Raw genomic sequence first — 227,512 nt, forward strand, 5'->3', positions numbered from 1 at the left:
CGTGCGTTATAGCCCAGCAGGGATTCCAGAAAACTGGCATTGACCTGATCGACCGCAAACACCTCTGCAGCAGGTGCCGTCTCCTGCTGCCCTGCATCCTTCGGGGCGCGCTTGCCGCGCGCCGGGGTGGCTTTGGTGGTCGACGTTCCGACAGGCTGATGAGCAGGCATTTTTGGCTTCAACTTCAGGAGCAAGAGAGCTTTGTCTTTGCTCAATTCTGCCGGTTTCAGAGGCCTTTGGTCAAAATTCGTCAGGCCGCCGGCGTGAATAGCTGGTTGCCGTGCACGACGGAGGCCTGCGTCCATTGCAACTTCATCAGGCCCAGGCGCCATTCGATCTCCGGCAGTATGCGCTGCTGCAGCTGTTTGAGCGGCCCTTGCCAACGGGCCTGATCCGTACCCTCTGTCGCCGCGATCCGGGCCCAGGCCCAGCCCATCAGCACCACGGCCACGCAGCGCAGATAGTCGTCGGCCACACGCCAGGCCAGGGTGTCATCTTCCTTGCAGGCCTGCGCCAGTACCGTGGTGAAGTAACGCAGTTGCGCGAGGCAGCGCAGCACCTCGGCATCCAGCGTGCGGCCCGCATCCAGGCTTTGGCGCAAGGACAGCAGCCACTGGCCCATGGACTGACCGCCATCGGGCAGCACCTTGCGTATCAGCAGATCTATGGCCTGAATCTCGTTTGTGCCTTCATAAATCATGGCCACGCGCGAATCGCGCACGATCTGCTCCACGCCCCATTCGCGGATATAGCCATGACCGCCAAACACCTGCAGACAGGCACTGGCGCCCTCGAACGCCTGCTGCGTCCAGGCGGCCTTGAGCACGGGCGTGATCAGACTGCACCACTGCTGTGCCTGCTCGCGTGCCCCGGCATCCTCCGCATGGCGGGCCACATCGAGGTAAATACCTGTTTGATAGGCCAGCACGCGCCCGCCATCGATCCAGGCACGCTGCAGATCGAGCGTGCGGGCGATTGTCGGGTGCTCGATGATCAAATCCGCAGCATCCCCCGCTCCCCGCGACGCCGGCACCGCGCCCGGCGCGCGCATCTGGCGGCGCTCCAATGCATAGGCATGGGCCTTCTGCCAGGCCGCGTCCAGCAGGCCCACGCCTTGCAGGGCCACATGCAGGCGCGCGGCATTCATCATCACAAACATGGCATTGAGGCCCGCCCCGGGCTGGCCGATCAGCCAGCCCTGCGCCGCATCAAAGCGCATCACGCAGGTGGGGCTGCCATGCAAACCCATTTTTTCCTCGATGCGCTCGCAGACCACGCGGTTGCGCTCACCGCCCCGCAGCACCTTTGGCACCAGAAACAGCGAAAGCCCCTTGGGTCCGGCGGATGCCCCGGGCAGACGCGCCAGCACCAGATGCACGATGTTTTCGGTCAGATCATGCTCGCCGCCGGAGATGAAAATCTTGCTGCCGCTGATCTCGAAACGCTCGGCCAGCTCTGACTCGCCAACCGGTACAGCCTGCGTGCGCACCAGCCCCAGGTCGCTGCCCGCATGGGCCTCCGTCAGACACATGGTGGCCAGCCATTCGCCACTGGCCACCTTGGACAGATATGCGGCCTTGAGCGCATCGCTGCCATGGTGCTTGAGGCATTCATAAGCACCATGCAACAGCCCAGGCGCCATGGTCCAGCCATGGTTGGCCGCGCTCAACCACTCATAGAGCACGCCTTCCAGCACCCAGGGCAGGCCCTGGCCGCCGTCTTCCTCGGCACAGGCCAGCGCAGGCCAGCCCGCCTGCCAGAAGTCCTGATAGGCCTGTGCAAAACCCGGCGGTGTGGTGACCTTGCCCGCGGCAAACTGCACGCCCACCTCGTCGCCTTCGCGCGACAACGGGGCTACCACCTCGCCCACCCACTTGCCGGCCTCTTCCAGCACCTGCTGCATCAAGGCTTTGTCGGTAGCTGCATGCGCCGGTAAACGCTGCAACTGCTCATCGGCCTTGAGTACATCGAAAAGAAGAAACGCGTTATCGGCGCTGGCGGGCAAATAGGACATACATAACCGGCTGCGACGCAGCAAATGAAAATCTCTGAATAGCGCTCCCATGCGCGCCGAGCGCGGCCCATGCCAGAGATGCCAAGCAAGGGCCGCCCCGCCGCGAGGGCATCGTCCCCCTCGGGGGGAAGCGGCGTAGCCGCTCAGGGGGTCAGGTATCCGCAGTAAAGCCGATCTGCTTGACCAGCGGACCCCAGCGCTCGAACTCGGCCTGCTGCGATCGGGCCATTTCCTCGGGTGTGGAGCTGGTGGCAATCAGGCCCACCACGCCCACGCTTTCCTTGAGCGCATCGCTCTTGAGTGCCGCCACAATCGCTGCATGGGCGCGCTGGCGCACATCGGCAGGCGTCTTGGCATTGGCGTAGAAACCAAACCACTCTTCGGCCGTCAGATCGCTGAAACCCTGCTCGGCAAAAGTGGGCACATTGGGCAGATAGGGGTTGCGCTTCGGGCCGCTGGTGGCCAGCACACGCAGCTTGCCGGCCTTGTAATAGCTGAGAAAGTCTCCGCTGGGGCCCATGACGGCTGCAATTTGGCCGCCCGCCAGATCGGACACCGCTGGCGCCGTGCCACGATACGGCACATGGCTGAGCTTGATGCCAGAGCGCAGGCTGAGCAGCGAGCCAATCAGATGCGGCTGGGTGCCGGCACCGGGGCTGCCAAAGCTGGCCTTGTCGGGGTTGTTCTTGCACCAGGCCAGAAAGTCCTTGAGCGTCTTGACCTCGGCAGGCACGGCAGGGCCGACGGCCAAGCCGTGGTGCATGATGGCGCCAATCGAAATCGGCTCGAAATCCTTGGCCTGATAGGTCAGCTTGCTATAGATATGGGGATAGATGGAGAAAGCCGAGACCTGGGACAGAACGATGACCGAACCGTCACCCGCGGAGTTGCGCAGGTTCTCCAGCGCGATGCGGCCGCCTGCGCCGGGCTTGTTTTCCACCACGCCCATGTTCTTGCTGTAGCTGGTGCCGCCAATCTTCTCTGCCACGCGGCGCGCCACCGAATCACCGGCACTGCCTGCCGGGAAGCCGTACAGAATGCGCACCTGCTCCAGCGGCCCGCTGCCCTGTGCGTAAGCACTGCGGGCAGCCATGCCACCGATTGCGGCCAGCGCCGCACCTGCGCCCAGACTTTTGACGAAATTACGACGATCTTGCATGTTTGTCTCCTCTAGATTCTTGCTTGTATGCAGGCTGTGACCTGTCTTGAAATTATCAGCCCCAGGTCATCAGGCGAAGGGCTGAAATGCACGCCAGTTCAGGAGTCGCCGGTAAAGCCAATCTGCTTGACCAGCGCCCCCCAGCGTTCGAACTCTGCCTGCTGGGAACGCGCCATTTCCTCCGGCGTGGAGCTGGTGGCAATCAACCCGACCACGCCCAGACTCTCCTTGAGTGCATCGCTCTTGAGTGCTGCCACAATCGCTGCATGGGCGCGCTGGCGCACATCGGCGGGCGTCTTGGCATTGGCATAGAAGCCAAACCATTCCTCGGCCGTCAGATCGCCAAAGCCCTGTTCGGCAAACGTAGGCACATTGGGCAGGTAGGGGTTGCGCTGCGGGCCGCTGGTGGCCAGCACGCGCAGCTTCCCGGCCTTGTGATAGCTCAGATAGTCGCCGCAGGGGCCCATGATGGCCGCAATCTGGCCGCCAGCCACATCCGAAACGCCGGGCGCCATGCCGCGATAAGGCGCATGACTGAGCTTGACGCCCGAGCGCAGGCCCAACAACGCGCCCAGCAGATGGGGCTGACTGCCTGCGCCAGGGCTGCCGAAGCTGGCCTTGTCAGGGTTGTTCTTGCACCAGGCCAGGAAGTCCTTGAGCGTCTTGACCTCGGCAGGCACGGCCGGGCCGACGGCCAGGCCGTGGTGCATGATGGCCCCGATCGAGATCGGCTCGAAGTCCCTGGCCTGATAGCTGAGCTTGCTATAGATATGGGGATAGATGGAAAAAGCCGAGACCTGCGAGAGCGCGATCACCGAGCCATCACCGACAGCATTGCGCAGGTTCTCCAGTGCAATGCGCCCGCCGGCACCGGGCTTGTTTTCCACCACGCCCATGTTCTTGCTGTAGCCGCTGCCCCCGATCTTTTCGGCCACGCGACGGGCCACCGAGTCACCGGCGCTGCCTGCCGGGAAGCCGTACAAAATGCGCACCTGCTCCAGCGGACCACTGCCCTGCGCATAGGCGCTACCGAAAGCGGCCAGCACAGCGCCAGCACCCAGGCCTTTGACGAAATTGCGACGACCTTGCATGACTTGTCTCCTGTTAGAAATACCAACTCTTAGGCTCAATCACTGAAAAACAGCCACAGCCCGTCAGAGGGACAGCGAGCAAGCGCCGCCGCGCAGCGAGGCTGTCGTCCCCGGAGGGGTAAGGCGCGCAGCGCCTCAGGGGAAAGCAATCATCGCGGCGCCATGCGCAGCGCGCCATCCAGGCGAATCACCTCGCCGTTGAGGTGATCGTTGTGCACGATATGCACGGCCAAATCTGCAAACTCCGAAGGCTTGCCCAGACGCGACGGGAAGGGAATGGACGCTGCAAGCGACTGCTGCACGGGCTCGGGCAGTTCCTGCATCAGCGGCGTGGCAAACAGACCCGGCGCCACCGTGCAGACGCGGATGCCATGCTGGGCCAGATCGCGCGCCATGGGCAGCGTCATGCCCACCAAACCGCCCTTGGATGCGCTATAGGCCTGCTGCCCCACCTGGCCATCAAAAGCAGCCACCGAGGCAGTGTAGAGAATCACGCCGCGCGCCCCATCCTCCAGCGCATCCAGCCTGGCGCAGCGCGCGGCAAACAGCCGCGTCATGTTGTAGCTGCCGATAAGGTTGACACGGATCACGCGCTCAAAATCCTCCAGCGGCGCGGGCTCGCCATCGCGGCCTATCACGCGCTTGGCCGTACCGATACCAGCCACATTCATCAGGATGCGTGCATCCTGCCCCCAGTGGGCCTTGATCTGGTCCAGCGCTGCCGTCACGCTGGCCGCGTCACAGATATCGCACTCCAGGGCCAGACCGTTGATGTCCGCCGCCACCGCCCTGGCCTTGTCGATCTGGCGGTCCAGCACCGCAACCCTGGCCCCTGCAGCCGCCAGCGCACGCGCCGTGGCTTCTCCAAGGCCGGATGCGCCGCCCGTGACAATGGCAATCTGTTCCCGAACTTGCATTTCGCTATCCTTTTAAAATCTGTTTGCGCTTATCAGTGTTGGGCTTGAGGCTGATTTGGCTTCAAGATAAAGGGCAAGGTCCCGGCATACAGCCCCTCCACCACATCGGCGCGATGCTGCAAGACCGCGCGCTGATTGATGGAACCCTTGTCCGTCACCTCGCCCAGATCCAGCGAGGGGGCACGCGTCGATGCCACGGCCCTGGCAATACGGGTGGCGCTGCCGGTGGCGCTTTGCGCCAGCCGATCGAACACGGCCCGCAGATGCTGCTGCACGGGAGCACTGTGCATGATCTGCTCCAGCGTCGCCTCCGCTCCCAGGCCGCTGAGGGCCGCGCAGGCAGGCGTGCCGAAAACAATGGCCCCGACTTCCTTGCGATCCAGCCCTGTCAGCACCACATCCTGGATATAGGGAGCACCGGCATGAATGATCCTGGCGCGCAGCGGCCCCACATTGACAAAGGTGCCGGTGGCCAGCTTGAAGTCCTCGGCAATGCGGCCATCGAAGCGCAGGCCCTGGTTGCGGTCCTGCGGGTCGCGCCACTGCACGGCGTCGCCGGTGCGGAAAAAGCCTTGCTCGTCGAAAGCCTCGGCAGTGGCCTCGGGCGCACGCCAGTAGCCGGGCGTGACATTGGGGCCGCGGTAGCGCACTTCCAGCTTGCCGTCGACTGGCGCCAGCCTCAGCTCCAGCCCCGGCACGGGCACGCCCAGGTCGCCGGAGCGCACATCGGGCCGGTTGATGAACAGCGCCGAAGGCGATGACTCCGTCATGCCCAGGCCCGTGCCCATCACGATGCGTTCGCCGCATTCGCTTTCCTGCGCACGGTGCAGGCTGTCCCACACGGGCTGCGCCAGCGATGCCCCGGCATAGAAGAACATCTTCACGCGCCTGAGCAGGCTGGCGCGCAACTGAGCATCTTCCTCCATGGCGCGGGCAATGTATTCAAAGCCCGTGGGCACGTTGAAGTACACGGTGGGCGATATCTCGCGCAGGTTGCGCAGCGTCTCGCCTATGCCTGCCGCCGTGGGCTTGCCTTCGTCGATGAAGACCGTGCCGCCGTGGTACAGCGCGAGACCTATGTTCTTGTTGCCGCCGAAAGTGTGATTCCAGGGCAACCAGTCCACCAGCACGGGCGGGCCCTTGACCATATCGGGCATGGTCTGGGCAATCTGCTGCTGGTTGGCGCACCACATGCGGTGGGTGTTGATCACGGCCTTGGGCAGCTTGGTCGAGCCCGAGGTGAACAGAAACTTGGTGATCGTGTCCGGTCCCGTGGCCCGCATGGCCGCATCCACGGCGGGCGTGGGCGGTGTTGCCAGCAGGTCGGCAAACTGGGTATGCGGCGCAGCCCCTGCCGTGCTGTTGCGGTAGACCACTTCACACCCGGCGGGCAATACGGTGGACAGTACGGCACGCACGGCCTTGTCATAGCGCGCGGCATCGCTAGCAAAGATCAGGCCGGGCGTGAGCGTATCGACCACATGGCGCAGCTTGGCGTAATCGGTGCTGACCAGCGAATACGGCACAGAGACCGAACAGTAGGGCACACCCGCGTAGAGACAGCCCATGGCCAGCATGGCGTGGTCCAGGTCGTTTTCGCTGAGGATGACAACGGGGCGCTCGGCCGAAAGCCCGCGCTCCACCAGCGCCTGGCCGATGCTGCGCGCAGCTGCCAGTGCCTGCGCATAGCTGATGTGCTGCCAGTCGCCCGTGCGGCCGTCGGCCAGACGCTCGCGCTGGGCGATGAAGCTGTGCTCCGGCGTGGTCTGCGCCCAGTGCAGCAGCCGGTCCGTCATGCGCAGTGCATGGGGCTGCAGATCCTGCTCGGAGCGGATGTAGCAGCCCCCGTCATCGCTCTCGCGCACCTGTATGCTGCGCACGCCAAATTCCAGCTCGCGGTACCGGGGCTTGCTGCCCTCTTCGACCTGGCTGGCGGCCTGCACGGCCGTGTCTGTCTCCTGCATGGTCTTGTCTCCACCTCGTGATTGTTGAAGAGGCCTGGTTCAGTCTTTGCTGACCTTGGCGGCACGCCCTTCGAGAAATTCCTGCAGCCTGAACTTGGCCTCCGGCGCGCTCTGGGCAATTGCAGCCATCAGCGCCTCGGTCATCAGCCCCTGGTCCGAAGGCTGCTCGGCAATCCGGGGTAGCGCATGCATGAGTGCGTAATTGGTCATGGGCGCGTTCTCGGCAATGCGCAGCGCCAGCTCCACGGCCTTGTCCAGCGCCTGGCCTTCGGGCACCAGGTATTGCGACAGGCCAATGCGCTCGCCCTCTTCTGCCTTGTACACACGGCCCGTGAACATCATGTCGGCCATGCGCGCCGCGCCGATCAGGCGCGGAATGCGCACCGAACCGCCGCCGCCCACGAAGATGCCGCGCGAGCCCTCGGGCAGTGCATAGAAAGTGGTGCTGTCGGCCACGCGGATATGGCAGGCACTGGCCAGCTCCAGCCCGCCGCCCACCACCGCGCCATGCAGGGCCGCCACCACGGGTACGGCGCCAAACTGCACCTGGCGCAGCGCCTCATGCCACATGCGCGAATGCAGCACGCCCTGGGCTGCGTCGCGTTCGCTGAGTTCGCTCAGGTCCAGGCCCGCGCAGAAATGCGGGCCATCGCCATCGACCACGGCCGCGCGCACGCTGGTCGGCAGATTCATGAAAACATCGCGCAGACCCAGCACCAATCCATCGGACAAGGCATTGCGCTTAGCGGCACGCATCAGGCGGATCACCGCGACCTGCTGGGCGTCGCCGCGAAATTCAACTGCAATTTCTTTATGAGTCATAACCAATCCTTTGCTCAATTATTGTTATTTCAAATAACTAAAATCAAGCAAGCAAAAGCGGTTTGCGCTCAGTGCTTTCCCCAGTCTTTGCAGCATCAAGACCGCGCAAACACAAGCGGGACATGGATTTGCACAGCCAAGTTCGCATAATGCAGGCCATGATTCCACGCCCCAGCCAGCTTCTGAACCCGCAGCGCGAGCCCGCTGCCACGCGCGATGCCTCCACCATCTTGCTGCTGCGCGACTGCGCGGACGGCCAAGGCTATGAGGTGCTGATGACGCGGCGTGCCGACCAGGGCAACTTTGCCAACGCCTATGTTTTTCCCGGCGGCGGCCTGGAGGCTCAGGATTCCGCCCCCGCCAACCACGCCCTGGCCCGTGTGCGCCAGGGCATGCTCGACGCTGGCGGCGAGCCCCGCATCACCCAGGCCCTGGCAGGCATTCGCGAGACCTTTGAAGAGCTGGGCATTTTGCTGGCCTATGACGAGACGGGTCGGCCCGTCACGCACGAACAGGTGCAGCAGCTCGATCGCAAAGCCTCTCTGTACGAGCAATGCCGCGCCCGTGGCTGGACACTGGCCGTAGACCAACTCTGGTATCTGGCGCACTGGACGGCCGCACGTGACCTGCCCAAGCGCTTCAACGTACCGTTTTTTGTGGCACGCATGCCCGAGGGCCAGACCCCTGAGGCCGACGAGACCGAACAGTTCGAGCCCACCTGGATTCGCCCGCAGGAGGCACTGCAACGCTTTGCGGAAAAAAGCCTGGCTCTAGTCTTCCCCACCGAGCGCACGCTGCAGCGCATGGCCGGCTTTGCCAATACCCAGGCGGTGCTTGATGCGCTGCAAGGCGAAAAGCGCCTCTGGCACAGCTGCCCGCGCACCGGCTATCTCAAGGGGCAGGACACACGCCATATGGAAACCGATATGGCCTATGGCGAGCTGGAAATGGTTCATCCCGACGGCCAGGCAGGCCACCATCTGGACTGGCAGTTCGAAAAAGCCGTGCCGCTGCGCAAAAACCTGATGCGCCTGACCGCCCCCAACCCCGGCGTGATGACCGGCCCCGGCACCAACAGCTATCTAATCGGCGATGCCAGCAGCGGCTATATCGTCATCGACCCGGGCCCCAATGAGCCCGAACACCTGCAGCGCCTGCATGCGGCAGCGGGCGGCGATATCCGTTTCATCGTCTGCACCCACTCCCACCCCGACCACTCGCCGGGCGCCGCACCGCTGCAGGCCCTGGTCGTGCAGTCCGGCCATGCCAGGCCGCCCATCATGGGCCTGCCTTCCGCCCCCACTGCCCGGGCCAACAGCCGCTTCAAGCCCGAGGTGACGCTACAGGATGGAGAGCGCATCACGCTGACAGGACAAGGGCCAGAGGGCGAAATCACACATACGCTGCAAGCCATATTCACGCCCGGCCATGCGGCCAACCATCTGTGCTTTCTGCTCGAAGAGGATGCGCTGCTGTTCAGCGGCGACCATATCCTCAACGGCAGCACCACGGTCATCAGCCCGCCCGACGGCAACATGATCGACTACCTGGACTCGCTGGACAGGCTCACCGAGCTCTGCACCGAGCATGGCGTGGGCTATATCCTGCCGGCCCATGGCTATGTGCTGGGCTTTGCCCGCCAGCAGATTGCCAAGCTCAAGAACCACCGCCTGGCGCGCGAAGCCAAGGTCCATGCCGCCATGCGCAGCAAACCCGACGGCAAGATTCAGGACTGGGTGGCCATCGCCTATGCCGATACGCCACCCGCGCTGTGGCCCGTGGCCGAGCGCTCGCTGCTGGCCCATGTAGAGCGCATTCAAAAGCTCTGCCTGGGCCGCTAGACCTGTGGACAACTAGGACATGGCAGGCGCATTAAGCTCTCGCCCATGTCTGAATCACAGCCCGAACAAGAAGGCATTCGCCTGGCCAAGCGCCTGGCGATGCAGGAACAATGCTCACGCCGCGAGGCCGAGCTGCATATCGAAGCGGGCAACGTCCAGGTCGACGGCAAGGTCGTGCAGGTGCCCGAGACCCGCGTCAGCCCCGACCAGGTCGTGACCCTGCGCAAGGGTGCCAAGCCCGAAGCCATCCCGCCCGTCACCATCCTCATGAACAAGCCTGCCGGCATGACCCAGGGTCCTGCCTACGGCCGCGTGCGCAGCGCCCATTCGCTGCTGGGTGAGACCACCAAGGCCCAGCTGGACACGCCTATGCCGCAACTGGTGCTGGACCATCACTTCAGGAATCTGGAGTCGTTCCTGACGATTCCCCTGCCCGCCAGCGGCCTCATCGTCTATACCCAGGACAAGCGTGTGGCGCGCAAGCTGGCCGAAGAGGGCATGTGGCTGGAGCAGGAAATCATCGTCGGCGTGGAAGGCCAGATCGTCGAGGACGGCCTGGAAATCCTCTACGAAGGTTTGCCCATTCCCGGTGGCAACGGCCACCGCCGCATGCCGCCCTGCCATGTGAGCTGGCAAAACGAAGGTCATCTGCGCTTTGCCCTCAAGGGCATTGCACCCGAGGAGATCGAGCGCATGTGCGCAGCCATCGGCCTCACGGTCACCAGCATGCGCCGCCTGCGCATAGGCCGCGTCTCGCTGGCCAAGGTGCCCGAGGGCCAGTGGCGCTATCTGATGCCCTGGGAACGGTTCTAAACCTTTAGGACTATCAAAAAAAGAGCTGCCAGCGCTTGATAAATAAGCAATGGCAGCTCTTTTTCATGGAATAAGTGTGAAGTGCGCCGATAAGCCGGATTCTGTGCACAGCGGTTGCCCGCTGCGTGACCGCCATTAATCTTGGCCGCCAGTCGCCTGACGGCTCGGTGCTACCTACCCGCACACTCCGGGGGCCCCGTCAACGTGTGCCTACTTGGTATTGCTGCGCGTAGAGATTGCCCGTTTCACCCCCGGTGGTTTGTCTTGCGACACTCCCCCGGGACTCGTCTCTGTTGCTCTGATCCTCACCTCACGGTGGACAGCCGTTAGCTGCTACGCCGCCCTATGCAGTCCGGACGTTCCTCCAGTACGGCCTTTCGGCACTTGTACCAGCGGCGGTCTGGCGCACTTCACGGCGCGCATTATCCCGCGTTCACAAAGAGCTTGCACAGAACTCGCGCCGAAACTGTTCGGGCGGCAGGCCTGATTCGCGCTGAAACATGGCGATAAAGGCCGACGGCGTGCTGTAACCCAGGTCATAGGCAATGCGCTGCACGGTGTGACCTGCCTCCAGCGCGTCGATGGCACGCAGATAGCGCATGCGCTGGCGCCACTCGCCCAGGCTCATGCCCAGCTCGGCCTGACAGTGGCGGGCCAGCGTGCGCTCCGTCATGTGCACGGTACTGGCCCATTCGCTGAGGCTGCGATGGTCATCGGGCATGGCCTGCATGGCGTCCAGCACCTTGACCAGCGCCGGGTGCTGGGCCACGGGCAGAAAGCTCAGCTCCAGCGGCGTGGCGCATAGCTGGTCATGCACGACCTGGGCCAGCCGCAGGTCCGCAGCCGTGCTGGGCACCTGCACGCCGCGGGAGCCAAAGTCCAGCAATATGGCCTTGACGATGCCGCCAATGGGCATGCAGCCCGCCACCGTCGGCAATTGCCGGCACAGCTCGGGTGCCAGATAGACGGAGCGGTATTGCACCGCATGCTTGAGGTAGCAGCTATGGACCAGCCCCGGCGGAATCCACACCCCGTGCTGGGGCGGGCAAAGAATATGGCCGGTGGGCACATCCATGTTCAGACTGCCATGCGAGGCGTAGTTCAGATGCCCCCAGCGGTGGCTATGCGGCGGCGCCTCGCTGTGCGCCCCCAGCTCGTCGTAGCGAAAGTAATAGCTGCCCTGGACTTTCTCGGTATCCAGAATGGCCATGGGCTGACGTTGGGCAGAGAGAGGGCTGGCAATCATGGCTTTCGTCCGGCTTGCGCTATCAGATGTCTGAAATCAGGAACACACTTCAAAAGTGTCAGACGCATGATAGATCCAGTCTAGGAGATTCATCATGGGTTCTTATTTACTGCCACTGGGCGCGGTGCTGATCTGGTCGGTCAACACCGTGGTCAGCAAACTGGCCGCCGACAGCATCAGCGCCGCCGAAATCGGCTTTTTCCGCTGGGCGGTGGCTGCCATTCTGTTCACGCCCTTTGTGCTGCCCGGCCTCTGGCGCCAGCGCGCTGCCATCAAGCCACTGCTGGGCCGCATCGCGGTGCTGGGCGTGCTGGGCATGGTGGCTTACCAGAGCCTGGCCTACTACGCGGCCCACTACACCACGGCCACGCATATGGGCATCATCGGCTCGCTCACGCCCATGATGGTGCTGGCCCTGGCCGTGTTTCTGCTGGGCCAGCCGCTGACGCGCGGCGGGGTCTGGGGCTCGCTGCTGGCCATTCTGGGCGTGGCCCTGGTCGTCTCTTCCGGTCAACTGGGAAAACTGGCGTCCGAGGGCCTGAACCTGGGCGACGCCATGATGCTGCTGGCCATGCTGGCCTATGCCATCTACAACATCCTGCTCAAGCGCTGGCCCATGCCGGCGCTCAAGACCGTGCAGCTGCTGTATCTGCAGATCCTGGTGGCGGTGGTGGTGCAGTTTCCGCTGTATCTGCTCTCGCCCAAGACGGGGCTGAACACCGGCAACCTTAGCCTGGTGGCCTATGCCGGCATCATGGCTTCGATTGCCGCGCCCATGTTGTGGATGAAAGCGGTGCAGGTGCTGGGCCCGGGCCGCTCCAGCATGTTCTTCAATCTGATTCCGGTATTCACCGCCCTGGTGGCCTTCGCCTGGCTGGGCGAGCCACTGGCGCTTTATCACCTGAGCGGCGGCGTGATGACGATTGCCGGCCTGCTGCTGGCCGAGCTGTGGAAGACACCGCTGCGCAAACCGGCCAGCCCTGTCCCCTGCTCCACTACAGCAGGTTGATGATGGAGTAGCTCATCAGCGACAGCAGCACAACCACGGCCACCAGCATGACCCAGGGGCCCCAGCGCCGCTCTCGCGCGGAAAAGCCCACCAGCAAGGTGGTGCAGCTGGCCGCCAGCAAAACCAAGGTTGTGTTGAAAGACAGCATGGCAATCCCTCCTGAAAATATCCAGACTCCATTGTTCCCCCGTGAAGCAGATCGTGGGGCCCAGTCTGGCCCGGACTTGATCTGAGGCAAGAATATTCATATTCCGGGTAGGCAGATCAACTGCGCCACAATGTGCATGTTGGGGGTTCCCCTTTGTCCACACCTTGGAGGCTTCATGAAGTTCGACAACGTTCTGCAAACCATCGGCAACACGCCCGTCATTCACATCAATCGCCTGTTTGGTGACAACACCCAGGTGTGGATCAAGTCCGAACGCAGCAACCCCGGTGGCTCCATCAAAGATCGCATTGCGCTGGCCATGGTGGAGGATGCCGAAAAGTCCGGCGCCCTGAAGCCCGGCGGCACCATCATCGAGCCCACCAGCGGCAACACCGGTGTGGGCCTGGCCCTGGTCGCGGCCGTCAAGGGCTACAAGCTGATTCTGGTCATGCCCGAAAGCATGAGCATCGAGCGCCGCCGTCTGATGCTGGCCTATGGCGCCTCGTTCGACCTGACGCCCAAGGAAAAAGGCATGAAGGGCGCCATCGCCCGCGCCCAGGAGCTGGCCGAGCAGACGCCCGGCGCCTGGATTCCCCAGCAGTTCGAAAACCCTGCCAACGTCGCCGTGCATGCTGCCACCACGGCGCAGGAAATCCTGGCCGATTTCCCGGAAGGCCTCGACGCCTTCATCACCGGCGTGGGCACGGGCGGTCACCTCTCGGGCGTGGCCAAGGTGCTCAAGGCCAAATTCCCCAAGCTCAAGGTCTATGCGGTGGAGCCCAGCCTGTCGCCCGTGATCTCCGGCGGTGCCCCCGCTCCTCACCCCATCCAGGGCATTGGCGCCGGCTTTATCCCCAAGAATCTGGACACCAGCCTGCTGGACGGCGTGATCCAGGTCGAGGCCGAACCCGCCCGCGAATATGCACGCCGCATGGCGCGTGAAGAAGGCCTGCTGGTCGGCATTTCCTCCGGCGCCACGCTGGCGGCCATTGCGCAAAAGCTGCCCGAGCTGCCCGCCGGGGCCAAGGTGCTGGGCTTTGCCTATGACACGGGCGAGCGTTATCTGTCCGTCGAAGGCTTTCTGCCCAACGCCTGATCGCACGAGCCCCCGATAAAAAACGCCGCAGGACATGCGGCGTTTTTTTCATTCAAATCAGGCTCAAACCCAGTGTCACCAAGCGCAAATCGCTATCAAATAAAGACTTCCCAATCTCACCATGGGCAATCGTCCAGGCGCTCGTAGTCCTGCACCGCAGTGAACTCCGAAGAGGGCTTTCTCCCCGCTTTTTTGGGCATCGCCGACCTGCTGATCACCTGGAAATGCGAGGCAGAAAAACGTCGCACCTCGATCACGGCGGGAGGCGCCTTGAGCAAAGACTGTTCCACCGACGGCTTGCTGCGCGCAGGCTGTGCAGGCGCCGGGCAGATGACTTGCAGCACGGCCAGCTCATCGGTATTGGTCTGCAGCAGCCCCTTGCAGCTCATGCCATCTTCGCGGGCCAGAAAGGTCTGCAGATCTTCGGCCACATTCTGAGGCGACAGGCAGCCTTGCTCCGGTGCAGACTGCACACCACCGCTCTTGGACGCAGGTTCGGTACGGGTGCTGACCTGCCATAGCCCGGATTCTATGGACTGCAGCACCTTGAGCTGTGCCATGCCGGCGTCCTCTACGGCGGGCTGCGCCCACACAGCACCGGCGCAGCCAAGGCCTGCGGCCAGCGCGGCGGTAGGAAGAAGTCGAAACGGGTTGATGTGCATGGCTGAAGTCTAGGCTGGCGAGGTCTTGAGATACGTCATCCAACATCCAACGCTATGGCCGCCAACATGCGCACAACCTGTGCCATACGCCCGTAGTCGAGCCGGTCCCAGGTGTCCGTGCTCTTGTGGTAATGGGGATTGCGCATGAAAGAGGTGTCCGTGACCATGATGGCCGGATAGCCTAGCCGCCAGTAGCTGAGGTGATCCGAGAAATCCACGCCATGCACAAAGCGCGGAGAGTTCAGCGAATGCACGCCCAGTGGCAAGTCGGCATCGGCTGCGGCGCGCATCACGGACTTGGTACGGCGCATGGCACCAAAGTCCTTGAACTCGCCAATCAGGCCGATGAAGTTGGCCTGATCTGGGTAGAACCAGCCCAGCGGCGCCAACGGATAGCGCTGGCTGCCTGGCGCATCGCTGTAGTAGCCAATCATCTCCACCGACAGCATCAGACGCACGGCACGGCCACTGTCTCGCAGCGATCTGGCGTGGCGGTAGCTGCCCATGTCATCGGTACGAAAGTTGGGCGGCTCCTCCAGCGTGTAGAAAACCAGCTCCACCGGCTGCGTGGGCGGATTCGCCGCCAGCACATGGGCCAGTTCCAGCAGACCGGCCACGCCGCTGGCGTTGTCGTCGGCGCCCGGGGTGTGCGTGTCCGGCGTCGGCCCGGCACCCTTGCCTCCTGCTTCGCCATGGCTGTGCTCATGCTCCGTCAACGCACTGTCGTAATGCGCACCCATGACCAGCAGCGGCGCAGTGCTGTCCGCAGGGCCAAAGCGGGCGATCAAGTTTTCGTAGCCGTTCCCATCCACCTCGAAGCGTTGCCGCTCTGCCTTCACACCCGACTGAGCCAGCTGGGCGGCGATATAGTCCGCAGCCTTCTGCAAGGTCTGTGGCTGGTCAAAGCTGCGCCCCAGAAAATCTTCGCTCAGCACCCTCACATGGGTTTGCAGACGCTGAGGCGAAACCTGCGGCTTTGCAGGCACAGTCAATCGGGCAGTGGGTTTCAGTGGCTGGGCCGCCACGCAGCCGCCGATGCCAAACGCCGTCAGCAGCGTACCGAGCAAGATGGCCGACCCGTTCAGCCATCGGCGGGAGATGCGTGATACGCAGGGTGATGAAGAGGCAGGGCTTGGCGGTATCGGTTGCGGCATGACAGGGGAACTAGGAATTCAAGGGCACATTGCATAAGCGGTCATCCGCACCACTTTGCAACAACCGACGCAGCTCCCCTACCATCGGTGCCCAAAGTGCCGCAAGCATGTACCGGGAGTATTGCCATCGTGTTCCGATTTTTTGAAAGACAGGTCCCACCCTATCCAGCGCAGGAACCCAAGGTGCCGCCCAAAGGCTTTTTTGCCTTTATCTGGGCCTGCACCCAAGGCATGCGCGGCTGGATCGGGCTGATGACCCTGACCTCCGCCCTGCTGTCCGTCTATGAAGCCCTGCTGTTCGCCATCATGGGCCGTGTGGTGGACTGGCTGGGCACGGCCTCGCCCGTCAATTTCTGGGCCGAGCAGCATGCCACCATCATCGGCATCGCCGGCATCCTGCTGGGCAGCGTGCTGTTGCTGGCCTTGCACACCACCGTCATGCACCAGGTGCTGGCCATCAACTTTCCCATGCGGCTGCGCTGGCTGTTTCACAAGCTGATGCTGGGCCAGAGCATGTCGTTCTATGCCGACGAGTTTGCCGGCCGCATCACGACCAAGATCATGCAGACCGCGCTGTCGGTGCGCGAAGTGGTCTTCATGGTGGTCGATGTGTTTGTGGGCGTGGGTGTCTACATGGTCGGCATTCTGATCCTCGCGGCCAGCTTCGAGTGGCGGCTGATGATTCCGTTTGCCATCTGGTTTATGGCCTATGCCGCAGCCTGCTTCTACTTTGTGCCGCGCCTGGGCAAGATCGGCAAGGAGCAGGCCGATGCGCGCTCCATGATGACGGGCCGCGTGACCGACGCCTATACCAATATCGCCACCGTCAAGCTGTTTGCCCACACACGCCGCGAAGCCGAATACGCACGCAACGCCATGGAGGCCTTCAAGGCCACAGGTTATGCACAGATGCGTCTGGTCAGCCTGTTCGAGATCACCAACCATCTGATGATCGCGCTGCTGCTGCTGGGCAGCGGCGGCACGGCTCTCCATCTGTGGACACAGGGTCAGGCCAGCGCCGGCGTGGTGGCAGCCGTAATTGCCATGGCGCTGCGCCTGATGGGCTATTCGCACTGGGTGATGTGGCAGATGACGGGCCTGTTCGAGAACGTGGGCACGATTCAGGACGGCATCACCACCCTGACCAAACCCCGCACCATCGTGGATGCCCCCGACGCCAAACCGCTGCAGGTCACCCGCGGCGCCATCGCCTTCAAGGACGTGAGCTTTGGCTACAAGGCCGACGGCAAAAAGGTCATGGACCACCTGAACCTCGACATCCGCCCCGGCGAGCGCATTGGCCTGATCGGCCGCTCGGGCGCGGGCAAGTCCACGCTGGTCAATCTGCTGCTGCGCTTTCACGAGGTGCAGGGCGGGCGCATCACCATCGACGGCCAGGACATTCGCGGCGTGACCCAGGACAGCCTGCGCGGCGCCATCGGCATGGTGACGCAAGACACCTCGCTGCTACACCGCTCCATGCGCGACAACATCCTCTACGGGCGCCCCGACGCGAGCGAAGAGGAAATGCGCGCGGCCGCCGACAAGGCCGAAGCCTCCGACTTCATCGCCACGCTGACCGACCTCAAGGGCCGCAACGGCTATGAAGCCCAGGTGGGCGAGCGCGGAGTCAAGCTCTCGGGCGGCCAGCGCCAGCGCGTGGCCATTGCACGCGTGATGCTCAAGGACGCCCCCATCCTGCTGCTGGACGAAGCCACCAGCGCACTGGACAGCGAGGTCGAAGCCGCCATTCAGGAAAGCCTGGACAGCCTGATGCAAGGCAAGACCGTGATCGCCATCGCCCACCGCCTCTCGACTATTGCGGCCATGGACCGCCTGATCGTGATGAACGAAGGCCATATCGTGGAAGAAGGCACGCACCAGCAGTTGCTGGCGCGCGGCGGCATCTACGCCAAGCTCTGGGCGCACCAGAGCGGCGGCTTTCTGGCCGAGGTTTCAGAGCAGCAAGAATCATGAACAGGACTTACGCAAACCAGCCGGGCCGCCGATGCGGATGCACCAAGGGTATTTCCGTAGGGCAACCGCTTTACCTGAACCTGATTTACGTAATTCGTAATGAAATCGAACTCCAGCCCTTACCCTGAAAGCGCAAACAGCTATGACTATTGAATTGAACAAGCACGCACAACAGCAAGCCATTGCCTCCATCGAACGCTATTTCCGCGAGAACATGGACGAGCCCATTGGCAATATGCAGTCGGGCGCACTGCTCAATTTCTTTCTCGCCGAAATCGGCCCCAGCATCTACAACAAGGCCGTGGCCGATGTGCAGCAAAACCTGCAGGCCCGGCTGCAGGAGCTGGACTATGAAGTGGGCCAGGAAGAATTTGGCTACTGGACGGCCAAGCGCGCCGGCAAGCGCTGAAATGACACCAGCCCAGCGCCTGCAGGCAGCTCTGCGGTCTGAACCCACTGCAGTGTTGGCGCTGGCGCGCGCTCTTCGGGATGAAGGCATGGCCCAGACCGCACTCTATCGCCTGTACCAGGCGGAGCATGCGCGCAGCGACCTGACCGGGCTGCAGCTGGATGCACTGGCCGACGCCCTGGATCTGATCTGGGGCGGTGGCTGGGCCAAGGGCCAGGCCTTGTTCGGGCAAGCGCTATCGCAAGAACGGCTGGACAGCGAATAAGACCCGCCAGGACGGCCCATGCGCCCTGCCAGCCGGCCCGGCTGGCATACCATCGCCGCATGCGTCTTCTCCACACCTCCGACTGGCATCTGGGCCAGCACTTCATGGGCCAGAGCCGCCAGGCCGAGCATCAGGCACTGATTAACTGGTTGCTGCAGCAGGTACAGGCCCATCAGGTCGACGCCGTGCTGATTGCCGGCGATGTGTTCGACACCGGCGCACCGGCCAGCTATGCGCGCGAACTCTACAACCAGCTGATTGCGCGGCTGCACCAGGCCGGCGTGGGCCTGCTGATTCTGGGCGGCAACCATGACTCGGTCAGCGTGCTCGACGAAAGTCGCGATCTGCTGCGCCATCTGGGCACACAGGTGATTGCCTCCACCGGCGCGCCGCCGCAGCATGCCGTCACACTCCCCTTGCGCGGTTCAGATCGGCCCGGCTGCATCGTCTGTGCCCTGCCCTTTATCCGCGCCCGCGACGTACAGCAAAGCCAGGCCGGTCAAAGCGCGCAGGACAAGCAGCTGGCCTTGCAGACCGCCATTCAGTCCACCTATCAACAGGTGTATGAAGCGGCCCTGGATCTGCAGCAACAGCTGCAAGCCACGCTGGGCCGCAAGCTGCCCATCATCGCCACCGGCCATCTGACCACCGTGGGCGCCAGCAGCAACGAGTCGGTGCGCGAGATCTATGTGGGCTCGCTCGAAGCCTTTCCCACCAATGCTTTCCCGCCCGCCGACTACATTGCGCTGGGCCATATCCACCAGCCGCAAAAAGTGGGCGGCATGGAACATATCCGCTACAGCGGCTCGCCGATTGCGCTGGGCTTTGACGAAGCGCGCCAGACCAAGCAGGTGCTGCTAGTCGAGCTGAACGAAAACGGCCTGCAGGGCGTAACGTCTCTGCCCGTGCCGGTGTCCCAAGCCATGGCCGCGCTGCGCTGTACCTTGGCCGATCTGCCAAACGCGCTGAAGAAAATAGCCGCTGACGCAGACCCCAAGCGCGCCACCTGGCTGGATATCACGATTGAAGAGGACGACTATCTGGCCGACCTGCCCGCCCGTGTGCAGGCCCTGGCCGAGGAGTTGCCCGTGCAGGTGCTGCGCATCAAGCGCCAGCGCGGCAATAGCGCACCACAGCTGCAAGGCGCAGCCATGGAGTCGCTGGACGAGCTGACCCCGCTGGACGTGTTTGCCCGCCGCCTGGCACTGGAGACGCTGGAGCCGCCGCTGCAGCAGGCACTGACCGAGCGCTATCGCAGCGTGGTCGAATCCTTGAGCCACCCCGAAAACCCCCCCTGGAGCGCCGCATGAAAATCCTCAAGCTGCGTCTCAAGAATCTCAATTCGCTCAAGGGCGAGTGGCAGGTCGATTTCACCGCCGAACCCTTTGCTGGCAACAGCCTGTTTGCCATCACCGGCCCCACGGGCGCAGGCAAGTCCACCTTGCTGGACGCCATCTGCCTGGCGCTGTACCACCAGACACCGCGTCTGGCCACCATCAGCGCGGGCAGCAATGACTTGATGACGCGCCATCAGGCCGACTGCCTGGCCGAGGTGGAGTTCGAAGTCAAAGGCGTGATCTACCGCGCCTTCTGGAGCCAGCGCCGCGCACGCGACAAGGCCAGTGGCGCGCTGCAGGTGCCCAAGGTGGAACTGGCACGTGTGGCCGACGGTCATATCCTCAGCAGCCAAAGTGCGGACAAGCTCAGACAGATGGCCCAGATCACCGGGCTGGACTTTGCGCGCTTCACCAAATCCATGCTGCTGGCCCAGGGCGGCTTTGCGGCCTTTTTGCAGGCCAGCGCCAACGAGCGCGCCGAGCTGCTGGAAGAGCTGACCGGCACCGACATCTACAGCCAGATTTCGCAAACCGTGTTCGAGCGCGCCCGCGATGCGCGCCAGTTGCTGAGCACCACCCAGGCACAGGCCGACGGCATGCAGTTGCTGCCCGAGGAAGAGCGCAGCCAGTTACAGGCCGAGGCCACCCAGCTGCAAAGCGCGCTTTCTGATCTGCAACAAAGCCACCAGCAGCTGCAAAGCCTGCAGCGCTGGCAGGAACAAACCGCACAAGCTCGGGTGCAGGCCGAGCAGGCCCAACTGCAGGTCCTGCAAGCCCGGCAAGCGCTGGATGCTGCCGCACCCGATCTGCAGCGTCTGCAAGCCCACGGCCCGGCCCAGGCCATTGCGCCGTTGCACCAGCGCTGGCAACAGATGCAAAGTGCCAGCGAGGCTGCACAAAGCCAGCTCAGCGATCTGCAAGGCAGGCTAGCGCAAACGCGCGGCACGCAGTGGCATCTGCACCATCAGGCCAGTGCCTTGGCCGCGCAATCACATCAAAAAGCAGAGCTGCTTGCGCATGACCTGCAAGCGCAACAGGCCGATTTGACCGAATGGCAGCAGCAACATGCCACCCATGCCCAACTCGGCGAACAGCTGAGCGGCTGGCGCGAGCAGCTTGAACAACGCCAGCAGCACCAGCAGCAATTGCAGCGCGCGCAGGCCGAGCTGCAAGACACCCAGAATCAGGCTCAAGACCTGCAACAACAAGGCAGTGCACAAGCCACCCTGGTGCAGCAGGCGCAGACCACACTGCAGCAAGCCCAAGCCGCTGCCGAACAAGCCAACGCGGCCCAGCAAACACTGTTGGCCGCCCATGGCGGCAGCCTGGCCCAGTTACGCACCGACTGGCAGGCTGCGCAGCAGCAGATGCAGCTCATCCTGCAATTGCAACAGCAGGCCAGCCAGCGCAGCACGCTGCACCAGCAAGAGCAGCAACTGAGCGCCGATCTGCAGGAATGCGGCGAGCGCATGCAGCAGCAAGCTGCGGATCTTGTCGGCCTGCGCAGCCGGTACAAGGCGCAGAACGAAAAAGTCAGCGACAAGGAGCAGTTGCTGGCGCAAGAGCGGCGCATTCAAAGCCTGGAGGCGCACCGCCGCTCGCTGCAACCCGGCGAGGCCTGCCCGCTGTGCGGCTCGCACGAGCATCCGGCCATCACCACCTATGCGGCGCTCGATATATCGGCCACCGAAGCCGCACTGCAAACTGCCAGAGCCGAGCTGGAAGCGCTCAAGGAGCAAGGCAGCCAGCGCAAGGCCGATCACGCAGCCAGCGAAAGCCAGCACAGCAGTCTGCAAAAGCAGCTGGCAGCGACGGCTGCCCATATCCGGCAATGGCAGGCGCAGTGGAGCGCATTGCGCCAAGCCTGCGCCCCCACGCTGACCGACGATGCCTGGATGCAGCCCGAGGCATTGACACAACTGCATCAGCAAAGCCACCAGCAAGCCACAGGCCTGCAGCAGGCACTCAGCGATGCCGAGGCAGGCGAGCGCCGCGCACAACAGGCCAGGGATGCGGCCCATACCGCCGCGCAAAGCTTGCAAGGCGCCGAGCACCAGCAAGAGCGCGTGCGGCAGGCCCAACAAGGCAACGCCGCCCAGCAGCAGCGTTTGAGCGACGCCGTTCAGGCCCTGCAAGCCAGCGCATTCGCCCTCAATGCCGGGCTGCAAGCTGCCATGTCGCAAGCTGGCTGGACCGTGCCCGATGCGGCGCACAGCCAGGCCTGGCTGCAGGCACGCCAGCAGGACTGGCAGCAATGGCAGCAGCGCAGCACCCAGTTGCAGGCGCTGGCTCAGCAGCTGGTATTGCAGCAGCGCCAGGTGGAGCAAGCCGCTCAAGACGCCCGGCACTGGCAGCAAGGCGCGGAGCAATTGCCAACCGATAGACAAACCCTGGATGCCCAGGCGCCCGCCCTACCCACAAACCTGGCCGAATGCGCCGCACAGCTGGAACGCACGGTGCAGCAACTGGCCAGCCTGCAAGGCCAGAGCCAGCAGGCCAGCAGCCATCTGGCCCAGTTGCAGCAAAGCAGCGCCGAAGCGCAGGCCGCATGGGATGCCGCGCTGAAGGCCAGCCCTTTTGCCGATGCTGCCGCCTTTGCCCAGGCCCTGCTGCCCGCCGATGAATGGCAGCGCCTGACAGAGCGCAGCGATCAATTGCAGCAAGCCTTGCAGCGCAGCCAGACCTTGCTGGCTGAAGCCACGCAACACCATACCCGGTTGCAGGCCCAGGCCTTGACTGCGGAAACGCCCGAGGCCATCACCGCCCAGCTGCAGGCACTGGAGGCCGAGCGCGGCAGTCTGACCGAACGCCTGGGCGCCCAGCGTGCACGCCTGGCTGACGATGAAAAGCGCCGCACTGGCCAGCAGGCCTTGCTGCTGCAAATTGCGGCGCTGGAACAGGATAACGATCTATGGCAGCGCCTCAACAGCCTGATCGGCTCCAGGGAGGGCGACAAGTTCCGCAAGTTTGCGCAGGGGCTGACGCTGGACCATCTGCTGCTGCTGGCCAACCGCCATCTCGCGCGTCTGCACGGCCGCTATCTGCTGCAACGCAAGCCCACGGGCGAGCTGGAGCTGGACATTGTGGACAGCTGGCAGGGCGATGTGGCACGCGACACGCGCACGCTCTCGGGCGGCGAGGCCTTTCTGGTCAGCCTGGCCCTGGCTCTGGCCTTGTCCGACCTGGTCAGCAGCAAGACCTCCATCGACTCGCTGTTCCTCGATGAAGGCTTTGGCACGCTGGACGGCGACACGCTGGAGGTGGCACTGGCCGCGCTAGACGCGCTCAACGCCAGCGGCAAGATGATAGGCATCATCAGCCATGTGGAAGCGCTCAAGGAGCGCATCCCGGCCCAGATCCGCGTGGAAAAAGGTGCGGGGATCGGCTACTCCAGACTGACGGTGTAATTCGATAAAAACAGCTTGCAGCGCTTGATGGGAGAGCGCTGCAAGCTACGATTTCTGATACTTCGTTTCCATTGGACACCAGGGTCACCCGAACCGCAGCCGGCTCACACACCCTGTTTGCCGTACCATCCAGACCCTTGCTTGATAGGTACAAGCCATGATCCGGATCGCAGAACTCAAACTTCCCCTCTCGCAGGTTCAATACCACCCCGAGAACCACACCGAATTTCACCCCACGGAAAAGCTCACGCAACTGGCGGCAGAGCGCCTGGGGGTCACGACACAGGCCATCGCCAGCCTGCAGGTCTACAAGCGCAGCTTCGATGCCCGCAAGGCCGAATTGCTGGCCGTCTATATCGCCGATGTCGCACTGGTAGATGAAAGCCAGGAAGCCGCGCTGCTGCAGCGCTTTGCAGGCGACTCCCATGTCAACCCCACGCCCGATCAGCGCTGGACGCCCATAGGCCAGGCTCCCGCCGATCTGGCCGAGCGCCCCGTGGTCGTGGGATTCGGCCCCTGCGGTATGTTTGCCGCCCTGGTACTGGCCCAGATGGGCTTCAAGCCCATCGTGCTGGAGCGCGGCAAGACCGTGCGTGAGCGCACCAAGGACACCTGGCGCCTGTGGCGCAAGCGCGAGCTGACGCCAGAGTCCAATGTGCAGTTCGGCGAAGGCGGTGCCGGCACTTTCTCGGACGGCAAGCTCTACAGTCAGATCAAGGACCCGCGCCACCTGGGCCGCAAGGTGCTGACCGAGTTTGTGACCTATGGCGCACCACCCGAGATTCTCTACGCCGCCCATCCCCATATCGGCACCTTCAAGCTGGTCAAGCTGGTCGAAGGCATGCGCGAGGAAATCCGGCGCCTGGGCGGCGAAATCCGCTTTGAGCACCGCGTGACCGATGTACAGATCGAGGGCGAAGGCGAACAACGCCAGTTGGTCGGCCTGCAAGTGCTCAACCAGGCCACGGGCGAAAGCTATTCGCTGCCCACTCATCACGCAGTGATGGCACTGGGTCACAGCTCTCGCGATACCTTTGTAGCGTTCTACGAACGCGGCGTGGCCATGGAGGCCAAGCCTTTCTCCGTGGGCTTCCGTATCGAGCATCCGCAAAGCGTGATCGACCGCGCCCGCTGGGGCAAGGACGCCGGCCACCCGCTGCTGGGCGCTGCCGACTACAAGCTGGTGCACCACGCCAAGAATGGCCGCGCGGTCTACAGCTTCTGCATGTGCCCCGGTGGCACCGTGGTGGCCGCGACCAGCGAGCCCGAACGCGTGGTGACCAACGGCATGAGCCAATACTCGCGCGCCGAGCGCAATGCCAATGCGGGCATGGTCTGCGCCATCGATCCCACCGACTACCCGCGCGACGCCAAGAGCTTTGCCTGGGCCTTCGACGGCAAGACCTACGGCGTCGAAGACCTGCCCGAGGGCGCGCTGCACCCGCTTTCGGGCATCGTGCTGCAGCGCCAGCTCGAGACCAAGGCCTATCTGCTGGGCGGGCGCAATTACAACGCGCCGGGCCAGCTCGTGGGCGATTTCATCGAGGGCAAGGAATCCGCCGCGCTGGGCGAGGTGCAGCCCTCGTACAAGCCCGGCATCACGCTGGTCAATCTGCACCACGCGCTGCCCACCTATGCCATCGAGGCCATGCGCGAAGCGCTGCCGGCGTTCGGCAAGAAGATCCGCGGCTATGACATGAAGGATGCCGTGCTGACCGGCGTGGAAACCCGGACCTCCTCGCCCGTCAAGATCGGCCGCGGTGCGGACTTCCAGAGCGACAACACGCGCGGCCTCTATCCCGCAGGCGAAGGCGCCAGCTATGCGGGCGGCATTCTGTCGGCCGGCGTGGACGGCATCAAGGTCGGCGAGGCCGTAGCCTGCGCCATTCTGGGCGTGGCCGTGCCGTCCTCGGGCTCGCGCGGCTCGGGTGGCGCCCTGTAATCCTGGTCACTGCCTCTGGCAGACATCATCTCCGGCCCCCTTGCCTTCGCAGCATGACAAAGACCAGGGGCCGGAAACTGTTGCTTTTTGAAGATACAGGGCTCTGACTGACAGGCAAAAATCCGGGGCATGGATAGGCTGAGGGCTTTATCCACCGTAAGCTCAGCGCCACCATGAAAGCCCTGCGCCCCATTTCCATTCTTGCTCCTGCGCTTGCCCTGGCCGGCCTCGGCCTTGCCGGCGGCGCCAATGCCCAGACTGCAGAGTCCGCCGCTGCCGCAGAGACGGCTGCCAAGCCCTCTGCCTTGTCCGGCTGGATGTTCGGCTACGCCCCGTTCGACTGGCATTTTTCCGATGCCAAGAAGGAAAACGATTTCGAGCCCGATGAGCAAAAGCACGCCTATGTCTGGCTGATCCAGGCCGAAAAAGAGCTGGATGAGCGCCATATCGCAGGCTTTGCGTATTTCAAGAATTCATTTGGCCAGCCCAGCCAATACGCTTACTACGGCTGGCGCTTCAGGCCTTTCGACAGCGTGCCCGGCCTGTTTTTCAAGATCACGGGCGGTGTCATTCACGGCTACAAATTCCCGTACAACAAGAAAATCCCGTTCAATAACAAGCATGGCTGGGGCCTGACCGCCATCCCCGCCGTGGGTTATGACTTCAACAAGAACTGGGGCGGCCAGATCAATGTGCTAGGCAACGCGGGCGTGATGTTCCAGCTCAACTACACGGTGCGCTGACGCTGCACGGCTTCACTTGCCACGCAGGCTCGTGTAATCGGGCGCCCTCTTTTCCAGGAACGCAGCAATACCTTCGCGGGACTCCTCGCTGCCCTGGGCCTCCACCATGAACTCGGCCTCCTGCTCCAGTTGCTGCTGCAGCGACTGATGCTGGGCCGAGTGGCATAGCGTCTTGATACGTGCCATGGCCTGCTCGGGACCTGCGGAGATCTGCCGGGCCAGCTCCAGAGCGGCAGACAGCGCACCGCCGGGCTCGGTCAGGCGATTGATGCAACCCAGCTGATGCATGCGCTCGCCACTGACTCTTTCCCCGGTCAGGCACAACTCGGTCAGAACCTGACGCGACACGAATTCGGACAGAAAAGCGGTCGCACCGCCATCGGGGGTCAGCCCCACTTTGACATAGGCCACCGAAAACACCGCATTGCGCGCTGCAACCAGCATGTCGCAGGCCATGGCCAGGGACAGACCCGCGCCAGCTGCAGCGCCCTCCACCGCGGCAATCACGGGCTTGGGGCAGTCGCGAATGGCGCGGATGAAATGGTTGAGGTCTTCCAGCCGTTCGCGCCGCTGGGGGACGGACAGCTCGCGGCGCGTAGCCAGTTGGCGCAGATCACCCCCTGCGCAAAAATGCCCGCCCTCACCCGTGAGGATGACCGCAGCAACGCTGGCGTCGGCCACAGCATCACGCAGCCCGTCCATGACCGCGTGGTAATACTCGGGCGACAACGCATTGCGCGCTGCCTGGTTGTTGTTGGAAAGAATGAGAACCGCGCCGTCGCGGCGGCTGATGAGTGCAGGATTCACGGCAAACCTCCTGCAGACAATGTAGCGGCCCGCCCGCGCTGCGCATAGCGGGACAGGCCTGGGTCGCTGTCACATGGGCATCACTGGCCGGGCCGCACGATCAGCGACGCGGGCCCCAATGCCCGCCGCCGCCATGCCAGCCCCGTGGCCCATGGTTCCAGCCGCCGGAGTACCAGCCGTAGCCGGGGCGTGGCGGCATGGCCCAGCGGCCGGGACGCCAGTTGTAGCGCCCGCCGCCCCAACCCCAGGAGCCGCCGATCCAGACATAGGCCGGCGAAGGCGCCACGGGAATGATCTCGGTCTGCAGCGGAGGAGGCGCCATGGGCGCATAGACATCGCCCGCGATCACCTCTCCACCGTAGGCAGGATAAGTGGGATAGGCGGGAGCCACAACGCAACCCGAAAGCAAGGCCGCCGCGCCGCCCAGCACGAGAGGCAACCAGCGGCGAGAAACGGTTTGAGAAAGCACGGACATTGCAACTCCTGAAGTCTTGCTTCTACAACGCAAAAGCCCCTGCCGAATGTTGACAGGGGCTTGTGAAGCGTGGGTAAAGACAGGCTACTGCCGTTTACACATTCAAACCATCAGCGGGCATTCTGCAAAGCGGCAATGCGCTCCTCGATGGGGGGGTGAGTCGAGAACAGCTTGCCGATGCCGCCGGCAATGCCCATGGCAGCCACGCTCTTGGGCAGCTCGCCGGGATGCATGCCACCCAGACGGGCCAGGGCATTCATCATGGGTTGACGATTGCCCATGAGCTGGGCAGCACCCGCATCGGCGCGGAACTCACGCTGACGCGAGAACCAGGCCACGATCATGGCGGCCACAAAGCCCAGCAGCACATCGAGCACCAGGGTGGTGATCATGTAACCGATGCCGGGGCCCGAGCTGCTTTCGTCGTTACGGCGCAAGAAGCTGTCCACGGCGTAACCAATGACACGCGACAGAAACACCACAAAGGTGTTCATCACGCCCTGGATCAGCGTCATGGTCACCATGTCGCCATTGGCGATGTGGGCCACTTCGTGGCCGATCACGGCCTCGACTTCCTCACGGGTCATGCCTTCGAGCAGGCCCGTGGACACGGCCACCAGGGCCGAGTTCTTGAAAGCGCCAGTCGCAAAGGCGTTGGGCTCGCCTTCGTAGATACCGACTTCGGGCATGCCGATGCCGGCTTTTTCGGCAAAGCCGCGCACGGTGTTGACGATCCAGGCCTCATCGGCATTGCGTGGTTCGTTGATGACCTGCACGCCCGATGTCCACTTGGCCATGGGCTTGGAGATCAGCAGCGAGATGATGGCGCCGCCAAAGCCCATGATGAAGGCAAAGCCCAGCAGGGCGCCCAGGTTCAGGCCGTTGGCCGTCAGATAGCGGTTGACGCCCAGCAAGCTGGCGACGATGCCCAACACCGCCACCACGGCGATATTGGTCAGAAGGAATAAGGCAATACGTTTCATCGAGGGTGTACTCCACAAGGGGGACAAAATGACCAAGACCCTGATGCACCGCCTGTGCTTGGCGAATGCTTAACCAGCCAGCTCTCTTTCTGGCAGTACCTGTTGTTGTGTTGCTTGTGCGGTACGTGGGGCTCGGAAAACTAGAGAGTCATCATAGAAGGAAAAGTTCTGGTTTTCATGGCTCCAGCCCGGGATTCCTAAGATGGGAATAGGTAGATAGGGCTTGTCGGCCAGATTGCAAGCACCGCCGGCAATTTGCGCACTCAGCCATCCATCGGCTTCAGCCGTTGCCATGGCTTGCCTGCCCTCTTGCACAGGCACACAGATCACATGGGCCGTGATGGATTTGCGCGGATGCACCAGCTTTTCCAGCAAAGCATGGCCTATGGGCAGGAATCGCGCTTGCGCCCACAGTGCTCGATGCGCGACAAACAGATCCTGCCAGCGCCTTTGCCGCAGCGCAGCGCATAAGGCTTCGGGGGCCAGCAGCAAGCCGCCGTTTTCATCGAGCACGGTGATCGCATCACGCAGCCTGCCACGCTGCGCACCTACACCCTGGCGCGCAATTTCTGCGGCCTGCAGCCGGTTGAGCTGTTGCTTGAGCCGCGGCCAGTGCAGCCAGATCAGGCCATTGAAGAAATCGTGCAGATTGTCGCGGGTGGGAATGCAGCGCCGGTCATGGATAAAAGCCTCGTAGGCCACCCCAGCGGGCAGCTGCTGCTGATCGACGAACTGCCAGCCCGGCAGCAAGCCATGCTCAAGCGCCACTTGCTGCAACGCCTGGGCCACCGTGGCGCCACCCTGCACATACTCATGCGCAGACTGGCCCAGCACCTGCAGCTGCACCAGCCACGGAGCTTGCCAGTCGATATTCCAGTCTGCCGCCCAGCGTGCGGGCTGCTGCTCTGCCAGCATCAGTGCTCGGCCCCGTTTGGCGCTACCCGCTTGTCCCGCACCGCCACGCGGGGCGTGCCTTCGTCGCGCAGCTCAAAGGCCTGGGTGGCGGCCATGAGCTTGGTCAGCGAGGCATAACCATAGTTGCGTGCGTCAAAAGACAGCTTGTTGCCGATATGCGTGCCCACTGCGGCCACGCGCGCCCAGCCAGCCTCGTCCTGGGTGGCCTTGACGGCATCGCGCAGCATGGCGATGAGCTGCTTGTCCTGGCGCAGCAGATGGGAAGGCACGCGCAAGCTGGCACACGCGGGCACGGCCACGCCTGCAGGCCTGGCTTCGGCATCGGCAGGTTTGGGCGCTGCGGCGGGGGCCCTCGCCAGCGCTTCGGCCTCTTGCGATTCCTTGCGCTCGCTACGGCTGGTGATGCCGTCGCCCAGCTCCAGCAGGGCATCGAAATACAGAAAGCGCGAGCAGGCGTTGACGAAAGCCCTGGGCGTCTGCTCCGCGCCAAAGCCGTAAACCGCAGCGCCCTTGGCGCGCAGATGCATGACCAAGGGAGTGAAGTCAGCGTCCGACGAAACAATGCCGAAGGCGTCGGGCTTTTCGGTATAGAGCAGCTCCATGGCATCCACCGTCATGGCCATGTCGGTGGCGTTCTTGCCTTTGGAGTAATCAAACTGCTGCATGGGGCGCACCGCATATTCCAGCAGCTTGCCCTGCCAGCCATGCAGTCCGGGCTTGGTCCAGTTCCCATAGGCGCGGCGGATGTTGATGACGCCGAAGGTGGACAGCTCGGTCAGGATCTCGTCGATCATTTCTGCGGGCGCGTTGTCCGCATCAATCAGCAGGGCAATACGGGGCTGAGCATCGGTGGGCATGCAATCTCCTCGGTGATTCGAGCCCTGAAAGGCCAATTCTTCAGGGCATTCGTTCTGGAGATCGTAAACAGATTCCCAAGCAGGTGTCGCCAAACTGCCCCGCAGCAACCACCTTGTCAGAGGCTCGCCTGCCTGGAATGCTTATCTGGACTTGCCCTGTGCAGCGCCTTGCTCGCTTATTTTCTTCATGTCGGCACAAGCTCTTTGCTGCTGTACGGCTGGCATGGTCGCCCATTTACTCCGAAAGTCCGCACCGGCCTCGTCATAGGCCTTGTCGTAGCTCTTGGCATCCACCCCTTGTGCCAGCATGGCCTGACGCTGCTGTGCTTTGCGCGCCTCTGCATCACCGGCCGACAAATGGCCGCAAGCCTTGCCCATTTCCGTCAACGTCGCGGCCATGGTCAACAGCTTGCCCTTGGCTTCGTCCAGCGGTGCCGCGCTGGCTCCCGCTGCCAACACGCCTAGCAATGCAATGGCTGCTCCGGTTTTTCCTACTGTCATCACTCATGCCTCCTTGGCTACTACGTTGCAAAAAATGAAGCCTGCGCTCAGCTCCAGCACCTGGCAGCCGTTGGGTACATGGCTCGACCAGTGATGGCTGAAATCTTAGGAAGAAAGAACACCATCTCCATGCACCGCTTACCCCTGCATACAAATAGCCCACTCCGGTGGGGCCTGCTGCAGTGCGTCTCCCTCGGCTCGAAGCAATATCAAAAAAAAGAGCTGCCAACGCAGCTCCCTTCTTGCTTTCAAGCGCAAAGTGTTTGCTAATCAAGCAAGCATCTGCGCCAACAGCTCTCTTTTTCAATCCTGCATCTTCCAGGGCAGAACTTCACCGAAGCGCAGCGGCTTGAGCTGGGCACCTTCGCCGTACTCGAAGCTCACGGGGGGAGTCCAGCTTTCCTTGACCAGGGTGATGGTGTCGGTGTTGCGGGGCAGACCGTAGAAGTCGGCGCCGTTGAAGGAGGCAAAGGCTTCGAGCTTGTCCAGTGCGCCAGCGCCGTCAAACACCTCGGCATACATCTCGATGGCAGCATGGGCGCTGTAGCAGCCGGCACAACCGGTCGCAGCTTCCTTCAGATGCGCGGCGTGAGGCGCGCTGTCGGTGCCCAGGAAGAACTTCTTGCTGCCACTGGTCGCCGCTTGCACCAACGCCAGGCGGTGGGTTTCGCGCTTGAGCACGGGCAGGCAATAGAAGTGCGGACGCACGCCGCCCAGGAAGATGGCGTTGCGGTTGAACAGCAAATGCTGGGGGGTGATGGTGGCGCCCAGGAAGTCGTCTGCAGCGGCCACGTACTCGGCAGCTTCCTTGGTCGTCACATGCTCCATGACGATCTTGAGCTCGGGGAAGTCGCGACGCAGCGGCTTGAGCTGCTGCTCGATGAACACCGCTTCGCGGTCGAACAGGTCAATGCTCTGATCGGTCACCTCACCGTGCACCAGCAGCACCAGACCTTCGCGCTGCATGGCTTCCAGCGTGGGGTAGATCTTGCGCAGATTGGTCACGCCATGATCGCTGTTGGTGGTGGCACCGGCGGGATAGAGCTTGCAGGCCACCACACCGGCCGCGCGGGCAGCGACGATTTCCTCGGGAGTCAGGTTGTCCGTCAGATACAGCGTCATCAGCGGCTGGAACCGGCTGCCCGCGGGCAAGGCAGACAGAATGCGCTCGCGGTAGGCAATGGCCATCTCGGCCGTCGTCACTGGCGGCTTCAGATTGGGCATGATGATGGCACGGCCCATCTGGCGGGCGGTGTGGGGCACCACGCAGTGCATGGCATCGCCATCGCGCACATGCAGGTGCCAGTCATCGGGACGAGTGATCGTGAGGGTCTGAGTCATGGCCGATATTCTCCCATCATCCCTGAATGCCAAGGCCACGCCCTGCCATCGGGCTGCGCGAGGACAGCGGCAACCATTGTGCACTGCACACGACGAACAGGCCAACCGCACTTTCCAGCCCTGGCCTCCAGGCAGGAATTGCTGAAGAATGGGGCCAAGGAGGATGTCCTATGTCTATTCCTCGACACCAGTCGGTGCCCCCGCTGCAGACCGACTTTCTCAGTGCCAGCGATGCCGCCCGCCTGGTCGTGCGCACCGGCATCACCCAGGTATTGCGCCAGATTGCCGACGCCATAGAGGCCGATTTCGGCCGCTGGCCGGATTTCGACAAAAGCGCGCGTACCGCCGCACATTCAGCCAGCGGCGTGATCGAGCTCATGCCCGTATCTGATGCGCAGGACTATGCTTTCAAATACGTCAACGGTCACCCGCACAACCCGCAGCTGGGCCTGCCCACCGTCATGGCCTTTGGCGCTCTGGCCGATGTCGCCACCGGCATGCCGCGCTTTGTCAGCGAGCTGACGCTGACCACAGCCCTGCGCACCGCCGCCACCTCGGCCATGGCCGCGCGCCATCTGGCGCGTGCGGACAGCCACAGCATGGCGCTGATAGGCAACGGTTCGCAAAGCGAATTTCAGGCCCTGGCCTTTATGGAGCTGCTGGGCTTGCGCGAGTTGCGGCTGTTCGACATAGACCCGGCGGCATCGCAAAAGCTGCTGCGCAATCTGCAGCCGTTTCTGGCGCAGTTCGAGGCCAGCGCCAGCATCGCGGCCAGCGTGGCAGAGGCCGTGCGGGGGGCGGATATCGTGACCACCATCACCGCAGACAAAACCCATGCCACCATCGTTCACAGCCATCTGCTCGAAGCCGGCATGCATCTGAATGCCGTGGGCGGCGACTGCCCTGGCAAGACCGAGCTCGAAGCTGCCGTGCTGGAGCAGGCCCAGGTCTTTGTCGAGTACGAGCCCCAGACCCGCATCGAAGGCGAGCTGCAGCAAATGCCCGCCGCATTTGCCGTGACCGAGCTATGGCGTGTGCTGCAAAAGCAGGCTCCGGGGCGAAGCTCGGCAGAGCAGATCACGCTCTTCGATTCCGTGGGGTTTGCGCTCGAAGACTACTCGGCTCTGCGCACCATGCACGGCCTTGCGCGGCGGGCCGGTCTGCTGTCGCAGATCGAGCTGGTACCGTCTCTGACCGACCCCAAGGACCTGTTCGCCATGCTGCGGCATGCGCAAAGCGCGCAGCTCATCCCATTTTCCGCACGCAAATCCGCCTGAAACATCCACCTGAAACGAACCCTGCTTATGAAACGCTCTTCCTCACAAGCGCACAACAAGCGCCTGACCCAAGCCACCCTGATCGGACTGCCCACCGATGTAGGTGCCTCCAGGCTCGGGGCGGCCATGGGACCGGATGCGCTGCGCGTGGCCCAGCTTGGGCCGGCACTGGAGCGCCTCGGCGTGCGAGTTCATGACCTGGGCAATCTGGCCGGCCCCGCCAATCCACGCGGCGCACGTGACATGGATGGCCTGCGCAACCTGGCCGAATGCCTGCGCTGGAATCAGATTGCACATGATGCCGTGCTGCAGGTACTGGAGCAGAACCGGCTGCCCATTTTGCTGGGCGGCGACCACACGCTGGCCACAGGCTCCATCAGTGCCATTGCCAGGCACTGCCGCGCTGCGGGCAAGCAGTTGCGCGTGCTCTGGCTGGATGCCCATTCTGACTGCAATACGCCTGCCAGCTCCCCCACCGGCAATTTGCATGGCATGCCCGTGTCCAGCCTCTGCGGCCTGGGGCCCAAGGAGCTGGCCTCGCTGTCGGGAAGCATTCCCGCCCTGCCCGCCTCGGCCTTCTGCCAGATCGGCTTGCGCAGCGTCGACGAAAGCGAGAAGCACATGATTCGCGAGCTGAATCTTGAAGTCTATGACATGCGCGCCATCGACGAACTGGGCATGCGCGAGGTGATGCGCCGTGCTCTGGCCGGGCTATTCGGGCCGGGCAGCGAAGATATTCATCTGCACCTGAGCTTTGATGTGGACTTCCTGGACCCCGATATCGCCCCCGGCACCGGCACACCGGTGCGCGGCGGCCCCACCTACCGCGAGGCCCAGTTGTGCATGGAGATGATTGCCGACACCGGCCGGCTGGCCTCCCTGGACATCGTGGAGCTCAACCCGGCCCTGGACATGCGCAACCAGACCGCCGAGCTGGTGGTGGACCTGGTGCAAAGCCTGTTTGGGCAAAGCACCTTGATGCGCACGCCCTGAGGCTCCTGGCACCGCCTCCGCACCCGCTTCGCAGGCATTAAAAAAGGCGCTCCTGAGAGCGCCTTTGACTGGGTGATCCGCCGCATCAATGCTGCAGGATCTTGTTGAGGAATTCCTTGGTACGCGGCTGCCGGTTTTCGGGATGACCGAAGAACTCTTCCTTGCTGCAGTCCTCCAGAATCTTGCCTCCCACATCCATGAAGATCACGCGGCTGGCCACCTTGCGTGCAAAGCCCATTTCATGGGTCACGCACATCATGGTCATGCCTTCGTTGGCCAGGCCCATCATCACGTCCAGCACTTCACCCACCATTTCCGGATCCAGCGCCGAAGTGGGTTCGTCAAACAACATGACGATGGGGTCCATGGACAGGGCGCGCGCAATGGCCACACGCTGCTGCTGACCGCCCGAGAGCTGCCCGGGGAACTTGTCCTTGTGAGCTGTCAGGCCCACACGGTCCAGCATCTTGAGGCCACGGGTCTTGGCATCGTCGGCGCTGCGACCCAGCACCTTCATTTGCGCGATGGTCAGGTTCTCGGTCACCGACAGGTGCGGGAACAGCTCGAAGTGCTGGAACACCATGCCCACGCGGCTGCGCAGCTTGGGCAGGTTGGTCTTGGGATCGTGCACGGCCGTGCCGTCCACAAAGATCTCGCCCTTCTGGAAGGGCTCCAGCGCATTGATGGTCTTGATCAGCGTGGACTTGCCCGAGCCCGAAGGGCCGCACACCACCACCACCTCGCCCTTGTTGATATTGGTGGAGCAATCGGACAGCACCTGAAAGCTGCCGTACCACTTGGAAACGTTCTTGAGTTCAATCATTGCAATTCCTCAAAGGGAGCCGGCTTAACGGATGATGGCGATCTTTTTGTGCAGGCGCTTGACCAGCCAGGACAAGGCGTAGCAGATCACGAAATAGGTCACGGCCGCAGCCAGATAGGATTCGATGGGACGGCCAAAGTTCTTGCCGGCAATCTCGAAGCCCTTGAGCATGTCATACGCGCCAATCGCATAGACCAGCGATGTATCCTGAAACAGGATGATGGTCTGTGTCAGCAACACGGGCAGCATGTTGCGGAAGGCCTGGGGCAATACCACCAGACGCATGTTCTGGCCATAGCTCATGCCCAGAGCCTGCCCGGCAAACACCTGTCCACGTGGAATGGACTGGATGCCGGCACGCATGATTTCCGAGAAATATGCGGCCTCGAACGCCACAAAGGTGATGATGGCCGAGGTTTCCGCACCGATGGGCTTGCCGATCAGCATGGGCATCAGCAGGAAGAACCACAGAATCACCATCACCAGCGGGATGGAGCGCATGCCGTTGACATAGATGGTGGCAGGAATATCCAGCCACTTCTTGCCCGACAGACGCATCAGTGCCAGCAGGGTGCCGAAGAAGATGCCGCCCAAGGTGGCAATCACGGTCAGGGTCAGGCTGAAGTACAGCCCCTTCAGCACAAAGTTGCTGAACAGGTCCCAGGAGAAAAACGACCAGTCGAGGTTGAGATTCATATCAGTGGCCTCCACCGCTGGCTGCAATCAGGCCGGGCACGCGAGAACGCTTCTCGATGAAAGCCATGATGCGGTTGATCATGAAGGCAGAAATCACATACAGGCCAGTCACAGCCAGGTAGACCTCCACGCCGCGCGAAGTTTCCTCCTGCGCCTGCATGGCAAACATGGTCAGCTCGGCCACGGACACGGCAAACGCCACCGACGAGTTCTTGAACACGTTCATGGCCTCGCTGGTCAGCGGCGGGATGATGATGCGAAACGCCATGGGCAGCAGCACATAGCGATAGGTCTGGAAGGTCGTGAAGCCCATGGCCATGCCGGCATAACGCTGGCCGCGCGGCAAGGCCTGGATGCCCGAGCGCACCTGCTCGGCAATACGCGCCGAGGTAAAAAAACCAATGGCGAACACCACCAGCACAAAGCCCGGCAGGGACTTCATGGCAGGGAATATCGCGGGGATCACGTGGTACCAGATGAACACCTGGACCAGCAGCGGAATATTTCGGAACAACTCAACCCAGGCATTGCCCAGGCGCACGGTCCACGGCCTATCAGGCAAGGTACGCAAGGTACCGATCACAGCACCCAGGACCAGTGCAATCACCAGCGACAGCAGGGCCACGGACACCGTCCAGCCCCATGCCGACATCATCCAGTCCAGGTAGGTGATATCACCGTTCTTGCCAAAACAGCTCTGCCCGACCTCTTGGGTAATGGTGTCCTGACAGAACACCTGCCAATCCCAACTCATACGAGCACCTCTTTCATTCTTGGTTTGCGAGGGCAAACGCTCACATCGCCCATCTCAACAAAAAAAGCCCCTTCCAACCGCTTGGTAGAAGGGGCGGTACACCTATAAGAAGGAATTACTTGATTTCGTAGGCTTCCATGGGCTTGTCATTGGGATGAGCCCAGGCTTCCTTGGTAGCTGCCGACAGGGGCAGACCCACCTTCACGTTGTTGGGAGGAATAGGCTGCATGAACCACTTGTCGTACAGCTTGGCCAGCGAGCCGTCCTTGATCTGGCGAGCGATGGAGTCGTCCACGGCCTTCTTGAAGGCAGCGTCATCCTTGCGCATCATGCAGGCGATGGGTTCCACCGACAGCACTTCGCCCACGATCTTGTAATCGCTGGGGTTCTTGGACTTGGAGATGTTGGCGGCCAGAATGGAGCCGTCCATGATGAAGGCATCGGCGCGGCCGGTTTCCAGCATCAGGAAGCTGTCTGCATGGTCCTTGCCCATGACTTCCTTGAAGGTCAGGCCGTCCGCGCGCTTGTTCTTGCGCAGGGTCTGCACCGAAGTAGTACCCGTGGTCGTTACCAGGGTCTTGCCGTTCAGGTCCTTGATGCCGTTGATGCCCGAATTGGCACGGGTGGCAATGCGCACCTCTTCCACATAGGTGGTGTAGGCGAAGGAGGCATCCTTCTGGCGAGCCAGGTTGTTGGTGGTCGAGCCACACTCGATATCCACGGTGCCGTTCTGCACCAGGGGAATACGGTTTTGCGAGGTCACGGGCTGGTACTTGATCTCCAGCTTGGCCAGGCCCAGCTGCTTCTGGATGTCGTGCAGGATCTGCTCGCCCATCTCGGTATGGAAGCCCACATATTTGCCATTGCCCAGCGTGTAGCCCAGGCCCGAGGATTCACGCACACCGAACGTCACGCTGCCGGTGGATTTGATCTTGGCCAGGGTGTCATTGGCCTGGGCGAACACGCTACCAGCTGCCAGCGCGGTCACGGCGATGGCCAACAATTGCTTCTTCATATCGATCTCCTATTGGTAAGGACCAAAAACGCTTGCCACTTGATTAACGCGACGCCCCTTGTGAGGGTAGACAAATCACGTCAAGAAATGTACTGCACCCATTGTGCAGTGCCGAGAGTCTTCCCAACGCAAACATTTCTAGGACTTTTCCCGTAGAAATGTGAGCATGCAAACACCCACTTATCAGCCTTTCTCGGCACGACGACACTGCATCTCAAATTGTGCAAGGTGCGAACTCTAATGCCTCCGGCAAGCTTCAAGCCAATGCCGATGACAAAAGGCCTTATGCGCAACTCGCATATTTAGAGTAAACCCTAGGCATAACACAAGGGTAATTACCTAGAAAAAAGTCAAAACCCACAAAAACCGTAGAGGCATGAAAAAAAGGGCCCTCGGGCCCTTTGGATGAAAAGCGACAGCAGCCGGGGTTAAACAACTTTGACTTCGGCACCCACGGCCTCGCCCTGTTCCTTGAGAAAGGTCCACAGTGCAGCAGCTCCGCCTTGCGGGGCATCCTGGCTAGGCTTTTCACGATAGGCTCGAACTTCCATGTCCATCTGAAAGCCCGTCACACCCTCCGGCACCGCACTGACCAGACGGCCGCTCTCCAGCTCGCCACGCACTGCGCTGTAAGGCAGGAATGCGACGCCATGTCCTTCAAGAGCCATGGCCTTGAGGCCTTCTGCCATATCGGTTTCGTAGACGCGCTCCAGATGCACGGCTTCGGCCGATTCCTTGAGGATCAGCTCGGTCACGCGGCCCAGATAAGCGCCTGCCGCATACCCCAGATAGGGCAAGGGCTGACCCTGCCTACCGGGCAGCGTAAAGATGGGCTTGCCGTCGGCATCGGGCTTGGAGTAAGGCGCCAGCACCTCATGCCCCAGGCTCACCATTTCATAGCGCGCAGGGTCCAGCTGGAAAGGCTGAGACGGGTGATAGTAGGCAATCAACAGGTCGCAGCCACCCTCTACCAGTCGCATCACGGCATCATGCACATTGAGCGCAAACAGACGGCTGCGGAAGGGGCCGAACTTCTCGTGCACGGCCGAGACCCAGTTCGGGAAAAAGGTGAACGCCAAGGTGTGCGGCACGGCAAAGCCCACCATGCCCTTGCCCGCGCTGACGTGGGCACGCAGCATGGTGCGGGTGCTTTGCAGGGACTGCAGTATTTCCAGCGCCTGCTCATACATGGTCTTGCCTGCCGGTGTCAGACGCGTCGGGTACGAGCTTCTGTCGACCAGATCAGTTCCCGCCCAAGCCTCCAGCGCCTGGATACGGCGCGAGAACGCAGGCTGCGTAACGTGGCGCAGCTGGGCTGAGCGGCTGAAACTGCGGGTTTCAGCAAGGCTGACAAAATCTTCAAGCCATTTGGTTTCCATAGACCGCCATTATCCGCTGCCGCGCGCTGGAGCCGTGCAACCAGGGTGCTTGTCAGGTCAGCAACAGTCCAAGGCTAGGGTAATGCCTGTCGCCCGAGGTAAGCCATGCGACATAGATACCTTGATAATATTTACTCACATCTATCCGGTGTGTTTACTCGCTCCATCCCATCCCGGTGCACAACACCGCGAAGGTCGAGGGACTACATAAGGGCGTTCATCTTGAGTGCGCGCAGATCACGCTCCCCGGCGAACGGCCCTGGCCCATATGTGTTTTCTGACTTCCCGCGTTCATGTCCTCCACTCCTCCCGAGACCGATGGTGCAGCCAATTCCGGCACGCGCCCGGATGAGCCTCGCTCCCTGTGCATCGAAGACTGGCTGACGGTGATCATCATGGCCGCCTTGGCCCTGATCACCTTTGCCAATGTGCTGGTGCGCTATTTCACCAATTCCTCATTCGCCTGGACCGAAGAGATCTCCGTCTTTCTGATGATCCTGCTGGCCCTGGTCGCAGGCTCTGCCGCTGTCGCGCGCAATCTGCATATCCGCATCGAATTCTTCGCCGATAGCGGCTCCATCACACGCCGCAGAAAACTGGCGCGCTTTGGCTCGCTGATGATGGCTCTGCTGTTCGCCCTGATTGCCGTGCTCAGCGTGCGCGTGGTCTATGACGACTTCCGTTACGAAGAAACCTCCCCAGGCATTGGCGTGCCGCAATGGTGGTACTCGATCTGGCTGCCGATTGTCTCGGCGCTGATCACATTGCGCGCTCTTGGCCTGTTCATACGCCAGGGCAAGCCCGGCGCATTCACTGACGAACCCGTGCAAAAAGACCACAGCAAGGAGATCGCATGATCGCCACTTTGCTGTTTGTCGCCTTTCTGGGGCTGATGTTCATTGGCGTGCCCATTGGCGCGGCCCTGGGCCTTGCCGGTGCCGCTGCCATTGCGCTGGCCAATGCCGATACCCAATGGTTCGGCCTGCTGGCTGTGCCGCAGAACTTCTACGCCGGCCTGGGCAAATATCCGCTGCTGGCCATCCCCATGTTTGTACTGGTGGGTTCGATCTTTGACCGCTCTGGCGTAGCCCTGCGCCTGGTGAACTTTGCCGTCGCCATCGTGGGCCGCGGCCCCGGCATGCTGCCCCTGGTGGCGATTGCCGTGGCCATGTTCCTGGGCGGCATTTCGGGCTCCGGCCCCGCCAATGCGGCCGCCGTGGGCGGCGTGATGATTGCGGCCATGAGCCGCGCCGGCTACCCCAAGAGCTTCTCGGCAAGCGTGGTCGGCGCAGCGGCGGCGACGGACATCCTGATTCCGCCCTCCGTGGCCTTCATCATCTACTCGGTGCTGGTGCCCGGTGCCTCCGTGCCTGCGCTGTTTGCTGCGGGCATGATTCCTGGCGTGCTGGCCGGCGTGGCGCTGATCATTCCCGCCGTGTGGATGGCGCGCAAGCACAAGATGGGCGCGCTCGAAGCCTCCATGCCCCGCCCTCCATTCTGGAAAAGCCTGAAAGAGGCTTCCTGGGGTCTGGCCGCACCCGTACTGATTCTGGGCGGCATGCGCATGGGCTGGTTCACACCGACCGAAGCGGCCGTCGTGGCCGTGTTCTACGGTCTGTTCGTCGGCATGGTGATTCACCGCACCATCGGCGTGCGCGATCTGTTCCCCATCCTGCGTGAAGCGGGCGAGCTGTCTGCCGTGATCCTGCTGGTGGTTTCGCTGGCCGGCATTTTTGCCTTCTCGCTGTCCACCCTGGGCGTGATCGATCCGGTGGCCAACGCCATCGTGAACTCGGGCCTGGGCGAGTACGGCGTGCTGGCTCTGCTGATCCTGCTGCTGATCACCGTGGGCATGTTCCTGGACGGAATCTCGATCTTCCTGATCTTTGTGCCGCTGCTGCTGCCCATCATGAACCACTATCACTGGGACCCCGTCTGGTTCGGCGTGATCCTGACATTGAAGGTGGCACTGGGCCAGTTCACTCCGCCACTGGCCGTGAACCTGATGGTCAGCTGCCGTATCGCCGGCGTGCGCATGGAGTCCACCGTGCGCTGGGTGGGCTGGATGCTGCTGTCCATGTTCGTGGTGATGATTCTGGTCATTGCCTTCCCGCAGCTGGCGCTCTGGCTCCCGGCAAAGATGGGCTATTGATTCCAGTCGTTGCGGCCCTGACGGCTGCAACGGCTCATTCCTGCTTTCCAGTTTTTTCGTTTCTAAAAGGGAGACAAACCAAATGAAACTTCGCACCTTCCTCGCATCCGCCGTGGCTACCGCTGCCACACTGGCTTTTGCATCGCCCATGGCCATGGCCCAGGCTAAGTACAAGAGCGAATACCGCATGTCCCTGGTGCTGGGCACGGCCTTCCCCTGGGGCAAGGGCGGCGAGCTGTGGGCCGACAAGGTGCGCGAGCGCACCCAGGGCCGCATCAATATCAAGCTCTACCCCGGTACCTCGCTGGTGCAGGGTGACCAGACGCGCGAGTTCTCCGCGCTGCGCCAGGGCGTGATCGACATGGCCGTGGGCTCGACCATCAACTGGTCGCCTCAGGTCAAGCAGCTCAATCTGTTCTCCATGCCCTTCCTGTTTCCCAACTTCAAGGCCGTGGACGCGGTGACCCAGGGCGAAGTGGGCCAGGAAATCTTCAAGACCCTGGAAAAAGGCGGCGTGGTGCCTCTGGCCTGGGGCGAGAACGGCTACCGTGAAATCTCCAACTCCAAGCACCCCATCAAGACGCCTGCCGACCTCAAGGGCATGAAGATCCGCGTCGTGGGTTCGCCCCTGTTCCTGGACACCTTCACGGCCCTGGGAGCCAACCCCACGCAGATGAGCTGGGCCGATGCCCAGCCCGCCATGGCCAGCGGCGCCGTGGATGGCCAGGAGAATCCCATCTCCGTCTACATGGCAGCCAAGCTGCAGTCCGTGGGCCAGAAGCACATGACCATGTGGGGCTATATCAACGACCCGCTGATCTTCGTCGTCAACAAGGACGTGTGGGCCAGCTGGACGCCTGCCGACCAGGCCATCGTCAAGCAGGCCGCGCTGGATGCCGCCAAGGAAGAAATCGCCATCGCTCGCAAGGGCCTGGTGGAAGCCGATAAGCCTCTGCTCAAGGACCTGGCCGGCCTGGGCGTGACCGTGACCACCCCCAATGCCGCCGAGCGCGAAGCCTTCGTCAAGGCCACCCGTCCTGTGTTCGACAAGTGGAAGAATCAGATCGGCGCACCACTGGTGGAAAAGGCTGAGAAAGCCATTGCTGCCAGCCAGAAATAATCTGCACACTTCATGAAAAATCCCCGCCAGAGCGATCTGTGCGGGGATTTTTCATCTCTTAATCATTCAAAAAGCCAGCACATGCTGCCTTACTACCGATAGGACAGCTTTGATCCAGACTCATCCAAGCGAATATCACCTCGAGTCTGAAGCAGCGCATACACCTTCTGCACCATCGGTGCCTCAAGATTTTCGCTACGGGTCATCGCCTTGATGGCATTGAGTAGGGCCGCGGGCTTTGCTGGACGGTTTTGATTTTCACGCCAAGTGGTGAGCAACCGATATGCATACTGTGCCGCCGATGGGCTCAACAACCCTGCAGGAACGGCAGCGCTCTGAGGCTTGACCTTAGCTGATGCGGGTTTGACTACCGCCGCTTTTACAGGTGCCGTTGAGGCCATGGACTTGCTTACAGATCCTGCCCCAGTTGTAGACACAGTTGTCGCTGTGCTCCTCTTCGACAGGGGCTCGGACGGAGGAGAGGCCGCTGCCGTTTTTAGCCCTGCATCCGCAATCGCACCAGACGCTTTTGCCGAAGAAGCAGGCTCAGCAGCCTTAGCCATAGACACACCAAGCCGTATGGCATCAAACCCCAGTAGCTTGGCATGCTTGATCATTGGCTCATAGCCTAGATCGTTGGCTACAACGACCAGACGCTTTCCCTTCTTGGAAGCCAAGTAGCCGCAATAGAACGAGAGCTGAAAGTCCAATGAATTTTTACCTGCTTGTACCGATGGCACCGAGGTAAAGCGCTCTCCCAGCGCTTGATAGCCTGCATCCATTTGTTTTTGATGAGGGCCATGCAAAAGCCAGACATGGGTGCAGTCGGGCACCATGGCTTGCACTTCACTCCAGGCTGGCTGGACGTTTTCCCAATCGATCAGAACATGCACGCTATCGGCACTCTCCGCTTTTGCCGCGGCGGCGTTCGCCTCACTCGCATGAACGCAGGCATCCGACATGCCGTGCAGTGCCACCTCTTGGACAGATGTCACAGCATTCTGAGCCGATAAGGCCACCGGATGCTTTTGTGCATTCTTGAGAAGCTTCTGTCCCACGGCCTGAGGAATATCGATACCCAGCTGATCCGCAAGCTGCAACAGATATAGCAACACATCTGCAATTTCATCGGCCGCTTTGGCTTTTTGCACAGGATCGACCTTGACAACTTGGGACTGTTGCGGCGTCATCCACTGAAAGATCTCCAGCAATTCGGCGCTTTCAACCATCAACGCCATTGCCAGATTCTTCGGCGTATGAAACTCCTGCCAGTGACGCTCGCTAGCGAACTCCCTCAGCTGCTGCTGCAATGCGCTCAAATCCATGAATGCCCTCTCTTTGCTTCTTGCCCGCGCTTGTACCAGAAGGTAGACAAGTACGGCAAGCAGCAAGACCTTCATCTGCTCAAAATCAGTAGCTACTCACGTATCCTGTAGATAGATTTCAGCATCAAATCAGCTCGACATTGATGTCCAGCAGGCGCAAACCGCTTTGAATTCAGTAGCACATCAAACCGGCGACACCAGCGGCTTGCCGTCCAGATGGTTGCGCATATTGGCGATGAAGCGGTCCACCGAGTTCTGCACGGCCTCGGGTGACCAGCCGCCCACATGGGGCGTCAGCACCACGGCGTCCAGATCGATGAGTTCCTGCGGCGGCTGCGGCTCGCTTTCATAGACATCCAGTCCGGCACCAGCCAGACGGCCTGTGCGCACAGCTTCGGCCAGCGCCTGGGTATCGACCACCGAGCCGCGCGCGATATTCACCAGCACGCCCTTCTCGCCCAGAGCACTCAGTACCTCTGCATCGATCAAATGCCGGGTCCCTGCGCCGCCAGGTGTTGCCACCAGCAGCACATCGGCCCAGGCAGCCAGCTCCAGCAGGCTGTCGAAGTACGCGTAGCTGACGCCCTCTTTGGGCTTTCGATTGTGATAGCCGATAGGCATGTCGAAGGCTGCAGCACGCTTGGCAATTTTTGCGCCAATCGTTCCCAGCCCTACGATGCCCAGGCGCTTGCCCGAAACATTGGCCGGCAAGGGCATGGCCGAGCGCCAGACCCCGGCACGCGTGGCCTTGTCCAGCTTCACGATGCCGCGCACGGCGGCGATCAGCAGGCCCATGGCGTGATCGGCCACGCATTCGTCGTTGGTGCCCACGCCGTTGCCCACGGCAATGCCATGGGCCTTGGCATGGCTCACGTCGATGTTTTCGTAGCCCGCGCCCATGGCGCAGACCAGGGCCAGCTCCGGCATGCGCTGCATCTGTGCGGCCGACAGGCCTGTCGCGCCTATCGTGCACACACATTGCACGCGCGCGCCATGTTCGGAAATGGCAGCCTCGGCCTGATCGGCTTCGGGCGCATAGATCACTTCAAAGTCGGGAAAGGCCTGCGCCATTTGCAGCAGATGGGCGGGGACCTGGAGATTCAGAACGAGCAGGGCTGGCTTCATGGAGACTCGGCCGACGAGCATGGATACAGCCCGCCGACAGCATAGAACAAACCGGCATTGTGCAACCTGCCCCGTGCCGCCGTCGCAGCCAGGGACACTGCCGCACGGCAGCCGGGCTCAAAGCGAGGCGAAACCATATAGCCATCGTTCTTGCGACGCATAAAGCCACGTCGGGCTCACAGCTCAAGCACCAGCCTTGCCGATCTGGCACGCGAACAGCAGGGCAGAAACTGGTCGTTGGCAGCCTGCTCCTCCTCGGTCAGATACATATCGCGATGATCGGGCTGGCCCGAAATGACGCGTGTCAGGCAGGTACCGCAAACGCCCTGCTCGCACGAGGTCTGCACGCATACGCCTATGGACTCCAGCGCCTGCACCACGGTCTGCTCGGGCGTCACACGCACGATCTGGCCGGTGCTGGCCACCTCGACTTCAAAGCTTTCGTCGTCGGCACGATGCTCGACTTCGCCCGCGAAGAACTCGTAATGCAGCTGTTCCTGGGGCCAGCTCGCTGCCCTGGCGGTATCCAGCACCGCATCCATAAAGCCTTTCGGTCCGCAGACATAAAGGTGCACACCAGGCTGAACCGGCTGCAGCAAGGCCCCCAGGTCCAGCGCCGACTTCCCGCTGGCCTCATCCACATGCAGTTGCGCCTTGCCAGCCCAGGGCGCGGCCTCGATCGCATCGGCAAACGCCATGCGCTCGCGGGCTCTGCCGCAATAGTGCAGTTCAAAGTCTGCAGACTCACGTGCCAGGTCACGGGCCATGGCCAGAATGGGCGTGATGCCGATGCCACCGGCCAGCAGCAAATGCTTTTGCGCGGGGCGGTGCAATGCAAAATGATTGCGCGGTGTGCTGATGGTGATCTGCTGACCTGCCTGCAGTTGCTCATGCACGGCGGCCGATCCACCGCGCGATGCGGGCTCGCGCAGCACGGCGATCACATAGCGATCGGCCTCGGTACAGTCGTTGCTCAGCGAATACTGGCGCACCAGGCCGCCAGGCAGATGCACATCGATATGTGAGCCGGCACTGAAGACCGGCAAGGTTTGCCCGTCCAGTGGCAACAACTCCAGGCTGCAGATGCCTTGCGCTTCGTCCTGCTTGCAGGCAATGCGCACTTCCAAGGTGTTCTCGTGATTCATTCTTGCTTCTTGCTGAGGGTTCAAACGGCTGCGTCAGCTGGCTGCGCATTGGCCGACGCGGCGCGCAGTCGCTCAATGACACGGCGCGCACGGTTGGGGCCCACATCCACATGGATGTCGATCACGGAGCGCTTGCCAAAACGCTGCTGGTTGCGAAACTGGGCCTCGATCACCACCTTGTCCTCTTCAAAGGTCGCGGCTGTCTGATCGATGACCAACTGGGTTGGGTCATTCATATCGGGATGCGGATTGGTGGCAATCGTCCAGAAGTAATGGGCCGAGGTTTCCGTCTCGGGCGTCACGCCATGGAAGCCCCGCATATGAAAGCCTTCGCGCTGCGGGTTGCTCAGGCTGTCCGCACCTGCATCCATGGCACCGGTCCAGATACGCACATGGGACGGATGAAACTCCACTTCCTGCCAACGGTCGATACGCCCCTTGAAAGGCCAGGCTGCGGCATAGGTGGGCGGCGGGTCGGAATCGGGCATATGGCGCAACACCGTGACCACATCGCCCTGCTGGCTGACCTTGAGCTCGGCATTCATGTGGATGCGCGCATTGCCGCCTATGGTCTTGAGGTGCACATAGCCCAGATGGCTGAGATCCAGCAGATTGTCGTGAATCAGCTGATATGGGGCGTCGTAGTGATAGACGTCGCCGCCAAAGCGGTAGGCCGGGTCACTGTGCACGGGATAGGCCGGCGGCTCATCCACAGGCTGAGACTGCGGCGTCGCGCCCATCCAGATCCACAGAAGCTGGTCACGTTCACGCAGCTCGAAGGACTTCACGCAGGCTTTGGCCGGAATGCGCTCCTGCCCCGGAATCTCCAGGCACTGTCCACCATGGTCGAACAGCAGGCCGTGGTAGCCGCAGCGCAGGCCACGCTCTTCCACCGTGCCGCAAGACAGCGGAAGCTCGCGGTGGCAACAGCGGTCTTCCAGCGCCGCAACCTTGCCACCAACGGTGCGGAACATCACGACCGGATGTCCCAGCAAGGTGCGCGCCAATGGTTGGTCCTTGAGCTCCCAGGCCAAACCTGCGACGTACCACTGGTCCAGGGGAAATGCCGGAGCTGCGGCAACCATGGGTTGAGAAAGATCGTTCATATGTTCTCCTGATTCAATGTGCTGCAACAGCAGACTCAGATGCGGAGCGATGGCCGGCCAAAGATGGACCCGCAATGCGGTGCAAGGACACAATCACTGCCGACAGAACAAAGGCCAGGCCATAGCCCAGATACAACTGGGCCGGTGACCATTTCGCGTCCAGCAAGCCCCCTGCGACCAGCGGCGAGACGATGGCGCCAATGCGGCCAATGCCGATACCCCAGCCCACACCGGTGGCTCGCACATCGCTGCCATAGACCACGGGGGCAATCGCGTACAGACCTGCCACGCAGGCATTCACAAACACACCAATCAGAAATGCCAGGGTGTACGAAACCCACAGGGCACCGGAGCTGCCCACCAGGAAACACAGCAGCACGGCGGTAATCACCATGAAGATCGCCAGCGTTCGATGAATCGCGAAACGTGCGGCCAGCAAACCCAGCAAGGTCGCGCCCAGGATGCCACCCAGGCTCAGCAGCACACCGGTGGTCACGCCCTGCTCAGGCGTCAGTCCCGAGGCGGCCAGCAGCTTGGGAGTCCAGCTCATCACGAAGTAAAAACCGAACATCACTGCGAAGAACGACAGCCAGACCAAAATCGTGGGGCGCCGCAGTTCAGGGGCCAGCAACTGCAGAGGGCCTGGTCGCTGGTTCTGGCCGGTATCTGCCGCTGCAAAGGACGGGAGCGAGGTCAAAGCCGGCACACCCAGTTTGCGCACCACCGCATTGAGCCGCTGCAGCGCATTGGCAGGACGCTTGACCACCAGGAAGTCCAACGATTCCGGCAGCGCAAACCAGGCCAGCACCAATACCGCCAGCGAAGCAGCTCCCCCGAACATGAAAACGGAACGCCAGCCGTGATGGGCCAGCAGCCAGACGGCGATGCTGCCTCCGATGGTGGCACCCAATGCATAGCCGGTCGATTGCAGCGTGACGGCCAGACTGCGCCAGCGCAACGACGCATATTCGCTCGCAATCACATTGCTGCAAGCCAGAATGCCACCCACACCCAGACCGGTGATCACACGTAAAACGGCCAGCTGAGTCGGTGTCTGGCTCCAGGCCGAAGCCAGCATGCCCAGGCCCGCCACCGCCAGGCAGGCCAGGATCAAAGGGCGACGCCCCAGCTTGTCGGCCAGCGGCGCCAGCAGCAAGGAACCTGCGGCCATGCCGAACAAGCCGGCACTGAGCAAAAAGCCAAGTTCGGAGCCACTGAGCTTCCAGTGCCCCGATACGGCTGAAGCCGTGAAGGCCATGACGAGAACGTCAAAGCCATCGATCATGTTGAGGGCCATGCAGACTCCCACGACCGACCACTGAAAGATTGTCATGGGCCGCTGGTCCAGCTGTGCGCGCAAGCTCTGTTCCATTTTTGTCTCCTGTTTTTTTATTTTCATTCAGCATACTGAATCACATTCAGAATACTGAATGAATAAACCAATCAGCAGCGGGAATTCCCTAGTTCTACTGATTTAACTGCTGGCGAAGGCCAGCATGCCGGTGCGGTCGCTCTGCGCCCCGCCTGCCTATTTACCGCTGGTAGCTGTGGCTTGTTCGCCCACTTCGGCCGCATCGTGCAGCTGCACAAACTTGCGCAGCAGGCGCTTGAACTCCACCTGCTCTTCCGGCTCCAGCGCCGACAGCATGCGTGTGCGCAGCTCGTGCACATTGGGCACAAATGCCGCCAACATGGCCTCGCCTTCTGGCGTCAAACTCAGGCGGCGCTGACGTCTTGGTAATAGCTCGCGATGAATCCAGCCCTTGCTTTCCAGGCGTGCCGCAATATCGGCAGTGGTCGAGTTGTCCAGCGCCACCAGCTTGGCCAGCGTGACCTGGTCTATGCCGGGCGATTCCTGCAGCATGCGCAAGATGGCGTACTGCACAGGCGTCACATCGGGCCCCAGAACTTCGCGAAACAGCTGGGCAGCGATCTGCTGGGCCCGTCGAATCAAGTGACCAGGCTGATCGTAGAGGTCCAGGGAAAGCGGATTGGGGGCAGACGGTTCCATGCAGCAGCGTTTCAAGAGCAGCGCGGCCACAGGTCTGCGCTGACTTCAGTTCAGGAAACGCCGAGATTACTCCATCCCTGCACATGCCGAACCTCAAGCGACAGCCACTTCGGCAACGACTGCCTGCTCCTGCGCAATCAAACGCTCGATGACCCTGCGCGACTGCACGCCACCCGCATCGATATTGAGCTTAAGCAGTTGACGCTCGGGATAGTCCTCAAGATTGCGCTGCTGCAGCTCCAGCATCTCCAGGTCTTCGCTGAAGATCTTGTGCTGACCCTGCTTGATGGCTGCTGTCACGGAAGCATCGCCAGGATTGAACTTGCGCGCCATGCCCCAGAAGTACCACATGGAGCCGTCGGTCTCGGGAGTGATGAAGTCCACCACCATGCTGTAGACCTTGTGTGCGTCCGGTGCTTCATAGCCACCATGGCCCGCATGCGCCACACCCACTTCGATCAGCACATGGCTGGGCGGCGTGAAGCGGCAGATCTGCCACCGGTCCACAGGCACGTCATCGGCCAGGCCATTGCTGCGCAGAGCCATCTTCCAAAACGGAGGCGCCTCGATGCCCTCCATGAAGCGGCTGGTGACCACTTCGCTGTCGCCTATCGTCTCTGTCTTGCAGGGTGTCTCGTCAATCTCCGCCTGACCTATGCTGCTGGAGTGCACATAGGTCTCGTGGGTCAGGTCCATGAGGTTGTCGATCATCAGACGATAGTCGGCCTTGATGTGGAACAGCCCGCCGTCATAGGCCCACTCGGGATTGTCATGCCACTGCAGATTGGGGATCAGGGCGGTATCGGCCGCTTCCTTGTCACCGGGCCAGACCCAGATGAAGCCATAGCGCTCTTCCACAGGGAAGCTCTTGATCGCAGGAAAGCCGCGCACGCGCTGGCCAGGCATGGCGATCGTCTTTCCGTCGCAACCCATCTCCAAGCCGTGATAGCCACAGACCAGCTTGCCTTCGCAGACGCGGCCCAACGACAAGGGCGCACCCCGGTGCGGGCAGAAATCCTCCACCGCCGCGATCCTGCCTTCCAGGGCACGATAGAAGACCATGCGTTCGCCGCAGATCTGACGGCCCAGGGGCTTGTCCGTGACCTCGGCCGCACTGGCCGCCACATACCAGGTGTTGCGAGGATAGATGGGTGCTTTGGTGCTCGGGGTGCTCATCGTGGATATCTCCTTGTCTTTATCTTTTTGGAACTGACGCAAGTGCAGCAACAGCAGCACCTGCAGTCGCGCAATCAGCGGCTGGCTCGAATCAGCTGTGCGCCGGGTACGCGCGTGGTTTCGGGCGAGCGCATGGCTTCACGCAGATTGCGCCGCGCAATGCGTGAATGCTCTTTCATCAAGGCCTCTGCACGGGCCCCTTCACGGTGTTCAATGGCATCGATGACCTCTCGATGCTGCTCCTGCGCCAGGATCAGGCTGCGCAAGGCACGAGGGGACTCGGAGCCCGCAACCACAAAGCCCGAAGGCGAAGCAAACGGCAGGCGCTTGACCCGTTCCAGCTCCCGCTGCATGAAGCTGCTGCCCGACATTTCCAGCAGGATGTCGTGGAACTCGGAATTCAAGGCCACATAGCCGGAAAACGCTTCGTCGCCCCAGTTCTGGGCATCGAGTACGCGGTCGATGGCATCCAGGCAGCGTGTGGCACGGCTCAACAGCGCTGGCTCGACGCCGCGCTCGGCCGCCATGCGCGCCGCCAGGCCTTCCAGCGTGCCGCGCAGTTCTATGGCATCCGATACATCGGCTTCGGACAGCACACGAACCTTGTAGCCGCGCCCGCCCGCCGTGGCCTCGAGCATTCCTTCCTGCTCAAGGCGCATCAGCGCCGCACGTATCGGGGTACGGGAAATGCCAAGTCGCTCGGCCAGCACCAGCTCGGAGATGCGCTCCCCTGCGGCCATCTCTCCGGCCAGCATCATTTCACGCAGCTGCAGCTGCGCTTTGACAACCTGCGAAAGGTTTTCTTCCGCCGCAGGCGCTGGGGCAATGGTTCTTGACATGGGGGTCTGCTAGTTGTTTGATGCGCAAAATGTATACATAAAAATCAATAAACGGCATTTTTTTTATTAATTTCAAGGGAAAACACCTACTTATATGTATACATACAAGAATCCAGGAACATAAAAAAAAGCCACCCTTAGGTGGCTTGCTCCAATGGACTGCGTCAATCGGCCAAAGCCTCTGATTCCGGCTGATTCAGCTGCATATTCCACATGCTGGCGTAGCGCCCTCCGGCAGCGAGCAGATCCTCGTGCCTGCCGCGCTCAATGATGCGGCCAGCATCCATGACCAGAATTTCATGGGCCTCGACCACGGTGGACAGACGGTGGGCGATCACCAGCGAGGTCTTGCCTTGTGCCGCACTGCGCAGCTCGTTCTGGATGGCACGCTCGTTGGCCGAATCCAGCGCCGAGGTCGCCTCGTCAAAGATCAGAATGGGCGGGTTCTTGAGCAGAGTGCGCGCAATGGCCACGCGCTGCTTCTCACCGCCCGAGAGCTTGAGGCCGCGCTCGCCCACGCGGGTTTCGTAACCCTGCGGGGTAGCCACGATGAAGTCATGAATGCGCGCGGCCTTGGCCGCAGCCTCCACCTGCTCGCGCGATGCACCCGGCTGCCCGTAGGCGATGTTGTATTCCACCGTGTCGTTGAACAGCACCGTGTCTTGCGGAACGATGCCCACGGCATGGCGTACGCTGCTCTGGGTCACATTGCGAATGTCCTGCCCGGCGATGCGCACATGACCGCCCTGCACGTCATAGAAGCGAAACAGCAGACGCGCCAGCGTGCTCTTGCCCGAGCCCGAGGGCCCGACCACGGCCACGGTCCTGCCCGCAGGAATGGTGAAGCTCACGTCATGCAATATGGGCCTGGAAGGGTCATAGGCAAACTGCACATTCTCAAAGCGAACCTCGGGCGGCGGATTGCCGATCTGCAGCGGTTGCGCATCCGGGTCATCGGCCACCTCACGCTCCTTGTCCATCAAGGTGAACATGCGGTTCAGGTCCGTCAGGCTCTGCTTGATCTCGCGGTAGATCACGCCCAGAAAGTTGAGCGGGATATAGAGCTGGATCATGAAGGCATTGATCATGACCAGATCGCCCAGCGTGAGTCGCCCATCGACCACGCCCTGCGTGGCACGCCACAGAATGGCCACCAGCGCCGCACCGATGATCAACTGCTGACCGCAGTTGAGCATGGACAGCGTGGTCTGACTCTTGAGCCGCACACGGCGCAGCTTCTCCAGATTGACGTCGTAGCGCTCGGACTCGAACTTTTCGTTATTGAAGTATTTGACCGTCTCGTAGTTCAGCAGGGAGTCAATGGCCTTGGTGTGGGCCGCAGACTCCTGGACATTGGCCTCGCGTCGAAAGCGCGTGCGCCATTCGGTCACCGTGACCGTGAACGTGATGTAGAACACCAGAGCTGCCAGCGTGATGATGGCAAACCACACATCGAATCGCACGGCCAGAATGCCCAGCACCAGCGCCATCTCGATCAGCGTGGGCAGGATGGAATAGAGCGAGTATGAAATCAGCGACTCGGTGCTGCGCACGCCGCGCTCGATGTCGCGGGTCATTCCGCCGGTCTGGCGCTCCAGGTGAAAGCGCAGGCTCAGTGCATGCAGATGCTCGAACGTTGTCAGCGCAATCGAGCGCGACGCCCCCTGCGTGGCCTTGGAAAAAACCAGATCCCGCAGCTCCGTGAACAAGGTCGTGGAAAAGCGCAGCAGGCCATAGGCCAGCAACAGCCCCACGGGCACGACCAGCGCAGCGCGCGCATCGCCGGACTTGATATCCAGCGCATCCACCAGATGCTTGAGCAGCACCGGCACGCCGACGTTGGCCAGCTTGGCCACGACCATGAACAGCAGCGCGGCCAGCGCATGCCATTTGTATTGCCAGATATAGGGAAGCAGGCGGCGCAACGTGGCACCGTCGGACTGGTTGGCCGCTATTGCGGCTTCTTCAGGGGTTGCAGGTAGCTGTGAACGCATTGTGGGGCGGTGTCACCCTCCAGGCAGTCGGAGCCGCGGTAGAGGGCATCTATTTCTATGACAGGAATCGGGGTACCCGCGAATTCTGCCTGCCCCGTCACTTTTCCGCTCAGCCAGACCAGAGTGAACGGCTGCAGCAACTGCCGGTCATAAGTGCCTTTGCCACAGGCCTTGAAAAAGCGCGGCTCGCGCGGCCAGCCCAGACCCGCTTGCTCACTGAACTCGGCCTGCAGCAGGACCAGGCAATCCCTGTCCTCACTGACTGCCTGCAACGTGCGCAGACCGCCACCCCAGCACACGCGCGCGCCGGCGGCCTCGGCTTGCAGGGCTTGCGTCGGAGTGATGTCGGCAAACGCTCCCAACAGCGCTGCGGCACCGGTCAAAGGCTCAGGGTGGCAGGACTGCTGAACGGCTTGTACGGGTGGCTGAGTGGCAGGTGAAGACAGGCCCGCCGGCATGCTTGTGCAAGCCGCCAGCGCCGCACTCAACACCACGGGTAAAGCACCATACCCCCACCATGAACCCTGCTGCATGCTCACTCCCTGTTTTCTTGCCCGAATCGGCATTTGTGGTTTTTCCTGGGCAACATGGTAGAAACCCGATGTTGAGGGACAATGCGGCTTTCCCTTTTGCGTCAGATATTTACATGCCACCCCGTTCACCCGACCTTCCCAGCGTTGCACTGCCAGCCGACAAGGAGCTGGTGCTCAAAGTCGTTCCCATGCCGGCCGATGTCAATGCCAATGGCGACATTTTCGGTGGCTGGGTCATGGCCCAGGTGGACCTTGCGGGCTCGGTGCTGCCTCAGCGTATCAGCCACACCCGCATGGTGACGGTGGCTGTCAACGAGTTCATTTTCAAGCAGCCTGTGCGCGTGGGCGACATTCTGTCCTTCTACGCAGGCGTGCAGCATGTGGGCCGCACCTCGGTGGCCGTGGATGTGGAAGTGTTTGCCGAGCGCTTTTCCGACCAGGGCAAGTATGTGAAGGTGACCGAGGCCCGATTGACCTATGTGGCCATCGACACCACAGGCAAGCCCCAGAGCCTGCCAGATACCGAGCAGACCCGCGCCTGGCGCGAAAAAATCGCGGCCCAGGCTCCACGCGCATAGGCGCAGGCCTTCCGGCCAAAAAGCAAAGCGACCCGAGGGTCGCTTTTTGCATGGCCCGCCGCCTGCCTTTTCGCTCTATTGACTCAGACGGCTCAGGCAACGACCGTGGAATCCGCGCTGCTCGCTGAGGCAGGTGCGCTGGCGGGCTTGCTGGCCCATGACGATGGGGTGCTGCTGGGACCTGTGCCGGCCTCGATCTGACCGGTCAACTCGCCGCCCTCTTCGATGACGACCTTGCCGTAACGAATCTTGCCGCTGACCTTGCCTGAACCAAAGATCACCAGCTTCTGGCGCACGGTCAGCGTACCGTCGAACTCACCGTGGATCTCCGCAATATCGATCTCGGCCGTGCCATGAAAAGCGCCGTTTTCGGCAATCTTGATGACGCGCGAATTCATGGTCGCCTCCACCGTGCCTTCAACCACCAGGGTGTCGCAGTCGGTGATCTCCACGCCCTTGAGCTTGATGTTGGGACCCACGGTCAGCTTGCTGCCGCCGGTCTCTTCGGTTACAGGAGCGGGAGCTTGCGCACCACGTGCCGCAGCACTGCTCTGCGATGAGGCATTGCTGCCCAGACCGCTGCTGGCCAGACTGTTAGCCGTGCTGGCACTGCCTGTGGACAAACCGGTGACGGGATTGCGAGGCGGAAAACTATCGCCATCACGCTTGCCAAAGAACGGGTTTTGCACGGCCATTGCAGGAATCTCCTTGTCAGAAAACACCGATCCTAGAGAGCCTTCACGCCTACATTTGCCCTTATCTCGCAATATCCGTAAGCAAAGCTTTCATAAGTTTCATCTACTTTCAGCCATTGCCTGATCTCACAAAATGAAAGACTTGGCTGCATCCCTGCAAGTGCTCACTCAGCCAATTTCAAGCCTTTTCGGCCTCCGGCGCTTGCTGCACAAGCGCTACCAGCTATATTTTCAGGAACATCGAATCAAGGCGATCAGGAGACGATGTACGCGGCCGTCCCCGTCGAGAGCAGCTCGCCATCGGCCGACAGGAACTCCATCTGGGTGTTGGCCACGCGCGACCCCAGGCGCAAGACCTTGGCCGTGAGCACAAACGATTTACCTATGCCGGGGCGCATGTAATCGACGCGCAGGTCAATCGTGCCCAGGCGTGAGAAGCGCTGCAGGCGCTGCAGCGGCGTCTCGTCCATATGCCGCGCCGCAATGGCGGCCATCACGGCCAGGCCGCCCATGGAGTCCAACCCGGCCGAGATCACGCCACCATGGATGCGCTGATAGGCCGAGTGCCCGATCAGCTCGGGGCGCATGAGGATACGGCCCTCGACCCGCGCAGGTGTGATCTCGCCAATCGTCAGCCCCAGGGTCTGATTGAAGGCCACGCGCTTTTCAAAGATCTCGCGCAACCCCGCAACGAATTCGGGCTCGAACTGCGCTGCATCGGCTGCAAGCAGTTCGTTCTTGTGGGTCTGTGAAGCATGGGCAGATTTGGAGGACATAGGCTTTGCGTACAAAGGAAAAGGTCAAAAAATTCGCCCTACCACGGGCGAATTTCAGATCAGCATTTGCTGCAGCCAGGATGGCGCTTCTTGTGAAAAGACATCCTCAAAAAGCCACCGCTTCGCGATGTCTCGGCTTCAGCATTTGCTGAAATCAGGATGGCGCTTTTCCATGAATGCTGTCAGGGCCTCCTTGGCGGCAGGCTCGCGCAGCATGCGGGCAAAGACTTCGCCTTCCTGCACAATGCGCTCGCTCACGGCCTTGGCCTGTCCGCCCTTCATCAGGCGCTTGGTTTCCATCAGCGACGACAGCGGCTTGCGTGCCAGCTTCCTGGCCTGCATCTGGGCCAGGGTGTTGCATTCGCTGGGCGGCACCACACGGTTGACTAGGCCCACTTCCAGCGCTGCCTCGGCCATGAAGGGCTCGCCCAGCAGCAAGGCTTCCGCAGCGCGGTGATAGCCCAGCATTTGCGGCAGCAGCAGGCTGGAAGCCGCTTCCGGGCAGACACCCAGGTTGATGAACGGCAACGAGAACGCCGCGTTGTCCCCGCAATAAACCAGATCGCAGTGCAGCAGCAGCGTGGTGCCAATGCCCACGGCCGGGCCGCAGACAGCCGCAATCAACGGCTTGGGAAAGGCCGAGACTTCCTGCAAAAAGCGCCACACGGGGGCATCTGCGCCTGCGGAGCCCGGTGTGCTGGCCTGTTTGAGAAAGTCGCCGATATCGTTGCCCGCGCTGAAGATGGCGATATCCCCCTGAAACACCACCACGCGCACGGCTGCATCGCTCTTGGCGGATGCCAGGGTGTTGGCCATTTCGCTGTACATGGCCTCGGTAAAGGAGTTCTTCTTGTCTGCGCGGTTGAAGGTGATGGTGCAGACGCCTTCTTCGGTGTGCACGAGGATGTCTTGTTGGGTGTCGCTCATAAGGGGGCTTTAGAAGTAAGGATGGGGATGAAACGCGGCTGCCGCCTGACAGCTCACTCCTTGTAGTAAACGATCTGGTGGCTGCTTGCCAGCATCTGGCCGGACGCACTCCACAACTGTGCTGTCTGGTCGAAAAAGCCGTTGCGAAACTCCTGACCGCGGGCCTGGGCCAGCAGAGGTGCATCGCCCGCGGCAGCCAGCTCCTCGCGTCCTGCATGGAAGTACACGGTAATGGATACAGTACCTGCAGGCACACGTTTGGCACGGCGCAACCACACCCGCGGAAAGAACACATCGGAGACCGCAGCCAGCGATGCGAAATCCAGCGGACGCGGCGGATTGTCTCTCACCCAGAGCCGGCTCTGGCTGTCGTGCTCGGTGCCATCCTCCTTCATGGGCAGCATGCCGTCCAGAAAGCGCATTTCATAGCGGTTGAGCCACTCCACCGCCCCCACCAGCGCAGGCACACGCGGCACATCGGCAGCGGGTGTCACTGCCGGCATGGGCTGATCGGTCGCGCTCCAGGTTTCACGCCGTGCAGCCGTCACGGCCGTTGCGGTGGTTATCACCTGCATCACACCGGCCTCATCGGCCTGCTTGACCGTCAGCAGCCAATGCTGGGTGGAACGGTTGGTGCGCACGGGATTGGCATCGATCACAAAGGCCCCCGCTCCCACGGCCGCTGCGTAGTTGACGGTGATGGATACCGGGTCACCCAGGCATTGGGGATGCTGCTGCATGGCCCGTACCAGGGACGCGGCGGTAATGCCGCCGTAGGGGCCGACCATATTCCAGTAATCCTGCGAGGCTTGCCCCTGATACTGGCCCGGCACTCCGGTGGCCACCAGGGCCACGGCGCGATCAAAAGGATGGTTGTCTGTGCTCATAGGGTTCAGTGTTGCGCAAGGGCAGGAATGAAAGCCGTCAAGCAGGTGACTCTTGCGGCCCGAACAAGGGTTTGCCTGGGCTACGGCTGCCCTGGCTCCAGCTTTGCAGCAATGGCAACAGGGGCCGCCACAGTAGCTCACGCATTTCCTCTCGGAAATACCCCATATGGCCTATGCGCCCCTTGGGCGCGATGGCCGGATCCACGCGCTCCAGGAAGCTCGGAGCGTTCTGGTACCAGTCCACCAGCGACTGCACGCTGGCCAGCGACATCATTTCATCGTCTTCGAAATACAGGGCGTGCAGCGGATAGAGAGCCGCCGCATAGGCCTGGGCGGCCCATTCACCCTCGGCACCGATGCCATAGTTCGGGTTCAGGCACCAGCGCCGCCATTGCCACAGCACGCCAGCCGGCAGGTCTCCGATGATGCCCAGCTTGCGGCCCGGGAAGCCGCCGCACAGCGCCGTGGCCAGAGGAGCGATGCCCCACCAGAAAAGCCGAACCAGACGCCGCGTGGGCGCTGCGTTGTCGCGCCAGTAACCGCTGCCGCTGCCCACGGAGAGCAGGCCATCAATGGGCATGGGAAGCGAAGCCAGCCCGGGCAGCTGCGAGCCCACGCTGTGGCCGATCCAGACCAGGGCCTGACCGGGGAACTGCTGCCTGATGTGGGATGCCACCAGTTCGCAATCCTGTGCCCAATCCAGCAGATCGGCCTTGGCACCCCTGAGCGGGCCTTGCAGCGACAGGCCATGGCCCCGGTAGTCAAACGTGGTCACGCCATAGCCCTGCTCGGCAAGCCAGCTTGCAAAGCTCTGGTAATAGCTTTGCTGCACACCCATTGCTGGCGCCACGACAAGCTGCGCCAGCGCTTTCCCGGCCTGCGGCTGGCACTGGCGCAAGGCCAGGGCCCTGGCACCGTTGGAGATGGGCAGAGCCATCTCCATCCACTGCACGACAGCCTGTGTGGCGGACTGCATGGCGGTGCGGCCTCAGACGCGTTCGAAAATGCCCGCCGCGCCCTGGCCCATGCCCACGCACATGGTCACCATGCCGTACTTGAGCTGTTTGCGCTGCAGCGCATGGACCACGGTGGCCGCACGTATGGCTCCGGTCGCGCCCAGCGGGTGGCCCAGCGCAATTGCCCCCCCCATGGGGTTGACCTTGCTCTGGTCCAGACCCAAGGTGTTGATCACCGCCAGGGACTGGGCTGCAAAAGCCTCATTGAGCTCGTACCAGTCGATATCGTCCTGCTTGAGGCCCGCGTAGCGCAGCGCGGCGGGAATGGCTTCGATGGGGCCTATGCCCATGATGGCGGGCGGCACGCCCTTGCTGGCATAGCTGACGAAGCGCGCCAGCGGCGTCAGGCCAAAGCGCTTGACGGCATCGCCGCTGGCAATGATCAGCGCTCCCGCACCGTCGCTGGTCTGAGAGCTGTTGCCCGCAGTGACCGAGCCGCGCGCCGCAAACACGGTGCGCAGCTTGGCCAGGCCTTCGAGGCTGGTATCGGGGCGCGGGCCTTCGTCCAGACTCACGGTGCGCGTGCTGGACATGGTCTCGCCCGTGGCGATGTTCAGCGTGCGGTCGGTGACTTCGATCGGCGTGATCTCGGCGGCAAACTCGCCAGCCTGCTGCGCGGCGATCGCGCGGCGGTGCGATTCGAGTGCAAACGCATCCTGCGCCTCGCGCGAGACCTTCCACTGCTGGGCCACCTTCTCTGCCGTCAGGCCCATGCCGTAGGCAATGCCCACGTCGCCATCACGCTCGAAGATGCTGGGCGAGAGGCTGGGCGAATTACCCATCATGGGCACCATGCTCATGCTCTCCACGCCTGCTGCAATCATCACATCGGCTTCACCGACGCGGATGCGGTCTGCCGCCATGGCCACGGCCGACAGGCCAGAGGCGCAGAAGCGGTTGACGGTAATGCCGCCGATGCTGGTGGGCAGGCCCGCCAGCACGGCACCGATGCGCGCCACATTCAGACCCTGCTGGCCTTCGGGAATCGCACAGCCGCAGACGATGTCCTCGATGGCCTTGGGGTCCAGGCTGGGCACCTGGGCCAGCGCGGCCTTGAGCGTAGTGGCCAGCAGATCGTCGGGACGGTAGTTGCGGAAAAAGCCCTTGTGCGAGCGACCGATGGGCGTGCGCGTGGCAGCAACGATATAGGCGTCTTGTACTTGTTTCATGACCAAATTCCTTGGTTGTCTCTTAGCTCTTTACCCTGTGTGCAAGGCTTCAATTACTTCGCGGCGCATACCAGCAGCCAGCGAGCAAGAGCCGCCCCGCAGCATTGCTGGCGTCCCCCTTCCCGCAAAGCGAGAGAAGGGGGAAGGCGCGCAGCGACTCAGGGGGATGCTCATATCAAATCAGTTGCGCACCGGCTTGCCGGTGTTGAGCATGCCCAGGATGCGTTCATGGGTCTTGGGGTGGGCAATCAGATGGCAGAAAGCCTTGCGCTCCAGGCTCATCAGATAGGCCTCATCTACCAGCGTGTCGGCATCCACATCGCCGCCGCAGACCACATTGGCAATCAGGCTGGCGATGTGCTGGTCGAACTCGCTGATGAAGCCACCATCACGCATATTGACCAGCGAGCCCTTGATCGTGGCCTGGCCGCTGCGGCCTGCCACGGGGAAGCTGCGCTTGTGCGGAGCACGCCAGCCGCTGGCGGCCATGGCCTTGGCTTCGTTGATGGCGACGAACAGCACCTCGTCCTTATGGGCCACGACGATGTCGCTGTCCAGCAGATAGCCGAGCTTGCGCGACTCGATGGCGCTGGTACCCACCTTGGCCATGGCCGCGGCCGTGAAGCCTTCGGTCAGGAAGGGCAGCAAATCCTTGCCCGTGCTGGTGGCAGCGTTTTCCGCCGCGCGGCGGGCGATATAGGTCAGGCCGCCGGCACCGGGCACCAGACCCACGCCAACCTCGACCAGGCCGATATAGCTTTCCATATGGGCCACGCGGCGGGCCGAGTAGACCGCCATTTCACAGCCGCCGCCCAGGGCCATGCCATGGATGGCCGAGACCACGGGCACTTGCGCATAGCGCAGGCGCAGCATCAGGTTCTGCAGCTCCTGCTCGATGCTCTCGATGGCGTCCGCTCCACCGATCACAAAGGCAGGCATGGTGGCCTCCAGGTCGGCGCCCACGCTGAAAGGTGCGTCGCCAGACCAGATGACCATGCCGTCGAAGTCGCTCTCGGCGGTGTCCACGGCCTCCATCAGGCCTTCCATGACTTCGGGGCTGATAGCGTGCATCTTGTTCTTGATGCTGGCGATCAGTACCTGGCCGTCGAGAGTCCAGGTGCGCAGCGCCTTGGTTTCGGCAATCGTCGTGCCCGCCGTCTGCCAGTCGGGCAGATTGGTTTCACCGAGCAGCTTTTCGGGGAAGAGCTGGCGCTCATACACGGGCAGCACGCGACGCGGCACGAATTGGTTCTGCGCAGGGCTCCACGAGCCATTGCCCGTGTGCACGCCGCCAGCCTCGGCCACCGGGCCTTCGAAGACCCACTGGGGCAGCGGTGCCTTGCACAGCGCCTTGCCAGCGGCTATGTCCTCCTGGATCATCTTGGCCACTTCCAGCCAGCCGGCTTCCTGCCACAGCTCGAACGGGCCTTGCTTCATGCCGAAGCCCCAGCGCATGGCCTGATCCACGTCGCGTGCGCAATCGGCAATAGTCTCCAGGTGCACGGCGGCGTAGTGGAAGCTGTTGCGCAGAATGGCCCAGAGGAACTGGCCCTCCTTGCCCTCGGCATTGCGCAGCAGTTTCAGGCGCTCTGCCGCGGGCTTTTTGAGCATGCGGCCATAGACCTCATCGGCCTTGCCGCCTGCGGGGATGTAGTCCTCGCTGTCCAGCTCGAACTGGAAGATGTCGCGGCCGACCTTCTTGTAAAAGCCCTTCTTGGTTTTCTGGCCCAGATTGCCCAGCTCGATCAGCTTGGCCAGCACGGGTGGCGTGCCGAAGCTGCCGTAGAAGGGGTCGGTCTCCAGGCTCAGATTGTCCTGCAGGGTCTTGACGACGTGGGCCATGGTGTCCAGGCCCACCACGTCGGCGGTGCGGAAGGTGCCCGAGGAAGCACGGCCCAGCTTCTTGCCCGTGAGGTCGTCCACCACGTCAAAAGACAGGCCGAAGTTCTCGACTTCCTTCATGGTGGACAGCATGCCGGCGATGCCGATGCGGTTGGCGATGAAGTTGGGCGTATCCTTGGCGCGAACCACGCTCTTGCCCAGGCCGCTGGTGACAAAGGCCTCGAGCTGATCCAGCACTTCGGGCTTGGTGGTCGGCGTGTTGATCAGCTCCACCAGCGGCATATAGCGCGGCGGGTTGAAGAAGTGGATGCCGCAAAAACGCGGCTTGATGGCGTCGGGCAGCGCTTCGCTGAGCTTGGTGATCGACAGGCCCGAAGTGTTGGATGCGACCAGCGCATGCTTGGCCACAAAGGGGGCGATCTTGTGATACAGATCGAGCTTCCAGTCCATGCGCTCGGCAATGGCCTCGATGATGAGGTCACAGCCCTTGAGCAGCTTCATATGCTCTTCGTAGTTGGCCGGCTGGATCAGGTCCACGTCCTCGGCCACGCCGATGGGCGAGGGCTTGAGCTTCTTCAGATTGGCAATGGCACGCTCGGCGATGCCACTCTTGCTGCCCTCCTTGGCGGGCAGATCGAACAGGATGACCGGCACCTTGACGTTGACCAGATGGGCCGCGATCTGCGCACCCATCACGCCCGCGCCCAGCACGGCGACTTTCTTCACATTGAATCGGGACATGAGCTATGTTCCATTAAGGGCCAGCGGCCTTGCCACGGATAAAGCACGGGACAGAGGCGCTGGCTGTTTTTGTCTTGAGATTTACTGAACGCGAATCCAGGTCTGCGTACGCCAGAAAGGACCGATGGAGCCGCGCACTTCCAGCTTCTTGCCCTCGTCCACGGGCGTCAGGCGCACGGTGTAGGTCTTGCCGTTTTCGGGGTCGAGGATCTTGCCGCCCTCCCAGACTTCCTTGCCTTCGACCTTCTTGACGTTGCTGATCAGCGTCATGCCGACCACGGGCTTGTCCTTGAGCTCGTCCTTGCACTCGGTGCACAGAGCATGGGGATCGGCCCCCTTGCGCAGCAGGGCCTGCACCTTGCCGGTGACCACACCATTGGCTTCGGTGATGTTGACCTCGGCCTTGGGCGTGCCTTCCTTCTCATCGATGCTGCGCCACACGCCTACGGGCGTCATCTGCGCCCAGGCTGTGGACCAACCACCAACTACCAAAACCAGAGCAGCTACCGCTTGAATCTTCTTCATATCCGGATTCCTTTAATCTGAATTTCAGGATGAATCAGCGCATGAAGCTCCCATTTCAGGAGCAGCATGCTTTCAGAAGCGTCAGGCCAGAGCAGCGTCGGTGTCCATCAGGGACTTGCTGCCGGCACGCGCGGTGCGCATCAGCGATGCGGTTTCGGGGAAGAGTTTGGCAAAGTAGAAACGCGCGGTCTGCAGCTTGGCCAGGTAGAAGGGGTCGGTATTGCCGTTGCCGATCTCACGCAGCGCCACTTGCGCCATGCGGGCAAACAGATAGCCGAACACCAGGTGACCGGCAACGCGCAGATAGTCCACCGATGCGGAGCCCACTTCGTCGGGGTTCTGCATGCCCTTGAAGCCGATTTCGGTGGTGAACTTGGTCATCTGGTCGCCCAGCGTGGCGATGGGCGTGATGAATTCGCTCATCTTCTCGTTGACGCCCTCTTCCTCCACCAGCTTGGCGATCAGCTTGCCGAACTTCTTGAGCGTGGCGCCCTGGTTGCCCAGTATCTTGCGGCCTAGCAGGTCCAGCGCCTGCACGCCGTTCGTGCCTTCATAGATCATGTTGATGCGGTTGTCGCGCACAAACTGCTCCATGCCCCATTCGGTGATGAAGCCATGGCCGCCATAGACCTGCTGGCAGGCCGTGGTGGAGATCCAGCCGTTGTCGGTGATAAAGGCCTTGACGATGGGCGTCAGCAGTGCCACCAGATCGGCACTGTCCTTGCGCACTTTTTCGTCGGGGTGGTTGAGTTCGGTGTCGATCAGCAAGGCGCTGAAGGTGGACAGCGCGCGACCGCCTTCGGCATAGGCCTTGGCCGTCATCAGCATGCGGCGCACATCGGGGTGGACGATGATAGGGTCGGCCGGCTTGTCCTTGGCCTTGGTGCCTGACAGGCTGCGCATCTGCAGGCGGTCCTTGGCATAGGCCAGAGCGTTCTGGAACGCCACTTCGGTCAGGCCCAGCGACTGGTTGCCCACACCCAGGCGCGCGGCGTTCATCATCACGAACATGGCTTGCAGGCCCTTGTTGGGCTCGCCCACCAGGGTGCCGATGGCGCCGTCGATATTGATCTGTGCCGTGGCATTGCCGTGGATGCCCATCTTGTGCTCCAGCGCGCCGCAGAAGATGGGGTTGCGCTCGCCCAGCGAGCCATCGGCCTTGACCAGGAACTTGGGCACGACAAACAGGCTGATGCCCTTGGAGCCGGCAGGCGCATCGGGCAGACGGGCCAGCACCAGGTGCACGATGTTGTCGGTGAAGTCATGCTCGCCGGCCGAGATGAAAATCTTGTTGCCGGTGATCTTGTAAGTGCCGTCGGCCTGAGGTTCGGCCTTGGTGCGCAGCAGGCCCAGGTCGGTGCCGCAGTGGGGCTCGGTCAGGCACATGGTGCCGGTCCACTCGCCGCTGGTCAGCTTGCCCAGATAGGTCTTCTTCTGCTCGGGCGTGCCGTAGGCGTGCAGGGCTTCATAAGCGCCGTGCGACAGGCCGGGATACATGGTCCAGGCCTGGTTGGCGCTGTTGAGCATTTCATACAGCGCCGAGTTCAGCGCCATGGGCAGTCCCTGGCCGCCATATTCGGGATCGCAGGACAGCGCGGGCCAGCCACCTTCCACGAACTGGGCATAGGCCTCCTTGAAGCCCTTGGGCGTGGTGACTGCGTGGGTACTCTTGTCCAGCGTGCAGCCTTCGGCATCGCCGCTGATGTTCAGCGGAAAGGTCACATTGGCGGCGAACTTGCCCGCTTCTTCCAGCACGGCATTGATGGTGTCCACGTCCACATCCGCATGCTTGGGCATTTGCTGATAGGACTCGGTGACCTTGAAGACCTCATGCATGAGGAATTGCATATCACGCAGTGGTGGGTTGTAGCTGGGCATTTGTCTTCTCCTGTGCTTTGGTGGTGTGGATAGAGTCTCTGGCCGCCTTATGCGTCCAGTGGCTTGGTGGCATAACAGGCCAAAATATTGTTGAAACCTGTTTTGGCGCGCTCCATGGAGCCCTCGCTGCGCAGAAAGCGCGCCTCATAGTGCAAGGCCAGAATCAGGCCGTGAATCTCGAACAAAAGCTGGTTTTCATCGACATCGGCACGCAGGTCACCGCACTCGCGGCTTTGCACGATCGTGCGGCGCATGGCCGCGTGCCAGGTGCTGACAGACTCGACCAGCGCATCGCGCACGGGGCCGGTACGGTCATCGAACTCGACAGCGCCGCTGATGTAGATGCAACCCGAGTCGATTTCCAGAGAGCTGCGCTTCATCCAGTTGTCGAACAGCGCACGCAAACGAGGAATGCCGCGAGGCGCTTCAATCGCGGGGTAGAACACTTCTTGCTCGAAGCGGTCGTGGTATTCATGAACCACGGAAATCTGCAACTCCTCACGCGAGCCAAAATGGGCAAATACGCCCGATTTGCTCATTCCTGTGAGTTCGGCAATCGCGCCGATAGACAGGCCTTCCAGGCCGATATGGGTTGCCAGGCCGAGTGCAGCCTCCACAATCGTGGCCTTGGTCTGCTGGCCCTTGGCCAGGGTACGGCTGCTGGTGGCTGCAGGGCGCAGCCTGGGGCTTGTCAGGTCTTGCGCTAGCGCTTCGGCTTTGACAGACTTGTCCAGCGCTGCTGCCGATGCGCTCTTGCCTGCACCGGCTTTCGACCCATGCAAATCACCAGCAGCCCGCGCCGAGCGGGCGGAGGGTCGGCCAGCCACAGCCCCGGCCTTGGGCGCTGCACGAGAGGTCGAAGAACGGGTGACGGGAGACGAGGCCATGCGATATCCAATAAAACGAACGTTCGTTCTATTTTGCACAAATTCCGTCGATTCACCGATGCCATCAAGGGTAAACACCTAACGTTTAAGAGCCAGGCTTTCCCTAGTGAGACAAGGCTTCTTCCATCCTTGTTTCATGAAAAATGGCACTCCACGCTCCCCACTGCGTGTGGTTCGCTGCCCCTCCAAGAGGACCTAGGCGGCCCCGGCATTTTTATCTTGGGGCGGCCCGGCAATAAAAAACGCCGCCAGCCAAAGACTGCGGCGTTTTCCCATTTCCATGAGGCGCTGACATCCGTCAGCGCCCTGCTCAGACCACCACCATCATAGCCAAGCTGGCCTCCAGATGCTCGGTAGGCGCGCGGCGAAATCCCGAGCGCGCATAGCGCTGCAAGCGACCCAGCGCAAACGATGTCAGCACGCTGGCCGCCACCGAGGCTTCGGCCGTTGGCGTGGCCGATCCCATGGCGCCAGCGGCGGGGCGCAGGCACTGGCGCAGCGTGGACTCGATACGGTCAAAGAACTGGTTCATGCGTGCCTGCAGACGCTCATGCTCGAACACGATGGCATCACCGACCATCACACGCACCATGCCGGGGTTCTTCTCGCCGAATTGCAGCAGCAGGGCAATCACACGGTTGGCGTTGCGCACACCTTCGATCGGATCGTGCGGCGCATCAGGTATTTCACGGCCCACGATTTGCTGCACCAACGAGAAGACCGACTGTTCGATAAACTCGATCAGGCCCTCGAACATCTGCGCCTTGCTGGCGAAATGGCGATACAGAGCGGCTTCGCTCACGCTCAGATGAGCAGCCAGCGCAGCCGTGGTGATGCGGTCGGCACCGGGCTTTTCCAGCATGGTGGCCAAAGCCTGCAGGATTTGCTCTCGGCGTTCACCCGGCTTGGGGCGCTTGCGCGCCGGTGCCAGGGCAGGAGTGACATTGGCGCCCTCTGCTGGATTTTCAATAATGGAAACAGGCGACAGAACTTCAGACTCAGACATAGGCGACTCAGTATTTGCAGCAATTTTCTCACAGCCACTTGCACTGTTAAGCACAGGACTGCCCTCTGTCGGCAGGTTGTCAGGTACGCCCAGACATGTCGCATGAACATGTGGATATATATCCGCCCCGAATTCACAACCTCCGCTCTCACCAACTCCCAAGGGTAACCGAGAAATCAGGCTCGCCTGCCTTCAGATATATCAACACTGCCTTCCGAAACCGGTTGCACTGGTAATTCGAGTCTCACCAATAAACCCTTGCCAAAGCTACCGTCAGCAAAACTCAGCACGCCCTGGTGCAACTGGGTAATCTCGTCGGCAATTGCCAAACCCAGTCCTGTACCTTCTTCTGCAACGCCCTGCGCACGATAAAAACGCTGGGTAATCTGGCTGCGCTCCTCTTCTGGAACGCCCGGGCCATCATCGTCCACTTCGACAAATGCCCATTGCTTCACCCCAGGCTGGTTGAGCAAACAGGCATCGTCCGTGCCCAAAGGCTGGGTTCGCAAACCGCAGCCCAGCGTCACACTGCCGCCTTTGGGCGTGTATTTGATGGCGTTTTCCACCAGATTGGAGACCAGTTCACGCAGCAGCCAGCTATGCCCCCAGACCGAGGCGGGCTGCACCTCCAGGCCGAAGTCCAGCCCTTTGGCCGATGCCCGGTCGATAAAGGTTTCCAGCATGCTCTCGCACAGCTCTTTGAGGTCGACCTCCTGTAGCGGCTGCACCTCGGCATTGCGCGCATCGGCACGTGACAGTGCCAGCAACTGACGCGCCAGCTGGGAGGTACGGCGCGTGGCATCGCGCAATTGCTCGATCTGTTCCACATTGAGCACAACCTGCGCCTGCTCTCCGCTACGCTTGGCAATGCGCTGTGCCTCCTGGGCACTCAGGGCCCAGGCCTCCACCTGCGCCTGCAGCGCTGCCAGTGGCGTGCGCAGCTGATGGGCCGCATCGGCAACGAAGCGGCGCTGACCTTCAGCCTGCGCATTGACCAGAGAGAACAGGCGATTGAGCGACCTGACCAGCGGACGCACTTCAGCCGGAGAAGTTTCCTCGTTGATGGGACTCAAATCCCGGGGCGAGCGACGCTCCACCGCCTGGGTCAGCTTGTGCAGTGGTTTGAAGGCGCGGCTGACCGACCAATAGATGGCCACTGCCGCGCCCGCGATCAGCAGCAGATTGGGCAGCAGCACATGCATCAACAGCTGGCGCACCCATTGCTGTCGCACATCGGAACTGTCGGCCAGCATGACGACCATCTCGCCCGCACCATAGGTTTCTGCCTTGAGCACGCCGACGCGATAGGTCACGCCATCGTGCTCCTGGCTGTGGAACTCGGCCGTGCCCGTCGCCGGCACATCAAAGCGGATCCAGGCATCGCCGGCCACCACATGGCCGCGCAGGTCGCCAATGGCATACCCCACCTCATCGCCCTGGCTGCGCAGAAAGTCCTCGATTGCCGGCGTCAAAGACACCAGGGGCGGCGTGTCGTCGGCAATCGAAGGGGCCAGCACCGAATCTGCCAGCGCAGGCAGCAGGCGCAGCAGCCGCTGGTCATGCTGGGTGGACGCCTCGTCGGCCGCGCTGTAGCTGAACCAGCCCCCCATGGCCGCCAACAGCATCAAAGGCACCAGCAGCAGAACCAGCAGGCGAAAGCGCAGATTGGCGGTCATTCAAAGTGAAGATGGAAAGCGAAGAAAGGGATAGCTATCAATATCAGAGCTGATTGCGCTTGTTATTAGATGTATTCAATATCAAATGTATTGAAACTGCATATTCATCAAGCGCAAGCTGCTATTCATTCAAAAGTCTTAGGCAGATTCGGGCATCAGCTCCAGGCGATAACCAAAACCGCGAATCGAACGCAATGCCACACCATGCGGCTCCAGTTTGCTGCGCAGACGCGAAACATAAACTTCCACCGCATTGGGTGTAATCTCGCGATCCCATCCGGTCAGCGCCTGCAGCAGCTTCTCCTTGCTGGCAGGCTTGGGAGCGTTGAGCAACAGATACTCGAGCACCGTCCACTCGCGCGGCCCCAGGTCAATGGGCAGCAGCTTACCCTCGGTTTCGCCTTCCTGGGGCAACTGGCGGGCGCCGGCACGGCGGCCGGCCGTATCCAGCTCGATGCAGCCAAAATTCAGCACCGCCGAAGTCGCCGCCTGAGAGCGGCGCATCAGCGCACGCAGACGCGCCAGCAGCTCGGGTAGCTCGAAGGGCTTGACCATATAGTCGTCAGCGCCCCAATCCAGGCCCTGCACCCGGTCCTGCAGCGCATCACGCGCCGTCAGGATCAGTACCGGCATGGCTTTGCTTTCCACATCGCTGCCGCGCAGACGGCGCGTCAGCTCCAGACCATTGATGCCTGGCAGACCGATATCGATTACCGCCACATCAAAGGCCTCCTGGGCCAGCACCTCCAGCGCACGCTCGGCGCTGCCCACCCAGTCGACGGCGTAGCCGGCATCGGAAAGACCCAGCTTGATACCGCTGGCCACCATCACATCATCTTCCACCAACAACAATCGCATTCGCTCACCTCATTGTCTTATCACCGTGCATAATGGCTTGGATCCCCTCGCAGGCTAAATGGCAAATTTTCTGTTGTACCACTCATATAGCCACCGCCCTATCGCAATGCCCGGCTTCTCAACCCAGTACCAAGACAGTACACCGAAAGCACAAGCCAGGGCAATTGCAAGCACACGATGCAATTGCACACCCATATCCGGATAAAAATACACGAGCAATTGCTGCACCGGCCACCCCCAAAGATAAACGCCATAGGATATATCAATCTTCAAGCGCCTTTTTATCATCCAGGAGCGGCTACAAACATAAAGAATCCCGAAAAACAAAGCACCATATAAAAGATAGTGTGCATAAGATGTTTGACGGAATCCAATATATAAAATACTCAAACCCAATACAGGCATCCAGCTAATACGGATATTGTTCTTGTACAAAGCCATCAAAGCACCAATGGCAAAGCAGGGAGCTAATGAATCGACTCCCGCATTTGAAGTCCGCCATGAAAACAGCAAGCGCTGAGGCAATAGCGGATCTACGCATATCAATGCCGTGATAAAAAGTGCCAGCCTTGGACTCCTGTGCACTCCCAAGGCGAATGCCGCAGCCAAAAGGCAATATGCACCTACTTCATAAGGTAAGCTCCATAAAGAGCCATTAACCGCGCTATTGCTTTGCCCAACAAAAACGCCCGGAAGCGAGAACTGAATCTGCATCTTTATATTGCCAAGCAGATACAGTCTGGCCTCAGTGCTCTCGAGGAATTCCTTCATGTCGACTGAAGTCACCATCGGCCCCAGTATAAAAACCGACACAAGCAATACAGCCAGCAAGGCAGGCCAGATACGCCATATTCGTGCCAATGCGAACTGTATGAGGCAACGCTTGCTCAGCAGGCTGTTGGTGACAACCAGCCCACTGAGAAAGAAGAATATCTTGACGGCCAGCGACCCACTGTAATCAAACGCCAACCACTCAGCCACCCAGTCCCCTTTCGCCAATTGAGGAGGCACAAGGGCATTCGCATGACCATAAATCACCATGCATGCGGCAATGAGTCGTACCACATCCAGATTATTGTGATCGCGCTGCAAAACATGGCTCAGCAGCACACCTGGTTCGGACGAAACATGCGCCGAAGATGGTCCAGCTAGAACATCCGGACCATCGAATTCAACGCGCTTCATCAATGGCTGCGAATCATGGTGCCATAAGCCTGCTCGGTCAGGATTTCCAGCAGCATGGAATGCGGCACTCGACCGTCAATGATGTGCACGGCATTGACGCCAGCCTTGGCAGCATCCAACGCCCCCGCAATCTTGGGCAGCATGCCGCCCGAAATCGTGCCATCGGCAAACAGACCGTCAATCTCGCGCGCCGTCAGGTCAGTCAGCAGATTACCGGCCTTGTCCAGTACGCCAGGCGTGTTGGTCAGCAGCACCAGCTTCTCGGCCTGCAACACCGTTGCAAGCTTGCTGGCAACCACATCGGCATTGATGTTGTAGCTCTCGTTTTCCTCGCCAAAGCCGATGGGGCTAATCACGGGAATAAAGGCATCGTCCTGCAGCGCCTTCACCACGCTGGGGTCGATGGCCACGATATCGCCAACCTGACCCACATCATGCTCGATGCTTGGATCCTTGTTGTCCACCATCTTGAGCTTCTTGGCGCGAATCAGACCGCCATCGCGCCCCGTCAGACCCACGGCCTTGCCGCCCGCCTGATGAATCAGACCCACAATGTCCTGCTGCACCTCGCCAGCCAGCACCCACTCCACCACTTCCATGGTTTCCGAATCGGTCACGCGCATGCCCTGGATGAACTCGCCCTTTTTGCCCAGACGTCCTAGCGCCGCCTCAATCTGAGGTCCACCACCATGCACCACTACCGGATTGATACCCACGAGCTTGAGCAGCACTACATCTTCGGCAAAGTCCGCCTGCAAGGCAGGATCAGTCATAGCGTTACCGCCATACTTGATGACCATGGTCTTGCCATGGAACTTGCGGATATAGGGCAGAGCCTGAGCAAGGATTTCGGCTTTGTCGCGGGGGGCGATAGAGATAGTGGAGGTCATGGAGAAAAGGCCGCTGGGCTCAAAATTTGATTGACAACGGCGGGCATTGTGCCGCAACGCAGCAGGAAAACCAAAAAAGGACTCGTGAACGATGACTGGAGGTAGCCGCTCAGACATTTTGACTCTTGCAGCGCAGAAACCCGACGATAGGGAACCTCTATAGTGAGCAACCCCAATTTCCAGCTATGCCTGTCAGAGCCTAAAACCTGCCAAGCATCGATTTCTGCAACAGCGCCCTTTAGCAAAGAATCGCAATGCATATTCAGACCCGACTACGCCTGCGGCTTCATGCACAACGTCCGCCATAGAGTCGGTGAGCGCCACAGTCGCAACAGGCTGGACACATGCCACAGCAAATGCCAGAACTGGTGGTGGCTTGCACGCTGTCCCGCGTGCACTACCCATGCTTCGGCACGCTGCAACCGACCGCCGGCCAGGCGCACGCGCAGACACAGATCCACATCCTCGCAGTACATGAAATACGCCTCGTCAAAGCCCTTCACCGTTTGCCAAATGGGCAAAGGCAGGACTATGCAGGCGGCATTGACCCAGTCCACCCGTCGTTGAGGACGCCTCAGAACCCAGCGTCGCCACAGCGCCAGCGGCGTAGGCGTTTCCCGCTCGCAGTCTTGTGGCAACCCCAGCTTATCCACTTGCTGTGGATAAGCGCAGCCCACGCCAGGCAGAGATGCGGCCTGCAACAAAGCCTCGAAAGGCTCCTGTCCGGCGATCAATTCCACGTCAGGGTTGAGCACGCAAACAAACGACTCCTGAGCACCATGCAAAGCCTGATTGTGATTGGCGCCAAAGCCTTGCGGTCGGCTATTGAACACCAGTTGCAACTGAAATGGCCAACCATTGGCTGGCGCCCTCAGCGCGGGCTCCGGCACATTGTGCGTCACCACCACACGTGCAATATGCGCAGCACTGCTGCGCGCCAACTGCTCCAGCAGAGCTTGCACTTGCTCGACATGCCCATGGCTGACCACGGACACCAGCAGACAGCGTGACTCTTTCACGTGCTCTTACTTGCTCAGACTCGCGTTAGCTTGGTCTACGCTGGCCCAACGGTCTTGGCCGGCGAGAGACTGCAAACGGATACGCGCCAGCAGATAGGCATAGCGGGCCTGGGCCAAATCACGCAGGGCCGTGGTGCGCTGCTGCTCGGCATTGAGCACATCCACCGTCGTACGCGCACCCGCCTGGAAGGATTTACGGCTGGACTCCACCGCTTGCTGGGCAGAACGCACCGCTTGCTCCAATGCAGCAATGCGCAGCACGCCTTCGGTCATCGCGCGATACTGTTCATGCACCTTGGTTCCCAGATCAAGCCGAGTCGCCTCCATGGCCTCACGCGCACGCTCACTATCTGCCACAGCCTGGCGCACGGTCGAATTAACATACCCCCCTGCATACAACGGCACCGTCAGTTGCACACCAATGAACTTCTGGTTGTAGACATTGTTCACGCTGGTCACAGTATCACTGTCCGAGCGCGACCAGCCCGCCACCGCATCCAGCGTCGGTTTGTGACCTGCCTTGGCTTTTTCAATTTCCATCTTCGCTGCGTCAAACTGTGCCCGCAGCGCGCGCAATTGCGGGCTGGTTTCCTCAGCTCTGGCAATCCAATCCTCCAAGTTTGCTGGCGCAGGGGGCGCTGGCTTGAATCCTTGCACATTCAAGTCCGCTAACGCATCCACAGGCTTGCCCACCAGCACTTCCATGCGTCGGCGCGTGAACTCCACATTCTGTGCAGCCTCCAACTCCTGGGCCCGCGACATATCGACACGTGCCTGGGCTTCATCGATATCCGTACGCACGCCCGTACCAGCCTTGAATCCCTTTTCAGCAGCGGCCAGCTGTACCGCATAAGCGGCCTTCTGAGCTGCTATCAAATCCAGTTGCGCTCGCGCCAGCAAGGCATCGAAATATGCTTCCGAAACCCGAACAACCAAGCTTTGCTCATCGCGCTCCAGAGAAGCATTTGCATCTTCGACCTGAGCTTCGGCCTGGCTCACCAAGGCACTGACATAGGGTCGGTAAATCGGCTGGCGCAACTGCAACACCTGATTGTTACTGTTGTAGTTGGTGGTATAGGAAACCGGTCCGTAAATGGAATCCGTACTCGTCCTCAGATTATTGCGGTTGGCCCCCGCATTGAAAGAGACATTGGGCAGCCGCTGAGACTTGGCCTGAGGCAGCTTCTCTCGCGCAGAATCTGCCGCTGCACGTGAAGCACGAATACTCGCATCGTTGCGCTCCGCGGCCTCATAAGCTTGGCGCAAATCCAAGGCCCAGGCAGGCGCTAGCAGCATACCGATGGCCAAGGCCACACAGGTACGCGCTACCAGCGGCCTGCTCTTGCCATTTGCCACAACAACACTATTCATGGTTTGCAAACGGTGCATACGTTCACTCCTCCGTCATGGACGCGGCCAGACGTTTGGTCAGCGGATGCAACAGATAGGTCAGCATAGTGCGCTCTCCGCCCTTAAAAATCACTTCAACCGGCATGCCAGGATGCAACTGACGCTGGCCCAGGCGCTTAAGCCCCTCGCCTGTCACCGCCACCCGCGCCAGATAATACGAATTGGTCCCTGTGGGGTCCGACAACAAGTCTCCCGAGATCGACTCAACCTCCCCCTGCACCACCAGTTGTGGCGAATTGGCAAATGACGAAAATCGTACGTCCACAGGCATGCCTGCACGCACGCGGTCGATCATGTGTGGAGCCACATGAGCCTCCAGCAACAGCGGCGCTCCCTTTGGCACAATATCCATCAACTTCTGGCCCGGCTGGATCACGCCACCCACCGTCTGTGCCGCCAGACCCACCACCTGACCATCGGCCGGAGAACGAATCTCCGTACGCTCCAGATCATTGCTCACCGCCCGATAGCGCTCGCCGTCAGTCAGCGCCTGGCGGCTTACATCGGCCAACTGGGTCTCAACCTCTTTGCGATAGTCTTGCTGCCGCGACAGCGCACGCTGGCGCAACTCCGCCACACTGCTCATCGCACGCATCGTATTGCCCTGCAGATCCGCCATGGAAGTACGAATATCCGCCTGCGAGCGCTCCAGCTCCAGTTGGCGGTTGCGTGGCGCATAACCCTCTTTGACCAACTCGCGCAGAGGACCCAATTCATCCTGCAGCAGTTGCAGTTGCCCCTTGCGGCTCTCCGCCATCATCTTGTAGGCCTGCAACTGGCCCTGTTGACCCTGAATGCTTTCCTCAATCGATTGCAGATCCGCCTTCAACTGCGCGCGGCGCGCAACGAACAACTGTTCCTGGTTCTGCACTAGCCGCTGAATCTGAGCATCCTTGGAAGCCGCCTCCCCCAACTCAGGGGCAAACTGAATCTTGGCCGCACCTGCTTGCTCTGCCTGCAATCGCCCCAGCATGGCCAGCACGCCAAAATAGCTCTGACGCACCCCCTCATAGTTGGCCTTAGCCACCGCATCATCAAGCTTGATCAGCACTTGGCCCTGACGCACCTCATCGCCCTCGCGCACCATCACCTGCTGAACAATGCCGCCGCTCAAGTGCTGAACCGCCTTACGCTTGGTATCCAGCGCCACCGTCCCCGGTCCTGGCACCCCTTCGTCCAAAGGAGCCAGAGCAGCCCACAGCAGAAAACCACCAAATCCAATACCCAACGCCCATAGGCCTACGCGCCCGGCGCGGCCCAGGTCCGTCTTTCCATGCGCTGCAGCATCCGCAGCATCCGTGGGAGCTGCAGGTAGCAAGTCTTTGTTTTCAGAAATCAAGGAGTTAGCCATATATCAAACTCACATAAGGGAAGGACCCAAAGCCTTCCCGGAAAAATGTCGAAGAAGAGAAATTAGGCGAGCGCCGGCACACCTTCGGTCTTGCCAGCAGGAGCTGCTGCAGCACGCAAACGCTGCAGCACCACATCACGCGCACCATCAGCCTGCACGATCCCGTCCTTCAGAACCACCAGCCGATCTGCAACCGCCAGCACTCCAGGCCGGTGGCTGATCAACACCACGGCACTGCCCTTGGCCTTCAGCTCTCCCACCACCGTCACCAGCGCTGCCTCGCCCACATCGTCCAGGTTGGCATTAGGCTCATCCAGCACAACCAGGCGCGGTTCACCATAAATCGCTCGGGCCAAGCCGATACGCTGACGCTGCCCTCCAGACAACAGTCCACCGCTCTCCCCTATCGGAGAGTCATAGCCCTTAGGGAAACTTAAAATCATTTCGTGTAGACCTGAAGCCTGGGCAGCAGCAATCACCCGAGCGGCATCGACTTCACCCATGCGAGCAATGTTTTCGGCGATAGAGCCATCAAACAGTTCAATGTCCTGAGGCAAATAGCCGATAAACGGCCCCAGTTCATCTCGATTCCAACCTGCCAGCGGCCGCTCGTCCAGCAGCACCTCTCCACTCATATGAGGCCATGTTCCTACCATGCAGCGGGCCAGCGTCGATTTACCCGACCCCGACGGTCCTAACACCACCGTGACCGTTCCCGGCTCCACATCCAGGCTCACGCCTTTCAAAATAGGCTGCTCACGTGTCAATGCCACCGCTACCACATCGCGCAGGCCCAGTCGTCCCGAGGGTGCTGTACGCGACAAAGCAGGATCATGTCCTGGGTTGTCCTGCAAAAGCTTCTCCAGCCGGTCAAATGCCCCCTTAGCTCCCATAAATGCCCTCCAGACATTGGCCAGCGAATCAATGGGAGCCAACGCACGAGACATCAGCACATTGGCCGCGATCATCGCGCCCGGAGACAGCTGGCCATCAATCACCAACAGCGCCCCCAATCCCAATGCCAGCGACTGCTGCGTATAACGGATGAACTTGCTGATCACGGCCAGACGCTCACTCACATCATGCGCATGACTTTGTGCGCCCAACATCTTCTCGTAGCGCTTGAGCCAATGTCCTCTCAGGTTCTCCACCATACCCATGGGCACCAGTGCCTCGACATTGCGTAACTTGCCCTGCAGATATTCCGCAGACTCTCTGCTCGCCTCCTGCGCCCTCTCCGAAGGAGCCACCGCCTTGCGGTGACCGAACCAGACCAAAGCCCCCTGCACCAATGCAAAGCCAATCGAAGCCCAACCAAGCATAGGGTGCAGCAGAAACAGCACCGCCATATAAACAGGTGTCCAGGGTGTATCGAACAACGCAAAAATGCCTTGTCCCGTCAAAAACTGACGCAACTGCACCAAGTCGCCAAAAGCCCGTGTCGACGCCACGCCCGGCTGCTGCAAATTGGTCTCGAAGCTGGCATGAAAGACTCGGGAGCTCAGCACCGAATCCAGACGTTGTCCCGAGAGCACCAGTACACGGGAGCGCATCCACTCCGCCCCAGCCATAACCAAAAACAGAAACAGCGTGATCAGCGACATCGCCAGTAGCGTCAGCTCGCTGCGACTGACCATCACCCGGTCAAAGACCTGAAGCATATACAGCGTAGGCGCCAACATAAGCACATTCGCCACCATACTCAGCACCGCTACCAGCACGAACTCCCGGCGAAACAGCCATAGCGCGCGCGTCAGTTCACTGCGCTCAAAAAAAGCAGGGGAACTCATTAATGTGATCTTTCAAAAAAACAGGCAAGCCGGCCCACTCAGCAAAGATTTACGCGGCACGCGCCAAAGTGCCCGCAGCAGGCGCACGCGCAGCCGCATTCAACGCAGCCAACACTTCATCGCGCGGACCAAAGGCCTGCTGCTGACCGTCACGCATCACCAACAGCTTGCTGGCCACGGATAAAACGCTAGTACGGTGCGTGATCACCACGATCGTGGCGCCCCTTGAACTCGCCTGCACAATAGCTCGCGCCAGGGCTGCATCGCCTTCCTCGTCGAGGCTGGAATTGGGCTCATCCAACACTACATAAGTCGGCTCGCCATACAAGGCTCGAGCCAGAGCCACGCGCTGACGCTGACCGCCAGACAGGCGAACACCACCAGGCCCAACCTTGCATTCATAGCCACCTGGCAGGGAGGAAATCAGCTCATGCAGGCCTACAGCGCGTGCAGCCTGCTCCACGAGTTCCTGATCCGGTTTACCGAAGCGGGCGATATTCTCAGCCACCGATCCTTCAAACAGCTCCACGCCCTGAGGCAGGTAGCCGATATACGGACCGACCTCAGCCTTGTCCCAGCCGTAAAGATCCACCCCGTCCAGCCTAACCTTGCCACTCATGGACGGCCACAACCCAACCAGCAAGCGCGCCAAAGTAGTCTTACCCGCCGCGGAAGGCCCAATCACGGCCAACACATCGCCGGGCTGCAATTCAAACTGTGCGCCACGGATGATGGGCTGCGCAGAACCCGGGGCTCCGGCCACCAATTGCTCCACACGCACCGCGCCCTTTGGGGCAGGCAGAGGCATTGCTGGAGCCTGTGCTGGCACCGCCTGCAACAGTTTGGAGAGGCGACTCCAAGCATCACGCACATTTACCACCCCGCTCCACTGGGCCACCACCTGCACCAGTGGCGCCAGCATTCGCCCCCCCAGAATTGAGCCGATGATCATCATGCCCGGACCACCATGCAAATCGTTATGCAGCAACAGAAAGCAGCCCAACCCCAGCAGTAGCGAACTCAAAGTGTTCTGTACCAGACGAGTCACCGCCTGAAAGCCACCGGCCGCCTGAGATGCCTGCGCATGCAATTGCAAGAACTTGCGTTGACGCTGCACCCAACGCGAATGCAAGCTGCGCAGCATGCCCATCGCGTGAATCACTTCGGCATCGCGCAAGGCTCCATCCGCGTAGCGCTGCGCCTCAATGGCCGTCTGGTTAGCCTGCATCAGCGGCGGCTTGGTGCTGCGCTCATTGAGCCAAGCCACCAGAGCCTGTATCGTGCCAAAGACCAGGGCAGAGACTCCCAAATAGGGGCTGATCAAAAACAGCAGCACGCCCATCAGCAAGGCAACAGGAGCTTCCAGAATCGCCAATATCGACGGCGAGTGAAAAAAGTCGCGCACTGTCCGCAAATCATTGAATGCCTGCTGCGAGCCCAGGGCCGAACGCTGGGCTCCAGCCTGAAACACCGCATCAAATACGCGCCTGCGCATGCGCTTGTCAAAGGCTTCGCCTGCCTCGTACATCACATGCGCACGCGCCCATTCCATCACCTCCAGCAACACATACGCCAGAATCACCGCCAGCGTCAGCATCGCCAGCGTCATATGACTGCGGCTGTTCACCACACGGTCATATACCTCCAGCATATATCCTGAAGGTGCCAGCACCAGCACGGCAGAAAACACGCTGAACCATGCCGTGCGCACAAAATAAGGGCGCAACTGCGCCAGCACCGCACGCAACTCTGCATCTTCGCTCTGATTCGTTCTCATATCGACTCTTCAACCAGTATGTATTCGGGAATCTCCGCCACCGGATCGCTGTGACCTTGCACCTGCGCCTCACCCAACAGGAAAGACAAGGCATAACCGCGCTCAGCATCCCCTTCCAGCACAATCTCGCGCATCTTCTGCTGCTGAAAACGGGTTTCGTCGCGCGGATCCAGCATCAGCTGAAAGCGCATTCGCCCATCCAACGTGAACATCGACAACTGCCCATCCTTCAGGCTCAACGTATGGCGGTCGAAATACACCGGGCAGGTGTCCGCAAAACGCAGCAGCGGCAGGCCCGCATCGCCCAAGCGCTCCAGATGAAAAGGGCTTGCTGGATGCTGAAACACCACCCGACATGTCCGCGACACCGAATAAATGGCGTTGCACACCATCTGCGAACCCATTTCGGGAAACTCGTCACGCAACTGGCGATAGGTCAAATGGTGCAATGCCACCCGGTTCCAGACCTTGGTGCTACGCACCACAGGCGCCAGCGCATTGCACAACCGTGCAAAACCGTGCTGCAAAGCCTGCAAGCGCATGACTTGCTGCGGCGTCACGTTCAAGGGAATGCGAAGAATGTCATCCATGTCTGACGCGCAGTCTAGCAGTAATTCCTATATGAAATTCATATAGGAAGTTAAAACTCCGCATCCGTGGCAAAAAAACCGCATCAAACCCATAGGCTGGGTACGGGATGGCTTCCCTGGAATAAAAAATCAGGAGTAAGAAAAGCAAAAAACCGGCGCTGCGCATGGCGCAGGCCGGTGAATATGGTGGTGCCCATGGCGGGAATCGGACCCGCGACCTCTCCCTTACCAAGGGAGTGCTCTACCACTGAGCCACATGGGCGAATGCCGTACATGCATGCACGGACATTGATTTGAAACCTAGCTGAATGGCTCCCCGACCTGGGCTCGAACCAGGGACCTGCGGATTAACAGTCCGTCGCTCTACCGACTGAGCTATCGGGGAAAACAGGGAAAAGACTTCAAACGAAGCCGCGCATTATAGCCTGGACTTTGAGCAGCAAATCAGAACTTGCTCCAGTCAATGCCGTCGAAGCTGATGCTGCCCGAGCTGGTGCTGGGCGCTGCAGCTTCGTTGTCCACCAGCACGCTGTCCTGCAGATTGGCCAGCGACACGCGGTGGGCATAGGCCAGATCCAGTGCACCGCTGCGCTGCAGGGCGGCAAGGCTGGCGTCACCCAAAGCATTCAGGCGCTCGAAGTCGACCACGCGCAGACCGGTCAGGCCCACGGGCTGCCCTTGCTTGCTGGCGACCACCACCTGGCGCGCTACCAGTAGATCAGCAGCCTCCAACTGGGCCACCAGGGCCAGCGTACGCTGGCTGTCTTGCTCCATCATCGCCAGCACGCGCTGCACATTCTGCAGCACGGCGGTGGGCTGACCGTCGTCGGTAAACAGGCGCTCGCCCTGGTCAGCGCTGAGGTGGGGCGCATCGGCATCAATGACCACAATGTGCTCGATGGCCGAGGCCGCTTCAGCCCCCTCGGTGCCGGGGGCCGTGACTTCACTCATCACAAACGGGTAGCGACGGAAATGCGCGGGCACATAGCGCGCCATCCAGTGACCGGAGTCGCGCACATAGGCATTGTGGCCGCGCGCACGCCCCAGCAGGGCCAGCGGCAGGGAGCCGCTCTGGTCCGAAAACACAATGGCGTACTCGCGCGCCACCATATCAGCCTCACCCGAGACAATGGGCGCAAACAGCTGCTGGGCGGCAAAGTGATAGGGCTGGCTGGCGGCATAGCGCAGCTGGCGATGGGCGGCGCTATCGAGGGCGCGGGGCTGCTTGAACAGGTCTAGGGTATCGCTCATAAGAACCTTCTCTCCAAAAACAAAAAGGCCGCACCCCGTTTGCACAGAGCGCGGCCCGGGTCAGTGGACTGCAAGACTGCCGAACGCCTAAGGACCCACGGCAGCCTTGCAAGACACACTGATTAGACGGCGAACTTGAAGTTGTCAGCTTGGCTCAGTTGATCAGCAAACACACCCGTCAACTCAATCTTGAAATTGTGGTTGGAGTTGGAAGTGATGATCACCTTGCTGTCCGCAGCAGTCCAGAGACCGCCGACGCCGGTACCGTCATGGCCAAGACCAGAGTCGAAATAGGTCTGAGTGATGTTCAGATCTTGCTGACCCTTGATGCCCAGTGCCGACAGATCCAGCACCGTCACGTCACCCAAGGCGCCACCTGCATCGGTATTGGTCGAAGTCGTTGCAGCGTGAGCATTCTTGCCCTGGAAGTTGGTGATCTGCCATGTCTGAGCCGTACCGTCCAGCTTGACCGCATCGGTTGTGAACGTGAACGTGGTCACGGTCGCGACAGCAGCGTTGTGGGCAGTATCAGCAAAGTTGATGCCATAAGCACCCACCTTGACTTCGGTGTTACCCGTAGTCACCAGGGTCGAGCCAGCCACGCCGCCATTGGTCAGAGCAGCATCGATCGTGCCAGTCACGGTGCCCTTGTAGCCCGACACATCCAGCGTCTTGATGGAAGACGACAGAAGGTTCAGCTTCAGGCTATCGGCAGTCGTGCCAGGGCCAGAAGCCGCACCCACGCCACCGGTCACCACGATCTTGTCCGTGGCGCTGTTGATGGCAGCGCCCTTGGCTGCAATCTTGTCAACGATGGCTGAGTTGCCAATTTCGGTAAACACGTCAGCCAGGGTCTGAACGGTCACCGCATCATCGGCGCCCACCTTGGCCTTGACATCCGACAAGTTCAGGTTAAACGCCTTGTTGTTGCCAACATCGGCCACCACATCCAGCTTCAGGTTCACGGTCTTGAAACCGTCAACCGTCAGCTTCTGAGCGTTGGCTGGGCCTACGCCTGCAGCAGCCTGCTTGATCGTCAGATCCAGAGTCGAGCCTGCACCGCCGGCATTGGTCTTGAACACATGCTCGTTACGAAGGTTCGTGCCCACGTTGTCGACGTACGAGCCAATCTGAACCTTTTCCGAGCCTTGCAGGCCGATCAGATTCAAGGCGGTAGCAGTGTTAGCCTTGCTTTCGTACAGCGTCACGCCAGTGGTGTTCACGGCATTGAACTGACCGCCGCTGAAAGCGAGGGTTTCAAAGCCGGATACGGTGGTCTTGCCCGTGGTGAACACGCCGTCAGTGAAGGTCAGCTTGTCCTTGGCACCCTGGCCGCCCTTGTAGCTGGCGGTCTTGTTGGCGTTCACTGCATTGGCGACATTCTTGTTCACCGTCAGCGACAGATCGGCGGTCATGGCGGAGCCATCGACCTTCAAATCGGTCACTTGAGCGGCGGTGAATGCACCCGCAGCGGAGATGTTGGACGCAGCGTTCAGCGTCGCAGTCAAAGCGTGATCACCAGAGAAGTTGAAGGCGTTCACATTCACAGCGTCGATGCTGGTGATGACGTTTTTGGTCGTAGCGCCGTCCACACCGGCAGACACCACATCCAGCGTGCGAACAGCGCTCTTGTTGGTGGTCAGGTTGCTTGCATCGTCGCTGACCTTCAGCGTTGCCACGGTCAGCGTGCCGTTGTTTGCTGCGTCAGCGGGGTTGTCCACCAGAGCGGTGTTATCCAGCTTGACCGTCAGCTTTTCGCTCTTGGCGGCCTGGAAGTCCAGCGTACCGAAATTCTGAGCTTTGTTGGCATTGCCAGCACCAGCGGTCTGGTTCTTGCCGGTCACGACCACGGAGTTCAGATCCGTGGGCAGGTTGCGCAGCACGTTGCCAGCACCAGGGGTGACATCGGCTACCACCACGCTCTTCACGCCATTGAGCGTAGTGAAGTTGTGATCGCCGTCTTCGATTTCGTAGTTCTGGAAGTTCTTGAACGACTTGAACACGTCTGTACCAGCCTGAGCACCGGTGGCCATGCCCACGTTGCCATTCATCACCAAGGTGTTGGTACCTTCGCCACCGTCCACGCTGGTGGTATTCAGGCGACCAGGATTGGTCAGCACCACGCGGTCATCGCCCGCACCGGTATTGATGTTCATCACAAAATTCTTGTGATTGGAAACAGTTGCACTCACCACATTGATGTTCAGCAGGTCTGCACCCTGGCCACCGGTGTAGTTGAACTCCACAGGCTTGGTGGACTTGTCCAGATAGCGGGCCACAGAGCCATTGGCGCCGTTAGCGTTCAGGTTGATACCCAGGTTCAGGTCACCCTTGAATGCAGAGCCATCAACCACGCGCACATTGGTCAGACCATTTTGCAGACGACCGTCCAGACGGTTAGCCACAATGTTGCCAACCTTCAGGTCGCCGTCGGCACCCTTGTTGGTCAGATGCACTTCCTGCAGGAATTGATGCTGAGGACCTGCATTCAGACCGTCGTTCTTGCCCAGGTGATCCTCGGAGCGCACGGCAGACAACCAGCTGTCACGGTCCACAGCAACGTTGAACTTTTCCACGCCGCCATTGCCCAGCGAACCGATGTCCAGAACGCCACCGGAGCTGGTACGGCCCACGTTGTCGAGTTCGACTTGGGTGGTGATCAGCTCTTGGCCGCGCTCGGGCTCGCCCACCTTCTGGTTCCACTTGAAGTCGCCAGCGGCAGGGATATCGCCGGTGGGGGTCAACCAGCTGCCTGTACCGAAGGCCTTGCCTGCAGCGTCGGTCAGGGTGATGGTGTTGTCAGCGTTGAGCTTGAAGCTCACGCCAGCCAGGTCGGCATTGTCCTTGGCAGCAGCTTCCAGAGCGGCCAGCAGCTCGGCATGGGTGGTCGCGGCGCCAATGGCGTCGGACTGCAGGGTGATGGACTTGCCGCCCAGAGTGAACTTCACGCCGTTGAAGACGTTGTTGCTCAGGTCGCCAGGGGCGCTGATCTTGTCCAGGGTCAGGGTCAGGGCCGAGTTCTTGACGGTGCCGTTGGCCTTCAGTTGCTCGGGGTCGAAGTACACGCGGAAACCCACTTCGGGGTCGGTGTCACGCATGCCGATGGTGGTGTCTTCGGGACGGGTGCGCACGTCTTCGATCTGGATGGTGGCGCGGCTGTTATCCGTCCACCACTCCTTGACGCCCTTCATGTTTTCAGCGTCGATGTGCGAGTTGTTGCCGTGGGCGGCAACACCAAAGTCAGTAGGACCGGTCTGAGCGCGCAGAACCACCTTCTGGATGTTCTCGGTGGTGGCGCTGATGGCGGGACCGAAGGGGATGCCACCGGAGGTGGTCAGGGTCAGGTCGGCCTTGAGCACGTTGCCGGTGCCCTTGGCGATGATGGTGTCGCCGCTTTCCAGGGTGTTGGACACATTGCCCAGCGTGCCGGCTTGCTTCAGGGAAGCGGTGAAGGTCTGGCCTTCTTGCGTGGCCACGATGTGGTCAGCACCCAGGGTCAGCTCGTTGCCGGCGTTGTTGCCACCGTTGACCAGCTTGTCGATGGCGGCGGGGCTGGACACGTCGGAGTCGGCAGTCACGTTGCCCAGAGGGGCTTGCAGCTTGGCCATGTCGGTTTCGCTGACCAGCTTGACTTCCGTCAGGTACTGGGCCACGGCAACCTTGTTGGCAAACATCTTGGCGGTGTTGCCCCATTGTGCGTCGTCATGGGGCTTGGCGGCCAGGTTGGAGAAGATCTGGAAGATCACATCGCCACGGGTCCAGCCGGCGTTCAGGGAGGCGATCACGTCGGCTTCGGCACCCGCCTTGGCTTCGGCGGAGGCGCTGGAGCCCACGACGTTGGCGATCAGCTTCTGGGCGAACTGTTCGTTCGTCAGGAAGGTGGGGTACTGGGAAGTGAACTGGGGCTTGGTCGTGTAGACGTTCACGATCTGCTTGGTCGTCATGCCAGCGCCGTACGCATCGTTCAGCTGGTTCATGTATTCCACGCCGGTCACAGCGCCGAATGCCACGATAAAGAACTGATAAGCGTCAGTCTTTTGGGTTTGGGTCATTGCCATTGAAGAGCTCCTAATGAAAAAAAACCAACCACCGACCTGGCTTGGCTGGCAGTTGATGGGCGATTCTCCGGGGTATCTGGGGACATGCCAAGCTGTTTTGGTGATGGTGATCACACAAAAAGCCAATTGCCTCAGGGAGCGATCTCCCTACCCGAAGCGTCAGCGACGCATTATGGCCCAGCATTGCACGGACGCCTGCACTTTTTCCGAGTGGCAATTTATCCAGCAAGACGGCCTTGTTCCATGCCCCCGTCCTCTTGCAGAAGCAAGACCTGGGCTCTCAGAGACTCAGAGAGCAAGCCCCCCCAGGAAGGGGCAACCCGGCCAATGCATCCAAAGAGTCCCATCCCGCAGAAGAGCCGTGTTTGCATGTCGCTACCCACATGCCTCCACACGTTGCAAAGAAGCAACAAATCAATTCACCCTCTACCAGTACCGCCGCCCGCCCATAGCGCATGGCTGTGCACTTGCCTCTGCCCTCTTTCCCTGAGAAATAGAGCATTGATTGCATTTCACCAACCGCTTCAAGCGCCAATACGATCTGGCCGCCATGCCCACACGACTGCTGTACTAACCCAGCCTTGATCCCCCAAATCTCAGAACACCTGAGGCATCTTGCCAGTCAAGCAAATTGATAGCTGTTAGAGCAATCAGGGTAAGGGATAGATGCTTGTTGCATCATTATTCATACAGGCTATCTATACACCCTTCCCCAAAGGGAGAGGGATTTGATTCCATTGGCTTTTCAGGTACGGTGGCATTTTCCCGCCCACCGATCTGCGCATTACCAACTACGCTTCCAACTCAGGCTGATGCCACGGTCCTGCCATTGATAGAGAGCAAGATTGCTCCAGCGGCGCGAGAGGTAGACGCTGGAGCTCAAGCGCCCTCCCAGCCATATCTCGGGCCATTGTTTCTCAAGCGCGAGGTAGCCCGTCAACAGTTGCCGCGCCTGGTTGTGGCGCAGCAAGGGGCTGTAGCCTTGCAAGTCTTGCTGGGCATAGAGATAGCTCTGGACTTGCCACCCCTGGTTGAACCCCCAATTTCCCTGGATCCCCGTGCGCACGGCACTGGGAGTGGCATTGAGGCTGTGTTCGTACTCTGCCCAGCCATCCAGTTGAAGGCTGACCTGACCTTCCTGCCATTGACCCAACCCCGCCTGAACCCGCAACAGCAAGCCATGCCGCTGGCTCTGGTTCTCGGAAAAAACCCCCAGGCTGTATAGTGCTTGCGAAGTTGCCGCTGCTCGGCGCGAGGGTGACCAAAGTACGCTGGCCACATCCCGGCGTGCGCCGTCCAGACTCTGCTGACTGGAGAGATTCCAGAACAGCGGCTCAGACAAGCCCAGAGGCCCCGCCAATGCAATACGTGCACCGGTATGGGTGTCTGATAGGTTTGCACTCTGGGTACCCAACAGCATTTCCAATCCATTGGCCCAACGCTGATAAAGCAAGGTGTTGAAGGTAGTTGCACTTCGAGGCTTTTCACTGAGCGCAAGAGCTATATCACCATCGGGCAATGTCAGCGTGACACTGTCGGCGCTGGAGCGCGCCATGGGGTTGCTGCTGCGCCCCACACTCCAGATGAGCTGGGTTGCCGCCTGGCTGCCGCGCGCAGCGGCATTTACCGCTTGCGTGGATGCCCGGAGATCTTCGTTATCCAGCATGGCCTGCAAGCGCAGACGGTGCCCCTCTGAAGTGCGTTCATCGTCGCGCAGCGTCTCAACCAAAGCCTTGGCGCTGGCGGTGCGGTCACGTACCGCCAAGACCATGGCCAGTTGCAGCATGGCTTGAGCGTCATTGGGCTTGTACATGAGAATGCGCTCGAGTAATAGCTCGACCTCAAGCCATTGCTGCTGCTCCAGCGCTTTCTGCACCTGTGCATGGAGAACACAAACCTCATGCTCCTGCAATTCTTTATCGGTTCTGGCTGGCTTGTCCACGCAGGGTGTCTGCACTCCTGGTGGCACGGTAGACGGCAAAGCCAATGATTGGCCCACTTCTCGCACTTGCGCCATGCCATGACCCATCCACAACAGAGAAACGCCGCAGGTCGTGGCAAGAATATATTGCTTTAGGCCCATGAATCAATTGACAGCGCGATAGATGAGCCGGGCTCCGGACTGCTCGAACAGCAGGAATTGCCCCAGGGATTGCAACGCTGTATTGCCGTTGGCAATAAGAGTTTGTGCCGCATGCGGGCCTAACAGGATGGGACCATCAAGTTCAGGGCTGATATCCAGAATACCGATGACATCATTGGCCGCAGGTCCCAACAGCACGCTGCGCCGCCCCCCCTGCGCACCGACAACACCCAGGAGATACGCGCCACTTTCCATGGCTGCATAGAAAAGTAGCGGAGCTTCCTCCAGTGCATTGCGTGCGAGGATTGGCTCCAACTGGCGATGCAACTCTTGCATACAGGCCAAGGCCTGGGCACATGCACTGGCATCAGGCCAGCTCATATAAAGAGTATCGCCCTGCGCATGTTCTAGTTGCCCGCCATATTGGAGTGCTGTGCGCATTGCGGTGGTGTGTACGGCATGGATCAGAGCCAAGGATTGCAAGCTGTCAACGCGCCCGACCCACCGTGCCAAGCCATCCACACGCACTGCCGCCAAGACACCAGTATGGGATTGACCCAAGCTTTGTCCCGTCGGCAGTTGGGTCGCAATCTGCTGCGCCAAGCGTGGAGGAAGAAAGCTCTGCAGATGCTGAGCCAGTGCCTGAGTCTGGCGGCGCAGCAACAACGTCAACAGCGCCAGAATCGCCATCGCGTAGGCAAGCAGCGCCAACACAGGAGCAGTAATTGGAAACACAGCGCCAAGCACTGCTCGCCCCGCCCAAGCCAGGCCAATAGGTGCAAGCAAACCAATCGCAAGCCCTGGCACCAATGCCGTCAGCTTGTAGCCTGTGCGAGAGAACGGGATAAGCCAGAGTCCGGCCAGCATGGTCATGATGGCGGCCATCAAGGCTGGTGAACGCGGCAAATTGGCCCCCCAACCGCTGTGGGGGCCAATAGCTGCAGCCAATAATTCAGCATGCACGCTGACACCAGGTGCCCCGGGGTGAAAGGGGGTGCTGACAATGTCGCGAGCCCCCAAGGCTGTGCCGCCAACAAGAACGATCTGCCCTTTGAGCGATGGCAAACCAGGCTCATCCAGCAACACGCGGCTGGCACTGACAGCCGTCCATTGGGTGTGAGGCCGCCGATAAGGGATATTCAAGTAGCCATCTTGATCAATCGCAAACTGCCACTCCCCTCGCTCCAGCCAATGGGCAGGCTCCCAAGGCCATTGGCCTTCTCGCATCTGCCAAGGCAGCAGAGGTTCACTAGCCTCTGCTGCAGCCAAAGTCAGCTGCGAAATGCGCAAGTTTTCCGAGCCAGCCTGAAGGCAGACCACTGCAGGTAAACGACGCAGGCGGCCATCCGCATCCGGTGTCGCCGCAAGATGCCCAGCCTTTGCTTTTGCGAGTGCAGGAGCTATGCCCAAATAGCCACGTATCTGAGCATGTTTGGAGCAAAGATCGGGGGCATTCGTGTCGTTACCAAGCAGCCCCTCATGTGGAGGGTTGCTGACCAATGCATCAAGAACCGGGACCACCCCAATCACTGTATCGGGGCGCACCATTTCTGCTGTCAACCGGACATCGAAGGGAGTTGCGTGGGAAAAAAACATGTCCCAGACTTGCAGCCGGGCCCCCTTTTGCCTCAAGTTATGCGCAAGCTCTGCAATGACTTCACGCGACCAAGGCCATGGGCCAATTTCCTGCAGGCTGCGCTCATCAATATCAATGACAGTGATGCCGGCTGGAGCCTCATGCACCGGCTGCCAACTACTGAGCAAATCATGAATTTGCCCATCTGAGCGCTGCGCCAAGCCCAGCGTGGAGAGCCACGCGGCCATGCCCCCCGCAAGCAATAGCATCAGCCACAGCCAGCGCTGAGCCCCCCCTGTGGGAGCTGCCACCGCTCTATGACGTTCCACGCAGTCCTCGACTTATTTTTTGTTCCACAGCGTAATGCCTTTATAAGCGCCACCTGTGGCATCAACTTGAAATAGGTATCCTGCCTGAGCGCCATCTAGGCTAAGTGCGCCAGCCACCCGCTGATTAGGCGCACGCCCCAAAAAAACACCATCCGTATTGATTGCTCCACCAACTTGTAGATGTTGGTTAGGCAGACCCGCTGTACCGATATTCATGCTGGTCTGGAACTGAGAGCGGTCAAAATTTACCTGCAGCCGGGCATCGCTAAGCTGCACCATCTGCACATTTCCTGCCGTGGATGTGTAGTAGCCCTCTCCAGCCGCCAGCGCGAAGTTGGCCGTACCATTGAGCCCTGCGGCCATGGGCGTCCCCGCCACACCTTCACGCCACAAAGCATAGGCCAGGGGTTCGCCTACGGTCACTGCACGGCCAGCGCTCGCAGTAGCGTAGGCAAGGGGAAGCGTCAACGGCAATGATTTAGGGTTTTCATATGACCTCCCCCAAACCAAAGCGGTGAACTGCTTTTCTGGTAACTCCACAACGTGGTCTGGAACATCCGGCTTTCCGCTCCCGATTGGAGGTAGCTCAGGCTTTGTCAAAGTGATCCCTGCCCAATCTGGGCTTTGAGCAGTTTGTACAGACGCCGAGGCTCGGGTCACAAGCACTGATGTGGATGTACTTGCATCTTCAGAATTACCTGCTGAGGTTCGCGCCTGATTCTTGGCGACTGCCACTCCCCCTGCCGCTGAAGGGGTCAGTTGGATACTGAAGGATTGCTCCAACTCAGCCAACTTCAGAGTGTGCTGTTCCAAGTGGCCTTCGCCATAGGCCATGAGATATCGTCCTTCACCAGCCTTGCTCAGCACCGGTTCTTGTGGGGCCAACCTAGATTGAACTGTGATAGCGCCCTCATGTACATAGGTACGTACGGCCGCATTGTCAGCCTTGGCCAGAAAGTCAGTGCCGCGCACACCAATCGCCGCAACAGGCGTGTTGAGGTGATAGCGCTCGGGCTGTCGCTTTGCAGCCTTACCTGAGATCTGCCGTATCGTCCCTTTGAGAAGCTCAAGCCGCAGATCGGAATCAGCACCGTCCGTATCGTATTTGTATTTGCGGATAAGCAGCTCAGATCCAGAGCGTAGTGCCACTCGCCCCTCATCGACAAAAACCAGCATGACCATACCATCCTCACCGGTGACAAGGCGGTCACTTTCATGCAAGTTCAAGCCCCGCTGTACTGGCAAGGTCTCTCCATTGGAACGGACAAGGGAAACCTGCCCAACCACAAGGCTGACATACGCGACCGCAGGCAGCCTTTCTTGCGCAAAACCAATGCTCGACAAAGCCCATGCCGCAGCCAAAATAACGAGGGAGGTCTGAATTTTCATGGGCCTGCTCCTTTCACATCGCCGCACGAGAGTCCAAGCGCTCTCAGCTGTAGCATTTTTTTACCTTTGGAGGCGCTATTCTACGGCACTCCGTATAATGCGGGCCTCCACTACATTACACGCTGTGGTGGGCATGTGCCATGCCTCATCCGGCATTGGAGGTGGCTCATCCTGAGCCCGCCAGATTCAGGCGTTGAGCTTCACGGACACAGAACTTCTTGCTGCACACTGTCGCATTTCATCATCGCTTTGCATGCTGTTTGACAGCACCATCGATTGTCTATGCGCATATGGACCCTGTGCAAGGCAAAGGGACGTAGCGTGGCAATTTCTCAGATAGCATTGGCTTCTTGCCGCTTTTTTGCCTCAGCACCACCCGCGGCCTTGCAGTTTGCAGCAGCGCACATGGAGATGCGTCACCTACGCAAGCGTGAGTTGTTGGGAGATATTCAACTGCCCTTCACGGGCTTTGGCATCGTTTTGCAAGGCGCCATGCAGGCCGTGGATATGACCATGGACGGCAAGGAGGTCGCACTACTGAGTGTGCAGCCCTATGAAACTTTCGGGCATATAAGCTTGTTAGCAGAGCAACCGCTGGCACTGACCTGGGTCGCCACAAGCGCCTCCACAACGGTCGCCTTGATGCCTGAAGACAGAGCTTTGCAGTTGATGCAATTCCCTGAGCTGGTTCTGCAACTCGCCCGCTCCACCAGTCAGCAGGTATGTGATTTGTTGAGCTGGCAAAAGATTCAAGCCATACATCCGGTCAGCGCCCGTGTATGTGCCTGGCTGCTGCATCACGGCAGGCAGCAAATGGAAATGCAGTTACCAACCCATGCCGAATTAGCATGGCGGCTCAATACAACACGCGAATCTGTGACTCGCGTTCTGCAAAAGCTTCTCACAGATCAAGTACTGCAACGTGATGGAGATACATGGCGTATTACCTCTCCAGAAACATTAAAGGATTTAACCCGTGGCAGTGAACGCTGACATTCCTCGTTCGTCTTTTTGGGCTGTGGAGGCTTGGCGAGGACTTGCAGCCTTGATGGTGCTTTGGGCACACTGGGGGCCGCCACTTCACTGGCCCATGGGCCCCATGGCATTTGCCTTTACAGGAGTCGATCTCTTTTTTGTACTGAGCGGCTTTGTGTTTGCCCCAGTAGTGATGGCAGGCCATGCACCTGCACTGAAAGCTTATGTCATACGCCGGATTGCCCGGATCTATCCAGCCTATCTTATTGCCTTGGCCTTATATGCATGGCTTGCTTGGCATGCGGGCAAACCGTTGCTGTATTTACCCGAGCATTTACTGATGGCACAGATGCAGTCACGGGAAATGGTATTTTATTACAATCCGGTATTCTGGAGCCTTCCATCGGAAGTGGCTTTTTATGCCGCAATCCCATTTTTAGCTTGGTGGCTGGGTAAAAACTGCAGTGTGCGCTGGCCTTGGGTATTTATACTGGCTTTGAGTTTACGATTGATCCTAATCTATCCTGCAGATGGATCTGTTCAAAACCTAGCCTATATTTCCCTTCACCACATTCCTGGGCTATTGATCGAATTTTTGCTCGGCATCGTGGTGTGGCAACATAGCCAACAACCAGTCTCCACCAGATATATTTGGCTGTCTTGGCTGATATCCGTCCTTGGTTGGTTGATGCTTGCAGCAATATTTATTGAGATGGAGCGTTTATCGGGGGGAAGCTACTGGAAAAATGGGCAGTTGGGATTGATTGCTGCAGTATTTTTTGCTCTCGCACTTTGGGCGAGTCTGGCTCTCCCCCCACCTTCTCCCGGTGGCAAGCTCTGGCTCTACGGCGTTTGGAGTGGCAAGCTAAGCTATGCTGTATATCTGTTGCATATTGCTTGGCTGAAGCCTGCACAGGCTTTGGTCAATGCTTGGGGTGTACTGGCAGGCTCAGCCCTCGCTCTTACGGGACTGGGGGTAAGCTGCTGGTTGCTGCACATGCTGGTGGAGGATCCAGCACGAACAGTGGGCCGCCGCTTGGCCAAGCGCGTGCAAGCTAGATATAAATCCACATCAGGTAGCCACTTATGAGTACAGCAGCGCAACATTGGAATGACTGGCAAAAGCACCGAAAACCAGGTCGATTCACCGACTGGGGGGATCATCCATTTGCCCTTTCACAGATTTGTGAACAGGCCTTTGGTGATGGAGATTGCGACTTTATCGAGTATATAAAGCGCTGCCTGCCGGATCTAGCCCAAGCACATGTGCTGAGCTTATGCTGTGGCGATGGCGCATTCGAGCACTCCTTGCTTGAAAAAGGTGTTTTCGGACGCGTGACCGGTTTTGATATTTCACAGGCTAGAGTAGATGCTGGCAATGCCGCATATCAAAGCTTATATGGAGATACTACAGAGCAAAAGATCCGGCTGGAGTGCAAGGATGTGAATTGCGAGCCCTATGGGGAGGAAAAATATGATGTGGTATTTGCAAAATCTTCACTGCACCATATTGAAGAATTAGAGCATGCTTTCACACAGATACGACGCTGCCTCAAGCCAGGTGGAAAGCTAGTGACCCTCGACTTCTTCGGGCCCACGCGTTTTCAATGGACATCTCAACAGCTAAAGATTCGCTCATGGTTCTGGAGAGAACATGTACCTGAAGCGCTACACTATGATGCCGAAGGCCGCGAAATTCCTGAAATCGACCGTCCCGATGTCAATGCAATGATCGCCATGAATCCCTCCGAAGCAGTACGCTCTGGCGAGTTGTACGAGCTTTTAAATCAACACTTCACTCCAACCCATGATATAGCCTTGGGAGGGGGGGCTGGTTAATTTGCTGCTCTACGGAGACATCGTCAATAATTTCGATCCAGCCAATGATGAACACAATAATGTGATCCGCAATGCATTCTCCCTAGAGAGGATGCTGATGGATATTGGCGCTTTAAATAGCGACTTTCGAATCATTATTGCCGATCCAATCCCTTTACCTACTCCACATAAACATTGGTGGTCACGACTAGTCGACCGCTAACCCCCGACAAGAAGGTGGCGACAGTTGTTCAATACACGTCTGTATCACCTGGCTGGAAGTCCGGACATGGCCAATCTACATGAAAAGGTTGCCCCAACACTTCCACTGCATGAATGGGGGTCGATACCGCCGGAACTTTGCTTTGTGCAAGCCAACTGATCCAACCTTTTTGCGACTCCGGGCTGGGCATTGGCAGCAACCGCAGAGCCTCAGTGATCTGATCCGATGGCAGGCAGCTATCCACAACCGTAGGTTGCGACTGCATACGCGTCACCAACCACCCCACAAGCTCACGACCCTTTCTCAGCCCCCAAAGAGCATAAAGGGATTGAGCACTATCCAAATTTTGATGAGGATGCATCCAATAACGCCAGCGAATGTAGGCCGCATTTTTAATAATTTTCGGAACCAGAGAGTTAATCTCACTATACCGTTGCCAAATTTCATCAAATACTGAATCCATTTGCAAGAAATCCTCCTCTTGTATTTGCTCTATATGCAATCTCCAAGGATTAAGATGATGCAAGAAATTTTTTATAGAGTAACCATCAGTTTGACCCGATAGAGTCTTGTACTCATTACATACCAGTAAGCGTCGATATACCCCAATACGCTCCCCCAAATTAGCTGGCCGCACTCCAGGGAACCCATACATATATAGCGGAGGCTTCGTACATGGACCATGTGCCAACTGCCTCAATGCATAGTTCATTCGTAAATATGTACTATGAGGTCCTATACCTGCTCGATATTCTGGGTGAAGCATGACATCACAGACCTGCCCCATGCGCAGAGCCTCTCCTGCGCGCATCCCTGGCAACACCTGCACACCCATATGCCCAACCATGCACCCCGTTTCCATATGCTCCACAACAATGCCAAAACTGTTGGCACCAGGTCCCTGCAGGTATTTCCACTGCCAATAGGATGGCACCATAGGCTGGTGAAAAACATTTTCAAAAAGTTGACACACCTTTGGAAAATCAATAAGAGAATTTATCCTGCGGTATCTCAATCCATCCAACTCTACCGAATTATTAAAATTACTGAAATCAATGAAGAATTTCGATTCTATATTCATAATATTTTTTACTGCATAAGCTAATTATGCAAACCCAGCAAGCGACGCAGTACCCTAGCCCAGCGCACAGGACGAGATTGCTGCAGAAGCTCCAAACTACGCTGAGTTAAACTCCATTCAGCCTGAATGTTCAGACACTGCAATTCAGTTTTCTGCATTTTCTGTTGCACCTGCTGCAGTTGTAATTGCGCTTGGCGCAATTGCGCATCAATTCTCTCCCGCTCTCGACAGACCTGCTCATGTAACAGTTCGGCTTGATTAAGCGCCAACGCATACCACGCCAGAGCTCCACTCTGCTGACCTGCACCCCACCTAACCGCATGCTGCTCCAATATGCGAAGATGCCAGCGTTCCCAGTGGTTGCCATGCAGAGGGTCACTCAGATGAGAGTCTCCGAGGCCCTGGCGATAAATAGCACTGACCCCGGGAACGTGCACAAAATGCCCTTGCTGACTAAGTTGACACCAGAAATCCCAGTCTTCAAGCACAGGTAGCCCTTCATCGAAACAGGCCTGTGTTTGAGTCACTGCATGCAGACGAAACAACACCGCATGAATGGGTAAGTAGTTAATACCACGCAAGCGCCTGGCATCCCAGGGAAAGTCATAATCTCGCAGCCACTGCCCATCCACCCCTTCGACCCGTACACCAGTATATGAAGCAACAGCCGTCCTGTCAGTCTGCAAAGCATTGACCAAACGATCAATATGTTCGGGTTTTAAGAGGTCATCATCATCGAGAAACAGGGCAAATTCTCCCCGTGCCGATTGCAACCCCAAATTCGCAGCCGCTGAACGCCCAAGCGATGGTAGATTACCATTGGTACTCACTTTCGGATCAACCACACGCAAGCTTATTCGCTGAGCAGGATATGGAGGAACAGAATGAGGCAATCCACTGGCATTGATGATCAGTACTTCGATGTTAGCGTAGGTTTGCTGAGCAATGCAGGTCACAGCATCGAACAGGCTTGGGCGAGACATGCTGCGGATAAGCACGCTGACTAGCGGTTGCTGGGTGGGCTCACTCGCCAGTCCCATGCTATTGCGCTGCAAAGGCCAGTATGCCATTTCACTCATCACACTAGGCCTCTGTAGATCCTGGGCAGAGAGGTGCCAAAAAGCTTCGGCAGCCTGCATACCCGCTTGACCAAAAGCCCGTAATTGCGCCATGTTCTGTGCCAAACGCAAATAGCTATGGCGCTCTTCCTGGGAGGCAAAACAGGCTAGGGCTTTCCACTTGAGTGCAGCCTCCTCGGAAATATCAACCAACACATTAGGCTGACTAGGCGCTCCAACCTCATAGAACAAAATTTCTACAGGCTGTAATAGGCTACGTGCGGCAGCCATGCCGGCCAGAGCCAATACCTGATGATCGGGATGCGGCTCCGTCAGCGCAGGCAGCAGCAGCCAATGTACCGACTGCTGCCGCAGTGTTTGAGCAATGCGCTCGATCAAAGGCAAGTTGTAGCGCAGTTGGCGATCAGGCAAGTGCCAGCACTGCGGCTCAGGCAAGCCCAATACTTGCGCGGCAGCACAGGATTCTGCCAAGCGCGGGTTATCCATTTCAGCAACGAGATCCACGCCTGCCTGACCTGCGGTGACAATCAGCGACTCGACATGCAATCCTTTGCGCTTGGCTTGCAACAACAAGCCTGCACAGCCCAATACTTCATCATCAGGATGGGGAGCCAAGCACAGCATATGCTGGCCGGCCTCTAGGTTCAGCCTTCCCAGAGCGTAGTCAGGCCGGTTGTTAGCGTGTCTGTCGAGCATGCCGAATTGTAAGAGCCGTGGGTCCTTATAGAAGGCCGTTATTCCCTGGCTTTGTGTTCTGGAGTTGTATTACGTTGAAACGTCTTGTCTATCTGTCGCCGGTTCCATTGAATAGCCCGTCACAGCGACCCCACCATTTCGTGGAATGGGCACATGAGCGCTTAGGTTGTGAGGTGTACTGGGTAGAGCCTTACCCCGTGCGCCTGCCTCGTCTTTCCGATGTCCGCCGCGTCATGCCCCATCCAAAGGTCCAGAGCTCGAATTTAGGCCCAAGCTGGCTAGATGCATCGTGGCTGAAGGTATTGCAAGCACCGAGCCTGCCGCTGGAGCCTCTGCCAGGAGGGGCCATATTGATAGGCTGGCTGCAATACGCTTTGCGACAACAATTGAAAAATCTGCTCCACGACTCAAACACTTGGCTCGTAGCAGGTCGCCCAAGCGGCATGGCGCTGGCTCTGTGTGATGCGCAGCAAGGACGCAGGGTGCTGTATGACGTCATGGACGATATGGCGCAGTTCAGCCAAGGGATCTCGCGACGCTGGATGACTCATACGCATCAACACCTGCTGACGCAAGCCGAAGCGGTTTGGGGGTCTTCAGAAAAGATATTCCAATCACTGCAAGGTCTTACATGCGCGCCCCCCACGCTTGTGCGCAATGGTATGACAGCTCCACCAGTATGTCCTTTTGATCCAAGTTTGGCAGGTGGCATAGGCACCTCAGCCCATTCTCAAGCGCCCTTGATATTGGGTTACGTAGGCACATTGGCCACTTGGTTTGACTGGCAAACATTGCATCGAGTGGCCAAGGCTTTACCGCAAGCGCAGTTCCACGTATATGGACCGATCGAGGGCACCGCACCACCAACCTTACCCTCCAATGTGCAATTACTCGGTCCGGTACCACACGACCAAGTCTTTGCACTTATGCGCAGCTGGCACGCAGGATTGATTCCCTTTCTTCATAACCAGTTAACGCAGTCTGTCGATCCCGTTAAATATTACGAATATCGTGCCTGCGGTCTACCTGTGTTGAGTACGATGTTTGGAGAGATGCCCCATCACGCTGCCAATGACGAGGGGGTATGGGCATTGGAAACGATGGAGTTGGCATGTTTAGAAGAGCGCTTGCGCCACTGGCATCAAGTGCTGGAACAACGCCATGCCGAAGGCCTGCCATTGACACCTTCCAGTCTGAAAAATGCAACTTGGGCCGCAAGGTTTGAAACGGGAGCGAAAGGATGCGGCTGGTTTTCTGAACTCAGTCAGCCAGCGACCGCCACATCCTTATCCTGACGGCTCCACTCTCCAGGCATCAGCCATGGCCCCTGAGCGCTACCTGCAGCTTTAAGCTCTATATAAGCAAAAGGGTCCACCCATTCATAGACATAGCGCATGTCCTTGCATAACAGGTAAACACCGACACGATAGCGCCCTTTGTTCAAAGGAATATTCGGCAGATCGAAACGAGCGTAAGCATGTCCTTGTTCGTCATGCGCTTTGATGACTCCTGTTTCGCAAAACGATGAGCCGATGATCTTACCGCTCTCAGAGGAGATGACGATAGCCGCACACGGGTGCGGTTCCTGCTCGCTCACCTGCAGATGTATATCCACCGTCAAATGGCTTTGACGACTATGTCCATGAAGCTCTTTACCCACTGTGCCGTCCAACGAGACTTCGGCACGCACCAAGCGCACCAACTCCGGACGCGCGGCACTGAGCAGCCCTTGCGCCACTTCGGCCTGTACTTCTGACTGATTCGCAGGCGCTGGCTCCTGATTAAGCGAGTCCAGGAACTCCTGGTAACGCGGCACAACTTCCGTTGTTGGTCCGAAAGCGCAAATACTGCCTTGATCCAGCCATAAAGTACGCTCGCAAAACAGGTCCACATGAAACAGTGCATGTGAGCACAGCAGCAAGGCCGTCCCCTTTTCGCGTAGTTGCATGACCCGATCAAAAGAGCGTTTGGCGAAAACGCCATCCCCCACTGAAAGCGCTTCGTCAACGATGAGAATGTCAGGGTCTACGCTGGTTGCGACAGAGAAAGCAAGCCGCACCTGCATGCCGCTGGAGTAGGTCTTGACGGGCATATCCAGTGCATTGCGCAGGCCACTAAATTCAATGATGGAGTCCAAACGCTGCTCTACCTGCTCACGACTTAAACCCATGGTTGCAGCGTAAAGATAGATATTCTCTCGCCCCGTGGCTTCTGGATTGAAGCCTGACCCGAGTTCCAGCAGAGCAGCAATACGGCCATGAGAATGAACTTGTCCATGGCTGGGGGTCAGGGTTCCGGCTGCCAGCTGCAACAGCGTCGATTTGCCAGCACCATTGAGTCCGACAATGCCCAATGATTGCCCAGGGTAGACCTCGAAGCTCAGATTTTGCAACGCAGTGTAGCCGCCCAGACTATCCCGGCCATGACCACGTAGATGGCTCCAAAGTTGGCGTAAGGGCGTACGCTGAGGAGGATAGGTTTTGCCAGCTTCGGCAAAGCGCAAAATGGGATTAGAGGACATCGGCAAATCCTGGCTGTACACGGGCAAAAAACCATCGCGAAAAAATCAACAGCGCCGCTGCAGCCAGCATGTGCATGCTCCATTCGCGCCAATCCAGCATGCGCCCTTGCATTAACAAGCCACGCGCGGCTTCTGCAGTCCAGGCCAGAGGGTTCAATGCCACCATCCACTGCATGGCCTTGGGAACCATGGATGCTGGGTAAAAGATGGGCGTGAGAAACAACAGCAAACTGCTGATCGACGGCGCAAGATGCCCTATGTCACGCAGATACACGCCCACCGCGCCAAGCAGCCATGCCAGCGCTAGGGCATATAAGCACAGGGGAAACAAAGCCACTGGCAACGCCAGAGCCTGGATATGAAGACCTCGCCATATGGCAAAAAGACTTGCGATGCATAGCGACAAGACAAGCTGCACCCCCGAAGCACCAACCACAACAGCTGGGAGCAGCGCCAATGGAAAGCGCACCTTGGTCACCAGATAAGGGTAGGACCAAATGCTGCCCGGACTGCGGTTGATGACATCGGCCACAAAGGTATAGAGCGACAGTCCAATGAAAACCTGCAGCCCATACTCCCCAGCAGATCCATCCCCCACCGGCCAACGAATTTGAAAAAATTTATAAAAAACCAGAGTGAACAGTAATATATGCACCAACGGCTGCAATACGAGCCACCCCGCTCCTACTGCAGAGCTGCGAAAGCGCAATTGCAGCTCGCGCAGCAGCCACTGGCGGTAAACATATATCCATTGGGTCATGACGTGTAAATTCCTTGTAGACCAAGCTGCTCCGTGCCCAGCAATGAGACAATCGGGCAGATGAGTATCTACGCTTTCCTGCAATCGCTATGGCGCAAGCTACCGCTTGCCTCTCATCATAAAGCCCGTTTGCGTCAGGCACTGCGACGAGCATGGCCTGGAAGTGCCACCTCACCAGTAGCGATGAGTGGACCTCTAGGCACTGCCTCATTCAGCTCTCTGGAGCAATTGTGCCTGCAGCCCGTACGATTTACGGCTATCGGGCAAAGAGACTGGATTATCTTCGGAATTATCGGCTGGGACTTTCGCATCCAACGACCACAACACCTAGCCCGAGAGCTAGCCCAGGCTGGGGATACGGTGTTTTACGTTGAGCCCAACTTCGTAGCAAGTAGCCAGCCGGGGTGTACTGTGCGACAGCTCGATCCTGATCTGCCGCTATATACAGTCCAGTTGCATCTTCAAGACGCACCTCAAATCTACTTCGAGCCTGCAAATGCAGTGCAGGCAACACAGCTGCGCTTGTCAATGGCTCACCTATTGGCTCAGTGGGGAATACAGGCCTCCACAGCGATCGTACAACACCCATATTGGACACCCTTGGCGCTGACACTGCCCAACGCCTTACAGATCTATGACTGCATGGACCATCACGAAGGCTTTGGCGGCATGCCGCCGACGTTAGTCGAGCAGGAACATGCCTATATGGACCGTGCAGACATCGTCACTGTGACATCACAATGGCTGCACGACTGGGCTTCCTCCAAAGGACGGCAAGATGCGATCATCGTGCGTAATGGATGTGACTACCAGCATTTCTATGCGCCACCAAAGCAGGCGCATCAGCCACAAGAACAACGCAAGGTCATTGGTTACTTTGGAGCCATTGCCGAATGGTTCGACGTGGAGCTGATACAAAAGCTGGCACAGCGCTTTGGGGATTGTGAAGTTGTGCTTGTAGGCAACGACACCGTGCAAGCGGGACGCGCCCTGGCGCACTTGCCAAATGTACGCCTTGTCGGAGAGAAGCCTTATAACGAGCTGCCGCAGTACTTACATGATTTCGATGTATGTTTGCTGCCATTTCAACGTATTCCACTGACGCTTGCGACCAACCCTGTCAAAGTGTATGAGTATCTCTGCGCGGGCTCCGAAGTGGTGTGTACCGATTTGCCTGAAATCGCCCAGTTTGGTGAGCTGGTGCACAAGTCCGACACACATGAAGGCTTCATTGAAGCAGTCAACCGAGCCTTAAATGCACCTGCAGATCAAGCCATGCAGGCACGTCGCCAAGCCTTTGCACAAAGTCAGACTTGGGCTGAACGTGCCCAATGCCTGCGTAGATCTGTGCAGTCGCTGGAACTGCCGTCGATCAGTGTGGTCGTGCTAACTTACAACAACTGGGCTTATACCGAAGCCTGCCTGGACAGCTTGTTCACGCGCACCGATTACCCAGGTCAACTGGAAGTGGTCGCGGCTGACAATGCTTCGAGTGATGAGACAGTGGAGCGCCTCAAAGAGTGGGCGACCCGGGAGCCCCGCTTGAAACTGGTTCTCAATGAGAGCAACCTGGGGTTTTCGGCCGGCAACAATACCGGCTTGGCAGCCGCCACAAGCGACTATCTCGTGATGCTGAACAACGATACCGTGGTGACACGTGGCTGGCTGCTGAGCCTATTGCGTCACTTTCAGGCCACCCCGTCGCTGGGGCTGCTTGGCCCTGCCACCAACCATATCGGCAACGAGTCGAAGGTTCCGGTGCATTACGAGTCATTGACCCAGATGCCTGCCGCGTCAAGAGTATGGACGTTGGCGCACATGGGACAGTTGTATCCCATGCGTACGCTAGCCTTCTTTTGCGTGATGATGTCCCGTGCCGTCTATGAGCGCATCGGCCCTATGGACGAAACTTTTGGGCGAGGTTTTTTCGAAGACGATGATTATTGCCGCCGCGTTGAGCAGCAAGGTTTGCATCTCGCCTGCGCCGACGACGTTCTCGTGCATCATCGGCTTTCCGCGAGCTTCGACAAAGTGGACAGTGGCGAGCGACAGGCTCTTTTCGAGCGGAACAAAGCTTATTACGAATCCAAATGGGGTGCTTGGCAACCGCACCGCTATCGCGATCACTAACAAGGATTCTTTGATGAAGGTTTTAACTGTTTTTGGCACGCGCCCCGAAGCCATCAAGATGGCTCCACTGGTCAAAGCCTTGGACGCGGCTCAAGGTATACAAACACGCACCTGCGTGACAGGACAGCACCGTCAGATGCTGGATCAGGTTTTGAAACTCTTTGAAATTGTTCCAGAATATGATTTGCAAGTGATGCAGCCAGGCCAAACACTCTCTATGGTAACAAGCCAAATCTTGCTTGGCATACAGCCTGTTCTGGAGGATTTTCGCCCGGATTTGGTGCTCGTGCATGGGGATACAGCAACCACATTTGCTGCCACGCTCGCAGCGTTCTATCACAAGATCCCGGTGGGGCATGTCGAGGCTGGTTTACGCACCGGAGATCTGTACTCCCCTTGGCCCGAAGAGGCCAATCGCTGCCTTACAGGAAAGCTCGCACACTGGCACTTTGCGCCAACCCAGCAGACTCAAGACAATCTGCTGCGTGAAGGCGTACCAGATACACAAATTGTGGTGACTGGCAATACGGTGATCGATGCACTTTTGATAGCCGAAAAAAAACTGCAGAAAGATCAGCCTCTACAGCAAGCACAGCAGAGGAAATTTAGCTTCCTCCGGTCCGAGTCCCGCATGGTATTAATCACAGGGCACCGTCGAGAAAATTTCGGTGATGGCTTTGAGCGCATTTGCAAAGCAATTGCATTGCTCGCCCGCCAACATCCCGACGTAGATTTTGTCTACCCTGTCCACTTAAATCCACAAGTTCGTGAACCGGTAAACCGTTTACTTAGCGGGCAAGATAATGTTCACCTCATCGAACCACAGGACTATCTGCCATTTGTTTACCTAATGGGCCGCAGCTCTATTATTTTGACGGATTCCGGCGGAATTCAAGAGGAGGCTCCTTCTTTAGGAAAACCAGTTTTGGTCATGCGCGATACCACTGAGCGCCCAGAAGCTGTACAAGCAGGCACAGTGAAGTTGGTGGGTACAGAGGTGAATGCAATCTTTGAGGGAGTTCACAACTTGCTGACCGACAGCGCTTTGTATCACTCCATGGCAATAGCTCATAACCCCTATGGGGACGGAGAGGCCTGTAGACGCATCGTGAAATTTCTACAAGAAAAACTGAAATAAAAAAAGGGGGAAAAATTTCCCCTTTTTCAATTAATCTCTCCATTTTGGAAGCTTGAAGCGAATAATTGCCAAATACGCCCCTATATACAGACAAACAAATAGCAGGCAGCACAATACCAACAGCCAACTGGTACGCCAAAAAAGAGTCGCTGGCACCACCGTCAACAACGTAACTCCCCACAGATAAGGCGATGTTCGATTATTACGCATCAGCATTTCTTCTGCTTCATTTTCACTATCGAGGACTACTTTTACCAGGCGGCGATAGATCAACTGATGCAAATGCAAAGCATCCGCCATCCCGGGAGATTGACCGCGAACTTTTTTCCGATAGATAGAAAACAAAGTCTCCGATACTGGATAACACAGCAAAAGCATAGGAAACCAAGGGGATACTTCTGGGTGACGAGCCACCAAAGCCACACATCCATATGCAATCACCCCCCCCCACAGGTATGCACCGCCATCACCGGCAAATATTTTTCCATGAGGATAGTTCCAGACAAGAAAACCGGCCGTCGCACCAACCAGTACCACAAGAACTGCCGCTAACTGCCGGTCTCCCAATTGCAAAGCCACATGAACCAGAGCAAGACTAATGAGTACCGCCACCATGCCAGCTAATCCGTTGTAACCATCAATAATATTGAAAGCATGAGGTAACCCACCAATGGCAAGAACAGCAAGCCCCATACCAATCAAGGGAAATGCATTCAATCCAGAGTCCAAAAAAGGCAAGTCCAAGCGAGCAATACGTAAATCCGCTGTATAGCAAACAACTAAAGCACACAGCAGCGTTACAGCGAGTCGGATACGTACAGAGATACGCTGCGTTAAATCTTCAAGAATTCCACACAGAATAGCTGGGGACAAAAGTGCCAATGGCAAAAAAACCTCTCTGAAATGAGCAGGTATATTCAAATAACGCCCCGCACCCGACAAAACCAAACCACAGATCAGCAATGAGGCCAACATACCAGCCCCGCCTAGCCTAGGCACATTACCTTTATGAAAGCGCTGCGGCATATCGCTACCGTAGCGATGCACATGTTTTCTGGCATGCCATATCAACCATGCTATACACGATGATGAAAGGGCAAACCCTAACAAAAAAATGGTAATCATTGATTAAAAAATTTAGCCCCTTCAGAGATTTTCAAAATCCATGTCAATCACTGATTCATGCTACTCTCATAAAGCCAAACGGACATTTGTGATGCAAAAAGGAAGCATGTGCAGACATGCTTCACATGCCCATCAACACGATATCAGACCGCCAGCCTCGCCAAATCCGCCACCCGATTCATGGCCCCATGGAGCGAAGCCAGCAAGCCCAGTCGATTGGCCTTGAGCGCCGGATCTTCGGCATTGACCATCACATGCTCAAAGAACGCATCGACCGAGGCACGCAATGCTGCCAGGGTTTGCAGGCTGGCGGTGTAATCACCTGCTGCAAACTGTTGCTGGGCTTTGGGCGCCACCTGCTGCAGCACCGCATACAGGCCTTTTTCGGCCTGCTCCAACAGCAGCGCTTCGTTCACCTGGGGCTGAACATCGGTCTCGGCCTTCTTCAGAATATTGCCCACACGCTTGTTCGCCGCAGCCAAAGCTGGGGCCTCGGGCAAGGCCGCAAACGCGCGCACGGCTTCTAGGCGCTTTTGCACGTCGGACAGGCGCTGGGGTTGCAGGGCCAGCACGGCTTCCACTTCCTGGGCGCTATAGCCTTGTTCGCGGAACATATTGGCCAGGCGGTCGTAGATGAATTCGACCAGTTGAGGCGTGGCGTCCTGGATCTTGTCGCCAAAGGCGGGCAAGGTACTGACCAGCAGGGTTTCCAGATCCAGTTCCAGGTCCTTTTCGACCAGCATGCGGATCACGCCCAACGCATGGCGACGCAGGGCAAAGGGATCGCGGTCTCCGGTAGGCAGATTGCCGATACCGAACATGCCGACCAAGGTTTCGAGCTTGTCGGCCAGGGCCACAATCACGCCGACATCGCCGCGCGGCAGTTCGTCGCCGGCAAAGCGGGGCTTGTAGTGGTCTTCGATGGCATCGGCCACGGCCATATCCAGGCCGTCGTTCTGGGCGTAGTAGCGGCCCATGATGCCTTGCAGCTCGGGGAACTCGCCCACCATGTCGGTGACCAGATCGGTCTTGGCCAGCATGGCGGCCTGATCGGCCAGACGGCCCAGCTCGGAGTTGCCCAGCTGCTGGGCAATGCTCTTGGCGATGGCGCGTACGCGGGCAATGCGCTCGCCCTGGGTGCCCAGCTTGTTGTGATAGACCACCTTGTCCAGCTGCTCAACGCGGCTGGCCAAGGTCTTTTTGCGGTCCTGGTCGAAGAAGAACTTGGCGTCGGCCAGGCGGGGGCGCACCACACGCTCGTTGCCGCCGACCACGGCCGAAGCGTCCTGGGGCTGGATGTTGCTGACGATCAGGAACTGATGGGTCAGCTTTCCATTGGCGTCTAGCAGCGGGAAGTACTTCTGATTGGCCTTCATGGTCAGAATCAGGCATTCCTGGGGCACGGCCAGGAATTCCTTCTCGAATTCGCAGACCAGCACATTGGGGCGCTCGACCAGGGCCGTCACCTCGTCCAGCAGGGCCGGGTCGTCAATGGGACGCACGCCGCCGCCAATGCGTTCGGCAGCTGCCTGCAGCTGCCGGGTGATATCGGCACGGCGCTCGGTGAAGCTGGCGATCACGGCGCCCTCTTCGCGCAGTTGCTCGGCATAGCTGTCGGCGTTCTGGATGACCACGGGGTCCACTGCGGCTTCAAAGCGGTGACCATGGGTGGCCGCACCGGCCGTCAATCCCAGGGCCTTCACGCCGATCAGCACCTGGGTGCCATGCATCACGACCAGGCCGTGGGCCGGGCGCACAAAATGTACGCTGGTCCAGCCGTCCTGCAGCTGGTAGCGCATGACCTTCGGAATGGGCAGCTTGGCCAGTGCTTCGTCCAGCGCCTTTTGCACGCCATCGGTCAGGAGTACGCCCTTGGCCGTGGATTCGTAAAACAGGGCTTCGGCCTTGCCTTCGCCCTGGCGCTTCAGAGCGGCCACTGCGGATTCGTCGGCTCCCAGGGCCGCCAGCTTTTTCAGCAGTGCGGCCGTGGGCTTGCCCTCGGCATCCAGCGCCACGGAGACAGGCATCAGCTTTTGCGAGACAGCCTTGTCTTCGGCCTGGGGCAGCACTTCGGTAATGTGCACGGCTAGGCGGCGGGGAGAGGCGTAGGCCGTCAGGCGCGACTCGGTCGATGCCAGCAGTCCCTGGGCCTTGAGCTGCTCGAAGATGACGGCGGCAAAAGCATCGCCGAGCTTTTGCAGCGCCTTGGGCGGCAGCTCTTCGACAAACAGTTCAACCAGTAGATTCGATGCGTTCATGATGATCTTGATACCAGCCAGCACTTGCTAGATCAGGGCTGGCTGCTGAAATTTTGGGATAGGGGACGGTGGTGGCGTGACAGCGGCTCAGACAGGCTCAAGCGGCTTTCTTGGCTGCCTGCTCTGCGGCCTTGGCCAGCTCGGACAGCACCTCGTCGGCGTGGGCCTTGGGCGCCATGGGGAAGCCCAGGCGCGCGCGGCTGTCCAGATAGCTCTTGCCCACGGCGCGGGCCAGGTTGCGGATACGGCCGATATAGGCAGCACGCTCGGTCACCGAGATGGCGCCACGGGCGTCCAGCAGGTTGAAAGTGTGGGCGGCCTTGAGCACCTGCTCATAGGCGGGCAGCGCCAGCTGGGCGTCGATCAGCTTGTTGGCCGTGCCTTCGTGGGCGTTGAATGCTTCAAACAGAAAGTCCGCATTCGAATGCTCGAAGTTGTAGGTGGACTGCTCGACTTCGTTCTGGTGGAACACATCGCCATAGCTCAGGCCGTCGGTATAGACCAGATCGTATACCGATTCCTTGCCCTGCAGATACATGGCCAGACGTTCCAGTCCGTAGGTGATCTCGCCGGTGGCGGGCTTGCAGTCGATGCCGGCGACCTGCTGGAAATACGTGAACTGGGTCACTTCCATGCCGTTGAGCCAGACTTCCCAGCCCAGGCCCCAGGCGCCCAGCGTGGGGTTTTCCCAGTCGTCCTCGACAAAGCGGATATCGTTCTTCTTCAGATCGAAGCCCAGGGCTTCAAGCGAGCCCAGGTAGAGCTCGAGAATATTGTCAGGTGCGGGCTTGAGCACCACCTGGAACTGGTAGTAGTGCTGCAGGCGGTTGGGGTTCTCGCCGTAGCGACCGTCCTTGGGGCGACGGCTGGGCTGCACATAGGCGGCCTTCCAGGGCTCGGGGCCGATGGCGCGCAGGAAAGTGGCTGTGTGCGAGGTACCGGCGCCGACTTCCATGTCATAGGGCTGGAGCAATGCACAGCCCTGTTCGGCCCAGTAGGACTGCAGTTTCAGAATGATTTGTTGGAAGGTCAGCATGACTAAGGTACGTTCGCTCGTCTGATGCCAAAGGCGGCATCTTTCAATGAAAAATGTTCTGGGCGGCCTCTGGCCGCGTAACCAGTGATTCTAAGTCTGCGCTTCCTATGTAGGTGTAGTCCGTCTCCTCGGCCCCACAACGCGCATTCTCGACCTCCCGGCACGCATGCAGATTTCAAAGTGTGAAGCAGACAGAAAACCGCGCTTGCGCAATCTGCCAGTCCTCGCATTTGCGCCCCAGCACGTATAAAACCTTCGTCACGCGCTCACTTTTTAACAATTTCCCCGCCATGCCCTTTGCAGCGGGAACTGCACCACCCCGTTTGCCTCCTAGAATGACTCGCTTTCCGTCATCCACCTTTGGAGCACGCCATGGATTTCATGAAAATCATCACCAAGCAACTGATCGAAATCATCGAATGGACCGATGATTCGCGCGACACGCTGTCGTATCGCTGGCCCGATGAGGACAAGGAAATCAAGAACGGCGCCCAGTTGGTCGTGCGTGAATCGCAGCAGGTGCAGTTCGTCTCCGAAGGCCAGTTTGCCGACCTGTTCAACCCGGGTCGCTATCAGCTGACCACGCAGAACATTCCGATCCTGTCCACGCTGCGCGGCTGGAAGTACGGCTTCAACTCCCCCTTCAAGTGCGATGTCTACTACATCAACACGCGCTTGTTCACGGGCAACAAATGGGGCACCTCCAACCCCATCATGATGCGCGACAAGGACTTTGGCGTGATTCGTCTGCGCGCCTTTGGTACCTATGACTTCCGCATCACCAACGCCGCCCTGTTCCTCAAGGAAGTGGCCGGCACGGACCAGAACTTCCGCATCGACGAATTTGCCGACACCATGCGCTCGCGCATCGTCAGCATCTTCTCTGAAGCCCTGGCCAAGGCCCAGGTGCCGGCACTCGACGTGGCCCAGCGCTACAGCGAACTGGGCGACGCCCTGCTGCAGCTCATCAACCCGGCCGTCAGCGAGAAATACGGCCTGGAGATCACCAGCTTCCTGCTGGAAAACGTTTCCGTGCCACCCGAGGTGGAGCAGGCCATCGACAAGCGCTCCAGCATGGGTGCCATCGGCAACCTCAACGACTATGTGAAGTACCAGATGGGCCAAGCCATGGCCAATGGCGGCGAAGGCGCTGCAGCCGCCACCATTCCGGCCACCATGGCCATGGGCTTCGGCATGGCACAGGAAATGATGAAGGGCATGCAAGGCGGCGCAGCCGGTGGAGCTCCTGCAACAGGAGCAGCTGCCGCAGATCCCTTCTCGCCTGCAGCTGCGCAAGCGGCCCAGACTCAGGTCGCGCCCGCTGCGCCTGCGGCAGGTGCTATGCAAGTGTTGACGCCGGCCCAGGCCGCCCAGGTGCTGGGTGTGGCCGAGGCCGATGTGCTGGCAGAAATCCAGGCCGGCAACTTGAAGGCCCGCCAGATCGGCAGCCAGTGGCGTATCGCACAGGCTGCGCTGGACGAATTTCTGCGCGGTTGATTCAGAACCTATAGCACCAGACGCTCACCATGACTGAACATAGCCCGGCTTTCATCAGTGCAGTGCCGGTGCTGGCATCTCTGGACATGGCGCGCACTGTGGCTTTCTATGTGCGCGTGCTGAATGCCAAGGCGGTATATGTTCAACCTGGCGAGTACGGCATCGTCTCGCTGGGCGGGCTGGAACTGCACTTCTGGGCCTGCCAGGACCCGGAGATCCCCAAACAGACCAGCTGCCGCATCCAGGTCACAGGGATTGCGGCCCTGCATGCGCAGTGCCTGGCCGGGAATGCGGTCCACCCCAATGGCGGTCTGCGCAATCAACCCTGGGGCACCCAGGAATTCAGTCTTCTCGACGAAGACGGCAACTGCGTGACGTGCTACGAAGACCATCCTGCCACCTGATACTGTTTTTGCCGTGGCCACATCTGCTTCCTCCACCCACTCTTCCGGATCTGCGTTCACCCCGGCCCCTGAAGCCGCCTCGCCCTCCATGGTCGGCAGACATGTCTGCCCGGAATGCGGCGGCAATCTGGAGTGGAATGCCAAGGCGCAGTCACTCAAATGTCCGTATTGCGGCACGGTGGTGCCCTGGAGTGAAGAGACCCAGCCCGAGCTGGGTCAGCAGGTGGTGGAACAGGACTTGGCCCAGGCCCTGAGCAACCCAGCCGGTGGCCGCGGCTGGGGCACGGATGAGCGCTATGAGGTGCAATGCCAGAACTGCCGGGCCATCTCGGTCTTTCTGAGCAAGAACGTCGCGCAGCGCTGCGATTTCTGCGGCTCGCCCTCCATCGTGGCGCATGAGGAGCGCAACGACGCCATCACGCCGCAAAGCATTCTTCCCTTCAAGATCAGCGACGGCCAGATCCGCGACAAGATTCGCGCCTGGTATGGCAGCCGCTGGTTTGCGCCCAGCAAGCTCAAGAGCGCTGCGCTGACCGATACGCTGCACGGCGTCTATCTGCCCTACTGGACGTTTGACGCCCATGCGGCCGCACAGTGGTGGGCCGAGGCCGGCTATTACTACTACACCACCGAAACCTATCGCGATGCCAACGGCCAGACCCAGACACGTCAGGTCCAGCATGTGCGCTGGGAGCCCGCCTCGGGCAGCCTGCAGCATTTCTTTGACGACGAGCTGGTGCCCGGCACCGTCGGCGTGCAGCCCAATCTGCTGCGCCAAGTCGAGCCCTTCCCCACCACCACCGACCTCAAGCCCTACAGCCCCGAGTTTGTGCGCGGCTGGACGGTGGAGCGCTATCAGGTCGACCTGTCCAAGGCCGCCAGGATCAACGAGCAGGATATGGACGAGCAGCTGCGCAGCATGTGTTCGCGCGAGGTGCCCGGCGACACCCAACGCAATCTGCAGGTGCAGCGCCAGTACTCGGGCCGCACGTTCAAGCACACGCTGGTGCCGGTCTGGCTGGTCGGCTACACCTATGGCCGCAAGACCTACCAGATCGTCGCCAACGGCTATACCGGCCAGATTGCAGGCGAGCGGCCGTACAGCTGGGTCAAGATCACATTCGCCGTGCTGGCCGTGATTTTGCTCATCATGCTGATTGCACCGCTGTTTGTTCAGCAGTGATACTCATGCATTGATAGCTGCTTGCGCTGGATAGATCTCGATTGTGATTTCATTTCCCTGAAATTCAAGAGCTAACAAACGCAAGTAGCTATCTAATCAATAGCAGCTACCAAGCTTTCCAGACTTCCTCGGCCAGGCCAAAGGCCGTGCTCGCGCCCGAACCGCTGGTTACCGCCACCACGCGCGTCGCTTCGTCGGGAGCCTTCACAAAACAAGGAGCTTCGGCACTGGAAGGGTAGATGCCCGTCCAGCGCTCCACGACCTGGGCGTTGTCGATATGCAGTGCCTCGTGCATATGGCGCAGCATGAGCTGGTTCACCGCCTCGCTGGCAAAGGGCTGTGGCGCAGGGCCGTAGTGGTGCGAATCGCCCACCACCAGAGAGCCATCGGCACTCTGCACGGCAATCAGGTGGATGCCGTAGGCCAGGCTCTCGGCCTCGTCACGCTCCAGCTCTGCGCGCAGCGCAGCGGCCTCGGGCAGAGCGCTATAGCCCTCGTAGCGCACCATGCTCAGATCACCCATGACCGAGCCTTCGAGCTTGAAGCCGGCCTGCGGTTTGACGCGCAGCATCTGCAGCTGGCACAGCTGCACTTTGTGGTCGGCCCATTCGCCGGCGAACAGCCCGCCTGGATCGGCATTGTTGCAGACCACTACGCGTTCGGCATGGTAGATGCCTCGCGAGGTGGTGACGCTGGGCGTAGCCACTTCCGTCACGCTTTCACTGAAACGGAAATCCACCCCCAGCGCCTGCTGCAGCCACAGTGCCAGTTGCGGGATGGCTGTGCGCGACTCCACGCGCAACTCGTGCGGGCTGTAGAGCACGGATTGCAGCCCTTCGGTACGCAGTGCCGGATGGCGCGCTGCAGCCTGAGCAGGCGTCAGCAGCTCGCAGCCTTCACCCATCTCGGTTGGCATGAATGCGTCGATCACGGCCGCTGCTGCCGGACGGCGCGCCGTCAGCCACAGACCGGAGTGAATGACATCGATACCGGCCTTGGGCGCAATCTCGGCCCAGACATCACGGGAGCGCATGGCCCGCTGCCAATGGGCACCGGCACGCTGGCCGGTGATGGTGACAAAGCCAAAGTTGCGGATCGATGCACCCAGGCAGGCGCCATCGCGCTCGATCACCAGCACGGACTGGCCGCGCGAAGCCGCAGTATAGGCATGGGCCAGGCCGACGATACCGGCGCCGACAACGATGAGGTCGTAGTTTTTCATGAGAGAAGCCATCAAGCAGACAAAGAAAGTCCCTGCCGCACCAGCGAAGCGGTGCAGCACAGAAAAGTCAGGGAATAAAAGTGGAGGAAAGCCTCAGCGATGACGCCAGTGCTGGGTGCGCTTTTGCATCCAGGCGTCGAGCGCGGCAATCAGCAAGCGACCCACAGCGGCGGTGGCAAAGATCAGCGTCGCCATGGCGGCCGCAGGGGCGATATCGCCCGCGTCATCCATGGCCAGCACGGCGACTGAAGCCAACGTGGTTTCGGGCGAGTACAGAAACACGACGGCCGACACCGTGGTCATGGCATTCACAAAGAAGTAGCCAGCCACCTGCATGACGGCAGGCAGGCACACGGGCAGGTGCACGCGCCACAGCAGCGTCCAGAACGGCACGCCCATGGAATCGGCCACGCGCTCGTACTCGGCGTCCAGTTGCTGCAGGGCCGTCAGCTGCGTGATATGGGCCACCGAGAAGAAATGCGCCACCGAGCACAGCACCAGAATGCCCAGAGAGCCGTACAGAAAATGCAGCGGGTTGCCGCCCGCGTTGAAGAACAGGATGTAGCCCAGACCCAGCGCCAGCCCCGGCACCGCCATGGGCAGCGTGGCCACGGCATGCAGCCACTGGCGGGCGCGCACCCAGCCCGTAGGCTTGGCCACCAGATAGGCGCTCAGAAAGCTCAGCAACGCGCCAATCACCGCCGTGGCAGCGGCCATGGTCAGCGAATTGCCGTAGCTGGCCCAGCCGCCGCCATCCATCATGTCGAACTGGTAGTGCTTGAAGCTCAGGCTCAGGTTGTAGGGCCAGAAGCTGACCAGCGAGGCCAGCATGGCCGTCCCCATCACCGCCAGCAATGCCAGGGCAATCAGGCTGCAATAGACCAGCAACGCACGGTCCAGCGGCGCGTGAGGCTGCGGCACCAGCGGTACGGCGCGCACAGCCATGGTCGCCGCCTGTTTGGCGCGCAGATGGCGTTCAGCAGCAAAAGCCAGGCCGGCTGGCACCAGCAGCAGCATGGCCACCACGGCGCCCATGGACAGGTTTTGCTGGCCTATCACCTGCTTGTAGATATCGGTGGCCAGCATCTGCGTGTTGCCGCCAATCACCTTGGGCACGCCAAAGTCCGTCACCACCAGCACGAAGACCACGATCCAGGCAATCATCAAACCATAGCGGCTGGCCGGCAGCGTGACCTGGCAGAAGCTGCGCCAGCGGCCCGCACCCAGCGTGGCCGCAGCCTCGTACAGGCGCGCATCGCCCGATGCCAGCGTGGTGCACAGAATCATCAGTGCGTGCGGAAACGTCCACAGCACCGATCCCAGAACGATGCCGAAAGGCCCATAGGCCGAGCCGCCCAGCAGCCAGCTCTTGAGCATGCCCTGCGCGCCAAACAGATAGATCAGGCTGATGGCCATGAGCAGCGATGGCGCCAGCAGCGGCACCAGCGCAATCGCGCGAAACAGCCTGGCCAGCGGCATGCAGCTGCGCACCACGCCATAGGCATAGCCATAGGCCAGGGCCACGCACAGCGTGCTGCTGAGGGCCGACAGCCACAGGCTGTTGAACAGCGACCGGCCTACGCCCAGCATCCGCGCATAGGCCATGAATTGCGCCAGACCGGAAAACTGACCGTCGGCCGATACAAAGCTGTGGCCCAGCAGCGTGCCCACGGGCAGTGCAATCGCTACCAGCAGCACGGCCAGCAGGCCCAGCACCAGAGCGCCCAGCCAGAGCTTTTCCCAGTTGAAGACGTAAGTCTGCCGCGGCGCAGTGGGGCCACTGGCCTGCTTGCGACTGGCAGAAGGAATGGACGCTGCGCCCAATACGGCGGTGCTGAAACTCATGCAATCCTCCGCAGATTCTCGGGCGTCGCCAGCGTCTGCAGCGCAGCTGCGGGCAGCTCCACCAACACCTCTCCCTGCAACCAATCGGGCAGTGGGGTGTCATGGCGCAGCGGCCATTGCACGTCGATCTGGCATTGCAGCGTAGGGCTGTAGACACGCACCAGCACCATGGAGCCCAGAAACGAAGTCTCCATCACCCGCGCCCGAAACAGATTGGGCAGCGCGGTGGGCTGCGCCGGATGCAGCACCACGCTTTCGGGGCGAATCCCCACCAGCAAGGCATCTCCAGCGGCAAACCCCGCCGTCGCGCAATCGAGGCGCCCTTCGCCCACGCGTACCGCATCGCCTGTCTCGGCCACGGCGGGCAGCAAATTCATGCGCCCCACAAAGCCTGCAGCAAAGTGGCTGACCGGCTGGGCATAGAGCTGCTCGGGCGAGCCCTGCTGCTCGATACGGCCCTGGTGCATCAGCACCACGCGGTCGGCCATCGACAATGCCTCCTCCTGATCATGGGTCACCATGATGCAGGCAATGCCCAGCTGGCGCTGCAACTGGCGGATTTCGCTGCGCAGCTCGGTACGCACCTGGGCATCAAGGGCCGACAACGGCTCGTCCAGCAGCAGCAAGCGAGGTTGGGGAGCCAGAGCGCGCGCCAGCGCAATGCGCTGCTGCTGCCCGCCCGAAAGCTGGGCCGGATAGCGCTGTGCCTGCGCGCCCAGGCCTACCAGGGCCAGCATTTCCTGCACCCGGGCCTGTACCTGTCTGGTCGGCTGGCCCTTGAGACCAAAGGCTACATTCTGCGCGGCCGTCAGATTGGGGAACAGCGCATAGCTCTGGAACACCACGCCAAAGCCTCGCCGAGATGCAGGCCAATGCGTGATGTCGTCAGCCTGGAGCAGAATGCGGCCCTCGTTGGCCTGCTCGATGCCGCACAGAATGCGCAGCAACGTGGTCTTGCCGCAGCCCGAGGGGCCCAGCAGGCTGACGAACTCGCCGCTGTCCACCGACAGGTCAATGCCACGCAGCACCGGCTGGTCCTTGTACTGTTTGGCGATATGCTCAATGCGCAGCATGTATCTCTTTCAACGTGCAAAAAATCCAGGGCCACACCGCTTGCAACTGGCGCAGCCCGGCCCGGGGACGCCGAGCAAGAGCCGCCAGCAAGGGCGTCGTCCCCCTCCCGCGTAGCGAGAGAGGGGAAGGCGCGTAGCGCCTCAGGGGGAGTGACTGGAGTCCCTCAGGGGGTGATTACTTTTTTTCCGCTTTGGACTCGTAGCGTCGCGCCCACTCCGTCAGGATGCGATCGCGATTGGCAGCCGCCCAGCCAAAGTCGTTCTTGGCAAGACGCTTTTCCAGGTCGGCAGGAATGAACTCGTGCTTTTCCTGGGCCTCAGGCAAGGCCAGGATGGCGAAGTTGGCGGCGTACAACTTGTTGGCATCGGGCGTCACCGCCCAGTCGGCCAGGACCTTGGCGGCTTCCTGCTTTTTGCTGGTCTTCATGATGGCTGTGGCCTCCACATCCCAGCCCAGGCCTTCCCTGGGGAAGACGATGTCGATGGGCGCCCCATCCTTCTTGGTCTTGTTGGCCCGGTATTCAAAGCTCAGGCCCACGGGGAATTCGCCCGCGCCGGCCTGGCGGCAGGGCTTGGAGCCGCTGTGCGTGTAGACGCCGATGTTCTGGTGCAGCGCATCCATATAGGCCCAGCCCTTGTCCTCGCCCATCATCTGCAGCCAGGCGGCGACCATCAGATAGCCCGTTCCGCTGGAAGCAGGGTGAGGCATGGTGATGCTGCCCTTGAACTCGGGCTTGGTCAGGTCGGCCCAGCTGGCAGGCGTGGGCAGCTTGCGCTTTCCGCCCTCCACGGTGTTGAAACAGACGGCGGACGACCACAGATCCATGCCCACCCAGGTCGGCGTGGCTGCCGGATCGCGCATGGTGGAGCGCACCTTGGCCAGGTTTCTGGGCGCATAGGGCTGCAGCATGCCTTGCTTGTCCAGCAGCATCAGCGAAGTGGCGGCCACGCCCCAGATCACATCGGCCTGGGGATTGGCCTTTTCGGCCAGCAGACGGGCGGTGATGATGCCCGTGCTGTCGCGCACGAACCTCAGCTCGATCTCGGGGTGGGCTTTTTCAAAGCCAACCTTGTAGGCCTTGATCTGATCGGCTTCCAGGGCCGAATAGACCAGCAACTCGGTCTTGGCGGCCTGGGCCAGAGATGCAAAGCCCAGAGCGGCCGAGGCCACGGCAATCAAGGTAAGGCGGCGAGTGCCGCAGGCAGTGACAAAGCGCATGAATAACAGTCCCGTGTTGTGATTTCAAGGCATGAACGCTTGCATTCATGACATGCCGAGACTGTAGAAATCCTCTGTGAAACTGCCATGTCACAGAACTGAAATTTGCCAAAGCGGATATCAGCAAACTTTAGTGCCGTGGCAGTCCCTCAAGCGCTATCTTTATAAGAGCACGAGACGCCAACCGAGCATCAGAAACTTCATACGAGAGCTTTGCAACCCTTTTGTGGATTGCGCAATACGCTATCCAATCAATGAGCTTCTATGCGGGGACAATGAACACCTCTCACCGCCACCACCAGTCCCGCCATGTTTGTCACGCAGCTCAAATCGTTCTTCTGGGTCGCCCGGCTTGGCAGCATCACCCAGGCGGCACGTCAGCTGGGCCTGAGCCAGCCCACCGTCACGGCGCAGATCAAGGCCTTGGAGGAGATGTACGAGGTGGAGCTGTTCACCCGGCAAAGCGGGCGGCTGGCCATTACCGATGCCGGCCTGAAGCTGCTGCCGCAGATCGAGCAGCTGCTGCTGCAAACAGCGCAGATCGAATCCAGCATGCGTCAGTCCGGCACCGTGCAGCAGGGTCAGCTGCGCATTGGTGCCACCGCACCCTATTACGTGCTCGATATCGTCAGGCGCTACCAGGCAGCATTGCCGCTGGTGGACATCAGCATACAGAGCGGCAATTCGCGCCAGATGATCCAGGCGCTGGCCGAGTATCGGGTGGATCTGGCCACCTCCTCTCACCTGGACACCGACCCGCGCCTGCTGCGCATCGAGCTGGGACGCGACCCCCTGGCCTTGGTCGTGCACGTAAAACACGCTCTTGCCAGACGTCCCCGGCAAGGAAAAATCGCACTGGACGCTCTGGCCAATGACACACTGATCTTGCGCGAACGCGGCTCCATGACCCGCCAGCTGACAGAGCAGATGCTGGAGTCCGCCCGCGTCACGCCTCACAAGATACTGGAAATCGCCAGCCGCGAATCCATACGCGAAGCCGTGATCCGCCAAATGGGCATCAGCATTTTTGCCCTCCACGAGGCATCGGCCCACCCCGACCTGGTGGTGCTGGAGCTTGCAGGCGATGTCCCCACTCTTGCAGAGTACCTGTACTGCCTGCGTGAGCGCCAGGACTCTCAGCTGATTCAGCCATTTCTGCAGATGGCTGAACGAACCCCGTTTAATCGAACAGCTCAGCCTGTTTGAATGCGGGCTGCTTCTGATCTTTCTCGGACAAGGAAAACTCGATATCGAGCTGTGGCCACGCAATAGCTATGTCCGGATCATTCCAGAGCAAGCCCCGATCCGACTCCGGAGCGTAATAGGCCGTGGTCTTGTACACAAAGTCAGCTGTGTCGCTGAGCACCACAAAGCCATGGGCAAAGCCCGGCGGAATCCAGAGCTGGCGGTGATTCTCGGCGCTCAGCTCCGCGCCCACCCATTGACCAAAGGTGGGCGAGCTGCGGCGGATATCCACGGCCACATCAAACACGGCACCCGAGATCACACGCACCAGCTTGCCCTGGGCATGGGGCGGCAGCTGGTAGTGCAGCCCGCGCAGCACGCCTTTGCTGCTGCGGCTGTGGTTGTCCTGAATGAACTCGAAGTTCGTGCCCGTGGCCTGGTTGAAGAGGTCCTGGCGAAAGCTTTCCAGAAAAAAGCCGCGCGCATCCCCAAACACCTTGGGCTCGATCAGAAAGACATCGGGAATGGCCAAAGGCGTGAACTTCATGCGCGCACCTTTTCCTTGAGCACCTGCAGCAGATATTGTCCGTAGCCATTCTTGGCCAGCGCCTGGCCCAGCTTCTCCAGCTGGGCAGCATCAATCCATTTCTGGCGATAGGCGATTTCTTCCGGGCAGGCCACTTTCAGGCCCTGGCGCTGCTGCAAGGTGGCGATGAATTGCCCGGCTTCGAGCAGGCTGTCATGGGTGCCGGTGTCCAGCCAGGCATAGCCTCGGCCCATCAGTTCCACATTGAGCTTGCCTTGCTGCAGATACATGCCGTTGAGGTCCGTGATCTCCAGCTCGCCCCGCGCTGAAGGCTTGACCTGCTTGGCCAACTCCACCACCTGCTCGTCGTAGAAGTACAGACCGGTGACGGCATAGTTGCTCTTAGGCTGTTTGGGCTTTTCTTCGAGCGACAGCACTTTGCCGGCGGCATCGAATTCGGCCACGCCATAGCGCTCGGGGTCTTGCACATGGTAGGCAAACACCGAGGCACCGTCCTGCCGTGCATCTGCCTTTTTGAGCAGTGGCTGGAAGTCATGGCCGTAGAAGATGTTGTCCCCCAGTACCAGGGCGCTGGGAGCACCATTGAGGAATTTCTCGCCAATCAGAAAGGCCTGGGCCAGGCCATCCGGACTGGGCTGCACCTCGTATTGAAGATTCAGGCCCCACTGGCTGCCGTCGCCCAGCAGTTGTTCGAATCGAGGCGTGTCCTGCGGGGTGCTGATGATCAGAATGTCCCGGATGCCCGCCAGCATCAGCGTGCTCAGCGGGTAGTAGATCATGGGCTTGTCGTAGATGGGCAGCAGTTGCTTGCTGATGGCCAGGGTGGCGGGGTGCAGACGGGTGCCGGAGCCGCCAGCCAAAATGATGCCTTTGCGCTGTGTCGTCATGATGAATCAATGAATAGCTCCAACGCTTTGCAGATAAGCGCTTGAAGCGAGTTATTTGAAAATTACAGAATTTCGCGCAGCATGCGCTCCACGCCTTGCTGCCATGCGGGCAGATGCAGTTGCATGGTCGCTTGCAGCTTTTGCGTATCCAGACGCGAGTTCAAGGGCCGCGCGGCCGGTGTCGGGAAGGCCGTGGTCGGCACGGCGGCAATGCTTTGCACCTTCCAGTCCAGATCTGGGCGCAGGCTTTGAGCGCGCTCGATCACATGGCTGGCATAGGCATGCCAGTTGGTTTCTCCTGCCGCAACCAGATGGTAGAGACCGCCATCGCCTTCATGCGCTGCCACATGCCGCACGGCATGGGCCGTGACATCGGCAATCAGATCGGCGCCGGTGGGTGCCCCCCATTGATCGTTGATCACGCTGAGCGCTTCACGCTCCTGCGCCAGGCGCAACATGGTCTTGGCAAAGTTGCCGCCACGCGCTGCATAGACCCAGCTGGTGCGAAAAATCAGATGACGGCAATGCGTGGCCGCAATCCGCTGCTCGCCCTCCAGCTTGGTGCGACCATAGACCGACAGCGGCCCGGTCGTATCACCCTCCTTGCGTGCCGCACTGCCGGAGCCGTCGAAGACATAGTCGGTGCTGTAGTGCACCAGCAAGGCGCCCAGGCTTTTGGCCTCCTGCGCCATGACCTCGGGGGCCTTGGCGTTCAGGCGCAAGGCCAGGTCCGGCTCGCTCTCGGCCTTGTCCACCGCCGTATGCGCTGCGGCATTGACGATCACATCCGGGCGGATGCTGCGAATGGTATTCGCTAACGCCGACAGATCACCGATATCGCCACCGGTCTGTCGGTCCAGCGCAATCACCTCACCCAAAGGCGCGAGACTGCGCTGCAACTCCCAGCCGACCTGACCGTTCTTGCCCAGCAGCAGCAGCTTCATGCCGAAGCCTCGTCGGTGTACTGCTTTTGCACCCAGTCGCGGTAGGCACCCGATTGCACATTGGCCACCCATTCGGGGTTGTCCAGATACCATTGCACGGTCTTGCGAATGCCTGTCTCGAAGGTCTCTGCAGGCTTCCAGCCCAGCTCACGCTCGAGCTTACGCGCATCGATCGCATAGCGGCGATCATGGCCGGGGCGGTCCGTCACATAGCTGATCTGCTCGGCATAGGACTTGCCATCGCTGCGCGGACGCAGTTCGTCGAGCAAGCCGCACACGGTCTTGACGATGTCGATATTGGCCTTCTCGTTCCAGCCGCCCACGTTGTAGGTATCCCCCAGCTTGCCGGCTTCGAGCACACGGCGAATGGCGCTGCAATGGTCGCGCACATAGAGCCAGTCGCGCACCTGCATGCCGTCGCCATACACGGGCAAGGCCTTGCCCGCCAGTGCGTTGACGATCATCAGCGGGATCAGCTTCTCCGGGAAATGCAGCGGGCCATAGTTGTTGCTGCAATTGGTGGTCAGCACTGGTAGCCCATAGGTGTGATGCCAGGCACGCACCAGGTGGTCAGAAGCAGCCTTGCTGGCCGAGTACGGGCTGTTGGGCTCGTAATTGTGCTCTTCGGTAAATGCAGGGTCCGTGGGCGCCAGCGTGCCGTAGACCTCGTCGGTGGAGACATGCAGAAAGCGAAAGCCGGCCTTGGCCTCGCCTTCCAGACCATTCCAGTAGGCGCGCACCGCCTCCAGCAGGCGGAAAGTACCCACCACATTGGTCTGGATGAAGTCCTCGGGTCCATGAATGGAGCGGTCCACATGCGACTCGGCCGCAAAGTTCACCACGGCGCGAGGCTGGTGCTCCGCCAGCAACCGAGAAAGCTGCTTTTCATCACCAATATCAGCCTGCACAAAGATATGGCGCTGATCACCGTCAATACTTTTCAGGTTCTCCAGATTGCCTGCATAGGTCAGCTTATCGATATTGACCACGGGTTCATTTGTGTTGGCAAGCCAGTCCAATACAAAATTGGCACCAATAAAGCCTGCGCCACCAGTCACAAAAATCATAGGAAAAACCTCAAATCATGAAAATTCATTAGGGTGATCCTAGCGTCACCCCCAGCGCTTCTCCGCCATCACCAGCAAACCATCAAAAATCAGGTTGTTGACGAGCTGAAAAGGTCTTGTCATGCTCGGAGACATTTTCCAGCCTGCACCGCCAGCCATGATGCACATGGGTTCTGCCTGGCAATGCTCTGCCAGGTGCTGGTAAAGCCTCTCCACAGCCCCGGCAATCGCATAGGTACCACCGCTGGTCAACGCATCGCTGGTGTTTTTGGGAAACAGTTTGACCTCTCCCGTTGGGACATGCAGCCCTGCCGTGCCCCCTTCCAGAGCGCGCAGCATGATGCCATGGCCGGGAATGATGAGCCCACCAAGAAAGTGCCCCTCGGCATCCATGGCATCCACAGTCACGGCCGTACCCACCATCACGGTGACCAAAGGCCTTTGCGGCCCTTGCTGCAGCATATGGTGGCGCGCACCGATCATGGCCACCCAGCGGTCTGCTCCCAGGCGCGAAGGATGGTCATAGCCATTGCTCACGCCGGCCTCTTGCAAGGAGGGAACCACCCACCGCGGCTCCAGGTTCCAGCCCAGCATCTGTTCGATCTGTTCATGCACTCTGCGCCTGGCGGGCTCGCCCGCCACCACGCAGCCCAGCATGCGATCCGGCGCAGGCAAGCCAGCCCAGGCACCTTCCGCCAGCCGCTCGATATGCTCCAGAAACTCTGCCCCATGGGCCAGCAAGGCTGCGCCAGGCCGATGATCTTCATACATGGCCCACTTCAAACGAGTGTTGCCAATGTCTATGGCCAAAAATGTCATGCGGCGGATTATCAGTACTTTTGCCCACAATGAAGCGATCAAAGTCGCATCCATTACAGCAGACGCGGAAATTGTCAAAAAACTGGCACTGCAGCAATCCTTAACAGTCCAGGCATCAATTCACGTTACATTGGTCTGCTTTCATTCCGTCCACTCATTTTTAAGGAGTCAACCCATGGGTTTGTTCAGCTTTATCAAAGAAGCCGGTGAAAAACTGTTTGGCGGCGGCGATGCACATGCCGCTACCCCATCCGAGGACTTGAATGTCAAGGCGGCCCAAGCCATTGCGGCCTATATCAATACCCAGAACCTGGGCGTTTCCAATCTGCAAGTGCAGTTTGACGGCTCCCAAGGCAAGGTGACCGTGCAGGGCGTAGCTCCCACTCAGGCTGCCAAGGAAAAGGTGACGCTGTGCTGCGGCAATGTGGCCAATGTCCAGTCCGTGGACAACCAGATGACCGTCACCAACCCAGAGCCCGAGGCCCAATACCACGACGTGGTGCGTGGCGACACCCTGTCGGCCATCTCCAAGAAGTACTACGGCGATGCCAACAAGTACAACGCCATCTTCGAGGCCAACAAGCCCATGCTGACCAGCCCCGACAAGATCTACCCCGGTCAGAAGCTGCGTATTCCTGCTCTGTAACTGGAGCTTCTACAAAAAAGCGCTCAACAGAGCGCTTTTTCTTTTGGCACACGCACTAGACTCGCAATCATGAAAACCTTGCTCACCGGCGGCGCCGGGTATATCGGCAGCCATACAGCCATTGAATTGATCAGCCATGGCCACGAGGTCGTGATTTTCGACAACTTCAGCAACAGCCATCCTGAAGCGGTGCGCCGTGTGGAGCAGATCGCCGGGCGCTCCATCCCGGTGATCCAGGCCGATGTCCGCGACCAGCAGGCACTGGAGTCTGCACTTGGGCAGCACGGCATAGACAGCGTGGTGCACTTCGCCGGCAAGAAAGCGGTGGGCGAGTCCGTGGCCCAGCCTGTGGACTACTACGACAACAATGTCAACGGCACGCTGGTACTGCTGCGTGCCATGAAGAACCACAATGTGCGCAAGCTGGTCTTCAGCTCTTCTGCCACCGTATACGGCTCACCACAGTATCTCCCGCTGGACGAGAAGCATGCAACCTCGGTGACCAACCCTTATGGTCGCAGCAAGCTGATGGTCGAGGAAATCCTGGCTGACCTATACCACTCCGATCCTCAATGGTCCTTGGCGGTATTGCGCTACTTCAACCCCATCGGTGCCCACGAGAGCGGCCTGATTGGCGAAGATCCATCCGACATTCCCAACAATCTGCTGCCTTACATTGCCCAGGTGGCCGTGGGTCGTCGCCAGCAGTTGCAGATTTTCGGGGGAGACTACGACACGGTAGACGGCACGGGTGTGCGCGACTATATCCATGTGGTCGATCTGGCACGTGGCCATGTCAAAGCCCTGGAGAAACTGGCCGGCCTCAGCCAGCCCGAACTGCTGACAGTGAATCTGGGCACGGGCAATGGTTACAGCGTGCTGGAGGTTCTTCAGGCTTTCGAGAAAGCCTGCGGCAAGACTCTGCCATACGCCATCACGGACCGTCGTCCTGGCGATGTCGCCAGCTGCTATGCCAACCCGGCCCATGCGCTGGCAACCCTGGGCTGGCAGGCCCAGCACAACCTGGATGAGATGTGCGCCGATACCTGGCGCTGGCAAAGCCAGAACCCGAACGGCTATCGCTCAGCTTGATAAAGCCTCTGCCCTGGCTTCTTACTGACTCCAGGGCAGGCCGCGCTTGCGCCAGCCGCCTAGCTGGCCACGCTGGCCTGCAGCATTCACATCGCCCTCGAAGCCTTCCAGGATGTTGTAGGCCTCGATTCCCAGGCCCGTAGCACGCTGGGCTGCCGCCACCGAGCGCACGCCGCTGCGGCACAGCAGCACCAGCTTTTTGCCTTCGGGCACGGCTGCACGCAGCTGGGCATCGAAATCCGCATTCATGGCCATACCCGGCCATTGCTTCCAGGCAACGGCGACCGCACCCGGCACCTTGCCCACCCACTCGCGCTCGGCATCGGTGCGCACATCGACCAGGACGGCCTCGCCGCCTTGCACCCACTTCCAGGCCAGCTCGGCTGCGATATCGCCAGCATAGCCCTCGGCAGGCTCAATGGTTTCAGATACTGGATTCATGGTCTGTCCTTGCATAGTGTGTAGTGCGCCTCAGTCCCAGCCGGGCAAAGGCCTGTCTCTCAAAGTTCTGCGCAATTGCTTCCAGTCGGGAAGCATTTGCTCCACCACGGCCCAGAACTGCGGGCTGTGATCCATATGGTGCAGATGAGCGAGCTCATGAACCACCACATAGTCGATGATTTGCGGCGCATGCTGCATCAATCGCCAGTTCAGCCGAATCACGCCGGCACTGGTCGCACTGCCCCAGCGCGTGTTGGCACTGCTAAGGCGCAGCGCATTCCAGCGCACTCCCATCCGGGGAGCATAGTGCAGCATACGCGCTGTGAAATGGGTGCGTGCTTCGCGCAGTATCCAGGCCTGTACCGCCGCGCGGACCTGTACGGGCGGCGCATCCGGCGCCAGCGGCAAATGCAGGCACTGCGCGCCATCCGCATGCTGCTCACGATAAGTCTGGCGGGTACGGACTGGATTGGATGACCCGCCCGTCAGGCACAGCCGCATGGGGACGCCCAAATAGTCGAGCAGACCGCCCTCCTGCCAGTGAATACGTGCCTCGTTCTTCAGCTGTTGGCGCTGACCGGCCTCCTGCAGCTTGCGCACAATCCAGCCGGCCTTGGTCTGCAACGCCGCTTCGATCTCGGCCATGCCCACCCAGCGCGGAGCGGTGACATCCAGCCCCTGGGCACTGACCGAAAATCCGATGCTGCGCCGTGCCGAGCGGCGCAGCAGATAGGCAATGGGTAGGCCTTGCAGATGCACGGCGTGGCTGGCCAGGGGATGAGCCGGCAACACCACAGGCTCATCATCCTCTTCCAAATCAATAGCTGCTGCCGTTTTACCCGCCTGCGTTTGAGCGGGATTTTCCTCAAAATCCAGATCGGCTTGAAGCAAGGTCTGAGGCAAGGACGGTACTGGCGGCTTGCTCGCCCGCCGTCGAGGAATCAATTGCCCCCGTCCATCATCGACCACTGGCGGCACCAGCCATTGCCATGATTGAAAGCCGACCATCAGGGATGCCGAGCAAGAGCCGCCTCGCGGCGAAGGCATCGTCCCCTGGGGGAAAGCGCGCAGCGGCTCAGGGGGAACATCAGTACGCCTCAGGGTCCAGCCGCTGCATCTCGGCTTCGATCCAGGATTCGACCTCGGCCATCAGCTCGTCATGCTTGCGACCGGCCGACGAAATCGGCTTGCCGATGGACACATCAACCATGCCCGGCTTCTTGACGAAGGCCTTGCGCGGCCAGCACTTGGCCGATGTCACGGCAATCGGCACCACGGGCGCGCCGGCCATGATGGCCAGACGGGTGGCACCGGTCTTGTATTCGCCCACCTCGCCACGATTCACACGCGTGCCTTCTGGGAACATGATGACCCAGATACCCTGGTCCAGCAGACGCTTGCCCTGCTCCACTACCTTGTGGAAGGCGCGCGAACGCTGGGCCCGGTCGATGTGGATCATGTCCAGCGCACCAATGGACCAACCGAAGAACGGCACCTTCAGCAGCTCCTTCTTGAACACATAGGCCAGCGGACGCGGCATGATGGCCGGCATCAGGAAAGTCTCATAGGTGGACTGGTGCTTGACCAGCAGCACCACACCCTGGCTCCCATCCGCAGGCAGGTTTTCCATGCCTTGCACACGGTACCGGACACCCATGATGACGCGGGCGCTGTCCACCGACAGCTTGAGCCAGGCACGCGCCACGCAATAGGCCTTGTCGGAGGAGCCACTGATCCACTTGGTCAGCAACACACCAAAGGTATAGGGAATAACGGTGACAGCCATCCACAGCATGTGGAGGACGGAACGAATCAGGGACATGAGGGCAATCGATAGCAGGGGAGCATAACGCCTGCAAGGCGTACGAAATCAGCAAGAAACATAGCAGCTAGCGCTGAATTTTCAAGCAGTTGAAGCTATTTTTACTTGAAATCCAGAATCAATGCGAGCCGGGCGTCTCCTCTGCCGGTTGGGACACATCGCCATCTCCCAGCGGCAGCAGCGCGTTGACCACAGCCTGCAGATCGGCAAAACGCTCGCTACCCTCGGGAAGGACATCGCTGCCGCTTTCCACAAGGCGCCCCGTGGACTCCACAAACATCAGGTGCGCGCCCAGGGCCTGTCCAGCCTGCAGATGCTCCACCCCGCTGCCAATGGCCCAGATTTCCGAGCCCCCGGCGCCATAGCGCTCTGCTATCTGCTGAAACAAGGCCGGGCGCGGCTTGCGGCAGGCACAATCCTCATCGGGCGCATGGGGGCAGAAGAACACGGCCTCCACACGCCCCCCGGCGGCCGCCAGTTCGCGGTGCATCTTGGCATGCACGGCATTGAGCTCGATCACGTCGAACAGTCCGCGGCCCAGACCGGGCTGATTGGTCACCACCACCACATGCCAGCCCGCACGATTGAGGCGTGAAACCGCTTCCAGCGCACCAGGCACAGCCACCCATTCATCAGGACGGCCGATGAAACCATGGTCCCCCCACTGATTGAGGGTGCCATCACGGTCAAGAATCGCAATCTTCATGAGTGTGACGAGTGTGAATGACAGAAAAAAGCCCGCTTAGCAAACGGCCAAGCGGGCTGGCTTTCACGCGACGCAGACTTATTGACCTTCCCAGCGCTGGAGCACCAGGGAGGCATTGGTGCCGCCAAAACCGAAGCTGTTGGACAGCACGGTCTTGAGTTCGGCATCGCGGGTCTTAGTGACCAGAGGCATATCGCCCAGCAGCGGATCGGGCGTTTCCACATTGGCCGACCCGGCGATAAAGCCCTTGTCGAGCATGATCAGGCAGTAGATCGCCTCTTGCACGCCCGTGGCGCCCAGCGAGTGACCGGTCAGCGACTTGGTGCTCGAGAACGGAGGCACCTTGTCACCGAACAGCTCGCGCATGGCACGCACTTCCTGCATATCGCCCACGGGGGTCGATGTGCCGTGCGTGTTGATGTAGTCGATGGGCGCATCCACGGTTTCCATGGCCTGCTTCATGCAGGCGATGGCGCCGTCGCCCGAAGGGGCCACCATGTCCTCACCGTCGCTGGTGGCGCCAAAGCCCACCACTTCGGCCAGGATGTGGGCACCGCGCGCCAGCGCATGTTCTAGGCTCTCCAGCACCACGGCGCCGCCGCCGCCGGCGATCACGAAGCCGTCACGGTTGGCATCGTAAGCACGCGAAGCCTTTTCGGGCGTCTCGTTGTACTTGCTGGACATGGCACCCATGCCATCGAACAGTAGCGACATGCCCCAGGACAGCTCTTCACCGCCGCCCGCAAACATCACGTCCTGCATGCCCCAGGCGATCTGTTGGGCCGCAGCGCCAATGCAGTGGGCCGAGGTCGAGCAAGCCGAGGTGATGGAGTAGTTGATGCCCTTGACCTTGAAATTGGTCGCTAGGCAGGCCGAGACCGTAGAGCTCATGCAGCGCGTGACCTGATAGGGCCCCACGCGGCGAATGCCTTTTTCACGCAGCGTGTCGGCCGCTTCGATCTGGTTGGCGGGCGAGCCGCCGCCCGAGCCCATGATCAGGCCGGTGCGCGGGTGGCTCACCTGCTCTGGCGTCAGACCCGACTGCTTGATCGCGTCCTCGAGGGCAATCTGCGAATAGGCCGCAGCGTCACCCATGAAGCGCAGTTGCTTGCGGTCGATGCGTGCCTCGATATCGATCTCGGGAATACCCGCCACCTGCGAGCGCATGCCCAGTTCCGTGAACTGGGGCATGGCCTTGATGCCCGAGCGGCTCGCGCGCAGCGAGGCCTCCACTGTTGCCAGATCGTTGCCGATGCACGAGACAATGCCCGCGCCGGTGATGACTACCCGCTTCTTGCTCATGCTGCCTTACCTTGGCCGTCTTCACGCAGGAACAGACCCACGCGCAGGTCATTGGCCACGTAGATTTCCTTGCCATCGGCCAGCAGGCGTGCGTCGCCAATGGCCATGTTCAGCTTGCGCTTGATCACACGCTTGATATCAATTTCGTATGTCACCAGTTTGACATCAGGGCCCACTTCACCCGTGAACTTGACCTCACCGGCGCCCAGAGCGCGACCACGACCGGGCAGACGCAGCCAGGTCAGGTAAAAGCCGATCAGCTGCCACATGGCATCCAGGCCCAGACAGCCGGGCATGACGGGGTCGCCCTGGAAATGGCAGTCAAAGAACCACAGATCGGGCTTGACGTCCAGTTCGGCCACGATCTTGCCCAGGCCATGGGCGCCACCGTCGGCGTCAATATGCGTGATGCGGTCGAACATCAGCATGGGAGGCAGGGGCAGACGGCCGCTATCGGCGCCAAACAGCTTGCCCTCACCAGAGGCGATCAGTTGTTCGTAGGAAAAAGATTCAGCCATTCTCTCAATTGCTCCACGGCAGCCCATGGGAGCTACCTGTTACTTTATTCGGGGATCTGCAGTTCACACCCCAGCGGGGCGGTACAACCGGGCATTATCAAGGCTGGCACGCATGGCTGGCCCACAATACCCATGATCAGGCCCGAAACTCTGCCACAAATGGCGTGAGCCTTGATGGCAGTCGTGCATTTTCCCGGTAGCGGACTCCGCCATAGCCTCGGCTCAACCCTCAGCCGCGCATACGGCGCGCACCCAGCCAGGCCACGCCACAGATCAGCAGGCACAGCAGCGTCAGCGGCACCAGGCCCAGGGCATGAACCCAGCGCGCATAGGGCGTCATGCCTTCGCGGCCTTGAACCCGGGCTGAAAGCACGGCCCGCTCGAAAGGCGCCAGGGCACTGACCACCCTGGCTTTGTGGTCGATGACCACGGTTGCACCAGTATTGGTCGCACGCAGCATGGGACGCTCGAATTCCAGCGCCCGCATGCGGCTGATGTTCAGGTGTTGGTCAATCGCCACGGAGTCGCCAAACCAGCCGATATTGCTCAGATTGACCAGCACCGTAGGCGCGGTCGACGCGCTGCCGAAATGGGCAGCCAGCTCCTCGCCAAACAAGTCTTCGTAGCAGATATTGGGTGACAGATGCTCTCCAGCCCAGCTCATCGAAGCCTGGCCCAGCGCACCACGGTTGAAGTCCCCCAGCGGGATGTTCATGAGGTCGGTAAACCAGCGGAACATGGGCGGAATGAACTCGCCGAACGGCACCAGATGGTGTTTGTCGTACTGGTAAGGCTGGGTCTGCCCGGGCATCCAGCCTTCCACGGTGTTGGTGTAGCCGGCCTCCAGATTGCCCAGCGGAATACCAATCAGCGCAGCCTGCCTGCCGCCGCTCTTCACAAAGGGTTGGCGCACAAAGTCCAGGTAATCTGCAGGCAGTTGCTGAGGCAGCAGGGGAATGGCAGTCTCGGGCGCCACCACCAATTGAGCCTTGGAGTCATGCAGCTGCTGGGCATACCAGCGCAGCGCCACGATCACACCCGAGCCCAGCTCAAATTTTTCATCCTGCGGAATATTGCCCTGCAGCAACTCCACGCTCAGCCCTGGCTGCCCGGCAGGGGCTTGCAGGCTTTCGCTACGCGCCCACCACAACCCGCCCCAGACCAGCACCAACGCGGCCAAGCTGGCCAGCACAGGCTTCAGATGCAGCTTGCCTGGCTGTACCCGCGCGCGCCCGACCAGCAGCGCCAGCCAGGCGGCGATCCAGGCCGCCACAAAGCCCGTGCCGTAAACGCCGATCCAGCGCGGCAGCACGGATAGCGGGCCTTCCACATGGGCATAACCGCCCGCCCCCCAGGGAAAGCCTGTCCACAGCCAGCCCCGTGCCAGCTCGGCCAAGGTCCACAGCGCAGCAAAAACCATAGCTGCAAGCGCTGATGGGACATGGGAAATACGCTTGAAGAACCAGGAAACAATCGCGTAATAACCGCCCAGAAAAGCCGCCAGCGCCAGCACTGCGGCCACGGCCAGTGGCGCGGCCAGACCGCCATAGGTGTGCATGGAGATGAACAGCCACCAGAAAGTGGCCGCCAACCAGGCCGTGGCAAACGCCCAGCCGCGCAGAGCCGCCCTGCTCGCTGTGGGCGCCAGCAGCAGCGCATGGACCAGCACGGCCAGAGACAGTATCTGCAGCCACCACAGCGGACGGCCATAGCCGCCCACCATGGTCAGCCAGCCATCGCCCTGACCGCGCGCCCAGGGCCATGCCAGCGAAAACGCCTGCAAGGCACCGGCCACGGCCAGCAGCAGCACGCCCAGCCAGCCTTGAGGTCTGAAAGCCGGCGAGCGGACGGATGTGACGGCGTTAGGGTTCATAAGCAAGAGACGAGCGCCAACAAGACCCCCCAGGCCGGAGGCTGGGGAATGCAAGCATACGGGATATCAGTTTTTGACCAGGCTGTCGGGCGACGGGTCGCGCACCACCTTGAACCAGCGCACGGCGCCGCCCTTGGTGTGCAGCACGGTGAACTCCAGCCCACCCAGGTGAATCTGCTCGCCCCGTTTGGGCACATGGCCAATCTCATGGGCGATCAGGCCGCCTATGGTGTCGAACTCCTCATCGGGGTCGCTGGCATGCAAACGGGTTCCGAACTCCTGGCTCACATGCTCGACACTTGCATCACCGGCCACGCGATAACTGTTGTCGGCCAGGGCAAAGATATCGCCCTCGTCTTCGGGGATGTCGAACTCGTCCTCAATCTCGCCCACGATTTCTTCGAGCACGTCTTCAATCGTCACCAAGCCCGCCACACGGCCGAATTCGTCGATGACGATGGCCAGATGGTTGCGGTTGGCGCGAAACTCGCGCAGCAGATCGTTGAGGCCCTTGCTCTCCGGCACGAAGACGGCCGAGCGCACCAAAGCACGGATATTGAGCGTGGGAGAGCGCTGCAGCTTGAGCAAATCCTTGGCCATGAGAATGCCAATGATGTTCTCGCGCTCACCTTGATACACCGGAAAGCGCGAATGTGCCGTGGTGATGACCTGATGCAGGATTTCTTCAAACGGAGCGTCGATATTGATGAGATCCATGCGTGGCGCAGCCACCATGACTTCTCCGGCGCTCATGTCGGCCATGCGGATCACGCGCTCAAGCATGACGCGGGACTCGGTGCCGATGACCTGGTTGTCTTCGGCTTCGGCCAGGGTTTCGATCAGTTCATCGGGGGATTCCGGTGCCGGATGGATGAACTCAGCCACCTTTTGCAGGAAGCTTCGCTTGTCTTCCTTCTCGGGAAGTCGCGCAGGATGGGGGTCAGACACTGTCTGGAGTGCAGGACGTGCGGTAGTCAAACAAGCCACCAAGAATAGCGGATTGTGTTGACACCTGGCTGGCAGCACTCCAAAAGCCATGGGCCGCTATCACATTGCGACAGCGGCCCATGCTCTTGATTCATCTATTTTGATAGCTATCAGCGCTTGACAGGCAAGCGCCACAGCCATTTCAGCAATTATTCCGCTGACTGGTGGCGGCCTTCCTGCACACCTTTGCGCACTTCCTGCACGCCGGCCAGAAAGGACCAGAAGTTCTTGGCCTGCTTCTTGAGCTGATAGTCCACCTCGCCGATATGCTCGGTCATCAGCTCGCTGACATGGGTTTCAAAGCTTGCCGGTGGCAGCTCCAGATAGGCCTCGGATTCCGAGCCCTCGCGCTTGACGGTAGCCCCGGCATTGCGCGCGATCTTGAGCATGGCCGTGTTCTCGGACAACGCATGGATGAACATCATGCTCACGTTCTTGCTGCGCGCATGCAGCACGGCGCGCTCGAACAGGCGTTTGCCCAGGCCCTTGCCACGTGCGCTCTTGAGCACGGAGACGCCGAACTCGGCGCACTTTTCATGCTCGGGGTGACCGGCAAAAGCCAGGTGCGCCATAGCGATCAGCTCCAGGCGGCGATTGAAGATACCGAAGATATCGTCGCGTTCGAAGTCCAGATGCTCGACATAGCGCGCCACCTGTTCGTCGCTGGCCGCGTAGCCGAAGCGCAGATAACGGTCACGCTCATCGAGCTTGAGCAGGTGCTTGGTGATGCGATCACGGTGGCGCGGGCTCAGCGTGCGAATAGGTACCAAGGACGGCGAGCGACGCTCTGCGCCCTGGGGCCTGCCCATATCCCGCAGCCAGCCGGAGCCGGTCTGCCAGGGCGATTTCAACCAGTCTTTGGAGATATTCATGGCCTGAAATATAGGTAAAAACCCGAATCACCACAAGCCGGGTGTTGCATTGCAACAATCTTGTAAGGATTTTCCGTTAATTCAAAACCTTAGCCAAGCATCCACATCAAATCATGGTCCCAGTGAGGGACGTCAGAGCTCTACAGCGGCACCGCCGTCGTGACCTTGACCCGGTCCATCACAAAGCTGGTCTTGCAGTCCTGTACGCTGGGGTGCTTGAGCAAGGTATCCATGATGAAGCGGCTGTAGTGCTGCATGTCGGCCACGACCACACGCAACAGATAGTCCATCTCGCCGGTCAGGGAGACGCATTCCACCACTTCGGGCCAGGTCTGCACGCTGGCGCGAAAGACGTCCATGGGGTTGCGCTTGCTGGTTTCGGTATATTTTTCGAGACGGACGTTGAGGTAGGCCGTCAGCCCCAGACCCACGGTTTCGGGCTGCACCAGGGCCACATAGCGGTCGATGACGCCGCTTTCTTCCAGTCGTTTGACCCGGCGCAGCACGGCGCTGGGTGACAGGCCGACCTGCTCCCCGATGACGTCATAGGTTTCTCGGCCATTGGCCTGCAGACGGCGCAAAATCGCCTTGTCCAGTTTGTCGATGGTGTGCGTAAGGCTCATGGCGGCAGATTATAAAAACAGAGCAGGTTTTTTTCAGGGTTATCCCTTGATGACCATTTAAATTGCATGAAATTTAATTTTCGCGCAATTTTTATGCAATCAATGAATTGATGACACGGGCTTTTTGCATAAAGCCTGCCAGTGCTCCAGCCTACAGTGAATCCCTTCATCGACACCGGCTCCCCCATGTGTTGATTCCTCGGCTGGAGACTCACGCTATGAACGCCCCCCTGACCCAAACCAATGCCAGCAGCTTCCAGACCTGGGACAACCCCATGGGCACGGACGGCTTCGAGTTTGTCGAATACGCGGCCCCCGACCCGGTGGCCATGGGCCAGTTGTTCGAGCGCATGGGCTTCACGGCCATCGCCAAGCACCGCCGCAAGAACGTGACGCTGTATCGCCAGGGCGAGATCAACTTCATCATCAACGCCGAGCCCGACAGCTTCGCCCAGCGCTTTGCCCGCCTGCACGGCCCCAGCGTCTGCGCCATCGCCATCCGCGTGCAGGACGCCAAGTTCGCCTACGAGCGTGCGATCTCCCTGGGCGCCTGGGGCTACGACCAGCATGCCGCCCCGGGCGAGCTGAACATTCCCGCCATCAAGGGCATTGGCGACTCGCTGATCTACTTCATCGACAAGTGGCGCGGCAAGAACGGCGCCAAGGACGGCGACCTTGGCAACATCAGCTTCTTCGACGTGGACTTCGAGCCCCTGCCCGGCGCCGACCTGCATCCGCAAGGCCTGGGCCTGACCTATATCGACCACCTGACCAACAACGTCTACCGTGGCCGCATGGCCGAACTGGCAGGTTTCTACGAGCGCATCTTCAACTTCCGCGAGATCCGCTACTTCGACATCGAAGGCCAGTCCACCGGCGTCAAGAGCAAGGCCATGACCAGCCCCTGCGGCAAGATCCGCATCCCTATCAACGAGGAAGGCAACGACAAGGCCGGTCAGATCCAGGAGTACCTGGACATGTATCACGGCGAAGGCATACAGCACATCGCACTGGGCTCGACCAACCTCTACGACACCGTGGACGGGCTGCAGATGAACGGCATCAAACTGCTGAGCACCAGCGAGACCTATTACGAACTGCTGCCCAAGCGCATTCCCGACCTGCAGGAACCGATTCCCGAGCTACTGGCGCGCAACATCCTGGTAGACGGTCAGCCCGGCGAGCTGCTGCTGCAGATCTTCAGCGAGAACCAGCTGGGCCCGATCTTCTTCGAGTTCATCCAGCGCAAGGGCAATAGCGGCTTTGGCGAGGGCAACTTCAAGGCGCTGTTCGAGACCATGGAGCTGGACCAGATGCGCCGCGGCGTGCTCAAGAGCTGAACGCACGCTCCACCCCAGGTATTGCAGCCATGAACCGCGCCAGTCACCATCGCCAGGCGGCCACCCGCGCCAGCGCAGGCGGCGGGCCAGACCTTGGCTTGCAACTGGTCACCATATCGATGGCAATCCCGCCCAACCAAGCACCTCTGGCAGTTCAGACCTGCCTATACTTGAGCACACGCTGCATCAGAGGTCTCGAGACCTGTCACCAAGTCAACGACCATCCCCAACGTGAAAGCTCCTGCGCCGCGCTCCCTCCTCCACACCCCGCTTGCAACCGGCGGCATGGGCACGGATACGACAGCCAGCCCGCTCACCCGGCGACGGCTGCTGACGCTGACCGCTGCTGCAGCTTCACCTTTGATAGCTTCTCGCGCTTACGCACAAAAGGGTTCAGCGGGTTTTACAACCAATTCCAGCAAGGCTGCGAACGCACTGACGCTGGTCGTTCCCTACTCGGCAGGCGGCCCGCTGGACCGAGCCTCGCGCCGGCTCGCGCAGGACACCACCTCCATAGCTCACATGCAGGTGATCAATGTAACGGGGGCAGGCGGCAGCACGGGGGCAGCCATGGTGGCGCGGGCCGGCGCACGCGACCCCCTGCTGCTGATGGGCGCGGCGGGTACCCATGCCATCCTGCCCTGGCTCAACCCTCAGCTTCCCTACGATCCGCTGCGCGACTTTCAGCCGCTGAATCTGGTGGCGCGCATGCCCCATGTGCTGGTCATGCGCAGCGAGCTGGCGCAGCAGTGGCGCATACAAACGCCCGACGACCTGCTTCGCTTCATGGCCAGAAACCGGCAGCCCCTGCGCTATGCCTCCGCGGGCAACGGCAGCATAGGCCATATTGCGGGCAAGCGGTTCCAGACACTGACCCGCGTGCCACTGCAGCATCTGCCATTTGCCGGTGCCCAGCCTGCGATGTCGGCGCTGCTGGAAGGATCGTCCGACCTGATGTTCGACAACATCGCTTCCTGCCTGCCCCATATTCGCGCCGGTCGGCTCAAAGCCCTGGGCGTGACCTCGGCGACGCCACTTCCCATGCTGCCGGGGGTGCCGGGGGTGCCGGTGCTCGGCGAGAGCATACGCGGCCTGGAGCTGACCACCTGGTTCGGCCTGTTCGCCACGGCCGGCATATCGGATGCACAGGCCTCATGCTGGGCCAATGCCTTTGCCAGGACGCTGCAGCAACCTGCCGTGCAACAGTACTTCGACGCCATGGGCGTGATCCGCGAGGACCTGCGCCTGCAGGACTTTGCCCAGCTGGTCCAGGCCGATCACCGCTTCTACGGCCAGCTCATCAGGAACAATCTGCAGCTGTCCTGAGCACCCGATTCAAAGGCTGCGCGCCTGAATTTGTTCTGTTAAATGCTCTGACAGCCCAGCCAGCCTTTCTATACTTCCGAGCGCCTGTTGAAGGCTGTTCTTTCTCGGAAACCATTGTGAAACGTTTGCTCCTGCTTGCTGCCTGGCTGTGCGGATCGTCTTTTGCTGCTTTTGCGCAAAACGTCGGCCAGCCCCTGTCCTTTGTCGTTCCCTACCCTGCGGGCGGCCCTCTCGATACCTCGGCCCATCTGCTGGCCAAAGGCGCCCAGCAAAGCCTGGGCTCCATCACCGTCACCAACAAGCCCGGCGCCGGCGGCACCAAAGGCGTGGAGCTGATCGCCAAGGCCAAACCGCAGGAAAACCTGGTGGTCATGGGCGCCGTGGCCACACATGCGGTACTGCCCAATATGGGGGCGCCGCTGTCCTATGACGTGTACAAGGACTTCAAGCCCCTGATTCTGGTGGCGCGCGTGCCCAATGTGCTGGTCATCACCAAGGCTCGTGCCGAAGAGCTCAAGATCCAGAGCACCAGCGACCTGGTTGGCTACATCAAAACCAACCCCAATCAGCTGAAGATGGGTTCGGCCGGCAACGGCAGCATCGGCCATATCTCGGCCGAGATGCTCAAGTCGCTGGCCAATCTGCGCCTGCCCAATGTGCAGTTCGAAGGTGCATCGGCCGCCCAGAAGGCCCTGCTCAAGGGCGATGTGGACATGGTGTTCGACAACCTCGCCTCCGCCCTGCCGCTGATCGCCTCGGGCGAACTCGTGGCCCTGTCCGTCACCACCCCGGCCCGCAATGTGGCACTGCCCAATGTGCCCAGCGTGAACGAGGCCGTGCCCGGTTTTGACGTGGCCACCTGGTTCGGCGTGTTCGCCCCGGCCAGCCTGCCCGACAAGGACGCCCAGAAATATGCAACCGCCTTGCAGGCCGCGCTCAGCGCCCCAGCCAACCGCGACCAGTTCCGCAAGATGGGCATCGCCCCCGAGGACATGCGTCTGCAGGAGTTTGCTGAATTCGTGAAACGCGAGAACCGCAAGTTTCAGTTTTTGATCAACGCAACCAAGATCAAGGCCGGCTAGGCATGGACCACCCGGGGGGTGGTCTGGCCGGCTTGCCGACACACAAGGAGCACATGATGGGACAAGCACCCGTGGTTTATGGCCAGTCCGACCGCCCGCCGCGTGGCGATTACAGCCGCGCCAGCGCCGATTACACCTGCGCCCAGAATTACGCAGCCTATACCGAGGCCGACCACCTCACCTACCACCGGCTCTATGAGCGCCAGAGCGCGCTGCTGCCCGGCCTGGCCAGCCAGCACTTCATCGACGTGCTGCCCGCACTGGGCGCCAAGGAACGCATTCCCCGCTTCGAGGAAGTCAACGAGCGCCTGTTCAAGGCCACCGGCTGGGAGATCGTCGGCGTGCCGGGCCTGATTCCCGAAGTACCGTTTTTCTCGCTGCTGGCCCAGCGCAAGTTCCCCGTCACGGACTGGATTCGCAAGCCCGAGGAGTTCGAATACATCGTCGAGCCCGACATCTTTCACGACCTCTTCGGTCATGTGCCGCTGCTGTTCAACCCGGTAATGGCCGATTTCATCCAGGCCTATGGCCAGGGCGGCCTCAAGGCTGCCGAGCTGGGCGCCTGCGAAATGCTCTCGCGCCTGTACTGGTACACGGTGGAGTTCGGCCTGATCCGCGAAGGCGGTGGCGTGCGCGCCTACGGTGCCGGCATTCTGAGTTCGGCCGGCGAGCTGGCCTACAGCGTGCAAAGCCCCGAACCTCATCGCCTGCCGCTGCAGCTGGAACGTGCCATGCGCACGCTCTACAAGATCGACACCTACCAGCAGACCTATTTCGTCATCGACGATATGCAGCAGCTGCTGGACTTGGCCAGCACCGACTTTGCGCCACTGTATGCCCAATTGCGTCAGCAACCCACCATAGGTGCCAAGCAATTGCTGCCCGGCGAACAGCTGATTTGATACCGATCATTTCAGCACTCAGCGCTTGACCAGCAAGCGCTGTCAGCTATTCAATGAATAGCTGACCGTAAGAGCTTTGCCAGGCTCCGCGCACTGCCATGGGCGGTTGCATGCTGAAACCCTGCTCGCAGCATTGCACCTATAGTTGCAGCGTACTGGCGGCCAGAGAGTCCGCCAATCCGCACCGCACTGCGGCCCTGATCCACCCCCGACACACCATGCAAAATTCTTGCATCCGAATGCTGCGCTGGCTCGCAGCGCTCTATCTTTGCCTGGGCATTGCCATCGCAGCCGAACCAGCGGCTTCCGTGATGGATGCACAGGCCACTTCCCTGCAGCAGCTGGAGCAGGCCTCCGACGCACTGGATGCGGCACGCAAGTCCCTGGACGACGCGGACTCCTCCGAGACCTTGCAGGCCTTGTCCGAAAAAACGCTGCAATCCAAGCGTGATGCCGACAACGCCGTGACGGCGCTGGAGCCCCTGCTCAAGCAGTTGGATGCCCGTATTGCCCAGCTGGGCCCGGTGGTCGAAGGCACCGAGGAAAGCCCGGAACTCACGCAGCAACGCAAGGATTTGTCGCAACAGCACAGCGATCTGGACTCGGCCATCAAGCGTGGCAAGCTGCTCTCGGTCGAAGCCAAGCAGGCTGGCGACAACATCGAAAAAATCCGCACCCAGCAATTCAGTGCACAGATTGCCCGCAAGGTCGCATCGCCGCTGTCTCCATCGCTGTGGAGGAAGTTCGCCACCGACCTGCCGGTGGATCTGCAGCGCATCCACGGCTTGATACGCCTGGGTGACTCCAGCTTCGGGGCCGCCATCGAAAAACATGGCAACAAGATACCGCTGCTGGGCACACTGCTGGCCCTGGTGCTGATGTTTCCGCTGCGCATGTGGCTGCGCCATCTGGGCCGCCGGTTCGCGGCGTCCGATCACGCACCCAACGGACGCCTGCGCCGCTCGGGTCTTGCCGTGTGGATGCTGATCGTGGGTACGGCCCTGCCCGGGCTGGCCAGCCTGCTCTTCATCGAGGCCTTGCGCTCCATCGACGCCATCGCTCCGCGCCTGCAACTGGTGGCCGATGCCTGGATCAAAGGCAGCTTCGTTGCAGCCTTCTTCCTGTCCGTCAGCGCCAGCCTGCTGGTGCCCAAGCACCCGTCCTGGCGGCTGCTGAACATCGACGATGAGGCCGCGCCCAAGCTCACACGCCTGGCCTGGGGCGCCGCAGGCCTGACCTGGTTCACCATCATGCTCAATGCGGTGGACATTGCCGCCCGCACCAGCGACGTCAGCAGCGTGGCCCTGGACGGCCTGATTGCGCTGACCTATGCCGGCCTCATCATCTCGGTGCTGGTGGTCATCAAGAAGCAACGCAAGCGCCAGCAGGTCATCGACCTGGAAAAGGCCGCCCAGCACGGCAATGAACACCGCCCTGCCACCACCAGCAACTGGCTGATGTTTGCCTGGTTGGGCGGGCACCTGACGGTGCTGGCCGCGCTGATTGCAGCGCTGATCGGGTATCTGAATTTCTCGGTCTTCGTCGCCACGCAGATGGTGTGGATTACCGTGGTGGTGCTGGCCACCACGCTGCTGATGAAGTTCGCCGATGACTTCTTTGGCTGGCTGTGCTCCGCCGAAAGCCGCATCGGCAAAGGCATCTCTCTGGGACTCGGGATGAAGCCCACCCGCGTGGAGCAGATCGGCGTGCTGCTGTCCGCCTTCTCCCGCGTCTGCCTGATGCTGCTGGGCCTGCTGGCCCTCACGGCCCCGTTCGGCAACCCCAGCAGCCTGCTGAACATGACCGACACGCTGACCAAGGGCCTGCCCATTGGCGACTCCGTGCTGCGCCCCATGACCCTCCTGCGCGGCCTGATCGTGCTGGTGGCAGGCCTGACCATCTTCCGCACACTGCAGCACTGGCTGGTGGAAACCTATCTGCCCAAGACCGAGCTGGACATCGGCGCGCGCAACTCTATCAGCACCGTGGCCCGCTATGTGGGCATCACGCTATCGGCCCTGTGGACGCTGGCTGCCATGGGCATCGGTTTCGAGAAAGTCGCGCTGCTGGCCAGTGCGCTGTCCGTGGGCATCGGTTTTGGCCTGCAGGCCATCACGCAGAACTTTGTCTCGGGCCTGATTCTGCTGGCCGAGCGCCCCGTGAAGCTCGGCGACCGCGTGCGTATCGGTGACCAGGTCGGCGATATCCGCCGCATCAGCGTGCGCGCCACCGAGATTCAGACCGACGACAAATCCACCGTCATCGTGCCCAACTCCGAGTTCATCACCAAGTCCGTGCAGAACCTGACCATGGACGGCGCACTGGGCCGCATCTCGATCGCCTTCTCGGTGCCGCTCAACACCGATATCGTCAAGCTGCGCGAGGTGCTGCTGGGCCTGTATGCCGAGCATGAGGCCGTGCTGAGCACTCCCACCCCCTCCATGTATGTGGACTCCATCAACGGCAGCGTGGTCAACATCACCAGCTTCGGCCATGTCGCCAGCTCGCGCAATGTCTACAGCACACGCAGCGACCTGCTGTTTGGCCTGCTGCAGCGCTGCGCCGAGCAGAAAATCCCGCTGGTATCGGCCACCGATATCCACCTGGTTCAAGACCGTGCTGCACCTGCGCCCCCCGCCACTGACAGGCCGCCGGAGCTGGAAGACTCGGAAAACCGCTCTGCAGTCTGATTCCCGAGCCAAGCAGAAACTACGACTGCTGCAACTGCTGCCGCAGCTGCAGGCAGTGCTTCCAGACCCGTTCGTCAAACAGCAGCTGCATATGCGCAGCATCCTCCACCTGGTGCAGCTGCGCGCCCTCCATCGTCGCCAGCGTCGGCGGGAACACGATGTTGTCGCTGCTGCTGCACCAGCAGCTCATGGAAACATCGGCAGGTAAAGGCCCCAGTGCCTGCAGCCAGTCACCGGCCTCGCGCATATCGCGTGCAGGCAGGCGGTGGGCAAACCGCGCCAGCCATGTTCCGCCATGGGGCGTGGCCACGGTCACCACATGGGCCGCATATTGCGAGCGCTGACCGGCAGTCAAGGTCTTGAGCCAGGCCCTCACCACCAGCCCCCCCATGCTGTGCGCCACCAGCAGCGGTGCCCGCCCCGTCTGCCGCGCCATCTGCTGCACGCAGCGATGCAGGTTCGCCACCATGGCATCAACCGGATGCCCGTGCGCGGGCTCCAGCGTCATCGCTGCACAGGCAATATCACGCGCCTTCAGCTTTCTGAGCCATGGGTTCCACACCGCACGGCTGCAGAAATAGCCATGCACCAGCACCACGCCGACCTGCCCTTGGGGCTGAACCGGGCAGAAGTCGGCCTCGGCTTGAGAGCGAAACGGTATGCGCCAGCCGAATATCCGCAGTGAAAACCGCCACTCCGCCAGCCAGGCACGCAGCACCACACCCGTTGCCGGCCTTGGCAACCGGCGGCTGCGCAGCACATGGCGCATCAACAGCATCTGCAGGCCCAGTTGCGCTCCCGCTCCGCAGGCCAGTGCAGCGACACCTGCTGCGGCCAGCCAAGGCCTGCTCTCCCCCCAGAAGCCACACCACAGCAGGGCAGCAGCCAGATGGGTCAGCACCACGAAGCGCCAAAACCAGATATTCACCGCCTGCCACTCCTTCGTACGTTCATTGCGCGCGATTTCGCCTAGGACAAGCCCCGGTAGACCCCTGCACGGAGCTTGCCCAGAATCTGCCGCACAGCACCGCTAGGCACACTTCTCTCAACCTGCGCCTCAACTCTTCGGTATCAAGGCGCCACTTCAAGGTTCCGCTATGGAAATCGCTGCACCCTGGTTCCAGAACTATCCACCCAATGTGCCGCATGAAGTGCATCCCGGGCAATACCGCTCACTGGTGCATTTGCTAGAAGAGTCTTTCACCCAGCATGGCGAACGTCCGTTCTCGGTCTGCATGGACCGCTGGATGAGCTATGCCGAACTGGACCGGCTATCGAAGCAATTGGGGGCCTGGCTGCAAAGCCTGAATCTGGAGCCCGGTGCCCGCGTGGCCATCATGCTGCCCAATGTGCCGCAGTTTGCCGTCAGCATGGCAGGCGTGCTGCGCGCGGGATTCACCTGCGTGAATGTCAATCCGCTATACACGGCCCGGGAGCTCGAGCATCAACTCAAGGATTCGGGCGCCACCGCCATCATCATTCTGGAAAACTTTGCCCATACCCTGGCCCAGGTGCTGGAGCGCACCGCCATTCGGCATATCTGCCTGACGGGCATGGGCGACCTGCTGGGCGGTCTCTACGGCAGCTGGATCACCTTCGCCGTGCGCCATCTGGCCAAGATGGTACCGGCCTTTGATTTACCTTTGGGATCAGGTAGCGAACAGCGCCAGGTCACACCATTCAACAAGGCCCTGGCCGCCGGAGCAGACCTCCAACTCGCGCCCAGCAATGCCACCCTCGATTCGACGGCTTTTCTGCAATACACGGGCGGCACCACGGGCCTGTCCAAAGGCGCGGTGCTGACCCATCGCAATATCGTGGCCGCCACGCTGCAAGCACATAGCTGGTTCACGCCCGCACTCGATGGCCGGGTCAAGGCCGAAGAGACCCATATCGTGGCCGCGCTGCCGCTGTATCACATCTTCGCGCTCACGGTGAGCCTGTTTGCCATGCGCCTGGGCGCCAGCCTGAGCCTGATTCCCAATCCGCGCGACATCCCCAAGTTCGTCAAGGTGCTCAAGAAGCGCCCCTTTCATATCCTGCCGGCAGTGAATACCTTGTTCAATGCGCTGCTCAACAACCCCGATTTCCGCCAGCTCGATTTCTCGCAGCTGTTCATCTCGCAGGCTGGCGGCATGGCGGCTTCGGAAGGCACGGCGCGCCAGTGGCAGCAGGTCACTGGCTGCGCCATGATCGAAGGCTGGGGCATGAGCGAAACCTGCGCCATAGGCACCAACAACCCCGTCACCAACCGGCAGTTCACAGGCTCCATCGGCTTGCCGCTGCCCAGCATCTCGGTCGCCATCAAGGATGACGAGGGCCAGGATGTCCCGCAGGGTGATGCCGGCGAGCTCTGCATCAAAGGCCCCAATGTCATGCTCGGCTACTACAACCAGCCGGCAGAAACCGCCAAGGCCTTCACGGCCGACGGCTATATGCGCACCGGCGATATCGGCGTGCTGGGCGACGACGGCTATGCCCGCATCATCGACCGCAAAAAAGACATGATGGTGGTCAGCGGCTTCAACGTCTATCCCAACGAGCTGGAAAACGTCATCTCCCTGTGCCCCGGCGTGCTCGAATGCGCGGCCGTGGGCGTGCACGACGATCGCCAGGGCGAAGCCATCAAGGTCTATGTGGTGCGCAGCGACCCGTCACTGACCGAAGACCGCGTGCTGCGCTACTGCCAGGAGCAACTGACCGGCTACAAACGCCCGCGCTTCATCGAGTTCCGCGACGAGCTGCCCAAGACCAATGTGGGCAAGATCCTACGCCGGGAACTGCGGGACAAAGCCCAGTCTTGATAGAACAGATCCGAGAAATTTCAAAAAAATTACGAGTTTTCCCGAGGCACCCAAAAACTTGCTGCTAGAATAACGGTCTTCGGGGTGATTAGCTCAGCGGTAGAGCACTGCCTTCACACGGCAGGGGTCACATGTTCGATCCATGTATCACCCACCAGTTATTGCGCGATTAGCTCAGCGGTAGAGCACTGCCTTCACACGGCAGGGGTCACATGTTCGATCCATGTATCGCGCACCAGACAAAGCCTCTTGAATTCCGGTTCAAGAGGCTTTTTCTTTGCCTGAACGGCAGCAGGCCCCAAAAAATGGGCAGGGCTCCAATCGACCTCCTCCTTTTGCAGGATGCCGGCTGTCCCCCGGTTTGCACAATGGTCTTCGAAGACAAGCTGCGCACACGGCGCCGCATTCACCAGAAGACACTGCCATGAGCCACACCGCCACCCTGGTCTGGGGAGACCATTTGCTCATGGGCCATGGGCCCATGGACGAGTTGCACCAGGAGTTCGTGCAGCTGATTGCCCTGCTGCAAACCGCCGAAGACAGCGAGCTGCCCAGTCTGCTGCAAGCCATGCAAACCCATCTGCAGCACCACTTTGCCGAAGAAGACCAGTGGATGCTCGGCACCTCCTTCCCGCCGCGCGACTGCCATATCGACGAGCATGCGGCCGTACTCAAGTCCGTGGCCGAAGTCCGTGAAAAGCTGGATCAGGGCAATGTGGCGCTTTGCCACGATCTGGTGCGTGCGCTGTCAGAGTGGTTCCCCGGTCACGCCACCCATCTGGATTCGGCCCTGGCGCACTGGATGAGCAAGCAGCGCTTTGGCGGCAAGCCCGTGGTGATACGCCGCAACCTGCAGACTTAGGGCACCAGACCGAGAAGACAGTGCTTGCACCGGGCCTCTGCTAGTCTTGCAACCAGCAAAAACCAATCAAGAAGAGACAAGCCCGATGACCGAAGCGCCTTTTTTGCCGCCTGGCCTGACCGTGCTGGAGCGCGGCTGGCTGTCAGCCAACAACATCGTATTTGCCGCAGCAGCCGGCGATGCCGAAGGCGCAGCCGTGGTGGATACGGGCTATGTCACCCACTCCGAGCAGACCCTGGCGCTGGTTGCCGAGACGCTGCAGGGTCAGCCGCTGGCACGCATTCTCAACACCCATCTGCACAGCGACCATTGCGGCGGCAACGCAGCTCTGCAAGCCGCTTATCCACAGGTGCAGACCTGGATTGCGCCGGGCCAGGCCGACGATGTACGCCACTGGAACGAGTCAGCCCTCAGCTACGCGCCCACCGGGCAGGAATGTCCGCGCTTTGCCATCACCGGCGTGCTGCAACCCGGCAGCAGCGTGCGTCTGTCAGGCCGCGACTGGCAAATCCACGCCGCCCCGGGGCATGATCCGCATTCGGTGATTCTGTTCGAGCCCGACAGCCGCACGCTGATCTCTGCCGATGCGCTGTGGGAAAACGGCTTTGGTGTGGTCTTCCCCGAAATCGAAGGCCTGCAGGCCTTTGACGAAGTCGCTGCCACGCTGGACTGCATAGAGCAGCTCAAGCCTCTGACCGTCATCCCCGGCCACGGCAGCCTGTTCAGTGATGTGGAGACTGCCTTGGCCATTGCGCGCAAGCGCCTGGACGGCTTTGTGCAGTCCCCGCTGCGCCATGCCAGCTATGCGGCCAAGGTGCTGCTCAAATACAAGCTGCTGGAATGGCAACAGATCAGCCTGCAGGATCTGGGCCAGTGGCTGCAGAACACGCCTTACTTTGGCGTGTTGCACCAGCGTTACTTTGGCGAACAGACCCAGGCCCAATGGCAGCAGTCGCTGGTGGATGCGCTAGTGACCAGCAAGGCGGCCAGCCTGCAACCCAGAGAGGGGCAAAGCCCCTTGCTGCTCAACCTCTGACTTACGCAAGCCCTCATCAGCTGTTGGCGCCCAGGTCTTCGTGAAAAGCGGTTTCGCCCTGCTTCCAGTACGCGGCAATGCGCATGCGCTTGGGGTTGGCACCGGGCTTGGCCAGAATGCGCTTGCGCAGATCCGCCATGACACGGCTTTCGCCGGCTGCCCAGACAAAACCGTCGCCCTCGGGCAGTTGCAGATCATCGGCCGCATCGGTCAGCGAGGTCACCCACTGCAAATCCAGCGCGGCAGCGCTGCGCCAGGCACGCTGGTCGGCCGGCTGGGCCTGCACCCGCACGATGGCACGACTGCCAGCGGGCAGCTCGGCCAGACGGCGCTCGATGGCCGGCATGGCTGACTCATCGCCCAGCAACACATGCCAGTCCAGATCCGCCTCGATCACCAGGCTGCCCCGCGGCCCGGCCAGACCCAGCCACTGACCCAGGGGCGCGCTGCGCGCCCATTCCACGGCAGGGCCTGTGCCGTGCTCGGCAAATTCAAGCTGCAAGGTATTGCGCGCCGCGTCATGGTTGATCGGGGTGTAGTCGCGCATGTCCGGACGCTCGCCCTCGATATGCGGGCGGCCGTCGACCATCTGCGGCAGATTGGGCTTGTCCAGCCCGGCCTGGGGCAGGATGAGCTTGGTGTGGTCGTCAAAGCCGGCGCTGACAAAGCCCTGCAGCTCAGGGCCGCCGACGGTCAGGCGGATAAAGCCGGGGCTGATCTGCTCACGTGCCAACAATTGCACATGGCGGGAGCGGAATTCGTGACGTACACGTTGCATGATGGCGGCTGTCTCGGTGTTGGACATGTTTTTCAATAAGTTGATAAAGTCCACCAAATATTCATTAATAAGTTGACTTAGTCAACAAAAACCTTTCCCACCATGAGTTCATCCATCTCCGCCGACGTGTTCGAGCTGCTGCACGACCTGCTTCACCTGTTTCGCGCGCGCCTGCTTGAGTCGCTTGAAGCGGTGCAACCGGGGCTGACCTTCAACGAATTCCGCATCCTCATGCACACCGGCCGCCACCCCGGCATCACGCAAAAGGAACTGGTCGAGCACAGCCATACCGACAAGGCCCAGATGGCGCGCATGCTGGCCCAGCTGCAGGACAGGGGCTGGCTCGAGCGCTCGGCCAGCGAGGCCGACAAGCGCGTGCGCTGCCTGCAGCTCAGCGCCCAGGGGCAGCAGTTGTTCGACAGCCTGCGCGCCCGGCGCGAGCAGATTGCCCAGGAGCTGCTGCAGGACTTTCCCGCCGCCGAGCAAGCGCAGCTGCGCGCGCTGCTGCAGCAGGCTCTGAGCAGTGCCAGGGCTTCGGATTGAGGCAGACGCTCATGAATCAATAGCTTGCCACGCGGCTCAATTATTGGTTTCAACCCTAAAACCTCTTGAAACCATTGCTTGGCAAGCGCCAACCGCTCTCATCAATGCAGTCTTGAGCGCCCTATCGGCCACATGCGCATGTCGTACGACGACAACAAATTCAATGCATCGCCGTAAATTTTTGCAAAGAATTATTAAGAATCATTATCATTCAATACCGACGTACTTCTGAGTACGCCTAGCCAGCCAGGACTTTGTCCGAACCGTCATCAGACGCTTTCGGAGGCACGCCAGTGCAGACAGCCCGCTCATGCCAGCCACCTGTCTTCATCCTTTGTCCTGTCAACATGGCTCACTCCAACACCTATATCCAAAGCCGCAAGCATTCCGCGGCCCGCCTGCCCTCTTCCGCCGGTCTCGTCGCCTGCGCCGCCCTGGCCACTCTGAGCTTGTCTGCCCAGGCCCAGACCGAAACCACGCTCAAGGAAGTCAAGGTCGAAGAAGCGGCCGAGTCGGCCTACACACCGGGCCAGCTGTCCTCGCCCAAGTTCACCCAGCCGCTGGTCAACACCACGCAGACCGTCAACGTCATCAAGGAGCAGCTGCTGCAGGAGCAAGGCGCGACCACGCTGACCGAGGCGCTGCGCAATGTGCCCGGCGCCGGCACCTTCTACGCAGGCGAGAACGGCAACACCAGCACGGGCGACGCCGTCTATATGCGCGGCTTCGACAGCTCCAGCAGCATTTATGTGGACGGCGTGCGCGACATCGGCTCGATCTCGCGCGATATGTTCAATATCGATCAGGTCGAAGTCACCAAGGGCCCGGCCGGCACCGACTATGGCCGTAGCGCCCCCACCGGCGCTATCAATCTGGTGAGCAAGCAGGCCAATCTGAACAACAGCTTCGGCGGCTCGCTGGGCCTGGGTTCGGCAAGCTACAAGCGTGCCAGCATCGACCTCAATCGCGTCGTCAATGCCGAGACCGGCACGGCCGTGCGCCTAAACGCCATGGCGCAGGACGCCAATGTGGCGGGCCGCAACGGCATCGAGAACAACCGCTGGGGCATTGCGCCCTCGTTTGCCTTCGGCCTGAACTCGCCCACCCGCGTGTTCGTGAACCTGCTGCATATCAAGCAGAGCAATGTGCCCGACGGCGGCGTGCTGACCATGGGCCTGCCCGGCTACACCTCGCCGGACCCCGCCAAGCGCGGCTATCTGAGCGGCGCGGCGCGCGTCAACAGCAAGAACTTCTACGGCACGGCCTCGGATCACGACGATGTGACGGCCACCATGGCCACGCTGAAGGTGGAGCATGATTTCTCCGCCACCACCAAGCTGCGCAACACCACGCGCTGGGGCGAGACCAAGCAGGACTATCTGCTGACCGCCTTCATGGCCGGCAGCACCCAACTGGTCACGCCCAATGCCAACGATCCGTCCACCTGGGCCATGTCGCGCCTCATCAACACCAAGGATCAGGTCAACCGCATCCTGACCAACCAGACCAATCTGAGCACCAGCCTTGCCACCGGCAGCGTGCAGCATGATCTGAGCCTGGGCCTGGAGCTGACGCGCGAGGAACAGACCAATTACGGCCTGGCCACCAAGGGCACGGTGCCCGCGGTCAGCGTCTACAAGGCGGACTCCAGCATCTTGCTGCCTGACTACCAGCGCAACGGCGCCGACAGCAAGGGCAAGACCGACACCGTGGCGCTGTATGCCTTCGATACGCTGAAGTTCAACGACCAGTGGCAAGCCAATCTGGGCCTGCGCCTGGACCGCTACAAGACCTCGTACAACGCCATGGCGGCCTGCACGGCCACCTCGACCACCCAGCCCTGTGGCAGCAACCCCGTGGGCACCGTGGTGCCCACCACATCGGACGGCCTGAGCAAATCCGGCACCTTGCTGAGCTGGAAGGCCGGCCTGCTCTACAAGCCCGCGCCCAATGGCAGCGTCTACCTGAACTACGCGCTCTCGCAGCAGCCGCCGGGCGGCAGCAACTTTGCGCTGTCGGCCGCAGTGAACAATGCCGCCAACCCCAATATGGACCCGCAGAAGGCCAAGACGCTGGAACTGGGCAGCAAATGGGAGCTGGCGGAAAAGAATCTGATGCTCAGCGGCGCGCTGTTCCGTACCGAGGTGACCAATGAAATCGTCACCAACTCCGACGGCACCGTGGGCCAGACCGGCAAGAAGATCGTGCAGGGCCTGGAGCTGGGCGTCATCGGCCAGATCAACAAGGCCTGGGGCGTGAGCGCGGGCTATACCGTGCAGAACACCAAGGTCGACACCGGCGCCCTGGTGGCAGCCGACGCCAGCAACGGCCTGACCTATACGCCCAAGAACGCCTTCAGCCTGTGGAGCACCTACCAGTTGCCCTTCGGCCTGACAGTCGGCGGCGGCGCACGCTATGCGGGCGGCCTCAAGCGCGGCACGGACGGTGCCGTGGGCACGCCCAACCACACGGACTCCTACTGGGTGTTCGATGCCATGGCCAGCTACCGCGTGAACAAGAATCTGGACATCCAGCTCAATGTCTTCAATCTGTTCGACAAGGATTATGTGGCAGCCATCAACAAGAGTGGCTACCGCTACTTCCCCGGTATTGCACGCTCGGCTCGTCTGACGGCCAATTTCAGGTTTTAAGAGGAAACACCCCCTGAGCGACTGCGTCGCTTCCCCCTCTCTTTCAGGAGGGGGACGACATCTTCGCTGCGGGGCGGCCCTTGCTTGATGTCTCTGGCTTGGGCCATGCCAGCTTGAAGGCTGCGCCCTCTTTTTACGCTTTCAGCCCCGCAACTGCGGGGCTTTCCCGTCCGAGGAAATTCAAAAAATGATGCTGCATATCCCCAATGTCCTGAGCCGCGAGCAGGTTGCCAGCATGCGTGCCGCCATTGATGCCGCCGACTGGGTCGACGGCCGCGCCACCGTGGGCAGCCAGGGCGCCCAGGTCAAGCGCAACCGGCAGCTGCCCGAGCACTCGCCCGTGGCCCAGGAGCAGGGCCGCATCATCTTGCAGGCGCTGGCTGCCAACCCGCTGTTCTTCAGCGCTGCCTTGCCCGCGCGCACCATGCCGCCGCTGTTCAACCGCTATAGCGACAGCGAAACCTACGGCCTGCATGTGGACGGCGCGGCACGCCGCGTCGCAGGCTCCGAGCAGTGGCTGCGCACCGATGTGTCCTGCACGCTGTTTCTCTGCGAACCCGAGGACTACGAGGGCGGCGAACTGGTCGTGGTGGACAGCTATGGCACGCACGAGGTCAAGTTGCCTGCGGGCGATCTCATCCTCTACCCCTCCACCAGCCTGCACCGGGTCGAACCCGTCACACGCGGCGAGCGGGTCTGCTCCTTCTTCTGGACTCAGAGCATGGTGCGCGACGATGCACGCCGGGCCCTGCTGTTCGAGATGGACCAGGCCATCACGGGCCTGCGCGCAAAATTCGGCGAAACCGAGGAAACCGTGAGCCTGACCGGCCACTATCACAATCTGCTGCGCATGTGGGCCGAGACCTGAGCCCGGGCCTGACGCTGAGACTGGTGCTCAGGGCCTGTGCTTTTCGGCGCAGCCGACCAGATGGTTGTGCATGCTGGTCATGCATTGGTACATATCGCGCGAGCGGCCCGTGGCCGCCTTGCAGTCGCTGACCGTGGCCTGGGAGCGCAGCTTCACAAAATGGCCCGTCGTGCTGTCGTACTGGGCCTGGGTGATATAGCCGCCCTTGAGGTTTTTCCGGCCGTTGTCCAGCATGGTCTCGATCTGGCTGCGGATGTTGTCCACCGCCAGCGCGCAGTTCAGTGCCACTTCCTTCCCATCAACCTTTCTCAGGCCCTGGGTCAGACCATCGGCCATCTCCTGCGCATCCTTGGGCAGCTTCCTGGTGCCGTCGGGATTACGCTGCTCGCCAAACCGTCCGGCGCCTGCGCCCGAGCTGCTATTGGGCGATACCTTGACCTGCGATGCATCGGCCTGCTGCGGCGGCAATTGCGAGCCGTAATGCGTCTGCCCCTGCGCATCCACCCATTTGTAGACGGGCTGCGCCGCCAGGACACCGGCCCAGGCCAGTCCCAGTGTGGCGATGAGCACGCGGCCTCTTGCTGCTGACATTGCGACGTTCCCTCTGGTCCAGGAGCGGCCTGCAAGCTGCAGACTCGCTATTTGTAAACAAATGTGACAATCGCTAGATCATATAAAAAAAGAAGCTGCCAGCGCCTTTTCCTCATCGGATTCAGGCATTAAAAATACTGAAATCCTTGATTCAACTGCGCTGGCAGCTCCTGATTTGGAAGTTCACGGCGTCGTCAGACGCTCAGCTTCAGAACTTCATATTCGCCGTGATCCAGAAGGTACGACCGGCCTGGGTCACGCCCGACACCGAGGAGCCGCCCTGGAAGTAGCTGTTCACCCAGGTCGGCGTGCCGTTGACGCTGACCTGCTGGTACTTGCGGAAGTCCTTGTCGAACAGATTGAAGATGCTGGCGTTGATGCTCAGGTTCTTGTTGACCTGGTAGCTGCCGCCCAGATGGAACAGCGCATAGCCCTTGATATCGCCCACGGCGTCGTAGACGGCCTTGTTGGCGGCGCTCAGCTTGTCGTAGGAGCCGCTGAAGCGCGGGCTCTTGCCACGGTATTCGCCGCGCGCCCACAAGCGCCACTGACCGCTTGGCGTCCAGTCCAGCTGCACATTGGCGATGTGCTTGGCGGTGTTGGCCAGCTGGCCGTTCTTGCGGCCTTCCTCGATCACCTCGCTGTTGGTCCAGGTGTAGCCGGCCTTGACCGCCCAATCCTTGGCCAGCTGGGCGCGGCTGCTCAGCTCCAGACCCCAGGTCTTGGCCTTGTCCACATTGATGGAGTAATCGGCCGTGGGGTTGAACGCGCAGCTGGAGATGGCCGATGTCAGGCAGGAGCCGCCCGAGGCGATCTTGTCCTTGACATCGTTATGGAAGAAGGTGGCCGAGCTGGTCCAGCCCGCCTTGTTGTCGAACAGGGCCGACAGCTCCACATTGGTGCTGGTTTCGGGCTTGAGATTGGGGTTGCCGATGCTGATGGTCTGGCCCTGGCCGGTGACGCCGCTGACGCCGTCGATCAACTGGTTCAGGCGCGGGGCCTTGAAGCCCTGGCTTACGCCGCCCTTGAAGGTCCAGTTCGTCGTCGCGTCCCAGACCATATAGGCACGCGGGCTGAACTGGCCGCCAAAGGCATCGTGGTGGTCATAGCGGCCGCCCAACGTGGCCGTCAGGCCCTGGGCCAGACGCCATTCGTCTTCGGCAAACAGCGACCACATGGTCTGCTTGTGGCTTTGCGGCAGCATGCCGTCCTTGAGCTTGGCATCCCAGAGCTGGCCACCCACGGTGACCATATGCGCCTCTCCCACGGGGGCGACCAGCTTGGTGTCCAGCACCAGATTGGTGGTCTTGAGCTCGCGATCGGCGCCAGCGCGCGGGTCGCCCTTTGGCACCGAGGCGCCGGGAATGGTGCGGCCGATGGTCTCGGTCTCGGTATGCATCAGGCTGCTTTCCAGCGTACCAAAGCCCAGGCGGCTGGTGTGACCGATGCTGAGCTGATCGCGGTTGAAGCGCAGCGCATCGCGGTAGCCGGGGAACTTGCTGGGGTCGGTAATGACCGCATCGCGGCTGCCCAGACGCCCGTCTTCGTTGTTGTACCAGCTGCGGGCCTGGTCCACATCCAGCCAGAGGTCGTGATAACGGTTGGGCGTCAGCGTCAGCTTGGCACCCAGGCTGTGCTGGCGGCTTTGCGCGGGAGCGGGGTTGCGCGCCTGCGCAGGCTGGGCAGCGCCCGGTGCCAGCACCCAGTCCGAAGCATCGCGGCTGAAAGTGCTGCCGCGCACGGCCAGCCCCAGCAAGTCCTGCTTGATGGGGCCGTTGATGTAGAAGCTACCCTTGTACTGGTTGCCCCACTCGCTGTCCTGCGGCAGGCCCATGCCCACGCTGACTTCGCCGCCCCATTCCTTGCCGACCTTGCGCGTGATGATGTTGACCACGCCGCCCATGGCGTCCGAGCCGTAGAGCGTGGACATGGGGCCGCGAATGACTTCGATGCGCTCGATGGCCGAGAGCGGCGGCATGAAGCTCGTCAATGCCGCGCCAAAGCCGTTGGGCGTCACGTCGCCGGCCACGTTCTGGCGGCGGCCGTCGATCAGGATCAGCGTGTAGTCGCTGGGCATGCCGCGGATGCTGATATCGAGGCCGCCGGTCTTGCCCGTGCCGCCCATCACATCGATGCCTTCCACGCCCTGCAGGGCTTCGGCCAGATCGCGGAAATTCCGGGTCTCCAGCTCCTTGCGCGTGACGACGGAGATCGATGCGGGCGCGTCCTTGAGTTCCTGCTCGAAGCCGCTGGCGGAAACCACCACCTCCTCCATGGTGGATTCCTTGGCCTGAGCCAAAGTGCCGGTGCTGGCACAGAGCGCTGCTGCGGCCAATGCCAGCAGGCGGGGTTGGCCCATGGGGGCAAGCCAATGGATGCGACGTGTCGCTGCGTTGGACATGATGACTCCTGACCCCAGTTGCTGGGGCCGCTTTGAAAAGGTGAGAGAGATGTGCGTCGGCCCGTGGGGCCTGCGTATGCGCTGCGGCTGCTGCGCCAGCCTGGGGAGACAAAGCCGTAGATATATTTGGATGTATGGGCTTTGACGGTTGCAATTATGTATTTATGTAAACGAAAACCAATCTCATTTGCCTTAACTTTGTAGGTTATTCGCCTACAGAAAGAGCACGTGTTATGACGCGCGAGGCTTTTGCATCCTTCAGAAAATTCCATGAAAAAAGCGCTCAACCCCTTTCAGGGCGAGCGCTTTCAGCTATGAATCAGTGAGTACTCAACTCACGACAGCTGCCGCTTATGGCAAGTCCTTCATGGTCTCGGGATCGTTGGCCGGACGCGGGCCAATCGTGCCCAGGCGGCTCTTGAGCGACTGCGGCTGGCCGGTGATCAGCGCCGCATAGCTGGTGGTGTTGGACAGCACCTTCTTCACATAGTCGCGGGTTTCGCTGAATGGCACGTTTTCGGCCCAGATGGCGGCATCCAGCGTGGGGCCGTTGCGCCAGTTGCGTGGACGGCCCGGGCCGGCGTTGTAACCGGCAGCGGCCAGCGCCATCGAACCCTCAAAGTCGTCCAGAGCCAGCTTGAGATACGAGGTGCCGATGGTGATATTGGTGTCGCGGTCGTTGAGCATGCCGGGCGTGAAGTCCGTCATGCCGATCTTGCGCGCCGTCCAGCGCGCCGTAGCAGGCATGACCTGCATCAGGCCCGAAGCGCCCACGCCCGAGCGCGCATCCATGATGAAGCGGCTTTCCTGGCGGATCAGGCCATAGACATAGGCCGGGTCCAGCCCGATATTGCGCGACTTGTTCAGCACCGTGTCATGGTAGGGCATGGGAAAGCGCTGGTTCCAGTCGGCAAAGGTCTTGGTGCGCTCGCTGGTGTTGATGCAGCGGTCCCAGACCTGGCGCTCGCAGGCCAGATCGGCCGCCGCATACAGCTCGCGGTCCTGCAGGCCGCCGGGCTGATGCAGATTGGTCGAATAGTTCCACTCGCGCACGCCCTCGCTGCGCAGACCGATGCTGATGGCATAGAGGCCGCGCTGCAGGCCAGGGTTGGCGCGTGCGGCGGCCTTTTCCTGGGCCGTCAGAGGCGCAGGTGCAGGTGGCACGGCGACGCGCTGGCCGATTTCCTCCAGTGCCAGCTGTTCGTAGAAGCTGCCCGTGCCGGCCGTGTCTTCCAGCAGCTGACGGGCTTCGGCCTTTTCCTCGGCGCTCGGGCGTCCTGCCAGCATGGCCTTGGCCTTCCAGTAGGCCCAGGTGGCATCGGTGCGCTCGGGGCCCATGGCATCCACGGCACGGCGCACGGACTTCCAGTCACCGGCTCGCAGCGCGGCGCGGGTCTTCCAGCCCAGCAGGTCGTCGCTCAGGTCTTCGTTGCGGCGGACCTTGTTGAAATAGGTGTGGGCATCGGGCGAGAGCTTGAAGGCCGCCTGCTTGCCGGCCACGGCCCAGGCCCAGTTGCGCTCCTCGCCACTGAGCTGGGCGCCCCAGCCGCCTTCGATCTGCGAGGCCGCTGCATCGGGGTCGCTGGCCGCCATGCGGATCAGCGCCAGCAGGGCCAGTTCCTTACGCTCGCGGCCGCGCGCCTTGCTCTGCCCGGCCAGATATTTGGCGGGCGAGGCAAACACCTGCGCCACCTGGTCTGCCGCCTCGGGGGCCACGATGGCGACCGCATCGCGGGTCGCCTTCTGGCGGTTGTTTTCCGCCGCCACGCGGGCCCGGCGCCAGACATCGGCATCGGTGATCAGCTTGCTCGCATACATCTGACCGGCGGCCGTGGTGCAGCCGTCGTCGGCATCTTTTTGCGCCATCCACAGATCGCGCACCTGCTGGCCCACATTGGGCGCGCCGCGGCCTTGCAGCGCATCGGCGAGCAGCGCATAGCAGGTGACGGACTTGTCGTCGCGCATGCGGAACTTGGGATAGACCTGGGCGAAAGTGCCCCAATCGCGCTGCTTGCCCAGCAGCAGCAGCCAGTCATTGCGCAGGCGGTCCTCCTGATAGGTGCCGGCGTAGCGCGTCAAAAAGCCCTGAATTTCATCGGGCGACGCCGTTTCCAGGCGGTTCTTGAGTTCCCAGTATGCGGCCCAAGGTTCGAGGGGGTGGCCGCTGGCCTGGGGCAGGAGCTGGGTCAGCGCCTGCTGGTTGCGTGCACGGAATGCTTTTTGCATGTCCAGCAACACGGCATCGCCCGAGTTTTGTGCCTGCGCAAACGGAGCAGCTACAGTCAGCAGGGAAGCCGCACAAAGCGGTGTCAAAATCTTCAGCCAGTGCATGGAGGAAATTATCCGATGGACAAAGCAGCGTTACGCCGCAAGTTGATTGAACTGCGCCTCAACCTTCCAGATCGCCTGCAACGCGCCGATGCGCTGCAGCAGGTGATGCGCTTTTGGCTGATGGAGCGGCCCGATACCGTGATTGGCGCCTACTGGCCCATCAAGGGTGAATTCGATCCGCTGCCAGCCCTGCATCGCTGGAAGGAAGACGGCGAGCTACAGGGTACTCCACAACGGCGCAGAATCGGGCTGCCAGTGATAGACAAACAGCGCAAGACGCTGAGTTTTCACGCCTGGTACCCCGGTTGCCCCATGGAGGAGGACGCCTATGGCATTCCCAAGCCCAAGGATACCGAACTGCTGGTGCCCACGCTGCTGTTTGTCCCCTGCGTAGGCTATGCCGCCGGCGGCTACCGCCTGGGCTATGGCGGCGGCTTCTATGACCGCACGCTGGCCGAGCTGAGCCCGCGCCCGTTTACCGTGGGCCTGGGCTACACCAATGGCTATGTCGATGACTTCCAGCCCGAGGCGCATGACCTGCCGCTGGACGCCATCCTCAACGACAACGGCGTGGTCTGGCCCGTCTGAACCCTTACATCGCTTTGCCATGAGTCGCCCGAGCAAGAACATTCCCCAGCGCCGCTACCGCGCGCGCCCTCCCCTGACCGTCATGCAGCAGCCGCTGACGCGCGCCGAGGTGCAGCGCCTGCAGTCCCATATGCGCCGCCATGGCCCGCTCAGTCTGACGCCCAGCCAGCACGATGCGATCTGGGACTTTCTGTTTGACCTGCCGGAAAGCCATGCCTGGCTCAGCCAGATGACGGCGCAGATTCAGGCCGGGCAGAGCGCCACGCGCCCCAGCACCTGAATCGGGTTTATCGCAAAAACGCTCCTCATTGAGGAGCATTTACCGCAATCCATCAAAGGACTTCATTGCTTTACTAGCATGAAGTCCTTTTTTATTGAGCGAAAGCAGCTATCAATTTCACTGCGCCGACTGGCTGGCGCGCCAGTTGCGCCAGCCCGATGCACGCAGCTCGCAGGCCGGGCAGCTGCCGCAGCCATAGCCCCAGTCATGCAGCGCATCGCGCGTGCCCTGGTAGCAGGTATGGGTCTCGGTGCGGATCAGCTCCACCAGCTCGCTGCCGCCCAGATCCTGGGCCAGTTGCCAGGTCTGGGCCTTGTCCAGCCACATCAGCGGCGTATCGATACGCATGCGGCGCTCCAGGCCCAGGTTTAGCGCCAGCTGCTGGGCCTTCATGGTGTCGTCGCGGCAATCGGGGTAGCCCGAGTAATCGGTCTCGCAGACGCCGGTGACGATCACCGTCAGACCACGGCGATAGGCCAGTGCGCCGGCCAGCGTCAGGAACAGCAGATTGCGGCCCGGCACAAAAGTATTGGGCAGGCCGTCGGCCTGCATGGCAAACGCCACATCGTCGGTCAGGGACGAGCCGCCAATCTGTTTGAGCACATCGAGCGACAGCACATGATCCTCGCCCAGACGCGGCGCCCATTGCGGAAAGCGCTCGGCCAGTTGCTCGCGCACACCGGCGCGCACCGCCATCTCCACACTGTGGCGCTGGCCGTAGTCAAAGCCCAGCGTCTCCACACGTTCGAACATGGACAGGGCCTGGGCCAGGCAGGTGGTCGAATCCTGGCCACCCGAGAACAGCACCAGCGCGCCCTTGTGGTGACCGGCACCGGCAACCTGTGCGGCCACCTGAGCGGCCGCGTTTGCAGAAGAAGTGGAAGTATTTGCCATAGGCCTGCGATTACATCACCTGCGCCGCGCCCCTGCTCTTGTCCCTGCATTGCTTGTGCGATACGCAGATACGCCTACATTGAGCGGCTGGCAGGCTTGCTAATCTGTGCAGCAAGTCAAGACAGCAAAGGTCCACCATGCTCAAGCTCTATATCGGCAACAAGAATTACTCGTCCTGGTCCATGCGCCCCTGGGTGCTGATGCGCCAAAGCGGCATCAGCTTCGAAGAGGTCACACTGCGCTTCGACAGCTTTGCCCCCAACTCCAGCTTCAAGCTGCAGACGCTGGCCCTCGCCCCCACTGGCAAGGTTCCGCTGCTGGCCGATGAGAGTCTGGTCATCTGGGACAGCCTGGCCATCTGCGAATATCTGGCCGAGCGCTTTCCCGACAAGCATCTGTGGCCGCAGACCGTAGCCCAGCGCGCCCACGCGCGCAGCCTGGTGGCGCAGATGCATAGCGGCTTTGGCGCGCTGCGCAGCTTCTGCCCCATGAATATCGAAGCCCAGTTGCAGGAGACCGGGGCCCGGCTCTGGGCCGAGCATGCCGATCTGCGCAGCGATGTCCAGCAGCTTGAAGAGCTCTGGACGCCGCTGCTCACGGCCGCCAGCGGCCCCATGCTGTTCGGCCAGTTCAGCATCGCCGATGCATTCTTTGCGCCGGTCTGCATGCGCCTCAACAGCTACGGCCTGCCGACCTCGACCGTCGTGCGCGACTATGTGCAGCGCGTCACGCAACTGCCCTCGACCCAGGAATGGATTCAGGCGGCGCTGGCCGAGCAGGACTTTCTGCAGTTCGAGGAGCCCTATCGCCAGCATCGCTGAATACGCTAGGACAAGACTTACGATGCAACTCGAACCACCTGCGCAGTAATCTTGTTACCTGCCCCATCCGTACGCTGGATGCAGTAAGACTTTGATTCATGAATAAGCTGCGCCCAGCTCACACGGCCATATGCTTCATAGCTTTCCTCGGGCCTGTGCCTTTCCAGCCAATCCGTCAAAGCATTCAAAGGAACAGAGCCAGAATCCAGCCCTCCGCAGGCCGCAAACGCGATCTGCATTGCGTCCATCATTGAGGAGCCTTGCAAGGGCACTTTGCCTGTCGTCAAGAATTTTTGAAACGCCTCAGAGCCCAGCATCTCCCGAAAGTACTGTCCGGATGCCAGCATGCCCTCACCCACGCTCTTCAGCGTTTCTCGAAAAATTTCTGCGCGCGCATAACATTGCTGCAAATAAGCCAGCGCCTCCAAACAGCCACCCAAGGAAAAGAAGTCGAAGCGCTCAATCAAATGGTGAACCAGATCGTTTCGCATTTGCACCATTTCTCGCATCGAAGCCACCAACTTCTCATGTTCAAACTTATCCAGCGTCATAGAAAAGCGAACGTCGAAAGTCATCTGCCGCACAGACTCCTCTAGCACTTTTTCATCTGAAACAGGTGTTCTCGCGACACTAACAACATCGCTGCAAAACAAGCTCACCAAACCACCAAGAGTCTTAGAAGCGACTTTTTCCTGCTCATATGCACGAGTTATATGAGGCTGCTCACCTGTTGCAACAGGCATTCGGGCAGAAATCTGCGAGTCCACCAATAGCGCCTTGAGCATTCGCTCCGATTGTTGCAATGAAATCAGGCACCGCCCCATCCAGCGCTGTACCTGCCTTTGAGGCTCTGCATAGTCTGGTTCTTCTTCGTTACTCATTGAACGATGATACAAAACCAAGTGATCTCGCAACTACCATTGCAATATGAGTGAATTCAAGGTTTTCAAGGTAGGCGGCGCGGTGCGCGATCAGTTGCTGGGCCTGCCCGTCAACGACACGGACTGGGTGGTGGTCGGCGCCACGCCGGAGCAGATGACTGCGCGCGGCTTTGTGCCCGTGGGACGTGACTTTCCGGTCTTTCTGCACCCCCAGACCCATGAGGAATATGCACTGGCGCGCACCGAGCGCAAGAACGGCATGGGCTACCGCGGCTTTGTGGTGCACACCGCCGCTGACGTGACGCTGGAAGAAGACCTGGCCAGGCGCGACCTCACTATCAATGCCATAGCTGGCCCCGCTGACTGGACAAAGACCAACGAGCTTTTTGACCCCTATAACGGCCAGCAGGATCTGCGGGACAAGGTGCTGCGCCATGTCACTGAGGCCTTCCGCGAAGACCCGGTGCGCATACTGCGTCTGGCGCGGTTTGCCGCGCGTTTCACCGATTTCTCCGTGGCACCCGAGACCATGGACCTCATGCACGAAATGGTGGCGGCCGGCGAAATCGACGCCCTGGTGCCCGAGCGCATCTGGCAGGAAATCAGCCGCGGACTGATGGAAGAGCAGCCCTCGCGCATGTTCAACATCCTGCGTGACTGCGGTGCACTGGCCCGGCTGCTGCCCGAGCTCGACAGACTCTGGGGCGTGCCCCAGCGCGCCGAGTACCACCCCGAAGTCGACACCGGCATACACGCCATGATGGTGCTGGACATGTCGGCCCGGCTGCAGGCCCCGCTGCCCGTGCGCTTTGCCTGCCTGTGTCACGACTTTGGCAAGGGCACAACGCCTGCCGATGTACTGCCCCGCCATATCGACCATGAACGGCGCAGCGTGAGCCTGCTGCTGCAGGTCTGCGAACGCTGGCGCGTGCCCAACGACTGCAAGGAACTGGCCGAAGTCGTGGCGCGCGAGCACGGCAATATCCACCGCAGCGGCGATCTGAAGCCTGCCGCCCTGCTGCGCCTGCTGGAGCGCTGCGATGCCGTGCGCAAGCCCGAGCGCTTCGAGCAGGCCCTGCAGGCCTGCGAATGCGATGCACGCGGACGTCTGGGCTTCGAGGAATCGGCCTACCCTCAACGCCAGCGCCTGAGCGATGCGCTGCAAGCCGCCCTGGCCGTGGAAACCGGCCCCGTCGCCCAGGCAGCGGCGAGAAGCGGGCTCAAAGGCAAGGCCATTGGCGACGCCGTGAGCAAGGCACGCGAGCAGGCGATTGCGGCCCATCTCGAAGCCAGCGCCTAGCCAGCAGATACCAGCCATTGCGCCAGCCGCTGTACCGGGGCCCGAGCAGGTCTTTCGAATCATCGACCGCCGCAGCACCCCGGTAGCGGGCCCTGATGAGCTCACCTTGAGCTGCATCAAGGAAAGCATGCGGCATCCATTGCACAGTAGGAAACGGTCCTGGCGGCTCTCCCCGCCAGGACCATGGCACTTGGTCACCCGGCCTGCGTGCAACACCCATGCCATATCGGCATGGTTCTTTGACGGGCAGGTTCCGACCTACAGGCCAGGACCTTGCCTTCCACTTCAAAGAGGTGCTCTGATGTCTTTACCCCAGACCATGAAAGCCGCCGTGGTGCGCTCCTTCGGGAAGCCGCTCACGATCGAAGAAATGCCGGTGCCCCGCCCGGCAGACGATCAGATTCTGGTCAAGATCGCTGCTTCCGGCGTCTGCCATACCGATCTGCATGCAGCCGAAGGCGACTGGCCTGTCAAACCCCAGCCGCCGTTCATTCCCGGCCATGAGGGTGTGGGCCATGTGGCTGCGGTGGGCAAGAACGTCAAGCATGTCAAGGAAGGCGATCGCGTGGGCGTGCCCTGGCTGCACAGCGCCTGCGGCTTCTGCCGCCACTGCATAGGCGGCTGGGAAACCTTGTGTGAATCCCAGACCAATACCGGCTATTCGGTCAACGGCGGCTTTGCCGACTACGCGCTGGCCGACCCCAACTATGTGGGCCATCTGCCGTCCAACGTGAGCTTTATCGACGTTGCCCCCGTGCTCTGCGCCGGGGTCACGGTGTACAAAGGGCTGAAGGTCACCGACGCCAAGCCCGGCGACTGGGTGGTGATTTCCGGCATCGGCGGCCTGGGCCATATGGCCGTGCAATATGCTAAGGCCATGGGCTTCAATGTCGCGGCGGTCGACATTGACGACAGCAAGCTCGCCCTGGCGCGCCGGCTGGGCGCCACCGTCACCGTCAACGCCATGACTACCGACCCGGCGGCCTATCTGCAAAAAGAGATCGAAGGCGCCCATGGCGTGCTGGTCACGGCCGTGTCACCCAAGGCTTTCGAGCAGGCTCTGGGCATGGTGCGTCGCGGCGGCACGATTTCGCTCAACGGACTGCCGCCGGGCGACTTTCCGCTGCCGATCTTCTCCATGGTGCTCAAGGGCATCACGGTACGCGGCTCCATCGTCGGCACGCGCCTGGACCTGCAGGAGTCGCTGGACTTTGCCGCTCAGGGCAAGGTCCGGGCCACCGTGTCCACCGACAAGCTGGAAAACATCAACGACATCTTTGCCCGCATGCACGCAGGCAAGATCGAAGGCCGCGTGGTGCTGGACATCGCCGCTTAGGCAGGGCTTGCGCCGGGTCACCAGAGGCCTGGCCTTGGTGAGCAGACTTGAAGCCGGGACTCAATCCGCTCAGCGCACCGACTGCACCCAGCGCACGATCTCGCCCGCGGGCAGTGCACCGGAGATACGCGCCAGCTCCTTGCCTTCCTTGAAGACCACCATGGTCGGAATGCTGCGAATGCCAAATGGCGCGGCGGCCTGTGGATAAGCCTCGGTATCGAGCTTGGCCAGCTGAGCCTGTCCCGCCAGTTGCTGCGCGGCCTGGGCAAAGGCCGGGGCCATCATGCGGCAAGGGCCGCACCAGGGCGCCCAGAAGTCCACCACCACGGGCAGTTGGCTGCGACCAATGTGCTTGGCAAAGCTGTCGTTATCCAGCGCCACGGGCTCGCCCGTGACCAAAGGCTGATGACAGCTGCCGCAATCGGGCTGGTTGCCCAGCTGCTCCTTGGCAATGCGATTGGTGGTGTGGCAATGGGGGCAGACGTAGTGAAGGGATTCGGACATGGACAACCTTTCTTGGGATGTCAGCAGGGCGCGTTCGCCCTCTTCTGACTCGTCGCTGTACTTGCAGCCAATTCGCCGGGATTCAAGTCGTCAGAAGCGCGTGGGCCTGAGCTAGAGCTTCACAAAACGCGCAATCAGCGCCGCCACCAGACTCAGCACCACCGTGCTGGCAATGGGCAGAAAGAACTCGCGCCCGAAGAGCCTAAAGCGTAAATCGCCGGGCAGACGGCCCAGACCAATGCGCTGCAGCCAGGAGTGCAGGCCATTGATGAGCAACAGGGCCAGAAATATAACGATCAACCAGCGAATCATGGTGCCAAGTGTAAAAGCTCAATGTTCCCGTGCCCTGCGTCATGGATGTGCGGCAGGAGGACGGGCAAGCCAACGTTGGCTCAGTATCACGATCAATGCCGCAAGGCCGTAAGCGCCGGCCAGCACGAACTTCCCCATCGCACACAGACTGCCAACAATCAGCACATCACCGAGACCGCTGACCAGCCGGTAGGCCGGGCACAGTGGTGCCGGGCGCAGATGGTCGATGGCATTGCCGAACACCTTGCGCACCTTCCGGGCCAGCCAGAGCTGACGCAGCAGCCGCACCCAGGCATTCACGGTGACGACCAGCACCAGCAAGGCCCCCAGCTCGAACGCCTCACTTCTGGGGTAAAGATGTTCCCACCAGAGCAGCGCCAGCAGCAGCGCGTCCACACCCACGGACAGCAGCCAGCGCGACAGTGGTGGATTCATCGCCATGGGCCGGGCATCCATGGTGCGATCACAGTCTGTGCGTGCGGTCGCCCTGCACAAAGCCCAGCGGCAACCAGGGCTCCACGCCCTTGGACAGGCCTATGACCTTGAACAGCTCGCCCATCTCATGCTCCATGACCAGCTTGGAGGCCATGGACCTGGCCTTGATACCGGCCGCATCGAGCTTGGGTGCCAACCCGCAGTTGATGAGAAAGTGGGCCTGGCTGGTATAGCCCAGCACTTCAAAGCCGGCATCCTGCGCGGCCACGGCCGTGCCCGTGAAATTGACGTGGGCCGTGATGTCCTTGAGACCGACCTGCACCAGCGGATCGTTGTCCACCTGATGCTGGTAGTGGCAGACCAGGGTCCCCATATGGCGCTGCTCGTGGTAGTACTCGCTCTCGCCAAAGCCGTAGTCGATGAAAAAAGCAGCACCCCGGGTCAGGCGCTCGCCCAGGGTGTGGATAAAGGCCTCGCCCTGACGGTGGATTTCGGTCAGAAAGTCATGCGGGCCGCCGATATCCACCGGCGGGCGCAGCTCGCTGGGGCGATCCTCCCAGGCAAATTCATCGCCATTCATCGCCACGCCGCGCTCGAACCACAGGCCCTGGGTGCGCTGCAGCAGCTGCACGGGCATGGCATCCAGCACCTCGTTGCCGATGATCACGCCTTCCATGGATTCGGGCAGCATGTCCACCCAGCGCACCAGATGCTCGTATTTGGCCAGCGCCAGCTTCTGGCGCGCGCGCAGCGTGCCGGACAGATCGACGATGGTGTAGCTGCGCGGCAGAGCGTTCTGCGCGGCCAGCTCGTCCAGAATCTGCAGCGCCAGCGCACCGGTTCCGGCACCGAATTCCCACAGGTCCTGGGTCTTCGTTTTTTGTAGCGCTTCGCGCAACTGGGACGCCACCAATTGACCAAAAATAGGCGAAATCTCCGGCGCCGTCACAAAGTCGCTGCCCGACTCCGGCATGGTGCCGAACTTGGCCGTTTCATTGGCGTAATAGCCCAATCCCGGTGCATAGAGCGCCAGCTCCATGAATCGGTCGAAGGGCAGCCAGCCGCCCACGGCGGCAATTTCCTTGGCAATGCGCGATTGCAAGGCGCTCGTTAAACTTGAGGGTTCTGTCGTCACAACCCGCATTTTCCACGAATGTCCTCACCCACCCGACTACGCACAGTATTGGTGACCGGTTCTGCCCGTCGCCTGGGTCGTGACATGGCCCTGGCTCTCGCCCGCGCGGGATGGCAAGTGGCCGTGCATTACCGTGATTCGCAAGATGACGCTATGCAAACCGTAGCTGAATGCGCAAACCTATCCGGCGATAGCGCGGCTTTTGATGCGGATTTCTTTGACGAGGAGTCGGTACGCTCGCTGGTGCCTCGTGTGGTCGAGCGCTTTGGCCGCCTTGATGCGCTGGTGAACAACGCCTCGCTGTTCGAGCATGACGATGCCCAGAGCTTCAGCTATGTGGCACTGGAGGCACATCTGCGCAGCAATACGGGCGCGCCCATCCTGCTGTCCCAGGCGCTGCACGCCCATGTGCAGGAACGCGTGGCGGCGGGCGACGAGTCCGCCCAGGGCGCCGTGGTCAATGTGCTGGACCAGAAGCTCTGGAACCAGAACCCCGACTTCCTGAGCTACACCCTTTCCAAAGCCGCTCTGGAAGCGGCCAACACCATTTTGGCCCTGGCCCTGGCGCCGCGCGTGCGTGTGGTGGGCGTGGCCCCGGGCCTCACACTGACCAGCCATATGCTGAGCCAGGAAAAATTCGAGACCCTGCACGCCATGAGCCCGCTGGGCCGCTCCTCCAGCCCCGAGGACATTGCCTCCGCCGTGTGCTTCGCGCTGGAGAACCGGGCGATGACAGGAACCACCCTGCTGGTCGATGGCGGCCAGCACTTACAGCGCTTCGAGCGCGATTTTTCGATGATGTGAGCGCCCTCCAGGCGCCTCACCGCATGCCATGACCTCCGCTACCGGACAACAGATATTGACGCTTACCGGCCTGCGTTTCGACGCAAGCCTGGGCATTCTCTCGCACGAGAAGAATGCACCCCAGCCCATCCAGGTGGATGCTGAACTCAGCCTGGGCACCCAGCCCCTGGCGCCACACGACGATGACATTCTTCATGTGCTGGACTACCGCAAGGTGCGTCAGATCATCATCGACGAGTGCACCTCAGAGCATGTGAACCTGCTCGAGAGCCTGATCGGCAAGCTGGCCCAGCGCCTGATGCAGCTGCCCGGCGTGCGCGGCGTGCGTGTGAAAATTGCGAAGCTGGAAATTTTTGACGACTGCGAAGTAGCCATTCGCATCGAAACCGGACAATGGTGAACCCCATGAATGCAGTAAACGACAACCCCTGGATTGCCGAAGAGGCAGAAGCCGCCGACGCAGCGGCTGCAGCCAACACGGCAGCTGCCGCCGGCGAAGAAGCCGCCAAGCCCGGCAAGATCAAGATCGAGCGCGAACAGATCAAGCTCGAAAAGCGCCTGTGCCGCGAAGTGGGCAAGGCCATCCTCGACTTCAACATGATCGAGGAAGGCGACAAGATCATGGTCTGCATGTCGGGCGGCAAGGACAGCTACACGCTGCTGGACATTCTGCGCAAGCTGCAAAAGCGCGCGCCCGTGAAGTTCGACATCGTGGCCGTGAACCTGGACCAGAAGCAGCCAGGCTTCCCCGAGCACATCCTGCCCGAGTACTTCGAGTCCATCGGCGTGGACTACCACATCGAGAACCAGGACACCTACAGCGTCGTCAAGCGCGTGGTGCCCGAGGGCAAGACCACCTGCGGTCTGTGCTCGCGCCTGCGCCGCGCCATCCTGTACAAGGTGGCTGATCAGCTGGGCTGCACCAAGGTGGCCCTGGGCCATCATCGCGACGACATCGTGCAGACCATGATGCTCAATATGTTCTACGGCGGCCGCATGAAGGGCATGCCGCCCAAGCTGGTCAGCGACGACGGCAAGCATGTGGTGATCCGCCCGCTGTGCTATGTGCCCGAGAAGGACACGGCGCGCTGGGCCCAGTACCAGAACTTCCCCATCATCCCCTGCAACCTCTGCGGCAGCCAGGACGGCCTGCAGCGCGTGGCCATCGGCGAGATGCTGCGCGAATGGGAAAAGAAGTTCCCCGGCCGTATCGAGAGCATGTTCCGCGCCATGGGCAATATCGTGACCACGCACATGATGGATCCCCAGCTGCACGACTTCAAGGGCGCCAAGGCCACGGGCATTGCCGACCCGAACGGCGATATGGCGTTTGACCATGAAGAGCTGCCAGCCATGGCCGCCCTGCCCGGCGGAATGCAAGTGGTACAACTGTCCTGAGCGGACTTTTGAACTAAAACCGGACCCTGCAGTCCAATCAAAGGCCCATCTGATGGGCCTTTGTCGTATCCAGAGAAATCATCATGAACCTGCGCAATCTCTCTTTTCGCTGGCTGGGCATCGCGGCGCTGTCGGCCACCGCCCTGCTGGCCGGCTGCAGCACGGTGCGTGAAGTCAACAGCACGGTGCAGAGCTACTCGTCGCTGGGAGGCATTCCTGTGCCGCCGACCTACCGCCTGGAGACCCTGCCCTCGCAGCAGGGCCAGATGAGCTTTCCCGCCATCGAGGCCCAGGCCCAGCAGGCGCTGGCCCGTGTGGGCATGACACGCGATGATTCGCGCCCCAGCCTGGTGGTGCAGATCAGCGCCGTGGCCCGCTATGCGCGCGACTATGCGAGCTGGCCCTATTACGACCCCTACTGGGGCCCGCGCTGGGGCTGGGGCATGAGCTACGGCCGCGGCTTCGGCTGGGGCTTTGGCGGCAGCATGATGATGGACGGCCCGCCCCTTGAGTACTACCGCGCCGTGAGCGTCGTCATGCGCGATATCAAGACCCAGCAGATCGTCTATGAAACCTCGGCCCAGCGCCAGGACGTCTGGACCGACGACCCGGCCATCTTCGGCATTCTGTTCGACGCGGCGCTCACGGGCTTTCCCCGGCCGCCACAAGGTGCGCGCAATGTACGCACGGTGATCCAGCCTGCCGGTACGCCACAGGCTGCGCCGGCAGCCTCACCTGCTGCCGCGCCATCGCCCCAGCCCGTGCTGCCAGCGACACCCGTGCCTGCTCGTTGATTTGCAATCTTCCACAGTTGCACCTCAGCCCGCGTGCTAACGTGCAGCCTCTTTGAACTGCAGCCCTGTGGCCGCATGCAATGGAAAGGATGACCGTCATGAAGAAATTTGCTCTCTCCACCCTGATTTGTGCGGCCCTGGCAGCCGGTGCCGTCAGCGCCCATGCCAGCGGTCTGGGCGACGCATTGCGCGGCCAGCTGGGCGGTGGCGGTGCTGCGGAGAGCAGTGGCTCCTCGGGCCTGGGCGGCTTGCTGGGCGGTGGTGCGGGTGGCGGCTCTTCGGCTCTGTCGGCCCTGGGCCTGGGCGGCCTGACCGGCTCGGGCACGGCCAGCAATGCGGCCGGCGTCCTCACCTACTGCATGAAGAACAACTACCTGAATGCCGACAAGGCCGCCGAGGTCAAGAACCAGTTGCTGGGCAAGCTGGGCCTGGGCCAGCAGGAGCAGCCCAAGGACCAGGGCTACAAGGACGGCCTGATGGGCATGATCAAGGGCGACAACGGCCAGAGCTTCAGCCTGGACAAGGTCAAGAGCAATCTCAAGGAAAAGGCCTGCGATTTCGTGCTGGACAACGCCAAATCTCTTATCTAAAAAGATAGCATCCCGCGCTTGAGACATAAGCGCTAGAGTCCCAAAAGGCTTGCAATCAGATTGCAAGCCTTTTTTCATGGACACTGAGCCAGGCTAATTTTTTGGCGGCTGTGTGGGAGTGCTGGTTTCGACCGAGGCTGTGTGAAAACCCTCTCGTAGCCAACCCATGACCTGAATAAAGTCAATTCATCTCGGTTTCGGGAGATGGCATGCCTCGATTCATTGAAGGTCAAGCGCGGCAGCAAGTGACGCTGATGCCGGAATGTCTGGAGGACTTTATTGCTAAAGACAACCCGGTACGTGTTGTCGATGCCTTTGTCAGCGAACTCAATCTGCAGGCTTTGGGTTTTGACGGTGCAGAGCCTGCCTGTACGGGCAGACCTTCTTACCACCCAGCCGTGCTGCTCAAGATCTACATCTACGGCTATCTCAATCGGCTGCAATCGAGCAGACGGCTTGAACGTGAATGCCAGCGTAACGTTGAACTGATGTGGCTGACTGGGCGCTTGGCTCCTGACTTCAAAACGATTGCAGACTTCCGCCGTGACAACGGCTCAGGCATTCGCAATGTGTGCCGCCGATTCGTACTTCTCTGCCGTGATCTGAAACTGTTCAGCCAGGCGCTGGTGGCCATTGATGGCAGCAAATTCAAAGCCGTCAACACGCGTGACAAGAACTTCACCTTGGGCAAGATCGACAAGCGGCAGCAGCAGATCGAAGAAAGCATCCAACGTTATCTGACGGCTTTGGATACAGCGGACCGCACGCAGCCTGTGGAGCTCGAAGCCAAGACCACAAGGCTCCAAGACAAGATCGCCATGTTGCGCAAGCAAATGCGGGTGCTCGATGCAGTGAAGGAGCAACTCAAAGAGCAGCCCGAGAAGCAACTCTCGATGACAGATCCTGATGCACGGTCCATGGCAACCAGTGGTCGAGGCTCGGGCATGGTGGCCTATAACGTGCAGGTGGCGGTCGATGCCAAACATCACCTGATCGTCACTCATGAGGTCACCAACCAAGGGCATGACAGAGCTGCTCTGGCATCCATGGCTCAAGCAGCTCGCAAGGCAATGGGAAAACGCAAACTGCAAGCTATTGCAGATCGTGGCTATTACAGCGGTGAGCAAATCAAAGCGTGTGAAGATACAAGCATTGCAGCCATTCTTCCCAAGCCCAACACATCGGGTGCCCGAGCTCACGGGCGCTTTGACCGCTCAGACTTCATCTATATCCAAAGCGACGATGAATTCCAATGCCCTGCGGAACAGCGCGCGATCTATCGTTTTACGCGGGAAGAGAACGGCTTACAGATGCGTCGTTACTGGAGCAGTGCGTGTACGCAATGCACGATAAAAGCCCAATGCACACCGAGCGACTACCGCCGCATCAGCCGATGGGAGCACGAAGACGTGCTGGAGCGAGCACAACAGCGCTTGGACCAGATGCCCGACGCCATGATGGTGAGAAGAAGGACAGTCGAGCACGTGTTTGGCACCCTCAAGCATTGGATGGGGTACACGCACTTCCTGACCAGGCGACTGCGCAACGTCAGCACGGAGATGAGCTTGAATGTGCTGGCTTACAACCTCAAGCGAGTGCTTGGAATCCTCGGGTTCGACAAAACGATGACGGCGATGCATCTGGTGGGCGGGTGAGCCCTTTTAAAACCGGGAAATTAGCGACCTCAAGGGCTCTGGAATGCAATGAGAAGGCTGAGGGCGCTCTTGGCGTCGAAGGCGCCTCAGTCGTGCTTGCCTGAAATCTGCCAGTTGGATTGTTCAGCCATTAATAGTTTTTTGCGTTTCCACACAGCCTCGACCCAGAGCAGCCATTGAGATTCAACAGCTTTGCACTGCCTTAGTAGAGATTGCCTGCGTGTTTGCGAAGGCCCGAGTCAAAGATCCCTGCGAATGAGTGCACCCTTGAATAGCACCGGGCCAGTTGGCCCCATCGAGCTGGGTACACCGCCTTTCGGCTCCAGACTAATGGCCAGGGCAGGGATTGCTTTCACATCAGTCTCTTGTGTCGTAAGCTGCTCAAGTTTTCCATCACCCATGACCCCCAGGGACCGTGGCGCGCCCTGCTGAGGCAAGGCCCACAATTGCAGAGACTTGTTGTCGGCCTCCTTGAAGCCGCTCACGCGCTGCAACACCAGTTGCTGGTGCCGGGGATCGAAGGTCACCAGGATGGACGCATCGGCCTTGCCATCGGCCAGCACCGCCACATATTGAATTTGGGGGGCCGCCTGCAATTCAGCCTGCGCCATCTGTAGTTGAGCCTGCAACGCAGACAATTTCTGCTGCGAGGTATCCCTGAGCCCTTGATGTGACCAAAGCCCCACAGAGATAGCCGCCACCGTAGCCAAGCCGCCTGCCAGTGCTAGTCCACGCCACCATGCGAGTGTCGGCCATGCCGACTTCGATGCGGCTTCACGCTGTCGGGCCAACTTGGCTTTAGCTGTTTCGGCCTGCAGCAGGTTGGCAATGCGTGTCCAGACCACCGCATCGGGCTGCACCGGAGTCTGGACTTCGGAGAAGGCCGACCAGCGACCTTGCCACAGCAAGGCTGCCGCACGCACCTGAGGATATTCGCGTGCCAGTTGCTCAAAGCGACGGCGCGCCCCTCCATGCAAAGTTCCCAGTGAATAGGAGGCAGCCAGGCGGTCAAGTAATTCAGGGTTTTGGGTCAGATTCATGATGTCGACTCCTGGCACTCAGACGTGGCGCGCCATGCATTTGCGCAACTGTTCCAAGCTTCGGCGCATCCAAGTCTTGACGGTGCCCAGCGGCAGCTTCAGGCTGCTGGCCAGTTCGCTATGACTTAAATCATTCAGATAGGCCAGGCTCACCACCTGGCGCTGTGGCTGCTCCAGCTTTTCCAGACACTGATGCAAGACCACGGCTTGTTCACTGGCCTCCGCCAATTGCATTGGTCCTTGCGCGTCCTTGTCCTGGGGCAACTCCTCAAAGTCCTCAATCGGTAAATTGAGATGCAGGCGCTCGGCTCTACGCCGGCGCAAAAAGTCCAGGGCCCGACTGCGCACTAGCATGCCCATCCAGGCCAGGGGCGGGCTGAGCGAGTCCCGGTAGGCCCCCGCACTGCGCCAGATTCCCAGAAAGCTCTCCTGCAGCACATCCTCGGCCCATTCCTTGTTTCCGAGTATGCGCAAAGCCAGTCCATACAGCCGCGAGGCGGTCTGGTCGTACAGCAGCTTGAGAGCAACCTCGTCCCGGGTTGCTACGCGGTCGATCAGGTCCATCAGTTGGTTGTCCGGTGTTTTGGCGCTCATGCAGCCATTTTGATCAGTAGGACCTGCTTCATGCTGTGCTGTTGGATAACTGCCAAGGCATGTTGCAGTTCCTGGTAATCACCTATACGCAGCAACCCAGCCACTGGATTTGGACAACGCGCGAAATGGCTGAAAAAAATTTTCAGAAACTTGAATCCACCGCGCCAAAGGATGCGTATTCCAAGTGTCGGACATCGCAATAGCCGACAGATCCCCACATCCAATTAGGAGTCATCATGAGCATCCATCTGTTTGAAGGCCATGTCTCGCCCATGGCCTCGCGTCGCGGATTTCTTGGCACCACCGGCACTTTGTCGGCCGTGGCGGTTGCCATGCTGGCAGGCAACGAGGCTCTGGCCCAAGGCATGGGCAATGATCCAGCCAAGGATGTATCCATCCTCAATGTGGCCCTGGGGCTGGAGCATGAGGCCATCAACGCCTACCAGTTGGGTGCTGGTAGCGGCCTGCTGCAAAAGCCCGTGCTGGATGTGGCCCTGCTGTTCCAGAGCCATCACAAGGCCCACCGTGACGCTCTGATTGCCACCATCCAGAAGATGGGCGGAAAGCCGGTGGCCGAGGCCTCGATGCAGACCTATGCCGACTCGCTCAGGGCCGCAACCCTCAAGAGTCAGGCCGATGTGCTCAATCTGGCCGCAAGACTGGAGCTTGGCGCGACCAATGCCTACCTGGGCGTCATTCCTGCTTTCGAAAACCGTGACCTGGCCAAGGTCGCAGGACGCCTGGCCGCCGATGAAACCATGCACTACACGGCCCTGATCTCGGCTCTCGGCCGCCCCTTGCCAAGCAATGCACTGTCGTTTGGTGGCTGACCTGGCGAAGCCCCGGGTACCGGGCAGTCACGCCCGGTGCATTTTTCATCTTATTTGAGGGAGTCATCATGACGCATCGACACACCCTTTCGCTGACCGCTTTGTGCCTATCCACGCTTGGCCTGAGCGCCTGCTCATCCATGGGCTCTCATTCCATGTTTTCACAAGCCGAGCTGCCCGCGTCCGTGCAAGTGCCTGCGGGACACAAAGTAGCGATGGAAACCGTGGGTGTCGGCCAGATCACCTATGAATGCCGGACCAAAAAAGATATGGCGGCCGAACATGAATGGGTGTTTGTCGGTCCAGACGCAAAGCTGCAAACGCGAAGCGGCACGGTCATCGGCAAATACTGGGGGCCGCCAGCAACTTGGGAGAATAATGACGGCTCCAAGGTCACAGCCACGCAGCTTGCCGTGGCTCCCGCCGGAGCGGGCAATATCCCCCTGCAACTGGTCAAAGCCAATCCTGCCACCGGCATGGGAGCTATGCAGGGGGTGACCTATATCCAGCGCGTGGCAACCAAGGGGGGCGTCGCGCCGAGCATGGCCTGCGGAGCCGGGAACATGGGCAGCAAGCAGATCGTGCAATACCAAGCCGACTATATTTTTTGGAAAGCGGTCTGACGTTAAGACTAGGAGCGCACCTTACCTGTCAGCGATTGGAAGGTGCGCTTTTTCTCGATGGAGTGCTCCCCGTATTTGAGGACAGGAACCCTCACGTAATTTAACGGGTTGCCATGCCCTTTCGGCGGAACTCGCGTGGCGAGTGATACCGCAGGGCGCTATGGGAATGGTGCTCGTTGTAGTGCTCGAAGGCGATGGCCAGGTTGCCAATGGCTGTGCGGGCATCGGGCTTGGACATGAAGTTCACATAGTCACGCTTCATAGTCCTGACGAACGACTCTGCCATCCCATTGCTCTGGGGACTACTCACTGGCGTGTTCACCGGCTCCAGGCCCACATCGCGGGCGAAACTGCGGGTCAACGCGGCCGTGTAGGCTGAACCATTGTCCGAGAGCCATTGGATGGGCCTATCTGGCAGTGCATTGCCGAAGCGCCGCTCCACGGCAGCCAGCATCACGTCGCGCACATCGTCACCCGTGTAGCCTTCTGTGGAGGCCACCCAGCTCATCGCCTCGCGGTCGCAGCAGTCCAGCGCAAACGTCGTGCGCACGGCCTCGCCGTTGTCACAGCGGAACTCGAAGCCGTCCGAACACCAGCGCTGGTTGCTTGCCTCCACCGAGACTCGCCCATGATGGCGGCGCTGTGCACGCACCGCAGGGGCTCGGCGTTGCAACAGCAAGCCGTGCGTGCGCATGACCCGGTAGACCCGCTTGTGGTTGACCGCAGGCAGCCCTTGGCAGGCCCGCTCGCGCCGTAGCAGCGCCCAGGCCCGGCGGTAGCCGTAGCTGGGCAGGTTCTCGATGGCCGAGCGCAGTTGCTCCACCAGGCCCAGATCATCGTTTTGGCGACGCTGGCGACCATCGGTCCAATCACTGCTGCGCAGCCGTCGCTTGACAGCCGCTGAGCGCGCCACGCCGAGAACATCACAGACCCGTTTCATTGGGTGTCCCCCGGCAGCAAGGGCGAGCGCGCAAGATAGTTTTTTGCGCGCCCCCACTCAACGGCCTCCTTGAGGATCTCGGCCTCCATGGTTTTCTTGCCCAGCAGGCGCTGCAACTCTCGGATCTGGCGCATGGCATCGGCCAACTGAGCCGCAGGCACCGTGCTCTCGCCCGCGGCCACCGGCATCAGCTCTCCCTGTTGGTGCAGCTTGCGCCACAGGAACAACTGGTTCGCGTTGACGCCGTGCTGACGGGCCACCAGCGACACGCTGTAGCCGGGTTCATAGCTTTGCTGGACCATCGCCAGCTTCTCCTGCGGCGACCAGCGGCGGCGCTTCTGTGGCCCCAGGACCTCTACGTTCGTTAGATTTTTAGGACTAGGCATAAATACAGTCACAAGACTACCTCTTAGGTTAAGAGGGTTTGCCTGTCCTCAGATCAATGGGGCCGCTCCACTCGATCACTCGATAACACACGCTCTCTTAGCATTTAACTGTCAGCTAATGGCCGGTAGACGACTGTCTCAGAATGACCCTAAGCGCTCATGCTGTCTCACCCACGGCCCACTTTATCTTGGGTAAGAGAGAACAGCTTTCCAAGTGTCAGTCTGTCGCCCCAAACATCCTCAAGACTGATGCCATACGTTTTCTTGACCATCGATGCAAAAGTCTCAAGCTCTAATGCATCTGGCATCCACTTGTATGAATACAGGTTGCGATATATCCCCAAAAAAGTATCCGCTGGCTCGAAAAGCAGTCGTTTCTTTTCCGGGAATCCAAATGCTTGCGTAAACATACTTAGAAAGGAGCGTATGTCCTTCTTCGCCGCATCAGGAAACGCACGATGCCATTTAACTCCTTGGCAACTACGACTCTGAAACGGCTCAGGCAATCTGCCTAGATTTCGTATCAGCCAAGCAACTGCAACGCCTATACATACCAAGCTGATAGATTTGGCTAAGACGAGCATGAGCGGTGGCTCCCTTCAACTCCAAATTTCTGGGGATTGCGCATCAGTATGCATGCGGCAATTCATCGAATCAAATGTGTGCTCCTGGCCGCAAACAACCCTCAATGCACATGCGCAATATCGGGGATCGCCGCCATCAGCTCCCGCGTATAGCCATGCTGCGGTGCATCCAGCACGGCAGCAGCCTCCCCTGTCTCCACTAGACGACCACGCTGCATCACGCCGATGTCGTCGCACATATGGCGGATCACGGCCAGGTTGTGGCTGATGAGCAGATACGTCAGGCCAAACTCGTCCTGCAGATCGCGCATCAGGTTCAGCACCTGGGCCTGCACCGACACATCGAGCGCCGATGTAGGTTCGTCGCAGATGATGAACTCCGGCTGGCTGGCCAGGGCCCGCGCCACGGCGATACGCTGGCGCTGACCGCCAGAGAACTGGTGCGGGTACTTTTTGGCATCGTCCGGCTTCATGCGCACGCGGCGCAACGCGTCCTGCACGCGCTCGGCGGTTTCTTCCTTGCCGTGAGCGATGCCCAGCACCTGCAGCGGCTCGGCAATCAGCGCCTCCACCGTCCAGCGCGGGTTCAGGCTGGCGTACGGGTCCTGAAAGATCATCTGAAAGCGCCTGCGCATGGCCACGCTCCGGGCCGCAGGACTCCATTTGTCCACGCCGTCGAACAAGATGCTGCCGCGCGTGGGCAGTGTCAGCCCCGCCACCATGCGCGCCACGGTGGACTTGCCCGAGCCTGACTCGCCCACCAGACCAAAGGTGCTGCCTTTGCGGATGGTGAACGACACCTCATCCACGGCCTTGAGGATTTTGTGCTCCTCGCGCGCCAGCAGCCGGGCCAGCCAGCCGCTGGACAGGTCGTAGTCCTTGCCCAGGCTCTTGACCTCCAAAAGCGCTCCAGCGCTTTCTACATCAGCGTCAGCAGCTATGGATTTCGGAGTCCATGGCACGGCAACAGCGACCGGCCCAGCGTCCACCTCGGGCACGGGCAGGCGTTGCACGCGCTGGTGCACGCTGGGGATGGCGGCCATCAGCACCTGGGTGTAGGGCTCGCGCGGCGCATCCAGCACCTGGCGTACGGGCCCGGTTTCCAGCACCCGGCCCTGGTACATGACCATCACGCGGTCGGCCGTCTCGGCGATCACGCCCATGTCGTGGGTGATGAGCATGGCAGCCGCGCCGCGCTCCTTGCAGACGCGGCGCAGCAGCGCAATGATCTGCGCCTGCACCGACACGTCTAGCGCCGTGGTGGGCTCGTCGGCAATGATCAGCTCGGGTTCTGCACACAGCGCCAGCGCAATCGCCACGCGCTGACGCATGCCGCCGGAAAACTGGTGCGGATACTGATCCAAACGCTTCCTGGCATGTGGAATTTCCACCTCCTCCAGCAGCGCCAGCGCGCGGGCCTCGGCCTCGCTCTCGCTGACCGGCAAATGGGCGCGTATGGTTTCCACCAGATGCCGGCCCACGGTGTAGACCGGGTTCAGGCTGGTCAGCGGGTCCTGGAAGATGGTGCCTATGCGCTTGCCGCGAATGCGGCGCAGGTCTTCGCCACGCAAGGTGTCGATGCGCTCGCCAAACAGCTCTACCGTGCCGCCGGAGATGCGGCCCGGCGGCTCGATCAGGCCGGTGACGGCCGAACCCGTCATGGATTTGCCCGCACCCGACTCACCCACCACGCCGAGGATTTCACCGCGCGCAATAGCGAAGGACACATCGTGCAGCACATGCACGGCTCCTTTGTAGGTATCGAAGGTGACGCTCAAATTGCGCACGCGCAAAACCGGGATGGCGAGCACATCACCGCCAGCCACGGGGTTCTTTGTGTCTGTAGTCATGTTCACTGCAGCTTGGGGTTGAGAGCGTCGCGCAGCCAGTCGCCCACAAGATTGACGGACAGGGCCAGCGCCAGCAGCACCAGCGAGGGGAACAGCAGAATCCACCACTCGCCCGAGAACAGAAAGCCCTGACCGATGCGAATCAGCGTGCCCAGCGAGGGCGAGGTGGGCGGCAGGCCCACGCCCAGATAGGACAGCGTGGATTCGGCCACGATGGCATGGGCAAAGCTGATGGTGGCAATCACCAGAATCGGCGCCAGCAGATTGGGCAGGATATGCCTGGCCAGAATTGCGGCCTGGCTGCGGCCTATCAGTTGCGCCGCCAGCACATAGTCCTTGTGCTTTTCCACCATCACCGCACCGCGCACGGTACGGGCGTATTGCACCCAGTCCGAAAGACCGATGGCCACGATGATCACGTACACGGCCATATCGTCGCGATAGCCCTCGGGCAGCAGGCCGCGCGCAATGCCGAAGATCAGCAGCGCCACCAGAATCACCGGGAACGTGAGCTGGATGTCGGCAATGCGCATCAGCAGCGTGTCGAACCAGCCGCCCGCGTAGCCGGCAAGCAGGCCCAGAGGCACGCCGATGATCAGCGACAACACCACGGCCGATACACCCACGAACACCGACATGCGCAGGCCATAAAGAATGGCGCTGAACACATCGCGACCCTGATCGTCCGCGCCCAGCGGGTAAAAGGCCTCGCCCATGCCCTGGCTCCAGGGGCGGGCGAAAGCATCCATCAAATCCAGATTGGCCGGATCGAACGGGTTCTGCCAGGCCAGCAGGGGCGCAAAGATGGTGGCCAGCACGATCAGCGCCAGCGTGCCGCAGGCCATTTGCACCAGCCGCGATTTGGCAAAGGCGCGCTTGACCGACGAGTCGCTGGCCTTCCAGCCGGAGGGAATATTTGCCTGTTCCACGAATTCAGTTCCTCAATATCTTTGCATGCACTGCGGCCGCAATCACTGACGCAGCTCAGACCCGTGACACCGCGCAAGAGCAGCGCCTCAGGGTGTGCCTTTTCTCAACCTGGGGTCCACCAGCACATACAAAAAGTCCACGAACAGATTGATCACCACGTACAAGAGCGCGATGAACATCAGATAGGCGGCAATCAGGGGTACGTCCACACCCTGAATGGACGAGATGAACAGCAGGCCCACGCCCGGCCACTGAAACACGGTTTCGGTGACGATGGCAAAGGCGATCAGCGAGCCGATCTGCAGACCCGCAATGGTGATAACGGGAATCAGCGTGTTGCGCAGCGCGTGGCCGAAGTACAGATCGCGCTCGCGCAGGCCGCGCGCACGGCCGAAGCGTATGTAGTCGGAGCGCAGCACCTCCAGCATCTCGGCCCGCACCAGCCGCATGATCAACGTCATGTTGTAAAAGCCCAGCGTGATGGCCGGCATGATCAGCGCCGCCAGGCCAGAGGTCGTCAGCAGGCCGGTTTCCCAGCCGCCGATCTTCACGGTCTCCCCCCTCCCGAACGAGGGCAGCCAGCGCAGCTCCACTGCAAACAGATAAATCAGGCCTATCCCTATCAAAAAGGTGGGCAGCGACACCCCCACCAGCGACACCGTCATGATGGCGCGGCTCAGGAACCCGTCACGCCGCAACGCGGTGTACACGCCCAGCGCCACGCCTATGGCCAGGGCGAACAAGGCAGCCGTCAGCGCCAGCTCCAGCGTGGCGGGCAGGCGCTCGGCAATGATGTCGGCCACGGGGCGCTTGAGCCGGTAGGAAATGCCCAGATCACCGTGCAGTACCTTGCCCGCATAGTGCAGGTACTGCAGCGGCACCGACTGGTTGAAGCCCAGCTCTTCGGTCAGCGCTTCGCGCTCCTGAACCGAGGCATCCTCGCCCAGCAGGCTGATGGTGGGGTCGCCAATATGGCGGAACACCATGAAGGAAATAAAGGAGACGGCCAGCAGTACCAGGACTGACTGGCCCAGCCTGCGCAGCAGATGAAGCAGCATGGGCTTTACTTCACGAACTTCACGTCTTTGAAGTGGATGGCATTGTCCGGGTGCACCGGCACATTGATCTTCCTGGCCGACGCGAAGTGGATCACCTGGTCATGCAGCGGAATGTAGAAACGCTCCTTCTGCACCACCTCCCAGATCTGCCTGATCGTGGCATCGCGCCTGGCCTTGTCGCTTTCGGAGGAGAGCGAAACAATCTTGTTGTCCAGATCGGCATTGCTGTAATGCGTGGCATTCTGCGCACCACGCCCTTCCTTGCCGCGCGTGGCGACCAGGAAGTCGAAGATATAGGCCGAGTCATAGGTGGGCACGCCCCAGCCGTACAGGTAGAAATCGCTTTCCGCCTTGACCAGCGCCACGCTGTGCTGGGCAATGGGTCTGGCCGCCACTTCGGTCTTGATACCCACGCGGCCCAGGAAACCGGCCACGGCCGTGCCGATGGCCTCATCGTTCACATAGCGGTCGTTGGGCGTGTTCAGCGTCACGGTGAAGCCGTTGGGGTAGCCGGCTTCGGCCAGCAAGGCCTTGGCCTTGGCCACATCGGCCTTGGGATAGGTGGCCATGGCCTTCTCATAGCCGTTGACAAAAGACGGCGCCATGATGCCTGAGGGATTGGACAGGCCGCGCATCACCGAGCGCCTGATGGCATCGCGGTCGATAGCCAGCTCCACCGCCTGGCGCACCTTGGGATCGGCAAACGGGTTCTTGCCCTTCACATTGCTGCTTTTGAGCTCGGGCGCGCCCACGTTCAGGCCCAGAAAGATGGAACGGTTTTCCGGCCCTTCGTTGATGCGCAGCTTGCTGTCCTGCTTCAGACGCGCCACGTCCTGCGCGGGAATGTCCTGGGCAAAGTCCACCTCGCCCGACAGCAGCGCGGCCACGCGCGTGGCTGGCGACTTGATGGGCAGATAGACCAGCTCGGTCACCTCCAGCGGCGTCGATCCCTTGCCCCAGTAATTGGGGTTGAGCTTCATTACCGTCCTGGAATCGACTTCACGGCTGGCCAGCACATAAGGGCCTGTGCCGTTCTCGGCACGCGTGGCACCGTTTTCGGTCTTGGTGCCGGCATCCTGCGTCTCGGCCGCGCCATTGGCCCTGGCCCACTTCTCGCTCATGATGAAGATATTGGTCAGGTTGTTGGGGAAGATCAGATTGGGCCCCTTGGTCTTCACCTGCACCGTGAGATCGTCCACGACCTTGATGTCCTCCACCGAGGCCAGCAGCGACTTGACCTGGGCGTTCGGCCCCTTGGCCCGGTTCAGCGAGAACACCACATCCTTGGCGGTGAAAGGCGTGCCGTCATGGAACTTCACGTCGGGGCGCAGCTTGAACTCCCAGACGCTGGGGTCACCGGGCAGCATCTTCCAGGACAGGGCCAGCGTGGGCACGAGCTTGCCGTCGGCAGAGCGGTTGACCAGGGTCTCGTACATCTGGTGCATCAGCACGAAGTTGGTGCCGACATTGAACACATGGGGGTCCAGCGTGGTCACATCGGACGAGCGCGCCCAGCGCACGGTTTCGGCCTGGGCCAGGCCCGCAGATGCCAGCAGGCCAGCCGCGAGCAGCGCGTGGGCCAGGGTCTTGAAAGTCATGAAGTTCTCCCGATGGTTATCAACAGCTTTGACCACAGCCGTGGCAAGCACAGTTTTAAAACTACTTATAGATATTAAAAATAAATTTCATATAACTCAAATAACTTTTCAGAGAATGCATATGGCGCTGAAAACCCGATTCGGGCCATTGACAGACAGACTTTTGACGCACCGCCACACTAGGCCGACAAAGCTCGTCGCGCCGCTGCGGCCTCCGTATTGCTGCAAAAAACAGCGAAATGGTCCAAGTGTTCGAAGATTCGGCAAAACCTCCAGGTTTTCCCCGGTGCAAAGCCCGCAACTGCAAACATGGGCAAAGACATACTTTGTTTGCAAGACAATGACTGCCTAAGAACAACTCACGCTGTACGCGCCTTAGCCATGCATGCCACGCGCATCATTGCCATCCGACATGGAGAGACAACCTGGAATGTCGACGGCCGCATCCAGGGCCATCTGGATATTCCTTTGAACGACACCGGTCTGTGGCAGGCCGAGCAGGCTGCCCGCGCCCTGGCCGAGGAAAGCATTGCCGCCATCTACAGCAGCGATCTGCTGCGCGCCCATGTCACGGCCCAGGCCATTGCCCGCAGCTCGGGCGCGCCGCTGTACGCCGATGCAGGCCTGCGCGAACGCTGCTTCGGCGACTTTCAGGGCCGCACCTTCAAGGATGTGGAAGCCAGCCAGCCCGAAGACGCCCAGCTCTGGCGCACCCGCAACCCGTCCTATGCCCCGCCCGGCGGCGGCGATTCGCTGCTGGCGCTGCGCGAGCGCATCTCCAGCACCGTGGACCGCATTGCCAGCCAGCATGAGGGCGAACAGATCGTGCTGGTCGCCCATGGCGGCGTGATGGATGTGCTCTACCGCATGGCCACGCGCCAGGACTTTCAGGCGCCACGCACCTGGGAGCTGACCAATGCCGCCATCAATCGCCTGCTGTGGACACCCGATGGCCTGTCTTTGGTAGGCTGGGCCGATACCGCACACCTTCAGCAAGGCAGCCGAGATGAAACACATTCCTGAACATTTGCAAGCCCTGGTCGGACAGGCCGTCAAACGCATAGACACCCCCGCCCTGGTCATAGACCTCGACGCCATGGACCGCAACATGGAACGCATGGCGCGCTTTGCCCGGCAGCATGGGGTGCTGTGGCGCCCTCATGCCAAGCTGCACAAGAGCGCGCATATCGCCCACCTGCTGGAGCAGGCCGGTGCCTGCGGCCACTGCGTGCAAAAAGTCAGCGAGGCCGAGGCCCTGGCGGAAGGCGGCGTGACCCATATCTTCATCAGCAATGAAGTCATTGCACCGCTCAAGCTGGCACGCGTGGCAGCCCTGGCCAAGGCCTTGAGCGCGGAGGGTGGCCGTCTGGCCATTGCCGTGGACTGCGAAGAAGGCATCACACGCCTGGCCCAGGCCATGCAGGCTGCCCAGGCGGGCAATGCCGCCATCGACGTGCTGGTGGAAATCGACGTCGGCCAGAACCGCTGCGGCGTGGAGCCCGGCGAGGCTGCCGTGGTGCTGGCCCGCGCCATTCAAGCCCAGCCAGCCCTGCACTTTGCGGGCCTGCAGGCCTATCACGGCGGTGCCCAGCATCTGCGCACCGCCCAGGAGCGCAAGGCCGCCATCGAGCAGGTGCTCAGGCTGGTCAACCGCACGCGCCACGAATTCGACCGCGCCGGCATTGAAATCCCGCTGATCACCGGCGCGGGCACCGGCACCATGGTCAACGAGGCCGCCAGCGGCGTCTATGGCGAAATCCAGCCCGGCTCCTTCCTCTTCATGGACGCCGACTACGCCGCCAATCAGCACGACGCGGCCCAGCCCGTTTTCGAGCATGCGCTCTACGTCAAGACCCAGGTCATGTCGCTCAGCCGCCAGCACGCCGTCTGCGATGCGGGCCACAAGGCCCATGCGATCGACTCGGGCCTGCCCCGGCTGCATGCGCTGGCGCCCGAGCAAGCGCTGCGCTTTGCCAATGGAGGCGATGAGCACGGCGTGCTGCACCCCGACATCCAGGCCGGCAACACCAGCGGCTGGCTGCCCGCGCTGGGCGATACGCTGTGGCTGATTCCCGGCCACTGCGACCCCACGGTCAATCTGCACGACTATCTGATCGGCGTACGCGGCGGCCGGCTCAAGGGCGTGGTCGAGCGCATCTTCACCGTGGACGGTCGTGGTGCGCTGACCTGATCAGGACTTATTCCATTTCTAAATCATCCGATTACTTTGTCGGCTTCGCTCGCCGTGCTGCAGCACTGTCTTCGCTTCGCCTTCGCGTACTCGAATGATTGATAAACGGACTTACGCAAACAAGCCGGGCCGCCGAGGCGGATGCGCAAGAGACATGCCCCTAGGACAAACATCTTGCCTGAGCCTGACTTGCGTAAGTCGTACCGATTCAATCCCAGCAGACGGACAGCACCGCGTAACCGGCCGAAGGCTCAGGCGCGTTGCAGGGCTTGCCATAGGGCCAGCCCTCGATGACGCCATCGGCTTCCAGTCCGTCCATCCACTGCTCCGCCTCGGTGGCGCTGGCCGTGGTGTAGATATGCACGTTCTCTGCGGGCGGAAAGCCCTCGGCAAACAACGGATCGTCCCAGTCGTAGTGCAGTCCGACCAGCACACGCTCCACATCGGGACGCCGGGCGATCTGCGCAAAACGCGCATGCAGCTCGGCCATGGGCGGGCGGCCATAGCCCCATTGATTGGGTGCCAGCGATTCCTCGTCGGTATTGCCGTCAAAGAACAACGCATAGTCCACCGCCGGAGGCGGGTCGCAGTCCTGCAACGCAGGATCGGCCAGCAAGGCCTTGAGTTCAGCAAGCATGAAATCTCCTCGATCGGAGATACAGCTTAGCGCAGCACTCTCAAACTCATAGTAGGCAGCGCATGCTGACACTGGTTTTCAATATCAAGCAGCAATGAATCTCTGGTATGCAGAGCGCCAGCAGCTATGCAATCAGGAGTATTCCGGCCACCAGCCGTCGGCCCGGCGCTCCATGCGCGGGCAGTCGTAGGCCGCGACCACGGGGATGGCAGAACCATCGGCGCGGCGCAGTCTGGTCTGCCACTGCGTGCCCTGGCGCATGGCCACGGCGATGGCCACCACCTCGGCGCCGCAGCGCTCCAGCAGCTTGAGACCGGACACCATGGTGGTGCCGCTGCTGACCGCATCGTCCACCACCAGCACACGCTTGCCAGTGATCAGGTTTAGCTGGTTCGGGTCGATATAGAGCAGCTTGCCCTTGCCCGGCGTGGTGATGGAGCTGACGGGCTCGGAGAGCTCGTCGCGGTACCAGTATTTGCGCGAATAGCCCAACGGTACATAGCGGCTGTGCCCCAGGTGGCGCGCCACCAGCGGCGCAAAGGCCAGGCCCAGCGTGGGCAGACCCACGATCACGTCGAACGCGTGCGCGCGTGCGCCCTCGGCCATATGCAGGGCCAGTTGCTCCACCACGGCGATGGAGGCCTGGTTGGCAATCAGCGACGCCACGCAGCGGTCGGGTGCAGAACCGTCAGCCGTAGGCATGCCGCGCAGCGGCAGCAGCAGATAGCGGCCGTCGGGCAGTCTGGCCGGGTAGCTCTTCGCATAGGGCGGCAGCGGCGACTGGCTCAGCTCGGCCTCGGTGACGGTGGCTTGCCAGTAGTCGGTCGTGGCATCAAAGCCGGGCAGGTTCTGGCCGCAAAGATCGGCCACGGATGCAATTTCACTCATACAAAACTCAGTCGCGCCCCAGATAGCTCTCGGCCAGCTTCACCCAGTACGAGGCCGTGACCGGCAGCAGGTTGTCGTTGAAGTCATAGGCCGCGTTGTGCACCATGCAGCCGCCCTCGCCCACGCCGTTGCCGACGATGAAGTAGTTGCCCGGAACCTGGTTGAGCATGATGGCGAAGTCATCGCTGGCCTGCAGCGGCTGCAGATCGGGAATCAGCCATTGCTCGCCTGGAAATGCACGCGCCACCTCCACCGCAAAATCCGTCGCGGCCTTATCGTTCATGACGGGCGGATAACGCCACTTGTAGTCCACCTCGGCCGTGGCGCGGTGCACGGCGGCCTGGGCATGGGCCATGGCCGTGATGCGCTCGCGCAGCTGCTGACGCACCTCGGGGCAGCGCGCGCGAATGGTCACGCGCAGCTCGCAGGTTTCGGGAATCACATTGGGCGCATCGCCCGCATGGATGGCACCGATGGTGACCACGGCCATGTCGTTGGGATCGATCTCGCGCGAGCGTATGGTCTGCAGCGCCAGCACCAGATGCGAGGCCACGACGATGGGGTCCACCGCCACATGGGGCATGGCGCCATGGCCGCCCTTGCCGCGGATGGTGATGATGGCCGTGTCCGAGCTGGAATACATCACGCCCGAGCGAAAGCCGAACTGCCCGGCCGGGTAGCCGGGCTCGTTGTGAAAGGCGTAGAGCGCATCGCAGGGAAACAGCTCGAACAGGCCCTGCTCCACCATCTTCTGTGCGCCGCCATGGCCTTCCTCGGCGGGCTGGAAGATCAGATGGAGCGTGCCCTGGAGCTGGTTCCTGCGCCCGGCCAGCACCCTGGCTGCGGCCAGCAGCGTGGCCGTATGCCCGTCGTGGCCGCAGGCATGCATCTTGCCGTCGTGACGACTGGCATAGGGCAGGCCCGTGGCTTCACGGATGGGCAGCGCATCCATGTCGGCGCGCAGGCCAAGACGTTTGCCGATGTGCTTGCCATTCGGGTGATCGCCGCAGCGCAGCGTCCCCACCACGCCGGTATCGCCCAGGCCGCGATGGACCTCGTAGCCCCATTCGGCCAGCCTGGCGGCCACGATATCGCCGGTGCGGTGCTCTTCGTAGGCCAGCTCGGGATGGGCATGCAGATCGTGGCGCAGGGCCAGCATTTCCTGTGCAATGACCGCCACTTCGGGCAGCACGGGCGGGTGGATTTCGGCATGCACCGGGTTCACAGGCGCGGCCATGGCTTATTCCGCCTGGATGTTGGCCGACTTCACGATCTGGGCATAGCCGGCTTTTTCCTTCTTCAGAAACTGGACAAAGCTGGCCTGGGTGCCGGAGCCAGGCGTGGCGCCGCCATCTTCCAGGCGCTTGCGCACATCGGGCATCTTGAGCACGGCGTCCAGCTCGGTAGCCAGACGCGTGACCACGGCCTGAGGCGTCTTGGCGGGCACGAACAGCCCCGTCCAGGTATTGAGGTCAAAGCCCTTGAGTTCGGCCGTCTCGCCAAAGGTGGGCACGGCGTGGATGGCATCGATGCGCTTGGCCGATGTCACGCCCAGACCTTCGAGCTTTTTCTGCTGGATCATGGGCACGGCGCTCACGGTGGTGAGCATGCCCACATCGACCTGACCGCCCATCACGTCGCTGGTGATCTGGGCACCGCCGCGATAGGGCACATGCACCAGCTTGATCTTGGCGCGCTCCTGCAGCATTTCCATGGCCAGATGCAGCATGGTGCCCACGCCCGATGTGGCATAGGTCAGCGAGCCGGGCTTGGAACGCGCCAATGCAATCAGCTCGTTCAGATTGTGCGCCGGCAGGCCGGGACGGGCCACGGCGACCACGGGTGCGATGGTGGTCAGCCCCACCGGGGTCAGATCCTTTTCGGCGTCGTACTTGACGGCGGAGTTCACCAGCTGGGCAATGCTGATGGGGCCATCAAAGCCCATGAGCAAGGTATAGCCATCGGCAGGCGCCTTGACGGCCTTGCTCACCCCGAGCACACCACCGGCGCCAGGTACGTTGTCCACCACGATGGACTGATGCAGGCGTTCGCCCAGCTTCTGGCCGATCAGGCGGGCCGTGGTGTCCACATTGCCGCCGGCGCTGAACGGCACGATCAGCGTGATGGGCTTGGCGGCGGGCCAGGCATCGGCGGCGGCGAAAACGGCGGGCGCGGTAAAGCCTGAGGCCAGCAAGGCGGCGGCGGCAACAAAGGAGCGGCGGAGTGTGGACATGGACAGGCAGCAATTGGGAAGCCATGCAGGACCAGAGCAATCTGTGACGCAGCATGGCCACAAAACCGGAGGCAGCGACGGTGCGCCCCTGCGGCAGACGGGCTAGGCCGCTGATTATCCCAGAGCCTCACTGGCGCAGCCATAGCAGGAATTACTTAGCAATTCTGGTTCACCCTAGATTCAAGCTCCCGTCATTTCTAGGGTTCACGCCAGCCCGCCGCCGCCATTCAGCCCCTCAGAATGGCGGCCATGCTCTCTCCCAGCCAAGTCATCGTTCTGGCCACCCCGGTGTTTTTTGCACTGATTGCCGTGGAATGGATCATCAGCCTGCGGCGCGGCCGCAATGCCTATGGCCTGGCCGATGCCATCAGCTCGCTGAACCTGGGGGTGCTGAGCCAGACCAGCGCCGTCTTCACCAAACTGTTGACGCTGGGCATCTATACGGCCGTGGTCAGCCATATCGCACTGATTCAAGCCGACAGCTTCTGGACAAGCCTGCCGGGCTGGCTGCTGGCCCTGGTCTTCTATGATTTTTGCTACTACTGGCTGCACCGCATGGGCCACGAAGTGGGCGTGCTCTGGGCCGCCCACTCCGTACACCACCAAAGCCAGGCCTACAACCTCTCGACGGCCTTGCGCCAGACCAGCTCCGGCGCTTTGCTGGGCTGGGTCTTCTATCTGCCCATGGCGCTGGCCGGCGTGCCTCCGCTGGTGTTTGCCGTGGTGGGGCTGATCGACCTGCTCTACCAGTTCTGGGTGCATACCGAGCAGGTCAAGAAGCTGGGCTGGTTCGACCGCTGGTTCTGCGCCCCCAGCAATCACCGCGTGCACCATGCTGTCAACGACCGCTACCTGGACAAGAACTACGGCGGCATTCTCATCATCTGGGACCGGTTGTTCGGCACCTACAAGACCGAGGACGATGAAGATCCCTGCGTCTACGGCACGCGCGGGCTGCTGCAAAGCTGGGATCCGCTGTGGGCCAATGCCACCGTCTACCGCCAGCTAGCGCACGACAGCTGGCACGCGCGCAACTGGCTGGACAAGGCGCGCGTCTGGTTCAAGCCTCCGGGCTGGCGGCCGGCCGATGTGGCGCAGCGCTTTCCCAAGCCTGCCTTCGACCTGGACGAGCACCGCATCATCTACGCACCGCCCATGAGCCAGCCACTGCGCTGGTTTGCCGGTCTGCTGTTTGCCGCACTAGTGGCCGGCACCTCGGTCTTTCTCTGGCATGCCGACCAGTCGCCGCTGTCCAGCAATCTGATCTGGTTTGGCGTGCTGCTGACCGGGCAATGGGCGCTGGGCGCGGCCATGCAGGGCCGCATCAGCCTTTGGATGGCGCTGATGCTGCAAAGCGGTGCACTGGCCACGGCCACCGCAGCTTTAGGCCTGCGCGAGTGGCACTGGCTGTTCAAGCCAGCGACCATGGTTTTTGCTCTGATTTACATAGCCTCTTGCGCAAGCTCCTTCAACACTTCAATGCAAAGAGCAAGTAAAAAGCAGACGTTATTGCTGGCTGCCGCTATCGTTTTTTCACTTTGCGGCGATATCAGCCTGATGCGGGAGGATCTGTTCATCCCCGGCTTGGTCAGCTTTCTGCTGGCTCACCTCTGCTATCTGGCGCTGTTCAAGCAGGATGCGCCCTGGTTCCCCAGCCGCAAAGCCCTGCTGCGGGTTGCCGCCATCGGCATCGCCATGTATGCCTACCTCTGGACCCATGGTCTGCCCACCGCGCTGCGCCTGCCTGTGGCAGCCTATGTCGGCGTCATTGCCCTGATGGCCGCCCAGGCCTGGGGCCGCTATCAGCTACTGTGCCAGCGCCATGCACTTCTGGTCGCACTGGGCGCCAGCTTTTTCATGCTCAGCGATTCGGTACTGGCCATCAACCGCTTCGCCCAGCCCCTGCCCTGGTCTGCCATCTGGGTGCTGCTCACCTACTACGCGGCGCAGGCGCTGATCGTGCAAGGAGTTCTGCAGCACTCAAGTCGACCATCTGCGGGCGCTGCTGCGCACCAATCAGCCCCGCTTGGGGATGCGACAAGCCTTCTTCAGCCAACCAAGGGTTGACCCTAGAGCGCTCTGCGGCGACAATAGAGGGATCGCAATTTCAGGAGTCCCCACGTGGACAGTGCCAGTTCAACCAGTGATTTATCGCCAGCCGCAATGGCTGCGAAGCTGGTCGTCTGACAGACTCCCCCAGGATCGGGAGTCGTCATCGACCAACCCGCTCCTTGCCTCGCGCGCCCATCCATACTGCCGACCGCTTGCCAGCCCTGCCGATGCCAGGCTGTTTGCGGTATGTGTGCATCACTGAAAAATCGACTTGTGTTGCCAGGCTCTCCAGGGTCTGCCGACGGACATGTTGAGAACTTGTGCGTTCCGTTCCTGTTCGACGAGAAAGGAGTACGCCATGCGCCATCAACTCAAGCACCTCATGTGCCGGTTCCGCCGCCAGGGATCGGGCCAGCCCCTGGCTGTCTGCCCACCTGCGCATACGCCTCAGGCGCTGGAACAGGCCGCAGAACTCGACGCCCGGACCAGTTGGCCCACGCATCGCATCCGCAGCTTTTTGCTGACGCAACGCCCGCGCCACAACGCCGGCTGAACCACCGCCAGATGCTGCACGGCCTGCCGCATGGCAGGCACGGTTTTTTATCGCCGGGCCGCCCCAAGATGAAAAGCTCCTTCCCGGAGGGGCAGCGACCACACGCAGTGGAAAGCGTGGGGTGTCATTTTTCAAACCTTTCAAGGAGCACGCATGGACCCCGACCCTAGCCGATCTTGCTGCGCACCTGATGCTCATGCACAGGTGTTAGCCATTGCTGTCTGCGTGCCCGCCGTTCAGAACCTGGGCATGCATTTGTTTTTGCCATACGCCTTCACGGCCGGGTTACCCACGACTGTCTGACATGGGGACTCCGGCCGCCCAGGCCCATCAAGGAGTTAGCCCATGCGACGCCTTCTGCAGCTGAACCTGCACCCCATTCACACAACCACCGCACCCCAGCAAGGCCTGCAACAGGCCGTGGTCCGCGCCCTGGAGCTTCGTCACACCGAGGTGCTGCGTCACCTGGGATCGAACCGGCAAAGCGCCGAATTTGCCTCCGTGCTGGCCACGCTGCCAGCCCGTCAGCGCGATGACGCCCTGTCCTTGCTGGAACCCCGCCAACGCGAATCCGTGCTCATGCACCTGCCCCGCCAGGCGCAAAAGCAATGGCATGGGGCAAGCACCTCCCCGGCACCCCGCCGCCGTGCCCGCACGCGCCCCAGCCTCTGGCTGCGCGGCCTCTATCGCTCACTGCGCCAAGACTGAAAAGCCGCCGACAGCCCGCCAATCCGGGCGGACTGTCATCACGGCTGTCGCTTGCAGGCCCTATGCTGCATGCTGACCATGAACAGCTCAAGGCCGGATCTGCTCTTTCTGCGCCACCCGCAACCACAGAAAAACACCATCGCATGCAATCCCTGCAAAACTTTCATCTGCTCTCGACGCTGAACACCATACTGTGCCTGGTTGTGGCCTTTGTCTGCGGCAGCGTCATCGGTCTGGAGCGGCAGATCCGCCAGCGCACGGCAGGCCTGCGCACCAATACATTGGTGGCCGTTGGCGCCGCCGTGTTTGTGGACCTGGCCATGCGTATCTCGGGTGCCGATGGCTCCACACGCGTGATCTCCTATGTAGTCTCCGGCGTGGGCTTTCTGGGTGCGGGCGCCATCATGAAGGAAGGCGCCAACATCACGGGGCTGAACACCGCTGCCACGCTGTGGGGCTCGGCTGCGGTCGGCGCCTGCGCGGGCGCGGGCATGCTGCCCGAAGCCGGTATCGCCACCTTGTTCGTGCTGGCCAGCAATACCTTGCTGCGTCCGGTGGTCAACTACATAGACCGCCACCCCGTCGCCGAGCACGCCAGTGAAGCCACCTACTATGTCTATGCCATCTGTCAGCGTGAGGTACAGGCCGATGTGCGCGAGCGCCTGCAGGATCTGCTGGAAGCTGCCAACTACCCCGTACGCACGGTATCCAAGCACGATATTCCGCCGAACAACTGCGAGGTTGAAGCCGAGCTGTTTGCCACGGCAGTCCATGCCGAGGAACTGGATCAGGTGCTGACCCAGATAGAAGCCATGCCCGGCGTGGTGCAGGCATTCTGGAATGCCGGGCCTCAGAACTGAGCCCTCTGTCCCCATCAAAAAAGCGGCCACCTGGCCGCTTTTTTGTGGGAGCCATCTTCAAGTCTTCGCATCGCCCTCGGGCACCTTCAAACCCAGATGCTGGTAGGCCGCCTGCGTCGCCATGCGCCCGCGCGGCGTGCGCTGCAGAAAGCCCTGCTGGATCAGATAGGGCTCGATCACATCCTCGATGGTGCCGGACTCCTCGCCAATGCTGGCCGCGATATTGTCCAGGCCAACCGGACCTCCATCGAATCGGTGCACCACGGCTTCGAGCAGCTTGCGGTCCATGATGTCAAAGCCCTGGGGGTCCACATCGAGCATGGCCAGGGCCTTGTCGGCAATCTCGCGCGTGATGCGGCCGTCGCCCTTGACGTCGGCATAGTCGCGCACGCGGCGCAGCAGGCGGTTGGCGATACGCGGCGTGCCGCGCGAGCGGCGCGCGATCTCGAAACAGCCTTCCTCGTCGATCGGCGCATTGAGCAGGCCCGCGCTGCGTTTGACGATGCGCGAGAGCTCCTCGGAGGTATAGAACTCCAGCCGCGCCACGATGCCGAAGCGGTCGCGCAGCGGGTTGGTGAGCATGCCGGCGCGCGTGGTCGCCCCCACAAGGGTGAAAGGCTGGAGATCGAGCTTGATGGAGCGTGCGGCCGGGCCTTCGCCGATCATGATGTCGATCTGGTAGTCCTCCAGCGCCGGGTAGAGGATTTCCTCGACCACCGGGCTCAGGCGGTGAATCTCGTCGATGAACAGTACATCGTTGGGCTCGAGATTGGTCAGCAGCGCCGCCAGATCCTTGGGCTTTTCCAGCACCGGGCCGCTGGTCTGGCGCAGGTTCACGCCCAGCTCGGCCGCGATGATGTGGGACAGCGTGGTCTTGCCCAGACCGGGCGGGCCGAACAGCAGCACATGATCGAGCGCCTCGCTGCGTTTCTTGGCAGCGCCGATAAAGATTTCGAGCTGCTCGCGGGCCTTGGCCTGGCCCACATACTCATCAAGCAATTTAGGGCGCAGCGCGCGTTCCAGCGCCTCCTCGCCCTGCGACGAATGTCCGGCCGATACCATTCGCGGCGCCAATGCCTCGGGTTCGGCGGCCACGCTTCTGGCCTTGCGTGCGGGTGCGGGACTGGCCGCAAATTCGTCCACTTGAATCGTCATGGCGGCAATTGTGCCCTAAGCCCGGCATAACCACTGATTAAAAATACAGGGCTAAACAAAATCCCACAGTTGCATTCCGCACAGACTGGCAGCGTACCCCTGCCATGCGCACAATCATTGCAGCCGACTTCTGGAACTTCATATGCCCTCTCTCATGCGCTTTCATGCCCTGGCCTGCACCGCCGCCCTGCTTTGCCTGTCCGCCGCAGCCCAGGCTGCACTCAAGGTCGGCGACATTGCCCCCGTTTTCAAGACGCCTGCCGCCGTTGCCGGCAAGGCTTTTGACTTTGACATGAGCGCCGCCCTCAAGAAAGGGCCCGTGGTGCTGTATTTCTTCCCCAAGGCCTTTACCCAGGGCTGCACTCTGGAAGCCCATGCCTTTGCCGAAGCCACTCCCCAGTTTGCGGCCATGAAGGCCACGGTGGTTGGCATGTCACATGACGATATCGAGACGCTCAAGCGCTTTTCCACCGAGGCCTGCCGCGACCAGTTTGCCGTGGCCTCCGACCCCAAGGCCCAGACCATCAAGGCCTATGACGCCGCAGCTGCGGCCAACCCCGATTGGGCCGACCGTATCTCCTATGTGATAGGACAAGACGGCAAGGTCAAGTTTGCGCTTGTCAGCAGCGACCCGCTGGCCCATGTGGAACAGACCAAGGCCGCCGTCAAGCAGCTGATGGCCAAATAGACTTGGCCCCCAATTACTGCGCCAGCCAGTTGCCGATCTGGCTGCCGAAGGCTTTGTCAAAGCGGCTGTAGACATCGGAGCTGCCCTTGGCCGTGCACGAGCTGCTGCCGCCTGACAGCGTGCCGACAACGCGTCCTGCCACAAAGATGGGCGAGCCGCTGCTGCCGCCCTCGGTAATGCCTTTGCTCCAGCCGACGTTCACAAAATCACTCTGGGCATTGCCAGCGTCACAGATGAGGCTGCCGCCGTTCAGACTGCAGTTCCTGTAGCTCTGGACCTGGCCTTCACTGTATTTGAGCAAATCGCCTTGCGGGTGATGCAGGCCATAAATGGCCGTCCCTGTCACTGCCGTACCTCTTGCATCCCAGCCCGCCAACGTCACACCGGCAGGTGCCGCTTCATTGAGCCGCATCAGCGTGGTGTCGGTTGCCACCGCCGCATACAGCAGGGTGGCACCGCGCTGCAGCGCCTTGGTCTGGGCGCTGGGCTCAAAGCTGTTGCAGCTGGCCGAGCGGAAGAACCAGTCCGTGCGCAGCGAGGTCGCCGAGGCCTGCGTCGAGATGCAGTGATTGGCCGAGAGAAAATATGGCGTGTAATCGAGCTTGGTGTTGTTCAGCAGGGAGCCCGTGCAGTAGTAGTAGCGGCTGTCCGAACCCACATAGGTCATGCGCGCCACGGCATTGCGCTCGGTCGCGTACTGATCGGCACAGCTGGCATCGAGCTCGCAATTTGCGGCATCACCCACGTTTCTGGGTACGTAGTTCTCGCGCAGCTCTACCTCCATGGGCAAGGCCAGATTGGCATAGGCGTGGGTGAGCGTGGGAATGGCGATCCGCAGTTGCGAGCTTGGCACCCCAGCAGGCAGTCCTATCTCCAGTGTGACCTCCTCAGCTCCCAGGTCCGGAGTCCACCAGATGCTGGCGGCCTGGGTATCGCCATCGACACGGCGGTTGCGGGCAATGGCCTCGTTGATGGCCTTGCCCGTGGTTTCAAACCCGGTCTGGCTGCGATCCTTGCGGTACAGCCTGATCTGGGCCGAATCGGGCAGGGAATCGACCACCAGCCCCAGCCGCAGGCCATGGGCACCGCCCGAAGTGATGCTGATCGCCGCCACTTGCCCACCATCCGGGGTCTGGGTCCACCGCAACGTACGCGCCAGATCGCCTGCGGACTGCAGCGAAGACAGCGCACGCGGCGCACCTATCTGCATGGGCATACCGGGCATGGGCATGACCACCGTGGGCGCGTCGCTCCACTGCGGCAAGGCCAGGTTGATGGCCTTGGGCCGCACGGCCATGGACGCCACGGCCACCTCTTTGGGTGCAGCCGCAGACTGCGGGGTGGGCATGATCAGCGAGTCCAGCACATGGGCCGTGGGCGGGCCCGGCGGGGGATTGATCTCTGTGCCGCCAACGGGCGTGCCACCGCCATTGCCGCCGCCGTCACCGACCGTTCCGCCTCCGCCCCCTCCACCAGGGCCGGGGCCCGGGTCGGGAACACTGCTACTGCCACCACCGCCACAAGCGGTCAGCAGAACCAGCACCAAGCTTGCGCATAGAGAGGAAATGCGCCTGCCCTGTATCCACCAATGCATATCGTGTTCTCCTGCGGTTCACGACCGGACTGGCACAGGGCCAGCGAAGCTATTTGGTCAAAGCCTTGAGCGCGAGCTTAATGCCCTCGCTCACCCCTACATCGGGTGGGAGTTTCTTGAGGGCGGTGGAAGCTTCCTTGTCAGAATAGCCCAAGGCCATCAGCGCCTGCTGAATGTCGTTCTGGTCGTTGTTATTGGCAAACAGCGATTGCGCGCCGGTGTCTGCGCCGATCTTGCCCTTGAGTTCGAGCAGCAGACGCTCGGCCGTCTTCTTGCCTATGCCCGGCACCTTGACCAATCGCCCTGCTTGCTGCTGTGATACCGCTTCCGCGAGATCATCGACGCTCATGCCGCTGAGAACGGCCAGCGCCATGCGCGGACCTATGCCGGTGATCTTGATAAGTTCGCGGAAGGTCTGACGCTCGCGAGCCGTACCAAAGCCGAACAGCAACTGGGCATCTTCCCGCACCACAAAATGGGTCAGCAAGGCCACCTTGGCGCCGTTGGCTGGCAAGTTGTAGAAAGTGCTCATGGGTACCTGCACCTCATAGCCCACACCGCCGCAGTCCACCAGAACCTCCGGTGGGTTTTTCTCCAGCAGCGTTCCCGTCAATTTACCTATCATTGATGTCCTTTGCCGCACCGTGCGGCGATTCTTTTCGAGAAATTATCCGCGTGATCCTGCGCCATACATTCACACCCCATAACAACACGCGCCTGACCCACCTTTGCGGCCCGGCGGATGCGCATCTGCGCACCATCGAAATCGCACTGGGCGTCAAGATCGCCCATCGCCATGAGCAGTTCAAGATCGATGGCGCCAAGGTCAAGGCCAATGAAGCGCTGGAGCTGCTGCAGGCCCTGTACGAGATCGCCGACGACGTGATTGCCGACGATACCCTGCAATTGATGCTGGCAGGCGATGTCGAAATGCTGGAAGCCGATGCCACGGCCCCGCAGCTGACCACGCGCCGCGCCGATCTGCGTGCGCGCACGCCCAACCAGGCGCTGTATCTGGAAAACATCGCCAGGCACGACATCACCTTCGGCATAGGCCCGGCCGGCACGGGCAAGACCTATCTGGCCGTGGCCTGCGCCGTCGATGCACTGGAGCGCAGCGCCGTGCAGCGCATCGTGCTGACCCGCCCGGCCGTGGAAGCCGGCGAGCGCCTGGGTTTTCTGCCCGGCGACCTGACGCAGAAGGTGGACCCCTATCTGCGTCCGCTGTACGACGCGCTCTACGACCTCATGGGCTACGACAAGGTGCAAAAAGCCTTCGAGCGCAATGCGCTGGAGATCGCACCGCTGGCCTTCATGCGCGGGCGCACGCTGAACAACGCCTTCGTGATCCTGGATGAGGCCCAGAACACCACGCCCGAGCAGATGAAGATGTTTCTGACCCGTATCGGCTTTGGTGCCAAGGCCGTGGTCACGGGCGACGTGAGCCAGATCGACCTGCCCAAGGGCGCACCCAGCGGCCTGATCGATGCCGAGCGTGTGCTCAGGCGCGTCAAGGGCATCTCCATCAACCACTTCACCAGTGCCGACGTGGTGCGCCACCCGCTGGTGGCGCGCATTGTCGACGCCTACGATGCGCGCGGTCGCGTGGCCCAAGGTACCTCGGCCCCCAAGCCCCGCAGCAGTGGCTCCCGCACGGCCCGCCCCCTGCCCTCGGCGGATGAGCTCTAATCCCATAGGACTTACGCAAACCAGGATGCGCCAGGGGCGCAGCCTTGAGGCAAATCTCTTGCTTGACCCTGATTTGCGCAAGTCGCTTCAAACTTCATAGCTGCTTGCGCTTGCCACACCTGCGCCACAAGCCAAAATGTCTTTAAATCAACTGCAACTGTCGCTGCAATTCGGTCCCAGCGCCGAAGCCTCCGCCCACCGCGAACTGCTGAGCCGCGCCCGCGTCACCCGCTGGATCCGCCATGCGCTGGCCGTGGATGCCGAGATCACCGTGCGCATCGTCGATGCCGAAGAAGGCCAGAAACTCAACCGCGAGTACCGCAAAAAGGACTACGCGACCAATGTGCTGACCTTCGACTATCAGCAGGAGCCCACGGTGATGGCCGACCTGGTGCTCTGCGCCCCCGTGGTGGAGCGCGAGGCCCGGGAGCAGAACAAGACACTGGAAGAGCACTACGCCCATCTGCTGGTGCATGGCACCTTGCATGCCCAGGGCTGGGACCATGAGACCAGCGAGGAAGACGCAGACGAGATGGAGGCCTACGAGACCGACATCATGAAAGAAATGGGCTACGAAGACCCGTACGCCAAGTAAGCCACGAGCACCCCGGCCATGACCTTTTCTCACTGGCGTCGCCCGCTGACCTGGCTGCTGGCCTGGGTTCTGGTGGCCGGGGCAGGCTCCGGCTGGCTCGCACATGCCCGGCTGCTGGCTCTCGAAGATGCCTTCACGGTGGATGCACGCATCGTGCACCGGCTGCTGAGCCAGCGCGCGGTGCAGCATGATGCCGTGATGGCCATGCTGCCGCTGCTGCAGCCGCCGGCAGAAGGTCATGGCGCCAAAACAGCCATGCCGCTGCCACGCCTGCCCGCCGCATATCCGCAGATCGTCGAAATCCGGCGCCGCCTGCCGGGCAGCATCTGGCCCGCTGACTGGCCCCAGAGCCGACGTACCGCACTAGACGCCGCCGAGGCACGTTCCCTGCAAAGCGGTCATGCCGAACTGGCCCAGGCTGACCTTCCTGCAGGCAAGGTGTGGCTGGTGCTGGCCGGAAGAAGCACGGCCCATGCCCTGTTGCTGGATCTGCAAGCCACCGTACCCTGGGACGAATGGCCGATGGATGCCGCCACAAGCCCCGTGCGCGTGCAACTGCAATACCAGGGTCAGGCCTTTGACGTGCAAGCCGGCCGACGCCTCGAATATGGCTGGCATTACAGCTTTCACAAGCTGCTGGCCTCGCAGAGCCAGCCTTTCGACGTGGTGCTTGAGCGCGATGTCGGCTGGAGCGAACTGCCCTGGACAGCCATGCTGGTCTGGGCCGCTGCCAGCGCCGCGGCACTGGCAGCGCTGCGTGCCTTGCTGCGCCAGCGTGTGGCGGCTCGCCGGGCAGAGGAGTTGCTGCGACTGGGCCAGGTGGCGCGCCTGAACCAGCTCGGAGAACTGGCCGCCGGCATGGCCCATGAGCTCAACCAGCCGCTGACTGCCTTGCTGGCCAGCACCCAGGCCGCACAGCGGCTGCTGGGCGAGGACGGGAGCGACGAGGAGCCGGATCTGGACACCGCACGCCATGCCATGAGTCAGGCTGTGGCCCAGGCGCGCCGCGCCAGTGCCGTCGTCGGACGGTTGCGCCGCGTGGTCGAGCGGCCCGATCTGTCGGGCCAGGTCCAGACCCTGGCCCTGGCCGCCGCCGTGCACGACGCGCTGCACCTGCTGGAGCCCGAGCTGCGCCGCCGCGATATTGCCGTGCATCTGGATGCCCCCGCCGACCTGCCTGCCGTGCGCGCCGAACCCGTGGCGCTGCAGCAAATCATCCACAACCTGGTGATGAATGCGCTGCAGGCCATGGAGCAGACCGATGCCGGACAGCGCCGCCTGCTGCTGCTGACCCTGAGCCTCATGCGCCCACCCAGCGCGCGCATCCTGCTCAGTGTGCGCGACACCGGTCCGGGGGTGAGTTCCGAGGCGCGGGGACACCTGTTCACGCCGTTCTACACCACACGCCCCGAAGGCCTGGGGCTGGGTCTGTCGCTCTCGGAGAGCCTGGCCCAGGCCATGGGCGGCGATCTTTCGCTGGCTCCGCCCGGTGAGGAGCCCGGTGCCGAATTCCATTTGCAGCTTCCACTGGCCCAGCAGCCATGAACGACGCATCATGAACTCTTCCCTCTCGCCCCTGATCCACCTCGTGGACGACGATGCCGCCGTGCGCGACAGCCTGGCACTGCTCATAGGCACGGTAGGCCTGCGCGTGCAGACCTGGGCCGACCCACAGGACTTTCTCGCCAGGTTCGAGCGCAGCGATGTGGGCGCCATCGTGCTGGATGTGCGCATGCCCGGCACCAGCGGGCTGACAGTGCTGGACATGCTGGCGGCGCAAGGCGTGGACCAGCCGGTGATCATGCTCACGGGACACGGTACTGTGGAAATGTGCCGCCGCGCCTTCAAGGCCGGGGCCGCCGAGTTTCTCGAAAAGCCGGTCAATGACGAGTTGCTGATCGAAGCGCTGCAGGCCGCCGTGCGCCAGCATGTGCGCTCACGCGAACGCCATCACGCGGATCTGCAGGCACGCGAACGCTATGCACAGCTCTCGGGCCGCGAACGCGAGGTGCTGGGCCTGATCGTGGAAGGCCTGACCAACAAGGAGATCGGCCGTGCGCTGTCGCTCTCGCCACGCACGGTGGAAACGCACCGCGCCAACCTGTTCGCCAAGCTGGAGATCGACTCGCTGGCCCAGCTCATCCGACGCTACGCGGCTCTGGCCGAAGACTCTGCCCCGTAGTTCTACGGAGCTACGCGCGTAGCCAGCCGCATGGACGCCCGACAGGCGTTTTCCTACAGTTGAGTTCATCCCCGTATGAAGCACATGCCTGACACCGGCCATCCTGGCCAGGACGCAGCGCCTGCTGAAATCATCGGGCCAAGGACTCTTTGTGAAAACCCAACGCATCATCCCTTTGCTGATCCTGGCTGCCACCGGCAGCGCCTTTGCCGCCGACAACTACTACGGCGCCCTGCGCATCAACTCCGCCCGCTACGAAGCCCACGACATGAGCTCCAGCGCCCGCCCCGGCCTTGGTCAGTTCGTGACAGGCGATGAGACCAATACCGCCACCGGCGCTTCTCTGGCCCTGGGCTATCAATTGCCATCGAACTGGCGCGTGGAAGCCGAGTACACCCTGCCCAAGAACAATGAGTTCACCAGCGGCTCCACTCGCTTCCCCACCAGCTTCAACCACCACAAGATCCGCTCGCAGCGCCTGATGGTCAACGCGTACAAGGATTTCCCGCTGAACAACCAGTTCTCGCTGTACGGCACAGCCGGCCTGGGCCTGGCACACCTGCAGTCCAGCGGCTGGCAAGGCAACCCTGGCCGCCAGTACTTCAGCGCATCCCAGAACAATCTGGCCTACTCCGTGGGCTTTGGCGTCACCTATACGCCCGCCCCCAAGGTCAGCATCGACCTGGGCTGGCGCTATGTCGACATGGGCAAGACCAAGAGCGGCGCCAACAACTTCACCAACGTCCGCGGCCTGGCGGACGAGCAGATGCGTGCCAAGCTGACTTCCAGCGAAGTCTCGATCGGCCTGCGCTACAGCTTCTGATCCTCGGCTTCAAAGCAATAAAAAAAGCGGCCGGAGTGCCGCTTTTTTCGGTGTGAACTGATGTTTACTCGACGCTCAGGCCGATGCTGCGCACCAGCTGGGCCACGCGCACATCTTCGGTCTTGATCTGCTTGGCAAACACCTGCTGGCCCTCGCCCACAGGAGTGATGCCCTGCTGCTGCAGGCTTTTGCGCAACTCGGGGTCCTTGAGCGCCTTGTCGGTGTCCTGGGCAATGGCCTGCACCACGGCAGCAGGCGTGCCCTTGGGCGCGAACAGGCCGAACCAGGCACCGGCCTCAAAGCCCTTGTAAGTCTCGGCCAGGGTCTGCACCTGGGGCAGCAAGGCATGGCGCTGCAGGCCGGACACGGCCAGCGCCGTCAGCTTGCCGCTCTGAATCTGTGCGAGGGCGGGTGCCACGGCGATCAGCATCACATCGACCTGACCGGCCAGCACATCCTGCAGACCCTGGGGGCCACCGCGATAGGGAATATGCGTGGCGAAAAAGCCTGCGCGCTGCTTGAACTGCTCCATGGCCAGATGCTGGGCGCCGCCTGTGCCGGACGAGGCGTAATTGATCTTGCCGGGGTGGGCCTTGGCATAGCTGACAAAGTCCTGCAAGGTTTTGAAGCCTTTTCGGGAGTTGGCCACCAGCACAAAGTCTGACTGGCCGAGCTTGGTCACGGGCACCAGATCGTTCTTGACGTCATAGGGCAGATTGCGCTGCACATTGGGCATGATGGTGATGGCGCTGTCGCCGCCCACCAGCAAGGTATAGCCATCGGGTTGCGCCTTGACCACGGCATCCACGGCCGAAACACCGCCTGCCGCGCCCTTGTTCTCCACCACCACGGCCTGCTTCCAGTCCTTGCCCACCAGATGGCCCACCTGACGCGCCAGCAGATCGGGAACGCTGCCGGGGCCATTGGCTACCACCATCTTGACCGCACGTGCCGGGAAGTCCTGTTGTGCCATGGCTGCGCCCTGCACGCATGTGGCGGCCAGCAAGGCCCAGGCGGTGCGAGAGAAGAAACGAGGCAGATTCACGACAGGACTCCTTGATTAAGGCAGTCATTGTCAAAACTATTTCTTATTCTTCAAACTATTGTTTCTTCATTTTTTTATTTCAAAAAATAATGAAGAGGGAATTCGTTCCCTCCTAAGATGCCTGCACAACAAGGTGCCAAGCCATTCCTATAAGAATCGGGAGACAAACATCATGGAGAACCTGGGCCATCTAGCCCTGCTGCTGGCGGCCGCCTTCACCGCCGGCGCACTCAACGCCGTTGCCGGCGGCGGCAGCTTTCTGACCCTGCCGGCACTGGTCTTTACCGGCGTACCGCCCGTGGTCGCCAATGCCACGGGTACCGTGGCCCTGCTGCCAGGCTATATGGCCGGGGCCTGGGGCTTCAAGGACGATATGCAGTCCCCGCCGGGCCTGTCCATGAAACAGGTGGTGGCGCTGTCCCTGATTGGCGGCTCCCTGGGCGCGGCCCTGCTGCTGTTCACGCCCGATGCGACCTTCCGCAAGGTCGTGCCCTGGCTGCTGCTGGCCGCCACCGCCATGTTTGCCTTCGGCCCCCAGTTGCGTGCCTGGGCCGCCGGCAAGAATGCCGAGCACAAGGCCCCATCGCTTGCCAAGGCCGCCGCCGGCATGCTGGCCGTGGCCATCTATGGCGGCTACTTCAACGGAGGACTGGGCATCTTGCTGTTGGCCCTGTTCTGCCTGCTGGGCCAGACCCAGCTCAATGCCATGAACGGCATGAAAAATCTGGTCTCGGCCCTGCTGACGGCCATCGCCGTGGCCATCTACGCCGCAGGCGGCATTGTGGAGTGGAAGCTGGCCCTCATCATGATGGTGGCCGCTACCCTGGGCGGCTATCTGGGCGCCCGCGTGGCGCGCAAGATTCCCGCGCATATGCTGCGCTGGGGCATTGTGGCCACGGGGCTGGTGATGGCCGGGCTGTTCTTCGTCAAGGGCTGAAGCAGTCGGCTTAAAGCAAAAAGCCTTCTCGGTTTGAGAAGGCTTTTTTATGAGCACTCAACGCTTGATACACAAGCGCTAGAGGCCAATTTGATCAATATTTTTAGAGCAGACGCGCCTTCACGGTCTTGCCCTTGACCTTGCCGTTATTGAGCTTGGCGCAGGCTGCCGAGGCAATCTTGCGGTCCACGGCCACATAGGTGGAAAAGTCGTTGACGCTGATCTTGCCGATCTGGTCGCGGCTGTAGCCGAAGTCGGCGCACATGGCGCCCATCACGTCGCCAGCGCGGATCTTTTCCTTGCGCCCGCCGATGATCTGGATGGTCATCATGGGCGGTAGCAGCTCGCCACCGGCGGCGGGCGTGAGCTCGTCCACGGGGAAGAACTCGGAAGAGCGGCCCTGCAGCTGTTCGATCTTGCCCACGCTTCCCATCTCGTCCATGGACACCAGATTCAGCGCCAGCCCTTCGGCATCGCCACGGCCCGTACGGCCGATACGGTGGATATGCACCTCGGGGTCGGGCGTGACATCCACATTGATGACTGCCGACAGATCGGCAATATCAAGGCCGCGCGCCGCCACGTCCGTGGCCACGAGCACGCTGCAGCTCTTGTTGGCAAACTGCACCAGTACCTCGTCGCGCTCGCGCTGCTCCAGCTCGCCGAACAGGGCCAGAGCGCTGAAGCCCTGGGCCTGCAGCTCGCTCACCACATCGCGGCATTGCTGCTTGGTATTGCAAAAGGCAATCGTCGATTCGGGACGGAAGTGCGCCAGCAACCTGGCCACCGTGCCCACTTTTTCTCTAGCGCCGACTTCGTACCAGCGCTGTGCGATCTTGCCTGCGCTGTGCTGGGTCGCGACCTTGACGGTCTGCGGATCGCGCATGAAGCGACTGGCCAGCGAGGCAATGCCATCGGGGTAGGTGGCCGAGAACAGCAGGGTCTGACGATCCGCCGGGCATTGGCGCACCACGGTTTCGATGTCGCCGAGAAAGCCCATGTCCAGCATGCGATCGGCCTCGTCCAGCACCAGGGTCTTGAGATTGCCGATGTCGAGCTTGCCGCGTTCCATCAGATCCATCACACGGCCCGGTGTGCCGACCACGATGTGCGCGCCGTTTTCCAGCGAGGCAATCTGGTTGCGCGAGGGCACGCCGCCATAGACGGTGACGACCTTGATATTGTCCTGGGCGCGCGCCAGGCGGCGGATTTCGGTGGCAACCTGATCGGCCAGCTCCCGCGTGGGGCACAGCACCAGGGCCTGGACGGCAAACCAGCGCGGATTCAGGCGGTCGACCATGGGCAGGCCGAAGGCAGCCGTCTTGCCGCTGCCGGTGCTGGCCTGTGCGATCAGGTCCTTGCCCTGCAGGGTCAGCGGCAGGCTGGCGGCCTGGATGGGCGTCATCTGCGCATAGCCGAGCTGCTGGAGGTTGGCCAGCATTTCGGGAGACAGGGGCAGCGCCGAGAAAGCGGTGGAGTCAGAGGCCTTGGCGGCGCTGGTGGAGGTATTCATGGGTCGCAATTATCCGGGGACTGCGAACAGCGAGTTGCCTGAGTGACTATTCACACGGGTTGTCCCTCTCAAGCCCTCTGCAGCCATGCGCCTAGGCTGGAAAGCACGGCCTTTGCCAATCGCAGGCCGTCATGCCACTCCCAACAGCCAACAAACATGCACCCTCAACTTGCCCGCAGCTTCTGCATCATTGCCACCGCCATCTGCTCCCTGAGCACCAGCCCCGCCTGGAGCGCCGAGCTGGACCCGCAACCCATCAAGCCCGAGCTGCAGCGCCTGATCGGCCAGATGTACCCCGGCATGCGCAGCATCTATGAAGACCTGCATGCCCACCCCGAGCTGGGCTTTCAGGAAACCCGCACCGCCGCCAAGCTGGCTGCCGAAATGCGCAAGCTGGGCTTTGAAGTCACCGAGGGCATTGGCAAGACCGGCCTGGTCGCCATCTATCGCAATGGCGCGGGCCCCATCGTCATGGTGCGCACCGAGCTGGACGCCCTGCCCATGGAGGAAAAAACCGGCCTGCCCTATGCGAGCAAGGCCAAGACCCAGTACAACGGCAAGGAGAGCTTTGTCGCCCATAGCTGCGGCCACGATATGCATATGACAAGCTGGCTGGGCACGGCCCAGGCCCTGCTGGGCCTGAAGAACCAATGGAAAGGGACGCTGATGTTCGTGGCCCAGCCTTCCGAGGAGACCGTGACCGGAGCCAAGGCCATGCTGGCCGACGGCCTGTTCAAGAAATTCGGCAAACCCGACTATGCGTTTGCGCTGCACACCGGCTCCATGCCCTACGGCATGGTCGGTTATGTAGCCGGGCCGGCGACCTCCAATTCGGACTCGCTGGACATCACTTTCCATGGCCGTGGCAGCCATGGCTCCATGCCGGACAAAGGCATTGACCCCGTGCTCATGGCCTCACGCTTTGTGGTCGATGTGCAGGGCGTGATCAGCCGCGAAAAAGATCCCATGGAGTTCGGCGTGGTCACCGTGGGCGCCTTCAACTCGGGCAGCGCGGGCAATATCATTCCCGACCAGGCGCGGCTGCTCGGAACGATCCGCAGCTACAAGAGCGAGGTGCGCACAAAAATGCACGAAGGCATTGAGCGCACGGCCAAGGCCGAAGCCGCCATGTCGGGCGCTCCTGCACCCGAGGTCAAGCTGGTCAAGGGCTCGGATGCCGTGGTCAATGACGCGGCACTGGTAGGCCGCACGGTCAAGCTGTTCAAGGCCGCGCTCGGCGACCGCAATGTGATCCCCATCTCACCCATCACGGCCAGCGAAGATTTCTCGGACTTCATCAATCAGGGCGTGCCATCCATGTTCTACACCCTGGGCGTGTACGACCCCAAGAAGGTGGCCGAGGCCAGTCAGCCCGGTGGCAAGCCCCTGCCCTTCAATCACTCGCCCTTCTTCGCCCCAGAGCCCGAACCCACGTTCAAGACCGGCGTGGAAACCATGACCCTGGCCGTCATGAACGTGATGCAGTAAGCAGCGCCAGCCCCACGACCGGGGCTGCCGTCACTGCATCTGCTGCAGATTGCCGATGCGCACCAGCATCTCGGTGAACATCTGCATGTCGGTGCGCAGATCCGGCAGTTCCTGATACTCCAGCGCATTGTGGGCCGTGTATTTCTTGCCGGGCATGGCGGGGCCGAAGTTGATGGCATTGGGCATGAGCTTGGCCGTAGTGCTGCCTGCGGTAGGCACGGGTCTGGCGTCCAGCCCCGTGGTGTCGCCAAAGATATTGAGCAAGGTGCTCAGCCACGCGCCCTTGGGATCGCGGGCCATCCAATTGCCCTGGGTGTACTGCACGCTGACCGGCACCTTGGCCGCCTCGCTCCAGCGGGCAATGCCCTGCTCCACCTCGGTGCGCAGCTGCTCGGGCGTCTTGCCCCGCGGCATACGCGCATTGGCCGTCACCTCGAGCTTGCCGTCCGCCGACTTGATGAGGTTGGGCGACAGCGTGAGCGGCCCCATGAAATCATCGGCATAGGCAATGCCCAGCTGCTTGCCGAAGTAGTCGAGACCAAATACACCATTGATATAGCGCACGGCCTGGCTGTACTGATTGGGCTGCACCAGTGCTGCGCCCTGTTCGGGCATCAGGCTCTGCTGCAGGAACAGCGCCAGGCGCGGCACGGGATTGACCCCTTCCTCAGGGCGCGAGCCGTGGGCCGAGGCTCCGGTGACCTTGACCGTGACCACGCCCTCGGCGCGCTGCACCTCGATGGCGAACCGGCCCTGTGCCTCGTGACGACGCACAAACTCATCCTTCTCCATGGACAGGCGCTGCGCAATCTGCTCCAGCGCGTCCGTATCGGTGGCAGAGACGGTGGCAGAGGCCGTCTGCGCAATGGAGTTGGCCGAGGCGGCGCCGCTCATGGCGGTAATGGCAGGCTTGGCGGCATCCACGGCGACATCCGCAAACAAGGCCTTGAGCGCGCCCGTGCCCTTTTCAGCAACCACGGCCGGATACTTGCTGTCCAGCACGATGTTGTACTGCGGCAGCGAAGTCCTGCTCTGGTAGTACTTCATGGCATCGCCGCCGGTTTCCTCGGTGGTCTCTATCATCAGGCGAATGCTGCGCGACAGCGGCAGACCGCTGTCCTTGACCGCCTTCATCGCATACAGCACGGTGGCGATGGAACCCTTGTCGTCAATCGTGCCGCGCCCGTAAAGCCGATCGCCCACGCGGGTGACCTGGAAAGGATTGATCTGCTTGCCGTCCAGCACCCACTCGGCGGCCACCACCGGCACCACATCGGCATGGGTCAGGATGCCGAACTCGGCGGCCTCGCTGGTGCGGCTCGCCGCATTGGCAGGCAGTGTCACCTCAAAGATGCGGTTGTCCACATTGCGAAAGCGCAGCCCGAACTCGGCAGCCATGGATGCCACGAGCTTGCCGAAGTCCAGGATGGCCGGGCTCTCATGCGGAGGCACCTTAGGGTCACGTACAGTGGGTAGCGCCACCATGCGCTGCAGGCTTTGCAGCACCGCTGCCTCCTGCGTCAGGCGGTTGTAGACCCCCAGCAACCGGGCGATGTCCGCGAGCTCGCCATCCGATAGCGTCTGGCCACGCGTATAGCGCTGCACCGCAGCCGCCACGCCAGGCTCGGCCCTGGCGGCCTGTTGCGCAAAGGTCTTGAAGGATTCTGGCTGGGTCGCAGCGGACGATGCGATCAGGGCGTCCAGTGCGGGTTTCTTCAAGGTCTGCGCCTGGATGGGCAGACTGACGCCTGCCAGACCGAGAATCAGGCCGGCGGCGATGAGGGGCAAAGAGGGCTTGCAGGATGGCTTCATGGACAGCTGTTGTTGAAATCGTGGTGACGGATGGGCTCACAGGCGCGACCTTGCCTAAGCCTGCGGCTCCATGCGCAGGGGAATGGTGACGGGCCCGTCATTGACCAGATGCACCTGCATGTCGGCGGCAAACTCGCCCGTCTGCACCTGCGCATGGGCGGCCCTGGCCTGGTCCACAAAGTATTCGTAGAGGCGTCGGCCTTCGTCTGGCGCGGCAGCGGCGGTAAAGCTGGGGCGGTTGCCACCCCTGGTGTCGGCCGCCAGCGTGAACTGGCTGACCACCAGCAGCCCTCCGCCAACGTCCTGCAGGCTTTTGTTCATCTTGCCGGCCTCGTCGCTGAAGATGCGCAGCTTGAGCATCTTGGCCAGCAGCTTGTCGGCCTCGGCCTCGGTATCGCCGCGCTCGGCACAGACCAGCGCCAGCAGACCCTGGCCGATCTGGCCGGTAATGCGGCCGTCGACCTCCACGCGCGCCTGCTTGACGCGCTGAATCACACTCATCATGTACTCACACCTTCCTTGGCCGCGCTTTGTGCTGCGCCGCTCTGCTCTCCGTCAGCCACTTCGCTGACCGTGTTCATGCCCATGGGCAGCAGCTCGATGCGGGCATAAAGGCCAGGAACGGCCTCCAGCAAGGCAGCTTCAATCTCCGAGCGCAATTGTGCCGCCCGCTGCACGCTCCACTGGCCTGGAACATGCATGTGGAAGTCCACAAAGCTGCGTTCCCCCGCCTGACGGCTGTAGATATTGTCGAAGTCCACCCCTTCGTTGCGCTTGGCATAGCCGTCCAGCAAAGTGTCTATGCGAAGGCGCTGCGGCGCATCCAGCGCCTGGTCCATCAGGCCCTGCGAGGACTGCCAGACCAGTTGCACGCCCTGCACACAGATATGCACGGCCACGGCCAGAGCCACCAGCGCATCCACCCACAGCCACCCCGTCAGGGCCGCAGCCAGCAGGCCGACCACCACGCCCACCGAAGTCCAGACATCGGTAAGCAGATGCCGCGCATCGCCCTCCAGCGCCATGGAGCGGTATTTGCGCGAGGAGCGCAACATGACCCAGGCCAGCAGGCCGTTAAAGACCGTGCTGAGCAGCGACAGCAGCAGGCCCCAACTCAGCTGCTCCAGGGGCTGCGGGTTCCACAGCCGCGACAGCGCGGCCCAGGCGATCGCCAGGGCCGCGCCTATGACCAGCACGCCCTCGAAACCGGCCGAGAAATACTCGGCCTTGTAATGCCCATAAGGGTGTTCGGTGTCCGCCGGCCGTTTGGCCACGGTCACCATGGTCAGCGCGAACATGGCACCGGCCAGGTTCACAAAAGATTCCAGCGCATCGGACAGCAGGCCTACCGAGCCGGTCAGCCACCAGGCCAGGGTCTTGAGAACGATGGTGAGCAGTGCCACCACCACGGACAGGCGCAGCAAGTTGTGCGGCTGCAACCAGGCCTGTGAATTTGTGTTCGAACCTTTGTTCATATCAAAAAATCATGGATAGAGGACTGCCGACCGCTTGCGGACATACGTCCATTTGCTCGATGTGTCTGGAAGTATCGCGAGATATACGCCACACTCTGTTTGTCTCAAACCGTATAAAAATACTCCCAAAGAGGGAGGCTCATGCCCGACACGCTCCAAACGCAGCAACCAGGAGATAAAGATGCAATGCTGCGTCTCATCGCCGACGCCACACCTGCCATGCTGGCCTATTTTGAGGCCGGCACCCTGCTGTGCCGCTTTGCCAATGCCCGGTATGCCGAATATTTTGGCAAACAGCCGCAGGAGATCCTGGGCCTTTCCGTACGCGAGATTGTGGGCGAGCGCATCTGGGAGCAGATCAGCACCTATTTGCAGCGGCTGGAAGAAGGCGTTCTCGAAACCATACGCTATACCCGGCAGGCACCGGACCACGAGGGACGCAAGCAGCACATGGAAGCCGCGCTGCACCCCCATGTGATCGACGGGACACTGGTAGGTGTGGTGGCCTTGATCACCGACGTCAGCCACCACCACCTGCTGACCCAGCAGATGCTCGCCAACGAAGAGCGCATGCGCAAGTTTGCAGCCATCACCACCGAGGCCATCGTGCTGCATCGTGATGGGCTCATTCTGGATGGCAATGATGCACTGGTGCGCATGACCGGCTACAGCATTGACGAGCTGCGCGGCAGTCCCATCCTCGACTATGTGGCCCCCCAGTTCCGCCTGAAGGCGCTGCAATACATGCGCAGCGAGCGCGAAGACAGCCTCCAGTCGGCCTTCATCCGCAAGAGCGGCGAGCTGATGCCCGTGGAAGCCGAGGCCAAGACCATGCCCGGCGAGGGGGACGAATACCGTATCGTGCTGCTGCGCGACATGACGGCCAATATCCAGGCCCGCCAGCACATCGACTTTCTGGCCCAGCATGACCAGCTGACGCACCTGCCCAATCGGTCGCATCTGAGCCGGTTGCTGGAAAAAACGCTGACCCAGGCTCGCAGCCAGCAGACCAGAGTAGCGGTGCTGAGCCTGGATCTGGACCAGTTCAAGGCCGTCAATGACTCACTGAACCACCGCGCCGGTGATTTGCTGCTGTGCGAGCTTGCACAGCGCCTGCGCAACGCCCTGCGCCCGCAGGATCAGGTCGCACGCATAGGCGGCGATGAGTTTGTCGTGCTGCTTGCGGAAAACCCCAGCCTGCTGGAAACCGAGGCGCTGGCCACCCTGTTGCGCTCCGTGGCGGAGCAGCCCTATCAGATTGACGGCACGCAGCTGGTGATATCGCTGAGCATGGGCATTGCCATGTTTCCAAAGGATGGCAACAGCCCCGAAGAGCTGATCAGCAACGCCGAAGCCGCCATGCACATGGCCAAGAACAGGGGCCGCAGCTTTGTGCAGTTCTACACACCGGCACTGGAGGGGCGTGCCACGCGCATGCTGATGCAGGAACAGCTGCTGCGCCAGGCTGTGGAGCGCGGCGAATTCGAGCTGCACTACCAGCCGCAGCTGCATCTGGACAGCGGCGAGCTGGCCGGCTTCGAAGCTCTGGTGCGCTGGAAACATCCGCACCGCGGACTGGTGCATCCCGATGAATTCATTGGCTTTGCCGAGAATCGGGGCCTAATCGCAGCGATCGACCATTGGGCGCTGCGTGAAGCCTGTCGTCAGGCCCGTGCCTGGCAGGATGCGGGCTACCCTGCCGTGCCTGTCGCCGTGAACCTGTCGGCCCAGGAGTTTCGCCAACGCGATGTGGTGCAGGAGGTCAGTCAGGCCCTGACCCACGCCGGGCTGGATGCCCGGCTGCTGCATATCGAGCTGACCGAGTCCACGCTGATGCAGTCTGGCGGACAGGTGCCAGATGCACTGCACGCGCTCAAGGCCCTGGGCGTGGGACTGGCCATCGATGACTTCGGTACCGGCTATTCATCGCTGGCCTATCTGCGCAAGCACCCCATAGACAGGCTCAAGATCGATCGCTCCTTCATCTGCGACCTGCCGCACAACCCCGATGCCGCAGCCATCGTCAGCGCCATTGTCCAGATGGGCCACAGCCTGCACCTGGAAATCGTTGCCGAGGGGGTCGAAACCCTAGCCCAAAGAGAGCTTTTGCAAAACATTGGTTGTGACATGATGCAAGGGTTTCTGGTGTCTGCACCCCTTCCCTGCGAACAGGCGCAACACTGGATGTCGCAACACTGTCACCCTCTGCAAAGACAATAGTGCATGGCTCCCAAAATACCAAACACCACCGATAAAAACAGCAGTACTTTTCACGCTGAGGCATCGCAGGCCCTGGCCCATGTGCAGCAACTGTACCGGGAGCAGATCGACCATCTGCGCGCAGCCATGCAGCGCTTTGTCGCCGGTGAAACACCTGCGGCCCCCATCCATGCCTACTACCCGTTTGTGCGCATGAAGACCACCACGGTGGCACGCGCAGACACCAAGCTGACCTACGGTTTTGTCGAGGGCCCCGGCACTTACGAGGCCACCCTGACCCGGCCAGACCTGTTCGCCACCTACTATGGCGAACAGCTGCGCCTGCTGATTGCCCATCATGGCGTGCAACTGGAGGTGGGACTCAGCGACAAACCCATCCCGATTCATTTTTCCTTCGCGGAAAACGACCATATCGAGGGCGCCCTGCCCGCCGAACGCCGCCTGCTGATGCGCGATGTCTTCGACCTGCCCGATCTGGAGTCCATGGACGATGGCATTGCCAACGGCACCTGGCGTCCGCAGCCCGGAGAGGCCTTGCCGCTGTCGCTGTTCACCGCACCGCGTGTGGACTACTCTCTGCACCGCCTGCGCCACTACACGGGCACGGCACCCGAGTGGTTCCAGAACTTCGTGCTGTTCACCAACTACCAGTTCTACATCGACGAGTTCATTCGCCTCGGCCATGCCGAAATGGCCAAGGAAGACAGCGAATACATCGCCTTCATCGAGCCCGGCAACGTGGTCACACGCCGCAAGGGCCTGCCCGCCGAGGCCGTGGATGAGCTGGGCGCGGCTCCGCCACGTCTGCCGCAGATGCCCGGCTACCATCTGGTGCGCGCCGACAAGAGCGGCATCACCATGGTCAATATCGGCGTGGGCCCGGCCAACGCCAAGACCATCACCGACCATATCGCCGTGCTGCGCCCCCATGCCTGGATGATGCTGGGCCACTGCGCCGGCCTGCGCAACAGCCAGCAACTGGGCGACTATGTGCTGGCCCATGCCTATGTGCGCGAGGACCATGTGCTGGACGAGGAGCTGCCGCTGTGGGTGCCCATTCCCGCCCTGGCGGAGATTCAGGTGGCGCTGCAGCAGGCCGTGGGCGATATCACGCAGATGGAGCGCGCAGACCTCAAACGCATCATGCGCACAGGCACCGTGGCCAGCACCGACAACCGCAACTGGGAGCTGCTGCCCAACAATCTGCCGCAGCTGCGCTTCAGCCAGAGCCGGGCCGTGGCACTGGACATGGAGTCTGCCACCATTGCCGCCAACGGCTTCCGCTTCCGCGTGCCCTACGGCACCTTGCTGTGCGTGAGCGACAAGCCGCTGCATGGCGAGATCAAGCTGCCCGGCATGGCCAACCATTTCTACCGCGAGCGCGTGGACCAGCATCTGCGCATAGGCATGCGGGCCGTGGACATACTGCGCGAAGGCGGCTCGGACCGCCTGCACAGCCGCAAGCTGCGCAGCTTTGACGAAGTCGCCTTCCAGTAAGCCTCTGCCTCCATGCCCGAGCTGGATTTCTTCTCCATGACCATGGCCGTCGCCATCAATTTGATGGCGGTCGCCTTTGCCTTGCCCTGGTTCATGGGAAAGAAGATCAGCGCGTCCGCACGACGCGGCCAGCAGTTCCTGCTGCTCCAGGGACTGGCCTGGGTGCTGATCCTCGGCGCCTCAAGAACACAGTCCGCATTCTGGAGCTCTGCACTTTCGCTGGCGGCCACCAGCGTCGCCATGACAGCGCTGTGGCGACTCGGTCGGGCCCTGTCTGGCTGGCTGGGCCCACGCAGCAGCGCGCTGCGCCACATGCTGGCAGCAGGCTGCATCTTGACGCCGCTGGGCTTCCTGGGGCTGATCCAGTCCCCGACCGACCGCGCCGCCTGGTTCAGCGCCTGCTACGGCATCTGCGCCATGCTGGTGGGCGTCAAGGCCCTGTGGCCAGGCAGACCTGCCAGCAAGCTCTGGCGCTATCTCGTGTTTGGCGTGGGCTTTGTCCTGGGCTGGGTCTTGCTGCTGCGCAGCTACATCACGCTCCACCCCGAATGGCTGCAACGATTTGGCACCGAGGAAGCCACAATCAATCACGCCCTGACCATGGCCACCCCGATCTGCAGCACCTTGCTGCTGCTGGCCATTCTTCTAGCCTGGCGCGATGAAAGCCAGCGCCAGAACCTCGAGCAGAAACAGGAAGACGATCTCACCGGACTGCCCCACCGGCACACCCTGGCGCGCCAGGCTCAGGGCATGCTGCGCCGCTCGCAACGCGGCCATCTGCCGCTGTCCATCGTGCTGCTGGACATGGATCAGTTTCAGCGCGTGAATCGCCGCCATGGCTACGATGTGGGCAACGAGGCGCTGCAGCTGCTGTCGCTGGCACTGCAAAAGCAGATGCGCGGCGATGAGGTCGCTGCTCGCTGGCATGGCGAATCGTTCTGCCTGCTGGTGCATGCCGACGCCGCTGGCGTGCAGTCGCTGTTCACACGGCTGAAGTCCGCCATTCAACTGGGGTTGATGCATGAGCTGCAGCTGAACCTGGACTTCAGCGCAGGCTGCGTGCATGTGCCCGAGGTCTGGGACGGTCTGAGCTTTGACGACCTGACTCACGAGGCCCTGCAAGCCTTGCGCCAGGCCAAGAAAAGTGGCCAGGGCGGCCTGAAGATCATCACCCTGCAGGCCCCCGACCACGAAGCGTCGCCTGCACCTCAAGCCCAGGCCCCCACCCGTTGAGCTGTCATCCGTTTGACTCCTTGAGCGCCTGCGATGCCCGACTAAGCGCCAACCCGGTCAGAACCCGGATAACATTTTCCGGTTCAATCGCACTTATCTGACTGGAGACAAAAATGATGGCAATCCAAACCGTAGGCATCGTCGGTGCTGGCACCATGGGCAACGGCATTGCACAGGCTTGCGCCGTATCGGGCATCGATGTGGTGATGGTGGACATTTCCGAAGCCGCCGTGCAAAAAGGCCTGGCCACCGTGGCAGGCAGCCTGGACCGCCTGATCAAGAAGGAAAAGATCACCGAGGCCGACAAGGCCGCCGCGCTCTCGCGTATCAAGACCTCGACCAGCTACGACGACCTGAAGTCCGCCCAGCTGGTCATCGAGGCCGCGACCGAAAACTACGAGCTCAAGGTCAAGATCCTCAAGCAGCTCGATGCACTGCTGGGCCAGGACGTGATCGTCGCCACCAACACCTCGTCCATCTCCATCACCCAGCTGGCCGCCGTGACCCAGCGCGCCGACCGCTTCATCGGCATGCACTTCTTCAACCCCGTGCCCATGATGGCACTGGTGGAGATCATCGTCGGCCTGCAGACCTCGGACGCCACGCACGGCTCCGTCAAGGCCCTGGCCGAGCGCCTGGGCAAGACGCCGATCACCGTGAAGAATGCTCCGGGCTTTGTGGTCAACCGCATTCTGGTGCCCATGATCAACGAGGCCTTCTTCGTGCTGGCCGAAGGCCTGGCCTCGGCCGAGGACATCGACGCCGGCATGAAGCTGGGCTGCAACCAACCCATCGGCCCGCTGGCCCTGGCCGACATGATCGGCCTGGACGTGTGCCTGGCCGTGATGGAGGTCTACCTCAAGGAATTCGGCGACAGCAAGTACCGCGCCTGTCCGCTGCTCAAGGAAATGGTGGCTGCCGGCCGCCTGGGCCGCAAGACCGGCCGTGGTGTTTACACCTACTGATTTGCGGCGTTTCGGGTCTTCTGCGCGACTGCGGCCAACCGGGCTGCGGCATATGGTTTGCGCAGGAGATCCGCCATGCATATCGAGAACCCCAGCCCTCCGCCCGAGGGCTGTATTCATTGCGAAGTCCGCGGCCATGTGCTGCTGATCGGCATCAACCGTCCGGCCAAACGCAATGGCTGGACCCCCGCCATGTTCAGGCAGCTGGCCGAGGCCTATACGCGGCTGGACGACGAGCCCGGGCTGCGCGTAGGCCTGCTGCACGCCTTCGGCAGCCATTTCACGGCCGGGCTGGACCTGCCCGTGATGGCCGAATTCCTGCGCACGGGCCAGAAAGTCATTCCACAGGGACTGGTCGAGCCCCATGACTACGGGCTGACCGGCTACCGCCGCCGCGCCAAGCCCATGGTGGCCGCCGTCAAGGGCATCTGCTTCACCGTCGGCATCGAGCTGATGCTGGGCGCCGACATCGTGGTCGCAGCCGACGACTGCCGCTTTGCGCAGATGGAAGTGCAGCGCTGCATCATGCCCACGGGCGGCGCCACCTTGCGCATGGCCGAGCGCGCCGGTGTCGGCAATGCCATGCTGCATCTGCTCACGGGCGACGAATTCGACAGTGCCGAGGCCCTGCGCTGCAACTTCGTGCAGAAGGTCGTTCCCGCAGGCCGGGAACTCGATGAAGCCTGGCGCATTGCCGAGCGCATCTCGCTGCAGGCGCCTCAGGCCGTGGTCGCCACGCGCCTCAATGTGCTCAAGGCCATAGAGCTGGGCCAGGCCGCCGCCGTGGCCGACTTCATTCCCGTGCAGCAGCGCCTGGCCAATAGCGAGGACGCGGCCGAGGGCGTACGTTCCTTTATCGAAAAACGCCCTGCACGATTCACTGGCAAATAAGCACTGGCTGACAAGACCCATTCAGGAGACAACCATGATTTTCAAAGGTTTTCCGCGTCCATCGCTTGTCCCACTTGCGTTGGCCGCTATGGTTTCCGCTGCATTTGCGCAGACCACGGCACCAGCCCTGCCCGACCCGGCCGCCACCACGGTCCAGGCCATGGGCTGGATGCAGGGCTTTCCGCCGCCGCCAGACAAGCAGCTCACCTTCGACAACCCTGCCGTCAACGTCTATCCGCGCACGCGCTGGACCTTCTCGCACATCCGCGAACTGGTGCCCACGGCCAATGTCTGGCGCGGCGGCGCAGCCCCCAGTCCGCTGCCCAAGGCCGCCCGCGCTCCCGACCTGGACAGCGTGCGCTTCAAGGCCATGGGCACGGGCGAGGAACTGACATTCGCCCAGTCGCTGGAGCGCAATTACACGGACGGCATCCTGGTGCTGCACAAGGGCCAGATCGTCTACGAGAAATACTTCGGCGCGCTCACACCCGAGCGCCCGCATATCGCCATGTCGGTCACCAAGTCCTTTGTGGGCACGCTGGCCGCCCTGCTGGCCCATGAAGGCACGCTGGACCCGGCTTCCCCGGTCACCCGCTACCTGCCCGAGCTCAAGGACACGGCCTATGGCGACGCCACCGTGCGCCAGGTCATGGACATGACGATCGGCGTGCACTACTCCGAGAACTACGCCGACCCCAAGGCCGAGATCTGGGACTATGCGCGTGCCGGCGGCATGGTGCCCCAGGGGCGCGACTACGCGGGCCCCAGGACCTTCTATGAATTCCTGCAGACGCTGAAGAAGGAAGGCGAGCACGATCAGGCCTTTGCCTACAAGACCGTCAATGCCGAAGTGCTGGCCTGGCTGGTGCGCCGCGCCAGCGGCAAACCCCTGGCACAGCTTCTGTCCGAGCGCATCTGGAGCCGTATCGGCGCCGAGCAGGACGCCTTCTTCATGGTGGACCGCATCGGCACGGAATCGGGCGGCGGCGGTCTCAACACCACGCTGCGCGACCTGGCGCGTTTCGGCGAGATGATGCGCAACAACGGCCGCGCCGCCAACGGCCAGCAGGTGCTGCCCAAGGCCGTGGTCGACGACATCCGCAACGGCGGCGACCCTGCCAAATTCGCCAAGGCCGGCTATGCCACGCTGCCCGGCTGGTCCTACCGCAATATGTGGTGGGTCTCGCACAATGCAGACGGCGCCTATACGGCCCGCGGCATCCACGGCCAGACCATCTACATCGACCCCAAGGCCCAGATGGTGCTTGTGCGCTACGCGGCCCACCCCATCGCGGCCAACGCGGCCATCGATCCCCTGAGCCTGCCCGCCTATCAAGCCGTGGCCGATGCGCTCATGAAAAAATAGCCGGATGAATCTGCGTCCTCAGTACCACCTTCGCCCCAGCCCGCAAGGGCTGCTGGCCTGGGATGTGCGCAAGCTCATCGAACAGGCTGCGGCCCAGCAGTTGCAACCGCGTCTGGTGGCCCTGAGCGCCATTGCCGAACTGGAGCAACGCTACTGGTTCAGCGAGCCGGGAGACGAGCCCACGCCACGCGCCATTGCCGAGCATATGAAGCTGGTCGAAGCCGCCGACACGGCCTATCCCATCCTGCTCGATGCGCAAGGCCGCCTGATGGACGGCATGCACCGCGCCGTCAAGCGACTGGTGCAGGGCCACCCGGATATCTGGGCGCTGCAATTGCCCGTCACCCCGGCGCCTGACTTCATCGGCGTTGCGGCCGATGATCTTCCCTACGAAGACTGAGGAAAATACCTCAAAAAGCATAGCTTCCCGCGATTGATGCAAAAGCGTTAGCCGCAGATTTGAGGCTGATTCGTGCATTCTCTGCACAAGCACCCTCACCCCTGCGGGCGGCTGGCGTCACCAACATGGGTTAGCGTATGCCCTTCACCAACCCAAGGAGATCACCATGGCCCAACTCGACAAGGTTCTGTACACCGCCCACGCCCACACCACCGGTGGCCGTGAAGGCGCTTCGCGCACCGATGATGGCCGCCTGGACATCCAGCTGACCTCCCCCGGCGGCGCTGGCAAGGGCACCAACCCCGAGCAACTGTTCGCTGCCGGCTACTCTGCCTGCTTCATCGGCGCCATGAAGGCCGTGGCAGCTCGCCAGAAGGCCACCCTGCCTGCCGATCTGTCGGTGGACGCCGAAGTGGACCTGGGCCCCGTGGGCGAAGTGTTCGGCATCGCCGTGCGCATGACCATCAACCTGCCCGGCATGGACAAGGCCGCTGCCCAGCAACTGGTGGATGCAGCTCACCAAGTCTGCCCCTACTCCAACGCCACACGCGGCAATATCAACGTCACCCTGACCATCGCTTAAATCGGAACACTCCCCCGTGGCGCTACGCGCCTTCCACTCGTTCTCTGCGTGCTGCGCACTTCGGGCGAGGGGACAACAACATCGCTGCGGGGCAGCGGGGCCGTCTAGGCCCTTGCTCGCTGCTCCTGGCCTAGGCAGCGCCAGTGGCAATGCACAGGGTACACAGGGCTTTTATAGGTACTGCTGCGCCCACAGGGCGCCATGTTGCGGCTGGTATTGCTGCAGCTGCAGGTCCCACAGTCCTTCGAGCTGCAGCGGGCCCGCAATATCGTGGCTGGCATAGCGCACCAGCGCCAGTTGCTCCACTTCGACGGACAGACAGGGCTGGCCCACGCCCACGGCGTGCAACTGCTCGACCGCCCACATCAGCGGCAGCTCTCTGGCGTAATGCCCCAGGGTCAGATGGGGCAAGTAATGCCAGCCCGGCACCGGCGGCCAGGGCTGCAGCGCGGCGTGAAGCTGCGCCAGCACATCGCTCCCCTGGGTCACGCCCAGATAGGGCACGGTGGTAAAGCTGCCCACGCCCTGCAGTTGCACGGCAAACGGCGCCTGTGCCAGCTCCTGCAGCGTGACCAGATCGGCCTGCAACTGCTCGGGGCCGAATTCTGCGGCGCCATGATGGGCAACATCGCACAGGCCCCGGTAAGCCAGCGTCAGATGCGGCTGGCGGGCATAGCGCGCCAGCAGGGCATCGCCCAGCGCATGGCGAGCGGCCTGGATGGTGGCATCCACCGCTTCGGAGGCGATCAGCACCACCCATACCGCGCACCAGGGGCAGCCTTGGTGCCACTCGGCAAAATCGCGGTCTTCGCAGGCTTGTGACAGAGCATGGCTGGCGTACATATCCATGAGTGTGCCAGTTTGCCGATCAGGTACCCCCGTACAGCAGTTTTCAACGAAAAATCGCTCAAGCCCATAACAGACAAGCGCTGAAAGCTATCAAATAAAAAGCAATATACCCAACGTCAAAGCACGAAGAATTGCTGCCTGGGCGGGACTTTGCGCAGGACAATGGCGGCATGAGCTCTCTGCAAGATTCCTCCCACCCCTACGCCGATCTCACGCCGGACTGCGTGATCGATGCGTTGTGCAGCACCGGCCTGCTGCCGGACGGGCGCCTGACGGCGCTCAGCTCCTATGAGAACCGCGTCTATCTGGCTCACCAGGACGATGGCGACAAGGTGGTGGCCAAGTTCTACCGCCCGGGACGCTGGAGCCTGGCGCAGATCGAGGAAGAGCATGCTTTCTCACAGGAGCTGGCCGACAAAGAAATCCCTGTCGTCGCCCCGCTGATACTGCAAGGCAGGACCGTGCACGAGCATGCAGGCTTTCTGTTCAGCGTCAGCCCCTGCCGGGGCGGGCGCCGGCCCGAGCTCGACGACTGGGAAGTGCTGGAGTGGACGGGCCGCTTTCTCGCCCGCATCCACACCGAAGGCTCGGCCAGGCCTTTTGCCCACCGCCCGGCGCTGGACCTGCGCAGCTTCGGCTTCGAGTCCATGAACTACCTGCTGGAGCACGACATGGTGGCGCTGGACGTGCGCAAGCGCTGGGAACAGGCCTGCGAGCAGGCGCTGCACCTGATCGCGCCGGCTGCGGACGGACTCAGCCAGGCCGGCCATTTCGGCCTGCAAAGCGCCAGCCATATCCGCCTGCATGGCGATTGTCATCCGGGCAACATCCTGTGGACGCCGCTGGACGACGAGGGCCGAGGCGGCCCGCACTTCGTGGACCTCGACGATGCGCGCATGGGCCCGGCCGTGCAGGACCTGTGGATGCTGCTCTCGGGCGAGCGCGCCCAGCAGACGCAGCAGCTGTCGGCCCTGCTTGAAGGCTACGAACAATTCCGCCCCTTCGACCGGCGCGAGCTGGCCCTGATCGAGCCGCTGCGCACGCTGCGCCTGATCCACTACAGCGCCTGGCTGGCGCGGCGCTGGCAAGACCCTATCTTCGCGATCAATTTCCCCTGGTTCGGCTCCGCCGACTACTGGCGCAGCCAGGTAGACATGCTCCACGAACAGATCGAGGCCATCCAGCGAGAGCCGCTGTACGCCTGAAGCATGCCGGGCCCTGGGGGTTTCATGACACCGTCATGTTCGCAAGGCAACTTGCCGGCTTCAGTTTTCAAGAGTTCCCCATGCCTGTGTTCAAAACCCTCGCCGCAGCCACCCTGGCCAGCTCCCTGCTCAGCCTGAGCGTACAAGCCCAGCAAGCGTATCCGGCCACACTGGCCGGCCATGCCCTGCTGCCGGCCCAGTCCTTTGTTCCGGCACCCAAGGATGCCCCGGCCGATCTGCAGACCAGCGGCAAGTTCACGACCGCACAGCGCACCGAGCAGATCGGCAGCATCGAAGGACTGTCCAACGGCCGCCCCACCGGTGTCTCGCTGCCCTTCAAGGGCCAGCCGCTGCAAGGCCATTCGGGCATCAAGCACATGGCCGACGGCACGTTCTGGGTGCTCACCGACAACGGCGCAGGAGCCAAGGCCAATTCGCCGGACTTCATGCTCTACCTCAACCACTACAAGGTGGATTTCAAGAGCGGCAAGTTCCAGCGCCTGAAGACCGTGTTCCTGCACGACCCCGACAAAAAGGTGCCGTTTCGCATCATCCATGAAGGCACAAAGCAGCGCTACCTGAGCGGCTCGGACTTCGACCCGGAGAGCTTCCAGTTCGCGGGCGGTGCGCTGTGGATAGGCGAAGAGTTCGGACCCTATCTGATCAAGGCCGATCTGAACGGCAAGGTGCTGGCCGTTTTCGAAACCCAGGTGGACGGCAAGCCCGTGCGCTCGCCCGACTACCCGGGCACCGTAGCCCCCGGTGCGCCGGACGCAAAGATGGCCGCCTTCCAGATCAAGCGCTCCAAGGGCTTCGAGGGCATGGCCGCCTCCAAGGACGGCAGCAAGCTCTATGCCCTGCTCGAAGGCCCAGTCTGGAACGAGGAAGCCAAGGCCTATGAAGCGGTAGACGGCGGCAAGCAGTTCCTGCGCGTGCTGGAGTTCGACGTGAAGGCCGAACAATGGACGGGCCGCCACTGGAAGTATGTGCTCGAAGGCAACAGCCATGCCATCGGCGACTTCAACATGATCGACGACACCACCGGCCTGATCATCGAACGCGACAACGGCGAAGGCACAGCCGACAAGGCCTGCCCGCAAGGCGAAAAGCGCAAGGACTGCTTCAGCGACACGGCCAAGTTCAAACGCATCTACAAGGTGGAGCTGACCGAGGCCAACGCCGGCAGCGAGCTGCGCAAGGTCGCCTACGTCGACCTGATGAACATCCAGGACCCGAACCGCGTGGCGAAGAAGCCGCTCAATGCCGGCATGTTCACCTTCCCGTTCTTCACCATCGAGAACGTGGACGTGGTGGATGCCAGCCATATCGTGGTCGGCAACGACAACAATCTGCCGTTCAGCTCCAGCCGTGACCCCAACCGTGCCGACGACAACGAGCTGGTGCTGCTGGAGGTCGGCGACTTTCTGAAGGCACGCTGATCTTCAGCAACGCCCCTCGGCCTTGCAGGCGGGCACAGGCTGCCCGCTGGCATCGTGCCACTGGATCTGGCCGGGCTCGGCAGGCGTGATGACCGCAGGCGGCGCAGACTGAGCCGGTTCCGCCCGGGCATTGCGCGGATCGTGCAGCACCGTGGAAGTGCCCACGCCTACGCCCACATTGGCACCGCCCACGCCCGTGGAAGCGCCCACACCGGCACTGCCCAGCACCTGGCCGCGCTGGTTCACGCCCACGCCGACGCCCAGTGGCCCGACACCCGTACCCACGCCCGCGCTCAGGCCGCCGCTGCCCAGGCCCACGCCCACCGAGAACGGCCCCACGGGAATGCCTACGCCCACACCGGCACCGACCGATCCGCAGCCTGCCAGCACCGCCCCCAGCGATATGGCCAGAATTCCGGCCCGTATTCCCTTGATTCCCATCCTCATGCTTGACACTCCGAGTTTCGGGAGCACCTTTGCGCACCCTTCAATGCATCCAGCCCATCGCTGACGGATGCGTTTTACTGCCACCCATTGTGACCCGCAGGCCCTGTCCGCTGCTTTTGCACGGATGCTCCCCGCCAGCATTACCTTCCTCGTGCCACGGGATCACCACAGGCCTTCTGCCTGCATCAACCGCTCTTTCTACAATCGTCCCAGCCGAGCATTGCGGGCAACCCGGTTCCAGCGCAGGGACGGGAGCAGCATGCCGGAGCAACGCATCTCCTCCATTCATCATGCAATCCAAGTGGACGCCCTACCCCTGGGTGTGCTTTTCCATGTGCGTGGGCGTCATGGGCACGGCCCTGGCCAGCCCCCTGTACCCCATCTACCAGCAGGCCTGGGGCCTACAGCCCAGCCACATCACGCAGATCTTCGTAGCCTATATGTTCGGCGCACTGGCCAGCCTGCTGTTCCTGGGCCGGCTGACGGACCGCTTCGGCTTTCTGGCCGTACTGCGCGCAGGCCTGGTGTTGATGACGCTGGGCATCACCAGCTCGGCTCTGGCCTGGAATGTGCCCAGCTTTGCCATCTGCCGCTTTGTGATCGGCGTGGCCTCGGGCTTGATCACCACCTCGGCCTCGGTCGGCATGACGCAGCTCAACAACAAAGGAGACCTGCAGCGCGCGGCCGCCACCACCAGCCTGACGATTGCCTTTGGCTTCGGCCTGGGCCCCGTCGTCGGAGGACTGATGGCCCAGTGGCTGCCCATGCCGCTCAAGACCGCCTATCTGCCCTCCATCCTGCTGGGCTTTCTGGCCATCTACGCGCTGTTCCAGGTGCGCATTCCAGCATCCACCAGCACCTCGACAGGCGGCCTGTCCTTTCGCGATGTCATGCCCGCGCTGTCCCAGCCGCGCAGGCCGTTTCTGCGCCACTACATGCTGGGCTGCATGGCGGCATTTTCGGCATTCGGCATGTTCAGCCTGTTTGCGGCACTGGCACCCAGCTTCATGCAGAACATGGTCCCCTGGCACGGCCCCCTGGTCTCGGGCTTGTCCATAGGCATCATCCTGTTCATGTCTGCCGGCATACAGCTTCTGGCACGCCCTGTCGCCACCAAGAAAATAGCCATCACCGGCTTCTTTGCGCTGGCCGCCAGCAATCTCTTGCTGATGGCCAATACCCAGCTCGGCTCTCCCTGGCTCTTTGCTCTCAGCGTGCTGACCACGGCCACAGGCCATGCCATGTGCAATCTGGCGGGCATGTCCATCGTCAACAAGGTCTCCAAGCCCGCCAACCGAACCGGCCTGCTGTCCACCTATCTGATCATCGGCTACCTGGGCACGATTGTTCCGATTCTGGGCCTGGGCTGGCTGTCCGACGTCATGGGTCTGACGCCGGCCCTGGTCGTGTTCTGCCTGTGCCTGAGCGTGCTGACCACGGTGCTGGGCGTTTTCAGCCTGCGCGCTCGCGTATTGCCGATTCCACGTCAATGAGATGCTGCCAAGAGGACTGCATCAGCGGAAATGCGGGCCCGCACCCTGCCCTGCCAGGCAGTCCTCCTGGTTGCGCAAGGGGCAGACCTTGAGGGACAGACAGCCGCAGCCTATGCAGCTATCGAGCTGATCCCTGAGCTGGGTCAGCGTGGCAATGCGTTCATCAAGCTGTGCTCTCCAGCGCGAAGACAGCTGCGCCCAGTCCGCCTGGCCGGGCACGCGATTGCCGGGCAGACAGGACAGCGCCTGGGCAATCTCGGCCAGCGGCACGCCCATGCGCTGCGCCACCTTGATCACCGCCACCCGTCTCAGCACGGCACGTGCATAGCGGCGCTGGTTGCCCGCTGTTCGCGCGCTCGCAATCAGTCCCTGCTTTTCATAGAAATGCAGGGCCGAGATCGCCACACCGCTGCGCCGGGCGACCTCGCCCACCGTCAGCTCCGGCGGCTCCAGAGACTCCTGCAGCAAAGCGCTGCACTCTTGTTCGTGGCTACTCTTTCCCATGGATTACCTTGCTGTAGATGGCTGCCCTGCTATCACCTTTTATTTCTGAGGTTTTGTCAGGCGCTTGACCTCAAGCTTAGTTGAGGTTGAAAAATTCCTCCCCGTTCTCGGTAAAGCCCTTCGCCGCGCCGATGCATCTGAAGGACTTTCATGCCCCCTTTCTCTCGCCCAGCCCTACTGCCCTCTGCCACGTCTTTGCAACACCTGCAGCCTGCCGGCCTCTATGACAGCCTGCCCAATGGCTACACCCATGTGGTCAGCGTGCAGGAGCCCGTGCGCTGGCTGTTTGTCTCCGGCCAGGGCGGCGAGGATGCCCAGGCCCATCTGCCCGACAGCTTCGCCCTGCAGGCCAGGCAGGCGCTGGCCAATGTCCGCACGGCCCTGGCTGCGGGCAGCGCCAGCATGGCCGATGTCACCAAACTGACGGTATTGATCGTCGATCATGATCTGCCGCGCTTCAAGCAGTGGCAGGACAGCATCGCTCTGCACTGGGGCAGCGGCGAGCCCGATGATCCACGCCCCCGCTTTCCGGCCTGCACGCTGATCCCCGTTCCCAAACTGGCGCTGCCCGGCATGCTGATCGAGGTGGAAGCCATCGCTGCAGTCTCGACCGCGCGGCCTGCCGCTACTGCTCCCGCCACCGGACAAGCCGTTCCTGCCTGAATTCAACTGACCCATTGCCCATGACAAAAACCACAACAACAAAAACCCAGGCTCCGACGGTGCTCTCCCAGACCACGCTGCTGCTCATGGCCACGGCCTGCGGCCTGTGTGCGGGAGCCAACTACTTCAACCAGCCGCTGCTCAACTCCATGGTGCAGCATCTGCACATCAGCGATGCCCAGGCTTCCAGCACCGTGACCATGGCCCAGGTTTCCTACGGCCTGGGGCTGCTGTTCCTCGTGCCGCTGGGCGATATGCTGGAGCGCCGCCGCCTGGTGCTGACGCTGATGCTGCTGGCGGCCTGCGGCATGCTGCTCTCGGGCATCAGCGGCCTGGCAGGCAGTTTTGCGCTGCTGGCCGCCGGCACGCTGATGGCCGGCGTGTTCTCGGTGGCCGCGCAGGTACTGGTGCCCATGGCGGCCACCTTCGCCGCCCCCGGCACCAGCGGCCGCGCCGTGGGGCTGGTGATGAGCGGTCTGCTGGTGGGCATTCTGGCCTCGCGCAGCGTGGCCGGCATTCTGTCGGACCTGGGCGGCTGGAGCACGGTCTACTGGGTGGGCGCTGTCGCCACCGCCCTCATGGCTTTGCTGCTGGCACGGGCCCTGCCCAAGGCAGCCCCGACTTCCGTGGTCGGCTATGGCGAGGTGATGAAGTCACTGGGCGCGCTGCTGCGCCAGCACCCGCGCCTGCGCAGCCGCGCGCTGATCGGCGGCACCGGCTTTGCCACCGTGAGCGTGCTGTTTTCCAGCATGGCGCTGCTTCTGGCCGGGCCCGGCTTTGAACTCTCCGACCTGATGATCGGCCTGATAGGCATAGTCGGCATCGCGGGCGCACTGATGGCCAATGTGGCGGGCCGCATGGCCGACAAGGGGCTGGAGCAGCACACCACGCTGGCCGGCGCCATTCTGATGCTGCTGGGCTGGCTGTGCCTGTGGCTGGGCGGCAGCAGCATCTGGTGGTTCATGCTGGGCCTGCTGATCGTCGATGGCGCGCTGCAGGCGCTGCACATCAGCAACCAGAACGTGATCTACGCCTTGGCCCCCGAGGCACGCTCGCGCATCAATGCCGTCTATATGACGACTTATTTTGTCGGAGCCTCCATAGGCTCGGCCCTGGGCTCCTGGGCCTGGCTGCACCATGGCTGGAACGGCACCAGCCTGATGGGCGGCATACTGGGCCTGATCAGCCTGAGCATGGTGCTCTGGGATCGCCATCTGCTGACAGTACAGACCCGGCGGCTCACACTTTGATAGCTGTCGGCGCTTTCCCATCAAGCGTCATGACGCAAAATCACTGCAAAAACAGTTCTTCAGCAGGAGCAAGCACTATGGCCAATCGCAGCTACCTCTATTCGACGAATATCGCGCCCGGCCCCGATGCCGTCGCCCAGGGCCGCAAGCTGGTTGGCATTTCCGAGTACCGCTATGACATTCCCATCGTCTTCAAGCTCCTGCTCAGCGGCAATCCCCGCACCTGCCCTTCCTCCATCTGGGACAGCGATGGCGATATCGCCCTGATGGGAGACTATGAGACGGGCCTGGCCAATCTGGAGCGCTTTCTTGCCCAAATCCGGCAGCCCGAGGCTCAGCCGGAGATCGCAGCAGCACTGGCGTTTCTGAAAAATCCGGCCAACCGCAATCCCTACTTTGTGCTGGAATGCGGCGAGATCTTTGACATGACGAACAAGCCTCTGCCCGATCAGAATCTTGCGCTGCTCCAGAGCATCCGGAATCTGCAGCCTGAGCTGGATGCGGCCCTGCAATCGCTGCAGCCCACGGCCCAGGCAGCACCCGAGCCGATCGCCAAACCCAGGCCCAAAGGCTTTCTGGCGCGGCTCTTTGGACAGGCTGATCCCACACCTCCGAGCAAGCCAGCGCCCAGGCCCATGCAGGCCATTCATGCGCTGGGCCTGGGTCACTGGTCCAATATTCTGTATTTCGACTTTTCGGGACAGCAGCCCCAGAACTCATAAAGAATGGCAGCCCATGCGTTTTATCCTGGGGCGGCCCGGCGATAAAAAATCCCCGCAGAGCCACCACTCTGCGGGGATTTTTATTGAAAGCGAAGCCGTTTAAGCCAGCAGTGCGTTCACACGCTTGACATAAGCGGCAGGGTCTTCGGGCATGCCGCCCTCGGCCAGCACCGCCTGATCAAACAGGATCTGCGCCAGGTCATGGAAGTGCACGCTGCCGTCCAGCTTCTTGACCAGCGGGTGCTCGGGGTTCACTTCCAGCACGGGCTTGGACTCAGGCGCGGCCTGGCCGGCCTGCTTGAGCAGGCGCGCCAGCTGCAGGCTCATGTCGCCGTCGCTGACCACCAGGCAGGCGGGCGAATCGACCAGACGGCTGGTGGCACGCACATCTTCGGCACGGTCCTTGAGCGCATCCTTGAGCTTGGCCAGCACGGGCTTGAAGGCTTCGGCAGCTTCTTCAGCCGCCTTCTTCTCTTCTTCGTTCTGCAGCTTGCCCAGGTCCACGGCCCCCTTGGCCACAGACTGCAGCGGCGTGCCGTCGAAGTCGTGCAGATAGTTGAGCGCCCACTCATCCACGCGGTCGGTCATCAGCAGGACTTCGATGCCCTTCTTCTTGAACACTTCGAGCTGCGGGCTGTTCTTGGCAGCAGCCAGGTTGTCGGCCGTGATGTAGTAGATCGCGTCCTGACCTTCCTTCATGCGTGCCTTGTAGTCGGCAAACGAGGTGTTCAGACCTTCGTGCGTGGTCGTGGCAAAGCGCAGCAGCTTGGCAATGCGTTCCTTGTTGCCGAAGTCCTCGCCCAGACCTTCCTTGAGCACGGCGCCGAACTCGCTGTAGAACTGCGTGAACTTGCCTTCCTTGGCCTTGTCTTCTTCGCTGACCACATCCTGCACGCCATCCGCGCCTTCGGCTGCGGCTTCGTGCTTGTCGTGGCGAGCCAGGTCTTCGAGCATGGACAGCACGCGCTTGGCCGAGCCGTCGCGAATCAGGCGCACATCGCGGCTTTCCTGCAGCAGCTCGCGGCTGACGTTCAGCGGCAGGTCGGCCGAGTCGATCACGCCCTTCACAAAACGCAGGTACTGGGGCATCAGCGCCTCGGCATCGTCCATGATGAAGACGCGCTTCACATAGAGCTTGATGCCGGCATGCTTGTCACGCTGGTACAGATCGAACGGGGCCTTGGCGGGGATATAGAGCAGCTGCGTGTACTCGGTATTGCCTTCGACGCGGTTGTGGCTCCAGGTCAGCGGATTCTCGAAATCATGGCTGATGGCCTTGTAGAACTCCTGGTACTGCTCTTCGGTGATGTCCTTCTTGGGGCGGGTCCACAGGGCGCTGGCCTTGTTCACGGTTTCCCACTCGCCGGTCTTGACCATCTGGCCGGGCTCGCCCTCTTTCTCGCTTTCCTTCCACTCTTCCTTTTCCATCAGGATGGGCAGGCTGATATGGTCGGAGTACTTGGAGATGACCTGCTTGAGCTTGTAGCCGTTGAGGAACTCCTGGGCATCGTCACGCAGGTGCAGGATGATGCTGGTGCCGCGCTGGGCGCGCTCGATCTGCTCGATCTGGAAGTCGCCCGTGCCGCCGCTGACCCAGCGCACGCCCTCTGAAGCAGGTGCACCGGCGCGGCGGGTTTCCACGGTGATCTTGTCGGCCACGATGAAGCCCGAGTAGAAGCCCACGCCGAACTGGCCGATCAGCTGCGAGTCGGCCTTCTGGTCGCCACTGAGCTTTTCCATGAAAGCCTTGGTGCCGCTCTTGGCAATCGTGCCCAGATTGTCGATGGCCTCCTGCTCGTTCATGCCGATGCCGGTATCGGTGATGGTCAGCGTCTTGGCGGCCTTGTCAAAGGACACACGCACTTCCAGATTGGGCTGATCGCCATAGAGGCTGGCATCATGAAGCGCTTCAAAGCGCAGCTTGTCGCAAGCATCCGAAGCATTGGAGATCAGCTCGCGCAGGAAGATTTCCTGGTTGGAATACAGCGAATGCGTGACCAGGTGCAGCAGCTGGGCCACTTCGGCCTGGAAGGAATGGGTTTGCTTTGTCATGTCTTTGTGAACGAAAAACTAAAGTCAAAAGCCGCCTGGAGCTGCGCTCAAGGCGATTCGCTGTCTTAACTCGGGCCTGCCCTTGAAATTTCAAGGGGCTTTAGCTGCAAATTCAGACATGAAAAAAGCGCAAGCGCCAATTCAAAAAGAATAGCTGCTTGCGCTTATCAATCAAGGGCTATAGCCCAATTTCATTCAAAACTGGCGCACTACACACCAGAGATGCCTAGCAAGGGCCGCCCCGCAGCGAAGGCATCGTCCCCCCCCAATGCAACGCATCGAGAGAGGGGGGGAAAGGCGCAAAGCGCCTCAGGGGGGGCCTATCAGAAACTTTCGTGTGGAGCCAGATAGCGCCACTGACCGGTAGGCAGATTGCCCAGGGTCACGCCGCCGATACGGATGCGCTTGAGGCCTACCACACGCAGACCCACCAGCTCGCACATGCGGCGGATCTGGCGCTTCTTGCCTTCGGTCAGCACAAAGCGCAGTTGCTCGGGGTTCTGCCAGTCCACCTTGGCAGGCTGCAGAGGCTGGTCGTCCAGCGACAGGCCGTGACGCAGCAGCTCCAGCTTTTCCTCGGGGAAGACGGACTGCACATCCACGTCGCGGTCGCCAAAGGTCACGCGCACCAGATATTCCTTGTCGACCTCGGAGTCCTCGCCAATGATGTGGCGGGCCACACGGCCGTCCTGGGTCAGCACCAGCAGGCCCACGGAATCGATGTCCAGGCGGCCGCAAGGCGCCAGGCCCTTGAGCTGGCTGAAGTTGAAGCGCGTCTTGCTGCGGTCCTCGTTCCAGCGGTTCTCATTGGTGATCAGCACCACGGCGGGTTCATGGCCGTCCTCGGCCTGACCGCTGACATAGCCCATGGGCTTGTTCAGCAGGATGGTGACCTGCTGGTCCTGGCGGTCCTGAGCCTTCTGATCGATCTCGATCCTGTCGCCGGGCACCACGTTCTGGCCCATGGTCGCGACTTCGCCGTTGACCGTGACCCAACCATTTTCCACCCACTCATCGGCCTCGCGGCGCGAGCACAGCCCCATGTCGGCAATGCGCTTGTTGATGCGCACGGCACCGGGACGGTCGTCCTGGCGGGCTTCCACCTCAGGGGCGCGCTTGACGGGAATTGCACGGTCCGAGCCATCGGCCGCGGGCCTATAGGTGCGAATGCCGGTCGTCGGGCGGCGTGTGGCCTCCGACACAAACGAGCCGGGGATATGGCGCTTTTCAGGCTCGCCACCACGCTCGTCACGCCTGTCATCGCGACGCTCATCACGTCGTTCGCCACGGCGCTCGTCATTGCGATGGCCGTCACCACGGCGATCGCCAAAACGGCGGTCATCGTCACGTGGTCCACGGTCATTGCGTGGTCCGCCATCGCGGGACTGGTATTCGCGGCGTTCACCGTCGCGTGGACGGAACTCGCGGCGCTCGCCACCCTGGTCAGGGCGGCCAAAGCCACGATTTTGAGGACGGTCACCGAAGTCACGGCCCTGCGGACGCTGGTCACGGCGGTCATCGAAACGGTCGCGTGGTCCGCCATCGCGAGGCTGATATTCGCGGCGTTCGCCATCACGGGGACGGAACTCGCGGCGCTCACCACCCTGGTCAGGGCGGCCAAAGCCGCCGCTACGAGGACGATCGCCAAAGTCGCGGTCTTGGGAACGCTGGTCACGACGGTCGTCGAAACGGTCACGTGGTCCGCCATCGCGGGGCCCGCCGCTGCGGGGCTGATACTCGCGGCGCTCCCCCCCCTGGTCGGGACGCCCAAAGCCACGGCTCTGTGGACGGTCACCAAAGTCACGCCCCTGAGGGCGCTGGTCACGGCGGTCATCGAAACGGTCGCGTGGTCCGCCGCTACGGGGTTGGTATTCGCGACGCTCGCCGTCGCGCTGACCTTCACCACGGTGTTCACCGTAGGGCTTGAATCCGCGATCGCCACCGCCAAAGCGGCGTTCGCCCCCCTCGGCCGGACGATCATCGCGATCAAAGCGGGGGCGGCGCTCGCCGTCATCACGGCCTGGACGGCCATCGGGGCGGCCAAAGCCCGAAGAACGAGGCCGTTCGTCACGTTCACGCTGGGGGCGGGCACCGCGATCGCCGCGCGGGCCGCGATCCGAGCGGTCGCCGCCGGCAGGCCGGGGGCCGCGCGCAGCGGGTTTTTCCGCCGGGGCCGGCTTGGCAGGTGCACGCAAAACAGGGCGCGCCGAAGAGGGATCGGACGGCGCGGAGGAATTGCCAGCACCTGGGGTGCCGGGCTCTTTAGGAGGATTGACTGACATTTGGCCGTAATTGTCTCGCGACGCGGCGGTGCGAGGCGGAAGTTATCCACAATTCCAGCGCGGTCCTAGGTTATAGCCAGTGCGTCAAGCAAGCGCCTTGCGGGGCGCGCAGAACTCGCCATGACGCAGTGCCTCCAGGTCCAGCACACGCAGCCCGCCATACTCGATCTGGATCACGCGCTCGCGCTGCAACACGGACAGCGCTTCATTCACGCGCTGGCGCGACAGGCCGACCAGATTGGCCAGCTCCTGCTGGGTGATGCGCAGAATCTGTCCCACCCCGGGGTAGAGCAGCGGGTTGAACAGGGCCGCCAGGCTGCGTGCCACACGCAGGTCGGGGTTGCTCATGCGGTCGATCTCGCGCGCCGCGATGAACTGGCCCAGGCGCTCGTTGAGCTGATTCATCACAAAGCGGTTGAAGCCTATGGAGTGGTCGAGCAGCCAGTGGAACATGTCTATGGGCAGGCCTCCGACCACGGATTTACGGATCGCCTGCACGTTGTAGCGATAGGGCTCGCGCTTGATGACCGTGCCTTCGCCAAACCAGCCTCCGGGCGGCAGCCCTGCCAGCGTCATGCTGACGCCGTCGGCACTTTCGGTGTTCATCTTGAGCAAGCCGTCGACCACGCCGAACCAGTAGGTAGGCGCGCGCCCCGTGCGGCAGACATAGTCGCCGGGCTCGGCATCGCCCACCAACAGCACCCGCAGCACATTTTCACGCTCTTGCGGCTGCAGCACCGGCCACCATGGGATCCCTTCAAGCTCGACTTCCAAAGGCTTGCGCCGCCTTTGGTGCAATGACAGTTCTTGGCTCATGGGCTGCAAGCATTGCCAAAG

The 227,512-nt window shown here is 61.2% G+C and carries 203 protein-coding genes, 4 tRNA genes and 1 other RNA gene (1 of these 208 running past the window's edge); 83 read left to right on the plus strand and 125 right to left on the minus strand.

The features are described 5' to 3' along the window. From QMY55_RS20380 to QMY55_RS20410, 7 genes are all read right to left on the minus strand, one after another. A protein-coding gene (locus QMY55_RS20380) for a MarR family winged helix-turn-helix transcriptional regulator (RefSeq protein ID WP_283485931.1) crosses the window boundary here: on the minus strand, positions 1-170 show its 5' end (the start). It extends 376 nt beyond the left edge of the window; the window shows 170 of its 546 coding nt (coding positions 1-170); the start codon lies at positions 168-170; the stop codon falls past the left edge of the window. Positions 171-250: 80 nt separating this feature from the next. After that, positions 251-2,014, minus strand: coding sequence for an acyl-CoA dehydrogenase family protein (locus tag QMY55_RS20385; protein WP_283485932.1), 1,764 nt, complete (start codon positions 2,012-2,014; stop codon positions 251-253). 151 nt (positions 2,015-2,165) lie between these two features. Next, positions 2,166-3,173 (minus strand): Bug family tripartite tricarboxylate transporter substrate binding protein, encoded by a 1,008-nt coding sequence (locus tag QMY55_RS20390; RefSeq protein ID WP_283485933.1) that lies wholly within the window; start codon positions 3,171-3,173, stop codon positions 2,166-2,168. Between the two features lie 98 nt (positions 3,174-3,271). After that, positions 3,272-4,264 (minus strand): Bug family tripartite tricarboxylate transporter substrate binding protein, encoded by a 993-nt coding sequence (locus QMY55_RS20395; protein ID WP_283485934.1) that lies wholly within the window; start codon positions 4,262-4,264, stop codon positions 3,272-3,274. A 149-nt stretch (positions 4,265-4,413) separates the two neighbouring features. Further along, positions 4,414-5,181, minus strand: coding sequence for an SDR family NAD(P)-dependent oxidoreductase (locus tag QMY55_RS20400; RefSeq protein ID WP_283485935.1), 768 nt, complete (start codon positions 5,179-5,181; stop codon positions 4,414-4,416). A gap of 32 nt (positions 5,182-5,213) precedes the next feature. Then, entirely contained in the window at positions 5,214-7,145 is a 1,932-nt protein-coding gene (locus tag QMY55_RS20405) for a feruloyl-CoA synthase (RefSeq protein WP_283485936.1), read from the minus strand. 39 nt (positions 7,146-7,184) lie between these two features. Then, on the minus strand, positions 7,185-7,967 hold the full coding sequence (locus tag QMY55_RS20410) for a crotonase/enoyl-CoA hydratase family protein (protein WP_283485937.1): 783 nt from the start codon (positions 7,965-7,967) through the stop codon (positions 7,185-7,187). Positions 7,968-8,125: 158 nt separating this feature from the next. Between QMY55_RS20410 and QMY55_RS20415 the strand changes: the two genes are divergently transcribed. Both QMY55_RS20415 and QMY55_RS20420 read left to right on the plus strand, forming a co-directional pair. Continuing rightward, positions 8,126-9,808, plus strand: coding sequence for an MBL fold metallo-hydrolase (locus QMY55_RS20415; protein ID WP_283485938.1), 1,683 nt, complete (start codon positions 8,126-8,128; stop codon positions 9,806-9,808). Positions 9,809-9,853: 45 nt separating this feature from the next. Beyond that, on the plus strand, positions 9,854-10,621 hold the full coding sequence (locus QMY55_RS20420; protein WP_283485939.1) for a pseudouridine synthase: 768 nt from the start codon (positions 9,854-9,856) through the stop codon (positions 10,619-10,621). A gap of 74 nt (positions 10,622-10,695) precedes the next feature. Here QMY55_RS20420 and rnpB read toward each other — a convergent pair. Together rnpB and QMY55_RS20430 are read right to left on the minus strand one after the other, a co-directional pair. Continuing rightward, positions 10,696-11,033: RNase P RNA component class A (rnpB, locus tag QMY55_RS20425), an RNA gene on the minus strand. A gap of 21 nt (positions 11,034-11,054) precedes the next feature. Then, positions 11,055-11,867: an AraC family transcriptional regulator gene (locus QMY55_RS20430; RefSeq protein WP_283485940.1), complete on the minus strand. Its 813-nt coding sequence runs from the start codon at positions 11,865-11,867 to the stop codon at positions 11,055-11,057. A 94-nt stretch (positions 11,868-11,961) separates the two neighbouring features. Here QMY55_RS20430 and QMY55_RS20435 point away from each other — a divergent pair, with 94 nt between their 5' ends. Then, positions 11,962-12,876 (plus strand): DMT family transporter, encoded by a 915-nt coding sequence (locus tag QMY55_RS20435; RefSeq protein WP_283485941.1) that lies wholly within the window; start codon positions 11,962-11,964, stop codon positions 12,874-12,876. Here QMY55_RS20435 and QMY55_RS20440 read toward each other — a convergent pair. Beyond that, positions 12,863-13,024: a hypothetical protein gene (locus tag QMY55_RS20440; RefSeq protein ID WP_283485942.1), complete on the minus strand. Its 162-nt coding sequence runs from the start codon at positions 13,022-13,024 to the stop codon at positions 12,863-12,865. The genes QMY55_RS20435 and QMY55_RS20440 overlap by 14 nt on opposite strands. A gap of 175 nt (positions 13,025-13,199) precedes the next feature. Between QMY55_RS20440 and cysK the strand changes: the two genes are divergently transcribed. Beyond that, a complete protein-coding gene (gene cysK / locus QMY55_RS20445; protein ID WP_283485943.1) occupies positions 13,200-14,120 on the plus strand; it encodes a cysteine synthase A in 921 nt (306 codons plus the stop codon). 116 nt (positions 14,121-14,236) lie between these two features. Here the strand turns inward: cysK and QMY55_RS20450 are convergent, their stop codons facing one another. Further along, positions 14,237-14,782, minus strand: coding sequence for a hypothetical protein (locus tag QMY55_RS20450; protein WP_283485944.1), 546 nt, complete (start codon positions 14,780-14,782; stop codon positions 14,237-14,239). A 35-nt stretch (positions 14,783-14,817) separates the two neighbouring features. Further along, on the minus strand, positions 14,818-15,849 hold the full coding sequence (locus QMY55_RS20455; RefSeq protein WP_283485945.1) for a M28 family peptidase: 1,032 nt from the start codon (positions 15,847-15,849) through the stop codon (positions 14,818-14,820). 216 nt (positions 15,850-16,065) lie between these two features. On the opposite strand from QMY55_RS20455, the gene QMY55_RS20460 reads away from it, so the two are divergent. The 7 genes from QMY55_RS20460 to QMY55_RS20490 all read left to right on the plus strand — a co-directional run bounded on the left by QMY55_RS20460 (position 16,066) and on the right by QMY55_RS20490 (position 26,016). Next, positions 16,066-17,913: an ABC transporter ATP-binding protein gene (locus tag QMY55_RS20460; protein ID WP_283485946.1), complete on the plus strand. Its 1,848-nt coding sequence runs from the start codon at positions 16,066-16,068 to the stop codon at positions 17,911-17,913. A gap of 142 nt (positions 17,914-18,055) precedes the next feature. Then, positions 18,056-18,322, plus strand: a complete 267-nt coding sequence (locus QMY55_RS20465; RefSeq protein WP_283485947.1) for a DUF2164 domain-containing protein — start codon at positions 18,056-18,058, stop codon at positions 18,320-18,322. 1 nt (position 18,323) lies between these two features. Next, positions 18,324-18,587 (plus strand): hypothetical protein, encoded by a 264-nt coding sequence (locus QMY55_RS20470; protein ID WP_283485948.1) that lies wholly within the window; start codon positions 18,324-18,326, stop codon positions 18,585-18,587. 59 nt (positions 18,588-18,646) lie between these two features. Beyond that, on the plus strand, positions 18,647-19,897 hold the full coding sequence (gene sbcD, locus QMY55_RS20475) for an exonuclease subunit SbcD (protein ID WP_283485949.1): 1,251 nt from the start codon (positions 18,647-18,649) through the stop codon (positions 19,895-19,897). After that, entirely contained in the window at positions 19,894-23,331 is a 3,438-nt protein-coding gene (locus tag QMY55_RS20480) for an AAA family ATPase (RefSeq protein ID WP_283485950.1), read from the plus strand. The genes sbcD and QMY55_RS20480 overlap by 4 nt, the downstream gene beginning before the upstream one ends. 157 nt (positions 23,332-23,488) lie before the next feature. After that, positions 23,489-25,273, plus strand: coding sequence for an NAD(P)/FAD-dependent oxidoreductase (locus tag QMY55_RS20485; protein WP_283485951.1), 1,785 nt, complete (start codon positions 23,489-23,491; stop codon positions 25,271-25,273). Positions 25,274-25,446: 173 nt separating this feature from the next. Then, a complete protein-coding gene (locus tag QMY55_RS20490) occupies positions 25,447-26,016 on the plus strand; it encodes a hypothetical protein (RefSeq protein WP_283485952.1) in 570 nt (189 codons plus the stop codon). A gap of 12 nt (positions 26,017-26,028) precedes the next feature. Here QMY55_RS20490 and QMY55_RS20495 read toward each other — a convergent pair whose 3' ends face one another. The 7 genes from QMY55_RS20495 to pyrC all read right to left on the minus strand — a co-directional run bounded on the left by QMY55_RS20495 (position 26,029) and on the right by pyrC (position 31,904). Next, positions 26,029-26,823, minus strand: coding sequence for an oxepin-CoA hydrolase, alternative type (locus QMY55_RS20495; RefSeq protein WP_283485953.1), 795 nt, complete (start codon positions 26,821-26,823; stop codon positions 26,029-26,031). A 100-nt stretch (positions 26,824-26,923) separates the two neighbouring features. Further along, positions 26,924-27,298 (minus strand): hypothetical protein, encoded by a 375-nt coding sequence (locus QMY55_RS20500; protein ID WP_283485954.1) that lies wholly within the window; start codon positions 27,296-27,298, stop codon positions 26,924-26,926. Between the two features lie 110 nt (positions 27,299-27,408). Continuing rightward, a complete protein-coding gene (gene htpX, locus QMY55_RS20505; RefSeq protein WP_283485955.1) occupies positions 27,409-28,281 on the minus strand; it encodes a protease HtpX in 873 nt (290 codons plus the stop codon). 69 nt (positions 28,282-28,350) lie between these two features. Beyond that, on the minus strand, positions 28,351-29,196 hold the full coding sequence (locus tag QMY55_RS20510) for a DUF3025 domain-containing protein (RefSeq protein ID WP_283485956.1): 846 nt from the start codon (positions 29,194-29,196) through the stop codon (positions 28,351-28,353). Continuing rightward, positions 29,196-30,053 (minus strand): NYN domain-containing protein, encoded by an 858-nt coding sequence (locus tag QMY55_RS20515; RefSeq protein WP_283485957.1) that lies wholly within the window; start codon positions 30,051-30,053, stop codon positions 29,196-29,198. Before QMY55_RS20515 ends, QMY55_RS20510 begins: the two co-directional genes overlap by 1 nt. Positions 30,054-30,194: 141 nt before the next feature. Next, complete coding sequence (locus tag QMY55_RS20520) at positions 30,195-30,554, minus strand: hypothetical protein (protein WP_283485958.1); 360 nt, start codon at positions 30,552-30,554, stop codon at positions 30,195-30,197. A gap of 303 nt (positions 30,555-30,857) precedes the next feature. Continuing rightward, positions 30,858-31,904: a dihydroorotase gene (pyrC, locus tag QMY55_RS20525; protein ID WP_283489026.1), complete on the minus strand. Its 1,047-nt coding sequence runs from the start codon at positions 31,902-31,904 to the stop codon at positions 30,858-30,860. Positions 31,905-32,065: 161 nt separating this feature from the next. Here pyrC and QMY55_RS20530 point away from each other — a divergent pair, with 161 nt between their 5' ends. After that, complete coding sequence (locus QMY55_RS20530; RefSeq protein WP_283485959.1) at positions 32,066-33,172, plus strand: ornithine cyclodeaminase; 1,107 nt, start codon at positions 32,066-32,068, stop codon at positions 33,170-33,172. Between the two features lie 27 nt (positions 33,173-33,199). Beyond that, positions 33,200-34,165 carry an arginase gene (rocF, locus tag QMY55_RS20535; protein ID WP_283485960.1) on the plus strand — a complete coding sequence of 322 codons (966 nt, stop codon included), beginning with the start codon at positions 33,200-33,202 and terminating at the stop codon, positions 34,163-34,165. A gap of 85 nt (positions 34,166-34,250) precedes the next feature. Here rocF and QMY55_RS20540 read toward each other — a convergent pair whose 3' ends face one another. From QMY55_RS20540 to QMY55_RS20560, 5 genes are all read right to left on the minus strand, one after another. After that, complete coding sequence (locus QMY55_RS20540) at positions 34,251-34,988, minus strand: amino acid ABC transporter ATP-binding protein (protein WP_283485961.1); 738 nt, start codon at positions 34,986-34,988, stop codon at positions 34,251-34,253. 24 nt (positions 34,989-35,012) lie between these two features. After that, positions 35,013-35,684 (minus strand): amino acid ABC transporter permease, encoded by a 672-nt coding sequence (locus QMY55_RS20545; protein WP_283485962.1) that lies wholly within the window; start codon positions 35,682-35,684, stop codon positions 35,013-35,015. Between the two features lies 1 nt (position 35,685). Continuing rightward, on the minus strand, positions 35,686-36,438 hold the full coding sequence (locus QMY55_RS20550; RefSeq protein WP_283485963.1) for an amino acid ABC transporter permease: 753 nt from the start codon (positions 36,436-36,438) through the stop codon (positions 35,686-35,688). Between the two features lie 115 nt (positions 36,439-36,553). Further along, complete coding sequence (locus QMY55_RS20555) at positions 36,554-37,453, minus strand: transporter substrate-binding domain-containing protein (RefSeq protein ID WP_283485964.1); 900 nt, start codon at positions 37,451-37,453, stop codon at positions 36,554-36,556. 428 nt (positions 37,454-37,881) lie between these two features. Next, entirely contained in the window at positions 37,882-38,832 is a 951-nt protein-coding gene (locus QMY55_RS20560; RefSeq protein WP_283485965.1) for a LysR substrate-binding domain-containing protein, read from the minus strand. A gap of 293 nt (positions 38,833-39,125) precedes the next feature. Between QMY55_RS20560 and QMY55_RS20565 the strand changes: the two genes are divergently transcribed. The 3 genes from QMY55_RS20565 (at position 39,126) to QMY55_RS20575 (ending at position 42,104) form a co-directional block, all read left to right on the plus strand. Then, on the plus strand, positions 39,126-39,689 hold the full coding sequence (locus QMY55_RS20565) for a TRAP transporter small permease (protein ID WP_283485966.1): 564 nt from the start codon (positions 39,126-39,128) through the stop codon (positions 39,687-39,689). Beyond that, positions 39,686-40,984: a TRAP transporter large permease gene (locus QMY55_RS20570; RefSeq protein WP_283485967.1), complete on the plus strand. Its 1,299-nt coding sequence runs from the start codon at positions 39,686-39,688 to the stop codon at positions 40,982-40,984. The genes QMY55_RS20565 and QMY55_RS20570 overlap by 4 nt, the downstream gene beginning before the upstream one ends. An 82-nt stretch (positions 40,985-41,066) precedes the next feature. After that, complete coding sequence (locus QMY55_RS20575; RefSeq protein WP_283485968.1) at positions 41,067-42,104, plus strand: DctP family TRAP transporter solute-binding subunit; 1,038 nt, start codon at positions 41,067-41,069, stop codon at positions 42,102-42,104. Between the two features lie 92 nt (positions 42,105-42,196). Here the strand turns inward: QMY55_RS20575 and QMY55_RS20580 are convergent, their stop codons facing one another. The 10 genes from QMY55_RS20580 to QMY55_RS20630 all read right to left on the minus strand — a co-directional run bounded on the left by QMY55_RS20580 (position 42,197) and on the right by QMY55_RS20630 (position 53,358). Then, positions 42,197-43,429 (minus strand): PIN domain-containing protein, encoded by a 1,233-nt coding sequence (locus tag QMY55_RS20580; RefSeq protein WP_328517806.1) that lies wholly within the window; start codon positions 43,427-43,429, stop codon positions 42,197-42,199. Positions 43,430-43,612: 183 nt separating this feature from the next. Then, on the minus strand, positions 43,613-44,554 hold the full coding sequence (locus QMY55_RS20590) for a 2-hydroxyacid dehydrogenase (protein WP_283485969.1): 942 nt from the start codon (positions 44,552-44,554) through the stop codon (positions 43,613-43,615). A 176-nt stretch (positions 44,555-44,730) separates the two neighbouring features. Then, positions 44,731-45,699, minus strand: a complete 969-nt coding sequence (locus QMY55_RS20595; protein WP_283485970.1) for a PDR/VanB family oxidoreductase — start codon at positions 45,697-45,699, stop codon at positions 44,731-44,733. Between the two features lie 20 nt (positions 45,700-45,719). Further along, the gene (locus QMY55_RS20600; RefSeq protein WP_283485971.1) at positions 45,720-46,805 is read right to left on the minus strand and encodes a Rieske 2Fe-2S domain-containing protein; all 1,086 of its coding nucleotides are present in this window, start codon (positions 46,803-46,805) and stop codon (positions 45,720-45,722) included. A 13-nt stretch (positions 46,806-46,818) separates the two neighbouring features. After that, complete coding sequence (locus QMY55_RS20605; protein ID WP_283485972.1) at positions 46,819-48,177, minus strand: MFS transporter; 1,359 nt, start codon at positions 48,175-48,177, stop codon at positions 46,819-46,821. Between the two features lie 156 nt (positions 48,178-48,333). Beyond that, positions 48,334-48,816 (minus strand): MarR family winged helix-turn-helix transcriptional regulator, encoded by a 483-nt coding sequence (locus tag QMY55_RS20610; protein WP_283485973.1) that lies wholly within the window; start codon positions 48,814-48,816, stop codon positions 48,334-48,336. Positions 48,817-48,909: 93 nt separating this feature from the next. After that, positions 48,910-49,992 carry an aromatic ring-hydroxylating oxygenase subunit alpha gene (locus tag QMY55_RS20615; protein ID WP_283485974.1) on the minus strand — a complete coding sequence of 361 codons (1,083 nt, stop codon included), beginning with the start codon at positions 49,990-49,992 and terminating at the stop codon, positions 48,910-48,912. Between the two features lie 74 nt (positions 49,993-50,066). After that, on the minus strand, positions 50,067-50,831 hold the full coding sequence (locus QMY55_RS20620) for a GntR family transcriptional regulator (RefSeq protein ID WP_283485975.1): 765 nt from the start codon (positions 50,829-50,831) through the stop codon (positions 50,067-50,069). A gap of 164 nt (positions 50,832-50,995) precedes the next feature. Further along, complete coding sequence (locus tag QMY55_RS20625) at positions 50,996-52,825, minus strand: ABCB family ABC transporter ATP-binding protein/permease (protein ID WP_283485976.1); 1,830 nt, start codon at positions 52,823-52,825, stop codon at positions 50,996-50,998. Beyond that, complete coding sequence (locus QMY55_RS20630) at positions 52,783-53,358, minus strand: hypothetical protein (RefSeq protein ID WP_283485977.1); 576 nt, start codon at positions 53,356-53,358, stop codon at positions 52,783-52,785. Before QMY55_RS20630 ends, QMY55_RS20625 begins: the two co-directional genes overlap by 43 nt. 113 nt (positions 53,359-53,471) lie before the next feature. Between QMY55_RS20630 and QMY55_RS20635 the strand changes: the two genes are divergently transcribed. Next, entirely contained in the window at positions 53,472-53,936 is a 465-nt protein-coding gene (locus QMY55_RS20635; protein WP_283485978.1) for an acyl-CoA thioesterase, read from the plus strand. A gap of 92 nt (positions 53,937-54,028) precedes the next feature. Here QMY55_RS20635 and QMY55_RS20640 read toward each other — a convergent pair whose 3' ends face one another. The 28 genes from QMY55_RS20640 to QMY55_RS20775 form a co-directional block, all read right to left on the minus strand. After that, positions 54,029-54,631: a bactofilin family protein gene (locus tag QMY55_RS20640; protein ID WP_283485979.1), complete on the minus strand. Its 603-nt coding sequence runs from the start codon at positions 54,629-54,631 to the stop codon at positions 54,029-54,031. 254 nt (positions 54,632-54,885) lie between these two features. Beyond that, positions 54,886-55,407, minus strand: coding sequence for a thioesterase family protein (locus QMY55_RS20645; RefSeq protein WP_283485980.1), 522 nt, complete (start codon positions 55,405-55,407; stop codon positions 54,886-54,888). Positions 55,408-55,545: 138 nt separating this feature from the next. Beyond that, positions 55,546-56,334 carry an enoyl-CoA hydratase gene (locus tag QMY55_RS20650; protein ID WP_283485981.1) on the minus strand — a complete coding sequence of 263 codons (789 nt, stop codon included), beginning with the start codon at positions 56,332-56,334 and terminating at the stop codon, positions 55,546-55,548. Positions 56,335-56,387: 53 nt separating this feature from the next. Beyond that, complete coding sequence (locus QMY55_RS20655) at positions 56,388-57,221, minus strand: acyl-CoA thioesterase (RefSeq protein ID WP_283485982.1); 834 nt, start codon at positions 57,219-57,221, stop codon at positions 56,388-56,390. 37 nt (positions 57,222-57,258) lie between these two features. Beyond that, positions 57,259-58,197, minus strand: coding sequence for an alpha/beta hydrolase family protein (locus tag QMY55_RS20660; protein ID WP_283485983.1), 939 nt, complete (start codon positions 58,195-58,197; stop codon positions 57,259-57,261). Positions 58,198-58,209: 12 nt separating this feature from the next. Further along, positions 58,210-59,406, minus strand: coding sequence for an acetyl-CoA C-acyltransferase (locus QMY55_RS20665; RefSeq protein WP_283485984.1), 1,197 nt, complete (start codon positions 59,404-59,406; stop codon positions 58,210-58,212). A 180-nt stretch (positions 59,407-59,586) separates the two neighbouring features. Then, positions 59,587-61,989 carry a 3-hydroxyacyl-CoA dehydrogenase/enoyl-CoA hydratase family protein gene (locus QMY55_RS20670; RefSeq protein WP_283485985.1) on the minus strand — a complete coding sequence of 801 codons (2,403 nt, stop codon included), beginning with the start codon at positions 61,987-61,989 and terminating at the stop codon, positions 59,587-59,589. An 81-nt stretch (positions 61,990-62,070) separates the two neighbouring features. Further along, a complete protein-coding gene (locus tag QMY55_RS20675; RefSeq protein WP_283485986.1) occupies positions 62,071-62,514 on the minus strand; it encodes a DUF2147 domain-containing protein in 444 nt (147 codons plus the stop codon). Between the two features lie 81 nt (positions 62,515-62,595). Further along, the gene (locus QMY55_RS20680) at positions 62,596-64,392 is read right to left on the minus strand and encodes an acyl-CoA dehydrogenase C-terminal domain-containing protein (protein WP_283485987.1); all 1,797 of its coding nucleotides are present in this window, start codon (positions 64,390-64,392) and stop codon (positions 62,596-62,598) included. A 47-nt stretch (positions 64,393-64,439) separates the two neighbouring features. Further along, entirely contained in the window at positions 64,440-65,279 is an 840-nt protein-coding gene (locus QMY55_RS20685) for a TetR/AcrR family transcriptional regulator (protein ID WP_283485988.1), read from the minus strand. Between the two features lie 310 nt (positions 65,280-65,589). Beyond that, positions 65,590-66,285 carry a nucleoid occlusion factor SlmA gene (gene slmA / locus QMY55_RS20690; RefSeq protein ID WP_283485989.1) on the minus strand — a complete coding sequence of 232 codons (696 nt, stop codon included), beginning with the start codon at positions 66,283-66,285 and terminating at the stop codon, positions 65,590-65,592. 176 nt (positions 66,286-66,461) lie between these two features. Beyond that, positions 66,462-67,961, minus strand: a complete 1,500-nt coding sequence (locus QMY55_RS20695; protein ID WP_283485990.1) for a sensor histidine kinase — start codon at positions 67,959-67,961, stop codon at positions 66,462-66,464. A 138-nt stretch (positions 67,962-68,099) separates the two neighbouring features. Continuing rightward, complete coding sequence (locus QMY55_RS20700) at positions 68,100-68,819, minus strand: response regulator transcription factor (protein WP_283485991.1); 720 nt, start codon at positions 68,817-68,819, stop codon at positions 68,100-68,102. Positions 68,820-68,873: 54 nt separating this feature from the next. Then, positions 68,874-70,004 (minus strand): acyltransferase family protein, encoded by a 1,131-nt coding sequence (locus QMY55_RS20705; RefSeq protein ID WP_283485992.1) that lies wholly within the window; start codon positions 70,002-70,004, stop codon positions 68,874-68,876. Further along, positions 70,004-70,894 (minus strand): acetylglutamate kinase, encoded by an 891-nt coding sequence (argB, locus tag QMY55_RS20710; protein ID WP_283485994.1) that lies wholly within the window; start codon positions 70,892-70,894, stop codon positions 70,004-70,006. The genes QMY55_RS20705 and argB overlap by 1 nt, the downstream gene beginning before the upstream one ends. Before the next feature lie 272 nt (positions 70,895-71,166). Then, positions 71,167-71,913 carry a glycosyltransferase family protein gene (locus QMY55_RS20715; protein ID WP_283485995.1) on the minus strand — a complete coding sequence of 249 codons (747 nt, stop codon included), beginning with the start codon at positions 71,911-71,913 and terminating at the stop codon, positions 71,167-71,169. 6 nt (positions 71,914-71,919) lie between these two features. Further along, on the minus strand, positions 71,920-73,302 hold the full coding sequence (locus tag QMY55_RS20720) for a TolC family outer membrane protein (protein ID WP_283485996.1): 1,383 nt from the start codon (positions 73,300-73,302) through the stop codon (positions 71,920-71,922). A 4-nt stretch (positions 73,303-73,306) separates the two neighbouring features. After that, positions 73,307-74,674: an HlyD family type I secretion periplasmic adaptor subunit gene (locus tag QMY55_RS20725; protein ID WP_283485997.1), complete on the minus strand. Its 1,368-nt coding sequence runs from the start codon at positions 74,672-74,674 to the stop codon at positions 73,307-73,309. A gap of 62 nt (positions 74,675-74,736) precedes the next feature. Next, positions 74,737-76,464: a type I secretion system permease/ATPase gene (locus tag QMY55_RS20730; RefSeq protein ID WP_283485998.1), complete on the minus strand. Its 1,728-nt coding sequence runs from the start codon at positions 76,462-76,464 to the stop codon at positions 74,737-74,739. 49 nt (positions 76,465-76,513) lie between these two features. Next, positions 76,514-78,241 (minus strand): type I secretion system permease/ATPase, encoded by a 1,728-nt coding sequence (locus QMY55_RS20735; RefSeq protein WP_283485999.1) that lies wholly within the window; start codon positions 78,239-78,241, stop codon positions 76,514-76,516. Continuing rightward, complete coding sequence (locus tag QMY55_RS20740; protein WP_283486000.1) at positions 78,238-78,783, minus strand: hypothetical protein; 546 nt, start codon at positions 78,781-78,783, stop codon at positions 78,238-78,240. Before QMY55_RS20740 ends, QMY55_RS20735 begins: the two co-directional genes overlap by 4 nt. Before the next feature lie 235 nt (positions 78,784-79,018). Continuing rightward, positions 79,019-79,093: transfer RNA gene (locus QMY55_RS20745), tRNA-Thr, on the minus strand. Positions 79,094-79,140: 47 nt separating this feature from the next. Continuing rightward, a tRNA-Asn gene (locus QMY55_RS20750) sits at positions 79,141-79,216 on the minus strand. A 59-nt stretch (positions 79,217-79,275) separates the two neighbouring features. Further along, entirely contained in the window at positions 79,276-80,082 is an 807-nt protein-coding gene (locus QMY55_RS20755; protein WP_283486001.1) for a SapC family protein, read from the minus strand. 122 nt (positions 80,083-80,204) lie between these two features. Then, positions 80,205-84,134, minus strand: coding sequence for a beta strand repeat-containing protein (locus QMY55_RS20760; protein WP_283486002.1), 3,930 nt, complete (start codon positions 84,132-84,134; stop codon positions 80,205-80,207). A 790-nt stretch (positions 84,135-84,924) separates the two neighbouring features. Then, complete coding sequence (locus tag QMY55_RS20765) at positions 84,925-86,157, minus strand: hypothetical protein (protein WP_283486003.1); 1,233 nt, start codon at positions 86,155-86,157, stop codon at positions 84,925-84,927. Between the two features lie 69 nt (positions 86,158-86,226). Then, entirely contained in the window at positions 86,227-88,047 is a 1,821-nt protein-coding gene (locus QMY55_RS20770) for a CHASE2 domain-containing protein (protein ID WP_283486004.1), read from the minus strand. Between the two features lie 93 nt (positions 88,048-88,140). Then, complete coding sequence (locus tag QMY55_RS20775) at positions 88,141-89,517, minus strand: FecR family protein (protein ID WP_283486005.1); 1,377 nt, start codon at positions 89,515-89,517, stop codon at positions 88,141-88,143. A 321-nt stretch (positions 89,518-89,838) separates the two neighbouring features. Here QMY55_RS20775 and QMY55_RS20780 point away from each other — a divergent pair, with 321 nt between their 5' ends. The 3 genes from QMY55_RS20780 to QMY55_RS20790 are packed head-to-tail and all read left to right on the plus strand — an operon-like array spanning position 89,839 to position 92,331. Next, positions 89,839-90,510 (plus strand): Crp/Fnr family transcriptional regulator, encoded by a 672-nt coding sequence (locus QMY55_RS20780; RefSeq protein ID WP_283486006.1) that lies wholly within the window; start codon positions 89,839-89,841, stop codon positions 90,508-90,510. Further along, positions 90,494-91,582, plus strand: a complete 1,089-nt coding sequence (locus tag QMY55_RS20785) for an acyltransferase family protein (protein WP_283486007.1) — start codon at positions 90,494-90,496, stop codon at positions 91,580-91,582. The genes QMY55_RS20780 and QMY55_RS20785 overlap by 17 nt, the downstream gene beginning before the upstream one ends. Beyond that, positions 91,579-92,331 carry a class I SAM-dependent methyltransferase gene (locus QMY55_RS20790; RefSeq protein ID WP_283486008.1) on the plus strand — a complete coding sequence of 251 codons (753 nt, stop codon included), beginning with the start codon at positions 91,579-91,581 and terminating at the stop codon, positions 92,329-92,331. The genes QMY55_RS20785 and QMY55_RS20790 overlap by 4 nt, the downstream gene beginning before the upstream one ends. Before the next feature lie 230 nt (positions 92,332-92,561). Here the strand turns inward: QMY55_RS20790 and QMY55_RS20795 are convergent, their stop codons facing one another. Next, positions 92,562-93,614, minus strand: a complete 1,053-nt coding sequence (locus QMY55_RS20795) for a GNAT family protein (RefSeq protein ID WP_283486009.1) — start codon at positions 93,612-93,614, stop codon at positions 92,562-92,564. A 20-nt stretch (positions 93,615-93,634) separates the two neighbouring features. After that, the gene (locus QMY55_RS20800; RefSeq protein ID WP_283486010.1) at positions 93,635-95,308 is read right to left on the minus strand and encodes a PIG-L family deacetylase; all 1,674 of its coding nucleotides are present in this window, start codon (positions 95,306-95,308) and stop codon (positions 93,635-93,637) included. A gap of 155 nt (positions 95,309-95,463) precedes the next feature. On the opposite strand from QMY55_RS20800, the gene QMY55_RS20805 reads away from it, so the two are divergent. After that, the gene (locus tag QMY55_RS20805) at positions 95,464-96,684 is read left to right on the plus strand and encodes a glycosyltransferase family protein (RefSeq protein WP_283486011.1); all 1,221 of its coding nucleotides are present in this window, start codon (positions 95,464-95,466) and stop codon (positions 96,682-96,684) included. On the opposite strand, the gene QMY55_RS20810 is transcribed toward QMY55_RS20805, so the two are convergent. Both QMY55_RS20810 and QMY55_RS20815 read right to left on the minus strand, forming a co-directional pair. Then, positions 96,654-97,910 carry an ABC transporter ATP-binding protein gene (locus tag QMY55_RS20810; RefSeq protein WP_283486012.1) on the minus strand — a complete coding sequence of 419 codons (1,257 nt, stop codon included), beginning with the start codon at positions 97,908-97,910 and terminating at the stop codon, positions 96,654-96,656. The genes QMY55_RS20805 and QMY55_RS20810 overlap by 31 nt on opposite strands. After that, positions 97,900-98,670: an ABC transporter permease gene (locus QMY55_RS20815; RefSeq protein WP_283486013.1), complete on the minus strand. Its 771-nt coding sequence runs from the start codon at positions 98,668-98,670 to the stop codon at positions 97,900-97,902. Before QMY55_RS20815 ends, QMY55_RS20810 begins: the two co-directional genes overlap by 11 nt. Positions 98,671-99,270: 600 nt before the next feature. Here QMY55_RS20815 and QMY55_RS20820 point away from each other — a divergent pair. Both QMY55_RS20820 and wecB read left to right on the plus strand, forming a co-directional pair. Then, positions 99,271-100,800, plus strand: a complete 1,530-nt coding sequence (locus QMY55_RS20820) for a glycosyltransferase (protein ID WP_283486014.1) — start codon at positions 99,271-99,273, stop codon at positions 100,798-100,800. A gap of 10 nt (positions 100,801-100,810) precedes the next feature. Continuing rightward, entirely contained in the window at positions 100,811-101,938 is a 1,128-nt protein-coding gene (gene wecB, locus QMY55_RS20825) for a non-hydrolyzing UDP-N-acetylglucosamine 2-epimerase (protein ID WP_328517808.1), read from the plus strand. Positions 101,939-101,968: 30 nt separating this feature from the next. Here wecB and QMY55_RS20830 read toward each other — a convergent pair whose 3' ends face one another. From QMY55_RS20830 to glyQ, 3 genes are all read right to left on the minus strand, one after another. Beyond that, on the minus strand, positions 101,969-103,063 hold the full coding sequence (locus QMY55_RS20830; protein ID WP_283486016.1) for a glycosyltransferase family 4 protein: 1,095 nt from the start codon (positions 103,061-103,063) through the stop codon (positions 101,969-101,971). 143 nt (positions 103,064-103,206) lie between these two features. Continuing rightward, positions 103,207-105,321 carry a glycine--tRNA ligase subunit beta gene (glyS, locus tag QMY55_RS20835; RefSeq protein WP_283486017.1) on the minus strand — a complete coding sequence of 705 codons (2,115 nt, stop codon included), beginning with the start codon at positions 105,319-105,321 and terminating at the stop codon, positions 103,207-103,209. A 97-nt stretch (positions 105,322-105,418) separates the two neighbouring features. Beyond that, on the minus strand, positions 105,419-106,357 hold the full coding sequence (gene glyQ / locus QMY55_RS20840) for a glycine--tRNA ligase subunit alpha (protein WP_283486018.1): 939 nt from the start codon (positions 106,355-106,357) through the stop codon (positions 105,419-105,421). Between the two features lie 372 nt (positions 106,358-106,729). On the opposite strand from glyQ, the gene QMY55_RS20845 reads away from it, so the two are divergent. The 3 genes from QMY55_RS20845 (at position 106,730) to QMY55_RS20855 (ending at position 109,441) form a co-directional block, all read left to right on the plus strand. Next, the gene (locus QMY55_RS20845; RefSeq protein WP_283486019.1) at positions 106,730-107,854 is read left to right on the plus strand and encodes an SPFH and helix-turn-helix domain-containing protein; all 1,125 of its coding nucleotides are present in this window, start codon (positions 106,730-106,732) and stop codon (positions 107,852-107,854) included. A gap of 29 nt (positions 107,855-107,883) precedes the next feature. Continuing rightward, positions 107,884-108,258 carry a bleomycin resistance protein gene (locus QMY55_RS20850; protein ID WP_283486020.1) on the plus strand — a complete coding sequence of 125 codons (375 nt, stop codon included), beginning with the start codon at positions 107,884-107,886 and terminating at the stop codon, positions 108,256-108,258. An 88-nt stretch (positions 108,259-108,346) separates the two neighbouring features. Beyond that, positions 108,347-109,441, plus strand: a complete 1,095-nt coding sequence (locus QMY55_RS20855) for a TFIIB-type zinc ribbon-containing protein (RefSeq protein WP_328517809.1) — start codon at positions 108,347-108,349, stop codon at positions 109,439-109,441. Positions 109,442-109,547: 106 nt separating this feature from the next. Here the strand turns inward: QMY55_RS20855 and QMY55_RS20860 are convergent, their stop codons facing one another. The 4 genes from QMY55_RS20860 to QMY55_RS20875 form a co-directional block, all read right to left on the minus strand. Then, positions 109,548-110,663: a TIGR03364 family FAD-dependent oxidoreductase gene (locus QMY55_RS20860; RefSeq protein ID WP_283486022.1), complete on the minus strand. Its 1,116-nt coding sequence runs from the start codon at positions 110,661-110,663 to the stop codon at positions 109,548-109,550. Positions 110,664-110,756: 93 nt separating this feature from the next. Further along, on the minus strand, positions 110,757-112,508 hold the full coding sequence (locus tag QMY55_RS20865) for a putative 2-aminoethylphosphonate ABC transporter permease subunit (RefSeq protein ID WP_283486023.1): 1,752 nt from the start codon (positions 112,506-112,508) through the stop codon (positions 110,757-110,759). Further along, positions 112,505-113,581 (minus strand): ABC transporter ATP-binding protein, encoded by a 1,077-nt coding sequence (locus tag QMY55_RS20870; protein WP_283486024.1) that lies wholly within the window; start codon positions 113,579-113,581, stop codon positions 112,505-112,507. The genes QMY55_RS20865 and QMY55_RS20870 overlap by 4 nt, the downstream gene beginning before the upstream one ends. A gap of 175 nt (positions 113,582-113,756) precedes the next feature. Then, positions 113,757-114,800, minus strand: coding sequence for a putative 2-aminoethylphosphonate ABC transporter substrate-binding protein (locus tag QMY55_RS20875; protein ID WP_283486025.1), 1,044 nt, complete (start codon positions 114,798-114,800; stop codon positions 113,757-113,759). A 309-nt stretch (positions 114,801-115,109) separates the two neighbouring features. On the opposite strand from QMY55_RS20875, the gene QMY55_RS20880 reads away from it, so the two are divergent. Further along, on the plus strand, positions 115,110-116,006 hold the full coding sequence (locus tag QMY55_RS20880; protein WP_283486026.1) for a LysR substrate-binding domain-containing protein: 897 nt from the start codon (positions 115,110-115,112) through the stop codon (positions 116,004-116,006). On the opposite strand, the gene rfbC is transcribed toward QMY55_RS20880, so the two are convergent. The 5 genes from rfbC to QMY55_RS20905 form a co-directional block, all read right to left on the minus strand. After that, entirely contained in the window at positions 115,981-116,532 is a 552-nt protein-coding gene (gene rfbC / locus QMY55_RS20885) for a dTDP-4-dehydrorhamnose 3,5-epimerase (RefSeq protein WP_283486027.1), read from the minus strand. The two genes, QMY55_RS20880 and rfbC, sit on opposite strands and share 26 nt — an antisense overlap. Next, positions 116,529-117,419 carry a glucose-1-phosphate thymidylyltransferase RfbA gene (gene rfbA / locus QMY55_RS20890; protein WP_283486028.1) on the minus strand — a complete coding sequence of 297 codons (891 nt, stop codon included), beginning with the start codon at positions 117,417-117,419 and terminating at the stop codon, positions 116,529-116,531. Before rfbA ends, rfbC begins: the two co-directional genes overlap by 4 nt. A 62-nt stretch (positions 117,420-117,481) precedes the next feature. Further along, complete coding sequence (rfbD, locus tag QMY55_RS20895) at positions 117,482-118,363, minus strand: dTDP-4-dehydrorhamnose reductase (protein ID WP_283486029.1); 882 nt, start codon at positions 118,361-118,363, stop codon at positions 117,482-117,484. After that, positions 118,360-119,430: a dTDP-glucose 4,6-dehydratase gene (gene rfbB, locus QMY55_RS20900; protein WP_283486030.1), complete on the minus strand. Its 1,071-nt coding sequence runs from the start codon at positions 119,428-119,430 to the stop codon at positions 118,360-118,362. Before rfbB ends, rfbD begins: the two co-directional genes overlap by 4 nt. 45 nt (positions 119,431-119,475) lie before the next feature. Then, positions 119,476-120,249 (minus strand): type III pantothenate kinase, encoded by a 774-nt coding sequence (locus QMY55_RS20905; RefSeq protein WP_283486031.1) that lies wholly within the window; start codon positions 120,247-120,249, stop codon positions 119,476-119,478. 175 nt (positions 120,250-120,424) lie between these two features. On the opposite strand from QMY55_RS20905, the gene lysM reads away from it, so the two are divergent. Both lysM and galE read left to right on the plus strand, forming a co-directional pair. Then, the gene (lysM, locus tag QMY55_RS20910) at positions 120,425-120,895 is read left to right on the plus strand and encodes a peptidoglycan-binding protein LysM (RefSeq protein ID WP_283486032.1); all 471 of its coding nucleotides are present in this window, start codon (positions 120,425-120,427) and stop codon (positions 120,893-120,895) included. Positions 120,896-120,964: 69 nt separating this feature from the next. Then, on the plus strand, positions 120,965-121,987 hold the full coding sequence (gene galE, locus QMY55_RS20915) for a UDP-glucose 4-epimerase GalE (RefSeq protein WP_283486033.1): 1,023 nt from the start codon (positions 120,965-120,967) through the stop codon (positions 121,985-121,987). 21 nt (positions 121,988-122,008) lie between these two features. Here the strand turns inward: galE and QMY55_RS20920 are convergent, their stop codons facing one another. The 10 genes from QMY55_RS20920 to QMY55_RS20965 all read right to left on the minus strand — a co-directional run bounded on the left by QMY55_RS20920 (position 122,009) and on the right by QMY55_RS20965 (position 131,131). Beyond that, positions 122,009-122,428 carry a rhodanese-like domain-containing protein gene (locus QMY55_RS20920; RefSeq protein ID WP_283486034.1) on the minus strand — a complete coding sequence of 140 codons (420 nt, stop codon included), beginning with the start codon at positions 122,426-122,428 and terminating at the stop codon, positions 122,009-122,011. 30 nt (positions 122,429-122,458) lie between these two features. Further along, positions 122,459-123,244 (minus strand): M48 family metallopeptidase, encoded by a 786-nt coding sequence (locus tag QMY55_RS20925; RefSeq protein ID WP_283486035.1) that lies wholly within the window; start codon positions 123,242-123,244, stop codon positions 122,459-122,461. 271 nt (positions 123,245-123,515) lie between these two features. Next, on the minus strand, positions 123,516-124,250 hold the full coding sequence (locus tag QMY55_RS20930; RefSeq protein ID WP_283486036.1) for a lysophospholipid acyltransferase family protein: 735 nt from the start codon (positions 124,248-124,250) through the stop codon (positions 123,516-123,518). A gap of 118 nt (positions 124,251-124,368) precedes the next feature. Beyond that, the gene (locus QMY55_RS20935; RefSeq protein WP_283486037.1) at positions 124,369-124,956 is read right to left on the minus strand and encodes a D-glycero-alpha-D-manno-heptose-1,7-bisphosphate 7-phosphatase; all 588 of its coding nucleotides are present in this window, start codon (positions 124,954-124,956) and stop codon (positions 124,369-124,371) included. Between the two features lie 78 nt (positions 124,957-125,034). Beyond that, positions 125,035-126,258 carry a beta-ketoacyl-ACP synthase I gene (gene fabB / locus QMY55_RS20940; protein ID WP_283486038.1) on the minus strand — a complete coding sequence of 408 codons (1,224 nt, stop codon included), beginning with the start codon at positions 126,256-126,258 and terminating at the stop codon, positions 125,035-125,037. Beyond that, on the minus strand, positions 126,255-126,776 hold the full coding sequence (gene fabA, locus QMY55_RS20945) for a bifunctional 3-hydroxydecanoyl-ACP dehydratase/trans-2-decenoyl-ACP isomerase (RefSeq protein WP_158383499.1): 522 nt from the start codon (positions 126,774-126,776) through the stop codon (positions 126,255-126,257). Before fabA ends, fabB begins: the two co-directional genes overlap by 4 nt. A gap of 229 nt (positions 126,777-127,005) precedes the next feature. Then, positions 127,006-128,649, minus strand: coding sequence for an apolipoprotein N-acyltransferase (lnt, locus tag QMY55_RS20950; protein ID WP_283486039.1), 1,644 nt, complete (start codon positions 128,647-128,649; stop codon positions 127,006-127,008). 66 nt (positions 128,650-128,715) lie between these two features. Further along, positions 128,716-129,597 (minus strand): HlyC/CorC family transporter, encoded by an 882-nt coding sequence (locus QMY55_RS20955; protein WP_283486040.1) that lies wholly within the window; start codon positions 129,595-129,597, stop codon positions 128,716-128,718. Positions 129,598-129,785: 188 nt separating this feature from the next. After that, positions 129,786-130,508, minus strand: coding sequence for a GNAT family N-acetyltransferase (locus tag QMY55_RS20960; protein ID WP_283486041.1), 723 nt, complete (start codon positions 130,506-130,508; stop codon positions 129,786-129,788). A 140-nt stretch (positions 130,509-130,648) separates the two neighbouring features. Next, entirely contained in the window at positions 130,649-131,131 is a 483-nt protein-coding gene (locus tag QMY55_RS20965; protein ID WP_283486042.1) for an Lrp/AsnC family transcriptional regulator, read from the minus strand. Between the two features lie 218 nt (positions 131,132-131,349). Between QMY55_RS20965 and hppD the strand changes: the two genes are divergently transcribed. The 5 genes from hppD to QMY55_RS20990 all read left to right on the plus strand — a co-directional run bounded on the left by hppD (position 131,350) and on the right by QMY55_RS20990 (position 138,471). Then, positions 131,350-132,471, plus strand: coding sequence for a 4-hydroxyphenylpyruvate dioxygenase (gene hppD / locus QMY55_RS20970; protein ID WP_283486043.1), 1,122 nt, complete (start codon positions 131,350-131,352; stop codon positions 132,469-132,471). Positions 132,472-132,756: 285 nt separating this feature from the next. After that, positions 132,757-133,797, plus strand: coding sequence for a Bug family tripartite tricarboxylate transporter substrate binding protein (locus QMY55_RS20975; RefSeq protein WP_283486044.1), 1,041 nt, complete (start codon positions 132,757-132,759; stop codon positions 133,795-133,797). 116 nt (positions 133,798-133,913) lie between these two features. After that, complete coding sequence (locus QMY55_RS20980) at positions 133,914-134,879, plus strand: Bug family tripartite tricarboxylate transporter substrate binding protein (RefSeq protein ID WP_328517807.1); 966 nt, start codon at positions 133,914-133,916, stop codon at positions 134,877-134,879. Between the two features lie 56 nt (positions 134,880-134,935). Then, a complete protein-coding gene (gene phhA, locus QMY55_RS20985) occupies positions 134,936-135,781 on the plus strand; it encodes a phenylalanine 4-monooxygenase (RefSeq protein ID WP_283489029.1) in 846 nt (281 codons plus the stop codon). A gap of 239 nt (positions 135,782-136,020) precedes the next feature. After that, positions 136,021-138,471: a DUF3772 domain-containing protein gene (locus tag QMY55_RS20990; protein ID WP_283486045.1), complete on the plus strand. Its 2,451-nt coding sequence runs from the start codon at positions 136,021-136,023 to the stop codon at positions 138,469-138,471. Between the two features lie 19 nt (positions 138,472-138,490). On the opposite strand, the gene QMY55_RS20995 is transcribed toward QMY55_RS20990, so the two are convergent. Further along, positions 138,491-139,399, minus strand: coding sequence for an alpha/beta fold hydrolase (locus tag QMY55_RS20995; protein WP_283486046.1), 909 nt, complete (start codon positions 139,397-139,399; stop codon positions 138,491-138,493). 169 nt (positions 139,400-139,568) lie between these two features. Here QMY55_RS20995 and QMY55_RS21000 point away from each other — a divergent pair, with 169 nt between their 5' ends. The 5 genes from QMY55_RS21000 (at position 139,569) to QMY55_RS21020 (ending at position 143,173) form a co-directional block, all read left to right on the plus strand. Beyond that, positions 139,569-141,275: an AMP-binding protein gene (locus QMY55_RS21000; RefSeq protein ID WP_283486047.1), complete on the plus strand. Its 1,707-nt coding sequence runs from the start codon at positions 139,569-139,571 to the stop codon at positions 141,273-141,275. An 82-nt stretch (positions 141,276-141,357) separates the two neighbouring features. After that, a tRNA-Val gene (locus QMY55_RS21005) sits at positions 141,358-141,432 on the plus strand. 6 nt (positions 141,433-141,438) lie between these two features. Next, a tRNA-Val gene (locus tag QMY55_RS21010) sits at positions 141,439-141,513 on the plus strand. A 186-nt stretch (positions 141,514-141,699) separates the two neighbouring features. After that, positions 141,700-142,137, plus strand: coding sequence for a bacteriohemerythrin (locus tag QMY55_RS21015; protein WP_283486048.1), 438 nt, complete (start codon positions 141,700-141,702; stop codon positions 142,135-142,137). Positions 142,138-142,222: 85 nt separating this feature from the next. Then, a complete protein-coding gene (locus QMY55_RS21020; protein ID WP_283486049.1) occupies positions 142,223-143,173 on the plus strand; it encodes an MBL fold metallo-hydrolase in 951 nt (316 codons plus the stop codon). A gap of 16 nt (positions 143,174-143,189) precedes the next feature. Here the strand turns inward: QMY55_RS21020 and QMY55_RS21025 are convergent, their stop codons facing one another. Next, positions 143,190-143,978: a siderophore-interacting protein gene (locus QMY55_RS21025; RefSeq protein WP_283486050.1), complete on the minus strand. Its 789-nt coding sequence runs from the start codon at positions 143,976-143,978 to the stop codon at positions 143,190-143,192. Between the two features lie 75 nt (positions 143,979-144,053). Here QMY55_RS21025 and QMY55_RS21030 point away from each other — a divergent pair, with 75 nt between their 5' ends. The 3 genes from QMY55_RS21030 to QMY55_RS21040 all read left to right on the plus strand — a co-directional run bounded on the left by QMY55_RS21030 (position 144,054) and on the right by QMY55_RS21040 (position 148,013). Next, complete coding sequence (locus tag QMY55_RS21030) at positions 144,054-144,494, plus strand: MarR family winged helix-turn-helix transcriptional regulator (protein WP_283486051.1); 441 nt, start codon at positions 144,054-144,056, stop codon at positions 144,492-144,494. Between the two features lie 347 nt (positions 144,495-144,841). Next, positions 144,842-147,145 carry a catecholate siderophore receptor Fiu gene (locus QMY55_RS21035; protein WP_283486052.1) on the plus strand — a complete coding sequence of 768 codons (2,304 nt, stop codon included), beginning with the start codon at positions 144,842-144,844 and terminating at the stop codon, positions 147,143-147,145. A gap of 187 nt (positions 147,146-147,332) precedes the next feature. Continuing rightward, positions 147,333-148,013, plus strand: coding sequence for a Fe2+-dependent dioxygenase (locus QMY55_RS21040; RefSeq protein ID WP_283486053.1), 681 nt, complete (start codon positions 147,333-147,335; stop codon positions 148,011-148,013). 27 nt (positions 148,014-148,040) lie between these two features. On the opposite strand, the gene QMY55_RS21045 is transcribed toward QMY55_RS21040, so the two are convergent. The 3 genes from QMY55_RS21045 to QMY55_RS21055 all read right to left on the minus strand — a co-directional run bounded on the left by QMY55_RS21045 (position 148,041) and on the right by QMY55_RS21055 (position 153,336). Next, positions 148,041-148,604, minus strand: coding sequence for a DUF4124 domain-containing protein (locus QMY55_RS21045; RefSeq protein WP_283486054.1), 564 nt, complete (start codon positions 148,602-148,604; stop codon positions 148,041-148,043). Positions 148,605-148,812: 208 nt separating this feature from the next. After that, entirely contained in the window at positions 148,813-151,005 is a 2,193-nt protein-coding gene (locus tag QMY55_RS21050) for a TonB-dependent receptor domain-containing protein (protein WP_283486055.1), read from the minus strand. 351 nt (positions 151,006-151,356) lie between these two features. Further along, the gene (locus QMY55_RS21055; protein WP_283486056.1) at positions 151,357-153,336 is read right to left on the minus strand and encodes a lytic transglycosylase domain-containing protein; all 1,980 of its coding nucleotides are present in this window, start codon (positions 153,334-153,336) and stop codon (positions 151,357-151,359) included. Between the two features lie 15 nt (positions 153,337-153,351). On the opposite strand from QMY55_RS21055, the gene QMY55_RS21060 reads away from it, so the two are divergent. Both QMY55_RS21060 and QMY55_RS21065 read left to right on the plus strand, forming a co-directional pair. Further along, positions 153,352-153,924 (plus strand): 5-formyltetrahydrofolate cyclo-ligase, encoded by a 573-nt coding sequence (locus QMY55_RS21060; protein WP_054073811.1) that lies wholly within the window; start codon positions 153,352-153,354, stop codon positions 153,922-153,924. A gap of 19 nt (positions 153,925-153,943) precedes the next feature. After that, positions 153,944-154,204 (plus strand): hypothetical protein, encoded by a 261-nt coding sequence (locus QMY55_RS21065; RefSeq protein WP_283486057.1) that lies wholly within the window; start codon positions 153,944-153,946, stop codon positions 154,202-154,204. Positions 154,205-154,321: 117 nt separating this feature from the next. Here QMY55_RS21065 and queC read toward each other — a convergent pair whose 3' ends face one another. Next, positions 154,322-155,098, minus strand: coding sequence for a 7-cyano-7-deazaguanine synthase QueC (queC, locus tag QMY55_RS21070; protein ID WP_283486058.1), 777 nt, complete (start codon positions 155,096-155,098; stop codon positions 154,322-154,324). A gap of 137 nt (positions 155,099-155,235) precedes the next feature. Here queC and QMY55_RS21075 point away from each other — a divergent pair, with 137 nt between their 5' ends. After that, on the plus strand, positions 155,236-155,919 hold the full coding sequence (locus QMY55_RS21075) for a glutathione S-transferase family protein (protein WP_283486059.1): 684 nt from the start codon (positions 155,236-155,238) through the stop codon (positions 155,917-155,919). Between the two features lie 17 nt (positions 155,920-155,936). Here the strand turns inward: QMY55_RS21075 and QMY55_RS21080 are convergent, their stop codons facing one another. Continuing rightward, positions 155,937-156,800, minus strand: coding sequence for a hypothetical protein (locus tag QMY55_RS21080; RefSeq protein WP_283486060.1), 864 nt, complete (start codon positions 156,798-156,800; stop codon positions 155,937-155,939). Positions 156,801-156,846: 46 nt separating this feature from the next. On the opposite strand from QMY55_RS21080, the gene QMY55_RS21085 reads away from it, so the two are divergent. Then, positions 156,847-158,100: a multifunctional CCA addition/repair protein gene (locus QMY55_RS21085; RefSeq protein ID WP_283486061.1), complete on the plus strand. Its 1,254-nt coding sequence runs from the start codon at positions 156,847-156,849 to the stop codon at positions 158,098-158,100. Between the two features lie 301 nt (positions 158,101-158,401). Further along, positions 158,402-159,436 carry an alcohol dehydrogenase AdhP gene (adhP, locus tag QMY55_RS21090; RefSeq protein ID WP_283486062.1) on the plus strand — a complete coding sequence of 345 codons (1,035 nt, stop codon included), beginning with the start codon at positions 158,402-158,404 and terminating at the stop codon, positions 159,434-159,436. A gap of 69 nt (positions 159,437-159,505) precedes the next feature. Here adhP and trxC read toward each other — a convergent pair whose 3' ends face one another. The 4 genes from trxC to QMY55_RS21110 form a co-directional block, all read right to left on the minus strand. Further along, on the minus strand, positions 159,506-159,940 hold the full coding sequence (gene trxC / locus QMY55_RS21095) for a thioredoxin TrxC (protein WP_283486063.1): 435 nt from the start codon (positions 159,938-159,940) through the stop codon (positions 159,506-159,508). Between the two features lie 111 nt (positions 159,941-160,051). Next, entirely contained in the window at positions 160,052-160,252 is a 201-nt protein-coding gene (locus QMY55_RS21100) for a DUF2905 domain-containing protein (RefSeq protein ID WP_283486064.1), read from the minus strand. Between the two features lie 39 nt (positions 160,253-160,291). Further along, positions 160,292-160,693: a hypothetical protein gene (locus QMY55_RS21105; protein ID WP_283486065.1), complete on the minus strand. Its 402-nt coding sequence runs from the start codon at positions 160,691-160,693 to the stop codon at positions 160,292-160,294. Positions 160,694-160,715: 22 nt separating this feature from the next. Continuing rightward, positions 160,716-161,831: a class I SAM-dependent methyltransferase gene (locus tag QMY55_RS21110; protein WP_283486066.1), complete on the minus strand. Its 1,116-nt coding sequence runs from the start codon at positions 161,829-161,831 to the stop codon at positions 160,716-160,718. A 9-nt stretch (positions 161,832-161,840) separates the two neighbouring features. Here QMY55_RS21110 and QMY55_RS21115 point away from each other — a divergent pair, with 9 nt between their 5' ends. From QMY55_RS21115 to QMY55_RS21140, 6 genes are all read left to right on the plus strand, one after another. Beyond that, positions 161,841-162,626 (plus strand): SDR family oxidoreductase, encoded by a 786-nt coding sequence (locus QMY55_RS21115; protein ID WP_283486067.1) that lies wholly within the window; start codon positions 161,841-161,843, stop codon positions 162,624-162,626. Positions 162,627-162,654: 28 nt separating this feature from the next. Beyond that, a complete protein-coding gene (locus tag QMY55_RS21120) occupies positions 162,655-163,026 on the plus strand; it encodes a dihydroneopterin aldolase (protein ID WP_283486068.1) in 372 nt (123 codons plus the stop codon). After that, entirely contained in the window at positions 163,020-164,024 is a 1,005-nt protein-coding gene (gene ttcA, locus QMY55_RS21125; RefSeq protein ID WP_283486069.1) for a tRNA 2-thiocytidine(32) synthetase TtcA, read from the plus strand. The genes QMY55_RS21120 and ttcA overlap by 7 nt, the downstream gene beginning before the upstream one ends. A gap of 83 nt (positions 164,025-164,107) precedes the next feature. Beyond that, a complete protein-coding gene (locus QMY55_RS21130) occupies positions 164,108-164,818 on the plus strand; it encodes a DUF4136 domain-containing protein (RefSeq protein WP_283486070.1) in 711 nt (236 codons plus the stop codon). Between the two features lie 98 nt (positions 164,819-164,916). Further along, positions 164,917-165,408, plus strand: a complete 492-nt coding sequence (locus QMY55_RS21135; RefSeq protein WP_283486071.1) for a DUF2501 domain-containing protein — start codon at positions 164,917-164,919, stop codon at positions 165,406-165,408. A gap of 209 nt (positions 165,409-165,617) precedes the next feature. Beyond that, a complete protein-coding gene (locus QMY55_RS21140; protein ID WP_283485257.1) occupies positions 165,618-167,063 on the plus strand; it encodes an IS1182 family transposase in 1,446 nt (481 codons plus the stop codon). Between the two features lie 239 nt (positions 167,064-167,302). Here QMY55_RS21140 and QMY55_RS21145 read toward each other — a convergent pair whose 3' ends face one another. Beyond that, a complete protein-coding gene (locus QMY55_RS21145) occupies positions 167,303-168,103 on the minus strand; it encodes an anti-sigma factor (protein ID WP_283486072.1) in 801 nt (266 codons plus the stop codon). 18 nt (positions 168,104-168,121) lie between these two features. Then, positions 168,122-168,697 (minus strand): RNA polymerase sigma factor, encoded by a 576-nt coding sequence (locus tag QMY55_RS21150; RefSeq protein WP_283486073.1) that lies wholly within the window; start codon positions 168,695-168,697, stop codon positions 168,122-168,124. A gap of 236 nt (positions 168,698-168,933) precedes the next feature. Between QMY55_RS21150 and QMY55_RS21155 the strand changes: the two genes are divergently transcribed. Together QMY55_RS21155 and QMY55_RS21160 are read left to right on the plus strand one after the other, a co-directional pair. Next, positions 168,934-169,527 carry a ferritin-like domain-containing protein gene (locus QMY55_RS21155; protein WP_283486074.1) on the plus strand — a complete coding sequence of 198 codons (594 nt, stop codon included), beginning with the start codon at positions 168,934-168,936 and terminating at the stop codon, positions 169,525-169,527. Positions 169,528-169,595: 68 nt separating this feature from the next. Next, complete coding sequence (locus QMY55_RS21160) at positions 169,596-170,150, plus strand: DUF3455 domain-containing protein (RefSeq protein ID WP_283486075.1); 555 nt, start codon at positions 169,596-169,598, stop codon at positions 170,148-170,150. Positions 170,151-170,250: 100 nt separating this feature from the next. On the opposite strand, the gene QMY55_RS21165 is transcribed toward QMY55_RS21160, so the two are convergent. The 6 genes from QMY55_RS21165 to QMY55_RS21190 form a co-directional block, all read right to left on the minus strand. Beyond that, positions 170,251-171,476 (minus strand): IS3 family transposase gene (locus QMY55_RS21165; RefSeq protein WP_283486076.1). Its coding sequence is split into 2 segments (ribosomal slippage): positions 170,251-171,137 and positions 171,137-171,476, totalling 1,227 coding nucleotides; the frame shifts between segments, so codons are not numbered across the junction. Positions 171,477-171,643: 167 nt separating this feature from the next. Then, a complete protein-coding gene (locus QMY55_RS21170; protein ID WP_283486077.1) occupies positions 171,644-172,060 on the minus strand; it encodes a hypothetical protein in 417 nt (138 codons plus the stop codon). Between the two features lie 101 nt (positions 172,061-172,161). Further along, positions 172,162-173,910 (minus strand): ABC transporter ATP-binding protein, encoded by a 1,749-nt coding sequence (locus tag QMY55_RS21175; protein ID WP_283486078.1) that lies wholly within the window; start codon positions 173,908-173,910, stop codon positions 172,162-172,164. Between the two features lie 2 nt (positions 173,911-173,912). After that, a complete protein-coding gene (locus QMY55_RS21180; protein ID WP_283486079.1) occupies positions 173,913-174,839 on the minus strand; it encodes an ABC transporter permease in 927 nt (308 codons plus the stop codon). A gap of 87 nt (positions 174,840-174,926) precedes the next feature. Further along, complete coding sequence (locus QMY55_RS21185) at positions 174,927-175,898, minus strand: ABC transporter permease (RefSeq protein ID WP_283486080.1); 972 nt, start codon at positions 175,896-175,898, stop codon at positions 174,927-174,929. Between the two features lie 5 nt (positions 175,899-175,903). Further along, positions 175,904-177,496, minus strand: a complete 1,593-nt coding sequence (locus QMY55_RS21190; protein WP_283486081.1) for an ABC transporter substrate-binding protein — start codon at positions 177,494-177,496, stop codon at positions 175,904-175,906. A 381-nt stretch (positions 177,497-177,877) separates the two neighbouring features. On the opposite strand from QMY55_RS21190, the gene QMY55_RS21195 reads away from it, so the two are divergent. Together QMY55_RS21195 and QMY55_RS21200 are read left to right on the plus strand one after the other, a co-directional pair. Then, complete coding sequence (locus QMY55_RS21195) at positions 177,878-178,519, plus strand: histidine phosphatase family protein (RefSeq protein WP_283486082.1); 642 nt, start codon at positions 177,878-177,880, stop codon at positions 178,517-178,519. Beyond that, positions 178,503-179,687, plus strand: a complete 1,185-nt coding sequence (locus QMY55_RS21200) for a DSD1 family PLP-dependent enzyme (RefSeq protein WP_283486083.1) — start codon at positions 178,503-178,505, stop codon at positions 179,685-179,687. The genes QMY55_RS21195 and QMY55_RS21200 overlap by 17 nt, the downstream gene beginning before the upstream one ends. Before the next feature lie 208 nt (positions 179,688-179,895). On the opposite strand, the gene QMY55_RS21205 is transcribed toward QMY55_RS21200, so the two are convergent. From QMY55_RS21205 to QMY55_RS21220, 4 genes are all read right to left on the minus strand, one after another. After that, positions 179,896-180,324 carry a hypothetical protein gene (locus QMY55_RS21205; RefSeq protein WP_283486084.1) on the minus strand — a complete coding sequence of 143 codons (429 nt, stop codon included), beginning with the start codon at positions 180,322-180,324 and terminating at the stop codon, positions 179,896-179,898. A 132-nt stretch (positions 180,325-180,456) separates the two neighbouring features. Beyond that, positions 180,457-181,212, minus strand: coding sequence for a phosphoribosyltransferase (locus tag QMY55_RS21210; protein ID WP_283486085.1), 756 nt, complete (start codon positions 181,210-181,212; stop codon positions 180,457-180,459). Positions 181,213-181,219: 7 nt separating this feature from the next. Next, entirely contained in the window at positions 181,220-182,449 is a 1,230-nt protein-coding gene (locus tag QMY55_RS21215) for a M20 aminoacylase family protein (RefSeq protein WP_283486086.1), read from the minus strand. 3 nt (positions 182,450-182,452) lie between these two features. Continuing rightward, positions 182,453-183,445: a Bug family tripartite tricarboxylate transporter substrate binding protein gene (locus tag QMY55_RS21220; RefSeq protein WP_283486087.1), complete on the minus strand. Its 993-nt coding sequence runs from the start codon at positions 183,443-183,445 to the stop codon at positions 182,453-182,455. Positions 183,446-183,694: 249 nt separating this feature from the next. On the opposite strand from QMY55_RS21220, the gene QMY55_RS21225 reads away from it, so the two are divergent. The 4 genes from QMY55_RS21225 (at position 183,695) to QMY55_RS21240 (ending at position 187,618) form a co-directional block, all read left to right on the plus strand. Next, entirely contained in the window at positions 183,695-185,512 is a 1,818-nt protein-coding gene (locus QMY55_RS21225) for a lysoplasmalogenase family protein (RefSeq protein WP_283486088.1), read from the plus strand. Positions 185,513-185,855: 343 nt separating this feature from the next. Beyond that, on the plus strand, positions 185,856-186,050 hold the full coding sequence (locus QMY55_RS21230; protein WP_283489064.1) for a hypothetical protein: 195 nt from the start codon (positions 185,856-185,858) through the stop codon (positions 186,048-186,050). A 345-nt stretch (positions 186,051-186,395) separates the two neighbouring features. Further along, a complete protein-coding gene (locus tag QMY55_RS21235; protein ID WP_283486089.1) occupies positions 186,396-186,758 on the plus strand; it encodes a hypothetical protein in 363 nt (120 codons plus the stop codon). Positions 186,759-186,901: 143 nt separating this feature from the next. Next, a complete protein-coding gene (locus QMY55_RS21240; protein WP_283486090.1) occupies positions 186,902-187,618 on the plus strand; it encodes an MgtC/SapB family protein in 717 nt (238 codons plus the stop codon). 57 nt (positions 187,619-187,675) lie between these two features. Here QMY55_RS21240 and ruvB read toward each other — a convergent pair whose 3' ends face one another. Then, on the minus strand, positions 187,676-188,773 hold the full coding sequence (gene ruvB / locus QMY55_RS21245; protein WP_283486091.1) for a Holliday junction branch migration DNA helicase RuvB: 1,098 nt from the start codon (positions 188,771-188,773) through the stop codon (positions 187,676-187,678). A 154-nt stretch (positions 188,774-188,927) separates the two neighbouring features. Between ruvB and QMY55_RS21250 the strand changes: the two genes are divergently transcribed. Then, a complete protein-coding gene (locus tag QMY55_RS21250; RefSeq protein WP_283489030.1) occupies positions 188,928-189,461 on the plus strand; it encodes a peroxiredoxin in 534 nt (177 codons plus the stop codon). Between the two features lie 13 nt (positions 189,462-189,474). Here the strand turns inward: QMY55_RS21250 and QMY55_RS21255 are convergent, their stop codons facing one another. Continuing rightward, the gene (locus tag QMY55_RS21255) at positions 189,475-191,055 is read right to left on the minus strand and encodes a trypsin-like serine peptidase (protein WP_283486092.1); all 1,581 of its coding nucleotides are present in this window, start codon (positions 191,053-191,055) and stop codon (positions 189,475-189,477) included. 49 nt (positions 191,056-191,104) lie between these two features. After that, a complete protein-coding gene (ruvA, locus tag QMY55_RS21260) occupies positions 191,105-191,680 on the minus strand; it encodes a Holliday junction branch migration protein RuvA (protein WP_283486093.1) in 576 nt (191 codons plus the stop codon). A gap of 50 nt (positions 191,681-191,730) precedes the next feature. Between ruvA and QMY55_RS21265 the strand changes: the two genes are divergently transcribed. The 5 genes from QMY55_RS21265 to QMY55_RS21285 all read left to right on the plus strand — a co-directional run bounded on the left by QMY55_RS21265 (position 191,731) and on the right by QMY55_RS21285 (position 196,344). After that, positions 191,731-192,744 (plus strand): PhoH family protein, encoded by a 1,014-nt coding sequence (locus QMY55_RS21265; protein WP_283486094.1) that lies wholly within the window; start codon positions 191,731-191,733, stop codon positions 192,742-192,744. 136 nt (positions 192,745-192,880) lie between these two features. Then, positions 192,881-193,339: an rRNA maturation RNase YbeY gene (gene ybeY, locus QMY55_RS21270; protein ID WP_283486095.1), complete on the plus strand. Its 459-nt coding sequence runs from the start codon at positions 192,881-192,883 to the stop codon at positions 193,337-193,339. A gap of 18 nt (positions 193,340-193,357) precedes the next feature. Beyond that, the gene (locus QMY55_RS21275) at positions 193,358-194,884 is read left to right on the plus strand and encodes a sensor histidine kinase (protein WP_283486096.1); all 1,527 of its coding nucleotides are present in this window, start codon (positions 193,358-193,360) and stop codon (positions 194,882-194,884) included. A 10-nt stretch (positions 194,885-194,894) separates the two neighbouring features. Beyond that, on the plus strand, positions 194,895-195,521 hold the full coding sequence (locus QMY55_RS21280) for a response regulator transcription factor (RefSeq protein WP_283486097.1): 627 nt from the start codon (positions 194,895-194,897) through the stop codon (positions 195,519-195,521). 151 nt (positions 195,522-195,672) lie between these two features. Then, complete coding sequence (locus tag QMY55_RS21285; protein ID WP_283486098.1) at positions 195,673-196,344, plus strand: outer membrane protein; 672 nt, start codon at positions 195,673-195,675, stop codon at positions 196,342-196,344. A 64-nt stretch (positions 196,345-196,408) separates the two neighbouring features. On the opposite strand, the gene QMY55_RS21290 is transcribed toward QMY55_RS21285, so the two are convergent. Continuing rightward, positions 196,409-197,389 (minus strand): Bug family tripartite tricarboxylate transporter substrate binding protein, encoded by a 981-nt coding sequence (locus QMY55_RS21290; protein WP_283486099.1) that lies wholly within the window; start codon positions 197,387-197,389, stop codon positions 196,409-196,411. Between the two features lie 172 nt (positions 197,390-197,561). Here QMY55_RS21290 and QMY55_RS21295 point away from each other — a divergent pair, with 172 nt between their 5' ends. Next, a complete protein-coding gene (locus tag QMY55_RS21295) occupies positions 197,562-198,326 on the plus strand; it encodes a sulfite exporter TauE/SafE family protein (protein WP_283486100.1) in 765 nt (254 codons plus the stop codon). Positions 198,327-198,429: 103 nt separating this feature from the next. Here the strand turns inward: QMY55_RS21295 and dbpA are convergent, their stop codons facing one another. Then, entirely contained in the window at positions 198,430-199,839 is a 1,410-nt protein-coding gene (gene dbpA / locus QMY55_RS21300) for an ATP-dependent RNA helicase DbpA (RefSeq protein ID WP_283486101.1), read from the minus strand. A 156-nt stretch (positions 199,840-199,995) separates the two neighbouring features. Here dbpA and QMY55_RS21305 point away from each other — a divergent pair, with 156 nt between their 5' ends. Next, complete coding sequence (locus QMY55_RS21305) at positions 199,996-201,327, plus strand: amidohydrolase (protein ID WP_283486102.1); 1,332 nt, start codon at positions 199,996-199,998, stop codon at positions 201,325-201,327. 30 nt (positions 201,328-201,357) lie between these two features. On the opposite strand, the gene QMY55_RS21310 is transcribed toward QMY55_RS21305, so the two are convergent. The 3 genes from QMY55_RS21310 to QMY55_RS21320 are packed head-to-tail and all read right to left on the minus strand — an operon-like array spanning position 201,358 to position 204,614. Further along, positions 201,358-203,139: a dipeptidase gene (locus QMY55_RS21310; RefSeq protein ID WP_283486103.1), complete on the minus strand. Its 1,782-nt coding sequence runs from the start codon at positions 203,137-203,139 to the stop codon at positions 201,358-201,360. Positions 203,140-203,193: 54 nt separating this feature from the next. Further along, positions 203,194-203,643: a D-aminoacyl-tRNA deacylase gene (gene dtd / locus QMY55_RS21315; RefSeq protein ID WP_283486104.1), complete on the minus strand. Its 450-nt coding sequence runs from the start codon at positions 203,641-203,643 to the stop codon at positions 203,194-203,196. Next, on the minus strand, positions 203,640-204,614 hold the full coding sequence (locus QMY55_RS21320) for a cation diffusion facilitator family transporter (protein ID WP_283486105.1): 975 nt from the start codon (positions 204,612-204,614) through the stop codon (positions 203,640-203,642). The genes dtd and QMY55_RS21320 overlap by 4 nt, the downstream gene beginning before the upstream one ends. 186 nt (positions 204,615-204,800) lie before the next feature. Here QMY55_RS21320 and QMY55_RS21325 point away from each other — a divergent pair, with 186 nt between their 5' ends. The 8 genes from QMY55_RS21325 to QMY55_RS21360 all read left to right on the plus strand — a co-directional run bounded on the left by QMY55_RS21325 (position 204,801) and on the right by QMY55_RS21360 (position 213,769). Then, a complete protein-coding gene (locus tag QMY55_RS21325) occupies positions 204,801-206,834 on the plus strand; it encodes a putative bifunctional diguanylate cyclase/phosphodiesterase (RefSeq protein WP_283486106.1) in 2,034 nt (677 codons plus the stop codon). Positions 206,835-206,837: 3 nt separating this feature from the next. Next, positions 206,838-208,331 (plus strand): AMP nucleosidase, encoded by a 1,494-nt coding sequence (locus QMY55_RS21330; RefSeq protein WP_283486107.1) that lies wholly within the window; start codon positions 206,838-206,840, stop codon positions 208,329-208,331. A gap of 12 nt (positions 208,332-208,343) precedes the next feature. Then, positions 208,344-209,564: a GGDEF domain-containing protein gene (locus QMY55_RS21335; RefSeq protein ID WP_283486108.1), complete on the plus strand. Its 1,221-nt coding sequence runs from the start codon at positions 208,344-208,346 to the stop codon at positions 209,562-209,564. A 116-nt stretch (positions 209,565-209,680) separates the two neighbouring features. Further along, positions 209,681-210,529 carry a 3-hydroxybutyryl-CoA dehydrogenase gene (locus QMY55_RS21340; protein WP_283489031.1) on the plus strand — a complete coding sequence of 283 codons (849 nt, stop codon included), beginning with the start codon at positions 209,681-209,683 and terminating at the stop codon, positions 210,527-210,529. 75 nt (positions 210,530-210,604) lie between these two features. Further along, the gene (locus QMY55_RS21345; protein ID WP_283486109.1) at positions 210,605-211,420 is read left to right on the plus strand and encodes a crotonase/enoyl-CoA hydratase family protein; all 816 of its coding nucleotides are present in this window, start codon (positions 210,605-210,607) and stop codon (positions 211,418-211,420) included. A gap of 34 nt (positions 211,421-211,454) precedes the next feature. Next, a complete protein-coding gene (locus tag QMY55_RS21350; protein WP_407650552.1) occupies positions 211,455-212,786 on the plus strand; it encodes a serine hydrolase domain-containing protein in 1,332 nt (443 codons plus the stop codon). A gap of 4 nt (positions 212,787-212,790) precedes the next feature. Next, a complete protein-coding gene (locus tag QMY55_RS21355; RefSeq protein WP_283486111.1) occupies positions 212,791-213,186 on the plus strand; it encodes a hypothetical protein in 396 nt (131 codons plus the stop codon). 166 nt (positions 213,187-213,352) lie between these two features. Continuing rightward, positions 213,353-213,769, plus strand: a complete 417-nt coding sequence (locus QMY55_RS21360) for an organic hydroperoxide resistance protein (protein WP_283486112.1) — start codon at positions 213,353-213,355, stop codon at positions 213,767-213,769. 171 nt (positions 213,770-213,940) lie between these two features. On the opposite strand, the gene QMY55_RS21365 is transcribed toward QMY55_RS21360, so the two are convergent. Next, positions 213,941-214,618: a 2'-5' RNA ligase family protein gene (locus QMY55_RS21365; RefSeq protein WP_283486113.1), complete on the minus strand. Its 678-nt coding sequence runs from the start codon at positions 214,616-214,618 to the stop codon at positions 213,941-213,943. Between the two features lie 170 nt (positions 214,619-214,788). Between QMY55_RS21365 and QMY55_RS21370 the strand changes: the two genes are divergently transcribed. Next, positions 214,789-215,823, plus strand: a complete 1,035-nt coding sequence (locus QMY55_RS21370; protein WP_283486114.1) for a serine/threonine protein kinase — start codon at positions 214,789-214,791, stop codon at positions 215,821-215,823. 80 nt (positions 215,824-215,903) lie between these two features. After that, positions 215,904-217,262, plus strand: coding sequence for an esterase-like activity of phytase family protein (locus QMY55_RS21375; RefSeq protein WP_283486115.1), 1,359 nt, complete (start codon positions 215,904-215,906; stop codon positions 217,260-217,262). 3 nt (positions 217,263-217,265) lie between these two features. Here QMY55_RS21375 and QMY55_RS21380 read toward each other — a convergent pair whose 3' ends face one another. Beyond that, positions 217,266-217,709, minus strand: a complete 444-nt coding sequence (locus tag QMY55_RS21380; protein ID WP_283486116.1) for a hypothetical protein — start codon at positions 217,707-217,709, stop codon at positions 217,266-217,268. Positions 217,710-217,999: 290 nt separating this feature from the next. On the opposite strand from QMY55_RS21380, the gene QMY55_RS21385 reads away from it, so the two are divergent. Continuing rightward, positions 218,000-219,202, plus strand: a complete 1,203-nt coding sequence (locus QMY55_RS21385; RefSeq protein WP_283486117.1) for an MFS transporter — start codon at positions 218,000-218,002, stop codon at positions 219,200-219,202. A gap of 21 nt (positions 219,203-219,223) precedes the next feature. Here QMY55_RS21385 and soxR read toward each other — a convergent pair whose 3' ends face one another. Further along, a complete protein-coding gene (gene soxR / locus QMY55_RS21390; protein WP_283486118.1) occupies positions 219,224-219,706 on the minus strand; it encodes a redox-sensitive transcriptional activator SoxR in 483 nt (160 codons plus the stop codon). A 150-nt stretch (positions 219,707-219,856) separates the two neighbouring features. Here soxR and QMY55_RS21395 point away from each other — a divergent pair, with 150 nt between their 5' ends. The 3 genes from QMY55_RS21395 to QMY55_RS21405 all read left to right on the plus strand — a co-directional run bounded on the left by QMY55_RS21395 (position 219,857) and on the right by QMY55_RS21405 (position 222,341). Continuing rightward, positions 219,857-220,369 carry a RidA family protein gene (locus tag QMY55_RS21395; RefSeq protein ID WP_283486119.1) on the plus strand — a complete coding sequence of 171 codons (513 nt, stop codon included), beginning with the start codon at positions 219,857-219,859 and terminating at the stop codon, positions 220,367-220,369. Positions 220,370-220,389: 20 nt separating this feature from the next. Beyond that, the gene (locus QMY55_RS21400) at positions 220,390-221,619 is read left to right on the plus strand and encodes an MFS transporter (protein WP_283486120.1); all 1,230 of its coding nucleotides are present in this window, start codon (positions 220,390-220,392) and stop codon (positions 221,617-221,619) included. A gap of 77 nt (positions 221,620-221,696) precedes the next feature. Further along, positions 221,697-222,341: a DUF7822 domain-containing protein gene (locus QMY55_RS21405; protein ID WP_283486121.1), complete on the plus strand. Its 645-nt coding sequence runs from the start codon at positions 221,697-221,699 to the stop codon at positions 222,339-222,341. Between the two features lie 99 nt (positions 222,342-222,440). On the opposite strand, the gene htpG is transcribed toward QMY55_RS21405, so the two are convergent. From htpG to QMY55_RS21420, 3 genes are all read right to left on the minus strand, one after another. After that, entirely contained in the window at positions 222,441-224,393 is a 1,953-nt protein-coding gene (gene htpG, locus QMY55_RS21410) for a molecular chaperone HtpG (protein WP_283486122.1), read from the minus strand. Positions 224,394-224,716: 323 nt separating this feature from the next. Further along, a complete protein-coding gene (locus tag QMY55_RS21415) occupies positions 224,717-226,675 on the minus strand; it encodes a pseudouridine synthase (protein WP_283486123.1) in 1,959 nt (652 codons plus the stop codon). 84 nt (positions 226,676-226,759) lie between these two features. After that, entirely contained in the window at positions 226,760-227,491 is a 732-nt protein-coding gene (locus tag QMY55_RS21420; protein WP_283486124.1) for a Crp/Fnr family transcriptional regulator, read from the minus strand. Between the last annotated feature and the right edge of the window lie 21 nt (positions 227,492-227,512).

It is taken from the genome of Comamonas resistens, assembly GCF_030064165.1.
Taxonomy (GTDB): Bacteria; Pseudomonadota; Gammaproteobacteria; order Burkholderiales; family Burkholderiaceae_C; genus Comamonas; species Comamonas resistens.

What these genes read in the sequence shown, in the direction of transcription:
- QMY55_RS20385 (WP_283485932.1), bottom strand. Translation starts at nt 2,014, where the DNA reads ATGTCCTATTTGCCCGCCAGCGCCGATAACGCGTTTCTTCTTTTCGAT.
- QMY55_RS20390 (WP_283485933.1), bottom strand. Translation starts at nt 3,173, where the DNA reads ATGCAAGATCGTCGTAATTTCGTCAAAAGTCTGGGCGCAGGTGCGGCG.
- QMY55_RS20395 (WP_283485934.1), bottom strand. Translation starts at nt 4,264, where the DNA reads ATGCAAGGTCGTCGCAATTTCGTCAAAGGCCTGGGTGCTGGCGCTGTG.
- QMY55_RS20400 (WP_283485935.1), bottom strand. Translation starts at nt 5,181, where the DNA reads ATGCAAGTTCGGGAACAGATTGCCATTGTCACGGGCGGCGCATCCGGC.
- QMY55_RS20405 (WP_283485936.1), bottom strand. Translation starts at nt 7,145, where the DNA reads ATGCAGGAGACAGACACGGCCGTGCAGGCCGCCAGCCAGGTCGAAGAG.
- QMY55_RS20410 (WP_283485937.1), bottom strand. Translation starts at nt 7,967, where the DNA reads ATGACTCATAAAGAAATTGCAGTTGAATTTCGCGGCGACGCCCAGCAG.
- QMY55_RS20415 (WP_283485938.1), top strand. Translation starts at nt 8,126, where the DNA reads ATGATTCCACGCCCCAGCCAGCTTCTGAACCCGCAGCGCGAGCCCGCT.
- QMY55_RS20420 (WP_283485939.1), top strand. Translation starts at nt 9,854, where the DNA reads ATGTCTGAATCACAGCCCGAACAAGAAGGCATTCGCCTGGCCAAGCGC.
- QMY55_RS20430 (WP_283485940.1), bottom strand. Translation starts at nt 11,867, where the DNA reads ATGATTGCCAGCCCTCTCTCTGCCCAACGTCAGCCCATGGCCATTCTG.
- QMY55_RS20435 (WP_283485941.1), top strand. Translation starts at nt 11,962, where the DNA reads ATGGGTTCTTATTTACTGCCACTGGGCGCGGTGCTGATCTGGTCGGTC.
- QMY55_RS20440 (WP_283485942.1), bottom strand. Translation starts at nt 13,024, where the DNA reads ATGCTGTCTTTCAACACAACCTTGGTTTTGCTGGCGGCCAGCTGCACC.
- cysK (WP_283485943.1), top strand. Translation starts at nt 13,200, where the DNA reads ATGAAGTTCGACAACGTTCTGCAAACCATCGGCAACACGCCCGTCATT.
- QMY55_RS20450 (WP_283485944.1), bottom strand. Translation starts at nt 14,782, where the DNA reads ATGCACATCAACCCGTTTCGACTTCTTCCTACCGCCGCGCTGGCCGCA.
- QMY55_RS20465 (WP_283485947.1), top strand. Translation starts at nt 18,056, where the DNA reads ATGACTATTGAATTGAACAAGCACGCACAACAGCAAGCCATTGCCTCC.
- QMY55_RS20470 (WP_283485948.1), top strand. Translation starts at nt 18,324, where the DNA reads ATGACACCAGCCCAGCGCCTGCAGGCAGCTCTGCGGTCTGAACCCACT.
- sbcD (WP_283485949.1), top strand. Translation starts at nt 18,647, where the DNA reads ATGCGTCTTCTCCACACCTCCGACTGGCATCTGGGCCAGCACTTCATG.
- QMY55_RS20480 (WP_283485950.1), top strand. Translation starts at nt 19,894, where the DNA reads ATGAAAATCCTCAAGCTGCGTCTCAAGAATCTCAATTCGCTCAAGGGC.
- QMY55_RS20485 (WP_283485951.1), top strand. Translation starts at nt 23,489, where the DNA reads ATGATCCGGATCGCAGAACTCAAACTTCCCCTCTCGCAGGTTCAATAC.
- QMY55_RS20490 (WP_283485952.1), top strand. Translation starts at nt 25,447, where the DNA reads ATGAAAGCCCTGCGCCCCATTTCCATTCTTGCTCCTGCGCTTGCCCTG.
- QMY55_RS20500 (WP_283485954.1), bottom strand. Translation starts at nt 27,298, where the DNA reads ATGTCCGTGCTTTCTCAAACCGTTTCTCGCCGCTGGTTGCCTCTCGTG.
- htpX (WP_283485955.1), bottom strand. Translation starts at nt 28,281, where the DNA reads ATGAAACGTATTGCCTTATTCCTTCTGACCAATATCGCCGTGGTGGCG.
- QMY55_RS20510 (WP_283485956.1), bottom strand. Translation starts at nt 29,196, where the DNA reads ATGCTGGCAGAGCAGCAGCCCGCACGCTGGGCGGCAGACTGGAATATC.
- QMY55_RS20515 (WP_283485957.1), bottom strand. Translation starts at nt 30,053, where the DNA reads ATGCCCACCGATGCTCAGCCCCGTATTGCCCTGCTGATTGATGCGGAC.
- QMY55_RS20520 (WP_283485958.1), bottom strand. Translation starts at nt 30,554, where the DNA reads ATGACAGTAGGAAAAACCGGAGCAGCCATTGCATTGCTAGGCGTGTTG.
- QMY55_RS20530 (WP_283485959.1), top strand. Translation starts at nt 32,066, where the DNA reads ATGTCTATTCCTCGACACCAGTCGGTGCCCCCGCTGCAGACCGACTTT.
- rocF (WP_283485960.1), top strand. Translation starts at nt 33,200, where the DNA reads ATGAAACGCTCTTCCTCACAAGCGCACAACAAGCGCCTGACCCAAGCC.
- QMY55_RS20540 (WP_283485961.1), bottom strand. Translation starts at nt 34,988, where the DNA reads ATGATTGAACTCAAGAACGTTTCCAAGTGGTACGGCAGCTTTCAGGTG.
- QMY55_RS20545 (WP_283485962.1), bottom strand. Translation starts at nt 35,684, where the DNA reads ATGAATCTCAACCTCGACTGGTCGTTTTTCTCCTGGGACCTGTTCAGC.
- QMY55_RS20550 (WP_283485963.1), bottom strand. Translation starts at nt 36,438, where the DNA reads ATGAGTTGGGATTGGCAGGTGTTCTGTCAGGACACCATTACCCAAGAG.
- QMY55_RS20555 (WP_283485964.1), bottom strand. Translation starts at nt 37,453, where the DNA reads ATGAAGAAGCAATTGTTGGCCATCGCCGTGACCGCGCTGGCAGCTGGT.
- QMY55_RS20560 (WP_283485965.1), bottom strand. Translation starts at nt 38,832, where the DNA reads ATGGAAACCAAATGGCTTGAAGATTTTGTCAGCCTTGCTGAAACCCGC.
- QMY55_RS20565 (WP_283485966.1), top strand. Translation starts at nt 39,126, where the DNA reads ATGTCCTCCACTCCTCCCGAGACCGATGGTGCAGCCAATTCCGGCACG.
- QMY55_RS20570 (WP_283485967.1), top strand. Translation starts at nt 39,686, where the DNA reads ATGATCGCCACTTTGCTGTTTGTCGCCTTTCTGGGGCTGATGTTCATT.
- QMY55_RS20575 (WP_283485968.1), top strand. Translation starts at nt 41,067, where the DNA reads ATGAAACTTCGCACCTTCCTCGCATCCGCCGTGGCTACCGCTGCCACA.
- QMY55_RS20580 (WP_328517806.1), bottom strand. Translation starts at nt 43,429, where the DNA reads ATGGATTTGAGCGCATTGCAGCAGCAGCTGAGGGAGTTCGCTAGCGAG.
- QMY55_RS20590 (WP_283485969.1), bottom strand. Translation starts at nt 44,554, where the DNA reads ATGAAGCCAGCCCTGCTCGTTCTGAATCTCCAGGTCCCCGCCCATCTG.
- QMY55_RS20595 (WP_283485970.1), bottom strand. Translation starts at nt 45,699, where the DNA reads ATGAATCACGAGAACACCTTGGAAGTGCGCATTGCCTGCAAGCAGGAC.
- QMY55_RS20600 (WP_283485971.1), bottom strand. Translation starts at nt 46,805, where the DNA reads ATGAACGATCTTTCTCAACCCATGGTTGCCGCAGCTCCGGCATTTCCC.
- QMY55_RS20605 (WP_283485972.1), bottom strand. Translation starts at nt 48,177, where the DNA reads ATGGAACAGAGCTTGCGCGCACAGCTGGACCAGCGGCCCATGACAATC.
- QMY55_RS20610 (WP_283485973.1), bottom strand. Translation starts at nt 48,816, where the DNA reads ATGGAACCGTCTGCCCCCAATCCGCTTTCCCTGGACCTCTACGATCAG.
- QMY55_RS20615 (WP_283485974.1), bottom strand. Translation starts at nt 49,992, where the DNA reads ATGAGCACCCCGAGCACCAAAGCACCCATCTATCCTCGCAACACCTGG.
- QMY55_RS20620 (WP_283485975.1), bottom strand. Translation starts at nt 50,831, where the DNA reads ATGTCAAGAACCATTGCCCCAGCGCCTGCGGCGGAAGAAAACCTTTCG.
- QMY55_RS20625 (WP_283485976.1), bottom strand. Translation starts at nt 52,825, where the DNA reads ATGCGTTCACAGCTACCTGCAACCCCTGAAGAAGCCGCAATAGCGGCC.
- QMY55_RS20630 (WP_283485977.1), bottom strand. Translation starts at nt 53,358, where the DNA reads ATGCAGCAGGGTTCATGGTGGGGGTATGGTGCTTTACCCGTGGTGTTG.
- QMY55_RS20635 (WP_283485978.1), top strand. Translation starts at nt 53,472, where the DNA reads ATGCCACCCCGTTCACCCGACCTTCCCAGCGTTGCACTGCCAGCCGAC.
- QMY55_RS20640 (WP_283485979.1), bottom strand. Translation starts at nt 54,631, where the DNA reads ATGGCCGTGCAAAACCCGTTCTTTGGCAAGCGTGATGGCGATAGTTTT.
- QMY55_RS20645 (WP_283485980.1), bottom strand. Translation starts at nt 55,407, where the DNA reads ATGTCCTCCAAATCTGCCCATGCTTCACAGACCCACAAGAACGAACTG.
- QMY55_RS20650 (WP_283485981.1), bottom strand. Translation starts at nt 56,334, where the DNA reads ATGAGCGACACCCAACAAGACATCCTCGTGCACACCGAAGAAGGCGTC.
- QMY55_RS20655 (WP_283485982.1), bottom strand. Translation starts at nt 57,221, where the DNA reads ATGAGCACAGACAACCATCCTTTTGATCGCGCCGTGGCCCTGGTGGCC.
- QMY55_RS20660 (WP_283485983.1), bottom strand. Translation starts at nt 58,197, where the DNA reads ATGCAGTCCGCCACACAGGCTGTCGTGCAGTGGATGGAGATGGCTCTG.
- QMY55_RS20665 (WP_283485984.1), bottom strand. Translation starts at nt 59,406, where the DNA reads ATGAAACAAGTACAAGACGCCTATATCGTTGCTGCCACGCGCACGCCC.
- QMY55_RS20670 (WP_283485985.1), bottom strand. Translation starts at nt 61,989, where the DNA reads ATGTCCCGATTCAATGTGAAGAAAGTCGCCGTGCTGGGCGCGGGCGTG.
- QMY55_RS20675 (WP_283485986.1), bottom strand. Translation starts at nt 62,514, where the DNA reads ATGAAGAAGATTCAAGCGGTAGCTGCTCTGGTTTTGGTAGTTGGTGGT.
- QMY55_RS20680 (WP_283485987.1), bottom strand. Translation starts at nt 64,392, where the DNA reads ATGCCCAGCTACAACCCACCACTGCGTGATATGCAATTCCTCATGCAT.
- QMY55_RS20685 (WP_283485988.1), bottom strand. Translation starts at nt 65,279, where the DNA reads ATGGCCTCGTCTCCCGTCACCCGTTCTTCGACCTCTCGTGCAGCGCCC.
- slmA (WP_283485989.1), bottom strand. Translation starts at nt 66,285, where the DNA reads ATGTCTGAGTCTGAAGTTCTGTCGCCTGTTTCCATTATTGAAAATCCA.
- QMY55_RS20695 (WP_283485990.1), bottom strand. Translation starts at nt 67,961, where the DNA reads ATGACCGCCAATCTGCGCTTTCGCCTGCTGGTTCTGCTGCTGGTGCCT.
- QMY55_RS20700 (WP_283485991.1), bottom strand. Translation starts at nt 68,819, where the DNA reads ATGCGATTGTTGTTGGTGGAAGATGATGTGATGGTGGCCAGCGGTATC.
- QMY55_RS20705 (WP_283485992.1), bottom strand. Translation starts at nt 70,004, where the DNA reads ATGAAGCGCGTTGAATTCGATGGTCCGGATGTTCTAGCTGGACCATCT.
- argB (WP_283485994.1), bottom strand. Translation starts at nt 70,894, where the DNA reads ATGACCTCCACTATCTCTATCGCCCCCCGCGACAAAGCCGAAATCCTT.
- QMY55_RS20720 (WP_283485996.1), bottom strand. Translation starts at nt 73,302, where the DNA reads ATGCACCGTTTGCAAACCATGAATAGTGTTGTTGTGGCAAATGGCAAG.
- QMY55_RS20725 (WP_283485997.1), bottom strand. Translation starts at nt 74,674, where the DNA reads ATGGCTAACTCCTTGATTTCTGAAAACAAAGACTTGCTACCTGCAGCT.
- QMY55_RS20730 (WP_283485998.1), bottom strand. Translation starts at nt 76,464, where the DNA reads ATGAGTTCCCCTGCTTTTTTTGAGCGCAGTGAACTGACGCGCGCGCTA.
- QMY55_RS20735 (WP_283485999.1), bottom strand. Translation starts at nt 78,241, where the DNA reads ATGAGAACGAATCAGAGCGAAGATGCAGAGTTGCGTGCGGTGCTGGCG.
- QMY55_RS20740 (WP_283486000.1), bottom strand. Translation starts at nt 78,783, where the DNA reads ATGCGCTTGCAGGCTTTGCAGCACGGTTTTGCACGGTTGTGCAATGCG.
- QMY55_RS20755 (WP_283486001.1), bottom strand. Translation starts at nt 80,082, where the DNA reads ATGAGCGATACCCTAGACCTGTTCAAGCAGCCCCGCGCCCTCGATAGC.
- QMY55_RS20760 (WP_283486002.1), bottom strand. Translation starts at nt 84,134, where the DNA reads ATGACCCAAACCCAAAAGACTGACGCTTATCAGTTCTTTATCGTGGCA.
- QMY55_RS20765 (WP_283486003.1), bottom strand. Translation starts at nt 86,157, where the DNA reads ATGGCGCAAGTGCGAGAAGTGGGCCAATCATTGGCTTTGCCGTCTACC.
- QMY55_RS20770 (WP_283486004.1), bottom strand. Translation starts at nt 88,047, where the DNA reads ATGGCCGCGTGGCTCTCCACGCTGGGCTTGGCGCAGCGCTCAGATGGG.
- QMY55_RS20775 (WP_283486005.1), bottom strand. Translation starts at nt 89,517, where the DNA reads ATGAAAATTCAGACCTCCCTCGTTATTTTGGCTGCGGCATGGGCTTTG.
- QMY55_RS20790 (WP_283486008.1), top strand. Translation starts at nt 91,579, where the DNA reads ATGAGTACAGCAGCGCAACATTGGAATGACTGGCAAAAGCACCGAAAA.
- QMY55_RS20795 (WP_283486009.1), bottom strand. Translation starts at nt 93,614, where the DNA reads ATGAATATAGAATCGAAATTCTTCATTGATTTCAGTAATTTTAATAAT.
- QMY55_RS20810 (WP_283486012.1), bottom strand. Translation starts at nt 97,910, where the DNA reads ATGTCCTCTAATCCCATTTTGCGCTTTGCCGAAGCTGGCAAAACCTAT.
- QMY55_RS20815 (WP_283486013.1), bottom strand. Translation starts at nt 98,670, where the DNA reads ATGACCCAATGGATATATGTTTACCGCCAGTGGCTGCTGCGCGAGCTG.
- QMY55_RS20830 (WP_283486016.1), bottom strand. Translation starts at nt 103,063, where the DNA reads ATGATTACCATTTTTTTGTTAGGGTTTGCCCTTTCATCATCGTGTATA.
- glyS (WP_283486017.1), bottom strand. Translation starts at nt 105,321, where the DNA reads ATGAACGCATCGAATCTACTGGTTGAACTGTTTGTCGAAGAGCTGCCG.
- glyQ (WP_283486018.1), bottom strand. Translation starts at nt 106,357, where the DNA reads ATGCTGACCTTCCAACAAATCATTCTGAAACTGCAGTCCTACTGGGCC.
- QMY55_RS20845 (WP_283486019.1), top strand. Translation starts at nt 106,730, where the DNA reads ATGGATTTCATGAAAATCATCACCAAGCAACTGATCGAAATCATCGAA.
- QMY55_RS20850 (WP_283486020.1), top strand. Translation starts at nt 107,884, where the DNA reads ATGACTGAACATAGCCCGGCTTTCATCAGTGCAGTGCCGGTGCTGGCA.
- QMY55_RS20855 (WP_328517809.1), top strand. Translation starts at nt 108,347, where the DNA reads ATGGTCGGCAGACATGTCTGCCCGGAATGCGGCGGCAATCTGGAGTGG.
- QMY55_RS20860 (WP_283486022.1), bottom strand. Translation starts at nt 110,663, where the DNA reads ATGAAAAACTACGACCTCATCGTTGTCGGCGCCGGTATCGTCGGCCTG.
- QMY55_RS20865 (WP_283486023.1), bottom strand. Translation starts at nt 112,508, where the DNA reads ATGAGTTTCAGCACCGCCGTATTGGGCGCAGCGTCCATTCCTTCTGCC.
- QMY55_RS20870 (WP_283486024.1), bottom strand. Translation starts at nt 113,581, where the DNA reads ATGCTGCGCATTGAGCATATCGCCAAACAGTACAAGGACCAGCCGGTG.
- QMY55_RS20875 (WP_283486025.1), bottom strand. Translation starts at nt 114,800, where the DNA reads ATGCGCTTTGTCACTGCCTGCGGCACTCGCCGCCTTACCTTGATTGCC.
- QMY55_RS20880 (WP_283486026.1), top strand. Translation starts at nt 115,110, where the DNA reads ATGTTTGTCACGCAGCTCAAATCGTTCTTCTGGGTCGCCCGGCTTGGC.
- rfbC (WP_283486027.1), bottom strand. Translation starts at nt 116,532, where the DNA reads ATGAAGTTCACGCCTTTGGCCATTCCCGATGTCTTTCTGATCGAGCCC.
- rfbA (WP_283486028.1), bottom strand. Translation starts at nt 117,419, where the DNA reads ATGACGACACAGCGCAAAGGCATCATTTTGGCTGGCGGCTCCGGCACC.
- rfbD (WP_283486029.1), bottom strand. Translation starts at nt 118,363, where the DNA reads ATGAAGCTGCTGCTGCTGGGCAAGAACGGTCAGGTCGGCTGGGAGTTG.
- rfbB (WP_283486030.1), bottom strand. Translation starts at nt 119,430, where the DNA reads ATGATTTTTGTGACTGGTGGCGCAGGCTTTATTGGTGCCAATTTTGTA.
- QMY55_RS20905 (WP_283486031.1), bottom strand. Translation starts at nt 120,249, where the DNA reads ATGACATTTTTGGCCATAGACATTGGCAACACTCGTTTGAAGTGGGCC.
- lysM (WP_283486032.1), top strand. Translation starts at nt 120,425, where the DNA reads ATGGGTTTGTTCAGCTTTATCAAAGAAGCCGGTGAAAAACTGTTTGGC.
- galE (WP_283486033.1), top strand. Translation starts at nt 120,965, where the DNA reads ATGAAAACCTTGCTCACCGGCGGCGCCGGGTATATCGGCAGCCATACA.
- QMY55_RS20920 (WP_283486034.1), bottom strand. Translation starts at nt 122,428, where the DNA reads ATGAATCCAGTATCTGAAACCATTGAGCCTGCCGAGGGCTATGCTGGC.
- QMY55_RS20930 (WP_283486036.1), bottom strand. Translation starts at nt 124,250, where the DNA reads ATGTCCCTGATTCGTTCCGTCCTCCACATGCTGTGGATGGCTGTCACC.
- QMY55_RS20935 (WP_283486037.1), bottom strand. Translation starts at nt 124,956, where the DNA reads ATGAAGATTGCGATTCTTGACCGTGATGGCACCCTCAATCAGTGGGGG.
- fabB (WP_283486038.1), bottom strand. Translation starts at nt 126,258, where the DNA reads ATGAGCAAGAAGCGGGTAGTCATCACCGGCGCGGGCATTGTCTCGTGC.
- fabA (WP_158383499.1), bottom strand. Translation starts at nt 126,776, where the DNA reads ATGGCTGAATCTTTTTCCTACGAACAACTGATCGCCTCTGGTGAGGGC.
- lnt (WP_283486039.1), bottom strand. Translation starts at nt 128,649, where the DNA reads ATGAACCCTAACGCCGTCACATCCGTCCGCTCGCCGGCTTTCAGACCT.
- QMY55_RS20960 (WP_283486041.1), bottom strand. Translation starts at nt 130,508, where the DNA reads ATGAATATCTCCAAAGACTGGTTGAAATCGCCCTGGCAGACCGGCTCC.
- QMY55_RS20965 (WP_283486042.1), bottom strand. Translation starts at nt 131,131, where the DNA reads ATGAGCCTTACGCACACCATCGACAAACTGGACAAGGCGATTTTGCGC.
- hppD (WP_283486043.1), top strand. Translation starts at nt 131,350, where the DNA reads ATGAACGCCCCCCTGACCCAAACCAATGCCAGCAGCTTCCAGACCTGG.
- QMY55_RS20975 (WP_283486044.1), top strand. Translation starts at nt 132,757, where the DNA reads ATGGGCACGGATACGACAGCCAGCCCGCTCACCCGGCGACGGCTGCTG.
- phhA (WP_283489029.1), top strand. Translation starts at nt 134,936, where the DNA reads ATGGGACAAGCACCCGTGGTTTATGGCCAGTCCGACCGCCCGCCGCGT.
- QMY55_RS20990 (WP_283486045.1), top strand. Translation starts at nt 136,021, where the DNA reads ATGCTGCGCTGGCTCGCAGCGCTCTATCTTTGCCTGGGCATTGCCATC.
- QMY55_RS21000 (WP_283486047.1), top strand. Translation starts at nt 139,569, where the DNA reads ATGGAAATCGCTGCACCCTGGTTCCAGAACTATCCACCCAATGTGCCG.
- QMY55_RS21015 (WP_283486048.1), top strand. Translation starts at nt 141,700, where the DNA reads ATGAGCCACACCGCCACCCTGGTCTGGGGAGACCATTTGCTCATGGGC.
- QMY55_RS21020 (WP_283486049.1), top strand. Translation starts at nt 142,223, where the DNA reads ATGACCGAAGCGCCTTTTTTGCCGCCTGGCCTGACCGTGCTGGAGCGC.
- QMY55_RS21025 (WP_283486050.1), bottom strand. Translation starts at nt 143,978, where the DNA reads ATGTCCAACACCGAGACAGCCGCCATCATGCAACGTGTACGTCACGAA.
- QMY55_RS21030 (WP_283486051.1), top strand. Translation starts at nt 144,054, where the DNA reads ATGAGTTCATCCATCTCCGCCGACGTGTTCGAGCTGCTGCACGACCTG.
- QMY55_RS21035 (WP_283486052.1), top strand. Translation starts at nt 144,842, where the DNA reads ATGGCTCACTCCAACACCTATATCCAAAGCCGCAAGCATTCCGCGGCC.
- QMY55_RS21040 (WP_283486053.1), top strand. Translation starts at nt 147,333, where the DNA reads ATGATGCTGCATATCCCCAATGTCCTGAGCCGCGAGCAGGTTGCCAGC.
- QMY55_RS21045 (WP_283486054.1), bottom strand. Translation starts at nt 148,604, where the DNA reads ATGTCAGCAGCAAGAGGCCGCGTGCTCATCGCCACACTGGGACTGGCC.
- QMY55_RS21050 (WP_283486055.1), bottom strand. Translation starts at nt 151,005, where the DNA reads ATGTCCAACGCAGCGACACGTCGCATCCATTGGCTTGCCCCCATGGGC.
- QMY55_RS21055 (WP_283486056.1), bottom strand. Translation starts at nt 153,336, where the DNA reads ATGCACTGGCTGAAGATTTTGACACCGCTTTGTGCGGCTTCCCTGCTG.
- QMY55_RS21060 (WP_054073811.1), top strand. Translation starts at nt 153,352, where the DNA reads ATGGACAAAGCAGCGTTACGCCGCAAGTTGATTGAACTGCGCCTCAAC.
- QMY55_RS21065 (WP_283486057.1), top strand. Translation starts at nt 153,944, where the DNA reads ATGAGTCGCCCGAGCAAGAACATTCCCCAGCGCCGCTACCGCGCGCGC.
- queC (WP_283486058.1), bottom strand. Translation starts at nt 155,098, where the DNA reads ATGGCAAATACTTCCACTTCTTCTGCAAACGCGGCCGCTCAGGTGGCC.
- QMY55_RS21075 (WP_283486059.1), top strand. Translation starts at nt 155,236, where the DNA reads ATGCTCAAGCTCTATATCGGCAACAAGAATTACTCGTCCTGGTCCATG.
- QMY55_RS21080 (WP_283486060.1), bottom strand. Translation starts at nt 156,800, where the DNA reads ATGAGTAACGAAGAAGAACCAGACTATGCAGAGCCTCAAAGGCAGGTA.
- QMY55_RS21085 (WP_283486061.1), top strand. Translation starts at nt 156,847, where the DNA reads ATGAGTGAATTCAAGGTTTTCAAGGTAGGCGGCGCGGTGCGCGATCAG.
- adhP (WP_283486062.1), top strand. Translation starts at nt 158,402, where the DNA reads ATGTCTTTACCCCAGACCATGAAAGCCGCCGTGGTGCGCTCCTTCGGG.
- trxC (WP_283486063.1), bottom strand. Translation starts at nt 159,940, where the DNA reads ATGTCCGAATCCCTTCACTACGTCTGCCCCCATTGCCACACCACCAAT.
- QMY55_RS21100 (WP_283486064.1), bottom strand. Translation starts at nt 160,252, where the DNA reads ATGATTCGCTGGTTGATCGTTATATTTCTGGCCCTGTTGCTCATCAAT.
- QMY55_RS21105 (WP_283486065.1), bottom strand. Translation starts at nt 160,693, where the DNA reads ATGGCGATGAATCCACCACTGTCGCGCTGGCTGCTGTCCGTGGGTGTG.
- QMY55_RS21110 (WP_283486066.1), bottom strand. Translation starts at nt 161,831, where the DNA reads ATGCGGGTTGTGACGACAGAACCCTCAAGTTTAACGAGCGCCTTGCAA.
- QMY55_RS21115 (WP_283486067.1), top strand. Translation starts at nt 161,841, where the DNA reads ATGTCCTCACCCACCCGACTACGCACAGTATTGGTGACCGGTTCTGCC.
- QMY55_RS21120 (WP_283486068.1), top strand. Translation starts at nt 162,655, where the DNA reads ATGACCTCCGCTACCGGACAACAGATATTGACGCTTACCGGCCTGCGT.
- ttcA (WP_283486069.1), top strand. Translation starts at nt 163,020, where the DNA reads ATGGTGAACCCCATGAATGCAGTAAACGACAACCCCTGGATTGCCGAA.
- QMY55_RS21130 (WP_283486070.1), top strand. Translation starts at nt 164,108, where the DNA reads ATGAACCTGCGCAATCTCTCTTTTCGCTGGCTGGGCATCGCGGCGCTG.
- QMY55_RS21135 (WP_283486071.1), top strand. Translation starts at nt 164,917, where the DNA reads ATGAAGAAATTTGCTCTCTCCACCCTGATTTGTGCGGCCCTGGCAGCC.
- QMY55_RS21140 (WP_283485257.1), top strand. Translation starts at nt 165,618, where the DNA reads ATGCCTCGATTCATTGAAGGTCAAGCGCGGCAGCAAGTGACGCTGATG.
- QMY55_RS21145 (WP_283486072.1), bottom strand. Translation starts at nt 168,103, where the DNA reads ATGAATCTGACCCAAAACCCTGAATTACTTGACCGCCTGGCTGCCTCC.
- QMY55_RS21150 (WP_283486073.1), bottom strand. Translation starts at nt 168,697, where the DNA reads ATGAGCGCCAAAACACCGGACAACCAACTGATGGACCTGATCGACCGC.
- QMY55_RS21155 (WP_283486074.1), top strand. Translation starts at nt 168,934, where the DNA reads ATGAGCATCCATCTGTTTGAAGGCCATGTCTCGCCCATGGCCTCGCGT.
- QMY55_RS21160 (WP_283486075.1), top strand. Translation starts at nt 169,596, where the DNA reads ATGACGCATCGACACACCCTTTCGCTGACCGCTTTGTGCCTATCCACG.
- QMY55_RS21170 (WP_283486077.1), bottom strand. Translation starts at nt 172,060, where the DNA reads ATGCTCGTCTTAGCCAAATCTATCAGCTTGGTATGTATAGGCGTTGCA.
- QMY55_RS21175 (WP_283486078.1), bottom strand. Translation starts at nt 173,910, where the DNA reads ATGACTACAGACACAAAGAACCCCGTGGCTGGCGGTGATGTGCTCGCC.
- QMY55_RS21185 (WP_283486080.1), bottom strand. Translation starts at nt 175,898, where the DNA reads ATGCTGCTTCATCTGCTGCGCAGGCTGGGCCAGTCAGTCCTGGTACTG.
- QMY55_RS21190 (WP_283486081.1), bottom strand. Translation starts at nt 177,496, where the DNA reads ATGACTTTCAAGACCCTGGCCCACGCGCTGCTCGCGGCTGGCCTGCTG.
- QMY55_RS21195 (WP_283486082.1), top strand. Translation starts at nt 177,878, where the DNA reads ATGCATGCCACGCGCATCATTGCCATCCGACATGGAGAGACAACCTGG.
- QMY55_RS21200 (WP_283486083.1), top strand. Translation starts at nt 178,503, where the DNA reads ATGAAACACATTCCTGAACATTTGCAAGCCCTGGTCGGACAGGCCGTC.
- QMY55_RS21205 (WP_283486084.1), bottom strand. Translation starts at nt 180,324, where the DNA reads ATGCTTGCTGAACTCAAGGCCTTGCTGGCCGATCCTGCGTTGCAGGAC.
- QMY55_RS21210 (WP_283486085.1), bottom strand. Translation starts at nt 181,212, where the DNA reads ATGAGTGAAATTGCATCCGTGGCCGATCTTTGCGGCCAGAACCTGCCC.
- QMY55_RS21215 (WP_283486086.1), bottom strand. Translation starts at nt 182,449, where the DNA reads ATGGCCGCGCCTGTGAACCCGGTGCATGCCGAAATCCACCCGCCCGTG.
- QMY55_RS21220 (WP_283486087.1), bottom strand. Translation starts at nt 183,445, where the DNA reads ATGTCCACACTCCGCCGCTCCTTTGTTGCCGCCGCCGCCTTGCTGGCC.
- QMY55_RS21225 (WP_283486088.1), top strand. Translation starts at nt 183,695, where the DNA reads ATGCTCTCTCCCAGCCAAGTCATCGTTCTGGCCACCCCGGTGTTTTTT.
- QMY55_RS21230 (WP_283489064.1), top strand. Translation starts at nt 185,856, where the DNA reads ATGCGCCATCAACTCAAGCACCTCATGTGCCGGTTCCGCCGCCAGGGA.
- QMY55_RS21235 (WP_283486089.1), top strand. Translation starts at nt 186,396, where the DNA reads ATGCGACGCCTTCTGCAGCTGAACCTGCACCCCATTCACACAACCACC.
- QMY55_RS21240 (WP_283486090.1), top strand. Translation starts at nt 186,902, where the DNA reads ATGCAATCCCTGCAAAACTTTCATCTGCTCTCGACGCTGAACACCATA.
- ruvB (WP_283486091.1), bottom strand. Translation starts at nt 188,773, where the DNA reads ATGACGATTCAAGTGGACGAATTTGCGGCCAGTCCCGCACCCGCACGC.
- QMY55_RS21250 (WP_283489030.1), top strand. Translation starts at nt 188,928, where the DNA reads ATGCGCTTTCATGCCCTGGCCTGCACCGCCGCCCTGCTTTGCCTGTCC.
- QMY55_RS21255 (WP_283486092.1), bottom strand. Translation starts at nt 191,055, where the DNA reads ATGCATTGGTGGATACAGGGCAGGCGCATTTCCTCTCTATGCGCAAGC.
- ruvA (WP_283486093.1), bottom strand. Translation starts at nt 191,680, where the DNA reads ATGATAGGTAAATTGACGGGAACGCTGCTGGAGAAAAACCCACCGGAG.
- ybeY (WP_283486095.1), top strand. Translation starts at nt 192,881, where the DNA reads ATGTCTTTAAATCAACTGCAACTGTCGCTGCAATTCGGTCCCAGCGCC.
- QMY55_RS21275 (WP_283486096.1), top strand. Translation starts at nt 193,358, where the DNA reads ATGACCTTTTCTCACTGGCGTCGCCCGCTGACCTGGCTGCTGGCCTGG.
- QMY55_RS21280 (WP_283486097.1), top strand. Translation starts at nt 194,895, where the DNA reads ATGAACTCTTCCCTCTCGCCCCTGATCCACCTCGTGGACGACGATGCC.
- QMY55_RS21295 (WP_283486100.1), top strand. Translation starts at nt 197,562, where the DNA reads ATGGAGAACCTGGGCCATCTAGCCCTGCTGCTGGCGGCCGCCTTCACC.
- dbpA (WP_283486101.1), bottom strand. Translation starts at nt 199,839, where the DNA reads ATGAATACCTCCACCAGCGCCGCCAAGGCCTCTGACTCCACCGCTTTC.
- QMY55_RS21305 (WP_283486102.1), top strand. Translation starts at nt 199,996, where the DNA reads ATGCACCCTCAACTTGCCCGCAGCTTCTGCATCATTGCCACCGCCATC.
- QMY55_RS21310 (WP_283486103.1), bottom strand. Translation starts at nt 203,139, where the DNA reads ATGAAGCCATCCTGCAAGCCCTCTTTGCCCCTCATCGCCGCCGGCCTG.
- dtd (WP_283486104.1), bottom strand. Translation starts at nt 203,643, where the DNA reads ATGATGAGTGTGATTCAGCGCGTCAAGCAGGCGCGCGTGGAGGTCGAC.
- QMY55_RS21320 (WP_283486105.1), bottom strand. Translation starts at nt 204,614, where the DNA reads ATGAACAAAGGTTCGAACACAAATTCACAGGCCTGGTTGCAGCCGCAC.
- QMY55_RS21325 (WP_283486106.1), top strand. Translation starts at nt 204,801, where the DNA reads ATGCTGCGTCTCATCGCCGACGCCACACCTGCCATGCTGGCCTATTTT.
- QMY55_RS21330 (WP_283486107.1), top strand. Translation starts at nt 206,838, where the DNA reads ATGGCTCCCAAAATACCAAACACCACCGATAAAAACAGCAGTACTTTT.
- QMY55_RS21335 (WP_283486108.1), top strand. Translation starts at nt 208,344, where the DNA reads ATGCCCGAGCTGGATTTCTTCTCCATGACCATGGCCGTCGCCATCAAT.
- QMY55_RS21340 (WP_283489031.1), top strand. Translation starts at nt 209,681, where the DNA reads ATGGCAATCCAAACCGTAGGCATCGTCGGTGCTGGCACCATGGGCAAC.
- QMY55_RS21345 (WP_283486109.1), top strand. Translation starts at nt 210,605, where the DNA reads ATGCATATCGAGAACCCCAGCCCTCCGCCCGAGGGCTGTATTCATTGC.
- QMY55_RS21350 (WP_407650552.1), top strand. Translation starts at nt 211,455, where the DNA reads ATGATTTTCAAAGGTTTTCCGCGTCCATCGCTTGTCCCACTTGCGTTG.
- QMY55_RS21355 (WP_283486111.1), top strand. Translation starts at nt 212,791, where the DNA reads ATGAATCTGCGTCCTCAGTACCACCTTCGCCCCAGCCCGCAAGGGCTG.
- QMY55_RS21360 (WP_283486112.1), top strand. Translation starts at nt 213,353, where the DNA reads ATGGCCCAACTCGACAAGGTTCTGTACACCGCCCACGCCCACACCACC.
- QMY55_RS21365 (WP_283486113.1), bottom strand. Translation starts at nt 214,618, where the DNA reads ATGGATATGTACGCCAGCCATGCTCTGTCACAAGCCTGCGAAGACCGC.
- QMY55_RS21370 (WP_283486114.1), top strand. Translation starts at nt 214,789, where the DNA reads ATGAGCTCTCTGCAAGATTCCTCCCACCCCTACGCCGATCTCACGCCG.
- QMY55_RS21375 (WP_283486115.1), top strand. Translation starts at nt 215,904, where the DNA reads ATGCCTGTGTTCAAAACCCTCGCCGCAGCCACCCTGGCCAGCTCCCTG.
- QMY55_RS21380 (WP_283486116.1), bottom strand. Translation starts at nt 217,709, where the DNA reads ATGAGGATGGGAATCAAGGGAATACGGGCCGGAATTCTGGCCATATCG.
- QMY55_RS21385 (WP_283486117.1), top strand. Translation starts at nt 218,000, where the DNA reads ATGCAATCCAAGTGGACGCCCTACCCCTGGGTGTGCTTTTCCATGTGC.
- soxR (WP_283486118.1), bottom strand. Translation starts at nt 219,706, where the DNA reads ATGGGAAAGAGTAGCCACGAACAAGAGTGCAGCGCTTTGCTGCAGGAG.
- QMY55_RS21395 (WP_283486119.1), top strand. Translation starts at nt 219,857, where the DNA reads ATGCCCCCTTTCTCTCGCCCAGCCCTACTGCCCTCTGCCACGTCTTTG.
- QMY55_RS21400 (WP_283486120.1), top strand. Translation starts at nt 220,390, where the DNA reads ATGACAAAAACCACAACAACAAAAACCCAGGCTCCGACGGTGCTCTCC.
- QMY55_RS21405 (WP_283486121.1), top strand. Translation starts at nt 221,697, where the DNA reads ATGGCCAATCGCAGCTACCTCTATTCGACGAATATCGCGCCCGGCCCC.
- htpG (WP_283486122.1), bottom strand. Translation starts at nt 224,393, where the DNA reads ATGACAAAGCAAACCCATTCCTTCCAGGCCGAAGTGGCCCAGCTGCTG.
- QMY55_RS21415 (WP_283486123.1), bottom strand. Translation starts at nt 226,675, where the DNA reads ATGTCAGTCAATCCTCCTAAAGAGCCCGGCACCCCAGGTGCTGGCAAT.
- QMY55_RS21420 (WP_283486124.1), bottom strand. Translation starts at nt 227,491, where the DNA reads ATGAGCCAAGAACTGTCATTGCACCAAAGGCGGCGCAAGCCTTTGGAA.